Consider the following 227,682-nt stretch of genomic DNA (forward strand, 5'->3'; position numbering starts at 1 on the left):
ATGCCTGAATTCAAACTCGCGGGACTCGATTATGAGTCCACGGAGAGATCGGCTAACGTAGTGAATGTCGAAAGGCCGACGAGCGAAAGCGCGAAGGCGATCGACAAATCCCGCCGACAGGGAATCGGATCGAAAAGGATCTGATAGAGTCGGAAACGCAAGACCGAAGGGAAGCGCCCGGAGGAAAGCCCGAGAGGGTGAGTACAAAGGAAGCGTCCGTTCCTTGAGAACTCAACAGCGTGCCAAAAGTCAACGCCAGATATGTTGATACCCCGACCTGATCGGATTCCTGATCGGGTTGAGGTTCCTTTGAAGTAACACAACAACAGCGAGGACGCTGTGAACGGTCGGATTATTCCTCCGACTGTTCCGCTCTCGTGGTGTCACCCGATTACGGGTAAACATTCACGGAGAGTTTGATCCTGGCTCAGGACGAACGCTGGCGGCGTGCTTAACACATGCAAGTCGAACGATGAACCACTTCGGTGGGGATTAGTGGCGAACGGGTGAGTAACACGTGGGCAATCTGCCCTGCACTCTGGGACAAGCCCTGGAAACGGGGTCTAATACCGGATACTGACCCTCGCAGGCATCTGCGAGGGTCGAAAGCTCCGGCGGTGCAGGATGAGCCCGCGGCCTATCAGCTTGTTGGTGAGGTAATGGCTCACCAAGGCGACGACGGGTAGCCGGCCTGAGAGGGCGACCGGCCACACTGGGACTGAGACACGGCCCAGACTCCTACGGGAGGCAGCAGTGGGGAATATTGCACAATGGGCGAAAGCCTGATGCAGCGACGCCGCGTGAGGGATGACGGCCTTCGGGTTGTAAACCTCTTTCAGCAGGGAAGAAGCGAAAGTGACGGTACCTGCAGAAGAAGCGCTTAGCTAACTACGTGCCAGCAGCCGCGGTAATACGTAGGGCGCAAGCGTTGTCCGGAATTATTGGGCGTAAAGAGCTCGTAGGCGGCTTGTCACGTCGGTTGTGAAAGCCCGGGGCTTAACCCCGGGTCTGCAGTCGATACGGGCAGGCTAGAGTTCGGTAGGGGAGATCGGAATTCCTGGTGTAGCGGTGAAATGCGCAGATATCAGGAGGAACACCGGTGGCGAAGGCGGATCTCTGGGCCGATACTGACGCTGAGGAGCGAAAGCGTGGGGAGCGAACAGGATTAGATACCCTGGTAGTCCACGCCGTAAACGGTGGGCACTAGGTGTGGGCAACATTCCACGTTGTCCGTGCCGCAGCTAACGCATTAAGTGCCCCGCCTGGGGAGTACGGCCGCAAGGCTAAAACTCAAAGGAATTGACGGGGGCCCGCACAAGCGGCGGAGCATGTGGCTTAATTCGACGCAACGCGAAGAACCTTACCAAGGCTTGACATACACCGGAAAGCATCAGAGATGGTGCCCCCCTTGTGGTCGGTGTACAGGTGGTGCATGGCTGTCGTCAGCTCGTGTCGTGAGATGTTGGGTTAAGTCCCGCAACGAGCGCAACCCTTGTCCCGTGTTGCCAGCAAGCCCTTCGGGGTGTTGGGGACTCACGGGAGACCGCCGGGGTCAACTCGGAGGAAGGTGGGGACGACGTCAAGTCATCATGCCCCTTATGTCTTGGGCTGCACACGTGCTACAATGGCCGGTACAATGAGCTGCGATACCGCAAGGTGGAGCGAATCTCAAAAAGCCGGTCTCAGTTCGGATTGGGGTCTGCAACTCGACCCCATGAAGTCGGAGTCGCTAGTAATCGCAGATCAGCATTGCTGCGGTGAATACGTTCCCGGGCCTTGTACACACCGCCCGTCACGTCACGAAAGTCGGTAACACCCGAAGCCGGTGGCCCAACCCCTTGTGGGAGGGAGCTGTCGAAGGTGGGACTGGCGATTGGGACGAAGTCGTAACAAGGTAGCCGTACCGGAAGGTGCGGCTGGATCACCTCCTTTCTAAGGAGCACATAGCCGACTGCAGGCAAATGTCCTGCACGGTTGCTCATGGGTGGAACGTTGACTACTCGGCACACTTGATCCTGATCTTCTCGTCAGTACTGCTTCGGCGTGGAACACGAGTGAGGGAAGGCAAGGGTGTCGGGCACGCTGTTGGGTATCTGAGGGAATGAATTTCCTTCAGTGCTTAGCTCCAGTGCACTCGGGATGTAGGTTCCGGGGTGATGGGTGGTTGGTCGTTGTTTGAGAACTGCACAGTGGACGCGAGCATCTGTGGCCAAGTTTTTAAGGGCGCACGGTGGATGCCTTGGCACCAGGAACCGATGAAGGACGTGGGAGGCCACGATAGGCCCCGGGGAGTCGTCAACCAGGCTTTGATCCGGGGGTGTCCGAATGGGGAAACCCGGCAGTCGTCATGGGCTGTCACCCGCTGCTGAACACATAGGCAGTGTGGAGGGAACGCGGGGAAGTGAAACATCTCAGTACCCGCAGGAAGAGAAAACAACCGTGATTCCGGGAGTAGTGGCGAGCGAAACCGGATGAGGCTAAACCGTATACGTGTGAGACCCGGCAGGGGTTGCGTGTGCGGGGTTGTGGGATCTCTCTTCTGTTGTCTGCCGGCAACAGGACGAGTCAGAAACCGTTGATGTAGGCGAAGGACATGCGAAAGGTCCGGCGTAGAGGGTAAGACCCCCGTAGTCGAAACGTCAGCGGCTCGTTTGAGAGACACCCAAGTAGCACGGGGCCCGAGAAATCCCGTGTGAATCTGGCGGGACCACCCGCTAAGCCTAAATATTCCCTGGTGACCGATAGCGGATAGTACCGTGAGGGAATGGTGAAAAGTACCGCGGGAGCGGAGTGAAATAGTACCTGAAACCGTGTGCCTACAAGCCGTGGGAGCGTCGGATACGTGCTTGCACGTATCTCGTGACTGCGTGCCTTTTGAAGAATGAGCCTGCGAGTTTGCGGTGTGTTGCGAGGTTAACCCGGGTGGGGAAGCCGTAGCGAAAGCGAGTCCGAACAGGGCGGTTCAGTAGCACGCTCAAGACCCGAAGCGGAGTGATCTAGCCATGGGCAGGTTGAAGCGGCTGTAAGAGGTCGTGGAGGACCGAACCCACCAGGGTTGAAAACCTGGGGGATGACCTGTGGTTAGGGGTGAAAGGCCAATCAAACTCCGTGATAGCTGGTTCTCCCCGAAATGCATTTAGGTGCAGCGTCGTGTGTTTCTTGCCGGAGGTAGAGCACTGGATAGGCGATGGGCCCTACCGGGTTACTGACCTTAGCCAAACTCCGAATGCCGGTAAGTGAGAGCGCGGCAGTGAGACTGTGGGGGATAAGCTCCATGGTCGAGAGGGAAACAGCCCAGAGCATCGACTAAGGCCCCTAAGCGTACGCTAAGTGGGAAAGGATGTGGAGTCGCACAGACAACCAGGAGGTTGGCTTAGAAGCAGCCACCCTTGAAAGAGTGCGTAATAGCTCACTGGTCTAGTGATTCCGCGCCGACAATGTAGCGGGGCTCAAGCGTACCGCCGAAGTCGTGTCATTGCAGCAATACGGCCAACGCCTAGCTGTGATGGGTAGGGGAGCGTCGTGTGCCGGGTGAAGCAGCCGCGGAAGCGAGTTGTGGACGGTTCACGAGTGAGAATGCAGGCATGAGTAGCGATACAAACGTGAGAAACGTTTGCGCCGATTGACTAAGGGTTCCTGGGTCAAGCTGATCTGCCCAGGGTAAGTCGGGACCTAAGGCGAGGCCGACAGGCGTAGTCGATGGATAACCGGTTGATATTCCGGTACCCGCTGTGAAGCGTCAAACATCGAGCATCGTGATGCTAAGGCCGTGAAGCCGCCCTGATCTCTTCGGAGTTGAGGGGAGTGGTGGAGCCGCCGAACCAAGCGGTTAGTAGGTGAGTGATGGGGTGACGCAGGAAGGTAGTCCATCCCGGGCGGTGGTTGTCCCGGGGTAAGGGTGTAGGCCGTGCGGTAGGTAAATCCGTCGCACACGAGGCTGAGACCTGATGCCGAGCCGATTGTGGTGAAGTGGATGATCCTATGCTGTCGAGAAAAGCCTCTAGCGAGTTTCATGGCGGCCCGTACCCTAAACCGACTCAGGTGGTCAGGTAGAGAATACCGAGGCGTTCGGGTGAACTATGGTTAAGGAACTCGGCAAAATGCCCCCGTAACTTCGGGAGAAGGGGGGCCACACCCGGTGACCGGATTTACTCCGTGAGCTGGGGGTGGCCGCAGAGACCAGCGAGAAGCGACTGTTTACTAAAAACACAGGTCCGTGCGAAGCCGTAAGGCGATGTATACGGACTGACGCCTGCCCGGTGCTGGAACGTTAAGGGGACCGGTTAGCTCCATTTCGGTGGGGCGAAGCTGAGAACTTAAGCGCCAGTAAACGGCGGTGGTAACTATAACCATCCTAAGGTAGCGAAATTCCTTGTCGGGTAAGTTCCGACCTGCACGAATGGCGTAACGACTTCTCGACTGTCTCAACCATAGGCCCGGTGAAATTGCACTACGAGTAAAGATGCTCGTTTCGCGCAGCAGGACGGAAAGACCCCGGGACCTTTACTACAGTTTGATATTGGTGTTCGGTTCGGCTTGTGTAGGATAGCTGGGAGACTTTGAAGCTCGCACGCCAGTGTGGGTGGAGTCGTCGTTGAAATACCAGTCTGGTCGTGCTGGATGTCTAACCTGGGTCCGTGATCCGGATCAGGGACAGTGTCTGATGGGTAGTTTAACTGGGGCGGTTGCCTCCTAAAGAGTAACGGAGGCGCCCAAAGGTTCCCTCAGCCTGGTTGGCAATCAGGTGTTGAGTGTAAGTGCACAAGGGAGCTTGACTGTGAGACCGACGGGTCGAGCAGGGACGAAAGTCGGGACTAGTGATCCGGCGGTGGCTTGTGGAAGCGCCGTCGCTCAACGGATAAAAGGTACCCCGGGGATAACAGGCTGATCTTCCCCAAGAGTCCATATCGACGGGATGGTTTGGCACCTCGATGTCGGCTCGTCGCATCCTGGGGCTGGAGTCGGTCCCAAGGGTTGGGCTGTTCGCCCATTAAAGCGGTACGCGAGCTGGGTTTAGAACGTCGTGAGACAGTTCGGTCCCTATCCGCTGTGCGCGTAGGAGTCTTGAGAAGGGCTGTCCCTAGTACGAGAGGACCGGGACGGACGAACCTCTGGTGTGCCAGTTGTTCTGCCAAGGGCATGGCTGGTTGGCTACGTTCGGGAGGGATAACCGCTGAAAGCATCTAAGCGGGAAGCCTGCTTCGAGATGAGGACTCCCACCCCCTTGAGGGGTTAAGGCTCCCAGTAGACGACTGGGTTGATAGGCCGGATCTGGAAGCACCGTGAGGTGTGGAGGTGACCGGTACTAATAGGCCGAGGGCTTGTCCTCAGTTGCTCGCGTCCACTGTGTTAGTTCTGAGGCAACGACCGTTGCCGGATTTGAGTAGAACGCACAATTAAAGAGTGTGCTTGTTCGCTCGAAACCATTAGGGTTTCGGTGGTCATAGCGTAGGGGAAACGCCCGGTTACATTTCGAACCCGGAAGCTAAGCCTTACAGCGCCGATGGTACTGCAGGGGGGACCCTGTGGGAGAGTAGGACGCCGCCGAACAATCTTTGGAAAGGACCCCTGGTCCCCAGCGTTCAGCTGGGGACCAGGGGTCCTTTCGTTTTTCCAGGGCGCACCGGGTACCCGGTTGCGCGAGAATGACTTGCGGTACCGAAGACAGGAGTCACCAATGTCCACCAACTCTCCCGACGACCGACCGGAGCGCGACCAGCGCCGACGGGACAGTGGTGACCGCGGTGACCGCAGGGATCAGCGCGGGGACCGTGGCGGGTTCCGTCGAGACGACCGCCGAGACGACCGCCGGGGCGACGACCGTGGCGGACAGCGTGGTGGCTTCCGCCGGGACGACCGGGACCGTGGGCCGCGTCGGGACGATCGCGATCGTGGTGGCGACCGGGGTTTCCGTCGGGATGACCGGGGTGGTGAGCGTCCGTCCTTCCGCCGTGACGACCGTGGTGAGCGTGGGGACCGGGGCGACCGTCCCTCGTACCGTCGTGACGACCGCGGAGACCGCGGGGACCGTCCCGCCTTCCGACGGGACGATCGCCGCGACGACCGTCGTGACGATCGGCGCGATGACCGCGGTGGGCAGCGCGGTGGTTTCCGTCGGGAGGACCGTCGTGACGATCGCCGTGATGACCGTCGTGACGGTCGTCGCGAGGACAACCGCGGTGGCGGGTACGGGCGTCGGGACGATCGCGACCGTGGTGGCGACCGGGGTTTCCGTCGGGATGACCGGGGTGGTGAGCGTCCGTCCTTCCGCCGTGACGACCGTGGTGAGCGTGGGGACCGGGGCGACCGCCCCTCGTACCGTCGTGACGACCGTGGTGACCGCGGTGACCGTCCCTCGTACCGGAGGGATGACCGTCGTGACGACCGTCGCGATGATCGTCCTGCCTTCCGTCGTGACGACCGTCGGGATGATCGTCCTGCCTTCCGTCGTGACGACCGGCGTGACGACCGTCCTGCCTTCCGGCGTGACGACCGGCGTGACGACCGTCCTGCCTTCCGTCGTGACGACCGGCGCGACGACCGGCGTGACGACCGTGGCGATCGTGGCGGCTTCCGTCGGGACGACAACCGTGGTGAGCGCGGCGGATTCGGCCGGCGTGACGACGGCCGGGGTGGTGACCGTGGTGGGTTCCGCGGGCGCGACGACCGCGGAGGTCGTGGGCCCCGTCGTGACGACCGCGGAGGGCGGCCCGGCGGCTACCGAGGCCGTGACGACCGGCAGGGCGGCGGTGGCCGTTTCCGCGAGGAGCGCGACCGTGACCGGGAGCCGATCAAGCGGCTGCCGATCCCCGAGGAGGTCACGGGCGACGAGATCGACAAGGACGTGCGGCAGGAGCTGCAGAGCCTGCCCAAGACGCTCGCGGAGGATGTCGCCCGGAACCTGGTGATGGTCGCGCGGCTGCTCGACGAGGACCCGGAGGCCGCGTACGGCTACTCCAGGGTCGCCCTGCGCCTGGCGTCCCGCGTCGCCGCCGTACGGGAGGCGGCCGGGTTCGCCGCGTACGCCAACCAGAAGTACGCCGAGGCGCTGGCGGAGTTCCGGGCCGCTCGGCGCATGACCGGTTCCGTCGAGCTGTGGCCGGTGATGGCCGACTGCGAGCGCGGGCTCGGCCGTCCGGAGAAGGCGCTGGACATGGCCGGTGCCCCCGAGGTGCACAAGCTGGACAAGGCCGGTCAGGTCGAGATGCGCCTGGTGGCGGCCGGTGCCCGGCGTGACATGGGGCAGCTGGACGCGGCCATCGTGACGCTGCAGAGCCCCGAGCTCGCCTCGAACTCCGTACAGCCGTGGACCGCGCGGCTGCGGTACGCCTACGCCGACGCGCTGCTGGCCGCCGGCCGGGAGCAGGAGGCGCGGGAGTGGTTCGCGAAGGCCGTGGAGTCGGACCGGGACGGCAGCACGGACGCGTCCGACCGGCTCGCCGAGCTGGACGGCGTGGAGTTCATGGACGCCCTGGACGAGGGTGAGTCCGAGAGCGATGACCAGAGGCCTTCCGCCGAGGACGGCGACGGCGACAAGGATTGACGGCCTGACGGCCTGACGGCCTGACGGCCTGACGCCTGAGGGCGAGTCGAGGGGGCGGGACCGGTTCGCGGTCCCGCCCCTCGGCGTGTCACCAGGCCGTCTCAGGCGTCGAGTGGGCGCAGTACCAGGCCCGAGGCCGGTTTCGGGCCGAAGGAGGTCGACTTGCGGGGCATCGTGACGCCCTGTCGGGCCAGTTCGCGGACGACCTCCTCGCGGACCGGGTGCATCAGCACCGCCGTACCGCCGTCGCGCTCGGCCTTCTCGACGGTGGCCGCCGTGTCGTGGATGTAGGAGATGTGGGACGCCGAGTCGTCCGGAACGTGCCAGACGTGGGCGAGGAGCGTGGCGTGCAGGACGGTGGCGTCCAGGGTGCGCCAGGCCTCGGGCCGGTCGGTGGGGACCGTGCGGGCCAGCAGGCCGGGATCCGGCAGGTCGACGAGGTGGAAGGCGCCGTCGCCGGCGAGGAGGAAGGCGTTGCCCACGTCGGTGGCCTTCGCCAGGGTTTCCAGAGACGCGTCCAGCGGCGTGTCCAGGCGGCGGACGCGGAAGTGTCCGTCCAGCGCGGCCACGGCTTCGTGCACCGGGACGCCGTGCAGGAGCCGGTGGATGGCGCGGACGCGGAGCGGGTAGCGGGCCGTGTCGACCAGGAGGACCAGGCCGTGGTCCCACGGGCTGGGCGAAGGATGTTCCGCACGCAGGGTGCGGTAGGTGGCCCAGCGGTGGTGGCCGTCGGCGATGAGGGCCTGGTGCCGGGACAGCTCCGTCCGGACGCGGGCCACGGTGTCCGGGTCGGTGACCGACCACAGGCGATGGCAGAAGCCGTCCTCCGTGGTCGTGGAGAGGAGCGGCTGCTGCTCGGCCGTGCGTTCCACGAGGGCGGTGGTGGCCGACGTCTCGTCGTCGCCGCGGTAGGTCAGGAGCAGCGGCTCGAGGTTCGCCCGGGTGGCCCGCATGAGTGCCGCGCGGTCGGCGACTACGTGCGGCATGACGTCCTCGTGCGGCAGGACCACCTGCTCGGACGGGTCCGACACGCGCAGGGCGCCGATGATGCCGCGCTGCAGCATGCCCTCGCGGTCGCGCTGTTCGTAGACGTACAGACCCGGTTCGGGGTCGGTGGTCAGGATGCCCTCCGCCGTCCAGCGCCGCAGGGTGCGGGCGGCCTGCTCGTTGCGCGCCTCGGGTGTGGCGGCCTGGGGCAGGATCAGGCGGACGATGTTGTACGGGTCGGCCGACTCGAGGTGTAGCAGGCCGTCGGGGCGGACCACGACGTCGTAGGGCGGGGAGGTCACGGCGGCCAGGCTGCCGACCCGGTCGGGGTCGTAGCGGAGGCCTCGGAACGGGGTGAGTTCCAGGCCCCGGCGCGCCGTTGCTTCCGGGTGACCTGCAGAGTTCATCCCGGCATCGTACGTGTGTCAGTGGCATGGGGGATGATCGGGGGAAAGGCGACGAACGAGGAGCGATGCGCAATGAGCCGGAGCGTCAGGACGAGGCCCGCGGGCAGTGGGCCGGACCTGAGTGAGGCGTACGACACGGCGCTGCTCGACCTGGACGGAGTGGTGTACGCCGGGGGGAACGCGATCGCTCACGCCGTCGACTCCCTCGCGGCGGCCCGCGACGGCGGGATGCGCCTGGCCTACGTCACCAACAACGCGCTCCGGACCCCCGACGTGGTGGCCGCGCACCTGACCGAGCTGGGTATACCGACAGGGGCCGCGGACGTCATCACGTCGGCGCAGGCGGTGGCCCGGCTGATGGCGGAGCAGCTGCCCCCGGGGGCGCGGGTGCTGGTGATCGGCGGTGAAGGGCTGCGCGTGGCGCTGCGGGAGCGCGGCCTCGAGCCCGTGGAGTCGGCCGAGGACGATCCGGCGGCCGTGGTGCAGGGGTTCGGCGGGCCGGAGCTGCCGTGGGGGCGGTTCGCCGAGGCCTGCTACGCGATCGCGCGGGGCGTGCCCTGGTACGCCTCCAACACCGACCTGACCATCCCGGGCGCCCGCGGGATCGCTCCGGGCAACGGCGCGGCGGTGGAGGTCGTGCGGATCGCGACCGGCGCCGAGCCGCAGGTCGCGGGCAAGCCCCTGCCGCCCATGCACCGGGAGACGATCCTGCGGACCGGCGCCCGGCGCCCGTTGGTGGTGGGCGACCGGCTGGACACGGACATCGAGGGGGCGTTCAACGGGGAGGTCGACTCGCTGCTCGTCCTGACCGGTGTGACCGACGGGGCGCAGCTGCTTGCGGCGCCGCCGCGGCACCGGCCGACGTACGTCGACGCCGATCTGCGGGGGCTGCTCACCGGGCAGCCGGAGGTCACCGGTGACGCGGAGGAAGGCTTCCGGTGCGGAGGCTGGACGGCGACGGCCGGCGGGGAGCGGCTGGAGCTGGACGGCGACGGCGCGGCGCTGGACGGGCTGCGGGCCCTGTGCGCGGCGGCCTGGACGGCGGGCGGGGAGCGGGGCTGCGGGCTGGACTCGGGGAAGGCGCTGGCGCGGTTGGGGTTGTGACGCGGTGTACGGGGAAGACGCCCGGTGGCGGGCCGGTGTGCGCCGGGGTGCGTACAGGGGGCGTGGTGCCGGGCCGGGGCGGCCTCGGGAAGGCTCGGGGATCGTGATCGATTGGCAGGGTAGGCTAACCTAACTGCGTGTTGGTCGACAGTCCCCCCGAACAGCGCGCGGAGACCGCTCCCGCGCCGCCCTCCAAGCGCCGCGTCCTGCGTGCCGCGGGGCTGCCCGTCTCCGTGGCGGTCCTGGTGTTGATCGTGTTGGCGAGCATCGCGGTCGGTGCGAAGGACCTGTCCCTGGGGGAGGTCTGGCACGGCCTCTTCCACGACTCGGGCACCTACGGCGACGTCGTGGTCGGCGAGCGGCTGTCGCGGACCGTCCTCGGCCTGCTGGCCGGCGCCGCCCTCGGCCTCGCGGGAGCCGTGCTGCAGGCGCTGACCCGCAATCCGCTGGCCGATCCCGGACTGCTCGGCATCAACGCGGGCGCCTCGGCGGCCGTGGTCACGGGCATCACCTTCTTCGGCGTCACCTCGCTGACCGGGTACGTCTGGTTCGCCTTCGCCGGTGCGGCGGGGGTCGGCGCGCTGGTCTGGTTCCTGGGTGGCAGCCGGGGGGCCACGCCGGTGCGGCTGGTACTGGCCGGCACCGCGATCAGCGCCGCTCTCTTCGGCTACCTCCAGGCCGTGATGATCATGGATGACGCAGCGCTGGGCAGGATGCGCTTCTGGACGGTCGGTTCGCTCGCCTCGGCGACGAACGGCACCATCCGAGAGGTGCTGCCGTTCTTCGTGGTGGGCACGGTCCTCGCCCTAGCGCTCGCCCGGCCGCTCAACGCCATGGAGATGGGCGACGACACCGCCAAGGCCCTCGGCGCCAACCTGAACCGCACCCGGGCGCTGTCCATGCTCGCCGCGACCGTGCTGTGCGGGGCCGCGACCGCCGCCTGCGGGCCGATCGTGTTCGTCGGGCTGATGATCCCGCACATCGTCCGCTCCTTCACCGGACCCGACATGCGCTGGATCCTGCCCTACGCGGCGATCCTGTCCCCGGTGCTGCTGCTGGGCGCGGACGTCCTCGGCCGGATCGTCGCCCGGCCGTCGGAGCTCCAGGTCGGCATCGTCACCGCCGTCCTCGGCGGGCCGGTCTTCATCTTTCTCGTACGACGGCGGAGGACGGCCCAGCTGTGAGTACCGCGAAGAACGGGAAGACCGCGGAGAGCGGGAAGACCGCGGAGAGCGGGAAGACCGCGAAGGCCGGAAGGACCGCGAAGGCCGGAAGGACCGCGAAGACCGTGAAGAGGAGTCGGGCCGTCCGCACTCCGGGCGGGCTGTCGCTTCGCCTCGACGTGCGGGCCGCGGTGGTCGTCGCGCTGCTGCTGCTCCTCGCGCTCGCCGCGAGCGTGCTGCTGATCGGTACCGGCGACTTCGACATACCGGCCGTCGACGTGCTGAAGACCCTGGTCGGCCAGGGCAACGCCGGGCAGGAGTTCATCGTCAACGAGCTGCGGCTGCCGCGGGTCCTGGTCGGGCTGCTGGTCGGCGCCGCGCTCGGCGTCGGCGGCGCGCTCTTCCAGGCCATCTCCCGCAACCCGCTCGGCAGTCCGGACGTCCTGGGACTCGGGCAGGGTGCGACGGCCGGTGCGCTCATCATGATCGTCCTGTTCTCCGGCAGCTCGGCCCAGGTCACCGTCGGCGCGCTCGTCGGCGGCCTGGTGACCGGTCTCGCCATCTATCTGCTCGCCTGGAAGCGGGGCGTGCATGGATACCGGCTGGTTCTGGTCGGTATCGGGGTGTCCGCGATCGTCACGGCGGTCAACGGCTACCTGATGACCCGGGCGGACATCGTCGACGCCTCGCGTGCCGTCGTCTGGATGACCGGGTCCCTCAACGGCCGTGACTGGGACCAGGTCTGGCCCCTGCTCGCGCTGTGTGCGGTGCTAGTGCCGCTCGTGCTCACCAACGGACGGGCGCTGCGGATGATGGAGATGGGCGACGACGTCTCGTACGCCCTCGGGGTACGCGTCGAGCGGGTGCGGGCGCTGCTGATGGTGGCCGCCGTGCTGCTCACCGCCGCGGCCACCGCCGCCGCCGGACCGGTCAGCTTCGTGGCCCTCACCGCGCCGCAGCTCGCCCGGCGCCTCACCCGCTCGCCCGGCCCCAACCTGCTGCCGTCCCTGTGCATGGGTGCCGCCCTGCTGGTCGGTGCGGACTTCGTCTCGCAGCGGGTTTTCGGCGCCGAGCAACTGCCCGTGGGCGTCGTCACCGGCGTACTCGGCGGCGTCTACCTGCTGTGGCTGCTGGTCACCGAGCGCAAGGCGGGCCGGATATGAGCGCCGGCACCGGCCACCGCAGCGGGCCGAACAACCGAAGGAGCAACAGCAACGTGAACCGCCTGACCGCCGAGAACGTCACCCTCGCCTACGACCAGCGGGTCATCGCGGAGAAGCTGTCGGTGGAGATACCCGACAACTCCTTCACCGTGATCGTCGGCCCGAACGCGTGCGGCAAGTCCACCCTGCTGCGCGCCCTGTCACGGATGCTCAAGCCGAGCCGGGGCCGGGTGCTGCTCGACGGGTCGGTCATCCAGTCGATGCCCGCCAAGCAGGTCGCCCGGACCCTCGGCCTGCTCCCGCAGTCGTCCATCGCGCCGGACGGCATCACCGTCGGCGACCTCGTCGGCCGCGGCCGCTACCCGCACCAGGGAATCCTGCGTCAGTGGTCGACCGAGGACGAGCGGGTCGTCCAGGAGTCGATGGCCCAGACCGGCATCTCGGAGCTGGCCGACCGCTACGTCGACGAACTCTCCGGCGGACAGCGCCAGCGCGTGTGGATCGCCATGGCGCTCGCCCAGCAGACCCCGCTGCTGCTCCTCGACGAGCCGACGACGTACCTGGACATCCAGCACCAGATCGACGTCCTCGACCTGTGCGCGGAACTCCACGAGGAGCAGGGCCGCACCCTCGTGGCCGTGCTGCACGACCTCAACCACGCCGCCCGCTACGCCACCCACCTCATCGCCCTGCGCGACGGGCAGGTCGTCGCCGAGGGCGCGCCGAAGGACATCGTCACCGCCGACCTGGTCGAGCGGGTCTTCGGGCTGCGCTGCCAGGTCATCGACGATCCCGAGACGGGCACGCCGCTGGTGGTGCCGGCCGCCCGCAAAGGGCGCACCAAGCAGGTGAGCGAGCAGGTGACCAAGCAGGCGAAGGCGGTCGCTACAGGAGCTTCCTGAGCCGGAGCAGGTCGCGCAGGCCCGCTTCCAGCTTCACCCGGCCCGAGCCCCAGGCCCTGGCGAAGTTCAGTTCGCCCGCCACCAGGGCCACCAGGTCGTCGCCGGTCATGGCCAGCCTGATCTCGGCCCGCTCGCGCGGCGGCCCCTCCAGGGTCTCGCGCACGTCGATGCGGCCGTCCGCCATGCGTCCGGCGAAGGTGACGTCCAGGTCGGTGATGTGGCAGCTCACCGAGCGGTCCAGCTCAGTGGCCGACCGCACGTCCCCTTCGGCGCCCCGCATGTTGTCCGAGAGCTTGTCGAGTGCGGCACGGCACTCCTCAGTCGTCGCCATCGGGACCGACCGTACCCCAGCGCCACGCGGTAGCGTCGGGGCATGAGCGACGCAGTACCGGAGCCGGAGACCGAGCCCGAGCAGGCGGAGCCCGGGGTGGGCACCGACCCCGGGTACGAGCCTGCGGCCCCCGCCCCGCTGGGCGTCCCGCGCGACCCCACCGGGAACGCCGAGGTCGACGCCGGACTGGCGCGGCTGGCCGACGCCGACCACCTGGCCACCGACGGACACGTCGAGGTGTACGAGGATGTACACCGGGGGCTGCGCGACGCGCTCACCGCGCTCGACACCCGCCCGGGACCACCGGCGCCCCCGTCACCGCCATCACCGTACGACCGCAGGAGCTGAACCGAACGTGGCAGGAGTCGCACGCCGCCGTCTCGACGCGGAGCTGGTGCGCCGCAAGCTGGCGCGCTCGCGCGAGCACGCGAGCCAGCTGATCGCCGCCGGGCGGGTCACCGTCGGCAAGACCGTCGCGACCAAACCCGCCACGCAGGTCGAGACCGCCGCCGCGATCGTCGTGACCGCCGACGACAACGACCCCGACTACGTCTCGCGCGGCGGCCACAAGCTCGCCGGGGCCCTCGCCGCCTTCGTACCGCAGGGCCTCGCCGTCGAGGGTCGGCGGGCGCTGGACGCCGGCGCCTCCACCGGCGGCTTCACCGACGTACTGCTGCGGGCGGGCGCCGCCCACGTCGTCGCCGTGGACGTCGGATACGGACAACTCGCGTGGAGTCTCCGGCAGGATGAACGCGTCACCGTCAAGGACCGTACGAACGTACGGGAGTTGACGCCGGAAGCGATCGATGGGGAGCCCGTGGACCTTGTCGTGGGGGATCTGTCCTTCATCCCGCTCGGACTGGTGCTGCCGGCCCTGGTGCGGTGCACCCGGCCGGGCGCCGACCTGGTGATGATGGTGAAGCCGCAGTTCGAGGTGGGGAAGGAGCGGCTGGGCAGCGGGGGAGTGGTACGCAGCGCGCAGTTGCGGGCCGAGGCCGTGCGGGGAGTCGCGCGGAAGGCCTGGGAGCTGGGACTCGGGGTGAAGGGGGTAACCGCCAGTCCGCTGCCGGGCCCCTCCGGGAACGTCGAGTACTTTCTGTGGCTGCGGGCCGGGGCCGGTGAACTGGACCCGGCCGACGTTGACCGTGCAGTGGCGGAGGGGCCGCGTTGACACAGAACCGAGCGCGTACTGTTTTCCTGCTCGCCCACACCGGGCGCCCCGCTGCCATCCGCAGCGCGGAGCTGGTGGTCAAGGGGCTGCTGCGGGCCGGGATCGGCGTACGGGTCCTGGAGGCCGAGGCGCGCGACCTGCCGCTGCCGGGCGAGGTGGAGCTGGTCGGCGAGGCCACCCCGCAGTGCCTGGACGGGTGCGAGCTGCTCATCGTGCTGGGCGGCGACGGCACGCTGCTGCGCGGCGCCGAGTTCGCCCGCGCCTCGGGCGTGCCCATGCTCGGCGTCAACCTCGGCCGGGTCGGCTTCCTCGCGGAGGCCGAGCGCGACGACCTCGACAAGGTCGTCGACCGGGTGGTGAACCGGGCCTACGAGGTCGAGGAGCGGATGACGGTCGACGTCGTCGTGCACCGCAACGGCGACATCGTGCACACCGACTGGGCGCTGAACGAGGCCGCCGTGCAGAAGGCGGGCGCCGAGAAGCTGCTGGAAGTCGTGCTGGAGATCGACGGCCGTCCGGTGACCGGGTTCGGCTGCGACGGCATCGTGCTGTCGACGCCGACCGGGTCGACGGCGTACGCCTTCTCGGCCGGGGGCCCCGTGGTGTGGCCCGAGGTGGAGGCGCTGCTCATGGTGCCGATCAGCGCCCACGCGCTGTTCGCGAAGCCGCTGGTGACCTCGCCGGACTCGGTGCTCGCGGTGGAGGTGCTGCCGCACGTCCCGCCGGGGGTGCTGTGGTGCGACGGGCGGCGGACGGTGGAGTTGCCGCCGGGGGCGCGGGTGGAGGTGCGGCGGGGGGCGGTGCCGGTGCGGCTGGCTCGACTGCATCACGCGTCGTTCACGGACCGGCTGGTCGCGAAGTTCGCGTTGCCTGTTTCCGGATGGCGCGGGGCGCCCCATTAGCGGTCTCGAAGGGGTGGTTCTGTTGTGGTCCGACCGCGGGCTGTCCGTGGCTGGTCGCGCAGTTCCCCGCGCCCCTGAGCGGCATGCACCGGACGGCGTTGCAAGGGCAGCCTGTGTGCGCTTCGCGCCCTCGACCTCGTATGGTCGTGTCCGTGCTTGAGGAGATGCGGATACGGTCGCTCGGAGTCATCGATGACGCCGTGGTCGAGCTGTCGCCCGGGTTCACCGCTGTCACCGGTGAGACGGGTGCCGGCAAGACCATGGTGGTCACCAGCCTGGGGCTGCTCCTGGGCGGGCGCGCCGACGCGGCGCTCGTGCGGATCGGGGCGAAGAACGCGGTCGTCGAGGGGCGCATCGCCGTGCCCGGCGACGCCGCGGCGGCCGTCCGGGCGGAGGAGGCCGGGGCCGAGCTGGACGACGGGGCGCTGCTGATCAGCCGTACCGTGTCCGCCGAGGGAAGGTCGCGCGCGCACCTGGGCGGGCGGTCGGTGCCGGTGGGGATGCTCGCCGAGCTGGCCGACGAACTGGTCGCCGTGCACGGGCAGACCGATCAGCAGGGGCTGCTGAAGCTGAACCGGCAGCGGCAGGCCCTGGACCGGTACGCGGGCGACGCGGTCGCCGGGCCGCTCGCCAAGTACGCGGAGGCCTACCGTCGGCTGCGGGCCGTCGCCCGTGAGCTGGAGGAGATCACCACGCGCGCGCGTGAGCGCGCCCAGGAGGCCGATCTGCTGCGCTACGGCCTCGACGAGATCGCCGCGGTCGAGCCGCGCGCCGGTGAGGACGTGGAGCTGGCGGAGGAGGCGGAGCGGCTGGGACACGCCGAGGCGCTCGCGTCGGCCGCCACGGTCGCCCACGCCGCCCTGGCGGGCAACCCGGAGGATCCCGAGGGCGTGGACGGCGCCACGCTCGTCGCGGGCGCGCAGCGGGCCCTGGACGCCGTACGGTCCCACGACCCGGCGCTGGCCGCGCTCGCCGAGCGGATCGGCGAGGTCGGCATCCTGCTGCGCGACGTGGCCGGGGAACTCGCCGGGTACGCCGACGACCTGGACGCCGACCCGCTGCGGCTGGCGGCGGTCGAGGAGCGCCGGGCCGCGCTCACCGCGCTGACGCGGAAGTACGGCGAGGACATCGCGGCCGTGCTGAGCTGGGCCGAGCAGAGCGCCGCGCGGCTGACCGAGCTGGACGGCGACGACGAGCGGATCGGCGAGCTGACCGCCGAGCGGGACGCGCTGCGGGCGGAGCTGGGCGGGCTCGCCCAGGCGCTGACCGACGCGCGGACCGAGGCCGCCGAGCGGTTCGCCGCCGCGGTGACCGCCGAGCTTGCGTCGCTCGCCATGCCCCACGCACGCGTGTCCTTCGCGATCCGGCAGACCGAGGACCCGGAGGGCGTCGAGATCGGCGGGCGTACGGTCGCGTACGGGCCGGCGGGCGCGGACGAGGTGGAGCTGCTGCTGGCTCCGCACCCCGGCGCGCCGCCGCGGCCGATCGCCAAAGGCGCCTCCGGCGGTGAGCTGTCGCGCGTGATGCTGGCCGTGGAGGTCGTCTTCGCGGGCACCGATCCCGTGCCGACGTACCTGTTCGACGAGGTCGACGCCGGGGTCGGCGGCAAGGCGGCGGTGGAGATCGGGCGGCGGCTGGCGCGGCTGGCCAAGAGCGCGCAGGTCGTGGTCGTCACGCACCTGCCGCAGGTGGCCGCGTTCGCCGACCGGCAGCTGCTGGTGGAGAAGACGAACGACGGCTCGGTGACCCGCTCCGGCGTGAAGGTCCTGGAGGGCGAGGAACGCGTGCGGGAACTCTCCCGGATGCTCGCCGGCCAGGAGGACTCGGAGACGGCCCGCGCCCACGCGGAGGAACTGCTGGAAGCGGCCAGGGCCGACCGGTAGAGACTCCGGGCGGTCTGGGCCGACCGGTAGGGACTCAGGGCGGTCTGGGCCGACCGTAGGGACTCTGGGCGGCTCGGGCCGACCGGGTAGGGACTCAGGGCGGTCTGGGCCGACCATAGGGACTCTGGGCGGCTCGGGTCGACCGGTAGGCACTCCGGGTGGCCTGGGTCGACCGGGTAGGGACTCCGGGGCCGGGCGGCCGTGCTTCGGCGGTCTCCCGGACGCCCCCCGCCCCGGGGTGGCCGGTGCGACGGCGCGGGCGACGTTCACTCGTACGAGTGAGGTGGTTCCGTGTCGTTGTCCCGCCGGTCGTCCGGTCGTGGCGGTCGTCGTTCCCGGAACACCCGTGCGGCCTGGCATCCTTGACGGAGCGGCGCACGGGAAACCGCCCGGCGCACCCCGTCCGCACCATCCTTCTGTACGTTCTTCGTGACCGCCCCCACGTCCTTCGTGACCGTCTCCCGCCGAATCAGGAGCCCCGGCCAGGTGACCCCCGTGAGCAGCCACTCACCGCACGGCCAGTCGCCGCTGCGCACCGTGCAGGTGCTGGGCGGCGGCAACGCCGGCAGCAGCGCGCACGTGCGCTCGCTGGCCGCGGGGCTCGTCGCGCGGGGCGTGAAGGTGACGGTGTGCGCCCCCTCCGATGCGGAGTGCACCTACGACTTCACCGGCGCCGGGGCCGACCACGTGCACGTGCCGCGCAGCAGCGATCCCGTCTCGGTGGCCGCGCTGCGGACGGTGTGCGCCGAAGCCGACCTGGTGCACGCGCACGGACTGCACGCCTCCTTCCGGGCCGCCCTGGCTCTCGGCGGTCGGCGCGTACGCACTCCGCTCGTCGTCACCTGGCACGACCGGCCGCACGCCGAGGGAGCCCGCGGCCAGCTGCTGCGCGTGCTGGAGCGGCGGGTCATGAAGGCCGCCACCGTCGTCCTCGGCGCCAGCTCGGAGCTGGTCGACGGTGCGCGCCGGACGGGCGCCCGGGACGCCCGCCTCGGCCCCGTCGCACTCCCCGCCCGGCCCGGCCCGCCGGCCGGACCCGACGACCCCGACCCGCTGCGCCCCAAGGTCCGGGCCGAACTCGGCGCCATCGACCGCCCTTTGCTGGTGGCGGTCGGATCGCTGGAGCGGCATCGCGGGTACGACGTGCTGCTCGACGCCGCCCGGGTGTGGCGCCGCCTCGACCCGGCCCCGCTGGTCGTGGTCGCCGGTGAGGGACCGCTGCGCGGCGAGTTGCAGGGCCGGATCGAGGGCGAGAGGCTCCCGGTGGCGCTCGTCGGCAGCCGCGACGACGTGCCCGACCTGCTGGCGGCGGCCGACCTCGCGCTGCTGCCGAGCCGCCGGGAGCCGGGGCGTTCCGTCCTCGCCCAGGAAGCGCTCCACGCGCGCGTGCCCCTCGTCGCCGGTGCCGTCGGCGGCATCCCCGAGCTGGTCGGCGACGCCGCCGAACTCGTCCCGCCGGGGGACGCGGAGGCCCTCGCCGACGCCGTGGTCCGCCTGCTCGCCGACCCCGCGCGGCAGGACGAACTCCGCGAGCGGGGCACGCGGCAGGCGGCCACGTGGCCGACCGAGGACGAGACCGTCGCCCAGGTGCTGAGCATCTACGACGAGTTGACGCAGCCCACCCCGTTGCTCTAGGCACCCGCCCTGTCCCTGCCGCCTACGGCACGTGCCGGCGGGCGCGCAGGGCCAGGCTCAACGCCAGTACGGTCTGCGGGTCGTCGAGGTCCGTGCCCAGCAACTCCCCGATCCTGGCGAGCCGGTTGTAGAGGGTCTGCCGGTTGAGGTGGAGTTCGCGGGCCGTCTCCGCCTTGCGGCCGGCGTGGGCCAAGTACGTCTGGAGGGTGGGCAGCAGGGGCGGCTTGGAGCGGTCGTCGTGGTCCCGCAGCGGACCGATCGCCCGGTCCACGAACGCCGCGAGGTCCGGATGGTCGCGCAGCCGCCACAGCAGCAGGTCGATGTCCAGGCGCCGCGCGTCGTACCAGGGCCGGTCGGTCAGGCCCTGCGCCGCGGTCGCCGTCTCCGCCGCGTGCCTGAGGCCCGCCGAGGCCGCCGCCCAGCCGCCGGACACCCCGACGACCACGACGGGGGGCTGCGCCCCGGGACGCTGCATCCCGGCCCGCTCCACGCCCGCCCGCAGCGCCGCCGCGACCCGGTCGGCGACCGCGGCCCGCTCCGACTCCGAGCGCAGCCCCAGCAGCAGCGGGACCCGGCCCTCCACCGGCCGCACGCCCAGCAGGACCGGCACCCCCACCGACGCCAGCTCCTCGGCGACCGCGCGGGCCAGCACCGCCCAGCCGCCGCCCGCCGGGGACAGGGCGTCGCCGAGCCGCATCACCACCGGGAGCAGCGGACCGGCGCCCGGCTTGAAGCCGAGGACGCGGGCCTGCGCGGGGGCGTCCTCGGCGGTGATCCGCCCCTCGGCGAGGTCGGTGAGGAAGTCGCCCCGGCCGCGCGCCGCCAGCTCCTCCTCCTGCCGCGCCTGCATCAGCACCACGGCGAGGATGCCCGCCGCCCGCTCCGCCGCCATCCGGTGCACCGGCGCCGGCGAGGACCGTACCGGCAGCAGGACGAGGCGGGCGCGCACCGACCCGGCGCCGGGTCCGCCGCCGGGCACGTCCACGAGGACCGAGCCCGCCGGGGGCGGCGCGTCCTTGTGCGGGTCCCGCAGCCCTTCCCAGACCTGGAGGGGGTCGGCCCCCTCGGGCCCGGCGCCGGCGGCGTACAGCAGGCGGCCGTCGGTGGTCTCCAGGAAGACGGGGTTGCCGGCGAAGTCGGCCAGGATGGCGAGGACCTGGGGGACTCCGCCGCCGCCCAGCAGCGCCTCGGTGCAGCGGCGGTGCACCTCCTCGGCCCGCTGGAGCAGCGCGTAGTGGCCGTTGACGATCTCGGTGTGGATCTCCTCGGTGACCGCCACGAACGGCACCTCGCGGTGCAGCTGCACCAGCGGCAGCCCGGCCGCGCGGGCCGTGTCGACCAGCGCCGCGGGCAGCCGGGTGAAGCGCGGGCCCAGCTCCACCACGAGCGCCGCGATGCCGCGCTCGGCCAGCGTGCGCACGAACGCCCGCTGCTCGGCAGGGCGGGTGCCGAGGCCGTACCCGGTGGTCAGCAGCAGTTCGCCGCCCTTGAGCAGCGAGGCGATGTTGGGCACCTCACCGGCGTGCACCCAGCGCACCGTGCGCTGCATGCGGTCGGCGCCCGCGAGGATCTCCGGCAGACCGCTGCGCAGCCCGGGCAGCTCCAGGGCCCGGCGCACGGTGATCCCGGCGCCCTGCGTGTCGAATCCGCTGTTCGTGCCGCTGTCCATGGGCCGGACGCTACCCGGCGCGACCCGCCCTGGACATCCACCCGGGTGATCCACCCACCGGCAGCACCGGGCCCCGGCAGCACCGGGCCCCGGCAGCACCGGGCCCCGGCAGCACCGGGCCCCGGCAGCGCGGGGCCGGTGTCCGGTCAGCCGCCGTAGGCGCCGCTCGCCGTCAGCCTGAGGGCCGTGTCGATCAGGGGCACGTGGCTGAAGGCCTGCGGGAAGTTGCCGACCTGGCGCTGCAGGCGGGGGTCCCACTCCTCGGCGAGCAGACCGAGGTCGTTGCGCAGGGAGAGGAGCTTCTCGAAGAGCTTGCGCGCCTCGTCGACCCGGCCGATCATCGCCAGGTCGTCCGCCATCCAGAACGAGCAGGCGAGGAAGGCGCCCTCGTCGCCCGGCAGACCGTCGACGCCCTCGGCCTCGCCGTCCGTCGGGTAGCGCAGGATGAAGCCGTCCGAGGTGGACAGCTCGCGCTGGATGGCCTCGATGGTGCCGATGACCCGCTTGTCGTCCGGCGGCAGGAAGCCCATCTGCGGGATCAGCAGCAGGGAGGCGTCCAGTGCCTGGGAGCCGTAGGACTGGGTGAACGTGTTGCGTTCCTTGTCGTAGCCCTTCTCGCACACGTCCCGGTGGATGTCGTCGCGCAGCTGCTTCCAGCGCTCCAGCGGGCCGTCCGCGTCGCCGGACTCGATCAGCTTGATGGTGCGGTCGACGGCGACCCAGGCCATCACCTTGGAGTGCACGAAGTGGCGGCGCGGGCCGCGCACCTCCCAGATGCCCTCGTCCGGCTCGTTCCAGTGGTCCTCCAGGTAGCGGATCAGCTTGAGCTGGAGCACCGAGGCGTAGTCGTTGCGGGCCAGGCCCGTCATGTGGCCCAGGTGCAGGGCCTCGGTCACCTCGCCGTAGACGTCCAGCTGGAGCTGGTGGGCCGCGCCGTTGCCGACCCGGACCGGCGTCGAGTTCTCGTAGCCCGGCAGCCAGTCCAGCTCCGCCTCGCCCAGCTCCCGCTCGCCGGCGATGCCGTACATGATCTGCAGGTTCTCCGGGTCGCCGGCGACCGCCCGCAGCAGCCACTCGCGCCAGGCGCGGGCCTCCTCGCGGTAGCCGGTGCGCAGCAGCGAGGACAGGGTGATCGCGGCGTCGCGCAGCCAGGTGTAGCGGTAGTCCCAGTTGCGGACGCCGCCGATGTCCTCCGGCAGGGAGGTGGTGGGCGCGGCGACGATGCCGCCGGTGGGGGCGTACGTCAGGGCCTTCAGCGTGATCAGGGAGCGGACCACCGCCTCGCGGTAGGGGCCGTGGTACGTGCAGTGCTCGACCCAGTCGCGCCAGAAGTCCTCGGTGGCCACCAGCGACTGCTCGGGCTCCGGCAGCGCCGGCGGCTCCTTGTGCGAGGGCTCCCACGAGATGGTGAACGCGATCCGGTCGCCCGGCGCCACCGTGAAGTCCGCGTACGTGGTCAGCGCCTTGCCATAGGTCTCCGCCTCCGTGTCGAACCACACGGAGTCCGGGCCCGCGACGGCCACCGTGCGGCCCTCCTGCTTGCGCACCCAGGGGACCACCCGGCCGTAGCTGAACCGCATCCGCAGCTCCGAGCGCATCGGCACCCGGCCGGAGACGCCCTCCACGATCCGGATCAGCTGCGGCGCGCCGTCGCGCGGCGGCATGAAATCGATCACTCGGACGGTGCCGCGCGGGGTGTCCCACTCGGATTCCAGGATCAGCGAGTCGCCGCGGTAGGTCCGCCGGGCCGAGGTGGGCGGCTCGGCGCCGGGCGCGTACGCGGGGCCGAGCCGCCAGAAGCCGTGCTCCCCGGTGCCCAGCAGGCCGGCGAAGATGGCATGCGAGTCGAAGCGGGGCAGGCACAGCCAGTCGACTGTGCCGTCCCGGCAGACCAGCGCGGCGGTCTGCATGTCTCCGATGAGTGCGTAGTCTTCGATGCGCCCGGCCACGTGCAACTCCAGTCGAACGGCCACGTCACCCCGCATGGGGGCGGTCGCTAGTGCGGTCAGCGGTCAAGGGTGGGGTCAGAGGTGTGTGTCAGGAATGTGTGTCGGGGACGGGTGTCCCGCGTGCCATGCCTCGTTGAGTCATGAAGCAAAGCAGCCGTCCGGCCGTGCAGCCAAACGTGGTGCCCCGAACGACAATTGTTGCTCAACCAACTGACGAGCTCTCGTTGTTCCGGTGCTGACGGGCGAGGGGTGGTGCCGTGTCGCCGGGCGGGCTCGGCAGCGAACGTCCGAGCAGGATACGACGCACGTAGATGATCTGTGTGCCGCTCCGGGCAACCCGGGTCCGCCGAACGGGTGACCGGCGTGTGAGGAAACGGTGACCCTTCCCACCTGCGTGTCCGGGCGTGCGCGGAGGGTGGCCGGAAGCCATCGCCCCGAGGCGCTGATACGCTGGTAGCCCGTGGACCGGTGGGAGAAGAACCCCGGAACCGCAGCGACGGCGCCGCCGACGACACCCGGGACGACCGGGGCGGAGGACGAACGCACCGCACCCCAGACCGCGACCACGGGAGCCCCCTCTTGGCCATGCCGCCCTCTGTTTTCCGAAACAGCACAGCCTCGACGACCAAGCACATCTTCGTCACCGGGGGTGTCGCCTCCTCGCTCGGCAAGGGGCTCACCGCCTCCAGCCTCGGCATGCTGCTCAAGGCCCGGGGCCTGCGCGTCGTGATGCAGAAGCTCGACCCGTACCTGAACGTCGACCCCGGCACGATGAACCCGTTCCAGCACGGTGAGGTGTTCGTCACCAACGACGGCGCCGAGACCGACCTGGACATCGGCCACTACGAGCGCTTCCTCGACCGCGACCTCGACGGCTCGGCCAACGTCACCACCGGCCAGGTGTACTCCACGGTGATCGCCAAGGAGCGGCGCGGCGAGTACCTGGGCGACACCGTGCAGGTCATCCCGCACATCACCAACGAGATCAAGCACCGCATCCGCCGCATGGCGACGGACGAGGTCGACGTCGTGATCACCGAGGTCGGCGGCACCGTCGGCGACATCGAGTCGCTGCCGTTCCTGGAGACCGTCCGCCAGGTCCGGCACGAGGTCGGCCGCGACAACGTGTTCGTGGTGCACATCTCGCTCCTGCCCTACATCGGCCCGTCGGGCGAGCTGAAGACCAAGCCCACCCAGCACAGCGTCGCGGCCCTGCGCAACATCGGCATCCAGCCGGACGCGATCGTGCTGCGCTGCGACCGCGAGGTCCCGACCGCGATCAAGCGCAAGATCTCCCTGATGTGCGACGTCGACGAGGACGCCGTCGTGGCCTGCCCCGACGCCCGCTCCATCTACGACATTCCGAAGGTCATCCACACCGAGGGCCTGGACGCCTACGTCGTCCGCAAGCTGGACCTGCCGTTCCGCGACGTGGACTGGACGACCTGGGACGACCTGCTCGACCGGGTGCACAAGCCCGAGCACGAGATCGTCATGGCCCTGGTCGGCAAGTACATCGACCTGCCCGACGCCTACCTCTCGGTCACCGAGGCGCTGCGCGCCGGCGGCTTCGCCAACAGGGCGCGGGTGAAGATCAAGTGGGTCACGTCCGACGACTGCAAGACCCCGGCCGGCGCCAGGGCGCAGCTCGGCGACGTCGACGCGATCTGCATCCCGGGCGGCTTCGGCGAGCGCGGTGTGACCGGCAAGGTGGGCGCGATCCAGTACGCCCGCGAGAACGGGATCCCGCTGCTCGGCCTCTGCCTCGGCCTGCAGTGCATCGTCGTCGAGGCCGCGCGCAACCTGGCCGGCGTCGCGGACGCCAACTCCACCGAGTTCGACCCCGCCACCGCCCACCCGGTCGTCTCCACCATGGCCGAGCAGCTGGACATCGTGGCCGGCGAGGGCGACATGGGCGGCACCATGCGGCTCGGCATGTACCCGGCCAAGCTGGCCGAGGGCTCCATCGTGCGCGAGGTCTACGACGGCAAGGAGTACGTCGAGGAGCGGCACCGCCACCGCTACGAGGTGAACAACGCCTACCGCGCGGAGCTGGAGAAGAAGGCCGGCATCGTCTTCTCGGGCACCTCCCCGGACGGCAAGCTCGTCGAGTACGTCGAGTACCCGCGCGACGTCCACCCCTACCTGGTCGCCACGCAGGCGCACCCCGAGCTGCGCTCGCGCCCGACCCGCCCGCACCCGCTCTTCGCCGGGCTGGTCAAGGCCGCGGTCGAGCGGAAGACGTCGAAGTAACACACCAGTTGTACGGTGGCCGGGGCGCGCGCACTCGACTGCGCGGGGCCCCGGCTTTCGCGTACGTCTGGAAGGGCAGGTCGGCAATGACGGGCAGCACGATCAAGGACACTCCCGAGGAGTGGGAGATCCGGGGCAGCCAGACCCCCTTCCGGGGCAAGAAGACCTCGGTCCGCACGGACGACGTGGTCATGCCCGACGGCTCGGTGGCCTCCCGCGACTACCAGGTCCACCCCGGCTCGGTGGCCGTCCTCGCCCTGGACGGGGAGGGGCGGGTGCTGGTCATCCGGCAGTACCGGCACCCGGTGCGCGAGAAGCTGTGGGAGATCCCGGCCGGCCTGCTCGACGTCCCCGGCGAGAACCCGCTGCACGCCGCCCAGCGCGAGCTGTACGAGGAGGCGCACGTCAAGGCCGAGGACTGGCGGGTGCTGACCGACGTCTACACCACCCCCGGCGGCTGCGACGAGGCCGTACGGATCTTCCTCGCCCGGGACCTGTCCGAGGCCGCCGGGGAGCGCTTCGAGGTCGAGGACGAAGAGGCCGACATGGAGCTGGCGCGGGTGCCCGTCGCCGACCTGGTCCGGGGGGTGCTCGCGGGAGAGCTGCACAACAACTGCCTGGTCGTGGGCGTGCTCGCGCTGGTCGCGGCGGAGCGGGGCGACGGGCTCGACGCGCTCCGTCCGGCCCTGGCGCCGTGGCCGGCCCGCCCCTTCGAGGCCTGAGGACGGCCTGGGAGCCCCCATCGGTGTGACCATCGGCTGATCCGATCGGGGGATGTGCCCGCCGCGCTCCACCGGGAACGTCGCAGAGCGTGAACTAGGCTCTCAAACGCCCGAACCGGGCTTCCGGCGGGCACCGGCGTGCGGTGGGATCGGGAGTGTGGCCCGTGACGGATCAGGCGGTGGACACGGACGGCGTACGACTGTCCCAGGACCCTGCTGCGGAGAGCGGGTTCCTGGGCCGCACCCGGGAGCTGAAGGAGCTGCGCGCCGACATCGAGCGCGCCGGCCTCGACACCCTCTCCGGCCGCAAGGCCCCACGCGCGCGCGTGCTGCTCATCGCGGGCCGTCCCGGCTCGGGCCGCACCGCGCTCGCCGAGGAGCTGGCCGCGCGGGTCGCGCACGACTACCCCGACGGCCTGCTGCGGACCCGGCTGAGCGAGCCGGACGGCACCCGCGTCCCCGTCGAACGCCTCGCCCGGGAGCTGCTCACCGCACTGGACCGCACCGCACCGCCCGGGGCCGACGAGGACGACCTCACCGAGGCCCTGCGCACCGCGCTCGCCGACCGCAGGGTGCTGCTCCTGCTCGACGCCGTCGCCGACGCCGAGCAGGTCGACGCGCTGCTGCCGGACACTCCGGACTGCCTGGCCGTCGCCGTGGCCGAGGGCCCGCTGACCGGCATCGCGGACGTCCGCCCGTGCACGCTGGGCGGCCTGGACACCAAGTCGGCCGTGGAACTGCTCTCCCGCCACACCGGCTCGGTCCGCATCACCGTCGACCCCCGGGCCGCCGAACAGCTGGTCGAGCTGTGCCAGGCCCAGCCCGCCGCGCTGACCCTGGCCGGCGGCTGGCTCGCGGCCCGGCCCCAGGCGGCCGTCGCGGACCTCGCCAAGCACGTGCACGCGGAGAGCGACGAGTCGGGCGCGCTCGGCCGGGTCTTCGGCCTCGTCTACGCCTCGCTGCCCAGCACCGCCGCCCGCATGCTGAGGCTGCTCTCCCTCGCCCCGGCCGGCCTGGTCGACCCGCACACCGCCTCCGCGCTCGCCGGCTGCTCGGTGAGCGGCGCCCGCACCACCCTGGACGGCTTCGTCGCCCACGGCCTGCTGCGCGCCGTCGACTCGGCGCTGCCCGAGTACGAGGTGCCCGGATGCCTGCACGGTCGGCTGAGCGCCCTCGCCCGCAGGCACGACCGGCCCGCCGAGCTGCAGCTGGCCCGCGCCCGCATGCTGGAGCGGACGGTGCGGCTGCTCCAGTCCTGCCGGGCGGTCACCGAGACCGACAACCAACAGGCCCGTGAGAAGCTCCAAGCCACGCCGCGCGACCTGCGCTTCCCGCACCCGAGGGCCGCCGCCGACTGGCTGCGCGCCCGGCGCCCCGCCCTGCTGGCGGCGGCCCGCCTCGCGGTCGCCGACGGCGAGCTGGACACCCTCGCCCGCAGACTCATGTCCCAGCTGGTGCGGGCCATGGTCGCCCACTTCGGCACCCGGGCCGCGGCCCCCGACCTGTACGGGATCCACCGGCTCGTCCTCGACGTGGCCGAGCGCCGCGAACTGCCCCGGGAGAAGGCGGCGGCCCTGCTGAACCTGGCCGACCTGGACGCCCGCACCGGCCGTACCGCCGAGGCACTGGTGCGCTACCGGGCCGCGCTGGACGCCGGACGGGAGGCGAAGGACCCGTACGCGACCGGCCGCGCGCTGGAATCCGTCGGCGGCGCCCATCTGGAGCTGGGGGACTACGACCGGGCCGCCGACTGGTTCGGCCGGGCCCTCGCCGAGCGCCTCGCCCGGGACGAGCGCGCCGACGCCGCCCGGGTCTACGGCCGGCTCGCCACCGCCCACACCTACGCCGGACGCTACGGCGAGGCGGTGCGGGCCTGGCGCGCGGCCGTGGCCGGACACCGCAAGGCCGGCGACGTGGCCGCGCACGCGCGGGCACTGGCCGAGCTGGCCCGGGTCCAGGAGTACGCCGGTCGGCCCGAGGAGTCGCTGCGCACCTGCCGGGAGGCCGTCGACTGGGCCCGCCGGGCCGAGGACGTACGGCTCCAGGCCGCGCTGCACCTGCGGCTCGCCGACACGCTCGACCGGCTCGGCGACCCCACCGCGGCGGGCCTGGAGCGGAGCGCGGCCGAACGGATGTTGAGGGAAGATCCCGCAGACGCCTGCGAAATCCGCAGCGCAGTGTCTGAAGATTAGTGCTTTGAAAGGCTAGACAGACGGAACGCCTTCATTAAACTGGCTCTGCCGCACGTTCTCCTGCGGTCTCTCCCGGTGTGCCCGCGCTTGAGCGGGTATGCCTTGTAATAGCCCATCCTCTGAGCCAAGGACCGTGATCCACGTGAAGGTCGGCATCCCCCGCGAGGTCAAGAACAACGAGTTCCGGGTGGCCGTCACCCCCGCCGGCGTGCACGAGCTGGTGCGCCACGGTCATCAGGTCGTCGTCGAGCGCAACGCCGGCGTCGGCTCCTCGATCCCCGACGAGGAGTACGTCACGGCCGGTGCGCGGATCCTCGACACCGCCGACGAGGTCTGGGCCACCGCGGACCTGCTCCTGAAGGTCAAGGAGCCGATCGCGGAGGAGTACCACCGCCTGCGCAAGGACCAGACGCTCTTCACCTACCTGCACCTGGCCGCCTCCAAGGAGTGCACGGACGCGCTCATCGAGTCCGGCACCACCGCCATCGCGTACGAGACGGTCGAGCTGCCCAGCCGCGCGCTGCCGCTGCTGGCCCCGATGTCCGAGGTCGCGGGCCGCCTCGCCCCCCAGGTCGGCGCCTACCACCTGATGGCCGCCAACGGCGGGCGCGGTGTGCTGCCCGGCGGTGTCCCCGGTGTGCTCGCGGGCCGCGCCGTCGTCATCGGCGGCGGTGTCTCCGGCTGGAACGCGGCGCAGATCGCCATCGGCCTGGGCTTCCACGTCACCCTGCTCGACAAGGACATCACCAAGCTCAAGGAAGCCGACAAGATCTTCGGCACGAAGATCCAGACCGTCGTCTCCAACGCCTTCGAGCTGGAGAAGGCCTGCCTGGAGGCCGACCTCGTGATCGGCGCCGTGCTCATCCCGGGCGCCAAGGCACCGAAGCTGGTCACCAACGAGCTGGTGTCCCGGATGAAGCCCGGAAGTGTCCTTGTCGACATCGCGATCGACCAGGGCGGCTGCTTCGAGGACTCCCACCCGACCACCCACGCCGAGCCGACCTTCCCGGTCCACAACTCGGTCTTCTACTGCGTCGCCAACATGCCCGGCGCGGTGCCCAACACCTCCACCTACGCGCTCACCAACGCCACGCTGCCGTACATCGTGGAGCTGGCCAACCGCGGCTGGGCCGAGGCGCTGCGCCGCGACCCCGCGCTGGCCAAGGGTCTCAACACCCATGACGGCAAGGTCGTTTACCGGGAGGTCGCCGAGGCACACGGTCTGGAGCACGTGGAGCTGGCCTCGCTGCTCGCCTAAGTCGTCAAGCGGTAAAGGCGATACGTCAACAGACGCCGTCAACGCCACACACCCGGCCGGACCTTGCCCGACAAGGTCCGGCCGGGTGTGTGTATGGTCACTTTGCGATTCTCGGTCAACTCGCCTCGAACGTAACGCTTCAACCGATTCGCGCACCGGTGAAACCTGCTGTGCGACGGCCGTACGCCCTTGACAGAGGGATGTTTCATTGCCGACACATCGGGCCGGGTCCGGCGGATTGTGTTGCTGCGGACGGCCGACACGCCATAGAGTCGCCGAACGTCGGCATGGTGCCACGCTGACCTGTCTAGAAGTTCCCTGGTCACCAAGGAGGTAAGACGACTTGTGAATGAGTCGACATTTACTCCCGGGGGTGGTCAACCAGGAATGCCGACGCGGACCCACGGTCCCGGGCGTCTCGAGGCTGTCGGCTCCGTAGCTGTACGCACCTCCGCAGCCGACCACCACAGTCCGCAGGCAACTCGGACAGCACACATGAGTATGGATGGCCAACACGTGAACGCCATGGCCGGCGACGGAAGTGGCGCGCCCCGCAACCACTTCGCCGACTACGACGAACTGCCCGAGGGGCACTTCTACGACCCGGACGCGGAGTACGAGCCGGATCCCGAGTACGCCGCCACGCTCGCGCCCGACGCGGCCCGACAGCGCCGCGAGCGCATCGGCCCGACCGGACGCCCGCTGCCGTACTTCCCGATCCCGGGCCCGCTCACCGACCACGGCCCCGCCAAGATCATCGCGATGTGCAACCAGAAGGGCGGCGTGGGCAAGACCACGTCGACCATCAACCTGGGTGCCGCGCTCGCCGAATACGGGCGCCGGGTGCTGCTCGTCGACTTCGACCCGCAGGGCGCGCTGTCGGTCGGACTCGGCGTCAACCCGATGGAGCTCGACCTCACCGTCTACAACCTGCTCATGGAGCGGGGCATGGCGGCCGACGAGGTGCTGCTGAAGACCGCGGTCCCCAACATGGACCTGCTGCCCAGCAACATCGACCTGTCGGCGGCCGAGGTGCAGCTGGTGAGCGAGGTCGCGCGCGAGTCCACCCTCCAGCGGGCCCTGAAGCCGCTGATGGACGACTACGACTACATCGTGATCGACTGCCAGCCCTCGCTCGGCCTGCTCACGGTCAACGCGCTGACCGCCGCGCACAAGGTGATCGTGCCGCTGGAGTGCGAGTTCTTCGCACTGCGCGGTGTGGCGCTGCTGACCGAGACGATCGAGAAGGTCCAGGAGCGGCTCAACCCCGACCTGGAGCTCGACGGCATCCTCGCCACGATGTACGACTCACGCACCGTGCACAGCCGTGAGGTGCTCGCGCGGGTCGTCGAGGCGTTCGACGACCACGTCTACCACACGGTCATCGGGCGCACGGTCCGCTTCCCGGAGACCACGGTCGCCGGCGAGCCGATCACCACGTACGCGTCCAACTCCGTCGGTGCCGCCGCCTACCGCCAGCTCGCCAGGGAGGTGCTCGCCCGGTGTCACGCCGAGTGAGTCTGCCGGGGGCCGACGAACTCTTCCGTACGACAGGGGGAACGGCGCTCCAGGCGTCCACCCCGCGGCGACCGGCGGGCGGCGAGGCCCGGGTGCCGGCCCCGGCGGGGGAGAGCGACCAGGCCGCCGCCGAGGACGCACCGCAGTCGGTGCCCGCGCAGGGCGGTGACGGTGAGGGCGCGGAGCACGCCGCGGCGGACGCGGAACCGGGCTCGGCGGGCGAGTCGCGCACCCGGGGCACGGAGCGCTCCGCACGTGGCTCCGGGCCCGGTACGGGCGCGCAGGAAGGTTCTGCCGCCGACCGGCCCCGCAAGCGCGGCAGGGCCGCGGCACGGCGCCCCAGCGGGCGTGAGCGCCACGACGAGAAGATCACCGTGTACGTCTCCGCCGAGGAGCTGATGGACCTGGAGCACGCCCGCCTGGTGCTCCGGGGCGAGCACGGCCTGGCCGTCGACCGCGGCCGCATCGTCCGCGAGGCGGTCGCCGTGGTCCTGGCCGACCTGGAGACCCGCGGGGACGCCAGCATCCTCGTACGACGGCTGCGCGGGCGCTAGCGGTAGCCTGCGGGGGCCATGACCTCGAACGACGCCCCCCGCCCCGACCGCGGCCCGCGCCCCGGCCGCCGGCGTGCGCTGGGCAGGGGCCCGGAGACGCCGGCGGCCGCGTCGCTCCCCGAGGAGACGCCTTCCGGCGACGGCGCACCCGGGACCGCCGGAGCGGCGCCCACGGAGCAGGACCTCCGGTCCGGACCGGCGCCCGCCGACCCCGGAGACCCGGCGCGGGTCCGGGAGACGGCGGTGCCGGACGCAGAGGAGTACGCCCCCGGAACGGAACCGGACCCCGCGGGCCCCGCCGTGCGCACGGAGGTGGAGCCGACGGACGCGGGAACGGCGACGGAGACGTCGGCGGCGACCGGGCGCGTCCCGCTCGCACCCGGCGGACAGGCCGCCACGCCCGCCGGCCGGCGAGCACGGGCGGACGGCCCGCCCGACGCCGTTCCCGCCGTGGATCCGGCCCCCGTGCCGGAACAGGCCCCCCGGACCTCGGAGGAGTCCTCCGGCGAACCGGACGACGGTGTCTTCAAGGTGCGGCTCGCCAACTTCGAGGGGCCGTTCGACCTGCTCCTCCAGTTGATCTCCAAGCACAAGCTGGACGTCACCGAGGTCGCCCTGTCGAAGGTGACCGACGAGTTCATGGCGCACATCCGGGCCATGGGGCCGGACTGGGACCTCGACCAGACCACCGAGTTCCTGGTGGTCGCGGCCACGCTGCTCGACCTCAAGGCGGCCCGGCTGCTCCCCGCCGCCGAGGTCGAGGACGAGGCCGACCTGGCCCTGCTGGAGGCCCGCGACCTGCTCTTCGCCCGCCTGCTCCAGTACCGCGCGTACAAGCAGATCGCGGAGATCTTCAACGACCGGCTCGCGGCCGAGGCCCGCCGTTACCCCCGTACCGTCGGCCTGGAGCCCCACCACGCCGAGCTGCTGCCCGAGGTCGTCATCAGCATCGGCCCCGAGGGCTTCGCCAAGCTCGCCGTCAAGGCCATGCAGCCGAAGCCCAGGCCGCAGGTGTACGTCGAGCACATCCACGCGCCCCTGGTCAGCGTGCAGGAACAGGCCGGGATCGTCGTCGCCCGCCTGAAGGAGCTGGGCGAGGCCAGCTTCCGCGTACTGGTCCAGGACACCGAGGACACCCTGACCGTCGTCGCCCGCTTCCTGGCCCTGCTGGAGCTGTACCGGGAGAAGGCCGTCGAGCTGGACCAGGAGACCGCGCTCGGCGACCTCCTGGTCCGCTGGACGGGCGGCGACGGGGAGGCGCAGCCGTCGGTGACCGACGAGTTCGACCGGCCGCCCGAGGTGCCGAAGGAGGAGCGGAAGGCGTGAGTGAGCAGATCACGGAGGCCGAGCAGGCCGAGCAGGCCGAGGGCGGGCCGGACGGGGTCGCGGGCCTCGACCTCAAGCCCGCCCTGGAGGCCGTCCTCATGGTCGTCGACGAGCCCGCGACCGAGGAACGGCTGGCGAAGATACTGCAACGGCCCCGGCGGCGGATCGCGGACGCCCTGCGCGAGCTGGCCGACGAGTACGCCGTCCAGGGCCGCGGCTTCGAACTGCGGCTGATCGCGGGCGGCTGGCGCTTCTACAGCCGCCCCGAGTACGCCGCGGCCGTCGAGGGCTTCGTCCTGGACGGCCAGCACGCCCGGCTCACCCAGGCCGCCCTGGAGACCCTCGCCGTCGTCGCCTACCGCCAGCCGGTCAGCCGCGGCCGCGTCTCCGCGGTGCGCGGCGTGAACTGCGACGGCGTGATGCGCACCCTCCTGCAACGGGGTCTGGTCGAGGAGGCGGGCACGGAACCCGAAACAGGTGCGATCCTGTACGTGACGACGAACTACTTCCTGGAGCGGATGGGCCTGCGCGGCCTGGACGAGCTCCCCGAGCTCGCGCCCTTCCTCCCGGAGGCGGAGGCGATCGAGGCCGACACCCTGGAAGGGGTCCCGTCGTTCGACCCGGACGCCCCGGATTCCGGGGACGCAGACGACAAGACGGAATTTTGATGCGAAGCAGCAGCGGCAGGAACAGCAGCGGAAACAACGGCGGGAGCCGTGGTGGCAACAGCGGCGGCCGCGGCGGGAGCAGCGGGGGCCGCGGCAACTACCGCGGCGCCGGCAACAACCGCGACGACAAGCAGGGCGGCCGTCCCAAGAAGCCGCGCCCGGAGGAGCGGCGCTACGACGTGGGCCCCGGCGCCACCCAGGACGGCCCCAAGTCGGGCCGCGGCCCCTCGGCCCGCGGCGGTGCCAAGGGCGGCCCGAAGCGGCCCCAGCAGCGCGGCCGCAGCGCGCCCGCCACGTCCCGCGAGTACGAGACGCGGGCCGAGGAGCGCAACCGGGAGCGCTACGCGGGCAAGAAGGACGTCAAGCTGCCCAAGACCTTCCCCGGCGCCGAGCAGGAGGGCGAGCGGCTGCAGAAGGTCCTCGCGCGCGCGGGCTACGGCTCCCGGCGCGCCTGCGAGGAGCTGATCGAGCAGGCCCGGGTCGAGATCAACGGCGAGATCGTCCTGGAGCAGGGTCGCCGCGTCGACCCGGAGAAGGACGAGGTCAAGGTCGACGGCCTGACCGTGGCCACGCAGTCGTACCAGTTCTTCTCGCTCAACAAGCCCGCCGGTGTCGTCTCCACCATGGAGGACCCGGAGGGCCGCCAGTGCCTCGGCGACTACGTCACCAACCGGGAGACCCGCCTCTTCCACGTGGGCCGGCTCGACACCGAGACCGAGGGCGTCATCCTGCTCACCAACCACGGCGAGCTGGCGCACCGCCTGACCCACCCCCGGTACGGCGTCAAGAAGACCTACCTCGCGCACATCGTGGGCCCGATCCCGCGCGACCTCGGCAAGCGCCTCAAGGACGGCATCCAGCTGGAGGACGGGTACGCGCGCGCGGACCACTTCCGGGTCGTCGAGCAGACCGGCAAGAACTACCTGGTCGAGGTCACCCTGCACGAGGGCCGCAAGCACATCGTCCGCCGGATGCTGGCGGAGGCGGGCTTCCCCGTCGACAAGCTGGTGCGCACCGCCTTCGGCCCGATCACCCTGGGCGACCAGAAGTCGGGCTGGCTGCGCCGCCTGTCCAACACGGAGGTCGGGATGCTGATGCAGGAGGTGGACCTCTAGACCGCGATCCGGGCGAGGACGCCCGTACGAGGCTTGTGCCGACCGGCCGCCTCCTTTTATAGTCGCAGTGACTATTAAGGGGGTGGCCGGTCGTGCACGGCTACGACAAACACGCTTTCGAGCCCTTCGCCGTCACCGTCGACCTCGCCGTCCTCACGCTGCGCGCGGGCGCGCTGCACGCGCTGCTCGTCGAGCGGGGACAGGAGCCGTACGCGGGCCGCTGGGCACTGCCCGGCGGCTTCCTGCTGCCCGCCGAGTCGGCGGAGGAGGCGGCCCGGCGCGAGCTGGCCGAGGAGACCGGCCTCGCGGACGTGACGGGGCTGCACCTGGAGCAGCTGCGGACCTACAGCGAACCCGGCCGCGACCCCCGCATGCGGGTCGTGTCCGTGGCCTTCGCCGCGCTGCTCCCGGACCCTCCCGAACCGCACGGCGGCGGTGACGCGGCCGAGGCCCGCTGGGTGCCGTACGACGAGGCCCGGGGCCTCGCCTTCGACCACGACCGGATCCTGGCCGACGCCCGGGACCGGGTCGGCGCCAAGCTGGAGTACACCTGCCTGGCCACCGCCTTCTGCCCGGCCGAGTTCACCCTCGGCGAGCTGCAACAGGTCTACGAGACGGTGTGGGGCACGGCCCTGGACCGGCCCAACTTCCGCCGCAAGGTCCTCGCCACCCCCGGCTTCGTCGAGCCCGTCCCCGGTGCCGCCCGCCTGACCGGAGGCCGCGGCAAACCCGCCGCCGTGTACCGCGCGGGACCGGCCACCACCCTGCACCCGCCGCTGCTGCGCACCCCTCGGGAAGGACGCCCCGCATGACCACCACCACCGGCACCAAGCGCGCCGCCACCGGAGCGCTCACCGGCCTCGCCCTCGGCGACGCGCTGGGCTTCCCCACCGAGTTCAACGACGTCCCGGCGATCCTCGCCAAGTGCGGGCCCTGGCGGGAGATGGCACTGCCCAGGCCCGCGATCGTCACCGACGACACCCAGATGACGCTGGCGCTGGGCAAGGGGCTGCGGACGGCCATGGACCGGGGGCTGCTCGGACCGAAGCGCATGGAACGGCCGGTGCGCGAGGAGTTCGTCGACTGGTACCAGTCGCCGGAGAACAACCGCGCGCCGGGCAACACCTGCCTCAAGGCGTGCAACCTCCTCAAGGCCCCGGACCGCCCCTGGCAGGACGCCAGCCAGATCCACTCCAAGGGCTGCGGCGCCAACATGCGCGTCGCACCGGTCGGGCTGGTCCCCGGCCTGAGCGACGAACAGCGCGCGGGCGCCGCGCAGTTGCAGTCCGCGCTCACCCACGGCCACCCCACCGCGCTCGCCGCCTCCGACCTCACCGCGCACGCCGTACGGCTGCTCGCCGAGGGCGCCGAACCGACCGGCCTGGTCGGGCTGCTGCGCTCGTACGCCTACGACAACCGCACCCGCTACCACGAGCGCTGGCTCGGCGACCTGTGGAGCCGCGCCCAGGACCCGACGCCCGAGCACTTCATCGCGCGAGGCTGGGACGAGTGCCTGGCGATACTCGACCGGCTCCAGGAGGCGGTGCGCACCGTCTCGCCGGAGACCGACCCGTGCCTGGCCGTCGGCGAGGGCTGGGTCGCCGAGGAGGCCATGGCGGCCGGGCTGCTCTGCTTCCTGCTCTTCGTCGACGAGCCGCTCACCGCCCTGCGCCGCGGCGCCTGCACCTCCGGCGACTCCGACTCCATCGCCTGCCTCGCGGGCGCCTTCTCGGGCGCGCACCTGGGAGCCGACGCCTGGCCGGCCGCCTGGGCGGACCGCATCGAGTACCGGAGCGACCTGCTGTCCCTCGGAGCGCTCTGGGACGCTTGAGCCCATGACCGACGCCGCCGGCCTGGTCGGGCTGCGCGAGCCGGAGGAGACCCGGTCGCGGATGCGGGACCGGGACGGCGTCGAGATGGACCTGGTCACGCACGACCTGCGCAAGTTCGTACGCCTGACGCCGCACCGCAACGGATACGTCCTGGAGTGGCTGCTGTCGCCGCCGGTGGTCGTCGCCAAGGCCGAGCGGGAGTACGGGGGAGCCGGTGTCGACCACGTGCGCGTGTGGGCCGACGTGGAGCGGCTGCACGGCGTGCTGGACGAGGCGCAGGGCGCGTCAGTGCTCCCCGGGGCCCCGACCGCGTACGACGCCCTGCACGACTTCGTCGTACGGACCCGGCTGGAGCGCTGAGGCGCGGCGGGTGCGGACCAGGAAGGCCTCCACCCGGGGCCGGTCCGGCTCGTCGGGGAGGGGGCTGCGCCGGGCCGCCTCCTCGCCCTCCCGCGCCAGGCGGTTCATCCGCGCCTCCACCTCCCGCCAGGGCACCTCGCCGCGCTTCACGGCGAGCAGGGACTCCCGCGCCGCGCCGACGTCGATCGTCAGGACGCCCGTGCGCAGCAGGTCACGGGCGCCGGCCAGCAGCCGCAGCAGGTGCATCGCGTGCTTCCAGCGCGGGGCGCCGTGGGTGCGCACGTCGGCGTCGAGCTTGCGGCGCTGGCCGTGCGCGTAGCGGGTGAAGGTCTGGTGAACCCGGCGGGAGAGGAACGCCTCGCGCAGGGCGAGCAGTTCGCGGCCCGTGTCGTCCACCGACTCCACGAGCGGGGAGTACAGGCACTCCAGGATGTTCGGGTTCGCGCGCAGGGCCAGCTCGCAGAAGCGCTCCAGCTCCCAGCTGAACTGCTCCTCCCCGGGGCCCTCCACGTGCGTCGGCGGCTTCTCGAAGCGCCAGAACAGGGCGGTCGGCGCGAGGAAGACGCCCCGCCGGTCCGTGTCGCTGTCCTCCGTCGCCAGGCCGAAGGCGCGCGAACCCATGACACAGGCGTAGACCGTGTGGTCGCGGACCAGCAACTCGTGGCTCTCGGGGACTTCGGGGCGCATGGCGGGAGCGTACGCGGGCCGCTCACGCCAGGCGGACCGAATTTCCCTTCACCGTGATCCGCTTCCCGGGCAGCGGCTCCGTGGCCGGACCCCGCACCACCGAGCCGTCGGCGACGGCGAACCTGCTGCCGTGGCAGGCGCAGTCGATGGTGCCGTCCCGCACGTCCGACACGATGCAGCCCTGATGGGTGCAGACCGCCGAGAACGCCTTGAACTCGCCCTGCCGCGGCTGGGTCACCACGATCTTCTCGTCGGTGAGGATCTTGCCGCCGGCGACCGGGACGTCGCCCGTCCGCGCCAGCTCCTGCCCCGGCGAGGCGCCCGAGGAGTCGCCGCCGCCCCCGCCGCAGCCCACGCAGAGCGCGGCCGCGCCCGCGCCCGTGCAGAGGAGGACCGTGCGGCGGGCCGGGGTCTGGGTCATGTCGCAACTCCGGGGGAGGGAGGTCGGGGCCGCCGCCAGCGTCTCAGGAGACGGGCGCCGCGGGCCGGTACGCGGCGGGCTGACTAGGCTGGACGGACCAAGAACCGGTACACACGTCGGCAACATCAGCAACGTCGGCCACATCAGCAAGGAGCATCGCCGTGGCGGTACGAGCGGTCCGGGGCGCCGTCCAACTGGAGGGGGACGAGGCGGGGCACATGGGCGAGCAGGTCGCGGCCCTGCTGACCGCCCTCATGGAGCGCAACGGCCTGACGGCCGACGACCTGATCAGCCTGTGGTTCACCGCCACCCCCGACCTGCACAGCGACTTCCCGGCCGCCGCGGCCCGCGGTCTCGGCATCACCGACGTGCCGCTGATCTGCGCCCAGGAACTGGACGTCGAGGGCGCCATGCCCCGCGTCGTCCGGGTCCTCGCCCACATCGAGTCCGACCGGCCCCGCACCGGGATCGCCCACGTCTACCTCGGCGCCGCCGCGGCCCTGCGCAAGGACATCGCCCAGTGAGAACCGCACTCGTCATCGGCACCGGCCTCATCGGCACCTCCGCCGCCCTCGCCCTCACCGAACGCGGTGTCACCGTCCACCTCGCGGACCACGACCCCGAGCAGGCCCGCACCGCCGCCGCGCTCGGCGCCGGCACCGACGAGGCCCCGGACGGGCCGGTCGACCTCGCCGTCGTCGCCGCGCCGCCCGCCCTGGTGGCCGACGTGCTCGCCGACGCCATGGCCCGCGGCCTCGCCCGCGGCTACATCGACGTGGCCAGCGTCAAGGGCGGCCCCCGGCGGGAGCTGGAGGCGCGCGGGCTCGACCTCTCGGCGTACATCGGCACCCACCCCATGTCAGGGCGGGAGAAGTCCGGCCCGCTGGCCGCCACCGCCGACCTCTTCGAGGGCCGCCCCTGGGTGCTGACCCCCACCCGGGACACCGACACCGAGGTGCTGAACCTCGCCCTGGAGCTGGTCTCGCACTGCCGCGCGGTACCCGTCGTGATGGACGCCGACGCCCACGACCGCGCCGTGGCCCTCGTCTCCCACATGCCCCACCTGGTCTCCAGCATGGTCGCCGCGCGCCTGGAGCACGCCGAGGAGGCCGCCGTACGGCTGTGCGGGCAGGGCATCCGCGACGTGACCCGGATCGCCGCCTCCGACCCCCGGATGTGGATCGACATCCTCTCCGCCAACCCCGGGCCGGTCGCCGACCTGCTCACCGACGTCGCCGCCGACCTGGAGGAGACGGTACGGGCCCTGCGCGCCCTGCAGTCCACCGACGAGGACAAGCGCCGCGAGGGCGGCACCGGCATCGCCGAGGTGCTGCGGCGCGGCAACGCCGGACAGGTCCGGGTCCCCGGCAAGCACGGGTCGGCCCCCCGGTCCTACGAGACGGTGGCCGTCCTCATCGACGACCAGCCCGGTCAGCTGGCCCGCATCTTCGCGGACGCGGGACGGGCCGGGGTCAACGTGGAGGACGTACGGATCGAGCACGCGACCGGGCAGCAGGCGGGTCTGGTGCAGCTGATGGTGGAGCCGAAGGCCGCCGCCGTCCTCACGGCGGCCCTGAAGGAGCGGGGCTGGGCGATCAGGCAGTAGGCGCGGGCCCCTGGGGTCGTTCCCGGATTCGTACGGCTGTCAGAGGGGTCCTGCGGGCCCGGTAACCTAGGGCCTGTCTGATGATTCCCGCCTGCCCGGCGACGCCTGGCACGCACGCTCGCCGCGTTGCCGAAACGCCCGCGTGGCTCCGCCACGAGGGCGCTCCGGCGCCTTGCGATCGCACGCACCAGACGCCGCCGGGCCCGCCCTCCGGGCGGACGACGGGAATCATCAGACAAGGCCCTGTGCGGGACGCGCTCGCGTCCCGCACACCACCCACCGCACCGCACCAGGAAGGTGTCCCCTCGTGGAAAACGGCGCCGCCCCGACCGCCCCGGCCGTGATTGTCGCCATCGACGGCCCCTCCGGCACGGGCAAGTCGAGCACGTCGAAGGCCGTGGCCGCGCAGCTCGGCCTCAGCTACCTGGACACCGGTGCGCAGTACCGGGCGATCACGTGGTGGATGGTCAGCAACGGCATCGACACCGACGACCCGCACGCCGTCGCCGCCGCGGCCGGCAAGCCCGAGATCGTCTCCGGCACCGACCCGGCCGGTCCGACCATCACGGTCGACGGCGTGGACGTGGCCGGACCGATCCGCACCCAGGAGGTCACCTCCAAGGTCAGCGCGGTCAGCGCCGTACCGGAGATCCGCACCCGGATCACCGAACTGCAGCGCACCATCGCCGCCTCCGCGCCGCCCGGCATCGTCGTCGAGGGCCGCGACATCGGCACCACCGTGCTGCCGGACGCCGACCTCAAGATCTTCCTCACCGCCTCGGCGGAGGCCCGCGCCGCCCGCCGCAGCGGAGAGCTGAAGGGCGCCGACGTCCACGCCACCCGTGAGGCCCTGATCAAGCGGGACGCGGCCGACTCCAGCCGCAAGACCTCCCCGCTGGCCAAGGCCGGCGACGCGGTCGAGGTGGACACCACCGCCCTCACCCTCCCGCAGGTCATCGAGTGCGTCGTCACCCTCGTCGAGGAGAAGCGGGCCGGGAAGTGACCGCATCCTCCGCCGCGCCCGCCCCCTCCGAGAAGGGCGCCGAGGTCGGCCGGCGCATCGGTGTCGGCCTGATGTACGGGCTGTGGAAGCCGCGCGTGCTCGGCGCCTGGCGGGTGCCCGCCACCGGCCCGGTGATCTACGCCGTCAACCACGCGCACAACATCGACGGCCCGATGGTCATGGGCGTCGCGCCCCGGCCGACGCACTTCCTGATCAAGAAGGAGGCGTTCATCGGCCCGCTCGGACGCTTCCTGACCGGCATCGGCCAGTTGAAGGTGGACCGCCACGCCGCCGACCGCGCGGCCATAGGGCAGGCGCTCGGCGTGCTGGCCGACGGCGGCGTCCTCGGCATCTTCCCGGAGGGCACCCGGGGCGAGGGCGACTTCGCCTCGCTGCGCGCCGGGCTGGCCTACTTCGCGGTGCGCAGCGGCGCGCCGATCGTCCCGGTCGCGGTGCTGGGAAGCACGGACCGTCCCGGACGGTTGATAAAGGCGCTGCCCCCGCTGCGCTCGCGCGTCGACGTCGTCTTCGGCGACCCCTTCGACGCGGGCGACGGCAGCGGGCGGCGCACCCGCAAGGCACTGGACGAGGCCACCGAACGCATCCAGAAGCAGCTCACCGCGCACCTGGAAAACGCCAGGCGCCTCACCGGGCGCTGAGTGACACTTGAGTAGTGGATCACCCGGTACAGGGGTGTTCCACCGATCACCACGATGAACGAGGTACGGACTTCATGAACGACCACATCCACCCCGAGGGCTCGGGCGCGGAGCACGACCACGGGGCGCTCGGCGACGCCGAGTACGCGCAGTTCATGGAGCTGGCCGCCGAAGAGGGCTTCGACATCGAGGAGGTCGAGGGCGCGATCGAGGAGGCCGGGCACGGCCCGCTGCCCGTCCTCGCCGTCGTCGGTCGCCCCAACGTCGGCAAGTCGACCCTCGTGAACCGCATCATCGGCCGCCGCGAGGCCGTCGTCGAGGACAAGCCGGGCGTCACCCGCGACCGCGTCACCTACGAGGCCGAGTGGGCCGGGCGCCGCTTCAAGGTCGTCGACACCGGCGGCTGGGAGCAGGACGTCCTCGGCATCGACGCCTCCGTGGCCGCGCAGGCCGAGTACGCCATCGAGGCCGCCGACGCGGTCGTCTTCGTCGTGGACGCCAAGGTCGGCGCCACCGACACCGACGAGGCGGTCGTCCGGCTGCTGCGCAAGGCCGGCAAGCCCGTCGTGCTGTGCGCCAACAAGGTCGACGGCCCGAGCGGCGAGGCCGACGCCTCCTACCTGTGGTCGCTGGGCCTCGGCGAGCCGCACCCGGTCTCCGCGCTGCACGGCCGCGGCACCGGTGACATGCTGGACCGCGTTCTGGAGGCCCTGCCCGAGGCCCCGGCCCAGACCTTCGGCACCGCCGTCGGCGGCCCGCGCCGCATCGCCCTGATCGGCCGCCCCAACGTCGGCAAGTCCTCGCTGCTGAACAAGGTGGCCGGCGAGGAGCGCGTCGTCGTCAACGAACTGGCCGGCACCACCCGCGACCCGGTCGACGAGCTGATCGAGCTGGGCGGCGTCACCTGGAAGTTCGTCGACACGGCGGGCATCCGCAAGCGCGTCCACCTCCAGCAGGGCGCCGACTACTACGCCTCGCTGCGCACCGCCGCCGCCGTCGAGAAGGCGGAGGTGGCCGTGATCCTCATCGACGCCTCCGAGTCGATCTCGGTCCAGGACCAGCGGATCGTCACCATGGCCGTCGAGGCGGGCCGCGCGATCGTCGTCGCCTACAACAAGTGGGACACCCTCGACGAGGAGCGCCGCTACTACCTGGAGCGGGAGATCGAGACGGAGCTGGGCCAGGTGGCGTGGGCGCCGCGGGTCAACGTCTCGGCGCAGACCGGTCGGCACATGGAGAAGCTGGTCCCCGCGATCGAGACCGCCCTGGCCGGCTGGGAGACCCGCGTCCCGACGGGCCGGCTCAACGCCTTCCTCGGCGAGCTGGTCGCCGCCCACCCGCACCCGGTGCGGGGCGGCAAGCAGCCGCGGATCCTCTTCGGCACCCAGGCGGGCACCAAGCCCCCGCGGTTCGTGCTCTTCGCCTCCGGCTTCATCGAGGCGGGCTACCGGCGCTTCATCGAACGCCGGCTGCGCGAGGAGTTCGGCTTCGAGGGGACGCCGATCCACATCTCGGTGCGGGTGCGCGAGAAGCGCGGCGCGAAGAAGAAGTAGGAAGCGGGAACACACAGCGACGGGTGAGGGGCGCCCCCGGCCGGGGCGCCCCTCACCCGTCGCTCGTCCGGCGGTCAGGTACCGGACCGCGGGGCCGGTGGCAGCGCCGCCGGGACGTGGTGCGAGCCACCGACGCGCTGCCACACCGACTGCTGGCCGACGCGGGCGCTCTGGGCCCCGGCGCTGTAGGCGCTGTAGCCGCCTCTGCCGCGCGGGATGCTCCTGAAGGCCGTGAATCCCAGCTCCTCCTCACCGCTGCGATCGCCCGGCAGCGATCGGAAGGACCTGACGTACTCGGCGTAGAGCGCGTCGTAGATCGGCGTGGCCGAGGGGCCGCCGTGGCGGTGGAAGGCGTCGTATGCGTACACGTATGTCCAAACGACCCCGCGCGGGAAGGGATGCGGCCCGGGTGGCGGCCGTCCGGCAGCCGACCGGACGGGCTCAGGTTCCCGCCAGCGGCAGCGCGGCCGCGACCAGCTGTCCGTTCGCCGCCGCCTTGTCCAGCGCGTCCCGCAGCAGGTCCTCGCGCGGCTGCCGGCCGATCGACCCGACGGGGGCGGCGAACATCAGCACCTGCTGGTGCTTGTTGGCCGCCGTACGCCAGCCCTCGGTGACCTGGAGCGGCTGGTGCGCCTGCCACCAGGCAACGGGCCGGCCGCCGTTCGTCCCGGGCTGGAGCACCGCGTGCAGCTGGCCCATCGCGAGCAGGACCGACCAGCCGTGCAGCACGGCCGGCGTGGACGCCAGCTCGGTGACCGGCATGAAGCCCTGCTCGATCAGCAGCGGCAGGAAGTCGTCACCGGCGCCGGAGGTGCCGGGCCGCGCGATGGGAGCGGTCGGCTCCACCACGAGGGCCGGGTGCAGCTCCCCGGCGATCAGGATCAGCCCGCTGGTCACACCGAGCACGGCCTGCTCGGGCGCGGCCTTCTCGGGAGCCGCGGGAGCGGACTCGGCGCGGGCCTGGTCGGCGCTGATGGACCGCACCGCTCCCTGGAGCTGCTCCTCGGTGACCTTGACGACCTGCGAGGGCAGGCAGCCCGCGTGGGCGAACGCGAGCACGGCGGTCTCGTCCCCGATGAAGAGGACGGTGCTGGTGCGCTCCTGCTCACAGTCGCCCGGGGTGCGGCAGGACGTGCAGTCGTAGCTGCCCGGGGCGGACTCCCCGGCCAGCAGGCGGTCGGCTTCTTCGTCGCCGATCTCGGCGCGTACGTCGTCGCTGACGTCGAGCATGCGCGGCACGGGTGGCTCCCTCGGGATGCGGTGCGTGGCCGGACCGGGTGGCTCCCGGGCCGTGGTCCGGGCGGGTCCCCGGCTCATGCAAGGACAACGGGGGATCAGTGGCGGGAGTCACGCCCCAGGGCCGACGGAATCGAACCATGCGGCGCTCGCGATCGCCCGAGGGCCGCGAGTGTCGGCCCACGACCAAGTGAGGTGCGGCAGAACGAGGTTGGGCCGCCGGAACGGGTCGGGTCATCCTGCCCGCGAGTCGACAAATCAGGAAATCAGCGAATGAACTGGGTGACCGAAAAGGAGTGCTGCTGGGCGCTCGCACCCGTCGTGACCACATCGCAATCGGACACGGACAACCAGAAGGCAGGGTTCCGGGTCTAACCGGACGACGAGAAGCCCAGGGGAGGAACCGCACCGCATGCCGCCGCCATCGCCGGCCGCCCCGCTGCGCGCCGACTGCATCGGAGACTCCGCGGGCGGTCTGACCTTCGACGTCGCCGCGCGCGGAAACGCCGGGGCGGCCCTGCTCGTCCTGCGCCGCCGCGCCGCCGACGCCCCCGACGGCGCGGGAGAGACGGTCAGTCTGCCGCTGGCCCCGGCGGCGGAGGGCCGGCTGCGCGCCGCGCTGCCCAGCAGCGTGTCCCTGCCCGAGGGCCGCTGGGACGCCTACGCCCTCCTCTCCGGCGGCGAGCCGCGACGCCTGGTGCCCGGCGTCACCGACCTGCGCTCCCTCGCCGAGCGCACCCCGAGCGGGCTGCTGGGCCACGTCGCCGTCCGCATCCCGTACGCCACCCGGCAGGGCAACCTCACGGTCCGCAGCTGGCTGCGCGCCCCGCACGCGGAGGCGGTGGAGCTGCGTCTCGCGAGCGGCGGCCTGACGGTACGCGGGCGGGTGTACGGCACCCAGTTCGTGCCCGGGGCGGACGCCGAGCTGCGGGCCCGGCCCGGCGGCGGAGCGGGCGGCGAGGACGGCGGCGGCGTGCGCCGGGTGCACGTCACGGCCGAGCGGACGGAGTTCGCCTTCACCGTGCCCTACGAGGGCCTGGTGCCCGGCGTCTGGGACCTGTGGCTGCGCCCCGCCGGAGACGCCGGTCCGGTGGTGCGCCTCGCGCGGCTGCTGGACGACGTCGCGGACAAGAACCCGGTCTTCACCTTTCCCCGCGCCCGCGTGCGGACGCCCCAGGGGCCCGTGGAGGCCGGCCCGTACTACACCCGGGACAACGACCTGTCGCTCACCGTCAGCCCGCTGGACGCCGACGCCTGACCGGGTGTCCGATGTTCGATTCGCGTAAGCGAGCCGCGGGCCGTTCCGCAAGGGTGTACGGGTGTGTTCGGGAGCGTTCGGGTACGGAATACGTGCCCCTGGCAAGAATGCCCCGAAGCTTTTTGCGTCGGCGTCCGCCGTGCTTTGTCCGACCGGCTGCCGCGGGATGCGGAAATAGGTCTCGGCCGGTTGTGGAACGCATCTGGAAACGTCCGTCCGGGTGAACGGGTTCCGGCAAAACGCGCCTCATGATCTTGTGACAGAAATGTGACCGTCGGTGCGTCCGTGGCCCGTGTTACCGGCCTGGGCTTCCCCGCTCCGGGGGCAGGGCATAGCGTGGCGGCATGGCACCGATTCCGACACCCCCCGCCGAGCCCCAGGACAGTCCGGACACCTACGTCGGCCTCGATTCCGACGCAGCCGAACGGCTGGCGCGGGAGCGGGGCTGGTCGACGGTGCGGTCACTGGCGCCGGGCACGGTCATCACCATGGAGTACCGGGTGGGGCGCCTCAACTTCGAGGTGAAGGACGGCCGGGTGTCCCGGGCCTGGAAGGGCTAGGGCGCAGGGCTGACCCGGGACCGGTCAGCCGCCCGACAGGGGTCGTGCGGTGGGCGCCGTGTTGCGGGTGTGCCGGTCGGTGTGCGGCGGCCGGCGGCTGCCGGCCGGGGTCACCGGCGTACGGTCCGAGCGGGCCGTGTGCGGGCCCGGCGCCAGGTGTGCCGGAGCCCGGGCGGTGCGGGGCGCGGCGACCGGCTCGCGGGCCGGTGCCCCGGGCCGGCTGCCGGAGCCGGTCGGGGTGACGGGTACGGGCGGGCCGAGCGGCCGCTTCGTGGTGCTCCGGCGGTCGTGACGGGTGTACAAGCGGTCGCGCAGACCGAGGATCCACGCCTCCGCACGGGTGATCAGCGGCTCGAACCAGGGAAGCGCCAGCAGGATCAGCAGGCCCGCCACCCAGCCCAGGAGCACGTCGCTGAGCCAGTGCGTGCCGAGGTAGACGGTGGACATGCCCACCCCGAGCGAGGTGACCGCGGAGATCGCGGACAGCCAGCGCCGGGTCCGGTGCGTCGAGGCCAGGTAGGCGAGGATGCCCCAGGTGACGACGGCGTTCGCGGTGTGACCGCTCGGAAATATATCGCCGCCGAGCCACATCTCGTTGGCGCCGATCGTGGTCGCGTAGTGCGGTCCCAGTCGCCCCATGCCGTACTTGGCGGCGCCGACCGTGACGTTCAGCAGGAGCAGCGAGACGCCCAGCGCCAGCAGCGGACGCAGGGTGTGCTGCCGCCAGGAGCGCCAGCCGAGCCAGGCCGCGACCATCACCGCGGTGGGGCCGCGCTGGCCGAGCACCACGTAGTAGTCGACGAACGCGTGGATCTCCGGCCACTGCTGGTAGGGCCGGAAGAACATGACCTGCCAGTCGAGCCGGACCAGCCACGAGCTGATCACTACGGCCCACACGATCGCGATGTAGAACGCGAGGGTCCCGGCGAACAGCGCGATCCTGTGCCGGGACATCTCCGGCACGTCCAGGAGCGCCGGTCGTTCCGGCTCCCGGTCCAGTCTCGCGAACACCCGGTCCAGACGGGTGGGCTTCCGTTCGGTACGCACCCAATCGACGTTACAGCGAGTGAGGAGTGATCCCGGCCGAATCAACGGGTTTGTGATGACGATGTGATGTGGGATTCCTCTCAGGCGGCGCCCTATTTCCGGGTAATCCGCAATCCCGTCCGGCCGTGGACTTCAATTCTTTTGATCTGTCCGGCCGGCGGTTTATCGTGCTTATGAATTCGTTCACCGAATGCTGGTGCGGAATTGTCCCGGCGGTCACCGGACGTACCCCCGCGGGCCGGGGCGGGCGGGTCAGGGCGGACCCGAGCCGTTCAGCCAGAACGCCCCGTACACCGCCGCCACCGCCGCGACACCGCACACCACCGGCGCCGACCTGGCGGTGCGCAGCCGGGCCAGGCCCACGGCCAGCGGGAACAGCAGCGGGAACGCGGGCAGCAGCAGCCTGGGCTTCGAGCCGAAGTAGCTCGACGCGCACAGGGCGAGCACGGTGACGAGCCCCGCGTACACCAGCAGCGGGAGCGGCTGGCGCTGCCGTACGCACACCACGTACAGCCAGACCAGGAGCGCGACCCCGACGATCAGCCCGACGCCCGCCAGGGCCCCCGGGAACGACGTGAACTTGGCGGCGACGAAGCGGGCGAAGGCCGCGCCGCCGTCGAAACCGTTGCGCCAGCCTGCCTGTACGTCGAGATAGCCGAGCGGGCCCTTGCCGGTGCGGTGGCCGACCCACAGGACGTAACCCGCCGCGCCCAGGGGTGCGAGCAGCATGCCGACCACGCGCCGCACGCCCGGAGCGCCGCCCTCGTCGCCCGCGCCCCCCTTGCCGCTCTCGCTCCGGCTTCGCGCGAACGCGGTGACCGCGGCCGCCCACACTGCCGCCGTCACGGCGAGCCCCACCGGGCGGGTCAGGCCGGCCAGCGCGGCCAGAGCCCCGGCCGTCACCCAGCGCCCGGTCAGCACCGCGTACAGCGACCAGGCGGCCAGCGCCGTGAACAGGGACTCGCTGTAGGCCATCGACTGCACGACGCCGACCGGCAGCACGGCCCACAGCAGCACCGCGCACACGCCGACGCGGCGGTCGTAGACGTGCTCCGCCACCGCGAAGATCCCCCAGGCCGCGGCGAGCGAGGCGAGCAGGGAGACGACGAACCCCGCGTCGGCGTACGACAGGGGCGTCAGCGCCGCGCCGAGCCGCTCCAGCCAGGGCAGCAGCGGGAAGAACGCCAGGTTGGAGTGCACGTCGCCATTGGGCAGCCGCACCTCGTAGCCGTACCCCAGCTCGGCGACCCTGGTGTACCAGAGGGAGTCCCAGCGGGCCGTCAGCAGCGTGTACGCGCTCTTGTCGCGCGCGGCGCTCCACAGGGCCAGGGCGAGCAGGCCCAGCGCGCGCACGGCCGCGTAGCCGAGGAGCGCCGGGGCGGCCCGGCGCAGGGCACCGGGCGGACCCGGGGCGCCCATGCGGGCCGCGCCGCGCGTTTCAAGATCGGTCACGGGCCCGATTATCCGTCGGCCGCGGGGGCGGGCGTCCCGCCGGGGCGGGTGGCACGGTGGCCGCAGTGGTGCATGCCACACGGGTGACGCGGGATGTGTGAGACCCGACACGTGTGCGATGCCCGGTCTCGCGTACTCTGGCGAGTCACTCGCGTTCCGTTGCACGGCCCGGAGCTCCCCCCCGCTCCTCTCCGGCCGAGCCGCCGGGGAGTCCCCACCCCGCGGCCCGCCGGACGCGAGGGAACATCTTGGAGGTACGTACATGTCCGGGACGACCACGGCTGCCGCCGCGCCGCGCCGTCGGGCGGCCGGGGCCGGTGCCAACCGCTGGGTGGTCCTGGTCGTCCTCTGCGTCAGCCTGCTGCTCGTCGCCGTGGACGCGACCGTGCTGCACGTGGCGGTCCCCGCCGTCACCGAGGACCTCCGGCCCGGCGCCATCGAGCTGCTCTGGATCGTCGACGTCTACCCGCTCGTCTGCGCCTCGCTGCTGATCCTCTTCGGCACGCTGGGCGACCGGGTGGGCCGCAGACGGGTCCTGCTGCTCGGCTACGCCCTCTTCGGCGTCGCCTCCGCGCTCGCGGCCCTCGCCGACACCGCCCAGGTGCTGATCGCGGCCCGCGCGCTGCTCGGCGTCGGCGGCGCCATGATCATGCCCGCGACGCTGTCGATCCTGCGGCAGGTCTTCCCCGACCGGCGGGAGCGGGCGCTGGCCATCGGCATCTGGAGCGCCGTGGCCGCGGTCGGCGCGGCGGTCGGCCCGCTGCTCGGCGGCTTCCTGCTCGAGCACTTCTGGTGGGGCTCGGTCTTCCTCGTCAACATCCCGCTGATGCTGGTCAGCCTGCCGGTGGGGCGGCTGCTGCTGCCCGAGTCGAAGGGCGACGGCCGCGGGCCCTGGGACGTGGTCGGGGCACTGATGGCGGCGGGCGGCCTGTTCGGGGTCGTCCTGGGCGTGAAGCGGCTGGGCGGCGGGGAGCCGGCGGCGAGCCTGCTCACCGTGCTGCCGCTGGTGCTGGGCGCGGCGCTGCTGGCGGGATTCGTACGGCGGCAGCGGCGGCGGACGTATCCGCTGGTCGACCTCGCGATGTTCCGGCGGCCGGCGTTCAGTACGTCGGTGGGGTGCATCGTGCTGGCCATGCTGGCGCTGGTGGGGCTCGAGCTGATCGCCGCGCAGTACCTGCAGCTGGTGCTCGGTCTTTCGCCGCTGGAGACCGGGCTGCGGCTGCTGCCGCTGACCTTCGCGGCGATGGCGGCGGGGCTTGCGGGGGCGCGGCTGCTGCGGCGGTTCGGGCCGCGGCGGACGGTGTGCGCGGGGTTCTGCCTGACGGCCTTCGCGGTGGTGCTGCTCACGGCGATGGGCCGGGCCGACAACTGCGCGCTGCTGCTGACCGGGTTCGTGCTGCTGGGCTTCGGTCTGGAGACGACGCTGTTCGGGGCGTACGAGTCGATGCTGAGCGAGGCGCCGCAGGAGCAGTCGGGGGGCGCGGCGGCGATCGGGGAGACCTCGTACCAGCTGGGCGCCGGGATCGGCATCGCCCTGCTGGGCAGTGTGATGAACGCGGCGTACGCGCCCGGGCTGACGGCGGGCGTGCCGGGGGTGCCGGCGCCGGCGTCGGCGGCGGCGGGGCATTCGCTGGGGGAGGCGTACGAGGTTGCCGCGCAGCTCGGGGGGCCTGCGGGGGTGGCGTTGCGGCGGGCCGCGGGGGACGCGTTCGTGCACGGGCTGCATGTGACGTTGGTGGTGAGTGCGGGGTTGTTGCTGCTGGGGGCGGTGATGGCGTTGCGGTTGCCGCGGGTGATGCAGTGCGAGGAGGCTTCCGTGCCCGCGCCCCGGGGGGCCGTGGAGTCCCAGTCCCGCGTCTCGGTGTGACCCCACGGCCTCCCACCCCGCACCACCCGTTCACCGTCGGGAGCGGGGTGGACGTCTCCCGTGGGTGGCCGAGGAGCGTCGGCGGCCGTCGACCGTCGCGGGTTCGGTCCCGGCGCTGCGGCATCGCGGGCCCGCGCGCAGTGCGCCGAGAACTGCCGGACCGCCTGCCGCGGGTCGTCTCCCCGCCACGACGGGCCGTCGCCGCTCTTCTCACCGCGGGTCGCCACCCACCCCCGACCCCCCACCGCAAGCCGCCGACGGCGGGTCACCCCTGCGGGCGACGTCCGCCTTGTTCCCGGCGGTGAACGAGTGGTGCGTGGGTGGGAGAGGGGCATGGTGGACGTGCGGAGCGCCGCATCGTAACGTCGGCAGCGACAGCCGTGACTAGCGGCGCTAGTTTAAGAGTCCCGAAGGGTGTCCCCATGGCCGCGTCCCCGAAGTTGCCCGCGTTCGACCCCGCCGACCCCCTAGGCATCGACGACCTGCTCGAGCCGGAGGACCTCGCCGTCCGGGACACCGTGCGGAGCTGGGCCGCGGACCGCGTGCTGCCGCACATCGCGGACTGGTACGAGAGCGGCGAGCTGCCCGGCATCCGGGAGCTCGCCCGGGAACTCGGGGGCATCGGCGCGCTCGGCATGTCGCTCGAGGGGTACGGCTGCGCCGGTGCGTCCGCCGTCCAGTACGGGCTCGCCTGTCTGGAGCTGGAGGCGGCCGACTCCGGCATCCGCTCCCTGGTCTCCGTGCAGGGCTCCCTCGCCATGTACGCCATCCACCGCTTCGGGAGCGAGGGGCAGAAGCAGGAGTGGCTGCCGCGCATGGCCGCCGGCGAGGTCATCGGGTGCTTCGGGCTGACCGAGCCCGACCACGGGTCCGACCCGGCCAACATGCGCACCAACGCCAAGCGGGACGCCGGCGGCGACTGGGTGCTCAACGGGCGCAAGATGTGGATCACCAACGGCTCGGTGGCCGGTGTCGCCGTCGTCTGGGCGCAGACCGAGGAGGGGATCCGCGGCTTCGTCGTGCCGACCGGCACTCCCGGCTTCTCGGCGCCCGAGATCAAGCACAAGTGGTCCCTGCGGGCCAGCGTCACCAGCGAACTGGTGCTCGACGACGTGCGGCTGCCCGCCGACGCCGTACTGCCGGAGGTGACCGGGCTGCGCGGACCGCTGAGCTGTCTCTCGCACGCCCGTTACGGCATCGTCTGGGGTTCGATGGGCGCGGCCCGCAGCTCCTTCGAGGCGGCCGTGGAGTACGCGAAGTCGCGGGAGCAGTTCGGGCGGGCCATCGGAGGCTTCCAGCTGACCCAGGCCAAGCTCGCCGACATGGCGGTCGAACTGCACAAGGGGATCCTGCTCGCCCACCACCTCGGGCGGCGCATGGACGCCGGCCGCCTGCGTCCCGAGCAGGTCAGCTTCGGCAAGCTCAACAACGTACGCGAGGCCATCGACATCTGCCGTACGGCCCGTACGATCCTCGGAGCCAACGGGATCTCCCTCGAATATCCCGTGATGCGGCACGCGACGAACCTGGAATCGGTGCTCACCTACGAGGGCACCGTCGAGATGCACCAGCTGGTGCTGGGCAAGGCGCTCACCGGACTCGACGCCTTCCGGTAGGAGGCCGGGGTGGGGCGGGGCCGTGGTGTGCGGCCCCGCCTCAGCTCTGGTTGAAGAAACCGTCGGACCGGTGCGCCCCGGCGTCGCCGCTGATGACCTGGGTGTCGGCCGGGCTCAGCAGGAACACCCGGGTGGACACCCGCTCGATCGAACCGCGCAGGCCGAAGATGAGCCCGGCCGCGAAGTCGACCACGCGCTTGGCGTCGGTGCCCTCCATGGCCGTCAGGTTGACGATGACCGGGACCCCGTCCCGGAACAGCTCACCGATGGCCCGTGCGTCCCGGAAGCTGTCCGGGGTGACCGTCGCGATGCGGCGGCCCTTCTCCTCGGCCACGTCCGAAGCCACCTTGACCCGCGGGTCCGTGACCCAGGCGTCCCCGGGCTGCTCGGTGCCCTCGGAGTAGTCGTCGTCGTAGTAACGCTCGTCATCGTTGTTGTCGTCGACGAGGCCGAGCCACGCACTCGCCTTGCGTACCGATCCCATGGACGCCTCCTCTCACAGCTGTCTTTCGTGCTTCCGCATCCCTATGGTCATCCATGATGCGGACGTCGCGCCAAGTGGATAGACGCCGCGCGGGGGGTTTGTGACGGTACTGGTGCACAGCGGATACGTCGAGAGTCCTTGTGTCCCAAGGGCCGTTTCCCAAACGGCTGCTGACTGTGAGTGAAATATGATTCTTCGCGGCACACGGGTGAGGACGGGTGCGTACGGGTGATGGCGGTGGTCGGTACGATGCCGCAGCTCAGCGTCGTACCAACCACGGGGGAGCGTCGTGTTCGGAATCGTCAGGCCGTGCAGGCACCGGCTCGGAGAGAGCCTCACGAGCCAGTGGATGGCTCATTTGTGCGGGTTGTGCCTCGCACTGCGCAAGGACCACGGACAGTTCGCGCGAATCGTGACGAACTATGACGGGCTGCTCATATCGGTTCTGACTGAGGCTCAGGCCGAGCGGGGCGGTGCGGGCGCCGGGCGGCGCACCGCCGGGCCCTGCCCGCTGCGCGGAATGCGCACCGCGTCCGTCGCGCACGGCGAGGGCGCCCGCCTCGCGGCGGCCGTCTCCCTGGTGCTGGCCTCGGCCAAGGTGCGCGACCACGTCGCCGACGGGGACGGCCTGCTGGCCCGCCGACCGGTGGCGCTCGCCGCCCGCCGGATCGCCACCGGCTGGGACGCGGCCGGGGCGCGCGGCGGCAGCGCCGTCGGCTTCGACACCGCCGTACTGGTCGACGCGGTGGACCGGCAGGGCGGCATCGAGGCGCTCGCGGGGCCCGGAACGCCCCTGCTCACCGTCACCGAGCCGACCGAGACCGCGACCGCCGCCGCCTTCGCGCACACCGCGCACCTCGCCGGGCGGCCGCACAACGCCGTGCCGCTCGCCGAGGCCGGGCGGCTCTTCGGCCGGCTCGCCCACCTCCTGGACGCCGTGGAGGACCGGGCGGCCGACGCCGCGTCCGGCGCCTGGAACCCGCTCACCGCCACCGGGACGCCGCTCACCGAGGCCCGGCGGCTCGCCGACGACGCCGTGCACGGGGTGCGGCTGGCCCTGCGGGAGGCCGAGTTCACCGACGGGCGGCTGGTGCACCGGCTGCTCGTGCACGAGCTGGGCAGTTCCGTGGACCGCGCGTTCGGCACCGTCTCGTGCGCCCACGGCAGCCATCCGTACGCCCCTCCCGGCGCGCCCGGCACCCCGGGGCTCCCGGCGGCCCCGGTGGGCCGACGCCCCCGGAGCCGCCGCGCCGCGACCGGCGCGGGCTGCTCGCCGGCTGTGCCGTGTGGCTGGGGCTGGCCTGCACGTGCCAGATGTGCTGCGGCACCTTCAACGACCCGTGGAGCGGCCAGCGCAGGGAAGGGCTCTGCTCCCAGTGCGACTGCGGCAACTGCTGCGACTGCTGTGACTGCTGCAGCAACTGCTGCGGCGACGACGGGTGCGGCTGCGGCTGCGACGGCTGCGACTGCGGGTGCAGCTGCTGAGACGCCGTCAGTCCGTCAGCCCGTCAGTCCGTCAGCCCGTCAGTCCGTCAGTCCTTCAGCTCGGGTGGTGAGATCTCGGACTTCGCTGTCGCCGACTCCGTCGTGCCCCACTTCTTCAGGATGCGGGCGTACGTTCCGTCGGCGATCAGTCCGTTCACCGCGGCCTGGAGGGCGGGCGCCAGGTCGGAGCCCTTCTTCAGCGCGAAGCCGACGTCCAGGCGGTGGAACTCGTTGAGGAACTTCAGGCCCTGCTGGTGGGCGACGGCGTAGCGCAGACCGTTGATGGTCGACATCACGACATCGCTGCGCCCCTGCTGGAGCGAGGACCACAGCGCGCCGGGCTCGCTGTACGTCTGCACCGTGTACGCCGTGTCGCCCGCGTCCGTGCACAGGTGCCGGCTCTCCTCCAGCGTGGCCTCGAAGGTGGTGCCCGCGCCGGTCGCCACCTTCCGCCCGCACAGCTGCCTCAGGTCGGTGACCTCGGACAACTCGCTGTCCTCGCGGGCGGCGAAGCCCTGGCCGTCGTTGATGTACGTGACGAAGTCGATGGTCCCGCGCCGTTCATCGGTCACTCCGAAGTTGCTGGCGCCGATGTCGTACTTGCCGCTGTCCAGGGCCGGCAGGATCGCTTCGAAGGACGCCTGTTCGGTCTTGAGGCCGATGTCGAGCGCCTGGGCGACCGCGTGCGCGAAGTCCACGTCCTGGCCGGTCAGCGTCTTGCCGTCGGGCAGGTAGGTGGTGCCCGGCGGGGTGCCGCCGACGCTGACGGCGAGGGTGAGTTCCGTGGTGCCCCGCGGCAGCAGCCGCACCGCGTCCGCGTTCCGCCGGACGCCGGAGACGACGTCCGTGGTGGGAACCGCGTCGGAGCCGGCCGCCGTGCCCGCGGCGTCCGCGGCGGGATCACCGGAGCCGCACGCCGTGAGCAGCAGGGCGGCAGAGGTGATCAGGGCGAAAGGGAGGAAGAGTCGTTTTCGGGCACGCGTGGGCGTACGCATCGTCAGTGGTCTCCTGAGAGCGAAGGCATGGGGCGGCGCGAGGGGAGGGGTGTGCGTGCGCGTGTGAAGGCGGGTCGACGGCAGGTCGAACCAGGGAGGGCCCCGACGGGATCAGACGATCAGGGCAGGCAGGGGGGTCGGCTCAACAGGAACAGGACCACACTCGACCGAAGTCGATGTGGGAGCGCGTGACCAGCCACTGCTGTGGATGCATGGGCCAAGTGGAACAGGCATCCGCTTCCGCGTCAACGAACCGAGACGTGCGGCTCACAGTGTGGACAGCCTTGACAGCGGACGGAAACAGCCCCGTACTCTCGGCGGACGGCCGTGCTGAGGGGCTCGACCGTGTGAAGGCACCACCCACCGTGTCCGACTGACTCGATGTCACGGAGCCTTCGCATGTCCTCCGACACCCTCGCCAAGTCCGCCGCCCCACCGGACACCCCGGACGGGACGGACCTCCCGCGGATCGTCCCGCAACGCCACCCCGGCCAGTGGACGGCCGCCGCGATCGTCCTCGTCCTCCTCGCTCTCGCCGTCAACTCCGTACTGCGCAACGAGGCGTTCCAGTGGGGCGTCGTCGCGGACCGGTTCACCTCCGACGCCGTCCTGCGCGGCCTGTGGCTCACCCTCTGGCTCACCGCCGTCGTCATGCTCCTCGGCTTCGCGCTGGGCACCCTGCTCGCCGCGTTCCGGCTCTCCGCCAACCCCGTGCTGCGCGCGGTGAGCCGGGGCTACGTGTGGCTGTTCCGGTCGATACCGGTCCTGGTGCAGCTGTTGCTGTGGTTCAACATCGGCGCCCTGTACCCGCGGGTCCTCGGTGTGCGGACGGTCGACCTGCTCGGCCCGGTCACCGTGGCGATCATCGGCCTCACGCTCCACGAGGCCGCGTACGCCGCCGAGGTGGTGCGCGGCGGCATCCTCTCCGTGGACCGCGGCCAGGTCGAGGCCGCGCAGGCGCTCGGCCTGAGCCGGTGGCGCCGGTGGCGGCGGATCGTCCTGCCGCAGGCCATGCGCTCCATCGTGCCGCCGGCCGGGAACATGCTGATCGGCACCCTCAAGGGCACCTCCATCGTCAGCGTCATCGCCGTACAGGACCTGCTCTACTCGGTGCAGCTCGTCTACCACCGCACCTACCAGGTCATCCCGCTGCTGATGGTGGCCACCGTCTGGTACACCGTCATCACCTCGCTGCTCGGCATCGGCCAGTACTACGTCGAGAAGCACTACGCCCGCGGCACGGAGCGCTCCCGATGACCCGCCCCGCGCCGGGCCCCCGCGCCTCGCTGGTCGTGGTCGGCGCCGGACCGCGCGGCACCGGACTGCTGGAGCGCATCGCCGCCAACGCACCCGAGCTGTACGACGGCCGCGGCCTCGACATCCACCTCGTGGACCCGCACCCGCCGGGCGCCGGACGCGTCTGGCGCACCCGGCAGTCGCCACTGCTGTGGATGAACTCGCACGCCGAGGACGTCACGATGTTCACCGACGACACGGTCGAGATGGCCGGTCCCGTGCGGCCGGGGCCCACCCTGCACGAGTGGGCGGCCCTGGACGGCCGCACCTTCGCCGACCGGCGGACCCAGGGCACGTATCTGCGCTGGGTGTACCGGCACGCCGTGGCGGGTCTGCCCCCGGCCGCCGTCGTCCACCACCACGCGCGCCGCGCCGTACGGGTGGAGGGCGCGCGCGGGGAACGCCAGCGGGTGTGGCTGGAGGGCAGCGACACCCCGCTCCCCGCCGACCTGGTCGTCCTCACCCTCGGCCACCTGGACGCCGACCCCGACCGTGAGCAGCGGGAGTTGTCGGCGTACGCCCGCGCGCACGGCCTGGTCCACCTCCCGCCGGACTTCACCGCCGACAGCGACCTGTCCGCGCTGCGCCCCGGCGAGCCGGTCCTCGTGCGCGGACTCGGGCTGGCCTTCGTGGACCTGATGGTGCTGCTCACCGAGGGCAGGGGCGGACGGTACGACGGGGACACCTACCTGCCCTCCGGACGCGAACCGGTGCTGTACGTCGGCTCGCGGCGCGGGGTGCCGTACCACGCGAAGATCGGCTACGACTGGACCGGGGACCGGCCGCCGCTGCCGAGGTTCTTCGGGCCCGCCGAGACCGAGGCGCTGCTCGCCCGGCCGGACGGCTTCGACTTCCGGCGCGACGTGTGGCCGCTGGTCGAGAAGGAACTGGGCTTCGCCCACTACCACCGCCTGTTCACGGCCCATCCGGAACGGGTGCGCACCGACCGGGCCGGCTTCGAGACGCGGTACGCCGCCGCCGGCCCGAACGAGCGGGCGGCCCTCGTCGCCGCCGCGGTGCCCGACCCCGCCGACCGGCTCGACCTCGCCGCCCTCGACCGCCCCCTGCACGCCGTGCGGTACGGCTCGGACGCGGAGCTCCAGGCGGGGCTGCGCCAGTACGTCGAGGCCGACCTGCGCCGCCGGCACGACCCGGCGCACAGCCCGGACCTGGCGGTCTTCCTCGCCCTGCTCTCCGTGTACGGACAGCTCGTCCGGCTCGGCGACGTCGGCGGCTGGTGGCACGGCTTCTTCAGCCTCCTCGCCTCGGGGCCGCCCGGGCCCCGGCTGCGGCAACTGCTCGCCCTGTCCCGGGCCGGCGTCGTCCGCTTCCTGGGCGCCGGGACGACGGTCACCGCCCAGGACGGAGTGTTCCGGGCGACGAGCACCACCGTGCCGGGCGCCGCCGTCGAAGCCCGGGCGCTGGTCGAGGCTCGGCTGCCGCACCCCACCGTCGAACGCGCCCGCGATCCGCTGCTGCGCGCGCTGCACGCCGACGGCGCCGGCGCGACCCCGGACGGACTGCTGACCGTGGACCGCACCGACGGACGCGTGCTGGACCGGGACGGGCGACCGCATCCCCGCCGGTTCGCGCTCGGCCCGCACACCGACGCGCGCGGCTCGGGCGCGTTCACCCGGCCCCGCACCGGCGGCGTGGCCTTCCGGCAGAACGACGCCACCGCGCGGGCCGTACTGAACTTCCTGCGGGCGCCCGAGGGGCCCGCGGCACCGCCCCGTCCCCTGCTCGAGGAGTCCGCGCGATGAGTATCACCGGTGACCCGGACGTCATGGTCGACATCAGATCCGTGCATAAGAGCTTCGGCCCGCTTCAGGTGCTCAAGGGCATCGACCTCACCGTGCGCACCGGCGAGGTGACCGTGGTCCTCGGTCCGTCCGGTTCCGGCAAGTCGACGCTGCTGCGCACCGTCAACCACCTGGAGAAGGTGGACCGGGGCGTGATCAGCGTCGGCGGCGACCTCATCGGCTACCGGCGAAGCGGCGACCGGCTGCGCGAGCTGCCCGAGCGCGAGGTCCTGAGACAGCGCACGCGGATCGGTTTCGTCTTCCAGAACTTCCACCTCTTCCCGCACCTGACCGTGCTGGAGAACATCACCGAGGCCCCGGTCTCCGCGCTGAAGCGCCCGCGCCGCGAGGCCGTCGAGGCGGCCCGGCGGCTCCTGCAGCGGGTGGGGCTCGCGGACAGGGCCGACGCCTTCCCGCGACAGCTCTCCGGCGGACAGCAGCAGAGAGTGGCCATCGCGCGGGCGCTCGCCCTGGAGCCGCGACTGCTCCTGTTCGACGAGCCGACGTCCGCACTCGACCCCGAACTGGTCGGCGAGGTGCTCGACGTGATCAAGGGCCTGGCCCGCCAGGGCACCACCATGATCGTCGTCACCCACGAGATCGGCTTCGCCCGCGAGGTCGCCGACACGGTGGTCTTCATGGACGACGGACGCATCGTCGAACAGGGCCCGCCCGGCGACGTACTGGACCGCCCGCGGCACGAGCGCACGCGGGCCTTCCTCTCCAAGGTCCTGTGACGACAGGGCTGTCGGCACAGACAGAAAGGGATGACCCCGCATGACCTCCCCCCACGGCAGGCGGCGGCTGCACCTGGCCACCGCACTGGACCGGCGGTCGGTGTACGACGCCGACGCGTACGTGTCGGCCGCCCGGCTCGCCGAACGCGGTGCGCTCGACTTCGTGACCCTGGACGACAGCCTCGCCCGGCCGGGTCCCGACGCGCTCGCGGTCCTGTCCCGGCTGGCGCCCGCCACGCGGCGCGTCGGTCTGGTCCCCACCGTCACCACCACCCACACCGAGCCCTTCCACGTCCAGGCGGCCGTGGCGACCCTGGACTGGGTCAGCCGCGGCCGGGCCGGCTGGCGGATCGAGGTGTCCACCACCGAGGGCGAGGCCCGCCTCTTCGGCCGCCGGCACGCGGCACCCGCCGACGCGCTCTGGCAGGAGGCCGGCGAGGTCGCCGACGTGGCGGCGCGCCTGTGGGACAGCTGGGAGGACGACGCCGAGATCCGGGACGCGGCCACCGGCCGCTTCGTCGACCGGGACAAGCTCCACCACGTCGACTTCACCGGCGCCGCCTTCTCCGTCAAGGGCCCCTCGATCGTGCCGCGGCCCCCGCAGGGGCACCCCGTGCGCGTGGTCGACGCCACCGGCCGGGCCGCACGGGCGGTCGCCGCCCGGTACGCCGACGTGGCCCTCGTGCGCACCGCGCTCCCCGCCCGGGCCGCCGCCGCGCGGGCCGAACTGCGGGCGGCCGCCGAGGCGTACGGCCGCGACCCGGACGAGCTGCGGGTCCTCGCCGCCCTGGACGTCGACCTCGGCGACGGCGAGTACGCGGCCGAACCGGGGCACGGCGGGGGCGGCCCCCGCGCCACCCCGCACGGCCCGCTGTACCGCGGCGGCCCCGTCGACCTGGCCGAACTGATCGTCTCCTGGCACCGGGACGGCACCGTCGACGGCTTCCACCTCACCCCCGTCGAGCCGCGCCGGGACCTGGAACGCCTCGTCAACGGCACGGTGTCCCTGCTCCAGCACCGGGGCCTGTTCCGCACCTTCTACCCGGGCAGCACGCTCCGGGACCACCTGGGCCTGACCCGGCCCGCCAGCCAGTACACCGTCGCGCAGGGAGCGTCATGACCGGACCGAAACCGAGGCAGCCGAAGCCGATGCACCTCGCCGCGCACTTCCCCGGGGTCAACAACACCACCGTCTGGGCCGATCCGCGCTCGGGCTCGCAGATCGACTTCGGCTCCTTCGAGCACCTCGCCCGCACCGCCGAACGCGGCCTGTTCGACTTCTTCTTCCTCGCCGAGGGACTGCGGCTGCGCGAGCACAAGGGCCGCATCCACGACCTGGACGTGGTCGGCCGCCCCGAGTCGCTGACCGTGCTGAACGCGCTCGCCGCCGTCACCGACCGCCTGGGCCTCGCCGCCACGGTCAACGCCACCTTCAACGAGCCCTACGAACTCGCCCGCCGGCTCGCCACCCTGGACCACCTCAGCGGCGGCCGGGCGGCCTGGAACGTGGTGACCTCCTCCGACGCCTTCACCGGCGAGAACTTCCGGCGCGGCGGCTACCTGGACCGGGCCGAGCGGTACACCCGCGCCGCCGAGTTCGTGGCCACCGCACGGGAGCTGTGGGACTCCTGGGCCCCGGACGGCACCCCCCGCCCCTTCGCCCACCACGGGCGGCACTTCGACATCGCGGGCGAGTTCACCCTGCCCCGCTCCCCGCAGGGGCACCCGGTGGTGATCCAGGCGGGCGACTCCGACGAGGGCCGGGAGTTCGCCGCCTCGTCGGCGGACGTGATCTTCACCCGGCACGGCACCCTGGACGCGGGCCGTGCCTTCTACGCCGACGTCAAACGCCGCCTGGCGAGGTACGGCCGAAGCCCCGGCGATCTCAAGATCATGCCCGGCGTCACCGTCGTCCTCGGGGACACCGCCACCGAGGCGCGGGAGCGGGCCGAGGAGATCCGGTGGCAGCAGGTCTCCCCGCAGACGGCACTGCTCACGCTGGAGCAGATCTGGGGCGTCGACCTGTCCGGGTACGACCCCGACGGGCCGCTGCCCGACGTCGACCCGGTCGCCGACCCGCAGCTCAGCCAGGGGCGGACCCGGCAGGGCGACAGCGTCGCGACCGCCGAGAAGTGGCGGGCGCTGGCGCAGGAGCGGGGACTGTCCATCCGGCAGACCGTGATCGAGGCGGGTGCCCGGCAGTCCTTCGTCGGCACGCCCGAGCAGGTCGCCGCCGAACTGACCGAGTTCGTGGGGCGGGACGCCGCCGACGGCTTCATCCTCGTACCGCATCTGACCCCGGGCGGGCTGGACGAGTTCGTGGACCGGGTGGTCCCGTTGCTGCAGGAGCGCGGCGCGTTCCGTACCGCGTACGAGGGCACCACCCTGCGTTCCCACCTCGGTCTGTCCGACCCGGTGTGGAAGGCTTGAGCCATGACGAAGGGCTCATCCGGCGACACACCGGACAAGGCATCCGACCGCGCACCCGGCGACGCGTCCGAGGCGTCCGACGCGTGGAAGCGGTGGCACGAGCAGCGCGTCGCCACGGTCTCGGCGCCCTACGGGCCGCTCGCGCTGACCGGCACGCACTGGCTGGAGGATCATCCGGACGGGCAACTTCCGGACATCCCCGGCCGGTGGACGACGGACGGCGACGCGGTGCTGCTGACGGCCGGCCGCGCGGACGGGCTCACCGTGGACGGGCGGCTCCTGGACGGCGAGGCACGGCTCACGGCCGACCGGGGGCCGGTGGACGCGGCCCGGGTGGCCCGCGGGGAGCGGCGGCTGGTCGTGCTGGTCCGCGAGGGTCTGTGGGGCGTCCGTGACTTCGACCCGGCCGCCCCCGCGCGGCGGGCGTTCCGCGGCATCGCGGCCACGCCGTACGACCCGCGCTGGTCGGTGCCGGGCCGCTTCACCCCGTACGACACGGGGCGGCGCAGCGTGCGGGTGCCGAACGCGGACGGCCGGGAGCGCGGGCTGGCGCTCGGCGGGGAGCTGGCCTTCGAGCTGGACGGACGGGGGCACACCCTCCAGGTGGGCGTCGAGGACGACGGCTCCCTGTGGGCCGTCTTCGCCGACGCCACCAGCGGGAGCACCAGTTACCGCTTCCGGTTCCTGCGCCCGGCCGCGCCGGACGCCGAGGGGCGTACGACGGTCGACCTCAACCGTGCGCTGCTGCCGCCGTGCGCGTTCGCCGACCACTTCGTCTGTCCCTTCCCGCCGCCGGGGAACACCCTGGCGGCCCGCGTCGAGGCGGGGGAGCGCGAACTGCGCTGACGCCGTCGGGGGGTTGGTAAAGGTCGTTCAAAGCTTGACGGCCGAAAGGCGCTCTTGCGCCGACCGGACGTTCGGCCGAATACTCCAACCTCAGCGCTTGTCAGGGGCACGACGTACTCGGAACCCGGAGGTCCGTCCCTGGCTGCGCCTCACGGGCCCCCACCCCCACGAGAGGGGCCCCCGACTTCCCCTGTGGAGGAACGAAAAGTGAGGATCAAGCGCACCACCCCCCGCAGCGGCATCACGAGACGGACTCGGCTGATCGCCGTGTCCACCGGCCTCGTGGCCGCGGCCGCCGTCGCGATCCCCAGCGCCAACGCGGCACCCACCCCGGCCACCTTCAGCGCCGCCGAGCTGAGCAGCGCCGGCAACGCGGTACTCCAGGCCGACGTCCCCGGCACCGCCTGGGCCGTCGACAGCAAGTCCGGCCGGGTGCTGCTCACCGTGGACAGCACCGTCTCCCAGGCCGAGATCGCGAAGATCAAGGAGCAGGCCGGCGACAAGGCCGGCGCGCTCACGATCAAGCACACCCCCGGCAAGTTCAACAAGCTCATCCAGGGCGGCGACGCCATCTACGCGAGCAGCTGGCGCTGCTCCCTCGGCTTCAACGTCCGCACCAGCAGCGGCGCCGAGTACTTCCTGACCGCCGGTCACTGCACCGACGGCGCCGGCGCCTGGCGGGCCAGCTCCGGAGGCACCGTCATCGGACAGACGGCGGGCTCCAGCTTCCCGGGCAACGACTACGGCATCGTGCAGTACACCGGCTCCGTCTCCCGGCCCGGCACCGCCAACGGCGTGGACATCACCCGCGCCGCCACCCCGAGCGTGGGTACCACCGTCATCCGTGACGGCTCCACCACCGGCACCCACAGCGGCCGGGTCACCGCCCTGAACGCCACCGTCAACTACGGCGGCGGCGACGTCGTCGGCGGGCTGATCCAGACCACGGTCTGCGCCGAGCCCGGCGACTCCGGCGGCTCGCTCTACGGCAGCAACGGCACCGCGTACGGTCTGACCTCCGGCGGCAGCGGCAACTGCTCCTCCGGCGGTACGACGTTCTTCCAGCCGGTGACGGAGGCCCTGAGCGCCTACGGCGTCAGCGTCTACTAAAGCGCGACCGGCAGCACGACGAGCCCCCGTACACCGCGGCGACGGTGTGCGGGGGCTCAGCCCGTGCCTCCGGGCCGGCACCGTCTCCCGCGGCCGGACCGGTGCGGCGCGGGTGGCGCAGTCCTCGATCAGCGTGCGGGTGATCGACGGGGACGGCAGGCCTCACCGGCGTGGCCGCCGGGCCCCGGCGCCTCGTGAAGAAGTCATGCCCGGAAGCCTCCGGCGTGCCGTTCTCCCCGTCTTCCACCCAGGGGCGAAACCCGGTCTCCCACCGGAGGGGGAGACCACCGCCGCCTCCCCGCTCTCGCGAGGAAGAGGTGAAGGCCGTGTGACCGCGCTGGAGTTGTCGTGCGCACGTCCTGGAGTCGACCTTGTGTGCGGCCTGTGGAATCGGAAGAGTTAACGCTCGTCAACCAGCCTTCCGGTCCGCGAGGTCCCCACAACCTCCGGGCCGACCCCCCACAGGAGGACGTGAGTTGAAGCACCGACGCATACCCAGGCGGCGGGTCGCCGTGGTGGGTGCGGGAATCACCGCACTGGTCGCGGCCGGAGTCACCTTCCAGACCGCGAACGCCAGCGAGGCCCCTGAGACCGCCGCGCCCGAGACCCTGTCGGTCACGGCGGCCGGAGAGCTCGCCTCGACGCTGCTCGGCGACCTCGGCGCCGACGCGGCGGGCACGTACTACGACGCGCAGGCCAAGAGTCTCGTCGTCAACGTGCTCGACCAGAGCGCCGCGCAGACCGTCGAGGAGGCCGGCGCCAAGGCCAGAGTCGTCGAGAACTCGCTCGCCGACCTGAAGAGCGCGCGCACCGCCCTCACGAAGGACGCGACGATCCCGGGTACGTCCTGGGCGACCGACCCGACCACCAACAAGGTCGTCGTCACCGCCGACCGCACGGTCTCCGAGGCCGAACTGGCCAAGCTGACCAAGGTGGTCGATGGACTGGGCGCCAAGGCCGAACTCAAGCGGACCAAGGGCGAGTACAAGCCCTTCGTCGCGGGCGGCGACGCCATCACCGGAGGCGGCGGGCGCTGCTCGCTCGGCTTCAACGTGACCAAGGGCGGCGAGCCGTACTTCATCACCGCCGGCCACTGCACCGAGTCCATCTCGACCTGGTCGGACTCCTCCGGGAACGTCATCGGCGAGAACGAGGCGTCCAGCTTCCCGGACAACGACTACGGCCTGGTCAAGTACACCGCCGACGTGGACCACCCGAGCGAGGTGAACCTCTACAACGGCTCCTCGCAGGCCATCTCGGGCGCCGCCGAGGCCACCGTCGGCATGCAGGTGACCCGCAGCGGTTCCACCACCCAGGTGCACGACGGGACGGTGACCGGCCTGGACGCCACCGTGAACTACGGCAACGGCGACATCGTCAACGGCCTGATCCAGACCGACGTCTGCGCCGAGCCCGGCGACAGCGGCGGCTCGCTCTTCTCGGGCGACCAGGCCATCGGCCTCACCTCCGGCGGCAGCGGCGACTGCACCTCGGGCGGCGAGACCTTCTTCCAGCCGGTGACGGAGGCCCTGTCGGCCACCGGTACGCAGATCGGCTGAGCAGTACCCGCACACCAGTGAAGTCCCGTCCCGCGCGCGAGGGGCGGGACTTCCGCGTGTCAGGCCGGGGCTCCCGCGCGCGTACGACGGTCAGGCGGCCGGTGACGCGGGCAGGTCCGTCTGGGGCCGCCCCCGGCGCGGCAGCGCGGCCGCCAGCATCGTGATCACCGTCCCCGCCACCGCCCACGCCCACAGCACCAGCAGGGAGGCGGTCACGTCGTTCCCCTTGAAGTAGGCGATCGAGCGGGCCGCCCAGGTGCCGGCGCCCGGTGGCAGCGCCGGACCGATCGCCTTCCAGAACGGCGGGAGCAGCGGCAGCGGGAAGGCGCCGCCCGCGCTCGGGTTGCCCGCGATCACCACCAGCAGGATCGCGAGACCGATGCCGACGATCCCGAAGACGCCCTGGAGGGCCAGCGTGGCGGCGCCCACCGCGAAGGTGATCAGCGCGCCGAGCCCCCACAGGTCCAGCACGCTGCCGGGCAGCGCGCCCAGGACCGGCCCGATGATCACCGCGCCGCCGAGCCCGCCGACGATCGCGACCAGGGCCATCACGATGAGCCGGATCGCCGCCCGGCGCGGGTTGGCCGGCCGGGCGCCGGTGCTGATCGCCAGGATCGAGGCGCACAGGTAGCCGCCGACGCACCAGCCCACGACCAGGTAGAAGGACGACAGCCCGTCGAAGTCGTGGCGGGAGGCCGGGGCCACGTCGACCACCCGCACCGCGCGTCTTTCGGCCTGCTCCGCCTTGCCGACGATGCCCTCGAGGGTGGTGGCGAGGACGGTGCCGCCGCCGGAGGCGACCAGCAGGGTGTCCTGCCTGCCGTCGGGGTCCAGGACCAGGGCGCCGTCGATCTCCCGGTTCATGATCTGCCGCCGGGCGGCCGCCTCGTCGGCCACCGTGCGCGGGTCCAGCGGGGAGCCGGGCAGCCCTTCCAGCCGGTCCACCGTCTGCCCGGCGGCCGCCCCGGGCGCGGCCACCCCGAAGGGCACGTCCTTGGGCCGCGGGTCGTGCAGCGCCCCCACGTAGGAGGCGATGAACAGCAGCTGGAGCGCGATCACGCCGAGCACGAGCAGGGTGGCCCGCGGGGTGACGGCGTCCCTCACCTCACCGAGGAAGGAGCCGCTTCGCGTGCCGGGGCCCGGTGTGTGTGACATGTCCCCACAGTCCGGGTCGGGGAGCGTTTGCGCAGGTGGGGCGGGGCCGAACGGATGTCGCACACACATTCGATGATGGGGGTATGGTGGGTGGAGTAGCTGGGAACAGACGTTCGATAATGGCGTTCGGGTCCACATGGGCATGCGTCGGTTCATGAGTCGGGAGGTGCGTGATGCCGGGTTTCACGCATCTGCACACCGTCTCCGGGTTCTCCGCCCGCTACGGCGCCTCCCACCCGGAGCGGCTGGCCGAGCGCGCCGTCGAGCGGGGCATGGACGCCCTCGCCCTCACCGACCGCGACACCCTCGCGGGGACGGTCCGTTTCGCCAAGGCCTGCGCGAAGGCGGGCGTCCGTCCCCTGTTCGGCGCGGAGCTGGCCCTCGCCGCCCCCGAGTCCGGAGCCGACCGCACGGACACCTCGGTACGCCGGGACCGCCGCCGCGTTCCCGTGCGCGGCGGCGCCTTCGTCGACGAGTCGGCCCCCCGGGTGACCTTCCTCGCCCGGGACGGCGCCCGCGGCTGGGCCGACCTGTGCCGCCTGGTCTCCGCCGCCCACACGGCCGAGGGCACCCCGCTGCTGTCCTGGCCCGACAACCACGCCGACGGCCTGACCATACTGCTCGGCCCCGGCTCCGACGTCGGCCGCGCCCTCGCCGCCGGGCGTCCCGACCGCGCCGCGCGGCTCCTCGCCCCCTGGCGTGAGGTCTACGGCGACGCCCTGCGCCTGGAGGCCGTCTGGCACGGCCGCGAGGGCACCGGCCCCGGCTCCCTGCGGCTGGCCTCCCGCACCGTCGGCTTCGCCGCCGAGCAGGGGGTGCGGCCGGTGCTCTCCAACGCCGTCCGCTACGCCGACCCCGGCCAGGGCGAGGTCGCCGACGTCCTGGACGCCGCCCGCCGCCTGGTCCCGATCGACGCCACCAGGGAACTGGACTCCGGCGAGGCCTGGCTCAAGGACGCCGGTGCCATGCGGGACGCCGCCGAGCGGATCGTCGAGTCCGCGGGTTTCCGGCGCGACACCGCCCACCGCCTGCTGGAGCAGACCCGGGCCACGGCCGCCGAGTGCCTGGTCGACCCCGAGGACGACCTCGGCATGGGCGCCGTCCACTTCCCCGAACCGCACCTGGTGGGCGCCGGGCGGCGCACCGCCCAGCGGGCGCTCGCCTCCCGGGCGGCGGCGGGCATGGTGCGGCGCGGCTACGACCGGCGCCGGGACCGCCGGGAGTACTGGGAGCGGATGCACCACGAGCTGGACATCATCGCCCACCACGGCTTCGCCTCGTACTTCCTCACCGTCGCCCAGGTCGTGGACGACGTACGGCACATGGGCATCCGGGTCGCCGCGCGCGGTTCCGGCGCGGGCTCGCTCGTCAACCACCTGCTCGGCATCGCCCACGCCGACCCGGTCGAGCACGGGCTGCTGATGGAGCGGTTCCTGTCCAAGGAGCGGGTGGTGCTGCCCGACATCGACATCGACGTGGAGTCCGCGCGCCGGCTCGAGGTCTACCGCGCGATCATCGGCCGGTTCGGCACCGAGCGGGTCGCCACCGTGGCCATGCCGGAGACGTACCGGGTCCGCCACGCCATCCGCGACGTGGGCGCTGCCCTGTCCATGGACCCGGCCGAGATCGACCGGGTCGCCAAGTCCTTCCCGCACATCCGCGCCCGCGACGCCCGCGCGGCGCTGGAGGAGCTGCCCGAACTCAAAGCGCTGGCGGGGGAGCAGGAGCGGTACGGCAAGCTCTGGGAGCTGGTCGAGGGCCTCGACGCCCTCCCGCGCGGCGTCGCCATGCACCCCTGCGGCGTCCTCCTGTCCGACGCCTCCCTGCTCTCCCGTACGCCGGTCATGCCGACCAGCGGCGAGGGCTTCCCGATGGCGCAGTTCGACAAGGACGACGTCGAGGACCTCGGGCTGCTCAAGCTGGACGTGCTCGGGGTGCGGATGCAGTCGGCGATGGCGCACGCGGTCGCCGAGGTGAAGCGGGCCACCGGCACCGAGGTCGACCTGGACGCCGTGCCCGAGGGCGACCCCGCGACGTACCGGATGATCCAGTCCGCCGAGACGCTGGGCTGTTTCCAGATCGAGTCGCCGGGCCAGCGGGACCTGGTCGGCAGGCTCCAGCCGTCGACCTTCCACGACCTCGTGGTCGACATCTCGCTCTTCCGGCCGGGACCGGTCGCCGCCGACATGGTGCGGCCGTTCATCGAGGCCCGGCACGGGCGGGCGCCGGTGCGTTATCCGCACGAGGACCTGGCCGAGCCGCTGGAGGGGACGTACGGGGTCGTCGTCTTCCACGAGCAGATCATCGACATCGTCGCCATCATGACCGGCTGCGGACGCGGCGAGGCGGACCGGGTGCGCCGCGGCCTCTCCGATCCGGAGTCGCAGGGGCGGATCAAGGTGTGGTTCGCCCAGCACGCGACGGCGAACGGCTACGACGCGGAAACGATTCAGCGCACCTGGGAGATCGTCGAGGCGTTCGGCAGCTACGGCTTCTGCAAGGCGCACGCCGTCGCCTTCGCGGTGCCGACGTACCAGTCGGCGTGGCTGAAGGCGCACCACCCGGCCGCCTTCTACGCGGGCCTGCTCACCCACGACCCCGGCATGTACCCCAAGCGGCTGCTGCTGGCGGACGCGCGGCGGCGCGGGGTGCCGATCCTGCCGTTGGACGTGAACGAGTCGGGGGTCGCACACAGGATCGAACTGGTGTCTGAATCAAGGTCACGGAAGCCCGCCACGTGGGGACTCCGGCTCGCCCTCTCCGACGTGCACGGCATCAGCGAGGCCGAGGCGGAGCGGATCGCCGCGGGGCAGCCCTACGCCTCCCTGCTCGACTTCTGGGAACGGGCCCGCCCCAGCAGGCCGCTGGCCGGACGGCTCGCCCAGGTCGGCGCGCTGGACGCGTTCGGCGCCAACCGCCGGGACCTGCAACTGCACCTGACCGAACTGCACCGCGGCGCCCGGGGCGGACGCGGCGACCAGCTGCCCCTGGCCGGGGGCCGCAAGACCGCCTCCGCCGGACTGCCCGACCTCACCTCGGCGGAGCGGCTCAGCGCCGAACTCGGCGTGCTGTCCATGGACGCCTCGCGCAACCTGATGGACGACCACCGCACCTTCCTGCGCGAGCTGGGCGTGGTGTCGGCCAAGCGGCTGCGCGAGGCGCGGCACGGGGAGACGGTGCTGGTCGCGGGCGCCAAGGCGGCCACCCAGACCCCGCCGGTCCGCTCCGGCCGCCGGGTCATCTTCTCCACCCTGGACGACGGCTCGGGACTGGTCGACCTCGCCTTCTTCGACGACTCGCACGACGCCTGCGCGCACACCGTCTTCCACTCGTGGCTGCTGCTGGTGCGCGGGGTGGTGCAGCGGCGCGGCCCGCGCAGCCTCAGCGTGGTCGGCTCCGCCGCCTGGAACCTCGCCGAACTGCTGGAGGTCCGCCGGGAGGAGGGCCTGGAGGGCGTCGCCGCCCGGCTGGCCGCAGGGGGCGCAGGCCAGGAGGGCGACGACCCCGAGGGCGGCCCGGCGCGCCGCCGTCTCGCCGGTTCGGACGGGCAACCCGCGCCGGCCGGCTCCGCGGCCCAGGACCCGATGGAGCAGCGGAAGATCCGCATGTCCACCGGGTACGAGATGCACCCCTGGGCCGATCTGCGCCCCGCGGGCGAAGGGCCCGCGGTCGGAAGGAAGTTGTGGCACCAGAGTCCGGGGAGTGCGGGATGACGATCCTCTGCGTACGTTTCCAGCTGCCGCCGACGCGCGAGGCGGCCCTGCCCGAACTGCTCGGGCTCCTCGAGGAGTTCACGCCGGTCGTCGAGGCGCTGCCACCCGACGGCGCGCTGGCCGACCTGCGCGGCGCCGAACGGTATTTCGGGCGCGACGCCGTGGAACTGGCCTCGGTGATCCGGGTGCGCGCCCTCGCGCTGTACGGCGTCGACTGCGTGATCGGCGCCGGACCCGGTCCGATGCTGGCCCGCATGGCCCTGCGCGACGCCCGCCCGGGACTGACCCGCACGGTGCCCGGCGGCGAGGAGCGCGCGTTCCTCGACGGCAAGCCCGTCGCCGCACTGCCCGGCGTCGGCACCGCGACCGCCCGCACCCTGTGCGAGTACGGCCTCGACACCCTCGGCCGGGTCGCTGCCGCGCCGCTGTCCACGCTCCAGCGCCTGGTCGGCGCGAGGACCGGCCGCGAGCTGCATGAGAAGGCCCAGGGCGTCGACCGCGGCCGGGTCGTCCCCAACGGCGTCTCCCGGTCCCTGGCCGCCGACCGCCCCTTCGACCGCGACGAACTCGACCCCGACCGCCACCGCCGCGCCCTGCTCTCGGCCGCCGGAGACCTGGGCGCCCGGCTGCGCGCCGTGGACAAGGTCTGCCGCACCCTCACCCTCACCGTCCGCTACGCCGACCGGTCGGCCACCACTCGCAGCCGCACCCTGAAGGAGCCGACCGCGCACTCGGCGGCCCTGACCCGGACCGCCTACGACCTGTACGAAGCGCTCGGCCTCCAGCGCGCCCGGGTCCGTTCGATCGCTCTGCGCGCCGAGGGGCTCACGTCCGCCGAACACGCCTCCCACCAGCTCACCTTCGACCCCGTGGACGAGAAGGTCCGCCGGATCGAGGAGGTCGCGGACCGCGCGCGGGCGAAGTTCGGGCCGAAGGCGGTGATGCCGGGGTCGCTGGCGGCGTGAGGCCCCCGCGGGTCAGTTGGCCCACGGGGGAGTGATCCGGGTGCCGTCGGCCAGCTCCGCGGTCAGGCCGACCGAGGTGGTGACCCAGGAGGTCGCGGTCCGGTCGGTGGGGTTCTCGACGGCGAAGGCGGCGCCGGCGTTGATGATCACCGTGTCCCCCGCGGTGACACGCTCGGTGCGGCCGTCGAGGGTGATCAGCAGCTCGCCCGTGAGCAGGTGGAAGACCTCCTCCCGGCTGACGGTGTGCGCGGGCGCCTTCGTCCCCGCCGGGATCTCGCCCCGCCAGGCGCAGAGCTCCTTGCTGCCGGTGCGGGGAGCGGCGTACGAGACGAATCGGGTGCCGTGGATCTCGTGGACACTGCCTTCGGACGTGCGGACGACGGGCATGGCGGGCTCCTCTGGACTTATGGTCAAGTAGCTTGACTATCTCTACGCTCTTATGGTCAAGCTCCTTGACCAAAGTGTCAAGGGTGTTTCAATGCGGTCGTGCAGAACTCCGACGCCATGGCCCTCACCGCCGCCCTGCTCGCCGCCGCCGGCGGGCTCACGCAGCGCATCCACGAGGGCGTCGTCGCCCGCGGCTTCGAGGGGGTCCGGCCCGCGCACGGTTTCGCCTTCGTCCGGCTCGCCCCGGACGGCGCGACGGTCACCGACCTGGCCGTGCACCTGGGGGTGACCAAGCAGGCCGCAAGTCAGCTCGTCGACGAGCTGGTCCGCAAGGGGTACGCCGAGCGGCGTCCGCATCCTGCCGACGCGCGCGCCCGGCTCGTCGTCATGACGGAGGCGGGGTGGGCCTGCACCCGGGCCGCGGAGGCGGCGGCCGCCGAGGCCGTGGGCGCGTGGGCCGAGGTGCTCGGCGAGGACGGGGTGCGCGCGCTGCGCGACGGTCTGCTGCGCGTGGCGCCGGGCGGGCCGATCCGGCCCAGCTGGTGACCCGGGCCCTCTATCACCTGCGCCACCGACGGCGTCGGTTATCGCTGGAAGTTTTTACTGACGCGTAACTTCACGCGTGCGCTACTCGCCCGTAACTTGACGAGTGAACAGCATCCCGTGATCCGGATCACAGGGCGTCCTGCCATCGAAACTCCCCTGCCCCGCAAGGAGATCACCCGATGCTGCCCTGGATACGCGCGCTCAGACCCCTGACCGCCCTGCTGCTGACCGCCGCCATCGCCCTGGTCCCCGCCACCACCGCCCACGCCGCGGACGCGCGCCCTGCCTCCGGCTGGAACGACTACACCTGCAAGCCCTCCGCCGCCCACCCCCGCCCGGTGGTCCTGGTCCACGGCACCTTCGGGAACTCCGTCGACAACTGGCTCGGCCTCGCGCCCTACCTGAAGAACCGCGGCTACTGCGTCTTCTCCCTCGACTACGGCCAACTGCCCGGCGTTCCGCTCTTCAACGGACTCGGCCCGGTCGAGAAGTCGGCGGAACAACTGGTTGCCCACGTCGACAAGGTGCTCGCCGCGACCGGAGCAACCGAGACCGACCTCGTCGGCCACTCGCAGGGCGGCATGATGCCCCGCTACTACCTCAAGTTCCTCGGCGGAGCCGCCAAGGTGAACGCCCTGGTCGGCATCGCGCCCAGCAACCACGGCACCACGCTGTCCGGCCTCACCCGCCTGCTGCCGTACTTCCCCGGCGCCGAGGACCTGCTCGACGAGCACACCCCCGCCCTCGCCGACCAGGTCGTCGGCTCCGACGTCCTCACCAAGCTCAACGCGGGCGGCGACACCGTGCCCGGCGTGCGCTACACCGTCCTCGCCACCAAGTACGACGAGGTGGTCACGCCGTACCGCGGCCAGTTCCTCGACGGCCCCGGCGTGCGCAACGTCGTGCTGCAGGACCTGTGCCCGCTCGACCTCTCCGAGCACCTGGCGATCGGGCTGTTCGACCGGATCGCCTTCCACGAGGTGACCAACGCCCTGGACCCGGCGCACGCCACGCCCACCACCTGCGCCTCCGTCTTCGGCTGACGGGCGCGCCCCCTCCGCGCCCCGGCGCACGTCACGCGGGGCCCGCCCGGCCTGAGCCGCCGGACGGGCCCCGCGTTTCCCCGTTCCCCCGTGGTCCCCCCGCTTCCGCGTCAGTGGCCGTGCCGGCCACCGGTCGTCGCGCGCCGCCGGACCGACGCGAACAGGACCGCCGCGCCGAGGGCCAGGGCCGCGGCGCCGCCGACGGCGATGTAGGGCGTGGTGCTGTCCCCGCCGGTCTCGGCGAGGTTCTCCGTACCCCCACCGGCGGCCTTGACCTGGTTGGGCTCGGCGGCGGCACCGGGCGCCTTCTCCGGAGCGGCGGCCGGGTCCGTCGGGTCCGTGGTGGTCGCCGCGTCCTGGTCGCCGTGACCGTGGTGCTCGATCGTCGACTTCTCCGCGGCGTCGGCGAGCTGCTCCTCGGAGGGCGCGGAGGCCTCCGGAGCCGGGACGGCACCCGCCTCCGCGTCGCCGGACGCGGTGTCCTCGCCGGCGGCCGCACCGCTGCCGCTACTGCTGCCGTCGCCGTCGCCGAAAGTGACGTCCGAGCAGGAGTAGAACGCCTCCGGGCTGTCCGAGCGCTGCCACACCGCGTACAGCAGGTGCTTGCCGGACCGCTCCGGCAGCGTGCCGGAGAAGGTGTAGAAGCCGCCCGAGGCGACCGGGTCGGTGGAGGTCGCCACCGGGGCGGACAGGTCCAGGTCGCCCCAGCCCAGCGGCTTGGACGGGTCGTAGCCCGGCTTGGTGACGTACACCTTGAAGGTGCCCTTGTGCGGGGCCGTCACGCGGTACTTGAAGGTGTACGAGCCGCTGCTCACACCGGTCGCGGGCCAGTCTGCGCGGGCCAGGTCCATGCCCTTGAACGCCGGGTCGTTGGCGCTGCACAGCTTGCCGTCCGGGATCAGTTCCTGGTGCTTGCCGTCGGCGTTGCCGATGCGGATGCCGTTCCAGTCGTAGAGCGCCTGCGTGCCGCCCGCCGCGACCGCCGCCCTGCACGCGGCCGACTTCGGGTTCTCGGGTCCCTCGGCGTGGCACTGCGACACCCGGCTGACCGGGTCGCCCATCGAACCGTGCGCCGAGGCGGGGGCGGCGGCCAACGTGGTCAGGGCGAGCGGGGCGAGACCGGCGACGGCGACGGCGGCGGCCCTGCGGGACGCGGACGGTGCGGGCATGGGGAACTCCTCGAAACGGTCACTGGGGATGCGCGACTCGGGCCGGAACCCGTGGGGTCGATCAGCAAGCTAGCCCCGAGAAACCGCGAAATCGCCTGCTGGAGGCGGGTGACGGAGATCCTTATGGTCGCGTTAAGGGAGTGCTCAGGCTGGGCTGAGGTAGCTACCGTTCGCGGCATGGAACGAGAACGGATCCGGCCCGCGACCGCCGCGGACGTGCCGGCGGTGCAGGCCGTGACCGACGCCGCGTACCTCCCCTACGTCGAGCGCATCGGGGTGGTGCCGCAGCCCATGGAGGCGGACCACGCGGCGGACGTGGCGGCGGGGAAGGTGTTCGTCACGGACGAGCCCGGCACGGGCCGGGCGGGACCTGTTGGACTCGTCGTCGTCGAGGCGCACGCCGACCACCTGTTCCTCGACAGCGTCGCCGTCCACCCCGACGCGCACGGCAGGGGCGTGGGCCGGCGGCTGCTGCGGTTCGTGGACGCGCACGCGCGGGCGCTGGGCCTGCCCGAGGTCAGGCTCTACACGAACGCGATGATGCGGGAGAACCAGGAGATCTACCCGAGGTACGGGTACGAGGTCGTGGAACGCCGGGTGGACGGGCCCTACGACCGCGTCCACTACCGCAAGCGGCTGCTGCTCTGAGGCGTCTCATGCCCGGACCCGCAGGTCAGCTCTCCGGCCACCAGGTGCGCGCGATGTCCTTGCGGACCTCCGGGCGCCCGGAGGGGCGCTCGTCGATCTCCTCGCGGACTCGGCGGGCGTCGGTCTTCTTCAGGGGCTTCTGCACGGTCAGACGGCGCATGGCTGCCTCCTTACGGATCCACCGGGTTCCGCGTTCTCACGGAGGTAGACCCTTTCCCCGAGACTCACTCATCGATGCACAACTGTCAGTGGCGGTTGTCACGTTCTCCTGCCCCGGACCCGTTGTCAGTGGCGGGTGTCACCCTGGGCGCATGAGTGGGAACAGTGACGAAGCGACCGCACCGGGTGCCGACTGGGACGCGCTGGCCGCCTCCTTCGACGACGAGCCGGACCACGGCCTGCGGGACCCGGAGGTGCGCCGGGCCTGGGCGGCCAGGCTGGCCTCCTGGCTGCCCGCGCTCCCCGGCGACGTGCTCGACCTGGGCTGCGGCACCGGCAGCCTCTCACTCCTCGCGGCCGAGCAGGGGCACCGGGTCACCGGCGTCGACCTCTCCCCGGCCATGGTGGAGCTGGCCAGGACCAAGCTCGCCGGCCGTGACGCGGTGTTCCTCACCGGTGACGCCGCGGCACCGCCCGTGGGGGAGCAGCGCTTCGACGCCGTGCTGGTCCGGCACGTCCTGTGGACGCTGCCCGACCCCGGTCGGGCCCTGCGGCACTGGCGGCAGCTGCTGCGCCCCGGAGGGCGGCTGGTCCTGGTCGAGGGCGTGTGGGGGAGCGTCTCCCCGGTCGGCATACCGGCCGACCGGGTCACCGTCCTGCTCGGCCCGCTCGCCGGGCAGGCCAGGGTGGAGCGGCTGTCGGACGACCCGTCGCTGTGGGGCAGGGAGGTGGCGGACGAGCGGTACGCGGTGGTGGCGACGTACGGGTGAGCCGTGCGGCGGGCTACTCCAGCAGGCCGGTGAAGCCGTCCCCGCGAGCCAGCCGCTCCAGTTCCTCCAGTGCGGCCACCGCGGCGGCAGCGGCCTCCGGGTCCCGGTCCGCCAGTCCGCTCTCGGCGAACTCGTCCTCGTCCAGGCGCCGTACGTCCGTGCCTTCGGCGGAGCGCCACAGGTCCAGGTCGAGGTCCTCGACGACCAGCTCCGTGCCGGTGCGGACGGCGGGGCGGGTGATGTCGCAGTACCAGCCCTTCAGCACACCGGCCGCGGTCCGGACCTCCTTCACCGAGTACCACCGGTCGCGCCAGTAGTACTCGGTGAAGACGTCCCCGGCCTCGAAGCGCACGAAGCCGAAGTCGCGCACGCCGTCCCCCGCCCAGGGGGCACGCACGGCGAGGCGGGTGCCGTCGTCGTGCAGCAGCGTGGCCGGGTACCGGATCTTGGTCCGGCCCGCCTTGACCAGGATCACGTCCACCTCGATGGGCGGTTCAGCCGAGTTCACGGACATGGCGCACCTCCGTCGCGCAGATCTCGTACCCGAGCCACTTGTTGATGGCGAGCATCGGGCCGTTGTCGGTGTCGTTGCCGGTGAGCGCCTCCGTGTACCCGGCCGCGCGGGCCCGGTGCAGGGAGGCGGTCTTGGCGAGCTTGGCCAGGCCCCGGCCGCGCCGGGCACGGACCGTGCCGGTCATCGCGGTCGCGTACCGGAGACCGTCGGTGTGGGCGACGCTGAACGCGGCCGGGCGGCCGTCGACGACCACGACCGTGGTCAGTTCGCGGTCGAGCAACGGGTGCCGCCAGGTCTCCGCGAGCCAGGCCTCATAGTCCGTGAACTCGACCTCGACATCGCTCGGTTCGTCCGCGACCGTCGCCGCGTCCAGCTCGAACACGGGCCGGGGGTCGTCCGCGTAGTCGGCGGCCGTGCGCAGCTCGACGCCCGGGGGAGGGGACCCCAGGGGCGGGAGCGCGGCGTTCGCCAGGTCCAGCCGGAGGAAGTGCGAGGCGCGCCGCCGCTCGTAGCCGTGCCGCCCGGCGAAGGCCAGGTGGGTGGGCCCGTCCAGCACCCAGGAGTACAGCTTCCGGGCGCCCTCGCCCATCAGGTGCTCCTCGGCCGTACGCACCAGCAGGCCGCCGGCCCCGCGCCGGAACCGCTCGGGATGGACGTAGACGTTCAGGTAGGCCTGACCGGGCTCCGGGCTGTCGTGCACCAGCCCGAGCTGGGCGGTGCCGATCACCTCCCCGTCCTCCTCCGCGACCAGGGACCGGCTCCGGGCGTCCGGGTGGCTGTGGACGAGCCGGTGCACGACCGCCTCGGGCGTCCACAGGATGAACGGCAGGGCGAGGCGGCGGACCTGGGCGAAGGCCGCGACATCGGCCGGGTCGTCGGAACGCAGGTCGCGTACGAGAACGGTCATGAGGACGCACGCTACGGCGGCCGGGCGGTCGGATGCCTCTCATTTTCCCGGGGATACGGGACAATCGCCGGGTGACCTTGAAGATCCATGTCGACGACGGCGCGCCGCCCTACGAGCAGGTGCGGGCGCAGATCTCCGAACAGGCGCGCTCGGGGGCGCTGCCGGTCGGGTACCGGCTGCCCACGGTGCGCGGACTGGCCGAATCCCTCGGGCTCGCCGCGAACACGGTCGCCAAGGCGTACCGGGCGCTGGAGGCGGACGGGGTGATCGAGACCCGGGGGCGCAACGGAACGTTCGTCGCCGCCGCGGGCTCCGCGGCGGAGCGGGAGGTGGCCGCCGCGGCCCAGGGCTATGCCGAGCGGGCTCGGCGGCTCGGGGTCACCGAGGGGGACGCGATCGACGCCGTGCGGGATGCCCTGCGGGCGGCTTATGGGTGAGCGCCGTCCCGGCGGGGGTCCGTTCTCGTCCGCGGGTGCGTCGTGGCTGGTCGCGCCCACGCGGCGGAGCCGCAAATGTCTCAGCCCCGCGCCTCTGTCGGCGTTCTGGTGACCGTCGCCTTCGATGTGCGGGTCAGTGCGGCGAACAGCTTGGCGTCGGTCACCGCTGCTGCGCCGGGGTCGTTGTTGAAGTACGCGTAGACATCGCTCGTGTTCGGCCAGGTCGTCGTGATGCGGTCGATCCAGGTGGCCAGGGAGCGGCGGCCGTAGTGCGGCCAGGCCGTGGCCCGGCCCTCGTGGAAGCGGACGTAGCCCCAGTCGGTGGTGCGCCACAGGGGCGTGACGGGTCGGGCTCGGACGTCCGCCCAGCACAGGGCCGCCTGCCGGGACACGAGGACCTCGCGGACCTCGGGTGTCCACCAGGACTCGTGCCGGGGTTCCACCGCGACCCGGGTCCCCGGCGGGAAGCAGGCCAGGCAGGTGTCCAGGAGGTCCGGGTCGGCGCGCAGGGTCGGGGGCAGTTGGAGCAGGACCGGGCCGAGGCGGTCGCCCAGACCGGCCGCGTGGGTCATCAGGCGGTCGACCGGTTCGGCCGGGTCGCGCAGGCGTTTGACGTGCGTCAGGTAGCGGCTGGCCTTGACCGCGACCGTGAAGTCCGGTGGGACGCGGTCCCGCCAGGCGGCGAAGGTCTCCCGGGCGGGCAGGCGGTAGAAGGCGTTGTTGATCTCGACCGTCGCGAAGGCGGCCGCGTAGTGCTCCAGCCAGAGCCGGACCGGCAGACCGGGCGGGTAGAAGCTCTCCCGCCAGTCCCGGTACTGCCAGCCCGACGTGCCGACGAACAGGGTCATACCCCCATCAAAGCACCGCCCTGCGGCGTCCGGGCTACAGGTACAGCCCGGCCTCCGCGCCCGCCCGCGGCTCCGGCAGCGCGGTCGGTGAGATGCCCCGGCGCAGCGCGTACAGCTCCGCCAGGGTGGCGCCCTCGCGGCCGACCCCTTCTTCCGTGCCGAGCCAGTCCACCGCCTCCCGCCGGGTCAGCGGGCCGACCTCGATGCGGGCCAGGCAGCGGCCGGGGCGGACGACGGCGGGGTGCAGCCGCTCCAGGTCCTCGTTGGTGGTGACGCCGACCAGGACGTTGCGGCCCTGGCCGAGGAGTCCGTCGGTGAGGTTCAGCAGGCGGGAGAGCGCCTGGCCCGCCGTGTGCTTGGCCTCGCCGCGGATCAGTTCGTCGCAGTCCTCCAGCAGCAGCAGCCGCCAGCGGCCCTTGCCCGCCGCGTCCTCCTCGCCGATGGCGATGTCCATCAGATAGCCGACGTCGGAGAAGAGCCGCTCCGGGTCGAGGACGCAGTCCACCTGGCACCAGTCCCGCCAGGAGCGGGCCAGCGTGCGCAGCGCGGAGGTCTTGCCGGTGCCCGGCGGCCCGTGCAGGAGCAGCAGCCGGCCCGCGATGTCCTCGGGCGTCGTCTTCATCAGGCCGTCCATCGCGTCGGCCACCGGCGCCGTGTAGTTGGCCCGGACCTCGTCCCAGGTGCCCGCGGCGATCTGGCGGGTGGTGCGGTGCGGGCCGCGGCGCGGGGAGACGTACCAGAAGCCCATCGTCACGTTCTCCGGCTGCGGTTCGGGCTCGTCCGCCGCTCCGTCCGTCGCCTCGCCGAGCACCTTCTCGGCGAGGTCGGCGCTGGTCGCCGTCACCGTGACGTCGGCGCCCCGGTTCCAGCGCGAGATCAGCAGCGTCCAGCCGTCGCCCTCCGCCAGCGTCGCGCTGCGGTCGTCGTCGCGGGCGATCCGCAGCACGCGCGCGCCGGGCGGCAGCAGCGTGGCGCCGGACCGTACGCGGTCGATGTTGGCCGCGTGCGAGTACGGCTGCTCACCCGTGGCGAAACGGCCGAGGAACAGCGCGTCGACGACGTCGGACGGGGAGTCGCTGTCGTCCACGTTGAGCCGGATCGGCAGGACTTCGTGCGGGTTCACGGACATGCCGCCATGATCGGGCACCCGGCCGCCGCGTGCACCCGCTTTCCCGGGCGCGCACGCAGGGGCGTTCCCGCCGGCTTCCGTCCGAACTTGAACGAGTGTCAGCCATTTTTTGGCATGGACACTTCCAGTCAACGCGCGTAGCTGCTACCACGGTTGTGGCAGCAATCCTGCTAAGGGAGGTTCCATGAGACGTTTCCGACTTGTCGGGTTCCTAAGTTCACTCCTCCTCGCCGCCGGCGCCGCCCTCACCGGGGCCGCGACCGCCCAGGCGGCCCAACACGCCGCAGCCGACGGCTATGTGGCCCTCGGCGACTCCTACTCCTCCGGGGTCGGATCGGGCAGCTACATCAGCTCCAGCGGCGACTGCAAGCGCAGTACGAAGTCCCATCCGTACCTGTGGGCGGCCGCCCACTCGCCCTCCACGTTCGACTTCACCGCCTGTTCCGGGGCCCGTACGGGTGATGTTCTCTCCGGACAACTCGGCCCGCTCGGCTCCGGCACCGGTCTCGTCTCGATCAGCATCGGCGGCAACGACGCCGGGTTCGGCGACACCATGACGACCTGTGTGCTCCAGTCCGACAGCTCCTGCCTGTCGCGGATCGCCACCGCGGAGGCGTACGTCGACTCGACGCTGCCCGGCAAGCTCGACGGCGTCTACTCGGCGATCAGCGACAAGGCGCCGAACGCCCACGTCGTCGTCATCGGCTACCCGCGCTTCTACAAGCTCGGCACCACCTGCATCGGCCTGTCCGAGACCAAGCGGACGGCGATCAACAAGGCCTCCGACCACCTCAACACCGTCATCGCCCAGCGCGCCGCCGCCCACGGCTTCACCTTCGGCGACGTACGCACCACCTTCACCGGCCACGAGCTGTGCTCCGGCAGCCCCTGGCTGCACAGCGTCAACTGGCTGAACATCGGCGAGTCGTACCACCCCACCGCGGCCGGCCAGTCCGGTGGCTACCTGCCGGTCCTCAACGGCGCCGCCTGACCTCAGGCGGAAGGGGAGGAAGAAGGAGCGGAGGGAGACGAGGAGTGGGAGGCCCCGCCCGACGGGGTCCCCGTCCCCGTCCCCGTCCCCGTCTCCGTCCCGGTCCCGCAAGTCACCGAGAACGCCACCGCGTTGGACGTGGCCCGCACCGGACTGCGCACCTCCACGCGTACGGCACCCTCGAACGCGCCGGTGTCGTCGTGCGTCGTCACCACCACGCGGTCCTGTCGCGAGCGCTCGCCGCCCGACGGGAAGGACAGCGTCCGCCACCCCGGGTCGGAGACCGACCCGTCCGCGGTCACCCACCGGTAGCCGACCTCCGCGGGCAGCCGCCCGACCGTGAACGTCGCCGTGAACGCCGGTGCCCGGTCGTGCGGCGGCGGACAGGCCCCCGAGTAGTGGGTGCGCGAGCCCACCACAAACACCTCCACCGACTGCGGTGCGGGGCTGCTCTCCCCGCCGTCGCTCCCGGAGGACACCGAGGGACTCGGCTCCCCGGCGCCGTCGCTCGTCGCCGCGGACGTGACCCCCGGGTGCGTGCCTCCGCCCGAACCCTCCGTCCCGCCACCGCCGTCCGAGCGGTCCAGCAGCGAGTACGTCAGTCCGGCCAGTGCCAGGACCAGCACGGCCAGCCCCACCAGCAGCACGGCACGCGCCCGCCGGTCCCGGCCCCTCGGCGCGCCGGGCGCACCCGCCGCGGACGTGTCCCCGGCCGCCGGTACGGGCATCGGCGGCGTCGGCGCGGTGGGCGGCCCCGGGTGGGCGGCCACGACCGTCGGGGCGAACGCGCCGGACGGCGGCGCGCCGGTGCGCGACCCCGGCCGGACGGTGCCCCGCCGGCGCCCACGAGGCGCAACTCGCGCTCGGCCTCCTCCGCCGGGAGCCGCCCGGCCGGATCCTTGCGCAGCAGGCCCTCCAGCACCGGCCCGAGCGCACCCGCGCGGTGCGGCGGCGGCATCTCCTCGTCGACGATCGCCCGCAGGGTGCTCAGCGGGGTGTCCTGACGGAACGGCGAGGCCCCCTCCACCGCCGCGTACAGCAGCACGCCCAGCGACCACAGGTCGGACGCGGGACCGGGCGTGCGGCCGAGCGCCCGCTCCGGGGCGAGGAACTCGGGCGAGCCGACGACCTCGCCGGTCATGGTCAGCGCCTCGCTGCCCTCCACCCTGGCGATCCCGAAGTCGGTCAGCACCACCCGGCCGTCGTTCGCCAGCAGCACGTTGGCCGGCTTCACGTCCCGGTGCAGCACCCCGGCGGCGTGCGCGGCCCGCAGCGCGGCCAGCACCTCGGCGCCGATCAGCGCGGCCCGGCGGGGCTCCAACGGGCCCTCGGCGTCCAGCAGGTCGGCCAGGGACAGCCCGCGGACCAGCTCCATCACGATCCAGGGCCGGCCTCCGTCGGTGGCCACGTCGTACACCGTGACCACGTTGGGGTGGGAGATCCGGGCGGCGGCCCACGCCTCGCGCTCCAGCCGGGCGTACATCCGCCCGACATCGGTCTGCGACAGCCCGGCGGGGGCGCGCACCTCCTTGACGGCGACCTCGCGGCGCAACACCTCGTCGCGGGCGCGCCACACGGTGCCCATGCCGCCCTCGCCGAGCGGCGACAGGAGCCGGTAGCGACCGGCGATCACACGCTCGCCGTCGGGTTCTCCGGACACGGGCGCCCCCTATGACGTCACGCGCGGACCCTTCACAAAGTAGACCAACCCGGTGCGGATGCGACCCCCTCGGCGCCGATCCCGCCCCGGCCACTGGCGTTTTCGGGCCGCGCATCCGTAACCCCTGCGGAGGGCGTGCACCGCGCGCCCGGCGGTGACGTCGACGGGCCGGAGCCGGTCCGCGGAGAGGGGGACGGGGTGGCGGGCGACCGGATGGCGGCGGACGAGCTGCTGGTGCTGGTGGCGGACGGCGACCAGAAGGCCTTCGAGGAGCTGTACGAGTTGGTGTCGGGGCCGGTGTTCGGACTTGTCCGGCGCGTGGTGCGCGACCCGGCCCAGTCCGAGGAGGTGGCACAGGAGGTGCTGCTCGAACTGTGGCGGTCCGCGGCGCGCTTCGACCCCCGCCGGGGCAGTGCCCTGTCGTGGATCCTCACCGTCGCCCACCGCCGTGCCGTCGACCGGGTGCGCAGCGCCCGCGCGGCCGGCGAACGCGACCGGCGCGAGGCCCACCGCTCCCACCACCCCGCCTTCGACCAGGTGTCGGAGGAGGTCGAGGCGGGACTCGAACGCGAGTGGGTGCGGCGCTGCCTGGACCGCCTGACCGCGTTGCAGCGCCAGTCGGTCACCCTCGCCTACTACGACGGCTACACCTACCGGGAGGTGGCCGAGCGCCTCTCCCTGCCGCTGGGCACGGTGAAGACCCGGATGCGCGACGGACTGGGCCGTCTGCGCGAGTGCCTGGGCGGCGTCGCATGAGCCTCTTCGGCCACTCGCTCGCCGCCCCCTACGCCCTGGACGCCCTGGAGGGCGCCGAACGGGTCCGCTTCGAACGGCACCTGAAGGGCTGCGCCCGCTGTGCCGCCGAGGTGCGGGCGCTGTCCGAGGACGCCGTCCGGCTGGCCCGGTCCACGGCCGCCCCCGCGCCGCCCGCCCTGCGCGAGCGGGTCCTGGCCGCCGTACGCACCATCGCGCAGGAGCCCGCTCCCGCGCGCGGACCCGTCCCGCGGCGGTCGGTCGGGCACGTCCGGCCGCGCCCCTGCTCGTGCCGTTCGCCACGGTGACGGCCGCCGCGGCGCTCGTGGTCGCCTCGCTCTTCGCGGTGCGGGCCGACCGGACCCGGGACGAGCTGGACACCGCACGGGACCGGGCACGTGAGATCGCCCACGTTCTCGCCGCTCCGGACGCCCGGGCGGCGCGCGGTGCGGACGCCCGCGGCCGCGGTGTCGCGGTGGTCGCCTCCGCGTCCAGGGGGCGCGCGGTGGTGACCCTGAGCGGGTACGGCGAGCCGCCGGGCGACCGCGTGCGCCAACTGTGGGTCATGCGCCCCGGCGCCGAGCCGCGCTCCCTCGGGCTCCTCGACGGCGACACGCCCCTGATCGCCGTCGGCCTGAGCCGCTCCGCGACGTCACTCGCGGTGACGGTGGAACCCGGCGGCGGCTCGGACCGGCCGACGACCGAGCCGTTCGTCCAACTCGCCCTGGAATCTGTTGGATTCGGAGAGTAATCGTCAACCCCCTTACGGGGAAGGTGAATCCTGTGACCGCGATACACGCATGCCGTACCGGGGCGATAGGGTTACCCTGCCCGGGCCGGGTGGACTCGTACGGGTGGGGAGTGACATGGAACAGATAACAGTGCGCAGCAGGGCAAGGGTCCCTGCGATCACCTGCGGAAGCAGCGCGACCAGCTCGCGCCTCGACCGTCATCTCGCGGTACTCGGAGGGCCCGCCCTGCCGCCGCGGGAGACCGTGGAGGCGACGTCGCTGATGCGTGAGCTGACCGCGCGTGAGCCTGCACACAAGCGCAGCAACCGGGGCGCCAGGGTGCGCCGGGTCTCGCTGTTCGCGCCACTGCGTCGACTGCGCCGCTCGCTGTTCGGCGGCAACTGAGGCCCGCGCTCCGGCGGTCACACCTCCCGGCGCGGCGCCGCGGCACTCGTCCGTCATCCCCACGGCACGCAGCGGCGCCCCGGTGTGCTCCCCGAGCGCGGGCTTTTCCCGGTACACCCGGCCTCGTACGTCCGTCCCGCACGCGTTCGCACGTTCTGGTCCCGCACGGCACCTTCCCGTCCCCGCCGCCTCCCCACCGGCGGTGACGCGGTACCCCGGCCCGTTCAGCGGTCCCCGTGCGCGTACCGGCGTACCGCGAGCGGGACGAACACCGCCAGCAGGACCGCGCACCAGGCCAGCGACCCGGCGACGGGATGCGTCACCGGCCAGGCGGCCCCGTCCGGCACGGGCGCGTTGCCGAAGAGGTCCCGCAGTGCCGTGGCGACCGCGCTGATGGGGTTCCACTCCGCGAGCGTGCGCAGCCAGCCCGGCAGTCCGTCGGTCGGGATGTACGCGTTGGACAGCAGCGGAAGGATGAAGGTGGCGCCGCCGAGTTGACCGGCGGCCTCCTCGTTGCGGGTGAGCAGGCCCAGGAAGATCCCGATCCAGGTCGTCGCGAACCGGAACAGCAGCAACAGCCCGAGCGCGCCCACCGCGCCGAGCGCGCCGCCCTCCACCCGCCAGCCCACCGCGAGCCCGACGAGCAGCAGCGGCACCGTCCCGGCGGCCGTGACGAGCACGTCGGCGACCGACTGCCCGAGCGGCACGGCGGCCCGGCTCACCGGCAGCGTCCGCAGGCGGTCCGTCACGCCCCGGTGGGTGTCCTGGGCCGCCTGGAACATGCCCGTCATGATGCCGTTCGCGGCGGTGGCGACCAGCAACCCCGGTACCAGGAAGGCCCGGTACTCCTCGCCCGGCATCGCCAGCGCGCTGCCGAAGACGTAGCCGAAGAACAGCAGCATCGTGATCGGCATGGTCTGGGTGAGGATCAGCAGCCCCGGGTTGTTGCGGGCCCGCCGCAACTGGCGGCCCAGCATGGCCGCCCCGTCGTACGCCAGACCGTACGCCGAGCCGTGCGGACCCGTCGTCACCGCGCTCATGCCACCAGCTCCTTGCCGTCGTTGCTCTCGTTGCGGTCGTCGCTGCCGTTGCCGCCGGTCAGGCGGAGGAAGACGTCGTCGAGGGTCGGCGGCCGCAGGCTCGCGTCCACCAGGGGCACGCCCGCCGCGTCGAGTTCGCGCACCAGGCGGGGCAGGGTCAGGGTCGGATCGGTGCTGACGGCGCCGACCGTGCGCCGCTCGTGGTCCAGGACCGGTTCGGCCCCGGTCAGCCGGTCCAGCACCCCCGCCGCCCGCACCAGTGCGTCCGGGTCCGGGACGACGGCCTGTGCGTAGGCCCCCACCAGCGCCTTGAGTTCGGCCGGCGACCCGGTGTGCGCGACCCGGCCCCGGTCCACCAGGGCGATGTCGTCGGCCAGGCGGTCGGCCTCCTCCAGGTACTGCGTGGTGAGCAGCACGGTGGTGCCGTCCGCCTTGAGGGCGCGCACGGTCTCCCAGACGCGGTTCCGGCTGGCCGGGTCGAGCCCGGTCGTCGGCTCGTCCAGGAACAGCACCTCGGGGCGGCGCACCAGGCTCGCGGCCAGGTCGAGACGGCGCCGCATGCCGCCGGACAGGGTGGCGGCGGGCCGGTCGGCGGCGTCGGCCAGGCCGAAGCGGTCCAGCAGCTCGTCGGCCCGCGCCGCCGCGTCCCGCACCCGGTGCAGCCGGGCGAACAGCCGCAGGTTCTGCCGGCCGGTGAGGTCCCCGTCCACCGAGGCGTACTGCCCGGTCACCCCGATCAGGCGACGCACCGCGGCAGCCTCCCGCACCAGGTCGTGCCCGGCGACCCGCGCCGAGCCCGCGTCCGGCCGCAGCAGCGTCGTCAGCAGCCGGACCGCCGTGGTCTTGCCCGCCCCGTTCGGCCCGAGCAGCCCGCAGACGGTGCCCTCGGCCACCGCGAGATCCAGGCCGCGCAGCGCGCGCACGGCACCGAAGCGCTTCTCCAGACCCTCACTAAGTACAGCGTACGTAGTAGTCATGTGTCGACCATAGCGCACTACGTACGGTGTACGTAACTAGGATGGTGGCCGAGGTGATGCACGATGGCGGGCCGAGCGGCCGTACCCGAAGTGATCTGGTCGCGCCCCGAGCGCACCGGCCGGGGGCCGAGACCGGCGTACACCCGCGCCGACATCGCCGCCGCCGCGGCGCGGATCGCCGACGCCGACGGCCTGGACGCGGTCTCGATGCGCCGCGTCGCCGGCGAGCTGGGCTGCGGAACCATGTCGCTCTACAACTACGTCCCCCGCAAGGAGGACCTGTACGAGCTGATGATGGACGCGGTCAGCGGCGAGCACGAGCTGTGGGAGCCGAGCGGCGACTGGCGCGCGGACATGATCCGGGTCGCCCGGCAGACCCGCGCCCTGATGCACCGCCACACCTGGCTGCCCCGCCTGATGTCCCCCGTCTACGGCTTCAGCCCCAACGCCCTGCGCTACCTGGAGCACTGCCTGGCCTGCCTCGACCCGTTCGAGGCGCCCTACGGCACCAAGATGGAGCTGGTCGCGATGGTGAACGGCGTGGTGACGACGTACGTCGCCAACGAGATCGCCACCGTCGAGCGCACCCGCTCGCTGCCCTGGTCCGAGGAGCAGGAGAACGCGGCGCGCATCGCCTACCTCGGCCGGCAGGTCGCGAGCGGCGCCTACCCGCGGCTGGCGGCGTCCTTCGCCGAAAACGCGGGACCGATCGACCTGGAGGGGGTCTTCGAGCGGGCGCTGACCCGGGTGCTGGACGGGTTCGCCTGAGCGGGGGCGCCGATCCGGCCGGGGGTCACAGCAACGCCAGCTGCCCCTCCGGCCCCTCCTCGCGGTCGTCCAGGACGGAGGCCGGCCGGCGGGCCGCCCCGGGCACCGGAAGTACGCCCGCCTCGAGCAGCTCGGTCGTGGTGATCTCGTCCGTGACCGTCAACTCACGGCACTCGTCCCGCACGTCGGCGAGCAGCGCCAGCACCGTGATCAGCTCCAGCAGTTCGGAGGTCCAGCTCTGCGGCCAGCCGGCCGGGCGGATCGCCGTCAGCGTGCCGGGCTCGCCCTCGTCCGCGCGGGCCGCGAACCACTGCTCCAGCACCCGCACCCCGCCCACCTCGAACTCCCAGGCCCCGGGCGGCACGGGGGAGATGCGCCCCTCGTCCAGGAACAGGGCCTCCTCCTCCCGGTCGTAGCGCAGGGCCGGCGGGCGCGGGGGCAGCGGGGCGCGGACGTACGGGCGGCGGCCGCCGGGCAGCTTGGGGCGTTCGCCGTCGCGGCGCATCAGCCACAGGGCGCGCCGGCCCAGTTCCACCCCGTGCTCCCACAGCGCGGGGTCCGCGGTGAGCGGCACCAGCGAGCCGGGCCGCACGGCCGCCGCCGACCAGGCGAGCACGTCCAGCGGGCCCGGGCGCACCCCGAGCCGGGCGGCCAGGTGGTCCAGCAGGCCCGGGGCGAGGTTGGGCTCCGTGCCGCCCGGACGGCGGTACAGCGGACGGATCCGGGCGGGCCCGAACAGCGGCAGCAGCGAGGTCGCGAGGAGCAGCGGCCCACCGGCGGTCCCGGGCGTCTCCACCACGAACACCTGCCGCGCGTCGGCCACCCGCCACAGCTCCGGACGGGCCGCGTCGATCAGCCGGTGGTCGGGGATCAGCCACTGCTCGTCGAACGGCGCCCGCAGCACCCGGACCGGCTCCGGACAGGGCCCCGCGGCACGCGCCAGCCGCTCGGTGCCCCCGGCGCCGCCCGGCAGCCGCCCGACCGCCGACTGCGGCGTGCGCGAGCGGGTCGGCTCGAACAGGGTCGCGCGGTCGGGTCCCTCGGCCTTCAGCAGGGCGTCCCAGCGGGCCTTCAGGGACGCCGCGTCGGGAGCCGTCGGCCACCCCCGGCCGAGCCGCGGCGGTGCGACGGACCACGGCATGAGGTCCGCCAGCGGCGGGGCGTCGTCGTGCGTCACGCCGGGCATCGTACGACGGGGCGCCGCCGGCTCACGTGGCATCCAGGGTGACCGTGAAGGAGAAGCGGTCGCCCCGGTAGTGGATGACCGCCACGTCCAGGACCCGGCCCTCGAGGTCGTAGGTGATGCCCGTGTAGTGCAGGATCGGGCTGAGCAGCGGGACTTCGAGCAGCCGTGCCGTCTCCGGGTCCGCGAGCCGGGCCTCGACGGTGTCGGTGATCCGGCTGATGTCCATGCCCACCACGTCCCGCAGCACCTTCGTCATCGGCCACCGGGCGAGGTCGTCCAGGTCGATGCGCGCGGCCAGTTCGGGACGGACGTAGTTGCGGGCGTGGTTGGTCGGCTCGCCGGTCTTCTCGTCGCAGCGCAGCCGGTGGTACAGCGCCACCTCCGGCACCCGGGGGAAGTACTCGGCGAGTTCGGACGGCACCGGCGCGGTGCCGTGGTCCAGCAGCTCGGCCTTCATCCCGGACTGCTGCGCCACGATCGCGTCCACCGAGCCGAGCAGCCGCACCGGGGCGCCCCGCCGGGCGTGCGGCTCGATGAACGTGCCCCGCCGGCGGTGGCGGGTGATCAGCCCCTCGTCCTCCAGCTCCTTCAGCGCCTGCCGCATGGTCAGCACGCTCACCCCGTAGTGCCCGGCCAGCTGCTCCTCGGTGGGCAGGCGCAGCGGGTCCCGGGGCGAGCGGCCGAGTATCGAGGCGCGCAGCGACTGCGACACCTGGTACCAGAGCGGCAGCTTGCGGTTCAGGACGATGGAGTCCGGGGCGAAGGAGGTCACGGGCCATCCGTACCGGTAGGAAAACCTCAGTGCAAGGGGCGGAAGTGCCGCTCCAGGCCCTGCCAGACGTCGTCGTAGCGGGGCTGGAGGTGCTCCGCACGGGCCGCCTGCGGGGTGAGGGTCACCGGCCACCGCGTCTCGAACATGAACGCCAGTCCGTCGTCGATCCGCTGCGGCTTCAGCTCGGCGGCGCTCGCCCGGTCGAAGGTCTCCCGGTCCGGGCCGTGCGCCGACATCATGTTGTGCAGCGAACCGCCGCCCGGCACGAAGCCTTCCGCCTTCGCGTCGTAGGCGCCCTCGATCAGGCCCATGTACTCGCTCATCACGTTCCGGTGGAAGTACGGCGGCCGGAAGGTGTCCTCGCCCACCAGCCAGCGCGGCGCGAACACCACGAAGTCCACACCCGCCAGTCCCGGCGTGTCCGACGGGGAGGTGAGCACCGTGAAGATCGACGGGTCCGGGTGGTCGTACGAGATGGAGCCGATGACGTTGAAACGGCGCAGGTCGTAGACGTAGGGCACGTGATTGCCGTGCCAGGCGACGACGTCCAGCGGGGAGTGGTCGTACTCGGCCGTCCAGAGGTTGCCGCAGAACTTGTTGACCACCTCCACCGGGCCCGGCGCGCTCTCGTCGTCCTCGTACGCGGCGACCGGCGCGCGGAAGTCCCGGGCGTTGGCCAGACCGTTGGCGCCGATCGGCCCCAGGTCGGGGAGCTGGAACGGCGCGCCGTAGTTCTCGCAGACGTAGCCGCGGGCGTCCTCGTCCAGCAGCTCCACGCGGAAGCGGACCCCGCGCGGGATCAGCGCCACGTGTCCCGGCTCGGCGTGCAGCAGCCCGAACTCGGTGCGCAGCAGCAGGCCGCCGCGCTCCGGGACGATCAGCAGCTCGCCGTCCGCGTCGCTGAAGACGCGCTCCATGGACGCGGTGGCGTGGTACAGGTGCACGGCCATGCCGGTGCGCTGGGTCGCGTCGCCGTTGCCGCCGAGCGTCCACAGCCCCTCGACGAAGTCCGTGGCGGGCCCGGGCACCGGCAGCGGGTTCCAGCGCAGCCGGTTCGGGTCCGGCACGGCCTGGTTGAAGGGCGCGGTGCGGATCGTGCCGTTGCCCGCACGGGTGAACGCGGGGTGCGCGGCCGACGGGCGGATCCGGTACAGCCACGAGCGCCGGTTGTGCGCCCTCGGCTCCGTGAACGCCGTGCCGCTCAGCTGTTCCGCGTACAGGCCCAGCGGCGCCCGCTGCGGCGAGTTCCGGCCCTCGGGCAGCGCGCCCGCCACGGCCTCCGAGGCGTGCTCGTTGCCGAAACCGGACAGATAGGCCAGCCCCTCCGCGGTCTTCCGCGCGTCCCCGCTCATTGATCGCTCCCTCGCAACCCGATTCCCACCCGATTCCTATGGCACACCGTAGGATTGCGGTTTCCCGCGCGCAAGAGGGCACAAGAGGACTTCCCCGCTCCGCTCCCGCCCGCCCGCTCCGTCCCGGCATCCGTCGTGAGGATGATGAGGATGACCGGAACCAGACCCCCGGGGGATCCGGACTGTCGGACCCGTGTTCTAGTCTCGCGTCATGTCGTGGACGCGAGGAGTGCTCGCCGTGCTCGCGGTCTGTGTCCTGCTGTTGACGGGAACGGCGGGCTGCGGCTCCGGGGGCGGGGAAGAACCGGAGGTGGGTGATTCGGCCACGCCGGTGGGCAAGCTGCTCGAGGACACCGACGACGAGGGCCGGCGCTACCGCGAGGTGGACGCCGAGCGCGCCCCCGAGGTCGGCGTCGAGGTGCAGCCCGAGGCCGACGACAGCTGGGACGTGCGCCTGACCGTCCGCGACTTCAGGTTCTCGCCGGAGGGCACCGAGGCGAAGGCGGTGGCCGGCCGCGGCGTCGCCCACCTCTTCCTCGACGGCGACCTCCTCACCCTCCTGCGCGGCCCCCGGTACCGCCTGCCGGCCGGCCTGGTCCCGCGCGGCACCCACCAGCTCACGGTCCGCCTGTACGCGGACGACGACACCGTCTGGGCCGTCGACGGCGAGCCCGTCGAGAGCACCGCGGACATCACGGCGTCGGACGCGGAGCCGACCGGGGCGACGCAGCCGGAGACGGTCGAGGGCCGGACGGTCACCGAACCGACGGCGGACCGGTGAGCGCGCCCGTCACCCCCCTCCGGCGCCCCGGAGGTCCGGCGGGCGCCCCCGGCCGCACCGGAGGCCACGGTTCACCCGGCCGGGTGGGCAGGGCATCATGAGGACCGTGTCCCACGCGACCCCGCTCCGCCGTGCCCCCGTGCAGCGACGCAGCGCCGAACGGCTGACCCGGATCCTCGACGCCTGCGCCGACCTCCTCGACGAGGTCGGTTACGACGCCCTCAGCACCCGGGCCGTGGCGCTGCGCGCGGACGTGCCCATCGGGTCGGTGTACCGCTTCTTCGGCAACAAGCGCCAGATGGCCGACGCCCTGGCCCAGCGCAACCTGGAACGCTACGCGGAGCGGGTGACCGAACGGCTGACGGAGACGGACTCGGGGCCGGACGGCGGCGGCTGGCGCGGTGCGCTGGACGCCGTGCTCGACGAGTACCTGGCGATGAAGCGGACCGCGCCCGGCTTCTCCCTGATCGACTTCGGCAACCAGATCCCGGTCGGCGACCGCCACGCCGTACCCAACCACCGCGTCGCCGAGCGGCTCACCGAACTGCTCTCCGGCTACCTGGGTCGCCGCCCCGACGACGACCTGCGCCGCGTCTTCCTCGTGGCCGTGGAGACCGCCGACACCCTCGTGCAGCTCGCCTTCCGGGTCGCGCCGGACGGGGACGAGAAGATCATCGAGGAGGCCCGGGAACTGCTGCGGGCGTACCTGGGCCGCGTGCTCGACTGACCCGGCGCGGCCGCCCGTCCGCCCGAACACCCCTGCCGTCGCCCGTCCGCCCCCTCCCCAACATGCCTACCGGTCGGTATGCTCGCCGGGCACAGCGCGCCACCGCCGCCTTCCGGGAGGACCCCGTGCCCCGCACCGCCCTGCGTATCTGCCCCCTGTGCGAGGCCACCTGCGGCCTGGCCCTCACCGTCGACGGCAGCACGGTCACCGCCGCCCGCGGCGACCGCGACGACGTCTTCAGCCGGGGCTTCATCTGCCCCAAGGGCGCCTCCTTCGGAGCCGTCGACTCCGACCCCGACCGGCTGCGCGCGCCGCTGGTGCGCAGGAACGGCGAACTGCGCGAAGCCACCTGGGAGGAGGCCTTCGACGCGGTCGCCGCCGGCGTCCGGCCCCTCGTCGAGCAGTACGGCCCGCACTCCGTCGGCGTGGTCCTCGGCAACCCGAACGTCCACACCATGGCGGGCGCCCTCTACCCGAACGTCCTGCTCGGCGCCCTCGGCAGCCGCAGCCTCTTCACCGCGTCCACGCTCGACCAGATGCCCAAGCACGTCTCCAGCGGACTGCTCTTCGGCGACGCCAACGCCATCCCGGTGCCCGACCTCGACCGCACCGACCACCTCCTGCTCATCGGCGCCAACCCGCTGGAGTCCAACGGCAGTCTGTGCACCGCCCCCGACTTCCCCGGCCGGCTCAAGGCGCTCAGGGCCCGCGGCGGCACCCTCACCGTCATCGACCCGCGCCGCACCCGCACCGCGAAGCTCGCCGACCGGCACGTGGCGATCCGTCCCGGCACCGACGCGCTGCTGCTGGCCGCGATGGTCCACGTGCTGTACGAGGAGGGGCTGGTGGACCTCGGCGCACTCGCCCCGCACGTCGAGGGAGTGGACGACGTCGCGGCCGCCGTACGCGACTTCACCCCCGAGTCCGTCGCCGCCCCCTGCGACGTGGAACCGGACGTGACGCGCGCCCTCGCCCGCGAACTCGCCGCCGCCCGCACCGCCGCCGTCTACGGCCGCATCGGCAGCTGCACCGTCCCGCACGGCACCCTCGCCAGCTGGCTCGTGGACGTCCTCAACATCCTCACCGGCAACCTCGACCGGCCCGGCGGCGCGCTCTTCCCGCAGGCCGCCACCGACCGGACCCCGCGCCCCGCCGGACCCGGCCGCGGCTTCGCGCTCGGCCGCTGGCGCTCCCGGGTGAGCGGGCACCCCGAGGCGAAGGGCGAACTGCCGCTGTCCGCCCTCGCCGAGGAGATCGACACCGCCACCGACGCGGGCGAGCCCGTCCGCGCGCTGCTCACCGTCGCCGCCAACCCCGTCCTGTCCGCGCCCGACGGCGACCGGCTCGACAAGGCGCTGGACTCCCTCGACTTCATGGTGAGCGTCGACCCCTACCTCAACGAGACCTCCCGCCACGCCCACGTCGTCCTGCCGCCGCCCCCGCCCGCCCAGAGCCCGCACCACGACTTCGCCTTCAACACCCTTGCCGTGCGCAACCAGGTCCGCTACACCCGCCCCGCCGTCCCGCTGGAGCCCGGCAGGATGGCCGAGACGGAGATACTCGCCCGGCTCACCCTGGCCGTCGGCGGCGCGCACGGCACCGACCCCGCCGCCGTCGACGCCATGGTGATCGAACAGACCCTCGCCAGGTCCGTGCGGGAACCGCACTCACCCGTGTACGGCCGCGACCCCGCCGAACCGACCGCGCTGCTCACCGGCGAGAACGGCCCCGAGCGGCGCCTCGACCTGATGCTGCGCCTCGGCCCCTACGGCGACGGCTTCGGCGCCCGGCCCGACGGGCTGACCCTGGAGCGGCTCCTCGCCCACCCGCACGGCATCGACCTCGGCCCGCTGCGCCCCCGCCTGCCGCAGCCCCTGAAGACCCGCAGCGGCAAGGTGGAGCTGCTCCCGGCACCGATCGCCGCCGACCTGCCGCGCCTCGCCCGGGCCCGGGACGAGCGCCCCGCCGGGCTCGTCCTCGTCGGCCGCCGCCACCTGCGCTCCAACAACAGCTGGATGCACAACGTCCCCGCCCTCACCGGCGGCTCCAACCGCTGCACCCTGCACGTGCATCCCGAGGACGCCGCACGGCTGGGTCTGCGCGGTGCGCAACCCGTGCGCGTGAAGGGCCCCGGCGGAGCGGTGACCGTCCCCGCCGAGGTCACCGACGCCGTCCGGCCCGGCGTCGTCAGCCTCCCGCACGGCTGGGGCCACGACCGGCCCGGCACCCGCCAGACGCACGCCGCCACCGACCCCGGCGTCAACGTCAACCAGCTCCTCGACGGCAGCGCGCTCGACCCGCTCTCGGGCAACGCCGTACTCAACGGCGTACCCGTAACGCTCACGGCACTGACCGGGGCAGAGCTGTGACCTGGAGTTCTGCGCTTATTGCTCGCATGTCAACGCCTTGTTAACGCTGCTTCGCGCCACCTAACGTCGCTCGCACCGCCTGCCCCGGTGGGATGTTCAAGGGCGAACGTTAGGTACTCACTCATGCTGACCATCCTCGGCTTCGCCATGATCGCGACCTTCCTGGTCCTGATCATGATGAAGAAGATGTCGCCGATCGCGGCGCTCGTGCTGATTCCCGCGCTGTTCTGCGTGCTCGTCGGCAAGGGCGCCCATCTCGGCGACTACGTCATCGACGGCGTGTCCAGCCTCGCCCCCACCGCGGCGATGCTCATGTTCGCGATCGTCTACTTCGGTGTGATGATCGACGTCGGGCTCTTCGACCCGATCGTCCGGGCCATCCTGAAGTTCTGCAAGGCCGACCCGATGCGCATCGTCGTCGGCACGGCGCTGCTCGCCGCGATCGTCTCGCTGGACGGCGACGGCTCCACCACCTTCATGATCACGGTCTCGGCGATGTACCCGCTGTACAAGCGGCTGAAGATGAGCCTGGTCGTGATGACCGGCGTCGCCGCGATGGCCAACGGCGTGATGAACACGCTGCCCTGGGGCGGCCCCACCGCCCGCGCCGCCACCGCGCTGAAGGTCGACGCCACCGACATCTTCGTCCCGATGATCCCGGCCCTGGCCGTGGGCCTGGTCGCAGTCGTCGTCCTGGCGTACGTGCTCGGTCTGCGCGAGCGCAGGCGGCTGGGCACGCTGTCGCTGGACGAGGCACTGGAGCGGGAGCCGGAGACCGAGACGGTGCTGGTCGGTGCGGGCGCGGGAGCAGGTGCAGGTACGGGGGCGGCCGGGGTTTCTGGTGCTGGTGCTGGTGCTGGTGCTGGTGCGGGTCGCGGTGCGGCGGCCGGCTCGGGTGCGGCGGGCGACCGGGACACCGGGGCCGACGGCGAGTCCGACGACGACTTCAAGGGCCTCGACCCGAACCGGCCCACCCTGCGGCCCAAGCTGTACTGGTTCAACGCGCTGCTCACGGTCGCGCTGCTCACCGCCATGATCATGGAGCTGCTGCCGATCCCGGTGCTCTTCCTGATCGGCGCCGCGCTCGCCCTCACCGTCAACTTCCCGCACATCCCGGACCAGAAGGCCCGCATCGCGGCCCACGCCGACAACGTCCTCAACGTCTCCGGCATGGTCTTCGCCGCCGCCGTCTTCACCGGCGTCCTCACCGGCACCGGCATGGTCGACCACATGGCCAACTGGCTCGTGGACACCATCCCCGACGGCATGGGCCCGCAGATGGGCCTGGTGACCGGCCTGCTGAGCCTGCCGCTGACGTACTTCATGTCGAACGACGGCTTCTACTTCGGCGTCCTGCCGGTGCTCGCCGAGGCCGGCCAGGCGCACGGCGTGTCGACGCTGGAGATCGCCCGCGCCTCGATCGTCGGCCAGCCGCTGCACATGTCCAGCCCGCTGGTGCCGGCCGTGTACGTCCTGGTCGGCATGGCCAAGGTCGAGTTCGGCGACCACACGCGGTTCGTGGTGAAGTGGGCCGTCCTGACGAGCCTGGTGATCCTCGCGGCGGGCATCCTGTTCGGCATCATCTGACCGTCGGAGAACATCGGATCATCGGAAGGAAGCGCGATCATGGTGCCCGGTGGGAACCGCGGCTGGCTGCTCCGCCTCGTCATCGCCTTCGGCTTCGCACAGGCCGCGGTGTCGATGGCCCGGCCCGCCGTCTCCTACCGGGCCCTCGCGCTGGGCGCGGACGAACGGGCCGTCGGTGTCATCGCCGGGGTGTACGCGCTGCTGCCGCTGTTCGCCGCCGTTCCGCTGGGCCGCCGCACCGACCACGGGCGCTGTGCACCGCTGCTGCCCGCCGGGGTGGTGCTCATCGCCGGGGGCTGCGCGCTGAGCGGCGACGCCGGGTCCCTGTGGACGATGGCCCTGTGGAGCGGCGTCATGGGCCTCGGGCACCTCTGCTTCGTCATCGGCGCCCAGTCACTGGTCGCCCGCCAGTCCGCGCCGCACGAACAGGACCGCAACTTCGGCCACTTCACCATCGGCGCCTCGCTCGGCCAGCTGATCGGCCCCATCGCCGCGGGCGCGCTCATCGGAGGCCCCGACATGGCCGGCAGCAGCGCGCTCGCCCTGGTGGTGGCGGGCGCGGGCGCGGCGGTCGCCTTCACGTCCCTGTGGCGCATAGAGCACCCCGGAACCGCCAAGTCCCGTGCGCGGCAGGGTGCGCGCGTCCCCGTGGCGGGCATCCTGCGCGCCCGGGGCGTGCCCGCGGGCATCCTGATCAGCCTCTCCGTGCTCTCCGCCACCGACGTCCTCACCGCCTACCTGCCGGTGGTCGGCGAGCACCGGGGAATCTCCCCGGCCGTCATCGGCGTACTGCTCAGCCTGCGGGCCGCCGCGACGATCGCCTGCCGGCTGGTGCTGACGCCCCTGCTGCGGCTGCTCGGCCGCACGGTGCTGCTCACGGTCACCTGTCTGCTGGCCGCCCTGCTGTGCGCCGGGGTCGCGCTGCCGGTGCCGGTGTGGGCGCTCGCCCTGATGCTGGTCGCCCTCGGCTTCTGCCTGGGCGTCGGCCAGCCGCTCTCCATGACCACGGTCGTACAGGCGGCCCCCGACGAGGCGCGCTCCACGGCGCTCGCCCTGCGCCTGACCGGCAACCGCCTCGGCCAGGTCGCCGCCCCCGCCGCCGCGGGCCTGATCGCGGGCGTCGCGGGTGTGGCCGCGCCCTTCGTGATGCTGGGCGCGCTCCTCCTGCTCTCCTCGGGCGTCGCCCTGCGTTCGCCGTCGACCGGCGCGACCGGCGCGACCGATGCGGCGGGCGCGACCGATGCGGCCGGTGCAACAGGCGCGACCGGTGCGACAGGTGCGGCGGGCCGGGCCGCCGGGCCCCGGAGTCCGGAGATCGGGCAGGATGTCCCGGACCGGGCGGGCGACAGCCGGCCGTGCCGGGAGTCGAAGGGATGAGCATGATCCTGATCGTTCTGTCCGTCGTCCTGCTCCTCGTCGCCGGCGGCTGCGCCTGCGTCGTGTGGGCCGGCCGCGGCGGGCCGCCCTGGACGCGCGCGGTGGCGACGGCGACCCTGGCGGCGGGCGAGCTGGTCCGCGCCTCCCGCCGTTCCGACGGCCGCCGCGGAGGCGGCGACCTCGACGGCTCGTCGGACGGCTCGTCGAACGGTTGACGCGGCGCCCGGTCCCGGCGTGATCACGTCGTGAGACGCCCCGCCCCCTGAATCCGGCCGTCCGCTTTCTCACCAGATGGACGGTCGCGCCGAGATGTCGTCGGGTGTCTTCCCCCGGCCGGGCACGGTCCGTTAACTTCCGTGACTCACACGCCCCGTACGACCCGCACGAGGGCGTCCGACCGCGGAGCACCAGAGCTCAGTGAGCCCCCGGGGGCACCTCCATGACACGCGCCATCTCCCTGCACGACGTGAGCAAGACCTACGCGCGAGGCGTCCGCGTGGTGGACCGGCTGTCGCTGGACATCGCGCCGGGTGAGTTCCTCGTCCTGCTCGGCCCCTCCGGCTGCGGCAAGTCGACCGTGCTGCGCATGATCGCCGGGCTGGAGGAGATCACCGAGGGGGAGCTGACGCTGGACGGCGCGTACGCCAACGACCTGCTCCCCGCGGAGCGGCGGATGGCGATGGTCTTCCAGAACTTCGCCCTGTACCCCAACATGACCACCCGCGGGAACATCGGCTTCCCGCTGCGCGTCGAGGACCCGCAGACCGACCACACCCCCCGCGTGGACGCCACCGCCCGCATGCTGGGCATCGAGGACCTCCTCGACCGCCTCCCCGCCCAGCTCTCCGGCGGCGAACGCCAGCGGGTCGCCATGGGCCGGGCCATCTCCCGCCACCCCACCGCCTTCCTGATGGACGAGCCGCTGTCCAACCTCGACGCCAAGCTCCGCAACCACCTGCGCGCCGAGATCACCCGGCTGACCCGGGAGCTGGGCGTCACCACGATCTACGTCACCCACGACCAGTCCGAGGCCATGTCGCTGGGCGACCGCGTCGCCGTCCTGCGCGGCGGCGTCCTCCAGCAGGTGGACACCCCGCGCGCCGTCTACGCCCTGCCCCGCAACGTCTTCGTCGCCGCCTTCATCGGCACCCCCCGCATCAACCTGCTGCGGGGCCTGGTGCGCGCCCCGCTGGACGGGGCGATGACCATCAGCCTGGGCAAGCAGTTCCTGCGCCTGCCCGAACCGCTCTCCCTGGACCACCAGCTGCTCCGCGTCCAGCAGGGCCGTGAGGTCATCGTGGGCCTGCGCTCGGAGGCCGTCCGGATCGCGAAGCCCTCGTCCGCCCGCCCCGGCGAGGTGCTGCTCACCGGGCTCGTGGAGCACGTCGAGTTCCAGGGCCACGAAATGCTCGTGCACTTCAACACCGGCTCCCAGCCGGCCGTCGTGCCCGACCTGGAGGCCCCGCGCCCCGCCGCCCGCCCGGTCAGGCGCCGCCGCCGCGATGGCACGGTCCTGGAGCGGCTGAGGGAACGCGCGGGCGCCCTGCGTGCCGGACCCGTGGTCGTCATGGACGAACCGCCGGAGCCCGGACCGGCGGTCGCCGCCCCGGACGGCCGCCTCCCCGGCGACCTGATCGTCCGCACCACCCCCGACATCGACCTCCGCCACGGCATGCAGGTCCCCCTCCTCGTCGACCTCGCCCACCTGTTCGTCTTCGACCAGCACGGCGACCGGATCTGCCCCGCCCCGGCGCGGCTGCCGGACCTGGAGGAGTGAGCACGCCACGGTCCCGCACTCCGGGAGGGTGAGCCGCGCCACCATCGGGGGAGCCACTGGTGCCGTAAAACTAACGGCGCTAGTTTGGGTCGGACGACGAGGCCCGCCCGGAAGGAACCCGATGAAGGCACACGACGGCATGTACATCGACGGAGCCTGGCGCCCCGCCGACGGCCGGGACACGATCGACGTCGTGAACCCGGTCGACGAGCAGGTGATCGGCAAGGTCCCCGCGGGCAGTGCCCTGGACGTCGACACCGCCGTACGGGCCGCCCGCGCCGCCCTGCCGGGCTGGGCCGCCACCCCGCCCGCCGAGCGGGCCGCACGCCTGGCCGCGCTGCGGGACGTCCTGGTGGCCCGCAAGGACGAGATCGCCGAGACGGTCACCGCCGAGCTGGGCTCCCCGCTGAAGTTCTCCCAGGCCGTGCACGCGGGCGCCCCGATCGCGGTCGCCGGTTCCTACGCCGAACTGGCGGCGACCCACGCCTTCGAGGAGAAGGTCGGCAACTCCGTGGTCCACCACGAGCCGGTCGGCGTGGTCGGCGCCATCACCCCCTGGAACTACCCGCTCCACCAGATCGTCGCCAAGGCCGCCCCGGCGCTCGCGGCCGGCTGCACGATGGTGCTCAAGCCCGCCGAGGACACCCCGCTCGTCGCGCAGCTCTTCGCCGAGGCGGTGCACGAGGCCGGGCTCCCCGCGGGCGTCTTCAACCTGGTCACGGGGCTCGGCCCGGTCGCCGGACAGGCCCTCGCCGAGCACCCGGGCGTCGACCTGGTCTCCTTCACCGGCTCCACCGCCGTCGGCCGCCGCATCGGCGCCACCGCGGGCGCCGCCGTCAAGCGGGTCGCCCTCGAACTCGGCGGCAAGTCCGCGAACGTCATCCTCCCGAGCGCCGACCTCGCCAAGGCGGTCAACGTCGGCGTCGCCAACGTCATGTCCAACTCCGGTCAGACGTGCAGCGCCTGGACCCGCATGCTGGTCCACCGCGACCGGTACGAGGAGGCCGTGTCGCTCGCCGCCGAGGCCGCCGCGAAGTACGGCGACCGGATCGGCCCCGTGGTCAACGCCAAGCAGCAGGCGAGGGTGCGCGGTTACATCGAGAAGGGCGTCGCCGAGGGCGCGCGCCTGGTCGCGGGCGGTCCCGAAGCCCCGCGCGAGCAGGGGTACTTCGTCAGCCCGACGGTCTTCGCGGACGTCACCGAGGAGATGACGATCGCCCAGGAGGAGATCTTCGGCCCCGTCCTGTCCATCCTCCGCTACCAGGACGAGGACGACGCTCTCCGGATCGCCAACGGCACGGTCTACGGCCTCGCCGGTGCCGTCTGGGCCGGGGACGAGGCCGACGCGGTCGCCTTCGCCCGCCGGATGGACACCGGGCAGGTCGACATCAACGGCGGCCGGTTCAACCCGCTGGCGCCCTTCGGCGGCTACAAGCAGTCGGGCGTGGGTCGCGAACTGGGCGCCCACGGCCTCACCGAGTACCTCCAGACCAAGTCCCTCCAGTTCTAGCCCGCAGGGGAGCCGTCCACGTCATGGCCGTCCGTACCGCAGTCCGTGCCGCCGTCGTACCCGCCCCGGGAGCCCCGCTGGAGGTCACCGGCATCGAGCTGCCCGAGCCCGGCCCCGGCCGGGTCCGGGTACGGCTCGCCGCCGCCGGGGTCTGCCACTCCGACCTGTCCCTGTCCAACGGCACCATGCGGGTGCCGCTGCCCGCCGTCCTCGGCCACGAGGGCGCCGGCACCGTCGTCGCCGTCGGCGAGGGCGTCACCCACGTCGCGCCCGGCGACGAGGTCGTCCTCAACTGGGCCCCGTCCTGCGGCGCCTGCCACGCGTGCTCGCTCGGCGAGGTGTGGCTGTGCGCCAACGCGCTGGCCGGCGCCGCCGACGTGCACGCCCGCCGCGCCGACGACGGCACCGACCTGCACCCCGGCCTGAACGTCGCCGCGTTCGCCGAGGAGACGGTCGTGGCCGCGTCCTGCGTCCTGCCCGCCCCCGAGGGCATCCCCCTCACCGAGGCGGCACTCCTCGGCTGCGCCGTCCTCACCGGCTACGGCGCCGTCCATCACTCGGCGCGGGTCCGTGAGGGCGAGACGGTCGCGGTCTTCGGCGCCGGGGGAGTGGGCCTCGCCACCCTCCAGGCGGCCCGGATCGCGGGCGCGTCGAAGATCGTCGCCGTCGACGTCTCCCCCGAGAAGGAGGAGCTGGCCCGCGCCGCCGGCGCCACCGACTACCTCGTCGCCTCCGACACCACCGCCCGCGAGATCCGCGCCCTCACCGGCAAGCAGGGCGTCGACGTCGCCGTGGAGTGCGTGGGCCGCGCGGCGACCATCCGCACCGCCTGGGAGTCCACCCGGCGAGGCGGTCGCACCACGGTCGTCGGCATCGGTGGCAAGGACCAGCAGGTCACCTTCAACGCCCTGGAGATCTTCCACTGGGGCCGCACCCTGTCCGGCTGCGTCTACGGCAACGCCGACCCCGGCCGCGACCTCCCCGTCCTGGCCGAACACGTCCGCGCCGGCCGCCTCGACCTCGGCGCCCTGGTCACGGAGCGCATCGCCCTGGACGGCATCCCGGCGGCCTTCGACAACATGCTGGCGGGCAAGGGCGGCCGAGCACTGGTGGTGTTCTAGGCCCTGTCGTCGAGTTCCCGGCGGCCCGGCGACGCCACGCACGCCCCCTGCCTCAAGGGCGCGGGAGGGTATCCCCACTCGCCCCACCGGGCGCCGACCACGTACGACCACCACGTCGGTCGACGCCCGGGCCCCCGGCCTCCGGACCGGGGGCCCGGAGCACGCACCTGACGCCGCCGAGCCCGCCCTCCGGGCGGACGACGGGAAACGCGACGACACCGCCCTAGGCCCGCCCCGCGTCCTCGCGCCGTGGCTCCGCCGTGGGCTCGGCCCGGTCGGGGACCGCGGCCGGGCGCCTGCGCGAGCGGGACACGGCCACGCCCGCCAGGCACAGGGCTCCGCCCGCCAGGGTGAGCAGTCCCGGGACCTCGCCCAGTGCCAGCCACGACATCAGCACGACCAGCGCGGGCACGGCGTACGTGGTCGCGCCCATGCGGCCGGCGGTCGTACGGGCCAGGGCGTAGGCCCAGGTCGTGAACGCCAGGGCGGTCGGGAACACGCCCAGATACACCATGTTGAGCGTGGCGGAGAGCGGCGCGCCGGCCGCCTCGTGCACCAGCTGCCCGGCGAACGGCAGGCAGAGCACCGCCCCGACCAGGCACCCGAACGTCGTCACCTGAAGGGCGCCCGCATGCGCCAGCGCGGGCTTCTGGGCCACCACCCCGCCCGCGTACGCCACCGCGGCCAGCAGGCACAGCACCACCCCGAACAGCGAGGAGCCGCCCTCGCCGGACATGGACAGGCCCACGGTCACCGCACCGGCGAACGACACCGCCATCCCCGTCAGCAGCCGTGGCGGCAGCGCGTCGCCCAGCAGCCGCGCACCGAGCAGCGCGATGAGGATCGGCCCGACGTTGACCACGAGGGCGGCCGTGCCGGCGTCCACCTGCTGCTCGCCCCAGTTCAGGACGACCATGTAGAACCCGAACCACAGCAGCCCCGATATCGCGATCCCCCGCCAGGCCGCGCGCGGCGGCAGCCCCTCCCGGCGCAGCAGCCAGATCGCCCCGAGCGTCAGGGCGCCCGACAGCAGCCGGCCGAGCGCCAGCGCGCCCGGCGAGTACGCCTCGCCCGCGCTGCGGATGGAGACGAACGCGGATGCCCACAGCACGACGGTGACGGTGGCCGCGCCGGCCGCGAGCAGTTCGGGACGACGGTGCCAGGGGGCGGGAGGGGAGGTGCGGGCGGTGGACATCATGCTCCAGAGGCTAGGTGGCGAGAACGGGTGCGTGCTGGCGGATTCCGGACGGTGCGCCGTGCCGGGGCGGCGCTCAGCGCAGCGCCGCCGGGTCGATGTCCAGCAGTTCGGACAGCGCGTCCTCGCCCGCCGGTGTCACCTTCACCGCCCGCTCCGAGCCGATGCGCACGCACCAGCCGGTGTCCAGGGCGTGCCGGCACAGGGCGGCGCCCGCCACGCCCGCGAGGTGGGGACGGCGTTCCGTCCAGTCGAGGCAGGCCCGGGCCAGTGGCCGGCGCCCGGTCGGGCGCAGCGGGATCCCGGCGGTGTCGAACCAGCCGAGCCCCGCGTCCGTGAGCGCGAAGCCGGTGTCCTGGCGCAGCAGCCCGCGCCCGGTCAGCGCGTCGGTGACCGCGATGCCGAGCCGTCCGGCGAGATGGTCGTAGCAGGTGCGCCCCCGGGCCATCGCCGAACCGGCGCTCGACGCCCGCAGGGTGCGCGGACGCCGGGCGGCGGCCTCGGGCGCGACCTGCGCCGCCAGGTCCTCCACGAGCTGTGCCACCCGGTCGTCGGCGATCCGCACGTAGCGGTGCCGCCCCTGCCGTTCCTCGGCGAGCAGCCCGCCCGCGACCAGCTTGCCCAGGTGCTCGCTGAGCGTCGACGCGGCGACCCCGGCGTGCCGGGCCAGCTCACCGGCGGTCCACGCCCGCCCGTCCAGCAGGGCCAGCAGGCAGGCGGCGCGCGTCTCGTCGGCGAGCAGCCCGGCCAGTCGTGCGAGGCCGGGAGCCCCGGCGTCCCTCTCGGTCATGCGTCCAGGATGCGCCACGCACGGTTCGGCGGGCGCCGAAGTGTCCGCGGAGCCCCCGGCGTCCTCAGACGCCCTGCGCCACCTGCGCGTACTGCTGCGCCAGCCCGTCCAGGAGTGCCGTCAGACCGGTCTCGAAGGCGCGCTCGTCGATCTTCTCCTGCTGCTCGGCCAGGAGGTGGGCCTGCTGGAGGTGCGGATAGTCGGCGGGATCGTAGGCGCCGGCGTCGTCCACGAAGCCTCCGGCGAAGGAGCCGAGCGCCGAGCCCATGATGAAGTAGCGCATCAGCGCGCCGATGGAGGTGGCCTGGGCCGGGGGCCAGCCCGCCCGGACCATGGCGCCGTAGACGGCGTCCGCGAGGTGCAGCGCGGCCGGGCGGCGGCCGGGGCCGTGGGCCAGCACCGGCACGATGTTGGGGTGGTCGCGCAGCGCCGTCCGGTAGGAGACGGCCCAGTCGTGCAGCGCGGTCCGCCACTCCCGGCCGTCCTCGAACATCGACAGGTCCACCTGCGCGCTGACCGAGTCGGCGACCGCCTCGAGGATCTCGTCCTTGGTGCGGAAGTGGTTGTAGAGCGAGGGTCCGCTGACCCCCAGTTCCGCGGCCAGCCGGCGGGTGGAGACGGCCGCGAGGCCCTCCGCGTCCACCAGCGCGCGGGCCGTCTCGACGATCCGGTCGGTGCTGAGCAGGGGCTTGCGCGGTCGGGCCATGGCGCACATAGTAGGGCTGCGAGCTGAAACTAGCAGTGCTAATTTAAATGTACGGCTTTCAAGATTTCTTTCCTGTGGGGTGACTCGGCATGAACCTGGAGCTCAGCGAGGAGCAGACCGCCGTACGGCAGCTCGCCCGGGACTTCGTGGAGCGGGAGATCGCCCCCCATGTCGTCGAGTGGGACCGCGCCGAGGAGGTGGACCGCTCCCTGGTGAAGAAGCTCGGCGAGGTCGGCTTCCTCGGCCTCACGATCGACGAGGAGCACGGCGGCAGCGGCGGCGACCACCTCGCGTACTGCCTGGTCACCGAGGAGCTGGGCCGCGGCGACAGCTCCGTGCGCGGGATCGTCTCGGTCTCCCTCGGCCTGGTCGCCAAGACCGTCGCGGCCTGGGGCGACGAGGAGCAGAAGCGGCGCTGGCTGCCGGGGCTCACCTCCGGCGAGTACGTCGGCTGCTTCGGCCTCACCGAACCCGGTACCGGGTCGGACGCCGGCAACCTCACCACCCGCGCGGTCCGGGACGGCGACGACTACGTCGTCAACGGCACCAAGATGTTCATCACCAACGGCACCTGGGCCGACGTCGTCCTGCTCTTCGCCCGCTCCACCGACGCGCCCGGCCACAAGGGCGTCTCCGCCTTCCTCGTGCCCACCGACACGCCCGGCCTGACCCGCCGCACCGTGCACGGCAAGCTCGGGCTGCGCGGCCAGGCCACCGCCGAACTGGTCCTGGAGGACGTCCGCGTCCCCGCCTCCGCGATGCTCGCGCCCGAGGGCAAGGGATTCTCGGTGGCCATGTCGGCCCTCGCCAAGGGGCGGATGTCGGTGGCCGCCGGCTGCGTCGGAATAGCCCAGGCCGCGCTGGACGCGGCCGTGCGGTACGCGGGCGAGCGGGAGCAGTTCGGCAAGACCATCGCCCACCACCAGCTCGTGCAGGAACTGATCAGCGACATCGCCCTCGACGTGGACGCGGCCCGGCTGCTGACCTGGCGGGTCGCCGACCTGATCGACCGCGGGCAGCCCTTCACCGTCGAGTCCTCCAAGGCCAAGCTCTTCGCCTCGGAGGCCGCCGTGCGCGCCGCCAACAACGCCCTCCAGGTCTTCGGCGGGTACGGCTACATCGACGAGTACCCGGCCGGCAAGCTGCTGCGCGACGCCCGCGTGATGACGCTCTACGAGGGCACCAGCCAGATCCAGAAGCTGGTCATCGGGCGTGCGCTGACCGGGGTTTCGGCATTCTGACTGGCGGGGACTGAGTACCCGAACTGAGTACGACGGCGGATGTGGCGGGGGCCACATCCGCCGACTCTTGTCCCCATGAGCGACACACCGGTCAAGCAGCAGAACACGGCGGCCTTCTACGGGCAGGCCGTCGCCTCGTTCGCGGTGGCCATGGCCGCCACCGCCATCGGCATCTACCAGCTCCAGGCCGACGCCTGGGTGCGCGCCTTCCTCGCGATCGCCGTCCTGTACCTCGTCACCTCGGCCTTCACCCTGGCCAAGATCATCCGGGACCGCCAGGAGGTCGGCCAGATAGTCAGCCGGGTCGACCAGGCGCGCCTGGACAGGATCCTCGTCGAGCACGACCCCTTCCAGAAGCCGGGCGGCACCCCTGCGGGCCAGCGCCCCTAAGCGCCCGCTCACCTTCGGCGGTATGGTGGTGCTCCTGTCACCGAGAGGGGCGAACAAGCGATGAGTACGGCGGCCGAGACGACGGGCGGCGACATCGAGCCGTGGGAAGAGGTCACGCCCGACGCGGCCCGGCGGCTCCTGGTGGCCGCCGTGGAGGCGTTCGCCGAACGCGGGTACCACGCGACCACGACCCGGGACATCGCCGGACGGGCCGGCATGAGCCCGGCCGCGCTCTACATCCACTACAAGACCAAGGAAGAGCTGCTCCACCGGATCAGCCGCATCGGCCACACCCGGGCGGTGGCCATCCTGCGCTCCGCGGCGCAGGGCGAGGGCAGTGCGGCCGAACGACTCGCCGACGCCGTGAGCTCCTTCGTCCGCTGGCACGCCGGGCGGCGTACGACCGCGCGGGTCGTGCAGTACGAGCTGGACGCCCTCGGCCCCGAGGCCCGGGAGGAGATCCTCACCCTCCGCCGGCAGTGCGACGCCGCGGTGCGCGGCATCATCGACGACGGCGTGGCCGCGGGCGAGTTCGACGTGCCGGACGTCAAGGGCACCACGCTGGCCGTGCTGTCCCTCTGCATCGACGTGGCCCGCTGGTTCAACGTGAACGGCCCCCGTACGCCCGACGAGGTCGGCGCGCTCTACGCCGACCTCGTGCTGCGCATGGTGGGTGCCGAACCGTCCGGGGCGACGGCTCAGAGGTAGTAGCGCGAGACCGACTCGGCGACGCACACCGGCTTGTCGCCGCCCTCGCGCTCCACGGTGAAGGCGACGCTCACCTGGATCCCTCCCTTGACGTCCTCGACGCCGGTGACGGCCGCCGTGGCGCGCAGCCGCGAGCCGACCGGGACGGGGGAGGGGAAGCGGACCTTGTTGGTGCCGTAGTTGACGCCCATCTTCACGCCCTCGACCCGGATCAGCTGCGGCCCGAAGAGCGGGAGCAGCGACAGGGTCAGATAGCCGTGCGCGATGGTGCCGCCGAACGGGCCCGCGGCCGCCTTCTCCGGGTCCACGTGGATCCACTGGTGGTCGCCGGTCGCCTCGGCGAACAGGTCGATCCGCTTCTGGTCGACCTCCAGCCAGTCGGTGTACCCCAACTGCTCGCCCACCGCCGCCTTCACCTCGTCGGCGGACGTGAAGATCCTCGGCTCTGCCATGTTCCGGCCTCTCTGCTCGCTCACCCGGTGCGCTCGTTTCTAAGCGACTGCTTAGCATGGTCGCCCGTGGCGTGCCTGTCAACGGACCGGACCGGTCCGCGGGGGCGATCGGGTCGGTAGGGTTCGAGGGGTGCCTCAGATTCCAGAGAAGATCCACGAGCTCACGGTCGGCCAGCTGGCCGCCCGCAGTGGCGCCGCGGTCTCCGCCCTGCACTTCTACGAGTCAAAGGGTCTGATCAGCAGTCGTCGCACCTCTGGCAACCAGCGGCGCTTCGCCCGTGACGCGCTGCGCAGGGTCGCCTTCGTCCGTGCGGCGCAGCGGGTCGGCATCCCGCTGGCCACGATCCGCGAGGCGCTCGCCGAACTGCCCGAGGGACGTACGCCCACCGAGGACGACTGGGCCCGGCTCTCCGAGTCCTGGCGCTCCGAGCTGGACGAGCGCATCAAACAGCTCAACCGGCTGCGCGACCACCTCACCGACTGCATCGGCTGCGGCTGCCTGTCCCTGGAAACCTGCGTCCTGTCCAACCCCGACGACGCCTTCGGCGAACGCGGTGCGGGCTCCCGCCTGCTCGTGGAGCGCCGCGGCTCCACCGCCAGGGGCGACCGGGCGCCGAGCCGCGCCCGGGAACCGGAAGTGCCGTGCTGCGGCGACTGACCGCGGGGTGTCCCGGGCCCGGTCGTCAGCCGTCACCCCGGCGCGCCGCGGCCCACTCCCGCGCTTGTCCACGCCCCGTTTACCTGATTCCTGCGAGGAGGCTCCGGCGTTCACGCCGGGGGAGGAATCGCATCCGAGTATGGCGACGCGGAGCGTCGCCGAACCCTAGATACGGGCGCGGAACGCCCCTATATGGCTGCTGGCATGGCTCAAAGCGGAGCGAACGTGTGTGCCTGTGGTCGCTGGTCGGGGTGACGGTTGCGGGATCGGTGGGTGTGTGTGCGGCTGTCGTACGTATGGTCCTTCGCAGGGTTGGGGACGGCACGGTGTCGTGGCCGCGGCCGTGAAGGGGGCGGGGTGGCGCAGGTGGGGGCGGGTGAGAAGGTCGGTCACGCGCGGTACACGTACAGGTTGCGGGTGTCGTCCAGGGCTCGCGCGTCTATGGCGGCGGAGTGGGGCCGGTGCCGCTGGGTATGGAACGAGTGCGTCGCCAAGTCCAGGGCCGTGCATCTGCACAACAGGACGAGTGGTGAGAAGGCCACGTGCGGACCGGCGCAGCTGGACCGGATGCTGACCGGAGCGCGTGCGCGGACGCCGTGGCTGCGGGAGGGCTCGTCGGTTCCTCAGCAGCAGGTCATCCGCGACTTCGGCCGCTCCCGTGCCAAAGCCCAGCGGGACATCGCTGAGCGTCTGCCCGTGGCGCGCCGGGCGGGGATGCCGACGTGGAAGACCCGGCGCGAGGCGCCAGCGACCCTGAACTACACCCAGCGCGGGTTCCGGCTGAACGACGGCCGGCTGCACCTGGCGGGCGGCATCGTCCTGAACGTGGTCTGGTCACGGGAGCTGCCCGACGAGCCGTCCTCGGTACGCGTGTACCAGGACAGCCTCGGACACTGGTACGCCTCTTTCGTTGTCGCCGCCCAGGTCCAGCCCCTGCCCGCGACCGGTCGCGTCCTCGGCGTCGACTGGGGCGTGAAGGAGACCGCGACCACCACGTCCGACGCGCACGACCTGCCGCACCCCGCACACGGCGGGAAGGTGAAGGGGGAACTCACCCGGTACGACCGGATGATGGCCCGCCGCAGACCGAAGAAAGGGACGTCCGGATCGAAGGGCTACCGTGCGGCGAAGAGGCTGCGGGCGAAGGCGCACAAGAAGGTTGCCCGGCAGCGTGCGGACACCGGCCGCAAGTGGGCGAAGAGGGTCGTCCGTGACCATGACGCCGTGGCGATCGAGGACTTCCGCCCAAAGTTCCTGGCCAGGACAAACATGGCCCGCAAGGCCGCTGACGCCGCCATCGGCGCCACCAAGGCCGCTCTGATCGAGATGGGCCGCAAACACGGGCGGGACATCCGCCTGGTCCATCCCGCGTACACCACGATGGACTGCGCGCAGTGCGGAGCGAGAGCCAAGCACGCCCTGCCGCTGGGTGAACGCACCCACACCTGCACCGCGTGCGGAACCACAGCCCCACGGGACAAGAACTCCGCACGCGTCATGCTCGTCCGGGCTGGTCTCAACCCGGCTGGTGCCGATGGTGGAAGACCTCCTGGAGCGCCGCTCCAGGAGGCAGCCTGAGCCAGAAATCCCCTTCCCTTCAAGGAGGGGAGGATTCAAACACAGCTGCACCATTCCCCATGGTGCCGGGCGCCACCTACAGCGCCCGCCGGACCCGGTGCCGTACCGGCCACCGGGGGTGCGGCATCCCCGGCACACCCCCGGGGTCGGCTACGCCGACATCAGCAGCCGTCCCCGCCGGGCGTCCGCGCGCGCGTCGGGAGTGAGGACGGGTCGCGGCACCAGGATGCCGCAGTCCGAGCAGACGGGACCCGTCGAGGGCTCGTGGTCCAGGTCGTACTTCCAGACGAGGCGCTCCCCGTCGCACACCGGGCACACGGCGCCCGGCTCACGCTCCAGCGCGGAGATCAGCCGGCGCAGCACCTCCGCCAGCGGTCCGTCGGGATGGACCCGGGGGTCGTCGCACCAGGCCACCCCGAAACCGCCCCAGGTGAGCCGGTGCCAGTCGTCCACGCTCCCCGGCCTGCGCAGGCCGTCGTGCTTCTCCTTCCTGCGCCGCTCGGCGAAGGCGACCTCGTAGGCCAGCCACACCGAACGCGCCTCCTCCAGCTCCTCCAGTGCGGCCACGAGCCGCGCTGGGTCGGGGGAGCGGTCCTCGGGACCGAACCCGGCCCGGGAGCAGAGATGGTCCCAGGTCGCCCTGTGCCCATAAGGGGCGAACCGCTCAAGGCACTTGCGCAGCGAATAGCGCCGCAGCGCCAGGTCGCACCGTGGATCGCGGACCTGTCTCGCCAGACTTCGGAAACCGGCCATCGCCCTGCACCTCCGTCACACCTGCACCTGTACTTGGGTCACTTCGGCGTCGTCGTACGGACGTCGCCGAATAGACGTATCGACAACCGATTCGGCTCCATCCGATTTCCGATGCCCCCCATAAGCCGATCCACCCGCTCCCAAAAAGTGACGCATGTTCACCTTCCCACTCGGGGATACCGGCGGTAACGTCCCGCCACACCCCCGTCGGGAGGAGCTGCCATGCCACGGCGCACCCCACGCAACGCCCTCGACAGACTGAGAACTCCCCGCGGCTTCCACGGGTTCCTGAAGACCGCATCCGTATGCGCCCTCGTTGCCGGACTTTTGTCACCGCTTTCCCCGGCGATGGCCGCCGGGAACGCGACCGCCGAGGTCACGGCCGCCGAAGCGGCCCCCAACGACCACTGCGGCGGCCAGTGTTCCGACATCCTGCCGCCCGGCCAGAACGGCAACGCCACCCTCGCCCAGATCCTCCTCAACCAGGCCTTCGGCACCCAGCCCGCGCACGCCGAGGACCAGCTGGGCCCCTACGCGAACCTCGCCACCGGCTACACCGGCCTCACCAACGACAAGATCAACACGTTCTTCAACGACGCATCCTTCGGCGTCCCGGACGGCCAGGTCGCGTCCACCGTCCGCCCCGCCGGACGCGACGACGTGACCATCGTCCGCGACAAGAAGACCGGTGTGCCGCACATCACCGGCACCACCCGCTACGGCACCGAGTTCGGCGCGGGCTACGCGGCCGCCCAGGACCGGCTGTGGCTCATGGACCTCTTCCGGCACGTCGGACGCGGCCAGTTGACCCCCTTCGCGGGCGGCGCCCCCGCCAACCAGGGTCTGGAGCAGCAGTTCTGGCGCAGCGCCCCCTACACCGAGGCGGACCTGGAGGCGCAGATCGAGAGCGCCGCCGCCAAGGCCGGGGAGCGCGGCGAGCTGGCCCTGGCCGACGTGGACGCCTACGTCGCCGGTGTCAACGCCTACATCGACGCCTCCGACAAGGGCCGCTACTTCCCCGGCGAGTACGTCCTGACCGGCCACAAGAACGCGATCACCAACGCCGGCACCATCGAGCACTTCAAGCGCGCCGACCTGATCGCGCTGGCCTCCGTCATCGGCTCCCTCTTCGGCGCCGGAGGCGGCGGCGAGGTCAACAACGCGCTCTCCCTCCTCGCCGCCCAGGAGAAGTACGGCGTCGCCGAGGGCACCGAGGTCTGGGAGTCCTTCCGCCAGCGCAACGACCCCGAGGCCGTCCTCACCCAGCAGGACGGCAGCTTCCCGTACCTGCCCACCCCGGACGACCCGCAGGGCCGCGCCCTGCCCGACGCCGGGTCGGTCGAGCCGGAACCGCTGGTGTACGACCGTACGGGCAGCGCCGGGGCGGCGGGCGCGACCGGTGCCTCCGCCAAGTCCGCGGAAGCGGCGGTGACCTCGGCGCGGCGCGGCATGTCCAACGCCCTGGTCGTCAGCGGCGAGCACACCGCGAGCGGCCACCCGGTCGCCGTCTTCGGACCCCAGACCGGCTACTTCGCGCCGCAACTGCTCATGCTCCAGGAGATCCAGGGCCCCGGCATCAGCGCCCGCGGCGCCTCCTTCGCGGGCCTGAGCATGTACGTCGAACTCGGCCGCGGCCAGGACTACGCCTGGAGCGCGACCACCTCCGGCCAGGACATCATCGACACCTACGCGGTCGAGCTGTGCCAGGACGACTACCACTACCTCTACCGCGGCACCTGCACGCCCATGGAGAAGGTCGAACGGCACAACGCCTGGAAGCCCACCGTCGCCGACTCCACCGCGGCGGGCTCCTACACGATGCGCGTCTGGCGCACCAAGTACGGACCGGTCGAGTCCCGGGCCACGGTCGACGGCAAGAAGGTCGCCTACACCACCCTGCGCTCCTCCTACATGCACGAGGCCGACTCCATCATCGGCTTCCAGATGCTGAACGACCCTGACTACCTCAACAGCCCCGAGCGCTTCCAGGGTGCCGTCCAGCACATCAACTACACCTTCAACTGGTTCTACGCCGACTCCGAGCACACCGCGTACTACAACAGCGGCGACAACCCGGTGCGCGCGGGCGGCGTCGACGCCGAGTTCCCGGTCTGGGCGCGGCAGGCGTACGAGTGGCAGGGCTGGGACCCGGCCGACAACACCGCCCGGTACACCGGCGCGTCGGCCCACCCGCAGTCGGTCGACCAGGACTACTACATCTCCTGGAACAACAAGCAGGCCAGGGACTACCCGGCCGCCTCCTGGGGCAACGGCTCCGTCCACCGCGGCAACCTGCTCGACGACCGGGTGAAGAAGCTGGTCGCCGACGGCGGCGTCACGCGCACCGCGCTGGTGAAGGCCATGGGCGAAGCGGCCCTCGCCGACCTGCGGGCCGAGGACGTCCTGCCCGACCTGCTGAAGGTGGTCGAGTCCGCGCCGGTGACCGACCCGGCGGCGAAGACGGCCGTGGACCGGCTGAAGGCGTGGCGGTCCGCGGGCGGACTGCGCACCGAGACCTCGGCGGGCTCCAAGAAGTACGCCCACGCCGACGCGATCCGCACCCTGGACGCCTGGTGGCCGCTGCTGGTGAAGGCCGAGTTCGAACCCGGGCTCGGCACCGACCTGTACACCGCCTTCACCCGCAACCTGCCCGTCGACGAGTCCCCGTCCGCCGCCCACGGCCCGACCGGCGCCCACGCCGGCAGCGCCTTCCAGTACGGCTGGTGGAGCTATGTCGACAAGGACATCCGGTCCGTGCTCGGCGAGTCCGTCAAGGGCCCGCTGGCGCGTCCGTACTGCGGCGACGGCGACCTCGCCGCCTGCCGGGACTCCCTGGTCTCCACCCTGAAGGAGGCGGCGGGCCGCACGGCCGCCCAGGTCTATCCCGGCGACGACAGCTGCTCGGCGGGGGACCAGTGGTGCGCCGACTCGGTGATCCACCGCACCCTCGGCGGCATCAAGCACGGCGGCATCAGCTGGCAGAACCGGCCGACCTACCAGCAGGTCGTGGAGTTCACGTCCCACCGGTGACCGGCCGACCCACAGGTCACCTGTAGAGGAGGTACTGGCGGCGCGTCCTGCGGAACGCCGCCAGTTCCGCCTCCCAGCCGTGCACCACCTCGTCGGTGTCCGCGCCCGCGTCGATCATCGTGCGCACCCGCGTGGACCCGGTGAGCTTGTCGATCCAGTTGTCCGACCGCCAGGCGAAGCCGTCCCAGGTCCGCTTGGCGGTCACCAGGAGGGCGATTCCGGTGCGCACCGGGTCGAACGCGGCCCGGTCGTGCACGTGGAGCTGCACACCGCCGACGGTCTTGCCCTGGAACTTGGAGAAGGTGGGCGCGAAGTACGCCTCCCTGAAGCGCACTCCCGGCAGGCCGACGTCGTTCGCGGCGGCGGCCCAGCCCCCGTCGACGCCCTCGGCGCCCAGCAGTTCGAACGGGCGGGTGGTGCCGCGCCCTTCGGAGAGGTTGGTGCCCTCGAACAGGCAGGTCCCCGAGTACACCAGCGCGCACTCCGGCGTGGGCATGTTCGGGCTCGGCGGCACCCAGGGCAGCCCGGAGGCGTCGTAGAACTCCGACCGCTTCCAGCCCGTCATCGTCACCGTCTCCAGCGGCACCGGCGACGGCAGGAACTCGCCGTTGAAGAGGAGCGCCAGCTCGGCGACCGTCATGCCGTGCGCCTGCGCGATCGGCTGCCGCCCGACGAAGGTCGCGAACTCCTTGTGCAGGACCGGCCCGAGGGCCGCCCGCCCGGTCACCGGGTTCGGCCGGTCCAGGACCACGAACCGCTTCCCGGCGAGCGAGGCCGCCTCCATGCAGTCGAACAGCGTCCAGATGTACGTGTAGAAGCGCGCGCCCACGTCCTGGATGTCGAAGACGACGGTGTCCACGCCGGACGCCGTGAACACGTCGGCGAGCGGCTGCCCGCTCTTCAGGTACGTGTCGTAGACCGGCAGCCCGGTGGCGGGGTCGTCGTAGCGGCCCTCGGAGCCGCCCGCCTGCGCCGTGCCGCGGAAGCCGTGCTCGGGGCCGAAGACAGCGGTCAGGTTCACCCGGTCGTCGGCGTGCATGACGTCGACGATGTGGCGCACGTCCCGGGTGATGCCGGTCGGGTTGGTGACGACGCCGACCTTCTGTCCGTCGAGCCGGGCGTAGCCGTCGTCGACGAGGCGCTCGAAGCCGGTGCGCAGCCGGCGGCCCCCGCCCCCGTGGCCCGCGGGTGCCGCGTGGGCCGTGCCCGCCGCCGTGGCGGCGGTGGTGCCGGCCGCCACCGCGGCCGTCGTGGCGAGCAGGTTCCGTCTGGACAGCGTCATGCGGTGACCTCCGTGATCGCGGCGGGTGTCATGCGCACGCACGCTAACCCGCACTCCCCGGCGCGGGGAATGGAGTAGACCGCGGTTCGCCTCTTCCGTACGACATACCGACTGGTTAGTCTGACGCTGCAACAAGGGGCGAGCAGTGCCCGAGCCGTGCCGAAGGAGACCGATGGTGGAAGCCGTCCAGGATGCCGGAGTCGTCGTCACCGGGGCGGGAGGCGGCATCGGGGCCGCGCTGGCCCGCCGCTTCGCCGCCGAGGGAGCCAGGGTCGTCGTCAACGACCTGGACGCCGCCCGGGCGAAGGACGTCGCCGACGAGATCGGCGGCATCGCGGTCCCCGGCGACGCCTCGGCGATCGTCGCCGAGGCCCGTGCGGCACTGGGCGGCACAGTCGACGTGTACTGCGCCAACGCGGGCGTCGGGTCGGAGGGTTCGCAGGCCGCGGAGGAGGCCGTCTGGGCGCTCGCCTGGGACGTCAACGTCATGGCCCACGTGCGGGCGGCCCACGAGCTGCTCCCCGACTGGCTGGAGCGCGGCAGCGGCCGGTTCGTCTCCACCGTGTCGGCCGCCGGGCTGCTCACCATGATCGGGGCCGCCCCCTACAGCGTCACCAAGCACGGCGCGTACGCCTTCGCCGAGTGGCTGTCCCTGACCTACCGCCATCGCGGGATCAAGGTGCACGCCATCTGTCCGCAAGGGGTGCGCACCGACATGCTGGCCAGCAGCGGCAGCGCGGGCGACCTGGTCCTGCGGCCCACCGCGATCGAACCGGCGGACGTCGCGGACGCCCTGTTCCAGGGCATCGAGGAGGACCGCTTCCTGATCCTGCCGCACCCCGAGGTGGCCGGGTACTACCAGGCCCGGGCGGCCGACCCCGACCGGTGGCTGCACGGCATGAACCGGCTCCAGCGGCAGTGGGAGGAGACCACCGCCCGGTGACCCCCTCCCGGGTGCGCGCCCCGGTCCGGGCCGCCCTGCCCGACGCGCCGGGGACGGCAAGTGGGAAGATCCTCCGTCGGGAACCGCGTTCCCACAGGCATCAGGACGGACACTGAACGCACGGAACGGACAGTGCAACGGAAAGGCAGGTGACGGCAGTGCCCAGGACCACGGACGGGGACGGCACTCCGGTGCCGCAGCGGCTCCTGGCCGCCGCCACCCGGCTCTTCGCCGAGCAGGGCTACGACCGCACCTCGGTACAGGAGATCGTCGAGGCGGCGGGCGTCACCAAGGGCGCGCTCTACCACTACTTCGGCTCCAAGGACGACCTCCTGCACGAGGTGTACGCGCGCGTGCTGCGCCTCCAGCAGGAACGCCTGGACGCCTTCGCGGACGCCGACGAGCCGGTCGAGAAGCGGGTGCGGGACGCGGCGGCCGACGTCGTCGTCACGACCATCGAGAACCTCGACGACGCGTCGATCTTCTTCCGCTCCATGCACCAGCTCAGCCCGGAGAAGAACAAACAGGTGCGCGCCGAGCGCCGGCGCTACCACGAGCGCTTCCGCGCGCTGATCGAGGAGGGACAGCGGACCGGCGTCTTCACCAAGGAGATCCCGGCCGACCTGGTGGTGGACTACCACTTCGGGTCCATCCACCACCTGTCCACCTGGTACCGCCCCGACGGCCCGCTCAGCCCGCAGGAGGTCGCCGACCACCTCGCCGACCTGCTGCTGCGCGCCCTGCGCCCTTGAGGCGCCCGCCTCACAGGTACTTCTTGAGCTCCCTGCGGGCCAGCGAGCGCTGGTGCACCTCGTCGGGGCCGTCGGCGATCATCAGCGTCCGCGCGCCCGCGTACAGCTCGGCCAGCGGGAAGTCCTGACTCACACCGCCCGCGCCGTGCAGCTGGATCGCCCGGTCGATGATGTCGACCACCGCGCGGGGCGTGGCGATCTTGATGGCCTGGATCTCGGTGTGCGCGCCCCGGTTGCCGACCGTGTCCATCAGCCAGGCCGTCTTCAGCACCAGCAGCCGCAGCTGCTCGACGGTGACCCGGGCGTCCGCGATCCAGTTGTGGACCACGCCCTGCTGGGCCAGCGCCTTGCCGAAGGCGTTGCGGGACACCGCGCGGCGGCACATCAGCTCGATCGCCCGTTCGGCCATGCCGATCAGCCGCATGCAGTGGTGGATCCGGCCGGGACCGAGCCGGGCCTGGGCGATGGCGAACCCGCCGCCCTCCTCGCCGATCAGGTTCGACACCGGCACGCGCGCGTGGTCGAAGGTCACCTCGGCGTGGCCGCCGTGGTAGTGGTCCTCGTAGCCGAACACCTGCATGGCCCGGTCGACCGTCACTCCGGGCGTGTCGCGCGGCACCAGCACCATCGACTGCTGGCGGCGGATGTCCTCGCCGTCGGGGTCCGTCTTGCCCATCACGATGAAGACCTTGCAGTCCGGGTTCATCGCCCCGGAGATGTACCACTTGCGGCCCGTGACGACGTACTCGTCGCCGTCGCGCTCGATGTGCGTGGTGATGTTCGTGGCGTCGGAGGAGGCCACCTCCGGCTCCGTCATCGCGAACGCGGACCGGATCTCCCCGGCGAGCAGGGGCTCCAGCCACTGCTTGCGCTGCGCCTCGTCGGCGAACTGGGCCAGCACCTCCATGTTCCCGGTGTCCGGTGCCGCGCAGTTCGTCGCCGTCGGCGCCAGCTGCGGGCTGCGGCCGGTGATCTCGGCGAGCGGGGCGTACTGGAGGTTGGTGAGGCCGGCTCCGTGCTCGGCGTCGGGCAGGAACAGGTTCCACAGGCCCTGGCGGCGGGCCTCGGCCTTGAGGTCCTCCACGACCTGCGGGGTGTCCCACGGCGAGGCGAGGCGGGCGCGCTGCTCGTGGGCGACCTGCTCGGCCGGGTAGACGTGCTCGTCCATGAAGGCGAGCAGCCGGGCGCGGAGTTCCTCGGTGTGTGCGTCGTACGCGAAGTCCATGCGGGTCAGCCCTTCTGAAGGGTGGTCAGGCCGTGCTCGATGAAGACGGGGACCAGGTCGCCGATGCGGTCGAAGCCGCGGCCGACCGTCTGGCCCAGCGTGTAGCGGTAGTGGATGCCCTCCAGGATCACGGCGAGCTTGAACCACGCGAACGCGGTGTACCAGGCGACCGTGGTGACGTCGCGTCCCGAGCGGGCGGCGTACCGCTCGATCAGCTCGGCGGGGGCGGGGTGGCCGGGGGCCTGGGCGGTGGTGGAGACGGGGGAGTCGGGCATGCCGAGCGGGCTGCTGTACATCACCAGCAGGCCCAGGTCGGTCAGCGGGTCGCCGAGGGTGGACATCTCCCAGTCCAGGATCGCCCGGATCTCGTCGCCCTCGCCGCCGATCAGGACGTTGTCGAGGCGGTAGTCGCCGTGGACGACGGTGGGGGACGGCGAGCGGGGCAGCTCACGGCCGAGGGTGGCGTGCAACTCGTCGATGCCGGCCAGCTCGCGGTTGCGGGAGGCGTCGAGCTGCTTGGCCCAGCGGCGGAGCTGGCGGTCCAGGAAGCCGTCGGGGCGGCCGAAGTCCGCGAGGCCCACCTCGGCGGGGTCCACCGCGTGCAGTCCGACCAGCGTGTCGACGAGGTTCAGCACGGCGGCGCGGGTGCGCTCGGGGCCGAGGGGGGCGAGCTGCTCGGCGGTGCGGTACGGGGTGCCGTCCACGAACTCCATCACGTAGAACGGCGCTCCCAGCACCTCCTCGTCCTCGCACAGCAGTACCGGGCGCGGCACGGGCACGTCGGTCGGGTGCAGGGCGCTGATGACGCGGTGCTCGCGCCGCATGTCGTGCGCGGTGGCCAGGACGTGGCCGAGCGGGGGGCGTCGTACCACCCAGCGGGCGGTGCCGTCGGTGACGGCGTAGGTGAGGTTCGACCGTCCGCCCTCGATCAGCCGGCCGGACAGCGGGCCGGTCACCAGGCCGGGCCGCTCGCGGTCGAGCAGGACGCGCAAGCGGTCGAGATCGAGTCCGGGCGGGTGGTCGGGGCTCATCGGCTCTCCCTGGGACAGGTGAACAGTACCCGACACATGATGCCGACCGGTCGGTATGCCGTCCAGTGGGTGGGTGGAACGTGATCGGTGTTACGGGGGAGGGCGGGTACGGACCTCACGCACAGACCGCATGCACGGACCGCATGCACGGACCTCATGCACGGACCTCATGCCTTCACAGGACGAGGAACGCCCCGCAGACGGCGAGGGCGAGCGTGCACAGGGCCGCCGCGGCGGCGTGCGGCGGGGGGAGGGCGGGGGGTCTGGTGGCCGAGGCCAGGGTGCGGATGCGGCCGTGGGCGATCAGGAGGAAGGCCAGCCAGAGGACGCAGCACAGGGAGACGGCGAGCACCGAGAGGGCCGTCGCCCCGCCGTGCAGCGCGGCCTTCGCGGCGAGCACGGCGACGACCGTGCCGGACAGGGTGGTGCGGCGCCAGGCGAGCCGGGTGCGCTCGGGCTGGAGCCCGGGGTCGCGGCCCGGGGGTGCCGCGTCGGCCCCGCTCACGCTCAGACCTCCCAGCCGACGAGGACCACGACGACCATGACGACGGCGACCACGGCCACGACCAGGCTGAGCAGTGCCGGGAAGCGGGAGACGGGGAGGTCCTCGCCCCGGCGCATGGCGCGTTCGCAGCGCGCCCAGTGGTTCACCGCGCGCAGCGAGCACAGCACGCCCGCGGCGAGCAGCGCGAGCGCGAGGCCGACCCGCCAGCCCCAGCGCAGGTCGGGGAGGAACTGATCCACCGCGAATCCGCCGCCGATCAGGGCGAGGGCGGTACGCAGCCAGGCCAGGAACGTACGCTCGTTGGCCAGCGAGAACCGGTAGTCGGGGGTGGTTCCCTCCCGCCGCACCTCCGCAGGCACGAACCACAGCCGAACGCTCCGCACGAATCCGATCACTCGGGGACCATATCCGGCACCCACCACGGGCGCCTGCGGCGGCCTGCGCGGGTTCGGTGGGGGTGCGTGTAGCGCGGTGCGTGCGGTGGGTGGGTCGGGGTCGCGCCGGGGGGTGTCCGTCCTCGGAACGGCGCGGAATCGGTCACTTGAAGAGGCTCGGGGCGTTGACGCGCCAACCGCTGCGGGCGGACACCCCCCGACACGCCCCCTTCTCGCCGTACGCGGCTGCGGCCCGCCCTCGCTCCGCGCCCCTTCTCGCCGTACGCGGCTGCGGCCCGCCCTCGCCCTGCGCCCCTTCTCGCCGTACGCGGCTTCCCCGCCGTGTCGCCCCCGGCCGCCGCTGCGGGCCGTCGTCGCCCCCCGCCGCAGCTGCGGGCAGTCGCCGCCCCCCTGCCGTAACTGCGGGCAGTCGTGCCGCTGGGGCGGCACGGGTGGGCGCAGCGGCACCCCGCTACGCCGGGCCGCGCTCCCCCCTCGCGCCCGCACCCACCCCGGGTGCCAAGACGACGCCGGGTCAGGCGGCCACCGCATCCCGGGTCACCCCATCGGCCCCGGCCCACTCGACCCCCGCCAGGCCCGCAGCCGCGCATACGCCGACAAACCGTCCGGCACGAACTCCCATTCCCCGAGCCGTCCCTCCAGCTCCGCCTCCGGCAGGAACCCGTGCCACGCCACCTCCTCCACCTGAGGAGACACCGCCCCCGCCACCCGCACCTCGTACACCGCCGACCACCACGTCCGCCCGGCCCCGTCGTCGTACAGGAACCTGAACAGGAACTCCGGGCGCGGCAGTCCGCTCACCCCCAGTTCCTCCTCCGCCTCCCGCAGCGCCGCGTCGTCGTAGGACTCGCCCGCGCCGACCACCCCGCCGACGAACATGTCGTACAGCGCGGGAAACACCAGCTTCGTCGCCGTGCGGCGGTGGACGAAGACACGCCCCTCGGGGTCCCGGGCCCACACGAACACGCACCGGTGCCGCAGCCCCCGCGCGTACGCGTCGCCGCGCCGGGCCTGCCCGACGACGCGGTCGTTCTCGTCGACGATGTCGAGGATCTCGTCAGCAGAGCTCATGCGCCCATCCAAGCAGCAGACGCCGCAGGCCTCAGCTCCGCTCCAGCGCCCGTTCGCGCCCACTCTCGCCCGTGCCCTGCGGCATCGCCGGGTGCAGGCCCAGCAGGACGATGCCCGCCACGACCGCCGCGAGGCCGCTCGCCTGCCAGGCGAGCGCCCCGGCGTCGGTGCGCAGCCGGTCGCCGAGGAAGCCCACCCCGCAGGCGATGCCCGCGAGCGGCTGGGCCGCCGTCAGCGCGGGCAGCGACCTGCGGAGGGGCGCCGTCTCGAAGGCGCTCTGGACCAGGACCAGACCGGTGATCCCGAGTACCGCCACGGCGTACGGCTGCCAGCTCGTCAGCACTTCCGCGAGGCCGCCCGCCGAGAAGCGTCGGCCGCTGACCCGGGTCAGCGCGTCCTGCACCCCGTACACCAGGCCGGCGGCCAGCGCCAGGAGGGTCGGGCCCCAGGTCAGCCGCAGCCGGGCGGCGCACAGGGTGAGCAGGAGGGCCACGCCCAGCATGACGCCGACGATCAGCCAGTGCCGCAGCGGATCGGTCACCGCGCTGCCCCCGCGCGGCTCGCCCGCCAGGATGAACGCGGTCACCCCGCCCGCGAGCAGCGCCAGACCGGCCCAGCCCTGGCGGCCCAGCGGCTGCCGGGTCTGGATGCGGGAGAGGGCGAGGGCGAAGAGGAGGTTCGTCGCCAGGAGGGGTTCGACGAGGGTCAGTTCGCCGCCGCCCAGCGCTACCGCACCGAGGACCAGACCGGCCACCATCAGGCCCATGCCGGCCAGCCAGCGCGGCACCCGGACGAGGTCGAGCAGCAGGCGGGGCGAGAGGAAGTCGCCCAGCGGGGCGCGCTGGGCCGCGTTCTGCTGGAGGACGAAGCCGAACCCCAGACAGCATGCGGCGCACACGGCGAGGACCAGGACGAGAACCGACACGCTGCGTACCTCGATCGTCAGTCGGGTCACGGGGGCGTCGGGGACGACTCTAGTGCGGGCGAGCGACGGATGCCGGGCGAGTGGCGCATTCGGGGGCGGGCCCGCGGCGGGTGTCCGGGTCGGCGCCGGAGGGTCGACCGAGGGGCAAGTTCCCCTGCTGTCACGCGAGTTGACGCGTGTAACGGGCTGATTCCTCTTGACGTCAAGCATTGGCTGCCGGTTTGCTGTGCGTGATCAGTTCATGGCAATCCGGTCATGGCAGTCCGGCTACGACGACCTACCGCGTCGCGTGAGGAAGTTTCCCGCGGTGTCCCCACCCCCGCCTCCCCTCGGCCGCGGCCGCAAACGCGCGGCCCAGACCTTCGACGAGGCCCTCGACGACGCCGAACTCGTCGCCGCACGTGCCGCGTTGGCCCAGGGGCGGTGGCAGTCCGTCCGCTCCCTGCTGGTCCACACGGGTGACGACTGGGACCGCCGGGGCCACCGGGTGGCCGTTCTCGCCAAGGAGTCCCACTGCGCCCCGTGGGCCCGCGAGTGGCTGCTCGCCGAGCCCGACTCCGCCGACGCGTCGGTACTGCTCGCCCACGCCCTGGTGCACCGGGCCCTGCGCGGGAAGGAGAAGCCGGACCGGGTCCGCGAGGCGTGCCGGGCCGCCGCCGCCCTCGTGCCGGACGACCCCACGCCCTGGCTCGGGCTCCTCGTGCTGGAACGCTCCCTGGGCGCCGACGAGGACGTCGTCCGGGTCTTCGACGAGGTGCGCGGACGGTACGCCGACCACCACCACGCCCACCACTTGATGGTGGCCCGGCTCGCCGAGCGCGGCGGCGACGGCGGCCCCGACCCGCTGCACGAGGTGTACGACTTCGCCAACTGGGCCGCCGAGCAGGCGCCCGCCGACTCCCCGCTGGCCATCCTCCCGGTCGTCGCGCACGCCGAGCGCTACCGCGTGCTGGCCGCCGCGGGCCACGAGTCCCCCGACCCGCGGGCCTCGGGGCACTGGGTCGGCCGGCGCGCCCGGCTGGTGATGAAGGCGGCCTTCGACTGGTGGCTGGAGTGGGAGCAGGACGGCCATCCGCGCCGGCTGATCGACCTCAACTTCCTCGCCCACGCCAAGTCCTGCGAGGGCCGGGGCGCCGAGGCCGCCGCCCTGTTCCACCGCATCGGCGAGCACGCCACGCCGGCCCCGTGGTCGTACCCGGACCGCGACCCGTTCGCCGCCTTCCGTGCCGCCCGCGCGGGCGCGCTCGGCACGGCCTGACCCGCCCCGACGCACACCACCCACACGAAAGCCATGAGAGAGAAGGACGTCCTGCGATGACCACGGGCAGTTCGAGCACGAGCGGTTCCGCGAGCGGTGGCGCCATCAGCACCTTCAAGGGCGAGGAGCGCGCGCTGCGCGCCGACCGGCTGGGCACGGGAGGGCTGCTGCTGTCCGTGCTCGCCGCCACCGCCCCGCTGATGGTGGTCGCGGGCGTCATGCCCACCACCTTCGCGGTCATGGGCATCGTCGGGCAGCCACTGCTCTTCGTGGTGCTGGGCGTGGTGCTGATCCTGTTCAGCATCGGATACGCCGAGATGAGCCGGCACGTCCACAACGCGGGCGCCTTCTACGCCTACATCTCCCGCGGGCTCGGCGGCACCGCCGGCGCGGGCGCGGCCCTGGTCGCGCTGGTCGCCTACAACGCCCTCCAGGTCGGCATCTACGGCATCTTCGGCTTCGAGGTCTCCGGCCTGCTCGCCACCTACGCCGACCTCGACGTGGCCTGGTGGATCCCGGCCCTGCTGGCGGTGCTCGCCGTCGGCGCGCTGGGCTGGCTGAAGATCGACGTCAACGCGCGCGTACTGGGCGTACTGCTGCTCATCGAGGTCGCGCTGGTGGTGGTGTTCGACATCGCCGCCGTCACCGACCCGGGGGCCCAGGGGCTGTCGCTGCACGCCTTCAACCCGGACACCCTCAGCGGCGCCGGGGTCGGCACCGCGCTCTGCTTCTGCATCGCCGCCTTCCTCGGGTTCGAGCAGGCGCCCGTGTACGCCGAGGAGACCAGCCGGCCCCACGTGCTCGTTCCGCGTGTCATGTTCCTGGCGGTCGGCGGGGTGGCCGTCTTCTTCGCGCTCAGCAGCTGGGCCCTGACCGTGGCCACCGGCCCGGACAGGATCGTCGGCACCGCGCAGGAGCAGAGCGCCGGACTGCTGTTCTTCCTGACCGAGTCACGGCTCGGCGACACCTTCACCGACGTGCTGCACGTCCTGTTCGTCACCGGGATGTTCGCCGCGCTGCTGAGCTTCCACAACGTCGTCGCCCGCTACGCGTTCGCCATGGGGCGCGAGGGGCTGCTGCCCGCCGCCTTCGGGCGGACCAGCGGTACCAGCGGCGCGCCGGGTACCGGCTCGCTGCTCCAGACCGCCGTGTCCGCGGTCGTCGTCATCGGCTTCGCGATCGCCGACGACAAGCCGAACGGCGACCCGACCGAGCCCGTACTGCACCTGTTCACCTGGGGCGGCAACATCGGGGCCCTCGGCGTGATCGTGCTGATGGCCGCCGCCTCGTTCTCCGTCGTGGCCTTCTTCGTCCGGCGCGGCGCCGCCGGGGCCCAGGGCGCACGCCTGGTCACCTCCACCGTCGCGGGCATCGCCCTGCTGGTGATCGCCGGGTACACGGTCAAGGACTTCGACGTCCTCGTCGGCGCGGGGCCCGGCTCCGCCCTGAGCTGGGTGCTGCCCGGCATCATCGGCCTGGCCGCCGTCGCGGGCGTGGTGCAGGGCCTCGTCCTGCGCTCCCGGGCGCCCGAGCGGCACGCCCGCATCGGCCAGGGCAACGAGGCGTTCCAGCTGGACAAGGCCGCGTCCTCCTGACGCGGGTGGGGAGCGTTCCGGAACTCAGACGGCGGCCGGGGCCGCGCCGAAGTCCAGCAGCACCTTGCAGGACCGGCTCCGGTCCGCGGCCAGCTCGAACGCCGATACCGCGTCCCGCACCGGCACCACCGCACTGACCAGCGCGTCGAACGCGGGCTCGGCCGCGAGCAGGCGCAGCGCGTCGTCGAACTCGCCGTCGAAGCGGAACGCCCCGCGCAGCTCGATCTCCCGGCTCACCAGCAGGTTCCCGGCGAAGGGGCTCTGCCCCGGGGGCAGCATGCCGAGCTGGACGACCACACCGCCGCGCCGCACCAGCCGCAGGCAGGTGTCGAGGCCCGCGGCCACCCCGGAGGCCTCGACGGCGGTGTCCACCTCCACCGGCCAACCGGCGTCGTCCGGGTCGTCGGCCCGTACGAGGGTGTCGGCGCCGGCGGCCCGCGCGTACTCCAGGGCCGCGGGCAGCAGGTCCGTCACGGTCACGTGGGCCGCGCCCGCCGCCTTCGCCGCCGCGACCACCAGGCAGCCGATCGGCCCGGCACCGGTGACCAGCACGTGCCGGCCGGCCGGATCACCGGCCCGGCGTACGGCGTGCAGCGCGACGGAGAGCGGCTCCGCGAGGGCGGCGCGGCGCGGGTCCAGCCCGGCCGGGAGCGGGCGCAGCTGTCCGGCGGGGACCACGATCCGCGCCGCGAAGCCGCCCTGGACGTGCGGGAAGCGGGCAGCGCTGCCCAGGTAGCGGGTGTCCCGGCAGACATTGCGCCGCCCGTCCACGCACTCCGGGCACACCCCGCACGGGGTCGCCGGGTGCACCGCGACGGGCGTCCCGGCCGCCGGGCCCGGCGTGTCCGGGGAGCCGTACGCCACGACCGTCCCGACCACCTCGTGCCCGAGCAGCATCGGCTCCCGCAGACGGAAGTCGCCGACCCCGCCGTGCCGCCAGTAGTGCAGGTCCGAGCCGCACACCCCGCCGTAGCGCACCGCGACCAGCGCCTCGCCCGGGCCGGGCGGCGGGACCGGTACGTCCGTCACCCGCAGGTCGCCCGCCCCGTGGATCACACAGCCCGGCACGCGTTCCTCCGGGGCCCGCTCGCCGGCGCTCACAGCACGCTCGTCATTCCGCCGTCGACGTACAGGATCTGTCCGCCGACGAAGTCCGCGGCCGGCGAGGCGAGGAACAGCAGCCCGCCCACCAGGTCCTCCGTACGGCCCCAGCGGCCCGCCGGGGTGCGGCCGCGCACCCAGGTGCTGAACTCCTCGTCCTCGACGAGCGGCCGGGTCAGCTCGGTCTCGATGTACCCGGGGCCGAGCCCGTTGACCTGGACGCCGTACGGGCCCCAGTCGGCGCACATGCCCTTGGTGAGCATCTTCAGCGCGCCCTTGGTGGCCGCGTAGGGCGCGATGCCCGGGCGGACCACCTCGCTCTGCAGCGAGCAGATGTTCACGATCTTGCCGTGGCCGCGTTCCGTCATCCGGCGTGCCGCCTCCCGGCCCACCAGGAAGGCGCTGGTGAGATTGGTGTCCAGGATGCGGTGCCAGTCGGCGTCCGCGAACTCCAGCAGGGGCGCCCGCAGCTGCATCCCGGCGTTGTTGACCAGGATGTCGAGCGGGCCCACCCGCTCCTCGGCCTCCGCGATCCCGGCGGTCACGGACGGACCGTCGGTCACGTCGAACACCGCCGTGTGGACCTCGCCGGGCAGTTTGGCGGCGGCCTTCGCCAGGCGGTCGCCGTCGCGCCCGTTGAGGATCACCCGGCAGCCGGCCTCCGCGAGGCCCCGGGCCAGCGCCAGCCCGATGCCCCGGCTGGAGCCGGTCACCAGGGCGGTGCGCCCGCCGATGTCGAAGAGGGGGTGGGCCGTCATCGTCGTACTCCTGTCCTGCTGTTCCTTCCGGCTGGTGCGTGGTGCGGCTATATGACCAGGGACAACAGCAGGACCAGGGCACCGGCGACCACCGAGATGATCGTCTCCATGACGGACCAGGTCTTGATGGTCTGACCGACGTTCAGCCCGAAGTACTCCTTCACCAGCCAGAAGCCGGCGTCGTTGACGTGACTGAAGAAGAGCGAACCGGCGCCGATGGCCAGGACCAGCAGCGCGGCGTGCGTGGTCGACATGTCGGCCGCCAGCGGCGCGACCAGACCGGCCGCCGAGACGGTCGCCACCGTCGCCGAACCGGTCGCCAGCCGGATCACCACCGCGATCAGCCAGGCGAGCAGCAGCGCCGGGATCGACCAGTCCTTGGAGATGTCCAGGACCATCTGGCCCACGCCCGAGTCGATCAGCGTCTGCTTGAAGCCGCCGCCCGCGCCGACGATCAGGAGGATGCCGGCGATGGGCGCCAGCCCCTTCTCGACCAGGCCGGAGAGACGGTCCTTGCCGAACCCGGCGGGCCGCAGCAGCGTGAAGATGCCGACGAGTACCGAGACCAGCAGGGCGATCAGCGGGTTGCCGATGACGTCGAAGGTGCGCTGCACCACGTTCTCGGGGTCGTCGATGATGATGTCGACCAGGGCCTTGAGCAGCATCAGCACGACCGGCAGCAGGATCGTGGCCAGCGTGGCGCCGAAGCTCGGACGCTTGTCCAGCTGCTCGGAGGCGCGCTGCGGGATCATGCGGTCGGGGGCCGGGACGTCCACCCAGCGGGCCGCGTACTTCGAGAAGACCGGACCGGCGATGATCACGGTGGGGATCGCGATCAGCACGCCCAGCGCCAGGGTCACACCGAGGTTGGCGTCCACCGCGTCGATGGCGACCAGCGGACCGGGGTGCGGCGGGACCAGGCCGTGCATCACGGACAGACCGGCCAGCGCCGGGATGCCGATCCGCATCAGCGAGTAGTTGCCGCGCTTGGCGACCATCAGGACGACCGGGATCAGCAGCACGATGCCGACCTCGAAGAACAGCGGCAGACCGATGACCGAGGCGATCAGCACCATCGTCCACGGCATCGAACGCGGGGTCGCCTTGGCGAGGATGGTGTCCACGATCTGGTCGGCGCCGCCGGAGTCGGCGAGCATCTTGCCGAGGATCGCACCGAGGGCGATCAGGACGCCGACGCCCGCGACGGTGGAGCCGAGCCCGGCGGTGAAGCTGGTGATGACCTTGTCCAGCGGCGCACCGGCGAACGCGCCGAGCGCCAGCGACCCGATGGTCAGCGACAGGAAGGCATGCAGCTTGAACTTGGTGATGAGCAGGACGATGACGGCGATGCCCAGGAGCACGGCGATGCCCAGCTGGGCGTGGCCCGCCGAGGTGATCGGCTCGACGGGGTCCGCTGCCAGCATCTCGACGCTGAGTCTGGTCACGGTGGTTCCCTTGCGGTGATGGGGATTCGGGGGGAGTTCGGGGCCGTGCGCGCGGAGGGCGGCACGACCCCGGGGGAGGTGGGGGGTGCGGGGGTTACTGGACCGGCTCGGGAAGGTCCTTCAGGGCGTCGACCGCCCGTTCGGTGATCTCCTCGGGGGCGCCGGCGACGTCCACCGCGACTCCCGCCTCGTCCGGCTGCAGCGGCTGGAGCGTGGCGAACTGGGAGTCGAGCAGGGCCGTCGGCATGAAGTGGCCCTGCCGGTGCGACATCCGGTCCTCGATCAGCTCACGGCTGCCCGTGAGATGCACGAAGACGACACCGGGAGCGGCGGCCCGCAGCCGGTCGCGGTACGACCGCTTCAGCGCCGAACTGCTCACCACCCCACCGAGCCCGGCACGCCCGTGCGCCCAGCCGCCGATGGCGTCCAGCCAGGGCCAGCGGTCCTCGTCGGTGAGCGGGGTGCCGGCCGTCATCTTGGCGATGTTGGCCGGAGGGTGGAAGTCGTCGCCCTCGGCGTAGGGAACGCCGAGCCGGGCCGCGAGCAGGGGACCGATGGTGGTCTTCCCGGTGCCCGCGACGCCCATGACCACGACCACGTGGGGGGTGTGCAGTTGCTGCATCGCACTCTCGCTGTCTGCTGTCTTCGTCGACACCTGATGTCGACGCAACTGAAACTCATTAGTACGACAACTTCAAGAGTCTGTGACATATAAGTCTGACTTTTTGTTCCCGTGACGTGCCCCGTACGCTGAGTGCATGAGCACACCGGGCAGGGGGCTGCACGGCCGCGTACTGGACACCCTCGGCCCCGCGATCACAGCGGGCGAATACCCCGCGGGCAGCGTTCTGCGCACGGACGAACTCGCCCAGCGCTTCGAGGTCTCGCGCTCCGTGATGCGGGAAGCGGTCCGGGTGCTCGAGTCCATGCACCTCGTCGAGTCGCGCCGCCGCGTCGGCGTCACCGTCCTGCCCGAGTGCGAGTGGAACGTCTACGACCCGCAGGTCATCCGCTGGCGCCTGGCCGGCTCCGAACGCCCCCGGCAGCTGCGCTCCCTGACCGTGCTGAGGTCGGCCGTCGAACCGGTCGCGGCCGGCCTCGCCGCACGGCACGCCACCGCGGAGCAGTGCGCGGAGCTGACCGAGTGCGCGCTCGGCATGGTCGCCAACTCACGCGGTCACCGGCTCGAGGAGTACCTCTTCCACGACGTGGCCTTCCACCGCGTCATCCTCACCGCCTCCGGCAACGAGATGTTCGCCCGCCTCGGCGGCGTCGTCGCCGAGGTGCTGGCCGGCCGCACCCACCACGACGTGATGTTCGAGGACCCCGACCCGGCCGCCGTCACCCTGCACGTCCAGGTCGCCGAGGCGGTCCGCGCCCGCGACGCCGAGCGCGCGGAGCGGCTGACCCGGGAGATCACCGAGGGGGCTCTCCAGGAGCTGGACATCCTGGCGCCCTGAGCGCCGGGGCGTCAGGGGGGAGGCGTCGTCAGTCGAGGAACTCCCCGTCCACGTACACCCACGCCCCGTCCACCCGCTCGAACCGGCTCCGCTCGTGCAGCGAGCCGCCGCGGTAGGACGCCCGGAACGTCACGGTCCCGGTGGCGTGGAAGGCGGAGCCGTCGGCCGTGTCCAGGATCTCCAGCCCGATCCACCGCATGCCCGGATCGAGGTCGAGCCGCGCGGGCCGGGTGCGCGGGTGCCAGGTGCGCCGCAGATAGCCCGCGTCCAGGCGTACGAAGGCGCAGTACCGCGAGCGCATCAGGGCCTCGGCGGTCGGGGCGGCGGCGGTCCCGGCGTGGAAACGGCCGCAGCACTTCTCGTACGGCTCGGGCCGCCCGCAGGGGCAGGGAGGGGTGGGCATGGCGACCACTGTAGAGGAGACACGGTGCGAGAAATGCAGAAAACCCCTGCTCAGCAGGGGTTTCAGCTGGTGTCCGAGGGGGGACTTGAACCCCCACGCCCGATAAAGGGCACTAGCACCTCAAGCTAGCGCGTCTGCCATTCCGCCACCCGGACAAGGTGTCTGTCGTGCGGGTCGTTTCCCGCGGCGACGACGTAAACATTACCAGGCTTTCCGGGGTGGCCGATCACCCCCTTCTTGGGTCCGGACGGCTCAGGGAGGAGGATGAGGGGGACCCACCAGCAGTGACAGCGGGAGGAACCACGTGAGCGACTCGGGCACGGGCACGGCCAGGACCGTCACCGGCGAGGACGAGGTCGTCGACCTCTGCCGCGAGCTGATCCGGATCGACACCAGCAACTACGGCGACCACTCGGGGCCGGGCGAGCGCAAGGCCGCCGAGTACGTCGCCGAGAAGCTCGCCGAGGTGGGACTGGAACCGAAGATCTTCGAGTCCCACCCCGGGCGCGCCTCCACGGTGGCCCGGATCGAGGGCGAGGACCCGTCCCGGCCCGCGCTGCTCATCCACGGCCACACCGACGTCGTCCCGGCCAACGCGGACGACTGGACCCACCACCCCTTCTCCGGCGAGGTCGCCGACGGGTGCGTGTGGGGGCGCGGCGCCGTCGACATGAAGGACATGGACGCGATGACCCTCGCGGTCGTCCGCGACCGGCTGCGCAGCGGGCGCAAGCCCCCGCGGGACATCGTCCTCGCGTTCCTCGCCGACGAGGAGGCCGGCGGCACGTACGGCGCCCGCCACCTCGTGGACAACCACCCCGACCTGTTCGAGGGCGTCACCGAGGCGATCAGCGAGGTGGGCGGCTTCTCCTTCACCGTGAACGAGCAGCGCCGCCTCTACCTGATCCAGACGGCCGAGAAGGGCATCCACTGGATGAAGCTGACGGTGGCCGGCACCGCGGGGCACGGGTCGATGATCCACCGCGACAACGCCATCACCGAACTGTCGGAGGCCGTCGCGCGTCTGGGCCGGCACAAGTTCCCGGTCCGCGTCACCAAGACCACCCGGGCCTTCCTCGACGAACTCGGCGACGCGCTCGGCACCGACCTCGACCCGGAGAACATGGAGGGCACGCTCGCCAAGCTCGGCGGCATCGCCAAGCTCATCGGCGCCACCCTGAGCAACACCGCCAACCCGACCCAGCTGGGCGCGGGTTACAAGGTCAACGTCATCCCCGGCGAGGCCACCGCGCACATCGACGGGCGCTACCTGCCCGGGTACGAGGAGGAGTTCCTCGCCGACGTCGACCGCATCCTCGGACCGCACGTGCGGCGTGAGGACGTGCACGCCAACAAGGCCGTCGAGACCACCTTCGACGGAGCGCTCGTCGACGCGATGCAGTCCGCCCTGGTGGCCGAGGACCCGGCCGCGAAGGCGGTGCCCTACATGCTCTCCGGCGGAACGGACGCCAAGTCCTTCGACGAACTCGGCATCCGGGGCTTCGGCTTCGCGCCGCTCAAGCTGCCGCCGGAGCTGGACTTCGCGGGCATGTTCCACGGAGTGGACGAGCGAGTGCCGGTCGAGGGACTCCAGTTCGGCGTGCGGGTGCTCGACCGCTTCATCGACGCGTCCTGAATTCGCCCGTGCGTGCGGGAGGTGACCGGGGCGAGTGAATGCGCTCATAAGCTCGTAGCCTCATTACTCCCTCCTCGTTACAGGTGATGCGATCGGCAATTTTGGGATCGCGTTTGCCAACTAGGAGGAACAATGCTCAAGAAGGTCGTCGCCGCCGCGGCAGCCACCGGTGGTCTGGTTCTCGCGGGCGCGGGCATGGCCGTCGCCGACTCCGGTGCCCAGGGTGCCGCCGTGCACTCGCCCGGCGTCCTTTCCGGCAACGTCGTTCAGGTTCCCGTGCACGTGCCGGTGAACGTCTGCGGCAACACGATCTCCGTGATCGGTCTGCTGAACCCCGCCTTCGGCAACGTCTGCATCAACAAGTGACGTTGTGCCTCGCCCCGTGAGGATCTGATTCCGCCGGCCCCGGAGTGCACGCCATGCGCTCCGGGGCCGACGGCCTTTCGGGGGACATTCGGGGCAGCGGGGCGACGGCAGCGCCGGAATTCCGGCACTCTCGGCATTCTCGGTACCACGGGACCAGGACAAGGCAGGGATTCAGGAAATGCGACAGGCTACCCGCAAGGGCCTGATGACGATGGCGGCGGCCACCGGCGTGATCGCCGCCGCGGGCGGCGCCGCCCACGCGGACTCGGGTGCGCACGGCTCGAGTTCGGGTTCGCCCGGCGTGCTGTCGGGCAACACGGTGCAGGCCCCGGTGCACGTGCCGGTGAACGTCTGCGGCAACACGGTGGACGTGGTCGGCGTCCTCAACCCGGCGATGGGCAACGCGTGCGCCAACCAGGGCGGCGGTGCCTCCGGCGGACACGCCGGGAACGGCGGACACGGAGGGTATGGCGACTCCGGGAGCGAGGGCGGGTCGCACGGCGGCTCCCACGCGGGCGGTCACGCCACGGACTCGCCGGGCGTCGGCTCCGGCAACCACGTCGAGGTGCCGATCGACGTGCCGGTGAACGTGTGCGGCAACAGCATCGACGTCGTCGGTGCCCTCAACCCGACCACCGGCAACGACTGCGGCAACGGAGGCGGCGGGGACCACTCGACGCCCCCGGGCGACCACGAGACGCCTCCCGGAGAGCCGCACAACCCCGGCAACCCGGACACCCCGGACGAGCCCTCCGGGCCGGGCGACGAGACGCCGGGCGACTCCACGGACGGCAACCAGCCGGGCGCCCAGACCGTCGACCAGCCCCGCGGCGACGCGGCGCTCGCCGAGACCGGCAGCGACCTGCCGCTGGGCCTCGCCCTGCCGGTGGGCGCCGGCGCGCTGCTCGCGGGCACGGTGCTCTACCGCAAGGCGCGCGCCTCGGCCTGAGGCGGGCGCACCGGTACACGCAGCGGGCTCCGCACCGGCGGGGCCCGCTCCGTTTCCGCCTCCGTCACCAGGTGGCGCGCACCTGGCGGATGATCCGCCGCCGCAACCGCACCTTGCGGCTGCCGTCGCGCAGGAGCGTCAGGCGGTACAACTCCCAGTGTCCGTACTCGGCATGGTCCGTCAGCTGACGTGCCGCCTCCTTGCGGGTGACCCCGCGCGGTAGGTACACATCGACAAATTCGTATTCCGGCATCGAATCTATTGTGCGGGCTGGGGCCCGGTACGGATAGCGTCTGCACTATGTCTGATGCTGCGCAGCCCACCGCTGCCGAGGTACGCGCCGCCGCCGAGGCGGTCAAGACCGCGCTCGACCGCCACCTTGCCGCGGTCGAACGCCGGTCGGGAGAAGAAGACCCGGCCGTCTACGACGCGTTCAACGAGCTGGCCGCGGCCGCGGAGGCGTACGACGAACTGCTCTACGACCGGTACGACGAGGTCACTCCCTTCGAGATCCCCGGGGAGGACACGCTGCCGCCGTACACGGGCCCCGAGGAACCCGGTGCGCTGAGCGTCCTGATCCGCCGCGACTACGCCGTGGCCGAGCCGCAGCGGCTGATGGCCCAGGCCCGACGGGTCGAGGCGGCGGACGAGGAAGCGCCGGACGTCGAGGCCTCGGGCACGGTGCACGGAGCCCTCGGTCTCCTCTTCGGCGAGTTCGAGCCGGACGAGATCGCCTCCCGGCACAAGGAGTTCGGGCTGGAGGAGGGTGACTCCACGCTCTGGGTGACGGCCGCGGACGAGAGTGCCGACCCCGGCGAGTGGCTGGAGGCCCCGTTCGAGGAGGTCGACCCGGAGCGGGTGGTCTGCCGATTCGACGTCAGCACGGTCTTCGACGAGGAGTTCGACGACGACATCGAGGACGACGAGGACATCGGCGACATCGAGGACGACGAGGGCCGCGACGACGAGGACGGCGACGGCGACCCGACGGAGCTGGACGGGGACCTCGACACCGACCTCGACGGGGATCTGGACACGGATCTGGACGAGGACGACGAACCGGCCCGCCCGGAGGCGGACCGCTGAGCAGCGCGGCCGCCCGGCCAGGGACGGTCGGGCGGCGGACGGCCGAAGGGGCGGGGGCCTTGGTCAGTCGGCGGCCGGCGTCTGCGGTGCGAGAAGCACCGGCAGGCGGGTCGTACGCGGTTTGGCCGGGACCTCTGCCACGGCGTGGAGGAGTGCCTGCTCCACGCCGTGCACCACGGACAGGTGCCGGGCGGCCCGGCCGAACGCCGTGTAGATCCAGGGGCGGCTGAGCGCCGGCACGGCGTCGCCGGGCAGCACCACGACCACCGCGGGCCAGCGGCCGCCCAGTGCCTGGTGGGCGGTCAGCGCCCAGCCGTGCCGCACGGACCCCTCCACCCGGTCCCTGGGTACGACCACGGTCTCGCCCGCGCACGACAGGCGCAGTCCGTCGGCGTCCGCCCCGACCACCAGGCCCGGCAGCACCCGGCCCGGCGCGGGGGTGTGGACGACCCGGTCGCCGGGGTCGAAGCCGCCGAAGCGGCCGGGGCCGGGGTTGAGCCGTTCCTTCAGCGCGGCGTTGAGCGCCCGGGTGCCCACGGCACCGCCGTGGCCCGGCGTGATGACCTGGGTCTCCTCGGCCGGGACGCCGATCGCGCGCGGCACCGAGTCCGCCACGAGCTGGACGGTGCGGTGCACGGCCTCGCCCGCGTCCCGCACCGGCACGATCACGACCTCCTTGCCGGGCGCCTCCACCTGGCTCAGCTCGCCGATGCCGATGCCGGAGACCAGCTCGCCGAGCGGCCCGGGGTCCGGACGCCGCGAGGCGATCTGGGGGCAGATCCGTGCCGCCAGCAGGTCCGCGAAGACCCGCCCGGGACCCACGGACCCAAGCACCGCCGGATCCCCGGCCAGCACCAGCCGGGCCCCGTCCGGCAGCGACTCCGCGAGCAGGGCGCCCGCCTCGACGTCGAGCTGCGGCGCGTCGAGCACGACGAGGAGATCGAGGTCCAGTGCCCCGTCGGCGTCCCGCCCCGGTCCCTCCGCGCCGGTCAGCAGCCCGGCCACGGTGACAGCGGCGGGAGCGGCCGGACCCGGGGAGGGCGGCTCGGCCGACGGGTCGCCCAGCAGGGCGCCGAAGCGGTCGCGGCCGAGCGGTCCCGGTGCGGCGGCCCAGGCCCGCAGGCCCAGGGCGTGCGCCGCGTGCAGCAGGGCGGCGGGCTCGGCCAGGGACGCCTCGCCGCCGGTGTGCAGGACCAGCCCGTGGGCCGCGACGGCCCGGATCAGTTCGGCGCCGGAGCCCTGCGCGGAGGCGGCGGCCTGCTCCCAGTCCGCCGCGGACCCGTCCTGTTTGGGCGTCGAGTTGACCAGCCGGGCCAGTCCGTCGGCGAGGCTCTCCTCGGCCAGCGCGTACCGCTCCAGGCCGATCAGCACCCGGACGGGACGCTCTTCGCTCTCCTCGTCCTGCTCGTCTGCCCGGTCCGGCCCCGCCGTGCCGCTCGCCGCGGGCTCCCGGTGCGCGCCGCTCTCCTCCAGGGCGTCCTGGAAGGCGAGTGCCTCGCCCTCGGCGAGCGTGCTCTGCACGGCGGCGTCGGGATCCGGCACGCCCCGCTGGGCCAGCGTGGCCACGAGCCGCGGCAGCTCCAGCGCCGTGTGCCCGGCCAGGGCCGCCTGCTCCAGGAGCCAGCCGGTGACGGCACGGCCGCGCCGCTCGTCGTCCGGGCCGCACTCCGCGCCGAGCAGCGCCCGGGCGAACCCGTCGGCCTGCTCCGGCCGCACCCCGCCGACCCTGAGCAGCTGCCAGGGGTCCGCCCGCAGTGCCTCCTCCGCACCCTCACCGAGGAGCGCGGCCGCCTGCGGCGCGAGCGCTTCGGGGGCGCCCCCTCGGCCAGTACGCGCCGCACCGTCTGCACGGTCTCCGGTGCCGGTCCGGCGGAACCGGCGGACGCGGCGGCCAGCCCGGCGGGCGTCGGCCGGGGCGGTCGCACCGGCTCGGGTGCGGGGCGGCGCGCGGGCTCGGGGGCTCCGAAGACGGCGGCCGCCGGCTTCTCACCGCTCTCCACGGCGCGCACGGCGGCGAGCAGATCGGCCGCCGTGCCGCTGAGCTTGCCCCCGGCGTCGATCGGTCCCTGCTTCTCGGCCTTCCGCCGCTCGATCCGCTCCCGTTCGAGCCGCTGCGCGGCCAGCTCGGCCTCGACCTCGGAGACCTGCGCCGCCGCCTCGCCCCCGCCCGCGTCCGGCCCCTGCCCGGCGGGCTCGACCGGCCGGGTGCCGGAGTCGGCCCCGGCATCGGCCGTCTCCGGCTCGCCCTCCGGCCGGCCGGTCTCCCCGGCGGCCTCCGTCGCGGGCTCCGTCGCGTCGCCCGGGGTCTCCGGCCCGGCGTCCACGGCGTCCGTGGTGTCCTCGGTGACGGGCTCGGGCTCCGTGCTCACAGCGTGCTCCAGTCGTGATCGGGATAGCGGTGCACGGGCGCCGACACGTCGTCGAGCGCCCGGCAGATCTCGTCAGGAAGACTAAGGGTCTCCACTGACAACGCCGCCGTGAGCTGCTGCGCGTTGCGCGGGCCGATGATCGGGGCGACCACCCCGGGCCGGTCGCGGACCCAGGCCAGCGCGACCTTGAGGGGCGTCACCGCCAGCCCGTCCGCCGCCGTCGCCACCGCGTCCACGATGTGCCCGGCCGTGTCGTCGAGGTAGGGCTCGACGAACGGGGCCAGATGGTCCGAGGCGCCCCGCGAGTCCGGTGGGGTCGCGTCCTTGCGGTACTTGCCCGTGAGCACCCCGCGGCCCAGCGGGGACGAGGGCAGCAGGCCGATGCCCAGGTCCAGGGCGGCCGGCAGCACCTCCCGCTCCACGCCCCGCTGGAGCAGCGAGTACTCCATCTGGGTGCTCGCCACCCGGTTGCGGACGCCGGGCGCCGCCAGCTGCCAGGTCGCGGCCTTGGCCAGCTGCCAGCCGCAGAAGTTGGAGACCCCCGCGTAGCGCGCCCGGCCGCTGCTCACCGCCACGTCCAGGGCGTGCAGCGTCTCCTCCAGCGGGGTGTGCGGGTCGAAGGCGTGCAGGTGCCACACGTCGACGTGGTCGGTGCCCAGACGGGCGAGGGAGGCGTCCAGGGCGGAGAGCAGATGCGCACGCGAACCGTCGAACCGGCGGTCGGGATCCGGAACGCTGCCGGCCTTCGTCGAGATCACCAGGTCCCGGCGCGGCACCAGGCCTTCCATGAGGCGGCCCAGCAGGTACTCCGACTCGCCGTCGCCGTAGACGTCCGCGGTGTCGACGAGCGTCCCGCCCGCCTCCCAGAAGGTCTTCAAGAGGTCCGCGGCGTCGTGCTCGTCCGTGTCCCGGCCCCAGGTCAGGGTGCCGAGACCGATGCGGGACACGCGCAGGCCGGTGCGGCCGAGATGCCTCTGCTCCATGAACGCCGACATTACTGGCCACGCGTTGCGCTGTGGGGGCCTGTGGACAACCGATTTCCGCGCGCTAAGGTCGGGGCACCAGCCACGTTACTGATGGGTAAGGGGAATCGGCCATGCAGCTCGGTATCAACCTCGGCTACTGGGGTGCCGGAATGGACGCGGACAATCTGGCCGTCGCCCAGGAGGCCGACCGGCTCGGCTACGCCGTGTGCTGGGCCGCAGAGGCCTACGGCTCCGACGCGGCCACCGTGCTGACCTGGGTCGCCGCCCAGACCGAGCGCATCGACGTGGGCTCGGCCATCTTCCAGATCCCGGCCCGCCAGCCCGCGATGACCGCGATGACCGCCGCCACCCTGGACTCCCTCTCCAAGGGCCGCTTCCGCCTCGGCCTCGGCGTGTCGGGACCGCAGGTCTCCGAGGGCTGGTACGGCGTCAAGTTCGACAAGCCGCTCGCCCGCACCCGCGAATACGTCGAGATCGTGCGCAAGGCGATGACCAGGGAGCGGCTCTCCTACGAGGGGCAGCACTGGACGCTGCCGCTGCCCGGCGGCCCCGGCAAGCCCATCAAGCTGACCGTGCACCCGCAGCGCGAGCACATCCCGCTGTACATCGCCGCGATCGGCCCGAAGAACCTGGAGCAGACCGGCGAGATCGCCGACGGCGCCTTGCTCATCTTCCCCTCCGCCGACCACCTGGAGGAGACCGCCGTCAAACACCTGCGCGCCGGACGCGAGAAGGCCGGCAAGACCCTCGACGGCTTCGACATCTGCCCGACCCTGCCGCTCGCCCTCGGCGACGACAAGGACATCCCCGCCCTCGCCGACACCTTCCGCCCCTACACCGCCCTCTACGTCGGCGGCATGGGCAGCTTCAAGCAGAACTTCTACAACCAGCTCGCCCGGCGCATGGGCTACGAGCGGGAGGCCGCCGAGATCCAGGAGAAGTACCTCTCCGGCGACAAGCAGGGCGCGGCCGAGGCCGTCCCGCACGAGCTGATCGACCAGACGACCCTGCTCGGCTCCGTCGACCGCATCGCCGACCGGATGAAGGCCTACGCCGCGGCCGGCGTCACCACCCTCACCCTCGCCCCCGCGGGCTTCACCCTGGACGAGCGGCTCGCCGCCCTCCGCGCCGGCACCGAGGCCCTGGAGCGCGCCGGACTGGCGTGACACGGGAGGAAAGTTTCTGCGGCCGTGGTGGGGGCTCGGGGGTCTTCCCCGCCACGGCCGTCACGAGGAACAACGCGCCCACGCGCGCGGGGTTACGCCTCCGCACGACCCCGGTCGTCCTTCTTTCGGCGGAGTCCTGCGCCGCACCTGTTGCCGCGCCCCCTCGCCCGCACTTGACTCGGCTTCGCGGAGTGTGCGGAACCTGCGGACCACGCAGCGGCAGAGAGGTGCCACCGATGCTTTCGGCCAAGAGCCTTTTCCAGGAGATCCTCGACAACGACGAGTCGTACCGTCTCTTCTGCTCCATCGCGGCCAGCGGCGAGGCCCAGGGCGGCTGGGAGAACGCGCGCATCGCGGCGCTGGTGCCCGAGAGCGAACGCGCCCTGGCGCCCAAGATCGTCCGGCACGGGGCCGACGAGGACAAGCACGGCCGGATCTTCCAGGCCCTGCTGAAGAAGCGCGGTCTCGAACCCGTCGGCGTACCGCCCGAGACCGACTACACGATGCTCCTGGAGCGGCACGGCATCGGCCTCGCCCACGAGCAGCTCAAGGCCGACCAGCCGCTCACGGTGCGGGACGTCATCACCTACCTCGCCCACAGCAGGGTCACCGAGCAGCGCGCCGCCGAACAGATGGCGATGCTCCTCAAGTACTTCGCCGACCACCCCGACCTGGGCCGGGCGGTCCGGATGATCTCGGCCGACGAGGACAACCACCTCGCCTACTCCCACGAGGAACTGCTGCGCTACGCCGCCGCCGGGCACGGCCCGTACATCCGGCGCACCCTGCGCGAGTGCGCGCTCGCCGAGATCCGCGTCCACCGCGACGTCAGCCTCGCGGTGATGGCGCACATGGGACGCCTCCTCGGCTGGTCGCGCACCAGGTCGGCGCTGCTCGCGGCGGGCATCCACGCGATGTACGCCGCCGAGCGGCTCGCCGGCTGGCGCCGCATGGTGACCCTGCGGACGCCCGAACGGCGCGACGCGCTCGGCGGACCCGCCACGGCGGCCCCCGAGGTCGCCTGAGGCCGCCTGGGCCCCCTACAGCCAGCCCCGGTGCTTGAACTGCCGGTACAGCAGCAGCTCCAGGACGGCCATCAGCGCGATCACCGCCGGGTAGCCCCACACCCAGTGCAGCTCCGGCATGTGGTCGAAGTTCATGCCGTAGATCCCCGCGACCATCGTCGGGACCGCGGCCATGGCCGCCCACGCCGAGATCTTCCGCATGTCGTCGTTCTGCCGGACGCTCGTCTGCGCCAGGTGCGCCGACAGGATGTCCGAGACCAGCCGGTCCAGGCTCTCCACCGACTCGTTCACGCGCGTGAGGTGGTCGCTCACGTCCCGGAAGAACGGCCGCGCCCGGTCGTTCACGAACGGCACGCCGCCGCCGTACACCCCGGTGCCCGCCAGCCGGGCCAGCGGGGGCGCGAGCGGACCCGTCGCCCGGCGGAACTCCAGCACCTGCCGCTTGAAGGTGTAGATCCGCGACGCGGTGTGCCGGGAACCGCCGCCGTCCGGCGAGAAGACCTCCGCCTCCAGCTCCTCCAGGTCCGTCTGCAGCTCGACCGCCACGTCCAGGTAGTGGTCGACGGTGGCGTCCGCTATCGCGTACAGGACCGCGGTGGGACCCTTCCCCAGCAGTTCCGGTTCGTGCTCCAGACGCCGCCGTACGGCCTTCAGCGGCGAGCCCTCGCCGTGCCGGACGACGACCGCGAAGGCGTCGCCCAGGAAGATCATGAGTTCGCCGGTGGAGACGGCGTCGCTGTCCGGCTCGTACACCACCGGCTTGAGGACGGCGAAGACCGAGTCGTCGTACACCTCCAGCTTGGGCCGCTGATGCGCCTTGAGGGCGTCCTCCACCGCCAGCGGGTGCAGCCCGAACTCCTGGCTGACCAGCTCGAACTCCTTCTCCGTCGGCTCGTGCAGGCCGATCCAGACGAACCCGCCGGCCTCCCGTGCCTCGCCGAGCGCGTCGGAGAAGTCCTCGGGCCCGTCGGTGCGGCGCCCGTCCCGGTAGATGGCGCAGTCGACGATCACCGAACCCATTCTCCCCTCGTCCCGGCGCCCCTGTACCGCGCCGTACGCCTACCCTGGCCGCATGCCCACGCTGATCCTGGTTAGGCACGGACGTTCCACCGCCAACACCGAGGGGCTGCTCGCCGGCTGGACGCCCGGCGTCGCCCTCGACGAACGCGGCGCCGCGCAGGCCGCCGCGCTCCCCGGGCGGCTCGCCGGCCTGCCGCTCTCCGAGATCGTCACCAGCCCCCTGCAGCGCTGCCAGGAGACCCTCCGGCCGCTGCTCGACGCCCGGCCCGACCTGCGGGCCCACACCGACGAACGGATCGGGGAGTGCCACTACGGCGACTGGTCCGGCCGCAAGCTCGCCGAACTGGGGGACGAGCCCCTGATGGAGGTCGTGCAGGCGCACCCGTCCGCCGCGGCCTTCCCCGGCGGCGAGTCGATGCGCGCCATGCAGACCCGCGCCGCCGAGGCGGTACGCGAGTGGAACGCGCGCGTGGAGCGCGACCACGGCCCCGACGCCGTCTACCTCATGTGCTCCCACGGCGACATCATCAAGTCCCTCGTCGCCGAGGCACTCGGCCTCCACCTCGACCTCTTCCAGCGGATCTCGGTCGAGCCGTGCTCGGTCACCGCCATCCGCTACACCCGGCTGCGCCCCTTCCTGGTCCGCCTCGGCGACACGGGCGACTTCGCCTCCCTGGCCCCGCGCGAGGAGCCGTCCGGTGACGAGGCACCGGTCGGGGGTGGTGCGGGCGCACCGTGATCGTCCGCCGCAGTAGGGTGAACCGGTCGCGGCAGTGTCCCCGATCCCGATCTTCCGCTTTCCCCGACTCCCATGGAGACAGGACGTGTCCCGTCAGGTGTTCCTCTACGACCAACCGGAACGTTTCGTGGCCGGTACGGTCGGGCTGCCCGGGCGCCGTACGTTCTTCCTCCAGGCCTCCGCCGGCTCCCGGGTGACCAGCGTGGCCCTGGAGAAGACCCAGGTCGCCGCCCTCGCCGAGCGCATGGACGAGCTTCTGGACGAGGTCGTACGGCGCAGCGGCGGCAGCACCGTCGTCCCCGCCACCGCGCCCACCGGGCCCGCCGACACGGCGCCGCTGGACACCCCCGTCGAGGAGGAGTTCAGGGTCGGCACCATGGCGCTGGCCTGGGACGGCGAGGACCAGCGCATGATCGTCGAGGCGCAGGCCCTCGTGGAGCTGGACGCCGAGTCCGAGGAGGACCTGGCGGAGGCCGAGGAACGGCTCCTCCAGGACGAGGAGAACGGCCCGCCGATGCTCCGGGTCCGCCTCACCGGCGCGCAGGCCAGGGCCTTCGCCAAGCGCGCCCTCGACGTCGTCAACGCCGGGCGGCCGCCGTGCCCGCTGTGCAGCCTCCCGCTCGACCCGGAAGGACACGTATGTCCGCGCCAGAACGGATACCGCCGCGGAGCGTGACCACCGACGCGGCGGCGGCCGAACTGCTCGCCCTGGGCGAACTGACCGTGCGCGGACGCATCCGTGACGCCTCCAACGCGGCCCTGTACTGCACGGTGACGCACGAAGGACGCGAGGCGGCCTGCGTCTACAAGCCGGTCGCCGGGGAGCGCCCGCTGTGGGACTTCCCCGACGGCACCCTCGCCCAGCGCGAGGTCGCCGCCTACGAGGTCTCCGAAGCCACCGGCTGGGGCCTGGTCCCGCCCACCGTGCTGCGCGACGGCCCGTACGGCGAGGGCATGGTCCAGCTGTGGATCGAGACCGTGCCGGAGACGGAGCTGCTCGCCCTGGTGGACGAGGAGGAACCCGGCGCCGGCTGGAAGGCGATCGCCCTCGCCGAGGTCGGCGAGGGCCGCACCGCCCTGCTCGTCCACGCCGACGACGCACGGCTGCGCCGGCTCGCCGTACTCGACGCCGTGATCAACAACGCCGACCGCAAGGGCGGCCACCTGCTGCCCGCCGCGGGGGAGCGGCTGTACGGCATCGACCACGGGGTCACCTTCAACGCCGAGAACAAGCTGCGCACCCTGCTGTGGGGCTGGGCGGGCGACCCCCTCACCGACGAGGCCCTGGCGGTGCTCGACGCCCTCAGGCAGGCGCTGAAGGACGGCGGCAGCCTGGCCCTCCGGCTCGCCGCGCTCATCACGCCCGCCGAGCTCGACGCCACGCGCGCGCGGGTCGACGCCCTGCTGGCCTCCGGCAAGCACCCCGAGCCCAGCGGCGAGTGGCCGGCCATCCCCTGGCCGCCCGTGTAGACCTCCGATGCCACACCGGCCGGTGGTGCGCAAGAGCGCCTTACCGGCCATCCGGCCCGGTCCGGTTCGTGTACGGAACATCCGTCCGGTTAGGCTCATGACATGCATGCCTGGCCCGCTTCCGAGGTCCCCGCCCTGCCTGGTCAGGGCCGCGACCTGAGGATCCACGACACCGCGACCGGCGGCCCCGTCACCCTCGACCCCGGTCCCGTCGCCCGTATCTACGTCTGCGGCATCACGCCGTACGACGCCACCCACATGGGTCACGCGGCGACCTACAACGCGTTCGACCTCGTGCAGCGCGTGTGGCTCGACACCAAGCGGCAGGTCCACTACGTCCAGAACGTCACCGACGTGGACGACCCGCTCCTGGAGCGGGCCGTGCGCGACGGGGTCGACTGGACCGCCCTCGCCGAGCAGGAGACCGCCCTCTTCCGCGAGGACATGACGGCGCTGCGGATGCTCCCGCCGCAGCACTACATAGGCGCCGTCGAGGCCATACCCGGCATCGTCCCGCTCGTCGAGCGGCTGCGTGACGCCGGCGCGGCCTACGAGCTGGACGGCGACACCTACTTCTCCGTCGAGGCGGACCCGCACTTCGGCGGCGTCTCCCACCTCGACGCCGCCACCATGCGGCTGCTCTCCGCCGAGCGCGGCGGCGACCCCGACCGGCCCGGCAAGAAGAACCCGCTCGACCCGATGCTGTGGATGGCCGCCCGCGAGGGCGAGCCCAGCTGGGACGGCGGCACGCTCGGCCGCGGGCGCCCCGGCTGGCACATCGAGTGCGTCGCCATCGCCCTCGACCACCTCGGCATGGGCTTCGACGTCCAGGGCGGCGGCTCCGACCTGGCCTTCCCGCACCACGAGATGGGCGCCTCGCACGCCCAGGCCCTCACCGGCGAGTTCCCCATGGCCAAGGCGTACGTGCACGCCGGCATGGTCGGTCTCGACGGCGAGAAGATGTCCAAGTCCAAGGGCAACCTGGTCTTCGTGTCCCAGCTGCGCCGCGAGGGCGTCGACCCGGCCGCCATCCGGCTCACGCTGCTCGCCCACCACTACCGCTCCGACTGGGAGTGGACCGACCAGGTGCTCCAGGACGCGCTCGCCCGCCTCGACCGCTGGCGCGCCGCCGTCTCCCGCCCCGACGGCCCGCCCGCCGAGGCCCTGGTGGAGCAGATCCGCGAGGCCCTCGCGAACGACCTGGACTCCCCGGCCGCCCTCGCCGCGGTCGACCGCTGGGCCGCCCTCCAGCAGGAAACCGGCGGCACGGACATCGGCGCGCCGGGCGTGGTCTCCCGAGCGGTGGACGCGCTGCTGGGCGTAGCGCTGTAAACAGGCGTACAGACCGAAGGAACCGGGGCCGCTTCTCCGGAAGCGGCCCCGGTTCCTTCGCTCAGTCCTCCGACGACTCCTCGTCGTCCCCGCCCGCCTTCGGCGGCTTCGGCGGCCGGCTCCGCCCACTCGGGTTGTCCCGCAGGAACGGCGCCCCGGTCGGCCCGTCACCGCCGTCCGCCGTGGCGTGTCCGCCGGGACCCCCGGGCCCGGGCCCGCCCGGCCCCGACCCGTCCCGCCGCCGCAGATACCGCTCGAACTCCCGCGCGATCGCCTCGCCCGACGCCTCCGGCAGCTCCGCCGTGTCCCGGGCCTCCTCCAGCGACTGCACGTACTCGGCGACCTCGGTGTCCTCGGCGGCCAGCTGGTCCACGCCCACCTGCCAGGCACGCGCGTCCTCGGGCAGCTCGCCCAGCGGCACCCGCACGCCGATCAGGTCCTCCAGCCGGTTCAGCAGGGCCAGCGTGGCCTTCGGGTTCGGCGGCTGCGAGACGTAGTGCGGCACCGCCGCCCACAGCGACACGGCCGGCACGCCCGCGTGCGTGCACGCCTCCTGGAGGATGCCGACGATGCCCGTGGGCCCCTCGTACTTGGTCTCCTCCAGGTCCATGCGCCGCGCCAGGTCGGCGTCCGACGTGGTCCCGCTGATCGGGACCGGACGGGTGTGCGGCGTGTCGCCCAGCAGCGCGCCCAGGACGACCACCAGCTCGACGCCCAGCTCGTGGGCGAAGCCGAGCAGCTCGTTGCAGAACGAGCGCCAGCGCATGGACGGTTCGATGCCACGGACGAGCACGAGGTCGCGCGGTTTGTCGCCGCCGACCCGGACCACCGACAGCCTGGTCGTCGGCCAGGTGATCTTGCGGACGCCGTCCTCCATGAACACCGTGGGACGGTTGACCTGGAAGTCGTAGTAGTCCTCGGCGTCCAGCGCCGCGAACACCTCGCCCTTCCACTCCCTGTCGAGATGCGCGACCGCGGTGGAGGCGGCGTCACCGGCATCGTTCCAGCCCTCGAACGCGGCCACCATGACCGGGTCGACCAGCTCGGGAACCCCCTCGAGCTCGATCACCCAGCGCCTCCTTCCGACGTGCCCTCGCGTACCCCCCAACCTTACGGCGTGCCGAGGGGCCGCCCGCAGCCCCTGTGCACGGGGCAGTGAACGGATCACTGCCCCGTCCCCGGGGTCCGGACACCCGCCGCGCGGTGCGGAGACGCGGGCCCTACTTCTTGTCCAGCACGTCCTGGACCTGCGCGCGGACGTCGTCCGTGGCCAGGCCGCGGATCGTCAGGGTCGTACGGCGGCGCAGCACGTCGTCCGCCGTCTCGGCCCACTCGTTGTCCCGGGCCCACACGACCTGCGCCCAGATCTCCGGGGCGTCCGGGTGGACGCGCTGCGCCAGCTCCGGGCTCTCGTTCGCGAGCCGGGCGATGTCGAAGGCGAGCGAACCGTAGTGCGTGGCCAGGTGCCTGGCGGTGTCCGCCGCCATGCGCGGGCCGGGCGCCGAACCGTCCACCAGCAGCCGGTGGGCGACCGCGCGCGGGTTGGCGACGCCGGGCAGCGGCAGCTTCTTCGGCAGCGACGCGATCGGCTCGAAGTCGTCGCCCAGCGGGTGGCCCGGCAGCGCCTCCAGCTTCTTCATCACCGTACGGCCGATGTGGCGGAAGGTGGTCCACTTGCCGCCGGCGACGGACAGCATGCCGCCCCGGCCCTCGGTCACCACCGTCTCCCGCTTGGCCTTCGCCGTGTCGCCGGGACCGCCCGGCAGCACCCGCAGACCCGCGAAGGAGTACGTGATGAGGTCCCGGTCGAGCTGCTGGTCGCGGATGGAGAACGCGGCCTCGTCCAGGATCTGGGTTATGTCCTTGTCGTTGACCGCGACGTCCGCCGGGTCGCCCTCGAACTCCTCGTCGGTGGTGCCGAGCAGCAGCATGTCCTCCCAGGGGAGGGCGAAGGTGATCCGGTACTTGTCGATCGGGGTGGCCAGCGCCGCCTTCCACGGCGCGGTGCGCTTGAGCACCAGGTGCGCGCCCTTGGAGAGCCGGATCGACGGCGCCGCGGCCGGGTCCTCCATGCGGCGCAGGTGGTCGACCCACGGGCCGGTGGCGTTGAGCACCAGGCGGGCGTTCACGCCGAACTCGTCGCCGGACAGCCGGTCCTTCAGCTCGGCGCCGGTCACCCGGCCGTTGGTGAAGCGCAGGCCGGTGACCTCGGCGTGGTTGAGGACCACCGCGCCGGACTCGACCGCCGCGCGGACGGTCATCAGGGCCATGCGGGCGTCGTTCATCTGGTCGTCGCCGTACACGGCCACGGCCTTGAGGTTGTCGGTGCGCAGCTCCGGCACGTCCTGCGCGGCCTTGGCCGGCGAGAGCAGGTGGCCGACGCCGTCGCCGAAGGCGGACAGCGCCGAGTACGCGAAGACGCCGGCCCCGAGCTTCGCCGCGCCGTGCGGCCCGCCCTTGTACACGGGGAGGTAGAAGGTGAGCGGGTTCGCCAGGTGGGGGGCCACCTGGCGGGAGACCGCACGGCGTTCGAAGTGGTTCTCCGCCACCAGCTTCACCGCGCCGGTCTGCAGGTAGCGCAGTCCGCCGTGGAGCAGCTTGGAGGAGGCGGAGGAGGTGGCGCCGGCGAAGTCGCCGGCGTCGACCACGGCCACCCTGAGACCGGACTGCGCGGCGTGCCAGGCGGTGGAGATGCCCAGGATGCCGCCGCCGATCACGAGAAGGTCGTACGACGCCTTGGAGAGCTGCTCCCGGGTCTCGGCCCGGCTCGGGTTGGAGCCGGAGGCCGGGTGCGTACCCAGGGCAGGCACGGACTGCAGGGTGGACTGAGTGGTCATGGTGGTTCTTACTCCTCGTCCTCGAGCCAGCCCATGGTCCGCTCGACGGCCTTGAGCCAGCTCTTGTACTCACGGTCGCGGGTGTCCGCGTCCATGCGGGGGGTCCACTCGGCGGCCCGCCGCCAGTTGGCGCGCAGGTCGTCGGTGCTGTTCCAGAAGCCGACGGCGAGACCGGCGGCGTAGGCGGCGCCGAGGCAGGTGGTCTCGGCGACCATCGGGCGCACCACGGGGGCGTCCACGAAGTCGGCGAGGGTCTGCATCAGCAGGTTGTTGGAGGTCATGCCGCCGTCGACCTTGAGGGCGGTCAGCTCCACGCCGGAGTCCTTCGTCATGGCGTCCGCGATCTCCCGCGTCTGCCAGGCGGTGGCCTCCAGGACGGCGCGCGCGAGGTGCGCCTTGGTCACGTACCGGGTGAGGCCGGCGATCACACCGCGGGCGTCGGAGCGCCAGTACGGGGCGAACAGGCCGGAGAAGGCCGGCACGAAGTAGGCGCCGCCGTTGTCCTCGACCGTCAGGGCCAGGGTCTCGATCTCGGCGGCGGTGGAGATCAGGCCCATCTGGTCGCGCATCCACTGCACCAGCGAACCGGTGACGGCGATCGAGCCCTCCAGGGCGTAGACCGTGTCCTGGTCGCCGATCTTGTAGCCGACGGTGGTCAGCAGGCCCGAGTAGGAGTTGATCAGCTTGTCACCGGTGTTCATCACCATGAAGGTGCCGGTGCCGTACGTCGACTTGGTCTCGCCCTCGGAGAAACAGGTCTGGCCGAACAGGGCCGCCTGCTGGTCGCCGAGCGCCGAGGCGACCGGGATGCCGCCGAGCAGCTCGCCGAGGCGGCCGCCGGTGATCTCGCCGTACACCTCGGCGGAGGAGCGGATCTCGGGGAGCATCTGCATCGGGACGCCGATCGACTCGGCGATCTTCTCGTCCCACGCCATGGTGTGCAGGTTCATCAGCATGGTGCGGGAGGCGTTGGTGACGTCGGTGACGTGCTTGCCGCCGTTCACCCCGCCGGTCAGGTTCCAGATGACCCAGGTGTCCATGGTGCCGAAGAGCAGGTCGCCCGCCTCGGCGCGCTCGCGCAGACCGTCGACGTTGTCGAGCAGCCAGCGGGCCTTGGGACCGGCGAAGTAGGAGGCGAGGGGCAGGCCGGTCTCGCGGCGGAAGCGGTCCTGGCCGACGTTGCGGCCGAGCTCCTTGCACAGGGCGTCGGTGCGGGTGTCCTGCCAGACGATGGCGTTGTGGACGGGCTCACCGGTGTTCCTGTCCCAGACGAGGGTGGTCTCGCGCTGGTTGGTGATGCCGATGGCCTTGATGTCGTCGCGGGTGATGCCGGCCTTCTCGACGGCTCCGGCGACGACCTCCTGGACGTTGGTCCAGATCTCGGTGGCGTCGTGCTCGACCCAGCCCGGCTTGGGGAAGATCTGCTCGTGCTCCTTCTGGTCGACGGAGACGATGCGTCCGTCGCGGTCGAAGACGATGCAGCGCGAGGAGGTGGTGCCCTGGTCGATCGCGGCGATGAAGGGGCCTGCGGTGTGGGAGTCGGTCACTGTGTGCTCCTGGGTTCCGTGGTGGGTGGCGGTGGCCGGTGCGTACGGCGCGTGGTCTGCGGCTCGATGATCGCCGAAGCGGGGCCCGCTCAGGCGAACGCGAGGTTGTAGACACCTCCGGCGATCGCACCGCCGATCAGCGGACCGACGACCGGGATCCAGGCGTAGGACCAGTCGGAGCCGCCCTTGTTGGGCAGCGGCAGCAGGGCGTGCACGATGCGCGGGCCGAGGTCGCGGACCGGGTTGATCGCGTATCCCGTCGGGCCGCCGAGCGACAGACCGATGGAGACCACCACGAACCCGGTGATCAGGGCGCCCAGGACGCCGAGGCCGTTGCCCTCGTCGTTCAGGCCCTGGGTGAGGATGGCGAGCAGCAGCACGAAGGTGCCGATGATCTCGGTGGCGAGGTTCTGGACCGTGTGCCGGATCTCGGGACCGGTGGAGAAGACGCCCAGGACCGGGCCGGCGCCCTTCTCCTGCGCCTCGACGGACTTGGCCGTCGTGTCCTGTGCGCCGGGGCCGCCGACGATCTCGCGGTCGGTGAGGTGGGCCTGGAACTGGCCGTAGTAGGCGACCCAGACCAGGACCGCGCCGATCATGGCGCCGAGGAGCTGACCCGCGAAGTAGGTCGGCGTGTTGCTCCAGTCGCCGTCCTTGATCGCGATGCCGACGGTCACGGCCGGGTTGAGGTGGGCGCCGGAGAGCGGACCCGATATGTACGCCGCCGTCATGACGGCGAAGCCCCACCCGAAGGCGATGGCGAGCCAGCCGGCGTTGCGGGCCTTGGAGGCCTTGAGCGTGACGGCGGCACACACGCCGCCGCCGAGCAGGATGAGCAGGGCGGTACCGATGGTCTCGCCGATGAAGATGTCGGAGCTGGACACCCGCGACTCCTTTGTCCTTCGTCCAGGGAAAGCCGAACCCCGGGTCCCTCCGGGTGTTCCGGCGCCCTCGGTGTGAGAGCGATGGCGGCCCTTGGCACTGTGGACACTCTAACGCGTATTGCCGGTAGGTGTTCGACAATGCCGACCGATGGACGCGAGTCTCGTTCGGCGTCACGCGCGCGTCAAGAGCTGTGTTATCGAAAGCACGATCGTTATTGATCGTCGTGGGCTATCGATCCCCGCCCGGCCCGTCCCCCGGGAACGTCGAAGGCCGGAACACCTTCGGTGTCCCGGCCCCTGTGTCGGCCCGTGTCGGCTCGCCTGCGCCCTAGAACCGCCCGGCGCCCAGGTCCCGCGACACCGCGCGGGCGCAGTCCCGCACCGCCGCCACCAGCTCGGGCCGCAGCTCGCCCTCCCGGCACAGCCGCTCCACGGCCCCGGTGATGCCGACCGCGCCGACCGGCATCCGCCTGCGGTCGTGGATGGGGGCGGCGATGGAGGCGATGCCCTCCCAGGTCTCCTCGACGTCGGCGGCGTACCCCCGCGCGCGGGTGATGTCCAGGACGTGCTCGAAGCTGTCCGGTTCGCAGACGGTCCGGTCGGTGAACGCCTTGCGGTCGGCCTCCAGCGCCTCGCTGTGCGCGACCGGGTCGTACGCCGACAGCACCTTGCCCAGCGCCGTGGAGTGCAGCGGCTGCATGGCCCCGATCTCCAGGACCTGCCGGCTGTCGTCGGGCCGGAAGACGTGGTGCACGATCAGGACGCCCTGCTGGTGCAGGACCCCGAGGTGGACGCTCTCACCGCTGGAGCGGGCCAGGTCGTCGGTCCACACCAGGGCGCGGGCCCGCAGTTCGTGCACGTCCAGGTAGGTCGTGCCCAGGCGCAGCAGTTCGGCGCCCAGCTGGTAGCGCCCGGAGGCGTCGTCCTGCTCCACGAACCCCTCCTGCTGGAGGGTGCGCAGGATGCCGTGCGCGGTGCCTTTGGCCAGACCCAGCGAGGAGGCGATGTCCGACAGGCCGAGCCGCCGCTCGCCGCCCGCGAGCAGGCGCAGCATGGCGGCCGCCCGCTCGAGCGACTGGATGTTCCGTGCCATCGACGTACTGCCTCCGTCCCCTTCGACTGCCGACCTCGGCGTCGCTGACGTCGTTCGGCAATGCCGAACACTACCGGTCCATGCCGACCTCCCGCCAATGGTCGGCGGGCAACTGTTGCACTTCGGCCACCTCCCGGTGACCGCCGACGTCCCGTGCGAGGCGCGTGCACCCCGCACGTGCGCCGGGCGCGGGCCACCGCCGGAGTGGGACGTTCCAGCCGGGGAGGCTCGTCCGTTCGGCGGGTATTCGCCCCGCCATCCTCGTCCGTCTCGTGGACGCCCTGACCATCGGCCCCCGGTCCCGGCTACCCTGGCGGCGTGCGTTCTCCCCGGGGACGTCCACGACGGGCGGCACCGGGCAGAGGCAAAGCCGACAGCCGTCGCATCCTAGGGAGCCCTTTCATGGCCTCGTCGCCATCCACCCCGCCCGCCGACACCCGCACCCGCGTGTCCGCCCTCCGAGAGGCCCTCGCCACCCGCGTGGTGGTCGCCGACGGCGCCATGGGCACCATGCTCCAGGCCCAGAACCCCACGCTGGACGACTTCCAGCAGCTCGAAGGGTGCAACGAGGTCCTGAACCTCACCCGGCCCGACATCGTCCGCTCGGTGCACGAGGAGTACTTCGCGGCCGGCGTCGACTGCGTCGAGACCAACACCTTCGGCGCCAACCACTCCGCCCTCGGCGAGTACGACATCCCCGAACGCGTCCACGAACTGTCCGAGGCCGGCGCCCGCGTCGCCCGCGAGGTCGCCGACGAGTTCGGCGCCCGCGACGGCCGCCAGCGCTGGGTGCTGGGCTCCATGGGCCCCGGCACCAAGCTCCCCACCCTCGGCCACGCCCCGTACACCGTCCTGCGCGACGCCTACCAGCGCAACGCCGAGGGACTGGTCGCGGGCGGCGCGGACGCACTGCTGGTGGAGACCACGCAGGACCTGCTCCAGACCAAGGCCTCCGTCCTCGGCGCCCGGCGCGCCCTGGACGCCCTCGGCCTCGACCTGCCGCTCATCGTGTCCGTCACCGTCGAGACCACCGGCACCATGCTGCTCGGCTCGGAGATCGGCGCCGCGCTCACCGCGCTGGAACCGCTCGGCATCGACATGATCGGCCTGAACTGCGCCACCGGCCCCGCCGAGATGAGCGAGCACCTGCGCTACCTCGCCCGGCACTCCCGTATCCCGCTGACCTGCATGCCCAACGCCGGTCTGCCCGTCCTCGGCAAGGACGGCGCCCACTACCCGCTGACCGCGCCCGAGCTGGCCGACGCACACGAGACCTTCGTGCGCGAGTACGGCCTGTCGCTGGTCGGCGGCTGCTGCGGCACCACCCCCGAGCACCTGCGCCAGGTCGTCGAGCGGGTCCGGGACACCGCCCCCACCGCACGCGACCCGCGCCCCGAGCCCGGCGCCGCCTCGCTCTACCAGACCGTGCCCTTCCGCCAGGACACCTCCTACCTGGCCATCGGCGAGCGCACCAACGCCAACGGGTCCAAGAAGTTCCGCGAGGCCATGCTGGACGGCCGCTGGGACGACTGCGTCGAGATGGCCCGCGACCAGATCCGCGAAGGCGCGCACATGCTCGACCTCTGCGTCGACTACGTCGGCCGGGACGGCGTCGCCGACATGGAGGAACTGGCCGGCCGGTTCGCCACCGCCTCCACGCTGCCCATCGTCCTCGACTCCACCGAGGTCGACGTCATCCAGGCCGGCCTGGAGAAGCTCGGCGGCCGCGCGGTGATCAACTCGGTCAACTACGAGGACGGCGCCGGCCCCGAGTCCCGGTTCGCACGCGTCACGAAGCTCGCCCAGGAGCACGGCGCCGCGCTGATCGCGCTGACCATCGACGAGGTGGGACAGGCCCGCACCGCCGAGAAGAAGGTCGAGATCGCCGAACGGCTCATCGACGACCTCACCGGCAACTGGGGCATCCACGAGTCCGACATCCTCGTCGACTGCCTGACCTTCACCATCTGCACCGGCCAGGAGGAGTCCCGCAAGGACGGCCTGGCCACCATCGAGGGCATCCGGGAACTCAAGCGGCGCCACCCGGACGTGCAGACCACGCTCGGCCTGTCGAACATCTCCTTCGGCCTCAACCCGGCCGCCCGCATCCTGCTCAACTCCGTCTTCCTCGACGAATGCGTCAAGGCCGGCCTTGACTCGGCCATCGTGCACGCGAGCAAGATCCTGCCGATCGCCCGCTTCGACGAGGAGCAGGTCACCACCGCCCTCGACCTGATCTACGACCGCCGCCGCGAGGGCTACGACCCCCTGCAGAAGCTCATGCAGCTCTTCGAGGGCGCCACCGCCAAGTCGCTGAAGGCCTCCAAGGCCGAGGAACTGGCCGCCCTCCCGCTCGAGGAGCGCCTCAAGCGCCGCATCATCGACGGCGAGAAGAACGGCCTCGAACAGGACCTCGACGAGGCCCTCCGGGAGCGCCCGGCCCTCGACATCGTCAACGACACCCTGCTCGACGGCATGAAGGTGGTCGGCGAACTGTTCGGCTCCGGCCAGATGCAGCTGCCGTTCGTGCTCCAGTCCGCCGAGGTCATGAAGACCGCGGTGGCCCACCTGGAGCCGCACATGGAGAAGACCGACGACGACGGCAAGGGCACCATCGTGCTGGCCACCGTCCGCGGCGACGTCCACGACATCGGCAAGAACCTCGTCGACATCATCCTGTCCAACAACGGCTACAACGTCGTCAACCTCGGCATCAAGCAGCCCGTCTCCGCCATCCTGGAAGCGGCCGACGAGCACCGGGCCGACGTCATCGGCATGTCCGGCCTCCTCGTCAAGTCCACGGTGATCATGAAGGAGAACCTGGAGGAGCTGAACCAGCGCAAGCTGGCCGCCGACTACCCGGTCATCCTCGGCGGTGCCGCCCTCACCAGGGCCTACGTCGAACAGGACCTCCACGAGATCTACGACGGCGAGGTCCGCTACGCCCGCGACGCCTTCGAGGGCCTGCGCCTGATGGACGCGCTGATCGGCATCAAGCGCGGCGTGCCCGGCGCCAAGCTGCCGGAGCTGAAGCAGCGCCGGGTGCGGGCCGCCACCGTCGAGATCGACGAGCGCCCCGAGGAAGGCCACGTCCGCTCCGACGTCGCCATCGACAACCCGGTCCCCACCCCGCCCTTCCGCGGCACCCGCGTCGTCAAGGGCATCCAGCTCAAGGAGTACGCCTCCTGGCTCGACGAGGGCGCCCTCTTCAAGGGCCAGTGGGGTCTCAAGCAGGCCCGCACCGGCGAGGGACCCTCCTACGAGGAACTGGTCGAGTCCGAGGGCCGGCCGCGGCTGCGCGGCCTGCTCGACCGGCTCCAGACGGACAACCTGCTGGAGGCGGCCGTGGTCTACGGCTACTTCCCCTGCGTCTCCAAGGACGACGACCTGATCGTCCTCGACGACGACGGCAACGAACGCACCCGCTTCACCTTCCCCCGCCAGCGCCGCGGCCGGCGCCTGTGCCTGGCCGACTTCTTCCGGCCGGAGGAGTCCGGCGAGACCGACGTGGTCGGCTTCCAGGTCGTCACCGTCGGCTCCCGCATCGGCGAGGAGACGGCCCGCATGTTCGAGGCCAACGCCTACCGCGACTACCTCGAACTGCACGGCCTGTCCGTGCAGCTCGCCGAGGCCCTCGCCGAGTACTGGCACGCGCGCGTGCGCTCGGAACTCGGCTTCGCCGGGGAGGACCCGGCCGAGATGGAGGACATGTTCGCCCTGAAGTACCGGGGCGCCCGCTTCTCCCTCGGCTACGGCGCCTGCCCCGACCTGGAGGACCGCGCGAAGATCGCCGCGCTCCTCGAACCGGAGCGGATCGGCGTCCACCTGTCCGAGGAGTTCCAGCTCCACCCCGAGCAGTCCACCGACGCCATCGTCATCCACCACCCCGAGGCGAAGTACTTCAACGCCCGCTAGGCGCTCCGTACCCGCCCCGTCGGCCACACCAGGCGTTCGCGTCCCGCACGACGTACACTGGTCGGTCCACCGCAGGCCGGCTCCTCTCGTGGGAGCCGGCCTGATCGTCCCTCAAGGAGGTACGTGGATGACCAGCACGGTCCCCGCGCTCGGAACCCGTACGGCCGAAGGCTCCGCCCTCCAAGCCGTGCTCCTCGACATGGACGGCACCCTGGTGGACACCGAGGGCTTCTGGTGGGACGTCGAGACGGAGGTCTTCGCCTCCCTCGGCCACACCCTCGACGACTCCTGGCGCCACGTCGTGGTCGGCGGCCCCATGACCCGCAGCGCGGGCTTCCTGATCGAGGCCACCGGCGCCGACATCACCCTCGCCGAACTCAGCGTCCTGCTCAACGACGGCTTCGAGCAGCGCATCGGCCGTGACCTGCCGCTCATGCCCGGCGCCGCCCGGCTGCTCGCGGAGCTGTCCGCGCACGAGATCCCCACGGCCCTGGTGTCCGCCTCGCACCGGCGCATCATCGACCGCGTCCTGAAGTCGCTCGGCCCCCAGCACTTCGCCCTCACCGTCGCGGGCGACGAGGTGCCGCGCACCAAGCCGCACCCCGACCCGTACCTGGCGGCCGCGGCCGGACTCGGCGTGGACCCGGTCCGGTGCGCCGTCGTCGAGGACACCGCGACCGGCGTCGCCGCCGCGGAGGCCGCCGGCTGCCACGTCGTGGCGGTCCCCTCGGTCGCCCCCATCACCCCGGCCGCCCGGCGCACGGTGGTCGCCTCCCTGGAAGAGGTCGACCTGACATTTCTGCGTGGTCTGATGACCCAAATGCGCTAGCCCTTCACCAAGCGTGCGGCGGCGTTGGCGCGGCAATTCCGAGAAGGGCCGCGCGGCGCCACCCGACGGATGTTCACCGACCATTTCCACGGTCCCGGATGGCCGAATTCCAGCAGCGGCGGCCGAAGAGCAGCTGTGATGTTCGCCACGCGAACAGGGGTCGACAGTGGGGCTCGGGTGTGCTGCTTCCCGCTTGGCGAACGTTGTCGAGGAGCCTTTGTGTCCTGATTGATGAAACCCTGCACGAATCCTTCCACTGTCGGGTTTTCGGTGTGTCCACACCCGGTTTCGCTCCGTGATGAGCCCTCAACTCCGGTGGCTGCGAGCGCCCGTGCGGGCGCGGACTAATCTCGTCGCGAGAACATCGGCCACTACCCCCGTGATCCGCCGCGACACCCCTGCATGCCGGATACACGGACCGACAGCTCTGGAGAAACTCGAGCATGAACCGCAAGACTTTGGTGCTGCCGGCCGTCGTCGGCCTGCTCGCGCCGGTGCTCGCCGCCTGCGGCGGATCGGACAGCGGCAGTGGCGACGGGGACGCGATCGCCGTCGGCACCACGGACGGGTTCAGCGTCTCCAAAGAGATCACCGCGCCCTTCGACCCGGCGTACGCCTACGACGTCGGTGCCTGGAACATCATGCGCCAGACCTCGCAGACGCTGATGGTGCTGCCCCGCGGCGACGGCGAACCCGTGCCCGAGGCCGCCCAGCAGTGCGGATTCACCGACACCGGCAACGAGCGCTACGCCTGCACCCTGCGCGACGGCCTGGAGTTCGCCAACGGCGACCCGGTCACCGCCGAGGACGTGAAGTACTCCATCGAGCGCGTCCGGAAGATCGACGCCGACACCGAGGTGGCCTCGCTGCTGTCCACGGTGGACACCGTCGAGACGAAGGGTGACCGCGAGGTCATCTTCCACCTCAACACCGCCGACGCCACCTTCCCGTTCAAGCTGTCGACACCGGTCGCCGGCATCGTCAACCCGAACGACTACGAGAAGGACAAGCTGCGCGACGGCTTCGAACTCAGCGGCTCGGGCCCGTACACGATGAAGGCCGAGGTCAAGGGCGACAAGATGACCAAGGCCGTGTTCACCAAGAACCCCAATTACAAGGGGAGTCTCAAGGTGAACAACGACAAGGTCGAACTCGTGTCCTTCGCCGACGCCGACGCCATGGGCGACGCCATCAACAAGGGCGACATCGACGTGATGACCCGCGCGATGACGCCGACACAGATCCAGAACTTGTCCAAGGGCACGGACGGCGACGTCGACCTGGTCGAGGTGGCCGGTCTCGAGATCCGCTACCTCGCCTTCAACACGGACGCCACCACGGTCAAGGACAAGGCCGTCCGCGCCGCCATGGCCCAGCTCATCAACCGCAGCGAACTCGTCTCCGCGGTCTACGGATCCCAGGCCGAACCGCTGTACTCGATGGTTCCGGCCGGCATCACCGGCCACTCCAACTCGTTCTTCAACACGTACGGCGACCCCAGCGTCGCCAAGGCGAAGGCGACGCTGGAGGACGCGGACATCACCACGCCGGTCAAGCTGACGCTGGACTACACGACGGACCACTACGGCGCCGCGACCAAGCAGGAGTTCGAGCAGCTCCAGAAGCAGCTCAACGACAGCGGTCTGTTCGACGTCGACATCAAGGGCACGCCCTGGGAGAAGTTCCACCCGGCGGAGAGGGCGCGCGAGTACGACGTCTTCGGCATGGGCTGGTTCCCCGACTTCCCGGACGCCGACAGCTTCGTCGCGCCGTTCCTCGACAAGGGCAACACCCTCAACATCCCGTACGCCAACTCGCAGATCATCAACGACCTGATCCCCGCCTCCCGCGGCGAGGCCGACCGGCTCTCCGCGGTGGACAGCCTCACCGAGATCCAGGACATCACCGCCCGGGACGTCCCGCTGATCCCGCTGTGGCAGGGCAAGCAGTACGTCGCCACCCGCGACGACGTCACCGGCACGGCCTACCTCCTCAACTCCTCCTCCTCGCTCCAGCTGTGGGAGCTGGGCCGGGGCGTGAGCGGCTGACGCCGGCACCGGACAAGCCCGAAGGGCGCCCTCTTCCCGTCCGGAAGAGGGCGCCCTTCGCGTTGCGCGCGGGCCGTTTGCGCGCGGGCCGCTTGCGTCCGAGCCGCTTGTCCGCGGGCCCGCGGACAGTGGCTGCGTGCCGGAAGCGGCTACTGCGCGCCGGGACGCACCAGACCGCTCTCGTACGCGTACACCGCCGCCTGCACCCGGTCCCGCAGGCCCAGCTTGGTCAGCACATGGCCCACGTGCGTCTTGACCGTCGTCTCGCTGACGAACAGGTCCGCGGCGATCTCCGCGTTGGACAGCCCACGGGCCACCAGCTTCAGCACCTCGACCTCACGGTCCGTGAGCGTGTGCAGGGTGTCCGGCACCGGCTCGTCCCCGGAGGGCAGATGCGTGGCGTACTTGTCGAGCAGCCGCCGGGTGATGCTCGGTGCGAGCATCGCCTCGCCGTTCGCCACCACACGGATCGCCTGCACCAGCTCGTTGGCCGGGGCGTCCTTGAGAAGGAAGCCGCTGGCGCCCGCCTTCAGCGCCTCCACCACGTACTCGTCCAGGTCGAAGGTGGTCAGCACCAGCACCTTCGCCGGACCGTCCCGCTCCGGCCCGGTGATCTGCCGGGTCGCCTCCACACCGTCCATCCGCGGCATGCGGATGTCCATCAGCACCACATCGGGCTGCAGCGCCCGCACCTGGTCGAGCGCCTGGAGGCCGTCTCCGGCCTCGCCGACGACCGCGAGGTCCTGCTCCGCCTCCAGAATCATCCGGAAGCCCGTGCGCAGCAGCGGCTGGTCGTCGACCAGTAGGACGCGGATGGCCACGTAAGTCTCCTTCTCGCTAGTCCGGCCCCATTCTGCCCTGCGCGACGGCGCCGGGGTCGGCCGCCCTCACCGGCAGCGGGTAGGGCGGGGGAGTACCGCCGAACTCCGGACAGTGCGCCTGGTGGTCGCACCAGCCGCACAGCTTCGTGGGACGCGGCCGCCAGTCACCCGTCTCGGTCGCCAGCCGGATCGCCTCCCACAGCGCCAGCAGCTTGCGCTCGACCCGCTCCAGGTCCGCCAGGACCGGGTCGTACGTGAGCACGTCGCCGCTGCCGAGATAGACCAGCTGCAGGCGCCGCGGGACGACCTTCTTCAGCCGCCACACCACCAGCGCGTAGAACTTCATCTGGAACAGCGCGCCCTCCGCGTACTGCGGCCTGGGTGCCTTGCCCGTCTTGTAGTCGACGATCCGCACCTCGCCGGTGGGGGCCACGTCGACCCGGTCGATGATGCCGCGCAGCCGCAGCCCCGAGTCCAGCTCGGCCTCGACGAACAGCTCCCGCTCGGCGGGCTCCAGCCGGCTCGGGTCCTCCAGGCTGAACCAGCGCTCGACGAGCCGCTCCGCCTCGGCGAGCCACTGCGCCAGCCGCTCGCCCTCCGGGTCGTCCGCGAACAGCTCACCGACCTCCGGCCTGCTCTCCCGCAGCCGGTCCCACTGACCGGGGACCAGCGCCCGCGCCGTCGGCGCGGTGCGCTCGGCCGCCGGGGCGTCGAAGAGCCGCTCCAGCACCGCGTGCACCAGGGTGCCCCTGGTCGCCGCCTCGCTGGGCTTCTCCGGCAGCCGGTCGATGACCCGGAACCGGTACAGCAGCGGGCACTGCATGAAGTCGCCGGCCCGGGACGGCGAGAGCGAGGTGGGCGCCGTCGCCACGGGCGCGGGCGCGGCGACAACGGCCGCCGCCTCCGACGCCGGGGCCTCCGGCTCGACCGCCGCGTCCGTCCCGTGCGCCACTGCCGCCGCCGGTCGGGCTGGTCCGCCGGTGTCCTCCGCGACGTCCTCGGTACTCGTCTCCATGCCCACAGACCTTACGGCCGGGCACTGACAACGACCCAGCCCGCAGGCGTGACCCGTGTGACGGATGGGAAGCAGAGGGGTGCCGGAGCGGAACGGGCAGCGACGGACGCATACCATCGACACGAGACCCTCCCGTCCGCAGGCGGGAGACGCTTCGAACGAGGGGACACCGTGGACGTGAGCGGCGGGAGCGGGCAGCCGCGGTCCGGCAACGACGAGTCGGCCGTGCCCCAGGCACATCCCACGGCCCCGGCCGCCGACCCCACCGACTCCGCAGACCCGGGACCCACCGGTCCGACGGCCACGGGTCCCGAGAAGCGTGGGACCGAAGCCGCGGGCTCCGACACACCGGGTTCCGCGACGCCGAGCGCCGCGACGCCGGGCTCCGAGGCACCGGGCTCCGAGACGCCGGGCTCCGAGACGCCGGGCTCCGAGACGCCGGGCTCCGAGACGCCGGGCTCCGAGACGCCGGGCTCAGACGCACCGGGCTCCGAGACGCCGAGCCCTGAGACTCCCCGCCCCGAGACCCCGGGCAGCGGGACCCCGGCCCCCGAAACCCCGGATGCACAGGCGCCGACGCCCCCCGGGCCGGGGGAGACACCCGGCGAAGCCCCCAGACCCCCGAAGCCCCCGCGCCCCCAGGCGCCCCGAACCGGCCGCAGGCCCCCGGCACGCCGCTCACGGCAGCGGTGCCCCGCACCACCACCGCGCCGAGGCCCACACCGAGGGCGCGGGCGGGCCGGGCAAGCCGCCGCAGCGCCGACCGGAACCCGGGGGCGGGCTGCTGATGGGCCGGCCCTTCGGCGTGCCCGTGTACGTCGCCCCCAGCTGGTTCCTGGTCGCCGTCCTGATCACCTGGGTGTTCGGCGGCCAGCTCGACCGCGTACTGCCCGAGCTGGGCGCCGCCCGCTACCTGGTCTCCCTCTTCTTCGCCGTCGCCTTCTACGCCTCCGTCCTCGTCCACGAGCTCGCCCACACGGTCGCCGCCCTCCGCTTCAAGCTCCCCGTCCGCCGCATCCAGCTCCAGTTCTTCGGCGGCGTCTCCGAGATCGAGAAGGAGGCCGAGACCCCCGGCCGCGAATTCGTCCTGGCCTTCGTCGGCCCCCTGCTCTCCCTCGTCCTGTCCGGCGTCTTCTACGCCGCCCTGCTGCCCGTGGAGCCCGACAGCGTCGCCGGCGTGCTGCTGGCCGGCCTGATGGTCTCCAACCTCATCGTGGCCGTCTTCAACCTGCTGCCCGGCCTCCCCCTCGACGGCGGCCGCATGCTCCGCGCCGTCGTCTGGAAGCTCACCGGCAAACCCATGAGCGGAACGATCGCCGCCGCCTGGGTCGGCCGCGCCCTCGCCATCGCCGTACTGATCGGCCTGCCGCTGCTCACCCAGTCCCTCGGCAGCGACGCCGCGGACGACGTCGGCATGGACACCGTCATGGACGCCCTGCTCGCCGCCATCCTCGCCGCGATCATCTGGACCGGCGCCGGAAACAGCCTCCGCATGGCCCGCCTGCGCGAACACCTCCCCGAACTGCGCGCCCGCGCCCTCACCCGGCGCGCCGTCCCCGTCCAGGCCGACACCCCCCTCTCCGAGGCCCTGCGCCGCGCCAACGCCTCCGGCGCCCGCGCCCTGGTCGTCGTCGACGGCGAAGGCACCCCCGCCTCCCTGGTCCGCGAGGCCGCCATTGTCGGCGTACCCGAGCACCGCCGCCCCTGGGTACCGGTCAGCACCCTCGCCCAGGACCTCACCGACGGCATGCGCGTCTCCGCCGAGCTGTCCGGCGAGGAACTCCTGGACGCCCTGCGCGCCAACCCGGCCACCGAATACCTCGTCGTCGAGGAGACCGGCGAGATCTACGGCGTCCTGTCCGCGGCCGACGTCGAGCGCGCCTTCGTCAAGGCCATGGCAAGGCCCAGCTGAAACGCGCCCCGAAGGGACGCGGGGAACGGCGCCGGCAACCCCGTACGACCCGCGCCGTTCGCACGCACCGCGGCAAGCACCCGCCTACGCTGGTCAAGCCCCCGGCAGGGAACCGGTAGGCTGGTCACATGTCCGAACCGACCGGTGCCGCCCGCAGGCGCGGGCCCTTCACGGTCGGGGACCAGGTTCAGCTGACCGACCCCAAGGGCCGCCACTACACGTTCACGCTCGAGGCCGGGAAGAACTTCCACACCCACAAGGGTTCCTTCCCCCACGACGAACTGATCGGTGCTCCCGAGGGCAGCGTTGTCCGCACCACCGGGAACGTCGCCTACCTCGCGCTGCGCCCCCTGCTCCCCGACTACGTCCTGTCCATGCCCCGCGGGGCAGCCGTCGTCTACCCGAAGGACGCGGGGCAGATCCTCGCCTTCGCCGACATCTTCCCCGGCGCACGCGTCGTGGAAGCGGGCGTGGGCTCCGGCTCCCTCAGCAGCTTCCTGCTGCGCGCCATCGGCGACCAGGGCATGCTGCACTCCTACGAGCGCCGCGAGGACTTCGCCGAGATCGCCCAGCAGAACGTGCAGCGCTACTTCGGCGGCCCGCACCCCGCCTGGCAGCTCACCGTCGGCGACCTCCAGGACAACCTGTCCGACACCGACGTCGACCGCGTCATCCTGGACATGCTCGCCCCGTGGGAGTGCCTGGACGTCGTCAAGAAGGCCCTCGTGCCCGGCGGCATCCTGTGCTGCTACGTCGCGACCACCACCCAGCTGGCCAGGACCGTCGAGTCCATCCGCGAGATCGGCTGCTTCAACGAGCCGACCTCCTGGGAGACGATGATCCGCAACTGGCACGTGGAGGGCCTCGCCGTCCGCCCCGACCACCGGATGATCGGCCACACCGGCTTCCTGCTCACCGCCCGCCGCCTCGCCGACGGCGTCGAGCCGCCCATGCGCCGCCGCCGCCCCGCCAAGGGCGCCTACGGCGATGACTACGACGGCCCCAACGCCGGCGGAGGCTCCGGCCGCTGAGGCGGCCCCGTGCCGCGTACAACGCACAGACGCCGTGGTGGAGTTCCCGGACCTCCGGGAACTCCACCACGGCGTCGACGCGTTGACGGCCACCACACGACGGCGACCAAGCGACGGGACGCGCGCCCGCACGGAAATCGGAACGCGTACCCACCCCGCCGTTCCCCCGCACTGTGACGTGTGGCACGATGCTGGCCACCCCCACCGGCACAGCCCTCACAGGAGACACTCCTCGTGCAGCACCCCGCCGTTCCGGACCTCTCGCACACCCACACCCGGCCGATCCACTGGGTGGCCACCGCCACGGCCGTCGCGGGCGTGGTAGCCCTGTCCTCGGTCCTCCAGCCCGACGCCGCCACGGCCGCCCAGAGCGCCGACAAGGCCGCGGGCCCCGGACCGAAGAGCGCCCCCGCCCACATCGCGCCGCCCGACCCGGCCACCGTGGCCTTCCCTCTGGAATGCGGCCCCGTCAAGGCCCTGGTGCGGAAGAAGGCCTCCGGCGACCTCGACGGCGACGGCCGCCCCGAAACGGTGGCCGCGGTGCACTGCGACGCACCCATGGGCACCCCGCCCGACGGCGTGTACGTCATCACACGGGACAGCGACGGCGGCAAGCCCCGCGTCGTCGCCACCCTCGTGGACCCCAAGGACCGCCGCACCACCACCGAACTCTCGGTGCGTGACGGCGCCGTCCGCGCCACCCTCCTCGGCTACTCGACCGCCGACGTGCCCAGTTGCTGCCCCGACGTCACCGACGACGTGAAGTGGCAGTGGAAGAACGGCGCGTTCGTCAGCGACACGCCCTCACAGGCACGCACCGTGTGACCTGCGCCCCCGGGACAGACGGTGTGACACACCAGACAACAGTCACGGAACGTACGCGCCAAGTCACATTTTGGTCACTCTGAGTCCGGACCGTAGACCTCGGCCCTGTCCGAAACGCGACGCACATGGATGCACTCGCCCGGACACTCCTTCGCCGAGTCCACCACATCCGTGAGAAGCGTCAGCGGCACGGGCGTTGTCGCGCCCGGGGCCTGCAGAAGCTCGTCGTCCGCGCCCTTCACGTAGGCCAGACCGTCGATGTCCAGCTCGAACACCTCGGGCGCGTACTGCGCGCAGATGCCGTCGCCGGTACACAGGTCCTGGTCGATCCAGACCTCCAGGGCCTCGCCGTCGACAGCGGCCTCCTGCTGCACGCTCATCTCTCCTGCCGTTTCCTGCGCCGAGCCGTTCGGGAATCCGGCCAGCTCTGACGGGTGTTGAACACTTCGACCCTACCCCCGCCGGGGTTCCCCCCACGTTCCGTGGGTATTCCCCTGGCGTGAGGGAGAGCGCAAGGGTGAAGATCGGACACACCCCGACAGTCTTTGTGATCTAGGGGTTTCAATCGACACCCACCCAGGTAGGGTCTGGAAGCGTCCAGCTCCCCTTGGAGGAGGTGAGGACCGTGGCAGCCCACGACGACGACATGAACCGCGGCATCCGCCCGGGACGCGGGTCCGAGGACCCGGCCGGGCAGGTGGCCTACCTTGAGCAGGAGATCGCCGTCCTGCGACGCAAGCTCGCCGAATCTCCGCGACACACGAGAATTCTCGAAGAGCGGATCGTCGAACTGCAGACCAACCTGGCCGGCGTGTCCGCCCAGAACGAACGACTCGCCGGCACGCTCCGCGAGGCCCGCGACCAGATCGTGGCCCTCAAGGAAGAAGTCGACCGGCTGGCCCAGCCACCCGCCGGCTTCGGCGTCTTCCTGCAGGCCAACGAGGACGGCACCGCCGACATCTTCACCGGCGGCCGCAAACTCCGGGTGAACGTCAGCCCGAGCGTCGAGCTCGACGAGCTGAGGCGCGGCCAGGAAGTGATGCTCAACGAAGCACTCAACGTGGTCGAGGCCATGGAGTACGAGAGCGTCGGCGACATCGTCACCCTCAAGGAGATCCTCGAGGACGGCGAGCGCGCCCTGGTACTCGGCCACACCGACGAGGAAAGAGTGGTACGGCTCGCCGAACCCCTGCGCGGACTCACCATCCGCCCCGGCGACGCCCTCCTGCTCGAACCCCGCTCCGGATACGTCTACGAGGTCGTCCCCAAGAGCGAGGTCGAAGAACTCGTCCTCGAAGAGGTCCCCGACATCGGCTACGAGCAGATCGGTGGCCTCGGCGGACAGATCGAGATGATCCGCGACGCGGTCGAGCTCCCCTACCTCTACCCCGACCTGTTCCGGGAGCACGAGCTGCGGCCGCCCAAGGGCGTCCTGCTCTACGGGCCCCCCGGATGCGGCAAGACGCTCATCGCCAAGGCCGTCGCCAACTCGCTGGCCAAGAAGGTCGCCGAGGTCACCGGCCAGGCCGCCGGCAAGAGCTTCTTCCTCAACATCAAGGGCCCCGAACTGCTCAACAAGTACGTCGGCGAGACCGAGCGGCAGATCCGCCTGGTCTTCCAGCGAGCCCGTGAGAAGGCCAGCGAGGGCACCCCCGTCATCGTCTTCTTCGACGAGATGGAATCCCTCTTCCGCACCCGCGGCTCCGGCGTCAGCTCGGACGTGGAGAACACCATCGTCCCCCAGCTCCTCGCCGAGATCGACGGCGTGGAAGGCCTGCAGAACGTGGTCGTCATCGGCGCCTCCAACCGCGAGGACATGATCGACCCCGCCATCCTGCGGCCCGGCCGGCTCGACGTGAAGATCAAGATCGAACGTCCGGACGCCGAAGCGGCCAAGGACATCTTCGGCAAGTACCTCACCGAACGCCTCCCCCTCCACTCCGACGACCTCGCGGAGCACGAGAAGGACAAGGCGGCCACCGTCTCCAGCATGATCCAGACGGCGGTGGAACAGATGTACGCCGAATCCGAGGAGAACCGCTTCCTGGAAGTCACCTACGCCAACGGCGACAAGGAAGTCCTCTACTTCAAGGACTTCAATTCCGGCGCCATGATCGAGAACATCGTGGGCCGCGCCAAGAAAATGGCGATCAAGGACTTCCTCGACAAGAACCAGAAGGGCCTCCGCGTCTCCCACCTCCTCCAGGCCTGCGTGGACGAGTTCAAGGAGAACGAGGACCTGCCCAACACCACCAACCCCGACGACTGGGCCCGCATCTCCGGAAAGAAGGGCGAACGCATCGTGTACATCCGTACGCTCGTCACCGGAAAACAGGGCGCGGACACCGGACGCTCCATCGACACGGTGGCAAACACCGGTCAGTACCTGTAAAACGCGGGGCGGCTGCGGGTGCCCACACCGGGTACCCGCAGCCGACTGTTTTCCGGAGCCCCGGCTGGAGCAAGGCAATGACGCAAATGATCTCCCCGCCAGCGCAAAGGCGTTCTAGGCTCTTCCATACCGCCGAGTCGCGCAGTGCGGGGACGGGCACCGCACACGCATCGGAGCGCCAGCGGTACTTGAGCGGCGCCCACTACGGGCGTCGCCGGGCAAGGAGGGCCGCATGACCGTACGGCGAGTAATGGGCATCGAGACGGAGTACGGAATCTCCGTCCCCGGCCACCCCAACGCCAATGCCATGCTCACCTCGTCCCAGATCGTCAACGCCTACGCGGCGGCGATGCACCGGGCCCGCCGGGCCCGCTGGGACTTCGAGGAGGAAAACCCGCTCCGGGACGCGCGAGGCTTCGACCTCGCCCGCGAGGCCGCCGACAACAGCCAGCTCACCGACGAGGACATCGGCCTCGCCAACGTCATCCTCACCAACGGAGCACGGCTCTACGTCGACCACGCCCACCCCGAATACAGCGCTCCGGAAGTCACCAACCCGCGCGACGCCGTCCTGTGGGACAAGGCCGGCGAACGCATCATGGCCGAAGCCGCCGAACGCGCCGCCCAGCTCCCCGGCGCCCAGCCCATCCACCTCTACAAGAACAACACCGACAACAAGGGCGCCTCCTACGGCACGCACGAGAACTACCTGATGAAGCGGGAAACCGCCTTCTCGGACATCGTGCGCCACCTGACCCCCTTCTTCGTCTCCCGCCAGGTCATCACCGGCGCCGGCCGCGTCGGCATCGGCCAGGACGGCCACGAACACGGCTTCCAGCTCAGCCAGCGTGCCGACTACTTCGAGGTCGAGGTCGGCCTGGAGACGACGCTGAAGCGCCCCATCATCAACACCCGCGACGAACCGCACGCCGACGCCGAGAAGTGGCGCCGTCTGCACGTGATCATCGGCGACGCGAACCTGTCGGAGATCTCGACGTACCTGAAGCTGGGCACGACGGCCCTGGTCCTCTCCATGATCGAAGACGGCTTCATCGCCGTCGACCTCGCCGTCGACCAGCCCGTACGCACCCTCCACCAGGTCTCGCACGACCCCACGCTCAAGCACCTCGTCACCCTGCGCAGCGGCCGCACACTCACCGCCGTACAGCTCCAGATGGAGTACTACGAGCTGGCCCGCAAATACGTCGAGGAACGCTACGGCGCGGACGCCGACGACCAGACCAAGGACGTCCTCGGCCGCTGGGAAGACACCCTCAACCGGCTCGAGAACGACCCGATGAGCCTGGCCGGCGAACTGGACTGGGTGGCCAAGCGGGAGCTCATGGAGGGCTACCGCCGCCGCGACAACGTCGACTGGGACGCCGCCCGGCTGCACCTCGTCGACCTCCAGTACGCCGACGTACGGCCCGACAAGGGCCTCTACAACCGCCTGGTGGACCGCGGCCGCATCAAGCGCCTGCTCGACGAGAACGAGGTCGAGCGGGCCCGTACGAAGCCGCCGGAGGACACCAGGGCCTACTTCCGCGGGCGCTGCCTGGAGCAGTACGCGGACGACGTCGCGGCGGCCTCCTGGGACTCGGTGATCTTCGATCTGCCGGGCCGGGACTCGCTCCAGCGGGTGCCAACCCTGGAACCGCTTCGCGGAACGCGTAATCACGTCAAGGAACTCCTGGACCGCTGCCGCACGGCGGAAGACCTGGTCAGGGTCCTGGCCGGCGGGTGAGCGACCCGAGCGGGTACCGGGGAGTAAGCAGCCGGACAGGGTGGAATATCCCAGGTCCGGGAACCATGGAGATGGTCCCCGTACGTTGGAGGAAGTGCGGGGCCGATGTCGGACCAGATCTGTAGGGTCTGATCTTGACCGAGCAACTGTGTCGGGCGAACCGAGCGGGGTGAGGGTTATGGCGACCAAGGACACCGGCGGCGGGCAGCAGAAGGCCACGCGGTCCACCGAGGAGGTCGAGGAGCAGGCGCAGGACGCGCAGGCATCGGAGGACCTCAAGGAACGCCAGGAAAAGCTGAACGACGACGTGGACTCCGTCCTGGACGAAATCGACGATGTCTTGGAGGAGAACGCAGAGGATTTCGTTCGCAGCTTCGTTCAAAAGGGTGGGCAGTAAGCCCAATTTGCCTTTGAATCGAAGGTTGCAACGGGGGTCTGTAAGTGTCCGACGCGTGTGAAGCCAAGAAGTGTTCGCGGTGCCAGGAGAGCAAACCGCGCGCGGCTTTCGCGAGCAACAAGTCCATGCGTGATGGTCTTCAGGCGTACTGCCGGGAGTGCTCCGCGGAGTACTACCGGCAGCGCCAGAGGGCCAAGGGGCGGGCAGTGCGTGAGAAGGTGCCTGTCCCGCCGGGACACAAGCACTGCAGGGGCTGCGGCGAGGTAAGGCCCCATAGCGAGTGGCATCGAAAGACCAGTGCGCCCGATGGCCTGGCAAGCCGCTGTAAGGCCTGCAAGGCAGCTACTGATCCGGCAGGACACCTTCGTCGAAAGTACGGCCTCACTGAAGCTCAGCGCGACGAGATCGTGGCCTCTCAGGCGGGGGTGTGCGTGATCTGCCTGAAAGCCCCCGCCGTGCAAGTGGATCACTGCCACAAGACGGGTAGGGTCCGTGGCGTACTGTGCTTCAACTGCAATTCAGGCCTCGGTCTGTTGAGGGATGACCCCGACGCGATGTACCGAGCTGCCGACTACCTGGAAGGAATCGCGTGGAAGCCAACACTCGTAGCACCGGGCGTCTACCAGCTGCCTTCCTGACGCCCGGGTCCTCCTCTTTCATGGACTTCCTCGGGGAGCACCAGCCGGAGATCCTCCCGGGCAACCGGCAGCTCCCGCCGGTGCAGGGCGTCATCGAGGCACCGCACGGCACCACGATCGTGGCGGTCACGTTCCCCGGCGGTGTCGTGCTCGCCGGTGACCGGCGGGCCACCATGGGCAACATGATCGCCCAGCGGGACATCGAGAAGGTCTTCCCGGCCGACGAGTACTCGGCGGTGGGCATCGCCGGCACGGCCGGCCTGGCCGTGGAGATGGTGAAGCTGTTCCAGCTGGAGCTGGAGCACTTCGAGAAGGTCGAGGGCGCGCAGCTGTCCCTGGAGGGCAAGGCGAACCGCCTGTCGACGATGATCCGGTCCAACCTGGGCATGGCGATGCAGGGGCTGGCCGTGGTGCCGCTGTTCGCGGGGTACGACGTGGACCGGGGCAGGGGCCGCATCTTCTCGTACGACGTGACGGGTGGCCGGTCAGAGGAGCGGAACTACGCGACCACGGGTTCGGGCTCGGTCTTCGCGCGCGGTGCGATGAAGAAGCTGTTCCGTGACGACCTGACCGAGGAGCAGGCGACGACGCTCGTGGTGCAGGCGCTGTACGACGCGGCTGACGACGACTCGGCGACCGGTGGTCCCGATGTCGCCCGCCGGATCTATCCGATCATCACTGTGATCACCGAGGACGGTTTCCGCCGGCTCGGTGAGGACGAGGCCGCGGAGCTGGCCGGCTCGGTGCTGCAGGCCCGGCTCGAGCAGCCCGACGGTCCGCGGGCCGCGCTGCTGTAGCGGGCGCGGGTCTTCGTTGTCAGGTGGTCCAGTGATTTCGACAGGAAGGGACGGATAACCGGTGTCGACGCCGTTCTATGTATCTCCTCAGCAGGCGATGGCGGACCGGGCGGAGTACGCCCGCAAGGGCATCGCGCGTGGCCGCAGCCTGGTCGTGCTGCAGTATGCCGACGGCATCGTGTTCGTCGGTGAGAATCCGTCCCGTGCGCTGCACAAGTTCAGTGAGATCTACGACCGGATCGGCTTCGCGGCCGCCGGTAAGTACAACGAGTACGAGAACCTGCGGATCGGCGGGGTGCGCTATGCCGATCTGCGGGGTTACACCTATGACCGTGACGATGTGACGGCGCGGGGTCTGGCGAACGTGTACGCGCAGACGCTGGGCACGATCTTCTCCAGCCAGGCCGAGAAGCCGTACGAGGTGGAGCTGGTCGTCGCGGAGGTCGGGGACAGTCCGGAGAACGACCAGATCTACCGGCTGCCGCACGACGGTTCGATCGTGGACGAGCACGGTTCGGTGGCGGTCGGGGGCAACGCGGAGCAGATCAGCGGGTATCTGGACCAGCGGCACCGGGACGGCATGACGCTGGCCGAGGCGCTGAAGCTGGCGGTGCAGGCGCTGTCCCGTGACACCAACGGGACCGAGCGGGAGATTCCGGCGGAGCGGCTGGAGGTCGCGGTGCTGGACCGGACGCGTCCGCAGCAGCGCAAGTTCAAGCGCATCGTGGGCGGGCAGCTGTCGCGGCTGCTGGAGTCGGGGGCGGCGGCGGGTGCGGCGTCGGCGGACAGTGAGGCCGAGGCCGAGGCCGAGACCGACTCCGGATCGGACGAGGAGTAGGCGCCACCTGGGCCCGCCTCACCGAGGCGGGGCCGTGGACCCCCGTACCACCAGGCTGACCGGCAGGTCCCCCTTCTCGGGGGGCCTGCCTTCCAGTACCGCGAGCAGTGCGCGCATGCCCCGTTCGCCGAAGGCTTCCGCGTCGAGGCGGACGGTGGTGAGTTCGGGGTCGATGGCGGTGGCGAGGCCGAGGTCGTCGAGGCCGGTGACGGAGAGGTCGTCGGGGACGCGGAGTCCGGCCCGGCGGACGGCCTTGTAGGCGCCGGCCGCCAGTTTGTCGTCGTCGCAGACCAGTGCCGTGGGCCGGGGCCCGGGCGCGGCGAGGGCGGCTTCCGTGGCCCGCAGGGCGCCCTCGATCGAGATGGGGGCGCGGATCGTGCGCAGTTCGGTGCCGGGGACGGGGGCGAGCCGTGAGACCAGTTCGCGGGCGCGTACCTCGAAGGTCCAGGAGGGGATGTCCGCGGCGAGGTGGAGGAAGCTGCGGTGGCCCAGGGACAGCAGGTGCTCGGTGACCTGGCGGATGCCGTCGGCGATGTCGAGGTTGACGGTGGCGGCGCCCAGGCTGCCCTCGGGGTCGCTGTCGAGCATGACGAGGGGGAGTTGGTCGCCCCGGATGGCGGTCAGGGCGTCGGCGGCCATGGAGGAGGCGATGACGCCGTCCAGTGCGGCCTGGGCGGAGGCGAAGGGGTCGCGGGCGGGGCCGACGCCCTCGGGTGAGGGGTAGAGGACGACGCCGAAGCCGTGTGCGGCGGCGACCCGTGCGGCGCCGGTGTACACCTCGGCGAAGAACTCCGTGGTGAGCGCGGGGACGACCAGCAGGACGGTGCGGGTGCGGCCGAGGCGCAGGTTGCGTGCGGCGAGGTTGGGGCGGTAGCCGAGTTCCAGCGCGGCGTCGCGGACTCGCTGGGCCGTGGGTTCCGACACGCGGCCGCGCCATTTGTCGCCGAGGACCAGGGAGACCGCTGCCTGGGAGACGCCGGCGGCCTGGGCGACGTCCCGGCTCGTGGGGCGGGTGCTGCCTCGTGCCACCGTTCGCCTGCGCTTTCGTCTGGACTGCTGAACTGGCGACATGGTACGTATGGCGAGAGAAGTTATACGTAACACTTGCTGGAGTGGGACAGGGAGGTGCGTCGTGGTCGCCGGGTATCTGGACATCCTCCGGGCGAGGCATGCCGTGCGGCTGCTCGTCGGCACGCTGGTCGGGCGGTTGCCCAACGCCACAGCGGCGATCGCGATCGTGCTGTTCGTGCGGGCCGAGGGGGGTTCGTACAGCCTCGCGGGGGCGCTGGCGGCGGTGTACGGCGTCGCGAACGCCGTGGGCCAGCCGGTGCTGGGGCGGTTGGTGGACCTGCACGGGCAGCCGCGGGTGCAGCTGCCGGCCGCGGTGCTGTCGGGGCTGGCGATGGCCGTGTTCGCGTTTGCGGGGACCGGGACGGCCGCGATGGCGTACCTGTCCGTGGGGGCCGCGGGGCTGTTCACGCCGCCGCTGGAGGGCGGGCTGCGGGCGCTGTGGCCGAGCGTGCTCCGCAAGGAGGACCAGGTGCACACGGCGTACGCGATGGACGCCGTGGCACAGGAGGTCATGTTCACCGTCGGGCCGCTGCTGGTGACGGTGTGCGTGTCGCTGTGGTCGCCGCAGGCGGCGCTGCTGGTGCTGAACGGTGTCGGTGTGCTGGGTGCGCTGTCGGTGGTCGTGTCGCCGCCCTCGCGCGCGTGGCGGTCGGCGCCCCGGGAGGCGCACTGGCTGGGTGCGCTGCGTTCGGGCGGGCTGCTGGCGCTGCTGGGGGCGTTCCTGTTCATCGGGATGGCGCTCGGGTCGATCACGGTCGCCTCGGTGCCGTACGCCGACGGGCACGGGGGCGACGCCGTGTACGGGTGGCTGATGGCGGCGCTGGGGCTCGGTGCGCTGGTGGGCGGAGCGGTCTACGGGGCGCGGCAGTGGGCCGGTGAGCCGGCGCGGCGGCTGCGGGTGCTGGTGGCGCTGCTGGCGGTCTGCTACCTGCCGCTGATGCTGATGCCGGGCGCGGTGGCCATGGTGCTGCTCACGGTCCTTGCGGGGGTCTTCCTCGCGCCGTGCATCGCCTGCGCGTTCGTGCTCGTCGACGTGCACGCGCCGCGGGGGACGGTGACGGAGGCGTTCTCGTGGCTCGTGACGACGTTCACCGTGGGCGCTTCGGTGGGGACGGGTCTCGCGGGGCCCGTCGTGGAGCACGGCGGGGCGCTGTGGGGCTTCGCGGTGCCGGGGGCGGCGGGTTTCGTCTCGCTGCTCGTACTGGCGTGCACAGGGCGGGTCCTCGCAGCTCCCGTGCGGGAGGCGGTGGTTGCGGCTTCATCGGAAAATGATCCAAACCGTGCCGTCGAACCCCGTTTCAGTTCGGGTCATCAGGCGTAATGTTCAGTCATGGACCGCCGCATTTTCGGGCTGGAGAACGAGTACGGCGTCACGTGCACGTTCAGGGGACAGCGCCGCCTGTCGCCTGACGAGGTGGCGCGGTACCTCTTCCGCCGTGTCGTGTCATGGGGCCGCAGCAGCAACGTCTTTCTGCGCAATGGCGCCCGCCTGTATCTCGACGTGGGATCACATCCGGAATACGCGACACCCGAGTGTGACAACGTGACCGAACTCGTCACCCACGACAAGGCGGGCGAGCGCATTCTCGAAGGACTCCTGGTGGACGCCGAACGACGCCTGCACGAGGAGGGAATCGCGGGCGACGTCTACCTCTTCAAGAACAACACCGACTCCGCGGGCAACTCGTACGGTTGTCACGAGAATTACCTCGTGGCCCGGCACGGGGAGTTCTCGCGGCTCGCGGACATCCTCATTCCGTTCCTGGTGACGAGGCAGTTGCTGTGCGGTGCCGGCAAGGTGCTGCAGACGCCGCGCGGTGCGGTGTACTGCGTCAGCCAGCGGGCGGAGCACATCTGGGAGGGCGTCTCCTCGGCGACGACCCGGTCCCGGCCGATCATCAACACGCGCGACGAGCCGCACGCCGACGCGGAGCGCTACCGGCGTCTGCACGTCATCGTGGGCGACTCGAACATGTCCGAGACGACCATGCTGCTGAAGGTCGGCGCCACCGACCTGGTGCTGCGCATGATCGAAGCGGGCACCGTGATGCGGGACCTGACCCTGGAGAACCCGATCCGGGCGATCCGCGAGGTCAGTCACGACATCACCGGGCGCCGCAAGGTGCGTCTGGCCAGCGGCCGGGAGGCGTCGGCGCTGGAGGTGCAGCGGGAGTACTACGAGAAGGCGGTGGACTTCTGCGAGCGCCGCGGCATCCGCACGGGCACCGTGGAGCGGGTGCTGGAGCTGTGGGGCCGCACGCTGGACGCCATCGAGGCCGAGGACCTGGACCGCATCGACACCGAGATCGACTGGGTCATGAAGTACAAGCTGCTGGAGCGGTACCGGGCCAAGCACAACATGACCATGTCGCATCCGCGGGTCGCGCAGATAGACCTCGCCTACCACGACATCCACCGGCGTCGTGGGCTGTACTACCTGCTCGAGAAGAAGGGCCAGGCGGCCCGGGTCGCCAACGACTTGAAGATCTTCGAGGGCAAGTCCGTCCCGCCGCAGACCACTCGGGCCCGGCTGCGCGGCGACTTCATCCGGCGGGCCCAGGAGCAGCGCCGGGACTTCACGGTCGACTGGGTCCACCTCAAGCTCAACGACCAGGCGCAGCGCACCGTGTTGTGCAAGGACCCGTTCCGTTCGGTGGACGACCGGGTGGAGAAGCTGATCGCCGGGATGTGATCCGGGTGTGATCCGGACGGGCATGAGCCCGGACGGGTGAGAGGGGCGTCCCGGCGCGAAGGCGCGGAACGCCACACGGGCACCGTACGTTAGCCGTGCGGTGCCCTTCTCACGCCGTAGAGTTGCGCGCACGCCAGCCAACAGGACCGACCCGATACCGATACGAGGCCCCCACCGTGCGCCGACGCTCACTCCTCATCGCCGTCCCCGCGGGACTGGTCACGCTCGCCGCCTGCGGTGACAGCGACGACTCCGGCTCATCGAGCAACGCGAGCGAGAGCCCGTCGCCCGACGCGTCGGCCACCTCGGCCGCGCCGCCGCCGAAGATCGTGGACGGTCCGCTGCCGGCGATCACGGCGGGGACGAAGTTCGACGAGAAGCCGACCGTCGCCAAGGGCAGCGGCGAGCCCTCCAAGGACCTCGCGGTCAAGACGGTCATCGCCGGCGGCGGCAAGGCCGTCGCGGAGAACGACTTCATCTCGGCGAACTACCTCGGCCAGATCTGGCAGAGCGCGAAGGTCTTCGACAACTCCTACGACCGCAAGACGCCCATCGTCATCCAGCTCGCGCAGGGCAGCATCATCGACGGCTGGCGGTACGCGCTCACCGGCAAGAAGACCGGCAGCCGCGTCCAGTTCTCGGTGCCGCCGACCTGGGGGTACGGGGAGCAGGGCAACGAGCAGGCGGGCATCAAGGGCGACGACACGCTGGTGTTCGTGGTCGACGTCCAGGACACCTTCAACGCGAAGAGCAGTGCCGACGGCAAGAAGGTCGCGCAGGACGACGCGGCCCTGCCGAAGGTCGGCACCAACACCGACGGCAAGGCGCCCTCCATCGAGGTGCCGAAGGCCGACGCGCCGAAGAAGCTCGCCGCCGAGTACGTCCTGGAGGGCGACGGCGCCGAGGTCGGCGCGCAGGACAGTGTGCTCGTGCAGTACAAGGGTGTGCTGTGGGACGGCGGCAAGGAGTTCGACTCCACGTACGGCAGGAAGCAGCTGACGTCGTTCTCGCTGCAGCAGGTCGTCAAGGGCTGGGCGCAGGGGCTGACGGGCAAGAAGGTCGGCAGCCGCGTCCTCATCGTCATCCCGCCGGACCTGGGTTACGGCGACAGCCCGCCGGAGGGCAGCGGCATCGAGAAGGACTCCACGCTGGTCTTCTCCGTGGACATCCTCGCGAAGATGTGACGCCCGGGGATGTAAGACTTGGGCCGTTGCCTTTCCGCAGACAAGCAGGAGCTGAACACGTGAGCATCGACAAGCCCGAGGTCGACTTCCCGGGCGGCGAGCCCCCGGCGGACCTCGAGATCAAGGACATCTGGGAGGGCGACGGCCCGGTTGCCGAGGCCGGTCAGACCGTGACCGTCCACTACGTGGGCGTGACCTTCAGCACGGGCGAGGAGTTCGACGCCAGCTGGAACCGCGGTGCGCCGTTCCGCTTCCCGCTCGGTGGCGGCCGCGTCATCGCGGGCTGGGACCAGGGCGTGCAGGGCATGAAGGTCGGCGGCCGTCGCCAGCTGACCATCCCGGCGCACCTCGCGTACGGCGACCAGAGCCCGACCCCGGCGATCCCGCCCGGCTCGACGCTGATCTTCGTGGTCGATCTGCTCGGAGTCTGATCGAAGTACGAGCGGTCGGCGTTCGGAGCCGGTCACCTGGGGTCCATGCCTGTCCGGGCGTGGGCCCTCGGCTTTTCCCGCGCCACCGCGGGGCGGTACGGTCATCCGTCGTAAGCACCATAGGGAGAAGGGCGTCGATGGCCATTGCCAAGGCCGAGCGGCTGATGAACCTGGCGCTGTGTCTGCTCGGGACGCGGCGGCCACTCAGCAAGCGTGAGCTGCGCGAGTCGGTCGAGGCCTACCTCGAAGCGGGCTCCGACGACTCCTTCAACCGCATGTTCGAGCGCGACAAGGACGATCTGCGCGAGCTGGGACTGGTCATCGAGACCGTGGAGAGCCTCGACGGGGAGATCGGCTACCTGGCCCGCCGGGACAGCAACCGGCTGCCGCCCATCACCCTGGACGCCGAGGAGGCCGCCGCGCTCGGGCTGGCCGCGAAGGTGTGGCAGCAGGCCCGCCTCGCCGGTGCCGCGAGCGGCGCGCTGCAGAAGCTGCGGGCGGCGGGGCTGCCCGAGGACGTCGACCCCTACGAGGCGCACAGCGCGCTGGAGCCCCGTATCCCGGTGCACGAGGCGGCCTTCGAGCCGCTGATGCTGGCCTGCCGCGACCGCCGGCCGGTGCTCTTCGACTACCGCAAGGCGAACGCCGTCCAGCCCGAGCCCCGGCACGTGGAGCCGTGGGCGCTGGAGTGCTGGCGCGGCCACTGGTACCTGGCGGGCTTCGACCGCGACCGCGGTGCCGAGCGGGTGTTCCGGTTGTCGCGGATCACCGGGAAGGTGCGGTCCCGCGGTGCGCGCTTCACCGCGCCGGTGCCCGACGTCGTCACCGTCCGGGAGACGGTCGCGAGCTGGGCGGGGGAGACCGCCGACCGGTCGGCGCTGATCCGGCTCCGTGCGGGCGCGGGGTACCCGCTTCGGGCGAAGGCCGGCCGGGTGCGGGAACTCGGTGACGGCTGGGACGAGTTGGAGATTCCGTACGGGCACGGCCTGGACGCCTGGCTGGTGGAGTTCGGGCCGGACGTGGTGGTGCTGGAGCCGGCGGAGTTGCGTGCGGACGTGGTGGACCGGCTGCGTGCCGTCGCCAAGGGCTGAGGGGGAGCGGACAACACTGTGGCAGGCAAACCGGTCAGGCCCGTGAACGCCATCGACCAGACCCGGCGGATGCTGTCCCTGGTGACGTATCTGCGTGAGCGTCCAGGCGCCAGGGTCGAGGACGTCGCCCGTGCCTTCGGCATCACCGAGGACGAGCTGGTCTCCGACCTCGACGTGCTCCCGATGTGCGGGACCAGCTTCCGCGGCGGCGACCTCCTCGACATCGACACGGACGGCGAGCGCATCTGGTGGCACAACCCGGCCGCGCTGGGCGCGGACGCGGCGGAGCCGCTGCGGCTGGCGGCCGACGAGGCGACCGCGCTGCTCGTCGCCGCCCGTGCCGTCGCGACCCTGCCGGGGCTGCGCGAGAGCGACCGGCAGGCGCTGCTGCGGGCGACCGCGAAGGTGGAGGCCTCGGCCGGTGAGGCCGCCGGCGCCAGCTCGCGGCTGTCCGTCACCTTCGAGTCCGAGGGCGGTGTCTTCGCCGACGTCGACCGGGCCATCTCGGAGCGCCGCCGGCTGTGGATCCGCTACTACTCGCCGGCCCGCGACGAGGTCACCGAGCGGGAGATCGACCCCATCCGGCTGGTCAGCGTCGGGCACACGTACGTGGAGGCCTGGTGCCGCCGCTCCGAGGCCCGGCGCACCTTCCGGCTCGACCGGGTGGCCGAGATCCGCATCCTGGACGAGCCGTCCGCACCGCCGGAGGTGGAGCTGCGGGACCTGTCGGAGGGGCTGGTGCAGCCCGCCGCGGAGGACCCCGAGGTCGTCGTCGAGGTCGGTCCCGGCGGGCGCTGGGTGGCCGAGTACTACCCGCACGACAGCGCCGATGAACGTCCCGACGGCGGTCTGCGTATCACGCTGCGCACGCCCGACCCGGCCTCCCTGCGGCGGCTCGCGCTGCGGCTCGGACGGGACGGCCGGATCGTCTCCCCGCCCGCGCTGGCCGACAGCGCCCGGCAGGCCGCCCGCGAGGCGCTCGCCGCGTACGACGGGATCGAGGCGGCCGGGGCGCACGGCGGGGCCGACACCGCCGAGGGCAGCCGTCAGGGGGCAGCGGCGGCCGAGAGGCGGCACGACAGGCAGGAGCAAGGACTGTGAGCGACCCCCTGGGGCCATCCGGGCCATCCGGGCCGGCCAGGCCATCCGGGCCGGCCAGGCCACCCGGGCCGTCCGGGCCGTCCGGGTCGACCGGACCGTCCGGACCGGGCATGACCGCGGCGGTCGCCTTCGCCGGCATGAGACGCGTGTCACCGGTCGTGTTCAAGGCCGGCTGCCCGGACTGCCGGGGCCGTTTCGAACTGGCCGCGAGCGCCCTGCGCCTGGCCATCGGCGCCACGAGCCGGACCACCTTCTACTCGTTCACCTGCCCGGAGTGCGGGTCGGCCGTGCGCAAGCCGGCGGGGGAGCGGGTCGTGGAGCTGCTCACCGGCGGCGGGGTCAGGACCCTGCGCCTTCACTCCACCGTCTAGTCTCGACGTCATGTTCTGGCCGATGTTCGCGGTTGCCGTGGGTTTCCTGGGTCTCGCCGTCCTCGCGGTGTTCGCCGTGAAGGTGTTCGTGGAGGCGCAGCGCCTCGGCCGGCAGGTGACGGACTCCGCCCGCCGGATCAGCCGGGCCGCCGAGGACCTGGAGCGCGCGACCGAGAGCGCCGCCCGTGCCGTGGACGCCTTGTGAACGGCTGAAACCCGCCACGGGACGGTGCCGACGGTCCGACAGGCCGGTGTGAGTTACGTTTTGGGACACTTCGCCCTGTCACCCCACGGGCCCCGGGCGGTACGCTGCTGGTCGCGGCCAGGAAAACGAGGCCCGGTCGCGGACGGGAGTACGCACGGGGATTGCCTCACGTTCACCCCTGAGCGTTACGATCGCTGCACAAGACGATCGATCGGACGTACGTCCGGCCGGTCGGACAGCACCCACCCAGCCGCCTCGGTGAGAAGGTAAAGACTTATGTTCGGAAGGCTCGGCGCCCCCGAGATCATTCTCATCCTCGTCGTCATCATCCTGCTGTTCGGCGCCAAGAAGCTTCCGGACATGGCGCGGTCGCTCGGCAAGTCGGCGCGCATCCTCAAGAGCGAGGCCAAGGCCATGAAGAGCGAGGCCAAGTCCGACGACGCCGCCCCCGCCGACCCGCCGAACCCCGAGCAGTCCGCGGCGCAGCGCACCATCCAGGCCGCCCCCGGCGACGTGACCAGCTCCCGGCCGGTCACCGAGCCGACGGACACGACCAAGCGCTGACGCAGGGCCGGTGATCTCCGGCCCGCCGCACGAGATGGGAACGTGGGTTGCTGAAGCCTGCCCGCAACAAGGAGAAGGACCCCGAGGGGCGGATGCCGCTCGCGGAACACCTTCGTGAGCTCCGCAACCGGCTCGCGAAGGCGCTGCTGGCCATCGTCGTCGTCACGGTGGTCGCCGCCTTCTTCTATCAGTGGATCATCAACGCCCTCACGGATCCGATCCTCCAGTCGATCGGCTGTGAGAAGTCGTTCGCGGAGCTGGCCCAGTCGGAGGCCGGCTCGGAGCCGTGCGCGCAGATCACCATCAACGGTCTGCTCGGCCCCTTCACCCTGGCGCTGAAGGTGTCCCTGACGGCCGGTGTCGTGCTGGCCTCGCCGGTCTGGCTCTACCAGCTGTGGGCGTTCGTCGCCCCGGGGCTGCACCGGAACGAGAAGAAGTACGCCTACGCGTTCGTCGCCACCGGCGCCCCGCTCTTCCTGGCCGGCGCGTACTTCGCCTACGCGGTGCTGCCCACCTCGGCGAAGGTGCTGATCGAGTTCACGCCGAACGACGTCGACAACCTGCTGCCGCTGGACGAGCTGCTCGACCTCGTCACGCGCATGGTGGTCGTCTTCGGTCTCTCCTTCGAGCTGCCCCTGCTGCTGGTCATGCTCAACTTCACCGGCGTGCTGACCGGCAAGCGGATGCTCGGCTGGTGGCGCGCGATGATCATGGGCATCACGCTGTTCGCGGCCATCGCCACGCCCAGCACCGACCCGCTGACGATGATCATGCTGGCCGGTCCGATCTGGGTCCTGTACTTCGCCGCGGTCACCGTCTCGCTGCTGAACGACCGCCGCAAGGCCCGCCGCGAGGCCCTGGAGCCCGACGACGACGAGGCGTCCGACCTGGACCTCACCCCCGAGGACATCGGCGAGGTCGAGCCCGTGACCACCGCGCGTGCCCTGCCCGAGCAGGCCACGAAGGACCGGGTCAACGGCTACGACGACGTGACCTGAGGACCGCCGGGGCGGTGACGGCACGCTGCGCCGCCCCCGCGCGGCCCCCACACGGCCGATCCCGATAATGATCGTCCGGTTGTCGGTGCGGGCCGGTACGCTCGAAAGCACGATGACAGAGGATCTCTCACCGGCCGAGCGGTACGCGGCAGCCCGTCAGCGCGCTGTCGAGCAGGCCACCGCGCTCGCCTCCTTCCGCGAGATGTACGACTTCGGCCTCGACCCCTTCCAGATCGAGGCCTGCCAGGCACTCGAGGCGGGCAAGGGCGTGCTGGTGGCCGCGCCCACCGGCTCCGGCAAGACGATCGTCGGCGAGTTCGCCGTCCACCTCGCCCTCCAGCAGGGCAGGAAGTGCTTCTACACGACGCCGATCAAGGCCCTGTCGAACCAGAAGTACGCCGACCTGTGCCGCCGCTACGGCACCGACAGGGTGGGCCTGCTCACCGGCGACAACAGCGTGAACTCCGAAGCCCCGGTGGTCGTGATGACCACCGAGGTCCTGCGGAACATGCTGTACGCGGGCTCGCAGACCCTCCTCGGCCTCGGCCACGTGGTCATGGACGAGGTGCACTACCTCTCCGACCGGTTCCGCGGCGCCGTGTGGGAGGAAGTGATCATCCACCTCCCCGAGTCCGTGACCCTGGTGTCGCTCTCGGCGACCGTGTCGAACGCGGAGGAGTTCGGCGACTGGCTCGACACGGTGCGCGGCGACACCCAGGTGATCGTCTCCGAGCACCGGCCCGTGCCGCTGTTCCAGCACGTGCTGGCCGGACGCCGGATGTACGACCTGTTCGAGGAGGCCGAGGGCCACAAGAAGGCCGTCAACCCCGACCTGACGCGCATGGCGCGCCTGGAGGCGAGCCGCCCCTCCTACCAGGACCGCAGGCGCGGCCGGGCCATGAAGGAGGCCGACCGGGAGCGGGAGCGCAGACAGCGCTCGCGGGTGTGGACGCCGAGCCGGCCCGAGGTCATCGAGCGGCTGGACTCCGAGGGGCTGCTGCCCGCGATCACCTTCATCTTCAGCCGGGCCGGCTGCGAGGCCGCCGTCCAGCAGTGCCTGTACGCGGGCCTCAGGCTCAACGACGAGGAGGCCCGGGAGCGGGTGCGGGCCCTCGTCGAGGAGCGCACCTCCTCCATCCCCCGCGAGGACCTGCACGTCCTGGGCTACTACGAGTGGCTGGAGGGGCTGGAGCGCGGCATCGCCGCCCACCACGCGGGCATGCTGCCCACCTTCAAGGAGGTCGTCGAGGAGCTGTTCGTCCGCGGACTGGTGAAGGCCGTCTTCGCGACCGAGACCCTCGCCCTCGGCATCAACATGCCGGCCCGCTCGGTCGTGCTGGAGAAGCTCGTCAAGTGGAACGGCGAGCAGCACGCCGACATCACCCCCGGCGAGTTCACCCAGCTCACCGGCCGGGCCGGACGGCGCGGCATCGACGTCGAGGGCCACGCGGTGGTGCTGTGGCAGCGCGCCATGAACCCCGAGCACCTCGCGGGACTGGCCGGCACCCGCACCTACCCGCTGCGCTCCAGCTTCAAGCCGTCGTACAACATGGCGGTCAACCTGGTCGAGCAGTTCGGCCGGCACCGCTCGCGGGAGCTGCTGGAGACGTCCTTCGCGCAGTTCCAGGCGGACAAGTCGGTCGTCGGCATCTCCCGGCAGGTGCAGCGCAACGAGGAGGGCCTGGAGGGCTACAAGGCGTCCATGACCTGCCACCTCGGTGACTTCGACGAGTACGCCCGGCTGCGCCGCGAGCTGAAGGACCGCGAGCAGGAGCTGGCCCGGCAGGGCGTCAACCAGCGGCGTGCCGAGGCCGCCGTGGCGCTGGAGAAGCTGAAGCCGGGCGACGTCATCCACGTGCCGACCGGCAAGTACGCGGGCCTCGCCCTGGTCCTCGACCCGGGACTGCCGGCCGGGCGGTCCAACGGCCACCGCGGCTTCGACCACCACGACGGGCCCCGCCCGCTGGTGCTGACCGCCGAGCGGCAGGTCAAGCGGCTGGCGTCGATCGACTTCCCGGTGCCCGTCGAGGCGCTGGACCGGATGCGGATCCCGAAGTCCTTCAACGCGCGCTCGCCGCAGTCCCGCCGCGACCTCGCCTCCGCGCTGCGCTCCAAGGCCGGGCACATCACGCCGGAGCGGGCCCGCAAGAAGCGCTCCCAGGCCGCCGACGACCGGGAGATCAACCGGCTGCGCAAGGCGATCCGCGCCCACCCCTGCCACGGCTGCGACGACCGCGAGGACCACGCCCGCTGGGCCGAGCGCTACCACCGGCTGCTGCGCGACACCTCGCAGCTGGAGCGCCGGATCGAGGGCCGGACCAACACCATCGCCCGCACCTTCGACCGGATCGTCGCGCTGCTGACGGAGCTGGACTACCTGCGCGGCGACGAGGTCACCGAGCACGGCAAGCGCCTGGCGCGGCTCTACGGCGAGCTGGACCTGCTCGCCAGCGAGTGCCTGCGCGAGGGCGTCTGGGAGGGGCTGTCCCCGGCCGAGCTGGCCGCCTGCGTCTCGGCGCTGGTCTTCGAGTCACGGGCTGCCGACGACGCGATGGCGCCCAAGGTGCCCTCGGGCAAGGCCAAGGCCGCGCTCGGTGAGACGGTCCGCATCTGGGGCCGCCTGGACGCCCTGGAGGAGGACTTCCGGATCAGCCAGACCGAGGGCGTCGGCCAGCGCGAGCCCGATCTCGGCTTCGCCTGGGCGGCGTACATGTGGGCCTCCGGCAAGGGGCTGGACGAGGTGCTGCGCGAGGTCGAGATGCCGGCCGGCGACTTCGTGCGCTGGTGCAAGCAGGTCATCGACGTCCTCGGCCAGATCTCGGCCGCCGCGCCCGGTGCGGGCTCCACCGTCCCGAAGAACGCGCGCAAGGCGGTCGACGAGCTGCTGCGCGGGGTGGTCGCCTACTCGTCCGTGGGCTGACCCCGGCCCCGACGTCTCACCCGGCCCGGCGGGAGAACCCGCCGGGCCTTCGCGCGTTCCGTGCCCCGTTCCCTCATCACGGTGAGTCATTTTCGAGCGCGCTTGCGGGATCACTCCACGTGTTCGAATGACTCCCAGGTGTGCAAATGGGTCCGACCATACTTCAGCACCCATGCCCGTTTCAGGTGCTTGCCGAATATGACACGGCGATGATCCCACCGGACTAAGCTCGCCCGCAGCGCACCGAGTTGAGGTGTAATCGCGCGCTTGTTCCCAATGCGCCGAAAATCCTGACAACTCCCAGACATACCCCGCCGAAAGCTCCCCCATCCCAGCCGATTCGTTTTCAGAGGGCCTACATGGTGAGTGTTGATTCCCCTCCAGGTCGCCGCGAACTTCCGTACGCGCGCACACTGTTGCTGCCCGCCATACTGATGGCCGCGGCCACCGGGGCCGCCGTCGCCCTCGTGACGGAACCGGCCCGGCTCGCCGTCGGCCTGTGCGGTGCCGTCGCCACCGTGCTGGTGATCGCCGCGGCCGCCGAAGCGGTGCGGCGCGGCCGCGCCCTGCGGGCCCTGCGCGCCGAGCACGCCCGTCACACCGCGTATCTGGAACACCGGGCCGCCGGCCACCACGAGGAAATGGTCCGCCTCGGCGCCGAAGTCCTCCCCAACATCCTGCACTTCATGCGCAGGGGCGTCACGCCCCGCGAGATCATGGGCCGCCTCGGCGAGGTGAACCCCGCCTACACCGAACTCGGCGAGCCCCAGCGCGAGCTGATCCGGATGGTCTGCGAGATCGTCGACCACGAGGACGCCATGCGCGAGTCCGCCGAGCGCTCCTTCGTCGACATCGCCCGCCGGGTCCAGGCGATCGTCCACCAGCAGCAGAAGGAACTCCGCGAGATGGAGGAGGACCACGGGCGCAACCCCGAGGTCTTCGACGACCTCCTGCGCATCGACCACGGCACCTCGCTGATCGGCCGCCTCGCCGACTCCATCTCGGTGATCGGCGGCGGCCGGCCCGGACGCCAGTGGCCCGAACCGGTCGCCCTCTACAGCGTGCTGCGCGGCGCCATGTCCCGGATCCTGGAGTACCGCCGGATCAACCTGGCCTCCATCGCCAAGGTCAACATCAAGGGCACCGCCGTCGAACCGGTCATCCACGCCGCCGCGGAACTCCTCGACAACGCCACCCGCTACTCGCCGCCCGCGGCCAAGGTGCACGTCACCGCGACCGAGGTGCAGAGCGGTGTGTGCATCGAGATCGAGGACGCCGGCGTCAGCCTCAGCGAGGAGTCCCGCGGCCGCATCGAGGGCCTGCTCGAGCAGGCCAAGCGCGGCACCGACGTGCAGGACCTCGCCCACCACCCGCGCCTGGGCCTGTCCGTCGTCGGCCGGCTGTGCACCCAGTTCGGCATGGACGTCTCGCTGCGGGCCTCCGCGTACGGCGGCGTCCGCGCCATCCTCATCGTGCCCAGCAAGATGATGACCACCGAGCCCGGCGTCGGCCTCGCCCACGGCATCGGCGCCACCTCGATCCCCACCCCCGGCCCCGACGCCCTGCCCGGACCGGAGCGCAAGCCCAAGAAGCGCCGTCCCACCAGCCCCCGGATCCCCGCCACGGTCTCCATGGAGGACGACGTTCCGGAGGTGACCGAGTGGACGGCGGGCGGGCTCCCGCAGCGCCGCAGCCGGGTCAAGATGCCGCTCAGCCAGCGCCTCGCCGAGCAGGCCGCGTGGGAGCGCGAGGACGCCGAACGCGAGGCCCGGCAGGCCGCCGAGCGCGCCCGCAACGGCATCCCGGCGCCCGCGCAGCCGGAGCCCGCGCGGGACAAGGACCAGGGCGGCCTCCCGCCCGGCCACTTCATCGGCGCCTTCTGGGAGGGGCTCAAGCAGCACCCGGGCAGCGCCCAGGCCCACCAGCAGTCCAGCAGCAACGAGCCGGCCCACGCCCCGGCAGACGACGAGGGGAACCTCAAGTGATCGAGCAGCAAGGCAAGTTCGACTGGATGCTCCGGGACCTCTACGACGGCGTCCCGGGCATCGAGATGATCGTGGTGCTCTCCGCCGACGGCCTGCGCATCGCCCGCTACTCCGGGGACCCGGACGCCGCCGACCGGGTCGCCGCCGCCTGCGCGGGCCTGCAGAGCCTGGCGAGCGCCGTCAGCCAGGAGATCCCCACCAGCGACGGCGACATGAAGATGGTGCTCATCGAGATGAACGGCGGCTACTTCTACCTGATGGCCGCCGGTCCCAACGCCTACCTCGCCGTGCTCTCCGACGTCCGCTGCGAACCCGGCCGGATGGGCCTGAGCATGGCCGACCTGGTCGCCCGGATCGGCCCCCACCTCACCAGTCCGGCACGGCGCAACGGGCAGACCGTATGACTCCTCCCCAGCGCCAGAGGCGATCACCCGGGTCCGACCGGCCCGCCGCGCCCGCCCCCGGCGGCGCGCCCGCCAAGGAGGGCGAGGTCCGCAACCCCGAGCGGCTCTTCGTCATCGGCGGTGAGGGAGGCGGCGAACGCGCCGACATCGACCTCGTCACCCTGATCGTGGCCCGCGCCGACCCCCCGGTGTCCGCCACACCGGAACAGGCCGCCCTGCTGCGGCTGTGCGCCGCACCCCTGTCCGTGGCCGAGCTGTCGGCCTACCTGAGCCTGCCGTTCAGTGTGGTGACCGTGCTGCTCACCGACCTGCTGGCGTCGGAACTGGTGCAGGCCCGCGCCCCGATCGTCCGCCAGAAGGTCGCCGACCGAAACCTCCTCGAAGCGGTGATGCATGGACTTCAAAAGCTCTGACACGATCCCGGGCCCGCGGACCGAGGACCGGCTGCCGCACACGGCCGAGGCCGCCGTGAAGATCGTCATCGTGGGCGGCTTCGGGGTCGGCAAGACCACCATGGTCGGTTCGGTCAGCGAGATCCGGCCGCTGACCACCGAGGAGACGATGACCCAGGCCGGCATCGGCGTCGACGACAACTACGGCTCGGCCTCCAAGACGGCCACCACGGTCGCCATGGACTTCGGCCGCATCAGCATCACCGACGAACTGGTGCTCTACCTCTTCGGTACACCCGGCCAGGAGCGCTTCTGGTTCCTGTGGAACGGCCTGTTCGAGGGCGCCCTCGGCGCGGTGGTCCTGGTCGACACCCGCCGCCTGGAGGTCAGCTTCGACGTCATGGGCCGCCTGGAGGAGCGCGGCGTGCCCTTCGTCGTCGCCGTCAACACCTTCCCCGACGCGCCCCGCTACCCCGTCGCGGAACTGCGCACCGCGCTCGACCTGCCCGAGGAGATCCCCATCCTCGACTGCGACGTGCGGCGCCGGGCCTCCAGCCGGGACGTCCTGATGACCCTGATGCGCTTCCTGCACGCCCTCGCCATGAAGGGCGCGCTGACCTGAACCGCGCGCCCCACCGACACCCCTTGACGTAGACCCAACCCCTTTGTTTGCGGAGCGAGACTGTGACGCCTGAAAGCCACTCCCCGACCGGAACGGGCGAACCCCTGCTCGAACCACCGCCCGGCTGCCCCGCGCACGGCCTCGGGCCGGGCGGACTGCACCGGCTCCACGAGGCGGACGACCTGGAGGAGCTGTACGAGAAGCTGCGCGAGCAGCACGGGCCGGTGGCGCCCGCGCTGCTCCACGACGACGTACCCATGTGGGTGGTCCTCGGGCACGCCGAGAACCTGCACATGGTGAGCACCCCCTCCCAGTTCTGCCGCGACAGCCGGATCTGGACCCCGCTCAACGAGGGCATGGTCAAGCCCGACCACCCCCTCATGCCGCACATCGCCTGGCAGCCCATCTGCTCGCACGCCGAGGGCGACGAACACAAGCGGCTGCGCGGCGCGGTCACCAGCGCCATGTCCGACCTCGACTACCGGGAGCTGCGCCGGCACATCAAGCGCTACACCCAGCGCGTCGTCAACCGCTTCTGCGAGGAGGGCCGCGCCGACCTGGTCAGCCAGTTCGCCGAGCACCTGCCGATGGGCGTGATGTGCCATCTGCTCGGCATGCCCGAGGAGTACAACGACCGGCTGGTGGAGGCCGCCCGCGACACCCTCAAGGGCACCGAGACGGCGATCGCCAGCCACGCCTACGTCATGGAGGCGCTGGGACGGCTGACCGCGACCCGCCGGGCCGCCCCGGCCGACGACATCGCCGGCCGTCTCGTCACCCACCCGGCCGGGCTCACCGACGACGAGGTCCGCGAGCACCTGCGGGTGGTGCTGCTGGCCGCCTACGAGGCGACCGTCAACCTGATCGCCAACGTGATGCGCGTGGTGCTCACCGACCCGGGCTTCCGCGCCCAGCTCAGCGGCGGCCAGATGACGGTGCCCCAGGCGGTCGAGCAGTCCCTGTGGGACGAGCCGCCGTTCAGCACCGTCTTCGCCTACTTCGCCAAGCAGGAGACGGAACTCGGCGGCCAGCGCATCCGGGCCGGCGACGGCCTGCTGCTCGGCATCGCGCCGGGCAACGTCGACCCGCGCATCCGTCCGGACCTGGACGCCAGCATGATGGGCAACCGCGCCCACCTCGCCTTCGGCGGCGGCCCGCACGAATGCCCCGGGCAGGACATCGGGCGGGCCATCGCCGACGCCGGCATCGACGCGCTGCTGATGCGGCTGCCCGACCTCCGGCTCGACTGCGACGAGGACGACCTGCGCTGGCGGTCGTCGATCGCCTCGCGGCACCTGGTGGAACTGCCGGTCCGTTTCGAGCCCAGGGCGCAGCAGGACATCATGCAGCAGCCGAGTCACGCCCCGACCCCGGAACGGCACGCACCCTGGCACGTGGGCATGCCGAAGCCGGAACGGCGGACACAGCCGCCGCTGCCCTCCCAGCCGCCGCAGCCCGTGTCGGTGACGGCCGCCGAGCCGCAGCAGGCACCGGGGCAGCCCCGCCCGCGCGGTGCCTGGCAGCGCTTCCTGCTCTGGTGGCGCGGCTACTGACGGCCGGCCCGGCCCTCCCGCGCGGCCCAGTCCTCGTACGCGGTCCAGGCGCCGAGGGACCGGCCGCTGCGGAAGAGGTGCTCGCGCCCCGTGACCGGATCGGTGAACCCCAGCTCCCGCGCGAGCAGTTGCAGCGGGCGCCGGAAGTCACCGGCCGGCACGGGAGCGGCCACCTCCGGGTAGAGGGGGTCGCCGAGGATCGGCACGCCGAGCGCGTTCAGGTGGACGCGCAGCTGGTGCGTCTGGCCGGTGCCGGGCACCAGCCGGTACCGGCCCAGCCCGCGCTCCGGCCGGTGTGCGAGCAGCTCGACGCGGGTCACGGCGTTCGGCTCGCCGGCCACCTCGTGGGCGGCGAGCACCCCGCGCTCCTTCAGGATCCGGCTGCGGACCGTCCGGGGGAGGGTGAGCGCCGCGTCGTACGGGGCGACGGCCTCGTACACCTTGTGCACCCGCCGGTCGGCGAACAGGCCCTGGTACGCGCCGCGTTCCTGAGGGCGGACGGTGAACAGGACCAGCCCCGCCGTGAGCCGGTCCAGGCGGTGCGCGGCACCCAGCGCGGGGATGTCCAGCTCCCGGCGCAGCCGTGCCAGCGCGGTCTGCGTGACGTGCCCGCCGCGCGGGGTGGTGGCCAGGAAGTGCGGCTTGTCCGCGACGACGATGTGCGCGTCGCGGTACACGATCTCCAGCGGGAAGGGCACGGGCACCTCGGCGGGCAGCTCGCGGTGGAACCACACGAACATGCCCGGCTCGTACGGCGCGTCGCCCGCCACGGGGCGGCCGTCCGCCCCGACGAACTGCCCGGCGTCGAACATGCCGTCGACCACACCGGCGCCCGCGGCCGACAGCCGCTCCGTCAGGTGCTCCCGCACCGTGGACCACGGCCCGTCCGCGGGCAGCCGCACCCGCACCGCGTCGATGCCGTCGCGCTGCGGCAGGGGCGAGGGCGGGGGAGGGGTACGGCGTCTCATCACCTGCCAGCGTACGAGGCGGTGACCTGAGACGGCGGACCGAGTGGGCCGGGCCGCCCCGGAAAACCGCTGGGCCGCCGCACGGCACCCTTGGCAGGATGCCGACCATGCCCTACCTCACCCGCCCGGTCCTCGCCGCCGGCACCCTCTCCCGTACCCCGCAGCCCACGCTCCCCACCGGCGACGGGCTGGTGCTGCGCCCCTGGCGCACCGAGGACGCCCCCGCCGTGCACGTGGCCTTCCAGGACCCGGTGATGCACCAGTGGCACGCACGCGCCGCCGACTCCGAGGAGGAGGTGCGGGGCTGGATCACCGAGTGGCAGCGCGCCTGGGAGCAGGAGCGCGGCGTCCAGTGGGCGGTCGCCGACGCGGCGGACGACCGACTGCTCGGCCGGGTCGCGCTGCGCGAATGGGTGCTCGGTGACGGGGAGGCAGAGGTCGCCTACTGGACGACGCCGGGCGCCCGCGGCCGGGGTGTCGCCGCGCGGGCCACGCGGACCCTCGCCCAGTGGGCCCTGGACGAGATCGGCTTCCAGCGCCTGGAACTCCTGCACGCCGTGGCCAACGAGGCATCGTGCCGGGTCGCCGGGAAGACCGGCTTCGCCCTGGAGGGCACCAAGCGCAAGGCCGTCCTCCACCCCGACGGGTGGCACGACATGCACCTGCACGCACGCGTACGCGGCGACTGACGCAAGCACGACCCACGGGGCCGCCGGGGCCCCCGGCGGGCGGGGCTGCCACTGGGCCCGGGGAGGCGCCGGGGTGCTGCCTCGCCGCGCTCTCGGGCCGGTGCACGACGTGCGCCCGTGCGGGCGCGTACGCGGCGACCGACGGGCTCGTGGCCCGCGCAGCGCCAGCCAGGGGGTTCTGCGGGCCGCCAGGGGCCGGCCCGGCGGGCGGGTGTTCGCGGGTGGGCGAGGCCGTTACGCTGCCGTCGCGCCTTCCTGCTCGGCCTCGACGCGGGCGTTCCACTCGCGCTTGGAGGCCTGCCAGCCGTCCTCGTTGTGGCCGAGCCGCCAGTAGCCGGAGATGGACAGGTCCTCGCGGGGGACCTCGCGCTCCAGGCGGAGGTACCGGCGCAGCTCCTTCACGCAGGCCGCCTCGCCGTGGACGAACGCGTGCAGCCTGCCCTCGGGGAACTCCAGCGCGCGCACGGCCTCGGCCAGAGCCTGCCCGACCGGACGGCCGGCGCGGTGCAGCCAGACGACCTCCACGTCGGAGTCGATCTTCTGCTCCTCCTCGGGCCCCTCGACCTCGACGAAGGCGTACGCGCGAGCGCCGTCGGGCAGCGCCTCCAGGGAGCGGGCGATCGCGGGCAGCGCGCTCTCGTCCCCCGCGAGCAGGTGCCAGTCGGCGGCGGGATCGGGGGCGTAGGCGCCGCCGGGGCCCATGAAGTGGATCGTCTCGCCCGGCCGCACCCGCTTCGCCCAGGGCCCGGCGAGCCCCTCGTCGCCGTGGATGACGAAGTCCAGCGTCATCTCACGGTGCTCGGCGTCCCAGTGGCGGACGGTGTACGTCCGGGTCACCGGCCACTGCTCGCGGGGGAAGTCCTCGCGGATCCGCTCCATGTCGAAGGGCTCCGGGTAGGTCGCGCCCCCGGAGGGGAAGAGGAGCTTCACGTAGTGGTCGGTGCAGGTGTCCGCCGCGAAGGCGGAGAGTCCCTCGCCGCCGAGCACCACGCGCTGCATGTGCGGGGTCAGCCGCTCGGTGCGGACGACCTGCGCGGTGTGCGGCTTGCGCGGCTTGCGTGCCGGACGGTCTGCCATGACGGCCTCCCTGCTCCCTGCGTGAGATTCCCTGACTTAGGCATACCTAAGCTAGCATCCCGGCCCATGTGTGGCTCATGGAAACGGGCCGCCGCGCGGCGACGCTCAGGCGGTGAGCGTGGTCAGCAGGCGCTGCAGTGACCCGCCCAGTCCCCAGCGGACCGCCAGTGCGTCCAGCGCTTCGGCGTCGCGCGGGCCGTGCGGCAGGGCGGTGCCGGTGTCCGGCAGCGGCACGTCGTCCGCGACCCTGACCACCTTCGGGGCGACCGCGAGGTACGGCCCGGCCTCGGTCAGCCGCTTGCGCTGCGTGGGCGTCAGCCTGGCCTTCGGGTCGTCGACGGCGGCCCGGATCCCGGCCAGGTCCCCGAACTCGGCGAGCAGCTTGGCCGCCGTCTTCTCGCCGATGCCGGGCACCCCGGGCAGCCCGTCGCTCGGGTCGCCCCGCAGCAGCGCCAGATCGGCGTACCCGGCGCCGTCGACGCCGTACTTCTCGCGCAGTGCGGCCTCGTCGACGAGGTTGAGCGTGCCGACGCCCTTGACCGGGTAGAGCACGCGCACGCCGCGGGCGTCGTCGACGAGCTGGTACAGGTCGCGGTCGCCGGTGACGATGTCGACCGGGCCGGTGGCCCGCGCGGTGTAGGTGCCGATGACGTCGTCCGCCTCGTACCCCGCCACGCCGACGCGGGCGATGCCGAGCGCGTCGAGGACGGCCTCGATGACCGGCACCTGCGGGGACAGCGTGTCGGGCACCTCCTCCTGGTCGGGGCCGGCCGGCCGTTCCTCGGCCACGCGGTGCGCCTTGTAGGAGGGGATCAGCTCCACCCGCCAGTGCGGTCGCCAGTCGGCGTCCATGCACGCCACCAGGTGCTCGGGCCGGTGGTCCTTCACCAGGCGGTCGATGAAGTCCAGCAGGCCGCGCACGGCGTTCACCGGCGTGCCGTCCGGCGCCTTCACCGAGTCCGGCACGCCGAAGTAGGCGCGGAAGTAGAGGGAGGCGGTGTCGAGAAGCATCAGTCGTCCGGTCACGCCTCGCAATCATGCCGCAGGCCGGGTGCGCGGGCGGGGGAGGGCGTGTGAACTGGCTCACTTAAATGTTTGGCGCATAAGCATCGGGGCAGGCGCGCAGCCGGGCCGAAGCTGGTTGATGCATTCAACTGTTAGGGGAGCTTTGGGCCCTGCCCCTGCCCCCGAGCCAAGAGGTAAGCGTGTCAGCCAGACTAGAGGCCGAGAACCTGTACAAGGTCTTCGGCAGGAAACCGGATCAGGCGGTCGAACGACTGCGCCAGGGCGAAGACGTCCGGGAGGAACTGCGCGCCGACGGCACCACCGCCGCCGTCATCGACGCGTCCTTCACCGTGGAGCCCGGCGAGATCTTCGTGGTCATGGGGCTGTCCGGATCAGGCAAGTCCACGCTGCTGCGCATGCTCAACGGTCTGTCGGAGCCGACCGCCGGGCACGTCCGCTTCGGGGGGCAGGACCTCACCGCGCTCAGCGACCGCGAGCTGCGCATGGTCCGTTCCATGAAGATCAGCATGGTCTTCCAGCACTTCGCGCTCTTCCCCCACCGCAGCGTCCGTGACAACGCTGCCTACGGTCTTGAAGTGCAGGGCGTGCCCCGCGCCGAGCGCGAGCGCCGCGCCGACGAGGCGCTCGCCCTGTGCGGCCTGGCCGGCTGGGAGAAGTCCTGGCCCGACGAGCTGTCCGGCGGCATGCAGCAGCGCGTCGGCCTGGCCCGCGCGCTCGCCACGGACGCCGACCTGCTGCTGATGGACGAGTCCTTCAGCGCCCTCGACCCGCTGATCCGCCGCGACATGCAGGACCAGCTGCTCGACCTGCAGAAGACCCTGAAGAAGACCATCGTCTTCATCACCCACGACCTCAACGAGGCCATGCGCCTGGGCGACCGCATCGCCGTGATGCGCGACGGCCGGATCGTGCAGATAGGCACCGCGCAGGACATCCTGATCCATCCCGCCAACGACTACGTCGCCTCCTTCACCAAGGACGTCGACCGCTCCCGCGTGCTGACCGCCGCCGCCGTCATGGAGACCGACGTGCGCGGCGACGAGGCCGACTGCGACTGCGAGACGGCCCTGCCCGACACGCCGTTCTCCGAGCTGTGCGCGATCAGCGCCCGCGTGCCCCACGCGGTGGCGGTGGTCGACGGTGACCGCCGGCTGGTCGGCGTCGTCCCGGCCCAGCGGCTCATCGGCTTCCTCGGCGACGACGAGGACGTGGTCCCCGGTGTCTGCGACAGCCCGCGGGACAAGGGCGGCAAGAAGGTGATCAGCCGTGCCTAGAATCCCCCTCGGCGACTGGGTCAACAGCAGCGTCGACTGGCTGCTCGACAACGTCTCCTGGCTCTTCACCTTCCTCAAGGACATCTTCACCGGCGCCTACGACGGCATCAACGCCGTCCTCCAGGCCCCCGAGCCACTGCTGCTCGCCGGCATCTTCGCCGTGATCGCCTTCTGGCTGCGCGGCACCTTCGCCGGTGTCCTCTCCTTCGCCGGGTTCGCCTTCATCGACTCCCTCGAACTGTGGGAGAACGCGATGGTCACCCTGGCGCTCCTGCTGGTCGCCACGATCATCGCCCTGGTCGTGGCGGTGCCGGTGGGCATCTGGGCGGCCCGCTCGGACCGGGTGAGCGCGTTCGTGCGGCCGGTCCTGGACTTCATGCAGACGCTGCCCGCGATGATCTACCTGATCCCGGCGATCCTGTTCTTCGGAACCGGCTCCGCCCCGGGCATCGTGGCCACCCTGATCTTCGCCCTCGCCCCCGGCGTCCGCATGACCGAGCTGGGCATCCGCCAGGTCGACAAGGAACTGGTCGAGGCGGCCGAGGCGTTCGGCACCACGCCCGGCAACACCCTGCTGCGCGTCCAGCTCCCGCTGGCGCTGCCCACGGTGATGGCGGGCGTCAACCAGGTCATCATGCTCGGCCTGTCCATGGCCGCGATCGCCGGCATGGTCGGCACCGGCGGCCTCGGCGGCGACGTCATGGAGTCCATCGGCCAGCTCAACGTCGGCCTCGGCGCCGAGGCCGGTCTGGCCATCGTGATCCTGGCGATCTACCTGGACCGCATGACCAGCGCCCTGGGCACCCACGTCTCCCCGCTGGGCCGCCGCGCCGCGGCCAAGGCGCGCGCCGCCAAGGGCCTGAAGATCTGGTCCTACCGCCCCCAGCCGCAGGTCGCCGTGATCGGCATCGTGATCCTCGCCCTGGTGGCCGGCGGCATGGGCATGTTCGGCGGCAGCTCCGACGACGCCGACACGGCCGGCGGCGGCAAGAACGTCGGCGACGGCAAGAAGGTCTCCATCGGCTACATCCCCTGGGACGAGGGCGTCGCCTCCACCTTCCTGTGGAAGGAGATCCTGGAGCAGCGCGGCTTCGAGGTCGAGGCCAAGCAGTTCGAGGCCGGTCCGCTCTACACCGCGCTCGCCCAGGGCAACATCGACTTCCAGACCGACTCGTGGCTGCCGACGACCCACGAGCAGTACTGGAAGAAGTACGGCAAGCAGCTCGAGGACCTCGGCTCCTGGTACGACGAGACGTCGCTGGAGCTGACCGTCCCGGCGTACATGAAGGACATCAACTCCCTCGAGGACCTCAAGGGCAAGGCCGGCCTCTTCGGCGGGAAGATCACCGGCATCGAGCCGAGCGCCGGTGAGATGAACCTGCTCAAGACCAAGGTGCTCAAGGAGTACGGCCTCGACAAGGAGTACAAGGTCGTCGACAGCTCCACGCCGGCGATGCTGGCCGAGCTGAAGCGGGCCTACAGCAAGCAGGAACCGATCGTCACCACGCTGTGGTCCCCGCACTGGGCGTACAACGACTACAAGCTGAAGAAGCTGAAGGACCCCAAGGGTGCCTGGGGCAAGGGCGACGGCGTGCACTCGCTGTCCCGCAAGGGTTTCTCGGACGACAACCCGGTCGTGGCCAAGTGGCTGAAGGACTTCTCCATGACGGAGAAGCAGCTCACCAGCCTCGAGGCCGAGATCAACAAGGCCGGCAAGGGGCAGCAGCAGGAGGCCGTCCGCACCTGGCTCAAGGCCAACCCGGGCGTCGTCGACAAGCTCGCCCCGGTCGAGGGCGGCTCCGGCGCCACTCCCGCGGAGGCCAAGCAGCCGCTCGACGTGGCCTGGTTCCCCTGGGAGGAGGACGTCGCCGTCACCTACCTGTGGAAGAACGTCCTCGAGCGCCGCGGCTACAAGATGAACCTCAAGCAGATGGACGTCGGTCCGGTCTACACCGGCCTGGCCTCCGGCGGCATCGACCTCAACTTCGACGCCTGGCTGCCCTACGCCCAGAGCAACTACTGGAACAAGCACAAGGACAACCTCGTCGACCTGGGCACCTGGTACGAACCGACCTCCCTGGAGATCGCCGTCCCCTCGTACGTGAAGGACGTCAAGTCCCTCGCCGACCTCAAGGGCAAGAGCGACCTCTTCGACGGGAAGATCATCGGCATCGAGCCCGGCACCGGTGAGATGCAGCTGCTGAAGAACGACGTTCTGCCCGGCTACGGCCTCGAGGACGAGTACGAGGTCGTCGACGGCTCCACGCCCGCCATGCTGGCCGAGCTCAAGCGCGCCCTCGCCAAGAAGGAGCCGGTCGCGGTCACCCTGTGGTCGCCGCACTGGGCCTACAGCGACTACGAGCTGACCAAGCTGAAGGACCCGAAGAAGGCCTTCGGCGAGGGCAACACGATCCGGACCATCTCCAGCAAGAAGTTCCCCGAGCAGTACCCGCAGCTCACGAAGTGGATCAAGAACTTCAAGATGAGCGAGGACGAGCTGGGCAGCCTGGAGGCCGAGATCAAGGACCGCGGTCAGGGTCAGGAGGAGGAAGCCGTCGCCGCCTGGCTGAAGGAGCACCCGGACGTCGTCGGCCGGATGACCCCGCAGTAGCGCGGCACTCCGCGACGGTCACCCCGAGGGGTGGGCCCGGCGGCGTCTCCCCGAGGCGCCCCGGGTCCACCCCTCGGCTCGTTCCCGGCCCGGACACGGTAGGGATTCGGCCAACCACGGAGCGCCAGGCCACGGCCTGAGCGTGCCCGGGCTGGGGTGCGGGCGGCTGGCGGGAACACGGAAGGCCGTCCACGCCTTGAACCTGTAGGGCGTGCGCGACGGCGCGCGGACGGTCCCGCCCGTGGCGAGAAACGTGAGGTCGCGGCCACCACACCGTGACATCGATGTGACGGCCGCATGAAACGGTTTGCCGAACATGCGTAGGGTGCAGAGAACTCATCAGGACGACGGGCGAAGGAGGGAGCCGGAGCGATGGGCGACCACAAAGATCAGCACCTCCGGGTGGGCGCGGCCGTACGGCGGCGGCGCCGGGACCTCGAACTCACCCTCGCCGTGGTGTCCGAGCGCAGCGGCCTGTCCGTGCCCTTCCTGAGCCAGATCGAGAACGACCGGGCACGGCCCAGCCAGACCTCCCTGGAGAAGGTGGCCGACGCCCTGCGCACCACCGCCGTGGAGCTGCTCGCCGCGGCCGACCCCGCCTGCAGCGTCGACGTGGTCCGGGACGAGGACCCCGACCCCCAGCTGGCACCCAGGGTGCGGTCCCTGGTGCGCGGGCACCACCAGATGCACGCCTCCGAGTTCACCGGCGACCACGACGCCGGCCGGGAACTGCAGTACCGCAACGACCAGTTGATGTTCGTCGCCGAGGGCGCCGTGGAGATCGAGGCCGAGGGCCGGGCCTACCGGCTCGGACGCGGCGACACGCTGTACCTCACCGGCGGGGTCCGGCACCGCTGGCGGGCCACCGTGCCGGACACCCGGCTGGTCGTCGTCGCCGTCGCCGAGCACATCGAGGCGGTCCGGGAAGGCCCCCGCCGGTGAGGGCGTGCCGGTGAGGGTGGTCTCCCTGGTGCCGTCGCTGACCGAGGCGGTGGCCCGTACGGTGCCGGGCGCCCTGGTCGGCGCCACGGACTGGTGCACCCACCCGGCCGGTCTCGACGTCGTCCGCGTCGGCGGCACCAAGAACCCGAACACCGACCGCATCCTCTCCCTCGCCCCGGACCTGGTCGTCGCCAACGAGGAGGAGAACCGCGCCCCCGACCTGGACGTCCTGCGTGCGGCGGGCGCCGAGGTGCTGGTGACCGAGGTGCGCACCGTCCCGCAGGCCGTCACCGAGCTGGACCGGGTGCTGACCGCCTGCGGCGCGCGCTCCCGGCCCCGCTGGCTGGACGAGGCGCAGGCCGCCTGGGCCGGCCCGCCCGTGCCCGAGCGGCGCGCCACGGCCGTCGTACCGATCTGGCGCAGGCCCTGGATGGTGCTGGGCCGCGACACCTTCGCGGGCGACGTCCTGGCCCGCCTCGGCGTCGACCACCTGTACGCCGCGCACGCCGAGCGCTACCCGAAGGTCCCGGTGGACGAACTGCGGGCGGCCCGTCCGGACGTCGTGGTCCTGCCCGACGAGCCGTACCGCTTCACCGCCGACGACGGCCCGGAGGCCTTCCCCGGCCTGCCCTGCGCCCTCGTCGGCGGGCGGCACCTCACGTGGTACGGGCCGTCGCTGGCCGAGGCGCCCCGGGTGCTGGCCGCGGCCCTGCGAGCAGTACGCCGCTGAGCAGGCCGCGCGCGGTGTGCACGGCGGCCACGGCCCAGGCGGCGACGAGGAGGACGTACAGGGCGACGGTGAGCCCGTCGTAGACGACCAGGCCCGTCTCGCGGGCCAGCGCCTCGGCGCCGGTGACGCAGGTGCCCACCGGGAAGGTGAAGGACCACCAGGTCATCGAGAAGCGCATGCCCGCCCGGCGGGCCCGGACGACGTGCGCGGCGGCCAGGGCCAGCCACATCAGCGCGAAGCCCATCACCGGCACCCCGTACAGCACGGCGAAGACCGCGAAGCCCTCGGCGTACGGCCCCGGCACGACCCCCGGCGCCACGTCCGCGAACTTCCCCACGGCGGTCGTCGACTGCCCGAGCGGGCCGAGGACCAGGAACAGCGACGGGGTGAGCGCGAGCGGCAGCGGCCCGCCGGTGAGCAGCCGGCCGAAGACCACCGGCAGCGTCACCAGCGTCGCGAACAGGCTCACGCCGAACATCGCCACACAGGCGAGCAGCAGCGTCTCGCGGGGCTGCCCCGCCGGGAGGTGCGGCACCAGCAGCGGTCCGACGGCCGCGGACACCATCGGCGCGACGAGCGGCAGCAGCCAGACCGGGCTGGCCTGCCCCGGCTCGATGCGGTGGCGTACGGCCATCAGGTACGGCACGGCGACCGCCGCCGCGAGTCCGATCACCGTACCGGCGGTGAACAGCACGGTGTCCAGGGCGATGGCGGCCGGGGTGCCGATCCAGTCCCGGCCGAGGGTCAGGGCGCCGCCGCCGACCGCCAGCAGGGCCATCGACAGGCAGCCGTAGAACGGGGCCGCCGACGGGTCGAGGAGGTGGGCGCGGGCCTGGTCCCGGTGGTGGAGCCAGTGCAGGGACCTGGCGGTCAGCAGGACCGCCAGCAGGACGAGGGACAGGGCCCAGACCGCGGTGCAGGCGGCGCGCAGGCCGGTCACGTGCCCCGGGAGCGCGGCTCCGGCCGTGCCGACGATGGCGGTGCCCATGACGCACGCGTACCAGTTGGGCCCGAGATGCCGGACGGCCGGGACCCGCCGGGCGGCCTGGCCGGCGGCGGCCACGTCGGAGGAAGGGGGAGGGGAGGGGGAGCGGGGCTGGGCTGCGGTGACCATGGCTCCACGGTCGCCGCGGGCGTGGTCCCTGACCAGGGACCCTGTCCCTATGAGGGCATAAGCTGGGGTTATGGGCAGCGGCACGGGCAGTGGTACGAACGGTGGCACGGGCGGTGGCACCGAGGGCGGGCACGACACACGGGCACGGCATGTGGCGGGCTCGCTGGCACACCGGGTACCGGACCTCGGGGCGATGGAGCTGTTGCTGGCGGTGGCCCGGCTGGGCAGCCTCGGCGGGGCGGCGCGCGAGCTGGGCATCACCCAGCCGGCCGCCAGCAGCCGCATCCGCTCGATGGAACGGCAACTCGGCGTCGCCCTGGTGGACCGCTCGCCGCGCGGCTCCCGGCTCACCGACGCGGGGGCGCTGGTCACGGACTGGGCGCGGCGGATCGTGGAGGCCGCCGAGGCGTTCGACGCGGGCGCGCAGGCGCTGCGCGACCGGCGGGACTCGCGGCTGCGGGTCGCGGCGAGCATGACGATCGCCGAGTACCTGCTGCCGGGCTGGCTGGTCGCGCTGCGCGCCCAGCTGCCGGACACCGCGGTGTCGCTGCTCGCGGGCAACTCGGCGGCGGTCGCGGAGCGCCTGCTGGCCGACGACGCCGACCTCGGCTTCGTGGAGGGGGTCAGTGTGCCGACCGGCCTCGACTCCGCGGTCATCGGCCACGACCGGCTCATCGTGGTGACCGCGCCGGGCCACCCGTGGGCCCGGCGCCGACGCCCGCTGGAGGCGGCGGAGCTGGCGGCCACCCCGCTGATCCTGCGGGAGAAGGGCTCGGGCACCCGGCAGGTCCTGGACGCGGCACTGGGCGGCCTGGCCCGCCCCCTGATCGAGCTGTCCTCGACCACGGCGGTGAAGGCCGCCGCGGTGGGCGGCGCCGGCCCGTCCGTCCTCAGCGAACTCGCCGTCGGCGAGGAACTGACCACCCGGCGCCTGGTGAGCGTCCCCGTGGCGGACGTCGTCCTGGCCCGCGACCTGCGAGCGGTCTGGCCCACCGGCCACCGCCCCACCGGCCCGGCCCGCCAACTGCTCTCCCTGACCAGGGCGTAGCAGCGCCGACACAGCCGATCGGGGCCCGCCCCGCAATCGCACGGGCGACCGGCCCGGCCCGTCCCGTCCCGTGGGCTGCGGTGTCGTCTGGTCCGTACGTCCCTGTGCCGCTGGTCGGGTTCGTCGAGGGGCGTTGCCGACTTGGGCATGGGCGCGCCGACGGGGGCGGTCGGGGCCTGTCCGGGGGTGCTGTGGGCCCCTGCCCGGCGGGCTGCGATGTCGCGTGGTGCGTCGGTCCCCGTGCCGCTGGTCGGGTTCGTCGAGGGGGACCTCGGGGCCCGCGGGTCCCGAGGCGTGCGGCGTGCTCGGCACGTTCCGCCCGGGCGGCGGTCGGGCGTCGGCGACGTCGTCACCGGCCAGGGCCGGGCCGGTCCTCGGGCACCGGTCGGCCCGAACGGGCCGCGGCCACCAGGGCCCGCATCACCCGTACGTCCTCGCCCATCTCCGGGTGCCACTGCACGCCCAGGACCCAGCCGGGGCCGGAGGGCAGTTCCAGGGCCTCCACGGTGCCGTCCGCCGCGTGCGCCGAGGCGACCAGGCCGGTGCCGAGCCGGTCCACCGCCTGGTGGTGGTACGTCGGCACGAACGCCTCCTCCGGCACGGCACCGGCGTACAGCGTGCCCGGCACCGGGCGGACCGGGTGGCCGCCGAAGACGCCCACCACCTCGGCGTGCCCCTCGATGTGCTGGACGAGGGTGCCGCCCAGGGTGACGTTGAGCAGCTGCATGCCCCGGCAGACGCCCAGCAGCGGGACGCGTGCGGCCAGGGCCGCCTCGATGAGCGCCAACTCCCAGGTGTCCCTGGCCCGGGCCGGCGGACCGGTGCGCGGGTCGGGCTCGGCGCCGTAACGCGCCGGCTCCACGTCCGGGCCGCCCGCGATCACCACCCCGTCGAGGCGGGCGACGGTCGCGGCGGCGTGCTCCGGCGCGTCCGGCGGGAGCATCACGGCCAGGCCGCCAGCCCGCTGCACCAGCCGCGGATACCCGGCCGGCAACAGCGCCGCCTCCAGCTCCCACACGCCCCAGCGCGCGCCGGGCTCCAGATACGTACTGACACCGATCAGCGGCCGCTCGGCCATCCGTCCTCCAGGCAATGATCCGTTCCCATACCTTTGCCGGAGGACGCGTTCACGGCAATACGCTCACGTCAGAAACCCACGCAGCAGCGCCGCCGTCCCCGCGCAGTGCTCCCGCGCGATCTCCCGGGCCCCGTCCGCGTCCCCGTCGAGCACCGCCTCCACCAGCGCGGCGTGCTGGCGCTGGGAGTGCTCCAGGTTGCGCACCAGCAGCGGGATGCAGTCCAGCAGGTCGTTCACGGTGGCGCGGACCGCCGCGTACTGCGCCGCCAGCGCCGGTGAGCCGGACAGCTCCGCCAGGGTGAGGTGCAGCATCGTGTCCAGCCGCCGGTACTGCGCGAGCGGCGCGTCCCGCGTGCCGGCCAGCGCCTCGCGCAGCCGCGCCGCCCCCGGGTCCGACAGCCCGTGCGCCGCGCACAGCCCGGCCGCGCCCACCTCCAGCACCTCCCGGAAGCGCAGCACGTCCTCGATGTCCACCCCCGCCACCCGGCGCCGCAGCTCGTCCTCGCCGCCCGCGTCCGCGCGGGGCAGCACGAACGTTCCGCCGTAGCGCCCCCGCCGCGCCTCCACCAGCCCCTGCTCCTGGAGCACCCGCAGCACCTCGCGCAGCGTCACCCGGCTGATCCCCAGCCGCTCCGCCAGCTCCCGCTCGGCCGGCAGCCGCTCGCCCGCCGCCACCAGGCCCAGCCGGACGACCTGGAGGATCTGCTCCAGCGCCTCCTCGAAGCCGTTCCCGGCGCGCACCGGTCGCAGCACCGGCGCCAGCCGGTCCGTCACGCTCCCGGCACTTCCGCCGGATTCCTCCCGCACGCGGCCGCGCCCCCTTCCCAACCAAAGGTTCCCGGCAATACCTTATGGCTCCCGGCCAGAAGGAGGCTCTCCCCGTGGCAGACCGCACACCCCCGCTCGGGGTCGAGGAACTGCACGCCCTCGTCGCCGCCGGTGACGTCGACACCGTCGTCCTCGCCTTCCCCGACATGCAGGGCCGCCTCCAGGGCAAGCGGTTCGCCGCGCGGTTCTTCCTCGACGAGGTCCTGGAACACGGCACCGAGGGCTGCAACTACCTCCTCGCCGTGGACGCCGACATGAACACCGTCGACGGCTACGCCATGTCCTCCTGGGACCGCGGCTACGGCGACTTCGCCATGCGCGCCGACCCCGCCACCCTGCGCCGGCTGCCCTGGAACGAGGGCACCGCGATGGCCGTCGCCGATCTCGCCTGGGAGGACGGCTCCCCGGTGCTCGCCGCGCCCCGCCAGATCCTGCGCCGCCAGCTGGAGCGGCTCGCCGGACACGGGTACACCGCACAGGTCGGCACCGAGCTGGAGTTCATCGTCTTCCGGGACACCTACGAACACGCCTGGGACGCGAACTACCGCGGCCTGACCCCGGCCAACCAGTACAACGTCGACTACTCCGTCCTCGGCACCGGCCGCGTCGAACCCCTGCTGCGCCGCATCCGCAACGAGATGGCCGGTGCGGGGCTCACCGTCGAGTCCGCCAAGGGCGAGTGCAACCCGGGCCAGCACGAGATCGCCTTCCGCTACGACGAGGCCCTGGTCACCTGTGACCAGCACGCGGTCTACAAGACCGGCGCCAAGGAGATCGCCGCCCAGGAGGGCATGTCCCTCACCTTCATGGCCAAGTACAACGAGCGGGAGGGCAACTCCTGCCACATCCACCTCTCGCTCGCCGACGCCGACGGCCGCAACGCGATGGCCGACGGGACCGGCATGTCCGAGGTCATGCGGCACTTCCTCGCCGGACAGCTGGTGGCGCTGCGCGAGTTCTCCCTCCTCTACGCCCCGCACATCAACTCCTACAAGCGCTTCCAGCCCGGCTCCTTCGCCCCCACCGCCGTCGCCTGGGGCCACGACAACCGCACCTGCGCCCTGCGCGTCGTCGGCCACGGCCGCTCGCTCCGCTTCGAGAACCGCCTCCCCGGCGGCGACGTCAACCCCTACCTCGCGGTGGCCGGCCTGGTCGCGGCCGGACTGCACGGCGTCGAGCAGCGCCTGGAGCTGCCCGACCCCTGCCCCGGCAACGCCTACGCCGCCGACTTCGAGCACGTCCCCACCACCCTGCGCGAGGCCGCCGAGCTGTGGGAGAACAGCACCCTCGCCAAGGCCGCCTTCGGGGACGAGGTCGTCGCCCACTACCGCAACATGGCGCGCGTCGAACTGGACGCCTACGACGCCGCCGTCACCGACTGGGAACTGCGCCGCTCCTTCGAACGCATGTGAGGCACCGGTTGTCCGAGCTGTCCGAGCCGTCCGAGAAGCTCCCCGACGAGCTACGTGTCCTGAACCCCGCCACCGAAGAGGTCGTCGCCACCGTCCCCGCCGCCTCCGCGGCCGACGTGGACGCCGCCGTCGCCCGCGCCGCACGGGCGCAGACCGCCTGGGCCGCCCTCGCCCCCGGCGACCGGGCCCGGCTGCTGCGCCGCTTCGCCGTCACCGTCGACGAGCACCTGGAGGAGCTGGCCCGCCTGGAGGTCCGCCAGGCCGGGCACCTCCTCGGCAACGCCCGCTGGGAGGCCGGCAACGTCCGCGACCTGCTCGACTACGCCGCCGGGGGAGTGGAGCGGCTCACCGGCCGCCAGATCCCGGTGGCCGGCGGCCTGGACGTCACGCTTCTGGAACCCCTCGGCGTCGTGGGCGTCATCGCCCCCTGGAACTTCCCGATGCCGATCGCGGCCTGGGCCACCGCGCCGGCGCTGGCGGCGGGCAACGCGGTCCTCCTCAAGCCCGCCGAGACGACCCCGCTCACCGCGCTGCGCCTGGCCGAACTCGCCCTGGACGCCGGCCTTCCCGAGGGCCTGTTCCAGGTGCTGCCCGGACACGGGCCGGTCGCGGGCGACGCGCTCGTCGAGCACCCCGGTGTCGCCAAGATCGTCTTCACCGGGTCCACGGCCGTGGGCCGGCAGGTGGCCGCCAAGGGCGCCGCCCTCCTCAAACCGGTCACCCTCGAACTCGGCGGCAAGAGCCCCAACATCGTCTTCGCCGACGCGGACGTCGAGGCCGCCGCGGCCGCGACGCCCATGTCCTTCCTCGACAACAGCGGCCAGGACTGCTGCGCCCGCACCCGCATCCTCGTCCAGCGGTCCGTGCACGACCGCTTCCTCGAACTCCTCGCCCCCGCGATCGAGGCCGTCCGGGTCGGCGACCCGGCCGACGAGAGCACCGGGATGGGCCCGCTGATCTCCCGCGCCCAACTGGAGCGCGTCCGCTCCCACGTCCCCGCCGACGCCGCCGGCATCCGCGGCAAGGCGCCCGAGGGCGGCCCCGGCTTCTGGTTCCCGCCGACCGTCCTCACCGGCGTCGACGCGCACGCGCGCGTGGCCGTCGAGGAGGTCTTCGGGCCCGTCGCCGTCGTCCTGCCCTTCGACGACGAGGCCGACGCGGTCCGCCTGGCCAACGCCACCGCCTACGGCCTGTCCGGTTCGCTGTGGACCCGGGACGTCGGCCGCGCCCTGCGCGTGTCGGGCGCGGTGCGCGCCGGGAACCTGTCCGTCAACTCCCACGCCAGCGTCCGCTACTGGACGCCGTTCGGCGGCTTCAAGCAGTCCGGCATCGGCCGCGAGCTGGGCCCGGACGCGCTGACCGCGTTCACCGAGACCAAGAACGTCTTCATCAGCAGCACCCCATCGAGCACGGAGGGCCCCGCACAGTGAGCGAAGACATCGTCTGCCGCAGGCTCGTCGGCCGTACCGCGGTCGTCACCGGGGCGGGCAGCGGCATCGGACTCGCCGCCACCCGCAGGCTCGCCTCCGAGGGCGCCCACGTCGTCTGCGGCGACGTGGACGAGACCCGGGGCAAGGCCGCGGCCGAGGACACCGGCGGCATCTTCGTCAAGGCCGACGTCACCGACCCCGAGCAGGTCGAGGCGCTGTTCGCGGCGGCGTACGACACCTACGGCAGCGTCGACGTCGCGTTCAACAACGCCGGCATCTCGCCGCCCGACGACGACTCGATCCTGGAGACGGGGCTGGAGGCGTGGAAGCGCGTCCAGGAGGTCAACCTCACCTCCGTCTACCTGTGCTGCAAGGCCGCCATCCCCTACATGCGGCGCCAGGGGCGGGGGTCGATCATCAACACCGCCTCCTTCGTGGCCCGGATGGGCGCGGCCACCTCGCAGATCTCGTACACCGCGTCCAAGGGCGGCGTCCTCGCCATGTCCCGGGAACTGGGCGTGCAGTTCGCCCGGGAGGGCATCCGGGTCAACGCGCTGTGCCCGGGTCCGGTCAACACCCCGCTCCTCCGGGAGTTGTTCGCCAAGGACCCGGAGCGGGCCGCGCGCCGCCTGGTGCACATCCCGGTGGGCCGGTTCGCCGAGGCCGAGGAGATCGCCGCCGCCGTCGCCTTCCTGGCCAGCGACGACTCCTCCTTCGTCAACGCCACCGACTTCCTGGTGGACGGCGGCATCTCCGGGGCGTACGTCACACCGCTGTAGATCCCCGCGCGTCGCGTCCTACAGTGCCGGGATGAGCATGACGCCGCCGCCCGGCTGGTACCGCGACCCGTCGGCCCCGCACCAGGAACGCTGGTGGGACGGCACGGCCTGGACGGAGCACCGCCGCCCTCCCGAGCCCGTCGGGTACGGGCCGGCGGTGGGCCAGGCTCCCGTACCCGTGCCGGTGCCGGGTCCGGAGCGCGGGCCGGGCACCGGCGGACGCGGCAAGGCCGTCGCCGTCACCGCCGCCGCGGCCGTGCTGGTCGCGGCGATCGTCACCGGCGTGTTCGTGCTGGGCGAGGACGACGAAGGCAGCGCGCGGACGCGGACCCCGCCGGTCACGGCGACCGCCACCGACCCCGCGCCGGTCGACGACCCGCCGTCCTCCTCACCCACCGCCTCCGAACCCTCCGCCGACGACCCGGCCCTGGTCGAGGACCAGCTCAACGGCATCACCCTGCCGCTGCCGGACGGCTGGGTCCGGCCCGAGCACGTCGCCGAGGACGACGTCATGATGACCACCGACGGCACCTACGACTGCCCCGCCGACGGCAGCGTGTGCCGGCACGGCCTCGTCGTCTCGCGCACCGTCACGGCGAACGCCGAGTCCTCCCCGAAGGTCCTGGCCCAGCAGGACATCGAGGACGCGGCCGACGACGCCTACGACCGCGACCTGATCGGCAACAAGCCCTTCGGCGGCATCGAGTCCCACGAGGAGGTGGCGTCCGGCCCCGTCGCGGTCGCCGGACGCGCCGGGTACTACGTGCGCTGGCGGGTGACGACGGCCGAGGGACCCGGCGGCTACGTGCAGTCCATGGTGTTCCCGTCCACCGTCGGCACCGAGTCCCCGATCCTCGTCCGCTACGTCTTCGACGCAGGCGAGGACGGGCCGCCGCTGGCCGACATGGACACCATCACCAAGGGCATCCGGCCGATCGGCGACGCGGACACCGGCGGCGGCGTGGGCAGCGGCATCGGCCCGACGGACTGACCCGCCCCGGAAGGGCTCCCGCTACAGGAAGGTGTGCCCCTCGCCCCGGTACGTCGGCACCGTCGCCGTCACCGCGTCCCCCTCCACCAGGTGCAGCGCGTCGAACCGCTCGCACAGCTCCCCGGCCTTGGCGTGCCGGAACCACACCTTGTCGCCGATGAGCAGGTCGTCGGCGGGCGAGCCCAGCAGCGGCGTCTGGACCTCACCGGGCCCCTCCTGCGGGTCGTAGCGCAGACCCTCGGGCAGATACGGCACCGGCAGCCGGTCGGGGCCCGCCGCGCCGGAGGCCGGATACCCGCCGCCGAGCACGGTCACCACCCCGACGCCCGGCCGCCGCACGACGGGCTGGGCGAACAGCGCCGCCGGACGACCGCTGAACGACGTGTAGTTGTCGAACAGCCGCGGCACGTACAGCCCCGACCCGGCCGCGATCTCCGTCACCGCGTCCTCGGCGGCGGTGTGCTGCACGCTGCCCGTGCCGCCGCCGTTGACGAACTCCAGGCCGGGCACCACGGCCCGGACCGCCCGCACCACGGCCGCCCGCCGCTCGGCCAGTTCCCGACGCGCGGCCGCCTGCATCAGCCGCACGGCACGCGACCGGAACGGATGCCCCGCCACCGCGTCCCCGACCCCGGCGACATGCCCCTCGTACGCCATGATGCCGACGACCTCGAACCCCGGCCGACGGGTCACCGCCCGGGCCAGGTCGGCGACCTGGGCGGGGGAGTGCAGCGGCGAGCGCCGGGCACCGACCCGCACCCGGCCCCCGAGCAGCCGCAGCGACGTGTCCAACTCCAGGCAGACCCGCACGACTTCCCCGCCGCCGTCGCCGTCGCGCGCCGCGTCGACGAGGTCCAGCTGCGCCGGGTCGTCGACCATCACGGTCACGGCGGAGGCGAGCTTGGGATCCGCCGTCAGCTCTGCGTACCCCGCGCGGTCCGCCGACGGATAGGCGAGCAGCACGTCCTCGAAACCGGAGCGCGCCAGCCACAGGGACTCGGCCAGCGTGAACGACATGACGCCCGCGAAACCGTCCCTGGCCAGGGCCCGTTCCAACAGCGCACGGCAGCGTACGGACTTGCTGGCGACCCGGACCGGCTTCCCGCCGGCCCGGCGGACCAGGTCGTCCGCGTTGGCATCGAAGGCCTCCAGGTCCACGATCGCCACGGGGGCGTCCAGATGGGCGGTGGCCCGGTCGTAACGGGCCCGGTCTGCGGCGCGTGCGGTCATGACGGCAGCCTGCCAGACAGGATTACCGCAGGGTAGGGGGACGATCCGGGCCAATGCCGCGGCCGCGCGGACTGGTTCCCCGTCGGGCGGGGTCACGCCGTAGAGTGACGCGCACGCACGGGCGGATCCGGCCCCGGCGGCAGGGCCCCGGCAGCCCGCGCCGGGATGGCGGTCCTCCCGAGCGGGTATGCGTGCCCGGGACGGATCGGTTCCGCGCCGGGCCGGGCAGGAGACCACGGTCAGGACCACCGTCTCCGGCCCGTGTCGGAGAAACGGGCCGGGCCCGAGGAAACGGGGGGTGCATGAGCACGGAAGCGCGCCGCGCCTCCCTTCCGCCGCACCTCCAAACTCCGCCCCGCCCGGCGACTCCGCCCCGTCCCGAGGCGCCGCCGCGCACGGACCCCGGACCGCCCTCCGCGCCCACGCCGGGCACCGACGAGACGCCCCGACCGGATGCCGCCGCCGGGCCGCCGGCACCCCCGCGTGCCGGGGGTGCGCCGGTGCCGGGGTCCGCGCGGGGTCCGGACGCGGCTGCCAGCCCGGAGTCCTCGGACCGTTCCGGCTCCGCGCCGGATCCCGCCACGTCGTTCGGCCGGGCGGTACCGCCCCGCCCCACGCGGGAGCCCGCGGCGGGACCGGACTCCGCGCCCGGTTTCGGAGGCGCCTCCCGTCCGGCGTCCGGGTCCCGACCGGCTGCCGCTTCCGGACCGCGGACGTCCGCCGCTGGCCGAGCTGTGCCCCGCCCGGCGGCCGGGCCGGGCCCGGATGTCCCGTTCCGGGCGGCAGCGCCGCGTTCGCCGGTGCCGCCGCACCCGGGGACCCCGCCCCGACCCGGTGTTCCTCCCCGCCCGGCGCAGGCGCCGGCGGGGAGCGCGGCGAGGCCGCGGAGCCCGGGCGCCTCGGCGCACCGGTGGGACCGGCGCACCCGCATCCACGGCGGGCCGTGAGGGCCGTGACGGCCGTGGGGAACGTCCACCGCCCCGGACGACGGCCGGAGCGGGGACGCCACGGGCCCCGGTGCCCGGACCGGCTACCCGCGCTTCCGGCTCGGCGACTCCCGGTCCGCCGACGCCGCCGCCCCGCCGCCCAGCGCCTCCGCCCGCTTCCCCGACGCCGCCCCGACCGTCGGCAGGGACGCCCCGCGCGGCGACGGCGCGGCGCAGGCGCCCTCCCGCCGTCCCGGCGCCCCCGCACAGACCCCGGCGGAGACGACCGCACGCCTGCGCCCGATACCGGCGGCGCCGGACCCGGAGACGGCGGCCGGAACGGACGTTCCCGCGCCCCGGGCAGCCGTCCCGCCCTCCGGCCCCGACGCCCCCCGCACCCCCGACCCGGCCCTCTCCTGGAGCACTCCGTACGAGGCGCGGCCCCGGGTCTCCTTCGGGGAGCCCGAGGGGTACGACGGACTGGCCCGGCCGCGCCCGCTCGGCGGGCGTCCGCGACCGCAGGTCGTCGCCGCGGCCGTCTGTCTCGTGCTCGGCGTGGGGCTCCTCACCGGAGCCGTCACCGGCAGCTGGCTCGCCGGGGACTCCGGGGACGACGGCGCGCGCAGCGCGTACACCGAGGCCGGGGACCTGTGGCACAGCGTGCCCGTCGACCAGCTGTTCCCGCCCACCGTCCAGGGCAAGGGCGCGGGACCCGGCGGAGCCGACCGCACCTGGACGCGGGTCGCGGTCGCCCCGGACGGCGACTGCGCGGGCGCCTTCGACCGGCTCCTCGCCAAGGTGCTCGACCCGGTCGGCTGCGCCCGCCTGCTGCGCGCCACCTACACCGACGCCACCCAGAGCCACGTCACCACCGTCGGCCTGCTCTTCACCAAGGCCGACGCCGCCGCGATGACCTCGCTGGCGGGCCGGTTCGAGAAGGAGGGCCTGGGCCGCCGGGACGACCTCATGCCCCTGCCGTACCCGGCGAAGGACACGGTCGCCGAGGGCTTCGGCGCACCCCAGCGGGGATCGTGGACCGTCTCCGTCCTCACCGACGCCCCCGTCGTCGTCTACGCCGTGTCCGGCTGGGCCGACGGCCGCACCGTCGACGAACCCGAACCCGCCGAGGAGGCCATCGAGTCGGGTGCCGCGTCGGCGCCCGCCCAGGCCGGTCTCGGCCACGAGGCGCAGGGCCTCGCCGACCGCGTCGAACGCGCCCTGCGCAGACACGTCGGCGCGCCCACGGAGCACCCGTCGTGACCCCCGCGGACATCCGCCGCAGGACCGGCGCCCTGAGCCTCTTCCTCGCCGCCGCCCTCGTCCTCGCCCCGACGCCCGCCGCGCACGCCGACGGCATCCGCGCCCAGCAGTGGGCCCTGGACGCGATGCACACCCAGCAGGCGTGGCGCACCACCAAGGGCGCGGGCGTCACCGTCGCCGTCCTGGACACCGGCGTCGAGGCCGACCACCCCGACCTGACCGGCAACGTCCTCCCCGGCAAGGACCTGGTCGGCTTCGGTGCGAGCGAGGGCGACCGCTCCTGGGCCCGGCACGGCACCGCCATGGCCGGGATCATCGCCGGCCACGGACACGGCACCGGCAACACCGAGGGCGTCATGGGCATCGCCCCGGAGGCCAGGATCCTCCCCCTGCGGGTGATCCTGGAGGACGGCGACCCCTCCCGCGCCAAGGCCCGCAAGACCCGCGGCAACGCCCTGGCCGAGGGCATCCGCTGGGCCGCCGACCACGGCGCCGACATCATCAACCTCTCCCTCGGCGACGACTCCGCCTCCGCCCACCCCGAACCCGCCGAGGACGAGGCCATCCAGTACGCCCTGAAGAAGGGCGTGATCGTCGTCGCCTCGGCCGGCAACGGCGGCGAGAAGGGCGACCACATCTCCTACCCGGCCGCCTACCCGGGCGTGATCGCCGCGACCGCCGTCGACCGCTACGGCACCCGCGCCTCCTTCTCCACCCGCCGCTGGTACGCCACGGTCAGCGCCCCCGGCGTCGACGTGATCATCGCCGACCCCGACCACCGCTACTACGAGGGCTGGGGCACCAGTGCCGCCTCCGCCTTCGTCTCCGGGGCCGCCGCCCTGGTGAAGGCGGCCCACCCGGATCTCACCCCGGCCCAGGTCAAGTCCGTCCTGGAGGACACCGCACGCAACGCCCCGGCCGAGGGCCGCGACGACTCCCGGGGCTTTGGCTTCGTCGACCCGGCCGCCGCCATCGAGGCGGCCGGACGGCTCAAGCCGGAGGGCCTGAGGGCGGCGTCGTACGGGGACGAGTACTTCGGCACCGGACCGGACGCCCCCGACTCCGACGACGACACCTCCGCCTGGGCCGCACCGCTGGCCGGCGGGGCGGGCGGCGTCCTGGTGGTCGCGGCCGTGGTCCTGTGGCGGGGCCGCCGCGAACGCCCCGACGACTTCTGACCGCCCGGAGAGACCCCTAGGGCGTGTCGTCGGTCACCACGGACACCGCCGCCCGCGCCGCCGCCTCGGTCAGCGAGATCCCCTCCGCCTGCGTACCGCTGCCCCGCGATACCACCGCCACCAGGCAGCCGTGGCCGCCCGTCTCCACCCGCCCGATGCTGTTGACGATCCACAGTCCGGTGGTGCTGCGCCGCAGCCAGCCGTTCTTCAGCGCCCACGTCGAACCGGCCGTCGAACCGGCCGGGTCGGCGGCCGCCGACACACCCCACCGCTGACCGTCCGCGATCCGCTCCATCAGCCCGCGCACGTACGCCCGTGAGGCCTCGCTCAGCGCCGAGCCGTCCGGCACGAACACCTGGCGCAACAATGCGACCTGGTCGGCGGCGGTGGTCCGGGTCAGCCCCCACAACGGGCCGTCGCCGCCCTCGGTGCCGGTCAGTCCGAAGCGTTCGTTCGCCGCGTCGAGTCCTTCGGCCGTCCCGATCGCCCGCCACAGTGCCGACGCCGAGTCGTTGTCGCTGTTCTCGATCATCGCGGTGGCGTACGTCCTCTCCGCCGCGGTGAGCGAACGTCCCGCGTCCTGCGCCTGCAACAGCAGCGCCGCCAGGATGTCGACCTTGACGATGCTCGCCGTGTCGAAGGCGCCCGTGCCGTACGCGGCGCCCGCGCCCGAGTCCGGGTCGAGCACCGCCACCGACACCTCGGCGCCGTCCGGCACCGGCACCGACGCCATGGCGGCGGCCAGCCGCGCGTCGCCGTCGACCCCCGGTTCGACCGGCTCGACCGTCTCCACCGATGCCTCCCCGCCCGAGGGTGCCGAGGCCGACGACGATACGGCGCCGCCGGCGCCCGGGCCTGCGTGGCCCTGCCAGTACCCGGCGCCGGCGGCGGTGGCGCCGAGGACCGCCAACGCGATCAGTGCGGGCCGTACCCGGGCAGGCCGACGCCGGGCCCGCCGCGCCCGCCGGGCTCTGGAGGATGCCATGGCGGCGATGGTCCAGCCGGTTGCTGTGCGGGTCGTTTGGCGGAGGTTAAATCCGGGTCAGAGACCCCTGAGAGGCCGGTGAGGAGCGCCGTACCGGTGCCCCGATAGGGTCGGGGACCGTGGCGAACAAGAACATCCCCGACTCCGCCTTCTCCGACGACGACGGCACCGCCGACCCCCGGCTGAGCGCCGCGCTCGCCGCCTGGTCCCAGGACCGCGCCGCCGTCGGCCCGGTCCTGGAGGCGCTCAAGGGCGCCAGGCTGCTCGTGCCCGTCGTCGCCGTACTCGGTGAGGCGGAGGAGGACGAGAACGGCCTGCGCCGCGAGAAGACCAGCGACATGGCCGTGCCGACCCTGAAGGCGGGCGACCGCACCGCGCTCCCCGCCTTCACCTCGACCGCGTCGCTCGCCCGCTGGGACCCCGCGGCCCGTCCCGTCGCCGTACCGGTGCACCAGGCACTGGAGGCCGCCGCGCACGAGAAGGCGGACACCGTCGTACTGGACCTGGCGGGCCCGGTGCCGTTCGAGCTGACCGGAGCGGTGCTGCTGGCACTGGCCGAGGGACGTACGACGACCGACCCGCTCGCCGACCCGGCCGTGGCCGGGGCCGTGCGCGCCGCCCTGGCCGACGAGCCCGCCGTGCTCCGCGCCCACCTCGGACCGGGACGCGCCGACGGCACGCTCGCACTGGTCCTGGACCCGGCCGCCGACGCGGCGAAGGCCGCGCGCGCCGTCGCCGAGCGGCTGGCCGCCGACGACACGCTGAGGGCCCGCCTGGTGCGCGGCCTCGACCTGGCACTGCTGCCGGCCGGGGCGACGCCGCCGGGCGAGCCCTTGTACGTGCGGGGGTAGCTCCGGGTCGCCGGGCGGCGGTCAGCCGTAGACCGCGCCCGTGTACTTCTCGCCCGGGCCCTGCCCCGGCTCGTCCGGGACGAGCGAGGCCTCGCGGAAGGCGAGCTGGAGCGACTTCAGACCGTCGCGCAGCGGCGCCGCGTGGAACGAGCTGATCTCGGTCGCCGTCGCGTCCAGCAGACCGGCCAGCGCGTGCACCAGCTTGCGCGCCTCGTCCAGGTCCTTGTGCGCGTCGCCCTCCTCGGTGAGGCCCAGCTTCACGGCGGCGGCACTCATCAGGTTGACGGCGACCGTCACGATCACCTCGACCGCCGGGACCTCGGCGATGTCGCGGGTCATGGCGTCGAAGTCGGGGTTCGCCGAGGGTTCGGGAGGGGTCTCACTCATGCCGCACACGATAGGCGCAGCGGGGGAGCGGGCCCCACTCGGACTCGGTTAGCCCTTCCCCGGCCGAGCTGCTAACCTTGTGTAACGACCGGTCGGACACGCACGCCCACGGCAGCGGATCCGGCCCACAAGTGGAGGCTTCGAACTCCCACCTGGCCGTCCTCCGGACGGCGGGTCACCGGTCAGGCGGTCCCGTCCCACGGCGGTGACCAGCCCGAAATCGCGCCCCGCGGTCATCGCGGCGGTGCTCCGGTAGCAGTTCGAGGAGCCCCGCCTGTGATCGTCCGGGGCATTTTTTGTGCGCCGGCGCGGTTAGGTCTATCGAACACAGACGTTACGCGGCTGTCCGCCAGACCGTCGCGTGGTGCTACCGAGGAGGATCCATCAGCGCCGAGCCCCGCATCAACGACCGGATTCGCGTTCCCGAGGTGCGACTTGTCGGTCCCAGCGGCGAGCAGGTCGGGATTGTCCCGCTTGCCAAGGCCCTGGAGCTTGCGCAGGAGTACGACCTCGACCTCGTCGAGGTCGCGGCGAACGCCCGTCCGCCCGTGTGCAAGCTCATGGACTACGGGAAGTTCAAGTACGAGTCGGCCATGAAGGCCCGTGAGGCGCGCAAGAACCAGGCGCACACGGTCATCAAGGAGATGAAGCTCCGGCCGAAGATCGACCCGCACGACTATGACACCAAGAAGGGTCACGTCGTCCGGTTCCTCAAGCAGGGCGACAAGGTCAAGATCACGATCATGTTCCGTGGTCGCGAGCAGTCCCGGCCGGAGCTCGGCTACCGACTGCTGCAGCGTCTCGCGGAGGACGTCCAGGACCTCGGCTTCGTGGAGTCGAACCCGAAGCAGGACGGCCGGAACATGATCATGGTCCTCGGTCCGCACAAGAAGAAGACCGAGGCGATGGCCGAGGCTCGCCAGGCGCAGGAAGCGCGCAAGGCGGACGCGAAGGCGAACCCCGGCAAGTCGCAGAACGCCGCGGAGGCCGACGCCGACGTCGAAGCCGAGGCCCCGGCCGAGGCACCTGCCGAAGCGTGACCCCGGGGGACCGCCAGTCCCCAGGACACCAACCGATACAAGAGCGACGCTCCACCCCGTGCCCGGTTTCACGACCGGGCACCGGAGCGCCACCGACGAGGAGAGAACGGCGCTATGCCGAAGAACAAGTCGCACAGCGGTGCCAGCAAGCGCTTCAAGATCACCGGCTCCGGCAAGGTGCTCCGTGAGCGCGCCGGCAAGCGCCACCTGCTCGAGCACAAGTCGTCCCGCGTGACGCGTCGCCTCACCGGCAACGCCGAGATGGCCCCGGGCGACGCCGCGAAGATCAAGAAGCTTCTCGGCAAGTGACGTACGGGCGCCACTGAGCGCCGTACGGCAGGACCGGGACCCAATCGATACCGGGCCGCGTGAGGACCACCGCGGCCCCGCTACAAGGAGTTAACAAGTGGCACGCGTCAAGCGGGCAGTCAACGCCCACAAGAAGCGCCGGGCGATCCTCGAGCAGGCCTCCGGCTACCGCGGTCAGCGTTCGCGCCTGTACCGCAAGGCCAAGGAGCAGGTCACCCACTCGCTGGTCTACAACTACAACGACCGCAAGAAGCGCAAGGGTGACTTCCGCCAGCTGTGGATCCAGCGCATCAACGCCGCTGCCCGCGCCAACGGCATCACGTACAACCGCTTCATCCAGGGCCTGAAGGCCGCCAACGTCGAGGTCGACCGCAAGATCCTCGCCGAGCTGGCCGTCAACGACCCGAACGCGTTCGCCGCGCTCGTCGAGGTCGCGCAGAAGGCGCTGCCGAGCGATGTGAACGCGCCGAAGGCGGCGTGACGCTGCGCTGGCTCTAGCCGGTTGTCGAAGGGACCCGCAGGCTTGAAGCCTGCGGGTCCCTTCGGTTGCCGTTGTCCGGTTCGATTTCGGCTGCGGGTGCGTTGTGGCTGGTCGCGCAGTTCCCCGCGCCCCTTTGGGGCGCGTTGCAGTCCACGACGATTCAGATGTGAAGGTGAGCAAGAGTGCGTCCTGTCAGCCCCGAGCTGATCTCCCCACGGTCCCCCCGTGTCGCCGCCGCGCGGCGGCTCGGGAAGCGGAACTTCCGGGGGAAGGAGCGGCTTTTTCTGGCCGAGGGGCCGCAGGCCGTGCGGGAGGCCGCGGGGTATGGGGAGACGCTGGTCGAGCTGTTCGCGACCGTGGAGGCCGCCGAGCGGTACGCCGACATCGTGGGGGCCGCGCGTGACGTCGGTGCCCGGGTGCACCTCGCCGCCGACTCGGTGATCGAGGACATCTCCACCACCGTCACCCCGCAGGGTCTCGTCGGGGTCTGCCGGTTCCTGGACACGCCCTTCGAGGAGATCCTCGCCGCCCGGCCCAAGCTGGTCGCCGTCCTCGCGCACGTGCGGGACCCCGGCAACGCGGGCACCGTGCTGCGCTGCGCCGACGCCGCCGGGGCCGAGGCGGTGGTGCTCACCGACGCCTCCGTCGACCTGTACAACCCCAAGGCCGTACGCGCCTCCGTCGGCTCCCTCTTCCACCTGCCGGTCGCCGTCGGCGTCCCCGTCGAGCGGGCCGTCGCCGGGCTGCGGGAGGCGGGGGTGCGGGTGCTGGCCGCGGACGGCGCGGGCGAGGACGACCTCGACACCGAGTTGGACGCCGGCACCATGGGCGGGCCCACCGCCTGGGTGTTCGGCAACGAGGCCTGGGGGCTGCCGGAGGAGACCCGCGCCCTCACCGACGCCGTCCTGCGCGTCCCGATCCACGGGCAGGCGGAGAGTCTGAACCTCGCGACCGCCGCCGCCGTATGTCTCTACGCGTCGGCGCGTGCACAGCGCGCCGCCGGAGGGTGCCGCTCCGTCACCGAGAGCTAGTAGGGTGACCAGCTCAAGGCCCCTGCGCGGTTGAGAGGTGGGGTACGGGGATGAGCGTCGGCACGAGCAGCGCACCGGGAGCACGCCAGGTGCCGCGCCCGCCCGCGCCCCGCACGTCCGTCGATCCCGCCGACCTCGGCATCGACCCGGACCAGCTGCCCGACGGCCTGGTCGTCGCCGACGAGCACGGCCGGGTGGTCTGCTTCAACGCCGCCGCCGTCCGGATCACCGCCACCCCCGCCGCCGAAGCCCTCGGACAGCCCCTGGAGAGCGCCCTGCCGCTGGAGGACCTGGAGGGCCGCCGCTGGTGGCAGCTCACCGACCCCTACGGCGGCCTCGCCATCCGGGTCCGACAGCCCGAGCGCAACCTGCTGCTCCCCGGCGGACGGGAGGTCCTGGTCACCGCCCGCTACGTCCGCGCCGAACGCCTCGGCCCCGTCCACCGCGTCGTCGTCACCCTGCGCGATACCGAGGCCCGCCGCCGCACCGAGCGCAGCCATGCCGAGCTGATCGCCACCGTCGCCCACGAGCTGCGCTCCCCGCTCACCTCCGTCAAGGGCTTCACGGCCACCCTGCTGGCCAAGTGGGAGAGGTTCACCGACGACCAGAAGCGGCTGATGCTGGAGACCGTCGACGCCGACGCCGACCGCGTCACCCGGCTCATCGCCGAGCTGCTCGACATCTCCCGGATCGACTCCGGCCGCCTGGAGGTGCGCCGCCAGCCCGTCGACATCGGCGCCGCCGTCGGCCGGCACATCCAGGCGTACGTCGCCTCCGGTCTGGAGGCCGACCGCTTCCTGCTCCGCCTCGCGCAGCCGCTGCCCGACCTGTGGGCCGACCCCGACAAGGTCGACCAGGTGCTCAGCAACCTGCTGGAAAATGCCGTGCGGCACGGCGAGGGAACCGTCACCATTGACGTCACGCCCACGGCGTCCCCCCGCGAAGGGGAGGACACCGGCACGTCGGTCACGGTGAGCGACGAGGGGGCGGGCATCCCGGAGGAATCCATGAACCGCGTCTTCACCCGCTTCTGGCGGGGCAGCAAGCGCGGTGGCACCGGCCTCGGGCTGTACATCGTCAAGGGCATCGTCGAGGCCCACGGCGGCACCATCACGGTCGGCCGCGCCCCCGGGGGCGGCGCCGAGTTCCGATTTACGTTGCCCGTGGCGGCACCGGCGTACCTCACCTGAGCATCAGCTGAGACGGCCGACGACCCCACGGGCGTAATCCAGCGTTCCACAGCCCCGTTAGACTCGGTCTTTGGCACCTTTGCGTCCAGATCCGCAGACGAAGCGTCGACGAAGCGTCTCCGCCGTGTCTGAGGACCGTAGACGGGGCGTCCCAGCCAGCCAATCGGAAGCACGGGAAGAGATGTCGGCACCGAATAAGTCGTACGACCCAGTCGAGGTCGAGGCGTTGAAACCGGAAGAGATCGAGCGCATGCGGGACGAGGCGCTCGCCGCCTTCGCCGCCGCGGACTCCCTCGACGCGCTCCAGGAGGCCAAGGTCGCCCACACCGGCGGCACCTCCCCGCTGTCGCTGGCCAACCGCGAGATCGGCGCCCTGCCCCCACAGGCCAAGGCCGAGGCCGGCAAGCGCGTCGGCATGGCCCGCGGCGCCGTGAACAAGGCGCTGGCCGCCCGCCAGGAGGAGCTGGAGGCCGAGCGCGACGCGCGCGTCCTGGTCGAGGAGGCCGTGGACGTCACGCTGCCCCACGACCGCGTGCCGGCCGGCGCCCGCCACCCGCTCACCACGCTCTCCGAGCGCATCGAGGACATCTTCGTCGCCATGGGCTACGAGGTCGCCGAGGGCCCCGAGGCCGAGGCCGAGTGGTTCAACTTCGACGCCCTCAACATCGGCCCGGACCACCCGGCCCGCGGCGAGGCCGACACGTTCTTCGTGCAGGGCCCGGAGGGCGGCGCCGAGTCCGGCGTCGTGCTGCGCACCCACACCTCGCCCGTGCAGATCCGCTCGGCGCTCTCCCGCGAGCTGCCGGTCTACGTGATCTGCCCCGGCCGGGTGTACCGCACCGACGAGCTGGACGCCACGCACACCCCCGTCTTCCACCAGGTCGAGCTGCTCGCCGTCGACGAGGGCCTGACCATGGCTGACCTCAAGGGCACGCTGGACCACATGGTCCAGTCGCTGTTCGGCGCGGAGATGAAGACCCGGCTGCGGCCGAACTTCTTCCCCTTCACCGAGCCGTCCGCCGAGATGGACATGCTCTGCTACGTCTGCAAGGGCGCGTCCGTCGGCAACCCCGACCGGCCCTGCCGCACCTGCTCCAGCGAGGGCTGGATCGAGCTGGGCGGCTGCGGCATGGTCAACCCGCGGGTGCTCACCGCCTGCGGTATCGACCCCGAGAAGTACAGCGGCTTCGCCTTCGGGTTCGGCATCGAGCGGATGCTGATGTTCCGCCACAACGTCGAGGACATGCGAGACATGGTCGAGGGTGACGTCCGGTTCACCCGGCCGTTCGGGATGGAGATCTGATGCGGGTCCCGCTTTCCTGGCTGCGGGAGTACGTCGACCTGCCGGCCACCGAGACCGGCCGCGACGTGCAGGCCAAGCTGATTTCGGCCGGCCTCGAGGTCGAGACCGTCGAGCACCTGGGCGCCGACCTCAAGGGCCCCCTCGTCGTCGGCCAGGTGCTGACCATCGAGGAGCTGGAGGGCTTCAAGAAGCCGATCCGCTTCTGCACGGTGAACGTCGGCCGGGCCAACGGCACCGGTGAGCCGCAGGAGATCGTCTGCGGCGCCCGGAACTTCGCCGTCGGCGACAAGGTCGTCGTGGTCCTCCCCGGCGCCACCCTGCCCGGCGGATTCTCGATCTCCGCCCGCAAGACCTACGGCAAGACGTCCCACGGCATGATCTGCTCCAGCGACGAGCTGGGCATGGGCGACGACGGCACCCACGGCATCATCGTGCTGCCGCCGGAGACCGAGGTCGGCAAGGACGCCATCGAGCTGCTGGAACTGGTCGACGAGGTGCTGGACATCGCCGTCACCGCCAACCGCGGCGACTGCCTGTCCATCCGCGGTGTCGCCCGTGAGGCCGCCATCGCCTACGGCCTGCCGCTGCGCGACCCGGCGCTGCTCGACGTGCCCGGTCCCAACGCCTACGGCTACCCGGTGAAGATCGCCGACCCCACCGGCTGCGACCGCTTCACCGCCCGCACCGTGACCGGCCTCAGCGCCGAGGCCCGCTCCCCGATCTGGCTCCAGCGCCGGCTCCAGAAGGTCGGCATGCGCCCGATCTCGCTCGCCGTCGACGTCACCAACTACGTGATGATGGAGCTGGGCCAGCCCCTGCACGCCTACGACCGCTCCCTGGTCCAGGGCACCATCGGCGTGCGCCGGGCCCAGGAGGGCGAGAAGATCGTCACCCTCGACGGCACCGAGCGGAAGCTGCACGCCGAGGACCTGGTCATCACCGACGACCGGGGCCCGATCGGCCTCGCCGGGGTCATGGGCGGCGCCAACACCGAGATCGCGGACCACGGCGACACCGAGAACGCGACGAGTGACGTGGTCATCGAGGCCGCCCACTTCGACCAGGTGTCCATCGCGCGCACCGCCCGCCGGCACAAGCTGTCCTCCGAGGCGTCCCGCCGCTTCGAGCGCGGCGTCGACCCGCAGGCCGCCGCCGCTGCCGCGCAGCGCACCGTCGACCTCCTCGTGCTGCTCGCGGGCGGCACCGCCGAGGCCGGCGTCACGGAGATCAGCGCCCCGTCCGCACCGCACACCATCAGCGTCCCGGCCGACCACCCGGACAAGGTCGCGGGTGTGGAGTACGGCCGGGAGACCGTCGTGCGCCGCCTCCAGGAGGTGGGCTGCGACGTCTACGGCCAGGACGAGCTGATCGTCACCGTGCCGTCCTGGCGGCCCGACCTCACCGACCCGAACGACCTCGCCGAGGAGGTCATCCGCCTGGAGGGCTACGAGAACCTGCCCTCCACGCTGCCCCGACCCCCCGCGGGCCGCGGCCTCACCTCCCGGCAGCGGCTGCACCGCCGCGTCGGGCGGGCCCTGGCCGGTGCCGGTTACGTCGAGGCGCTGAACTACCCGTTCGTCGGCGAGCAGGTCTTCGACCAGCTCGGTCTCGACGCCGACGACCCGGCCCGCCGCGTCGTCAGGCTGGTCAACCCGCTCAGCGACGAGGAGCCCGCGCTGCGTACCTCGCTGCTGCCGGGCCTGCTCGCGGCGCTGCGGCGCAACGACGGCCGGGGCGCGCACGACCTCGCGCTGTTCGAGACCGGCCTGGTGTTCCACCCGCGCGACGAGCAGCGCGTCGCCGCCAACCTGCCCGTCGACCGGCGCCCCAGCGAGGAAGACCTCGCCGCGCTGGACGCGGCGCTGCCCGACCAGCCCCGGCACGTCGCCGTGGTCCTGGCCGGCGCCCGCGAGCAGGCCGGCTGGTGGGGCAAGGGCCGTCCGGCCGACTGGGCCGACGCGGTCGAGTCCGCCCGGACCGTCGCCCGCGAGGCCGGCGCCGAACTGGGCGTCCGCAAGGGCCAGTACGGGCCGTGGCACCCGGGCCGCTGCGCCGAGCTGTTCGTCACCGTGGACGGCGAGGAGCGCGTCGTCGGACACGCGGGTGAGCTGCACCCGCGGGTCGTGAAGACGCTGGGCCTGCCCGCGCGCACCTGCGCGATGGAGCTGGACCTCGACGCGGTGGAGCGGGTCGGCGACGACATCCCGCAGGCGCCGGGCATCTCCACCTTCCCGGTCGCGACGCAGGACGTGGCGCTGGTGGTCGACGCGTTCGTCCCGGCCAGTGAGGTCGAGGCCGCGCTGCGCGAGGGTGCGGGCGAACTGCTGGAGTCCCTCCGGCTGTTCGACGTGTACGACAACGCGGAGCAGCTCGGTGAGGGGCGCAAGTCGCTGGCGTACGCGTTGCGCTTCCGCGCGGGGGACCGGACGTTGACGGTCGACGAGGCGTCGGCCGCCCGCGATGCCGCGGTCGCCCTCGCGGGCGAGCGGGTCGGAGCGGTGCTGCGCAGTTAGCGGTTCGGTTCGCCCAAGGGGCGTGGGGTTTCTGCCGGTTCGGCGGCCGCGGGTAGTCGGTGGCCGGTCGCGCAGTTCCCCGCGCCCCTTGACGGACGTCAGCGCGACGTGCCTTCTTCGGGGGCGCGGGGAACTGCCTCTGCGTACCCGGCGGAGCCGGCTCGCCGTCCGCCCCGCCACGGAGTGTCGGGCAGGCAGCTGGGCGGACGGCGCGGATACGGGCCGCCGCACTGTACGAGGGGGAGCCGGCGGCCCGGCCGGCCTCTTTCGAGGCCCCTCAGTCAACCGGCCCGGAACTCTCCGCGACAGCGCGCACACGCTGCGGATGCGCGTACTCCGTTCACACCCCGTGTGAAGACCGACGCACTACGCTGTCGGCACCGATTCACCGGGGGCACCCATGCAGCCCAACACCCTGCTCGACGCGATCCTCGACGAGGCCGGGATCTCGCACGCGGGACTGGCCGCGCACGTCAACCAGGCGGGCCGGGCGCGCGGGCTCGCACTGAGGTACGAACACACCGCCGTCGCGCGGTGGTTGAAGGGCCAGCGTCCGCGCGGCCAGGTGCCCGACCTGATCTGCGAGGTCCTTGCGTCCCGGCTGCACCGCCCCGTCACCCTCGACGACATCGGCCTCGGCGTGCCCGGCGAACCCGCCGCCCCGCACACCGGATCGCTGTCCGGGTTCGTGGAGCGCGCCACCGCCCTGTGGCGCTCCGACCAGCAGCAGCGCCCGCACATCCTCGGCGCCCCCGCGCTCACCGGCACGCCGGCCGTGCTGCCCGTTTGGGAGTGGGAGAACCCGCCCGAGGACACGGACGTCTCCCGCGGCGGGCGGCACCGGGTCACCGCGGCCGACCTGGAGACGGTGCGCTGCGCCCGTACGCACTACGAGCAGATGTACCGCAAGGCCGGCGGCATCGCGACCCGCGCCCGCATCGTCGGCTTCCTCAACTCCGAGGCCGCGCCGCTGCTGCGCGGCAGCTACACCGACGCCACCGGACGGCAGTTGCACCGGGCCACCGGGGGCCTGGTGGCCGTCGCCGGGATCTGCGCGTACGACTCCGACGCGCACGGCCTCGCGCAGCGCTACTTCCACCAGGCGCTGCGGCTCGCCAAGGCCAGCGGCGACCGGGGGCTCGGCGCGTACGTCATCGCGCTGCTGGTCAACCAGGCGCTCTTCATGCGGGAGTACCGGCAGGCCGTCGCCTTCGCCGAGGCCGCGCTGCGCGCCGCCGGCCGGCACATCACCCCGGCGCTCGCCTCCGACCTGTACGCGATGCAGGCGAAGGCGTACGCGCACCTGGGCGACGGCAGCGGCGCGCTGGCCTGCATCCGCCGGGCCGAGCAGGCCGCCGAGCGCATCCGGCGGGGGTACGAGCCCGACGAGACCGGCTACGTCCAGCCCGGACTGGTCAACGTCCAGGTGGCGGAGGCGCTGCTGAGCCTCGGTGAACTCGCGGCGGCCGGGGAGCACGCGGCGGCGGCCGTCGACACGCCCGCGCACGACCGGGGCCGCGTGCACCGGCTCGCCATGCTCAGCACGATCGAACTGCGTCAGGGCCACGCGGACAAGGCGGTGGCGACGGCCGTGCGGATGGCCGAACAGGCCCGGGGAATGGAGTCCCACCGGCTGCGCGACAGACTGCGCGCGGTGCGCGAGCACCTGGTGAGCAGCGGTTGCGCGGGCACGGCCGAGGCCGCCGAACTCATCGACGGGGCACTGCGCGTACCGCTGTAGGCGTCCCGTCCGCCCCGCCCCTGCGCCCACCCCTGCGCCGTGAGCGGCCCCGTACGCCTGCTGCCGGAACGCTGCTGCTGCGATATTGCCACCTACTCAAAGAAAGGTGGCAGAACAGTGCAGTGGGCGAAACAGAGCGAACAAAATGTGTACTCAAATCGATGGTTCAGCGTCAATCTCGCCGATGTCCTCCTGCCGGACGGCCGGCACCTCGACCACTTCCTGATACGGATGCGCCCCGTGGCGGCCGCCACGGTCGTGAACGAGGCCGACGAGGTCCTCCTGCTGTGGCGGCACCGTTTCATCACCGACAGCTGGGGCTGGGAACTGGCGGCCGGAGTCGTCGAGGACGGCGAGGACGTCGCGGTGGCGGCGGCCAGGGAACTGGAGGAGGAGACGGGCTGGCGGCCCGGACCGCTGCACCACCTGATGAGCGTGGAGCCCTCCAACGGCCTCACCGACGCCCGGCACCACGTCTACTGGGCCGAGGAAGGCACGTACGTCGGACACCCCGTGGACGACTTCGAGTCGGAGCGCCGGGAATGGCTCCCCCTCAAGCTCGTCCCCGACCTCGTCGCCCGCGGGGAGGTCCCGGCCGCCAACATGGCGGCCGCGTTACTCCTGCTGCACCACCACAGGCTCGGGCGCGATCAGCCGTAGGCGTAGAAGCCCGAGCCGCTCTTGCGGCCGAGGCGGCCCGCGTCGACCATGCGCTGGAGCAGCGGGGGAGCGGCGTACAGCGGCTCCTTGTACTCCTCGTACATCGAGTACGCCACCGAGGCGACCGTGTCCAGGCCGATCAGGTCGGCCAGCTTCAGCGGGCCCATCGGGTGGGCGCAGCCCATCTCCATGCCGTTGTCGATGTCCTCGCGGCTGGCGATGCCCGACTCGAACATCCGGATCGCGGAGAGCAGGTACGGGATCAGCAGCGCGTTGACCACGAAGCCGGAGCGGTCCTGGGCGCGGATCGCGTGCTTGCCGAGCACCTTCTCGGTGAACAGCTGGGCCCGGCTGAGCGTGCCCTCGGAGGTGGTGAGCGCCGGGATCAGCTCGACGAGCTGCTGCACCGGGGCCGGGTTGAAGAAGTGGATGCCGATCACGTGGTCGGGCCGCGAGGTGGCGACCGCCAGCTTCACCAGCGGGATGGAGGAGGTGTTGGAGGCCAGGATCGCGTCCGGCCGGGTCACGACCTGATCGAGCACCTGGAAGATCTCGGTCTTGACCTGCTCGTTCTCGACGACGGCCTCGATCACCAGATCACGGTCGGCGAACTCGCCGAGGTCGGTGGTGAAGCTGAGTCGCGCCTGCGTCGCGTCCCGCTCCTCCTCGGTGATCTTGCCGCGCTCGGCCGCCTTGGTCAGCGAGTTGTACAGCCGGGTGCGGCCGATCTCCAGAGCCTCGCCGGTGGTCTCGGCGACCATCACCTCCAGACCCGAGCGGGCGCACACCTCGGCGATGCCCGCCCCCATCTGACCGCAGCCGACCACGCCGACGCGTGCGATATCTCCCGAGATGCCGGTCACATCGTCCCTTTCGCTGACTCCACGGCTGGCCGCAGGCATGCCGGGTCCCCGGCGCCTGCTCCGATCGAGCACGTTACCTCCGAATGGTCACGGTTCCGTCTCCCGGGTCGGGCATGCTGAGGCCCCGTACACGATCCGTGACCGTACGGATCCACAGCGTTCAGGAGGTCTTCCCATGGGCGGTGTCTCGCGCCGTGCCTTCACGGTGGCGGCGTTGTCGGCGTTCACGCTCGTGCCCGAGGCGTCGGCAGCGGCCCCAGGCCCGGCGAAGCCGGCGCCCCCGCGCAGCGCCGCCGCCGGGATGCGGGGGATGTGGCTGGCGACCGTGGCCAACCGCGACTGGCCCACCCGCGCGGGGCTGCGCGCCGCCGAGCAGCGCGCGGAGCTGATCGAGCACCTCGACAACGCGGTCCGGCACCGCCTCAACACGGTGATCCTCCAGGTGCGGCCGACGGCCGACGCGCTGTGGCCCTCGGCACACGAGCCGTGGTCGCAGTACCTGTCCGGCAGTCAGGGCCGCGACCCCGGCTGGGACCCGCTGGGCACGGCGGTCAAGGAGGCCCACGCCCGCGGCCTGCACCTGCACGCCTGGTTCAACCCGTACCGCGTCGCCACCCACGACGACCCGGCCCGCCTCGTCTCCTCCCACCCCGCGCGGAAGAACCCCGGGTGGGTGGTGCCGTACGGCGGGCAGCTGTACTACAACCCCGGGCTGCCCGAGGTCCGGGCGTTCGTCCAGGACGCGATCATGGACGCGGTGGCGAAGTACGAGGTGGACGGGGTCCACTTCGACGACTACTTCTACCCCTATCCGGTGGCGGGCCGGAGCTTCGACGACGGCGGCACCTTCACCACCTTCGGCACCGGCTTCGCCACGAAGGCCGACTGGCGCCGGGACAACATCGACCGGCTGGTGCGCGAGACCGCGCAGCGCGTCAAGGACGTCCGGCCGGCCGCCCGCTTCGGCGTCAGCCCCTTCGGCGTGTGGCGCAACGCCGCCACCGACGAGCGCGGCTCCGACACCCGCGCGGGCGTGCAGACGTACGACGACCTGTACGCGGACACCCGCAAGTGGGTGCGCGAGGGCTGGATCGACTACGTCGTGCCGCAGCTGTACTGGAACATCGGCCTGGACGGCGCCGACTACGCGAAGCTGCTGCCCTGGTGGGCCGAGACCGCCCGGGGCAGCCGCACCCAGCTGTACGTGGGCGAGGCGCTGTACAAGTCCGGGGACCCGGCGCAGCCCGCCGCCTGGCAGGACCCGGCCGAACTCTCCCGCCACCTGACGCTGGCCGCGCGGTACCCGGAGGTCCGCGGTCACGTCTACTTCTCGGCCAAGGACGTCGCCGACGACCGCAGCGGCGCGATGGCGCGGCTGGCCGCCGACCACTACGCGCAGCCAGCCGCCGCCCCGCGCTGAACCGCTCGCGCGCGGGGGTGCGGCCGCTGGGCTACAGCTGGGTCTCCCGGTGCCGGATCTCCGAGTCGGGGCCGGGCGAGCACACGGCCTCGTGCCCGTCCTCGAACCGGACCCGGTACGGGGGAGTGCCCTTGTCGCCCATCACTTCGACGATCTCCGCGACCTTGTCGTGCTCACCGACCACCCGGCCGTGCTGGACCAGCTGGTCGCCCTTGGTTGCGTGCATCCGTGAGGCCTCCTCACCTGTGTGCGGCTGAGGGCGGGCGCTAACCCCTGGCCCGCTGGGTGACCGCGATGCACACCAGTACGGCCGCGGCCGTCAGCGGAGCGGCCACCGGCAGGTGCTCGCCCAGGAGAAGTACCGACCACACCAGTGTGAGCAGCGGCTGGGCCAGCTGCAACTGGCTGGCCTTCGGAATGCCGATCGCCGCCATGCCCCGGTACCAGACGACCAGGCCGAGGAACTGCGAACCGATCGCCACCCACAGCAGCCCGGTCACGGCGTGCGCCGTCAGGTGCACCGGCTCGAAGGACAGCGCCACCGCCGCCATCGGCACCGTCAGCGGCAGGCACAGCACCAGCGCCCAGCCGATGACCTGCCACCCCGGCATCACCCGGGCCAGCCGGCCGCCCTCCGTGTAACCGGCGGCGCACACCAGCAGCGCCCCGAAGAGATAGGCGTCGGCCGAGGTCAGCGCTCCGCCGCTCTGCTGCACCGTGAAGGCGATCACGGCCGCCGCACCCGCCAGGGCCGCGATCCAGAAGGTGCGCGAGGGGCGGGTGCCGACGCGCAGGGCGGACAGCAGCGCGGTGGTCAGCGGCAGCAGGCCCACCACGACGGCGGCGTGCGCCGTGGTCGACGTCTGCAGGGCGAGCGTCGTGAGCAGGGGGAAGCCGAGGACCACCCCGGCGCCCACCACCGCGAGGCCCAGCCAGTGCCGCCGCTCGGGCGGTGCCACCCGCAGCACCACCAGGCAGGCCCCGGCGACGGCGGCGGCGAGGATACTGCGCACGGCGATCAGGGACCAGGGCCCGAAGCCCTCCAGGCCCCAGGCGGTGGCGGGGAAGGTGAGGGAGAAGGCGACGACACCGAGGGCGGCCTGGACGGTGCCGAAGGACGCACCGCCGGTGTCCGCGCCGGTGGCGTCGACTGCTATCCGGGACGGCGCGGTAGCGCTACTCTGTGCTCTCATGCAAGAGCGTAGCAGCGTCGCTGACCTGGTGACCGTGTTGCGGCGCGAGTTGGACCGCTACTCACCCGGCGGAAAGCTCCCGTCCAGCCGTGCCCTGGTCGACCGGTTCCGGGTGAGCCCGGTGACGGTCTCCCGCGCCCTGGCCCAGCTGGCCGCCGAGGGGCTGGTCGTCACCCGGCCCGGCGCCGGCGCCTTCCGTGCCCGGCCCCGCCCCTCGGCCGCACCCGCCGGGGACACCTCCTGGCAGGAGGTGGCGCTGAGCGCCGACGGCGCCGCCGACCTCGTACCGCGCTCGGTGGACGCCTCCGGGGTGCTGGTCTCGCTGGCCGCCCCGCCGTCCGGCGTCGTGGAGTTCAACGGCGGGTACCTGCACCCCTCGTTGCAGCCGGAGCGGGCGATGGCGGCGGCCCTGGCCCGGGCCGGGCGGCGGCCCGGCGCCTGGGGCCGACCGCCGATGGAGGGGCTGCCGGAGCTGCGGGAGTGGTTCGCGCGCGGCATCGGCGGGGCCATCACGGCGGCCGAGGTGCTGATCACCGCGGGCGGCCAGTCCGCGCTGGCCACCGCCCTGCGCGCGCTCGCCCCGCCCGGCGCCCCCGTGCTCGTCGAGTCCCCGACCTACCCCGGCATGCTGGCCATCGCACGGGCGGCCGGCCTGCGCCCGGTGCCCGTCCCCGTGGACGCCGACGGCGTACGGCCCGCCCTGCTCGCCGACGCCTTCCGCGCGACCGGCGCCCGGGTCTTCGTCTGCCAGCCCCTGTTCCAGAACCCGACCGGTGCCGTGCTCGCCCCCGAGCGGCGCGGCGAGGTGCTGCGCATCGCGCGGGCGGCCGGCGCGTTCGTCGTGGAGGACGACTTCGTGCGCCGGCTCGTGCACGAGGACGCGGGCCCGCTGCCCGCCCCGCTCGCCGCCGACGACCCGGACGGCGTCGTGGTCCACGTCTGCTCGCTGACCAAGGCGACCTCGCCCAGCTTCCGGGTGAGCGCCCTGGCCGCGCACGGGCCGGTCCTCGAACGCCTGCGCGCCATTCAGATCGTCGACACCTTCTTCGTGCCCCGGCCGCTCCAGGAGGCGGCGCTGGAACTCGTCGGCTCGCCCGCCTGGCCGCGCCACCTGCGCGCGGTGTCGGCCGAGCTGAAGGCCCGCCGGGACGCGATGACCTCCGCACTGCGGCTGAATCTCCCCGAGATCTCCCTGGCCCACGTCCCCTCCGGCGGCTACCACCTGTGGCCCCGGCTGCCCGAGGGCGCTGGGGGCACCTCCCAGGCTTTCGGCTCTGGGGGAGAGAGCGCCCTCGCCTCGGCCGCCCTGCGCGCGGGCGTCGCGATCACCCCGGGCCGCCCGTACTTCAGCGCCGAACCCCCGGCCGCCCACTTCCGGCTGAGCTTCGCCGCCGTCGCGAACGTCGGGGAGATCGCGGAAGGGGTACGGCGCCTGCGCACCGCCTGCCAGGAGGTGTGGGGCGGCTGACCCGGGCCCGATATTCCGGTCGACGGGCTCTCACCGGCCCTGCGAGCATCCCGGCATGACCGACACGCCGAGGCTCCCCGAGGGCTACGAGATCTCCACGGACCCGCACCGCATCGACGCCGGGCGCGTCCACCGCTGGCTGTCCACCGACGCGTACTGGGCCCTGGGGCGGACCCGCGAGAAGCAGGACCGGGCCGTCGAGGGCTCGCTCAACTTCGGCGTGTACGACGTGGTCTCCGGCGAGCAGGTGGCGTACGCCCGGGTGGTCACGGACCTGGCCACCTTCGCGTGGCTGTGCGACGTGTACGTCGACCCGTCGGTGCGGGCCAAGGGCCTCGGCACGGCGCTGGTCGCGGCCGTACGCGAGCACCTGGCGCCCCACGGGCTGCGGCGCATCCTGCTGGCGACGCACGACGCGCACGGGGTGTACGGGAAACTCGGGTTCACCGCGCTGGACCGGCCGGAGCAGTGGATGGCGTTCGCCTTCGGTCGGTGAGCCGTGGCACACCCTGGGTGACCCACAGGTAACAACCCTTGACCTGGACACCTTCCGGCTCCACCATCACCGCATGGCGCTTCGGGTCACGTTCGTCGCGGCTGCGCGCAGCTCACCGCTGCTCGCCGAGCGCTTCGACGACGAGCGGCCGCTGGACCAGGCCGGATGGGACGAGGCGCTGCGCGCCGCGGGCGAGCTGCTGCCGCTTGCCGCCGCCGAGTTGCGCTACTGCTCGCCCACGCCCCGCAGCCGTGCCACCGGTGACGCCATCGGCTGCGCGCCACTGTCCCAACTGGCCCTGCGGGACTGCGACATGGGGCGATGGCGCGGCCTGACGCTCGGTGAGGCCATGGCCCGCGAACCGGCGGCCGTGGACGCCTGGCTCGCCGATCCCCGGTCGGCCCCGCACGGCGGGGAGTCGCTGCTGGCGTTCATCACCCGGGTGGGCGGCTGGCTCGACACCCGCCCCGGGGAGGACGGTGACCGGATCGTCGCCGTGGCCGAGCCCTCCGTGATCCGGGCCGCGCTCGTCTACGCACTGAAGGCGCCGCCCGCAACCTACTGGAACCTGGACGTCCGCCCGCTGTCGACGACCACCGTGACGGGCCGCGCGGGCCGGTGGAGCCTCCGTTTCGACGGTGCGCCGGACCAGGGTGCTACGCATCCGGCGTTTCGCGCAGGTAATCCGTCGTGAGCAGCAGGTCCTTGGCCGGGCCGCCCACCCGCCACACCGTCCGCCAGCGGTCCGGGCCCCGAACGGTGAACTCACCCCGGTAGAGGTCGGCGGCGCAGGGGTGGTCGGCCACATGGTGCCCCGAGCTCAGGTCCAGGCCGTGGAAGGGGCGGCCGTCCGCGAAACGCACGTCCACCCGGCCCGGCCCGCTCCCCGGCTCGTAACGCAGCGTGCGCTCGGCGGGCCGGGTCACCCCCTGCCAGGTGAAGGCGCCCGACTCCCGGCCGATCAGCCCGCCGCCGTCGAGCGCGTCGAAGGACGTGCGCCCCTCGAATCGGCCCTCCAGGCCACCCGCCAGATCCCGCACCGACCGCTCGGTGCGCCAGCGTCCCGCGAGGTACGCCAGCACGTCGGGCACCGGCCACAACTCGCCCATTTCCACTCGCTTTCCCGCTCCGGCCCACTCGTTGCCGCGCGACCCATTGACGCGCCGCGGCCCCCTCCCTATCTTGCCGTTCGAAGTGCTGACCAATGTCCGATATCCCGAACGACTACCTGGTGAGAGCCGCGGAGTATCCATGTCACGCACCCGCTGGAGACTCGGTCTCAGCGTCACCGCCCTCCTGACGGCAGCCGCCCTGCTGCCGTCCCCGGCACACGCGGAGGCCGTCGCCGACTACACGATCACCGTCGACCCGACCGACCGGGGCCCCGTGATCGACGACACGATGTACGGCGTCTTCTACGAGGACATCAACCGCGCCGCCGACGGCGGCCTGTACGCCGAACTCGTGCAGAACCGGTCCTTCGAGTACTCCACCGCCGACAACGCCTCGTACACACCGCTCACCGCGTGGGCGTCCGACGGCACGGCCGAGGTGGTGAACGACGAGGGCCGCCTCAACGAGCGCAACCGCAACTACCTCTCCCTGGCGGCCGGCTCCACCGTGACCAAC

General features: G+C 72.3%; 202 protein-coding genes, 1 tRNA gene, 3 rRNA genes and 5 pseudogenes (1 of these 211 running past the window's edge). 141 read left to right on the plus strand and 70 right to left on the minus strand.

The genetic code is table 11. The features are described 5' to 3' along the window. Positions 1-404 precede the first annotated feature (404 nt). From Sru02f_RS10050 to Sru02f_RS10070, 5 genes are all read left to right on the plus strand, one after another. Positions 405-1,932: ribosomal RNA gene (locus Sru02f_RS10050) — 16S ribosomal RNA — on the plus strand. Between the two features lie 275 nt (positions 1,933-2,207). Beyond that, positions 2,208-5,329: ribosomal RNA gene (locus Sru02f_RS10055) — 23S ribosomal RNA — on the plus strand. A 104-nt stretch (positions 5,330-5,433) separates the two neighbouring features. Beyond that, a 5S ribosomal RNA gene (gene rrf, locus Sru02f_RS10060) occupies positions 5,434-5,550 on the plus strand. The 16S, 23S and 5S rRNA genes sit together here, the layout of an rRNA operon. Before the next feature lie 272 nt (positions 5,551-5,822). Next, entirely contained in the window at positions 5,823-6,908 is a 1,086-nt protein-coding gene (locus Sru02f_RS10065) for a hypothetical protein (protein ID WP_373103436.1), read from the plus strand. Continuing rightward, positions 6,800-7,543, plus strand: a complete 744-nt coding sequence (locus Sru02f_RS10070; protein WP_218030720.1) for a tetratricopeptide repeat protein — start codon at positions 6,800-6,802, stop codon at positions 7,541-7,543. The genes Sru02f_RS10065 and Sru02f_RS10070 overlap by 109 nt, the downstream gene beginning before the upstream one ends. 101 nt (positions 7,544-7,644) lie before the next feature. Here Sru02f_RS10070 and Sru02f_RS10075 read toward each other — a convergent pair whose 3' ends face one another. Next, a complete protein-coding gene (locus Sru02f_RS10075; protein WP_109033532.1) occupies positions 7,645-8,937 on the minus strand; it encodes a DUF1015 domain-containing protein in 1,293 nt (430 codons plus the stop codon). Between the two features lie 72 nt (positions 8,938-9,009). Here Sru02f_RS10075 and Sru02f_RS10080 point away from each other — a divergent pair, with 72 nt between their 5' ends. From Sru02f_RS10080 to Sru02f_RS10095, 4 genes are all read left to right on the plus strand, one after another. Continuing rightward, positions 9,010-10,041 (plus strand): HAD hydrolase-like protein, encoded by a 1,032-nt coding sequence (locus tag Sru02f_RS10080; protein WP_109033533.1) that lies wholly within the window; start codon positions 9,010-9,012, stop codon positions 10,039-10,041. Positions 10,042-10,178: 137 nt separating this feature from the next. Continuing rightward, positions 10,179-11,225 carry a FecCD family ABC transporter permease gene (locus Sru02f_RS10085; RefSeq protein WP_109033534.1) on the plus strand — a complete coding sequence of 349 codons (1,047 nt, stop codon included), beginning with the start codon at positions 10,179-10,181 and terminating at the stop codon, positions 11,223-11,225. Between the two features lie 104 nt (positions 11,226-11,329). Further along, on the plus strand, positions 11,330-12,367 hold the full coding sequence (locus Sru02f_RS10090) for a FecCD family ABC transporter permease (protein ID WP_167469734.1): 1,038 nt from the start codon (positions 11,330-11,332) through the stop codon (positions 12,365-12,367). Further along, positions 12,364-13,269 carry an ABC transporter ATP-binding protein gene (locus tag Sru02f_RS10095; protein ID WP_109033536.1) on the plus strand — a complete coding sequence of 302 codons (906 nt, stop codon included), beginning with the start codon at positions 12,364-12,366 and terminating at the stop codon, positions 13,267-13,269. Before Sru02f_RS10090 ends, Sru02f_RS10095 begins: the two co-directional genes overlap by 4 nt. On the opposite strand, the gene Sru02f_RS10100 is transcribed toward Sru02f_RS10095, so the two are convergent. Next, positions 13,253-13,600: a sterol-binding protein gene (locus Sru02f_RS10100; RefSeq protein WP_109033537.1), complete on the minus strand. Its 348-nt coding sequence runs from the start codon at positions 13,598-13,600 to the stop codon at positions 13,253-13,255. The genes Sru02f_RS10095 and Sru02f_RS10100 overlap by 17 nt on opposite strands. Before the next feature lie 42 nt (positions 13,601-13,642). Here Sru02f_RS10100 and Sru02f_RS10105 point away from each other — a divergent pair, with 42 nt between their 5' ends. From Sru02f_RS10105 to Sru02f_RS10125, 5 genes are all read left to right on the plus strand, one after another. Then, entirely contained in the window at positions 13,643-13,948 is a 306-nt protein-coding gene (locus tag Sru02f_RS10105) for a hypothetical protein (protein WP_109033538.1), read from the plus strand. Between the two features lie 7 nt (positions 13,949-13,955). Beyond that, positions 13,956-14,771, plus strand: a complete 816-nt coding sequence (locus tag Sru02f_RS10110) for a hemolysin (protein WP_109033539.1) — start codon at positions 13,956-13,958, stop codon at positions 14,769-14,771. After that, entirely contained in the window at positions 14,768-15,673 is a 906-nt protein-coding gene (locus Sru02f_RS10115; protein ID WP_030187478.1) for an NAD kinase, read from the plus strand. The genes Sru02f_RS10110 and Sru02f_RS10115 overlap by 4 nt, the downstream gene beginning before the upstream one ends. Positions 15,674-15,813: 140 nt before the next feature. Further along, complete coding sequence (gene recN / locus Sru02f_RS10120; protein WP_167469708.1) at positions 15,814-17,556, plus strand: DNA repair protein RecN; 1,743 nt, start codon at positions 15,814-15,816, stop codon at positions 17,554-17,556. Between the two features lie 486 nt (positions 17,557-18,042). Next, positions 18,043-19,191, plus strand: a complete 1,149-nt coding sequence (locus tag Sru02f_RS10125) for a glycosyltransferase family 4 protein (protein ID WP_167469735.1) — start codon at positions 18,043-18,045, stop codon at positions 19,189-19,191. Positions 19,192-19,213: 22 nt separating this feature from the next. Here the strand turns inward: Sru02f_RS10125 and Sru02f_RS10130 are convergent, their stop codons facing one another. Both Sru02f_RS10130 and Sru02f_RS10135 read right to left on the minus strand, forming a co-directional pair. After that, complete coding sequence (locus Sru02f_RS10130) at positions 19,214-20,860, minus strand: PucR family transcriptional regulator (protein ID WP_109033541.1); 1,647 nt, start codon at positions 20,858-20,860, stop codon at positions 19,214-19,216. Positions 20,861-21,006: 146 nt separating this feature from the next. Beyond that, positions 21,007-22,809, minus strand: a complete 1,803-nt coding sequence (locus tag Sru02f_RS10135) for a glycoside hydrolase family 15 protein (protein WP_164275321.1) — start codon at positions 22,807-22,809, stop codon at positions 21,007-21,009. Between the two features lie 585 nt (positions 22,810-23,394). Here Sru02f_RS10135 and Sru02f_RS10140 point away from each other — a divergent pair. The 12 genes and pseudogenes from Sru02f_RS10140 to Sru02f_RS10195 all read left to right on the plus strand — a co-directional run. After that, complete coding sequence (locus Sru02f_RS10140; RefSeq protein ID WP_109033543.1) at positions 23,395-25,062, plus strand: CTP synthase; 1,668 nt, start codon at positions 23,395-23,397, stop codon at positions 25,060-25,062. A gap of 86 nt (positions 25,063-25,148) precedes the next feature. Continuing rightward, positions 25,149-25,784, plus strand: coding sequence for an NUDIX domain-containing protein (locus Sru02f_RS10145; protein WP_109033544.1), 636 nt, complete (start codon positions 25,149-25,151; stop codon positions 25,782-25,784). 164 nt (positions 25,785-25,948) lie between these two features. After that, entirely contained in the window at positions 25,949-27,976 is a 2,028-nt protein-coding gene (locus Sru02f_RS10150) for a tetratricopeptide repeat protein (RefSeq protein ID WP_167469709.1), read from the plus strand. Between the two features lie 133 nt (positions 27,977-28,109). Next, positions 28,110-29,234: an alanine dehydrogenase gene (ald, locus tag Sru02f_RS10155; RefSeq protein WP_109033546.1), complete on the plus strand. Its 1,125-nt coding sequence runs from the start codon at positions 28,110-28,112 to the stop codon at positions 29,232-29,234. 387 nt (positions 29,235-29,621) lie between these two features. Further along, positions 29,622-30,752 carry a ParA family protein gene (locus Sru02f_RS10160; RefSeq protein ID WP_161270009.1) on the plus strand — a complete coding sequence of 377 codons (1,131 nt, stop codon included), beginning with the start codon at positions 29,622-29,624 and terminating at the stop codon, positions 30,750-30,752. Continuing rightward, on the plus strand, positions 30,737-31,306 hold the full coding sequence (locus Sru02f_RS10165; RefSeq protein ID WP_174855160.1) for a hypothetical protein: 570 nt from the start codon (positions 30,737-30,739) through the stop codon (positions 31,304-31,306). The genes Sru02f_RS10160 and Sru02f_RS10165 overlap by 16 nt, the downstream gene beginning before the upstream one ends. Before the next feature lie 18 nt (positions 31,307-31,324). Then, on the plus strand, positions 31,325-32,632 hold the full coding sequence (locus Sru02f_RS10170; protein WP_174855161.1) for a segregation and condensation protein A: 1,308 nt from the start codon (positions 31,325-31,327) through the stop codon (positions 32,630-32,632). A 98-nt stretch (positions 32,633-32,730) separates the two neighbouring features. Beyond that, positions 32,731-33,300: an SMC-Scp complex subunit ScpB gene (gene scpB, locus Sru02f_RS10175; protein ID WP_239106636.1), complete on the plus strand. Its 570-nt coding sequence runs from the start codon at positions 32,731-32,733 to the stop codon at positions 33,298-33,300. Next, a complete protein-coding gene (locus tag Sru02f_RS10180; RefSeq protein WP_109033549.1) occupies positions 33,300-34,415 on the plus strand; it encodes a pseudouridine synthase in 1,116 nt (371 codons plus the stop codon). Before scpB ends, Sru02f_RS10180 begins: the two co-directional genes overlap by 1 nt. 92 nt (positions 34,416-34,507) lie before the next feature. Beyond that, the gene (locus Sru02f_RS10185; RefSeq protein WP_109033550.1) at positions 34,508-35,227 is read left to right on the plus strand and encodes an NUDIX hydrolase; all 720 of its coding nucleotides are present in this window, start codon (positions 34,508-34,510) and stop codon (positions 35,225-35,227) included. Beyond that, entirely contained in the window at positions 35,224-36,246 is a 1,023-nt protein-coding gene (locus Sru02f_RS10190) for an ADP-ribosylglycohydrolase family protein (RefSeq protein ID WP_109033551.1), read from the plus strand. Before Sru02f_RS10185 ends, Sru02f_RS10190 begins: the two co-directional genes overlap by 4 nt. 13 nt (positions 36,247-36,259) lie before the next feature. Then, positions 36,260-36,607, plus strand: a pseudogene (locus Sru02f_RS10195) (DNA polymerase beta superfamily protein); the annotation flags it as partial. Here the strand turns inward: Sru02f_RS10195 and Sru02f_RS10200 are convergent. Continuing rightward, complete coding sequence (locus tag Sru02f_RS10200; RefSeq protein WP_109033553.1) at positions 36,533-37,294, minus strand: nucleotidyltransferase domain-containing protein; 762 nt, start codon at positions 37,292-37,294, stop codon at positions 36,533-36,535. The pseudogene Sru02f_RS10195 and the gene Sru02f_RS10200 sit on opposite strands and share 75 nt — an antisense overlap. 22 nt (positions 37,295-37,316) lie before the next feature. Beyond that, a complete protein-coding gene (locus Sru02f_RS10205; protein ID WP_109033554.1) occupies positions 37,317-37,715 on the minus strand; it encodes a Rieske (2Fe-2S) protein in 399 nt (132 codons plus the stop codon). Positions 37,716-37,876: 161 nt separating this feature from the next. On the opposite strand from Sru02f_RS10205, the gene aroH reads away from it, so the two are divergent. The 5 genes from aroH to der all read left to right on the plus strand — a co-directional run bounded on the left by aroH (position 37,877) and on the right by der (position 42,536). After that, on the plus strand, positions 37,877-38,239 hold the full coding sequence (gene aroH / locus Sru02f_RS10210) for a chorismate mutase (RefSeq protein ID WP_109033555.1): 363 nt from the start codon (positions 37,877-37,879) through the stop codon (positions 38,237-38,239). After that, complete coding sequence (locus tag Sru02f_RS10215; protein ID WP_011027959.1) at positions 38,236-39,321, plus strand: prephenate dehydrogenase; 1,086 nt, start codon at positions 38,236-38,238, stop codon at positions 39,319-39,321. The genes aroH and Sru02f_RS10215 overlap by 4 nt, the downstream gene beginning before the upstream one ends. A 307-nt stretch (positions 39,322-39,628) precedes the next feature. Then, positions 39,629-40,324 carry a (d)CMP kinase gene (cmk, locus tag Sru02f_RS10220; RefSeq protein ID WP_109033556.1) on the plus strand — a complete coding sequence of 232 codons (696 nt, stop codon included), beginning with the start codon at positions 39,629-39,631 and terminating at the stop codon, positions 40,322-40,324. Next, positions 40,321-40,983, plus strand: coding sequence for a lysophospholipid acyltransferase family protein (locus Sru02f_RS10225; protein WP_109033557.1), 663 nt, complete (start codon positions 40,321-40,323; stop codon positions 40,981-40,983). Before cmk ends, Sru02f_RS10225 begins: the two co-directional genes overlap by 4 nt. Positions 40,984-41,057: 74 nt before the next feature. Next, positions 41,058-42,536, plus strand: coding sequence for a ribosome biogenesis GTPase Der (gene der / locus Sru02f_RS10230; RefSeq protein WP_109033558.1), 1,479 nt, complete (start codon positions 41,058-41,060; stop codon positions 42,534-42,536). Positions 42,537-42,610: 74 nt separating this feature from the next. Here the strand turns inward: der and Sru02f_RS10235 are convergent, their stop codons facing one another. Both Sru02f_RS10235 and Sru02f_RS10240 read right to left on the minus strand, forming a co-directional pair. Continuing rightward, positions 42,611-42,904, minus strand: a complete 294-nt coding sequence (locus Sru02f_RS10235) for a hypothetical protein (RefSeq protein ID WP_109033559.1) — start codon at positions 42,902-42,904, stop codon at positions 42,611-42,613. A gap of 73 nt (positions 42,905-42,977) precedes the next feature. Beyond that, positions 42,978-43,775, minus strand: coding sequence for a hypothetical protein (locus Sru02f_RS10240; protein ID WP_109033560.1), 798 nt, complete (start codon positions 43,773-43,775; stop codon positions 42,978-42,980). Between the two features lie 409 nt (positions 43,776-44,184). On the opposite strand from Sru02f_RS10240, the gene Sru02f_RS10245 reads away from it, so the two are divergent. Together Sru02f_RS10245 and Sru02f_RS10250 are read left to right on the plus strand one after the other, a co-directional pair. Continuing rightward, positions 44,185-45,030 (plus strand): hypothetical protein, encoded by an 846-nt coding sequence (locus tag Sru02f_RS10245; protein WP_109033561.1) that lies wholly within the window; start codon positions 44,185-44,187, stop codon positions 45,028-45,030. A 344-nt stretch (positions 45,031-45,374) separates the two neighbouring features. Further along, positions 45,375-45,590 carry an I78 family peptidase inhibitor gene (locus Sru02f_RS10250; RefSeq protein WP_003977071.1) on the plus strand — a complete coding sequence of 72 codons (216 nt, stop codon included), beginning with the start codon at positions 45,375-45,377 and terminating at the stop codon, positions 45,588-45,590. A gap of 24 nt (positions 45,591-45,614) precedes the next feature. Here the strand turns inward: Sru02f_RS10250 and Sru02f_RS10255 are convergent, their stop codons facing one another. Further along, the gene (locus tag Sru02f_RS10255) at positions 45,615-46,637 is read right to left on the minus strand and encodes a phosphatase PAP2 family protein (RefSeq protein ID WP_109033562.1); all 1,023 of its coding nucleotides are present in this window, start codon (positions 46,635-46,637) and stop codon (positions 45,615-45,617) included. 252 nt (positions 46,638-46,889) lie between these two features. Then, entirely contained in the window at positions 46,890-48,089 is a 1,200-nt protein-coding gene (locus tag Sru02f_RS10260) for a glycosyltransferase family 39 protein (protein WP_109033563.1), read from the minus strand. Positions 48,090-48,351: 262 nt separating this feature from the next. On the opposite strand from Sru02f_RS10260, the gene Sru02f_RS10265 reads away from it, so the two are divergent. Together Sru02f_RS10265 and Sru02f_RS10270 are read left to right on the plus strand one after the other, a co-directional pair. Further along, the gene (locus Sru02f_RS10265; protein WP_109033564.1) at positions 48,352-49,956 is read left to right on the plus strand and encodes an MFS transporter; all 1,605 of its coding nucleotides are present in this window, start codon (positions 48,352-48,354) and stop codon (positions 49,954-49,956) included. Positions 49,957-50,378: 422 nt separating this feature from the next. Next, positions 50,379-51,572: an acyl-CoA dehydrogenase family protein gene (locus Sru02f_RS10270; protein WP_109033566.1), complete on the plus strand. Its 1,194-nt coding sequence runs from the start codon at positions 50,379-50,381 to the stop codon at positions 51,570-51,572. A gap of 40 nt (positions 51,573-51,612) precedes the next feature. Here Sru02f_RS10270 and Sru02f_RS10275 read toward each other — a convergent pair whose 3' ends face one another. After that, positions 51,613-52,056, minus strand: coding sequence for a cell division protein SepF (locus Sru02f_RS10275; protein ID WP_109033567.1), 444 nt, complete (start codon positions 52,054-52,056; stop codon positions 51,613-51,615). Between the two features lie 349 nt (positions 52,057-52,405). Here Sru02f_RS10275 and Sru02f_RS10280 point away from each other — a divergent pair. Then, a pseudogene (locus Sru02f_RS10280) lies at positions 52,406-53,541 on the plus strand (DUF5685 family protein). Positions 53,542-53,588: 47 nt separating this feature from the next. On the opposite strand, the gene Sru02f_RS10285 reads toward Sru02f_RS10280, so the two are convergent. Next, positions 53,589-54,536, minus strand: a complete 948-nt coding sequence (locus tag Sru02f_RS10285) for an ABC transporter substrate-binding protein (RefSeq protein WP_109033569.1) — start codon at positions 54,534-54,536, stop codon at positions 53,589-53,591. Between the two features lie 399 nt (positions 54,537-54,935). On the opposite strand from Sru02f_RS10285, the gene Sru02f_RS10290 reads away from it, so the two are divergent. The 8 genes from Sru02f_RS10290 to Sru02f_RS10325 all read left to right on the plus strand — a co-directional run bounded on the left by Sru02f_RS10290 (position 54,936) and on the right by Sru02f_RS10325 (position 64,316). Beyond that, positions 54,936-55,793: an amino acid ABC transporter permease gene (locus Sru02f_RS10290; protein ID WP_109033570.1), complete on the plus strand. Its 858-nt coding sequence runs from the start codon at positions 54,936-54,938 to the stop codon at positions 55,791-55,793. Next, positions 55,790-57,595: an FAD/NAD(P)-binding protein gene (locus tag Sru02f_RS10295; protein WP_109033571.1), complete on the plus strand. Its 1,806-nt coding sequence runs from the start codon at positions 55,790-55,792 to the stop codon at positions 57,593-57,595. Before Sru02f_RS10290 ends, Sru02f_RS10295 begins: the two co-directional genes overlap by 4 nt. Beyond that, entirely contained in the window at positions 57,592-58,371 is a 780-nt protein-coding gene (locus Sru02f_RS10300; protein WP_109033572.1) for an amino acid ABC transporter ATP-binding protein, read from the plus strand. Before Sru02f_RS10295 ends, Sru02f_RS10300 begins: the two co-directional genes overlap by 4 nt. A gap of 40 nt (positions 58,372-58,411) precedes the next feature. Further along, the gene (locus Sru02f_RS10305) at positions 58,412-59,491 is read left to right on the plus strand and encodes an LLM class flavin-dependent oxidoreductase (RefSeq protein ID WP_109033573.1); all 1,080 of its coding nucleotides are present in this window, start codon (positions 58,412-58,414) and stop codon (positions 59,489-59,491) included. Further along, positions 59,488-60,801, plus strand: a complete 1,314-nt coding sequence (locus tag Sru02f_RS10310) for an NtaA/DmoA family FMN-dependent monooxygenase (protein ID WP_109033574.1) — start codon at positions 59,488-59,490, stop codon at positions 60,799-60,801. Before Sru02f_RS10305 ends, Sru02f_RS10310 begins: the two co-directional genes overlap by 4 nt. A 3-nt stretch (positions 60,802-60,804) precedes the next feature. Continuing rightward, positions 60,805-61,647 (plus strand): DUF1684 domain-containing protein, encoded by an 843-nt coding sequence (locus Sru02f_RS10315; RefSeq protein ID WP_109033575.1) that lies wholly within the window; start codon positions 60,805-60,807, stop codon positions 61,645-61,647. Positions 61,648-61,854: 207 nt separating this feature from the next. Next, the gene (locus Sru02f_RS10320) at positions 61,855-62,757 is read left to right on the plus strand and encodes a S1 family peptidase (protein WP_109033576.1); all 903 of its coding nucleotides are present in this window, start codon (positions 61,855-61,857) and stop codon (positions 62,755-62,757) included. A 476-nt stretch (positions 62,758-63,233) separates the two neighbouring features. Next, the gene (locus tag Sru02f_RS10325; RefSeq protein ID WP_109033577.1) at positions 63,234-64,316 is read left to right on the plus strand and encodes a S1 family peptidase; all 1,083 of its coding nucleotides are present in this window, start codon (positions 63,234-63,236) and stop codon (positions 64,314-64,316) included. 90 nt (positions 64,317-64,406) lie between these two features. Here Sru02f_RS10325 and Sru02f_RS10330 read toward each other — a convergent pair whose 3' ends face one another. Then, a complete protein-coding gene (locus Sru02f_RS10330; RefSeq protein WP_109033578.1) occupies positions 64,407-65,471 on the minus strand; it encodes an ABC-2 transporter permease in 1,065 nt (354 codons plus the stop codon). Positions 65,472-65,644: 173 nt separating this feature from the next. Between Sru02f_RS10330 and Sru02f_RS10335 the strand changes: the two genes are divergently transcribed. Beyond that, positions 65,645-69,184, plus strand: coding sequence for a DNA polymerase III subunit alpha (locus Sru02f_RS10335; RefSeq protein WP_109033579.1), 3,540 nt, complete (start codon positions 65,645-65,647; stop codon positions 69,182-69,184). Then, positions 69,181-70,149, plus strand: coding sequence for a DNA polymerase Y family protein (locus tag Sru02f_RS10340; RefSeq protein ID WP_109033580.1), 969 nt, complete (start codon positions 69,181-69,183; stop codon positions 70,147-70,149). The genes Sru02f_RS10335 and Sru02f_RS10340 overlap by 4 nt, the downstream gene beginning before the upstream one ends. A 12-nt stretch (positions 70,150-70,161) precedes the next feature. Here Sru02f_RS10340 and Sru02f_RS10345 read toward each other — a convergent pair whose 3' ends face one another. Further along, positions 70,162-70,536: a cupin domain-containing protein gene (locus Sru02f_RS10345; protein ID WP_109033581.1), complete on the minus strand. Its 375-nt coding sequence runs from the start codon at positions 70,534-70,536 to the stop codon at positions 70,162-70,164. Positions 70,537-70,635: 99 nt separating this feature from the next. Between Sru02f_RS10345 and Sru02f_RS10350 the strand changes: the two genes are divergently transcribed. Continuing rightward, positions 70,636-71,082, plus strand: coding sequence for a MarR family winged helix-turn-helix transcriptional regulator (locus Sru02f_RS10350; protein WP_109033582.1), 447 nt, complete (start codon positions 70,636-70,638; stop codon positions 71,080-71,082). A 179-nt stretch (positions 71,083-71,261) separates the two neighbouring features. After that, the gene (locus tag Sru02f_RS10355; RefSeq protein WP_109033583.1) at positions 71,262-72,125 is read left to right on the plus strand and encodes an esterase/lipase family protein; all 864 of its coding nucleotides are present in this window, start codon (positions 71,262-71,264) and stop codon (positions 72,123-72,125) included. Between the two features lie 110 nt (positions 72,126-72,235). On the opposite strand, the gene cbcC is transcribed toward Sru02f_RS10355, so the two are convergent. After that, complete coding sequence (cbcC, locus tag Sru02f_RS10360; RefSeq protein ID WP_109033584.1) at positions 72,236-73,294, minus strand: carbohydrate-binding protein CbpC; 1,059 nt, start codon at positions 73,292-73,294, stop codon at positions 72,236-72,238. A gap of 177 nt (positions 73,295-73,471) precedes the next feature. On the opposite strand from cbcC, the gene Sru02f_RS10365 reads away from it, so the two are divergent. Continuing rightward, entirely contained in the window at positions 73,472-73,942 is a 471-nt protein-coding gene (locus tag Sru02f_RS10365) for a GNAT family N-acetyltransferase (protein WP_003977093.1), read from the plus strand. Positions 73,943-73,967: 25 nt separating this feature from the next. Here the strand turns inward: Sru02f_RS10365 and Sru02f_RS10370 are convergent, their stop codons facing one another. Further along, positions 73,968-74,102, minus strand: a complete 135-nt coding sequence (locus Sru02f_RS10370; RefSeq protein WP_003977094.1) for a hypothetical protein — start codon at positions 74,100-74,102, stop codon at positions 73,968-73,970. A 151-nt stretch (positions 74,103-74,253) separates the two neighbouring features. Between Sru02f_RS10370 and Sru02f_RS10375 the strand changes: the two genes are divergently transcribed. Continuing rightward, on the plus strand, positions 74,254-74,871 hold the full coding sequence (locus Sru02f_RS10375; protein ID WP_109033585.1) for a class I SAM-dependent methyltransferase: 618 nt from the start codon (positions 74,254-74,256) through the stop codon (positions 74,869-74,871). A 13-nt stretch (positions 74,872-74,884) separates the two neighbouring features. On the opposite strand, the gene Sru02f_RS10380 is transcribed toward Sru02f_RS10375, so the two are convergent. Then, the gene (locus Sru02f_RS10380) at positions 74,885-75,385 is read right to left on the minus strand and encodes a DUF402 domain-containing protein (RefSeq protein WP_109033586.1); all 501 of its coding nucleotides are present in this window, start codon (positions 75,383-75,385) and stop codon (positions 74,885-74,887) included. Continuing rightward, positions 75,366-76,292, minus strand: coding sequence for a GNAT family N-acetyltransferase (locus Sru02f_RS10385; protein ID WP_109033587.1), 927 nt, complete (start codon positions 76,290-76,292; stop codon positions 75,366-75,368). The genes Sru02f_RS10380 and Sru02f_RS10385 overlap by 20 nt, the downstream gene beginning before the upstream one ends. A 71-nt stretch (positions 76,293-76,363) precedes the next feature. Between Sru02f_RS10385 and Sru02f_RS10390 the strand changes: the two genes are divergently transcribed. After that, on the plus strand, positions 76,364-76,729 hold the full coding sequence (locus Sru02f_RS10390; protein ID WP_174855163.1) for a GntR family transcriptional regulator: 366 nt from the start codon (positions 76,364-76,366) through the stop codon (positions 76,727-76,729). Between the two features lie 80 nt (positions 76,730-76,809). On the opposite strand, the gene Sru02f_RS10395 is transcribed toward Sru02f_RS10390, so the two are convergent. Both Sru02f_RS10395 and Sru02f_RS10400 read right to left on the minus strand, forming a co-directional pair. Next, on the minus strand, positions 76,810-77,577 hold the full coding sequence (locus tag Sru02f_RS10395; RefSeq protein WP_109033589.1) for a DUF72 domain-containing protein: 768 nt from the start codon (positions 77,575-77,577) through the stop codon (positions 76,810-76,812). A 34-nt stretch (positions 77,578-77,611) separates the two neighbouring features. Beyond that, positions 77,612-78,706, minus strand: a complete 1,095-nt coding sequence (locus tag Sru02f_RS10400; RefSeq protein ID WP_109033590.1) for a DUF5925 domain-containing protein — start codon at positions 78,704-78,706, stop codon at positions 77,612-77,614. 184 nt (positions 78,707-78,890) lie between these two features. On the opposite strand from Sru02f_RS10400, the gene Sru02f_RS10405 reads away from it, so the two are divergent. Further along, complete coding sequence (locus tag Sru02f_RS10405) at positions 78,891-79,697, plus strand: SGNH family lipase (protein WP_109033591.1); 807 nt, start codon at positions 78,891-78,893, stop codon at positions 79,695-79,697. Between the two features lie 2 nt (positions 79,698-79,699). Here the strand turns inward: Sru02f_RS10405 and Sru02f_RS10410 are convergent. Further along, a pseudogene (locus tag Sru02f_RS10410) lies at positions 79,700-81,357 on the minus strand (serine/threonine-protein kinase). 213 nt (positions 81,358-81,570) lie between these two features. Between Sru02f_RS10410 and Sru02f_RS10415 the strand changes: the two are divergent. The 3 genes and pseudogenes from Sru02f_RS10415 (at position 81,571) to Sru02f_RS10425 (ending at position 83,246) form a co-directional block, all read left to right on the plus strand. Beyond that, positions 81,571-82,113 (plus strand): sigma-70 family RNA polymerase sigma factor, encoded by a 543-nt coding sequence (locus Sru02f_RS10415; RefSeq protein WP_109034110.1) that lies wholly within the window; start codon positions 81,571-81,573, stop codon positions 82,111-82,113. Next, a pseudogene (locus tag Sru02f_RS10420) lies at positions 82,110-82,861 on the plus strand (anti-sigma factor). The gene Sru02f_RS10415 and the pseudogene Sru02f_RS10420 overlap by 4 nt, the downstream one beginning before the upstream one ends. A 115-nt stretch (positions 82,862-82,976) precedes the next feature. Then, positions 82,977-83,246: a hypothetical protein gene (locus tag Sru02f_RS10425; RefSeq protein WP_003977105.1), complete on the plus strand. Its 270-nt coding sequence runs from the start codon at positions 82,977-82,979 to the stop codon at positions 83,244-83,246. A 224-nt stretch (positions 83,247-83,470) separates the two neighbouring features. Here Sru02f_RS10425 and Sru02f_RS10430 read toward each other — a convergent pair whose 3' ends face one another. Both Sru02f_RS10430 and Sru02f_RS10435 read right to left on the minus strand, forming a co-directional pair. Then, positions 83,471-84,286, minus strand: coding sequence for an ABC transporter permease (locus tag Sru02f_RS10430; protein ID WP_109033594.1), 816 nt, complete (start codon positions 84,284-84,286; stop codon positions 83,471-83,473). Then, positions 84,283-85,263, minus strand: coding sequence for an ATP-binding cassette domain-containing protein (locus Sru02f_RS10435; protein ID WP_109033595.1), 981 nt, complete (start codon positions 85,261-85,263; stop codon positions 84,283-84,285). Before Sru02f_RS10435 ends, Sru02f_RS10430 begins: the two co-directional genes overlap by 4 nt. 63 nt (positions 85,264-85,326) lie before the next feature. Between Sru02f_RS10435 and Sru02f_RS10440 the strand changes: the two genes are divergently transcribed. Next, a complete protein-coding gene (locus Sru02f_RS10440) occupies positions 85,327-86,031 on the plus strand; it encodes a TetR/AcrR family transcriptional regulator C-terminal domain-containing protein (protein WP_109033596.1) in 705 nt (234 codons plus the stop codon). A 25-nt stretch (positions 86,032-86,056) separates the two neighbouring features. Here the strand turns inward: Sru02f_RS10440 and Sru02f_RS10445 are convergent, their stop codons facing one another. From Sru02f_RS10445 to hmgA, 3 genes are read right to left on the minus strand one after another with little or no spacing between them, the layout of a single operon-like run. Beyond that, complete coding sequence (locus Sru02f_RS10445) at positions 86,057-87,217, minus strand: type ISP restriction/modification enzyme (RefSeq protein WP_174855164.1); 1,161 nt, start codon at positions 87,215-87,217, stop codon at positions 86,057-86,059. Between the two features lie 22 nt (positions 87,218-87,239). Further along, positions 87,240-87,989: a GntR family transcriptional regulator gene (locus Sru02f_RS10450; protein WP_109033598.1), complete on the minus strand. Its 750-nt coding sequence runs from the start codon at positions 87,987-87,989 to the stop codon at positions 87,240-87,242. A gap of 26 nt (positions 87,990-88,015) precedes the next feature. Continuing rightward, positions 88,016-89,341, minus strand: a complete 1,326-nt coding sequence (gene hmgA / locus Sru02f_RS10455; protein ID WP_109033599.1) for a homogentisate 1,2-dioxygenase — start codon at positions 89,339-89,341, stop codon at positions 88,016-88,018. Positions 89,342-89,552: 211 nt separating this feature from the next. Here hmgA and Sru02f_RS10460 point away from each other — a divergent pair, with 211 nt between their 5' ends. The 9 genes from Sru02f_RS10460 to Sru02f_RS10500 all read left to right on the plus strand — a co-directional run bounded on the left by Sru02f_RS10460 (position 89,553) and on the right by Sru02f_RS10500 (position 100,590). Further along, on the plus strand, positions 89,553-90,122 hold the full coding sequence (locus tag Sru02f_RS10460) for a hypothetical protein (protein ID WP_109033600.1): 570 nt from the start codon (positions 89,553-89,555) through the stop codon (positions 90,120-90,122). 97 nt (positions 90,123-90,219) lie between these two features. After that, positions 90,220-90,849 carry a TetR/AcrR family transcriptional regulator gene (locus Sru02f_RS10465; protein ID WP_109033602.1) on the plus strand — a complete coding sequence of 210 codons (630 nt, stop codon included), beginning with the start codon at positions 90,220-90,222 and terminating at the stop codon, positions 90,847-90,849. 125 nt (positions 90,850-90,974) lie between these two features. Next, positions 90,975-93,218, plus strand: coding sequence for a molybdopterin-dependent oxidoreductase (locus Sru02f_RS10470; RefSeq protein ID WP_109033603.1), 2,244 nt, complete (start codon positions 90,975-90,977; stop codon positions 93,216-93,218). A 123-nt stretch (positions 93,219-93,341) separates the two neighbouring features. Continuing rightward, positions 93,342-94,805, plus strand: coding sequence for a CitMHS family transporter (locus tag Sru02f_RS10475; RefSeq protein ID WP_109033604.1), 1,464 nt, complete (start codon positions 93,342-93,344; stop codon positions 94,803-94,805). A gap of 39 nt (positions 94,806-94,844) precedes the next feature. Beyond that, the gene (locus Sru02f_RS10480; RefSeq protein ID WP_109033605.1) at positions 94,845-96,182 is read left to right on the plus strand and encodes an MFS transporter; all 1,338 of its coding nucleotides are present in this window, start codon (positions 94,845-94,847) and stop codon (positions 96,180-96,182) included. A 2-nt stretch (positions 96,183-96,184) separates the two neighbouring features. Continuing rightward, positions 96,185-96,397, plus strand: coding sequence for a hypothetical protein (locus tag Sru02f_RS10485; protein WP_167469710.1), 213 nt, complete (start codon positions 96,185-96,187; stop codon positions 96,395-96,397). A 224-nt stretch (positions 96,398-96,621) separates the two neighbouring features. Then, positions 96,622-97,959, plus strand: a complete 1,338-nt coding sequence (locus Sru02f_RS10490; protein WP_109033607.1) for an ABC transporter ATP-binding protein — start codon at positions 96,622-96,624, stop codon at positions 97,957-97,959. A 121-nt stretch (positions 97,960-98,080) separates the two neighbouring features. Then, positions 98,081-99,469, plus strand: coding sequence for an aldehyde dehydrogenase family protein (locus Sru02f_RS10495; RefSeq protein WP_109033608.1), 1,389 nt, complete (start codon positions 98,081-98,083; stop codon positions 99,467-99,469). Between the two features lie 23 nt (positions 99,470-99,492). Then, the gene (locus Sru02f_RS10500) at positions 99,493-100,590 is read left to right on the plus strand and encodes a Zn-dependent alcohol dehydrogenase (protein WP_109033609.1); all 1,098 of its coding nucleotides are present in this window, start codon (positions 99,493-99,495) and stop codon (positions 100,588-100,590) included. Between the two features lie 223 nt (positions 100,591-100,813). On the opposite strand, the gene Sru02f_RS10505 is transcribed toward Sru02f_RS10500, so the two are convergent. The 3 genes from Sru02f_RS10505 to Sru02f_RS10515 form a co-directional block, all read right to left on the minus strand. Next, positions 100,814-101,788, minus strand: coding sequence for a DMT family transporter (locus Sru02f_RS10505; protein WP_109033610.1), 975 nt, complete (start codon positions 101,786-101,788; stop codon positions 100,814-100,816). A gap of 73 nt (positions 101,789-101,861) precedes the next feature. Beyond that, complete coding sequence (locus Sru02f_RS10510) at positions 101,862-102,575, minus strand: ArsR/SmtB family transcription factor (RefSeq protein ID WP_109033611.1); 714 nt, start codon at positions 102,573-102,575, stop codon at positions 101,862-101,864. A gap of 64 nt (positions 102,576-102,639) precedes the next feature. Then, the gene (locus Sru02f_RS10515) at positions 102,640-103,281 is read right to left on the minus strand and encodes a TetR/AcrR family transcriptional regulator (RefSeq protein ID WP_109033612.1); all 642 of its coding nucleotides are present in this window, start codon (positions 103,279-103,281) and stop codon (positions 102,640-102,642) included. Between the two features lie 89 nt (positions 103,282-103,370). Here Sru02f_RS10515 and Sru02f_RS10520 point away from each other — a divergent pair, with 89 nt between their 5' ends. From Sru02f_RS10520 to Sru02f_RS10530, 3 genes are all read left to right on the plus strand, one after another. Continuing rightward, the gene (locus tag Sru02f_RS10520; RefSeq protein WP_109033613.1) at positions 103,371-104,522 is read left to right on the plus strand and encodes an acyl-CoA dehydrogenase family protein; all 1,152 of its coding nucleotides are present in this window, start codon (positions 103,371-103,373) and stop codon (positions 104,520-104,522) included. 75 nt (positions 104,523-104,597) lie between these two features. After that, a complete protein-coding gene (locus Sru02f_RS10525; RefSeq protein WP_003977125.1) occupies positions 104,598-104,912 on the plus strand; it encodes a YiaA/YiaB family inner membrane protein in 315 nt (104 codons plus the stop codon). A gap of 60 nt (positions 104,913-104,972) precedes the next feature. Next, positions 104,973-105,620: a TetR/AcrR family transcriptional regulator gene (locus Sru02f_RS10530; RefSeq protein WP_003977126.1), complete on the plus strand. Its 648-nt coding sequence runs from the start codon at positions 104,973-104,975 to the stop codon at positions 105,618-105,620. Here the strand turns inward: Sru02f_RS10530 and Sru02f_RS10535 are convergent. Next, positions 105,611-106,072 (minus strand): MaoC family dehydratase, encoded by a 462-nt coding sequence (locus Sru02f_RS10535; RefSeq protein ID WP_109033614.1) that lies wholly within the window; start codon positions 106,070-106,072, stop codon positions 105,611-105,613. The two genes, Sru02f_RS10530 and Sru02f_RS10535, sit on opposite strands and share 10 nt — an antisense overlap. 130 nt (positions 106,073-106,202) lie before the next feature. Between Sru02f_RS10535 and soxR the strand changes: the two genes are divergently transcribed. Beyond that, entirely contained in the window at positions 106,203-106,730 is a 528-nt protein-coding gene (soxR, locus tag Sru02f_RS10540; protein WP_109033615.1) for a redox-sensitive transcriptional activator SoxR, read from the plus strand. Between the two features lie 357 nt (positions 106,731-107,087). Then, positions 107,088-108,308: an RNA-guided endonuclease InsQ/TnpB family protein gene (locus Sru02f_RS10545; protein WP_109033616.1), complete on the plus strand. Its 1,221-nt coding sequence runs from the start codon at positions 107,088-107,090 to the stop codon at positions 108,306-108,308. A gap of 150 nt (positions 108,309-108,458) precedes the next feature. Here the strand turns inward: Sru02f_RS10545 and Sru02f_RS10550 are convergent, their stop codons facing one another. Next, the gene (locus Sru02f_RS10550) at positions 108,459-109,061 is read right to left on the minus strand and encodes a hypothetical protein (RefSeq protein WP_109033617.1); all 603 of its coding nucleotides are present in this window, start codon (positions 109,059-109,061) and stop codon (positions 108,459-108,461) included. 222 nt (positions 109,062-109,283) lie between these two features. Here Sru02f_RS10550 and Sru02f_RS10555 point away from each other — a divergent pair, with 222 nt between their 5' ends. Further along, on the plus strand, positions 109,284-112,091 hold the full coding sequence (locus tag Sru02f_RS10555; RefSeq protein ID WP_174855165.1) for a penicillin acylase family protein: 2,808 nt from the start codon (positions 109,284-109,286) through the stop codon (positions 112,089-112,091). A gap of 16 nt (positions 112,092-112,107) precedes the next feature. Here Sru02f_RS10555 and Sru02f_RS10560 read toward each other — a convergent pair whose 3' ends face one another. Further along, positions 112,108-113,373: an exo-beta-N-acetylmuramidase NamZ family protein gene (locus tag Sru02f_RS10560; protein WP_174855166.1), complete on the minus strand. Its 1,266-nt coding sequence runs from the start codon at positions 113,371-113,373 to the stop codon at positions 112,108-112,110. A gap of 172 nt (positions 113,374-113,545) precedes the next feature. Here Sru02f_RS10560 and Sru02f_RS10565 point away from each other — a divergent pair, with 172 nt between their 5' ends. Beyond that, complete coding sequence (locus tag Sru02f_RS10565; RefSeq protein ID WP_109033620.1) at positions 113,546-114,316, plus strand: SDR family oxidoreductase; 771 nt, start codon at positions 113,546-113,548, stop codon at positions 114,314-114,316. 158 nt (positions 114,317-114,474) lie between these two features. Beyond that, positions 114,475-115,068, plus strand: a complete 594-nt coding sequence (locus Sru02f_RS10570; protein ID WP_109033621.1) for a TetR/AcrR family transcriptional regulator — start codon at positions 114,475-114,477, stop codon at positions 115,066-115,068. Between the two features lie 10 nt (positions 115,069-115,078). Here the strand turns inward: Sru02f_RS10570 and Sru02f_RS10575 are convergent, their stop codons facing one another. The 6 genes from Sru02f_RS10575 to Sru02f_RS10600 form a co-directional block, all read right to left on the minus strand. Further along, entirely contained in the window at positions 115,079-116,293 is a 1,215-nt protein-coding gene (locus Sru02f_RS10575; protein WP_109033622.1) for an acyl-CoA dehydrogenase, read from the minus strand. 5 nt (positions 116,294-116,298) lie between these two features. Further along, the gene (locus Sru02f_RS10580; RefSeq protein WP_109033623.1) at positions 116,299-117,324 is read right to left on the minus strand and encodes a phosphotransferase family protein; all 1,026 of its coding nucleotides are present in this window, start codon (positions 117,322-117,324) and stop codon (positions 116,299-116,301) included. Positions 117,325-117,499: 175 nt separating this feature from the next. Next, positions 117,500-117,829: a DUF202 domain-containing protein gene (locus Sru02f_RS10585; RefSeq protein ID WP_109033624.1), complete on the minus strand. Its 330-nt coding sequence runs from the start codon at positions 117,827-117,829 to the stop codon at positions 117,500-117,502. A gap of 2 nt (positions 117,830-117,831) precedes the next feature. Further along, the gene (locus Sru02f_RS10590) at positions 117,832-118,224 is read right to left on the minus strand and encodes a YidH family protein (protein WP_109033625.1); all 393 of its coding nucleotides are present in this window, start codon (positions 118,222-118,224) and stop codon (positions 117,832-117,834) included. A 537-nt stretch (positions 118,225-118,761) separates the two neighbouring features. Then, on the minus strand, positions 118,762-119,295 hold the full coding sequence (locus tag Sru02f_RS10595; RefSeq protein ID WP_167469712.1) for an NUDIX hydrolase: 534 nt from the start codon (positions 119,293-119,295) through the stop codon (positions 118,762-118,764). 31 nt (positions 119,296-119,326) lie between these two features. Beyond that, entirely contained in the window at positions 119,327-120,220 is an 894-nt protein-coding gene (locus Sru02f_RS10600; protein WP_109034112.1) for a DMT family transporter, read from the minus strand. Positions 120,221-120,527: 307 nt separating this feature from the next. Between Sru02f_RS10600 and Sru02f_RS10605 the strand changes: the two genes are divergently transcribed. Together Sru02f_RS10605 and Sru02f_RS10610 are read left to right on the plus strand one after the other, a co-directional pair. Then, the gene (locus Sru02f_RS10605) at positions 120,528-121,478 is read left to right on the plus strand and encodes a tetratricopeptide repeat protein (protein ID WP_164272300.1); all 951 of its coding nucleotides are present in this window, start codon (positions 120,528-120,530) and stop codon (positions 121,476-121,478) included. A 56-nt stretch (positions 121,479-121,534) separates the two neighbouring features. Next, positions 121,535-123,073: an APC family permease gene (locus Sru02f_RS10610; RefSeq protein ID WP_109033628.1), complete on the plus strand. Its 1,539-nt coding sequence runs from the start codon at positions 121,535-121,537 to the stop codon at positions 123,071-123,073. A 24-nt stretch (positions 123,074-123,097) separates the two neighbouring features. On the opposite strand, the gene Sru02f_RS10615 is transcribed toward Sru02f_RS10610, so the two are convergent. From Sru02f_RS10615 to Sru02f_RS10630, 4 genes are all read right to left on the minus strand, one after another. Then, entirely contained in the window at positions 123,098-124,174 is a 1,077-nt protein-coding gene (locus tag Sru02f_RS10615) for an L-idonate 5-dehydrogenase (protein WP_109033629.1), read from the minus strand. Then, entirely contained in the window at positions 124,171-124,932 is a 762-nt protein-coding gene (locus Sru02f_RS10620) for an SDR family oxidoreductase (RefSeq protein ID WP_109033630.1), read from the minus strand. The genes Sru02f_RS10615 and Sru02f_RS10620 overlap by 4 nt, the downstream gene beginning before the upstream one ends. A 47-nt stretch (positions 124,933-124,979) precedes the next feature. After that, entirely contained in the window at positions 124,980-126,377 is a 1,398-nt protein-coding gene (locus Sru02f_RS10625; protein ID WP_109033631.1) for a GntP family permease, read from the minus strand. 94 nt (positions 126,378-126,471) lie between these two features. Continuing rightward, positions 126,472-126,999 (minus strand): gluconokinase, encoded by a 528-nt coding sequence (locus Sru02f_RS10630; protein WP_109033632.1) that lies wholly within the window; start codon positions 126,997-126,999, stop codon positions 126,472-126,474. Between the two features lie 136 nt (positions 127,000-127,135). On the opposite strand from Sru02f_RS10630, the gene Sru02f_RS10635 reads away from it, so the two are divergent. Further along, positions 127,136-127,837, plus strand: coding sequence for a FadR/GntR family transcriptional regulator (locus Sru02f_RS10635; RefSeq protein ID WP_109033633.1), 702 nt, complete (start codon positions 127,136-127,138; stop codon positions 127,835-127,837). Positions 127,838-127,865: 28 nt separating this feature from the next. Here Sru02f_RS10635 and Sru02f_RS10640 read toward each other — a convergent pair whose 3' ends face one another. Both Sru02f_RS10640 and Sru02f_RS10645 read right to left on the minus strand, forming a co-directional pair. Beyond that, complete coding sequence (locus tag Sru02f_RS10640; RefSeq protein ID WP_109034113.1) at positions 127,866-128,240, minus strand: YchJ family protein; 375 nt, start codon at positions 128,238-128,240, stop codon at positions 127,866-127,868. 67 nt (positions 128,241-128,307) lie between these two features. Continuing rightward, positions 128,308-128,395, minus strand: a tRNA-Leu gene (locus tag Sru02f_RS10645). A 149-nt stretch (positions 128,396-128,544) separates the two neighbouring features. Here Sru02f_RS10645 and Sru02f_RS10650 point away from each other — a divergent pair. The 3 genes from Sru02f_RS10650 (at position 128,545) to chpC (ending at position 131,191) form a co-directional block, all read left to right on the plus strand. Next, positions 128,545-129,876: a M20/M25/M40 family metallo-hydrolase gene (locus Sru02f_RS10650; RefSeq protein ID WP_109033634.1), complete on the plus strand. Its 1,332-nt coding sequence runs from the start codon at positions 128,545-128,547 to the stop codon at positions 129,874-129,876. A gap of 132 nt (positions 129,877-130,008) precedes the next feature. Beyond that, positions 130,009-130,242, plus strand: coding sequence for a chaplin ChpH (gene chpH / locus Sru02f_RS10655; RefSeq protein ID WP_003977150.1), 234 nt, complete (start codon positions 130,009-130,011; stop codon positions 130,240-130,242). Positions 130,243-130,420: 178 nt separating this feature from the next. Then, entirely contained in the window at positions 130,421-131,191 is a 771-nt protein-coding gene (gene chpC / locus Sru02f_RS10660) for an LAXTG-anchored chaplin ChpC (RefSeq protein WP_109033635.1), read from the plus strand. Between the two features lie 64 nt (positions 131,192-131,255). Here chpC and Sru02f_RS10665 read toward each other — a convergent pair whose 3' ends face one another. Then, positions 131,256-131,444: a DUF5703 family protein gene (locus tag Sru02f_RS10665; protein WP_003977152.1), complete on the minus strand. Its 189-nt coding sequence runs from the start codon at positions 131,442-131,444 to the stop codon at positions 131,256-131,258. Between the two features lie 47 nt (positions 131,445-131,491). Here Sru02f_RS10665 and Sru02f_RS10670 point away from each other — a divergent pair, with 47 nt between their 5' ends. Next, positions 131,492-132,277, plus strand: coding sequence for a hypothetical protein (locus Sru02f_RS10670; RefSeq protein WP_109033636.1), 786 nt, complete (start codon positions 131,492-131,494; stop codon positions 132,275-132,277). Positions 132,278-132,340: 63 nt separating this feature from the next. Here Sru02f_RS10670 and Sru02f_RS10675 read toward each other — a convergent pair. Continuing rightward, positions 132,341-134,646 (minus strand): annotated as a pseudogene (locus Sru02f_RS10675) (helix-hairpin-helix domain-containing protein). After that, positions 134,643-135,629, minus strand: a complete 987-nt coding sequence (locus Sru02f_RS10680; RefSeq protein ID WP_109033638.1) for an aldo/keto reductase — start codon at positions 135,627-135,629, stop codon at positions 134,643-134,645. The pseudogene Sru02f_RS10675 and the gene Sru02f_RS10680 overlap by 4 nt, the downstream one beginning before the upstream one ends. A 113-nt stretch (positions 135,630-135,742) precedes the next feature. Between Sru02f_RS10680 and Sru02f_RS10685 the strand changes: the two genes are divergently transcribed. Together Sru02f_RS10685 and Sru02f_RS10690 are read left to right on the plus strand one after the other, a co-directional pair. Further along, on the plus strand, positions 135,743-136,798 hold the full coding sequence (locus tag Sru02f_RS10685; protein WP_109033639.1) for an LLM class F420-dependent oxidoreductase: 1,056 nt from the start codon (positions 135,743-135,745) through the stop codon (positions 136,796-136,798). A gap of 236 nt (positions 136,799-137,034) precedes the next feature. Then, positions 137,035-137,823: a hypothetical protein gene (locus tag Sru02f_RS10690; protein WP_109033640.1), complete on the plus strand. Its 789-nt coding sequence runs from the start codon at positions 137,035-137,037 to the stop codon at positions 137,821-137,823. A gap of 15 nt (positions 137,824-137,838) precedes the next feature. On the opposite strand, the gene corA is transcribed toward Sru02f_RS10690, so the two are convergent. Continuing rightward, on the minus strand, positions 137,839-138,834 hold the full coding sequence (gene corA, locus Sru02f_RS10695; RefSeq protein ID WP_167469740.1) for a magnesium/cobalt transporter CorA: 996 nt from the start codon (positions 138,832-138,834) through the stop codon (positions 137,839-137,841). A 61-nt stretch (positions 138,835-138,895) separates the two neighbouring features. Between corA and Sru02f_RS10700 the strand changes: the two genes are divergently transcribed. The 4 genes from Sru02f_RS10700 (at position 138,896) to mshC (ending at position 142,384) form a co-directional block, all read left to right on the plus strand. Beyond that, positions 138,896-139,582, plus strand: coding sequence for a histidine phosphatase family protein (locus Sru02f_RS10700; protein WP_109033642.1), 687 nt, complete (start codon positions 138,896-138,898; stop codon positions 139,580-139,582). Between the two features lie 85 nt (positions 139,583-139,667). Further along, positions 139,668-140,258 carry a DUF3090 domain-containing protein gene (locus tag Sru02f_RS10705; protein ID WP_003977160.1) on the plus strand — a complete coding sequence of 197 codons (591 nt, stop codon included), beginning with the start codon at positions 139,668-139,670 and terminating at the stop codon, positions 140,256-140,258. Further along, entirely contained in the window at positions 140,222-141,052 is an 831-nt protein-coding gene (locus Sru02f_RS10710; protein WP_167469714.1) for an SCO1664 family protein, read from the plus strand. Before Sru02f_RS10705 ends, Sru02f_RS10710 begins: the two co-directional genes overlap by 37 nt. 102 nt (positions 141,053-141,154) lie before the next feature. After that, positions 141,155-142,384 (plus strand): cysteine--1-D-myo-inosityl 2-amino-2-deoxy-alpha-D-glucopyranoside ligase, encoded by a 1,230-nt coding sequence (mshC, locus tag Sru02f_RS10715; protein ID WP_109033644.1) that lies wholly within the window; start codon positions 141,155-141,157, stop codon positions 142,382-142,384. A 61-nt stretch (positions 142,385-142,445) separates the two neighbouring features. Here mshC and parJ read toward each other — a convergent pair whose 3' ends face one another. From parJ to Sru02f_RS10740, 5 genes are all read right to left on the minus strand, one after another. Then, the gene (gene parJ / locus Sru02f_RS10720) at positions 142,446-143,453 is read right to left on the minus strand and encodes a filament polymerization regulator ParJ (protein WP_109033645.1); all 1,008 of its coding nucleotides are present in this window, start codon (positions 143,451-143,453) and stop codon (positions 142,446-142,448) included. 151 nt (positions 143,454-143,604) lie between these two features. After that, positions 143,605-145,221 carry a glycerol-3-phosphate dehydrogenase/oxidase gene (locus tag Sru02f_RS10725; protein ID WP_109033646.1) on the minus strand — a complete coding sequence of 539 codons (1,617 nt, stop codon included), beginning with the start codon at positions 145,219-145,221 and terminating at the stop codon, positions 143,605-143,607. 8 nt (positions 145,222-145,229) lie between these two features. After that, the gene (glpK, locus tag Sru02f_RS10730; RefSeq protein ID WP_109033647.1) at positions 145,230-146,768 is read right to left on the minus strand and encodes a glycerol kinase GlpK; all 1,539 of its coding nucleotides are present in this window, start codon (positions 146,766-146,768) and stop codon (positions 145,230-145,232) included. Between the two features lie 89 nt (positions 146,769-146,857). After that, positions 146,858-147,652, minus strand: coding sequence for an MIP/aquaporin family protein (locus Sru02f_RS10735; RefSeq protein WP_109033648.1), 795 nt, complete (start codon positions 147,650-147,652; stop codon positions 146,858-146,860). Between the two features lie 328 nt (positions 147,653-147,980). Beyond that, positions 147,981-148,745 (minus strand): IclR family transcriptional regulator, encoded by a 765-nt coding sequence (locus Sru02f_RS10740; RefSeq protein ID WP_003977167.1) that lies wholly within the window; start codon positions 148,743-148,745, stop codon positions 147,981-147,983. A gap of 402 nt (positions 148,746-149,147) precedes the next feature. On the opposite strand from Sru02f_RS10740, the gene metH reads away from it, so the two are divergent. From metH to Sru02f_RS10755, 3 genes are all read left to right on the plus strand, one after another. Then, positions 149,148-152,660, plus strand: coding sequence for a methionine synthase (gene metH / locus Sru02f_RS10745; RefSeq protein ID WP_109033649.1), 3,513 nt, complete (start codon positions 149,148-149,150; stop codon positions 152,658-152,660). Between the two features lie 127 nt (positions 152,661-152,787). Next, positions 152,788-153,489 carry an HAD family hydrolase gene (locus Sru02f_RS10750; RefSeq protein ID WP_109033650.1) on the plus strand — a complete coding sequence of 234 codons (702 nt, stop codon included), beginning with the start codon at positions 152,788-152,790 and terminating at the stop codon, positions 153,487-153,489. Between the two features lie 443 nt (positions 153,490-153,932). After that, positions 153,933-155,537: an ABC transporter substrate-binding protein gene (locus Sru02f_RS10755; RefSeq protein WP_109033652.1), complete on the plus strand. Its 1,605-nt coding sequence runs from the start codon at positions 153,933-153,935 to the stop codon at positions 155,535-155,537. Between the two features lie 149 nt (positions 155,538-155,686). Here the strand turns inward: Sru02f_RS10755 and Sru02f_RS10760 are convergent, their stop codons facing one another. Both Sru02f_RS10760 and Sru02f_RS10765 read right to left on the minus strand, forming a co-directional pair. After that, the gene (locus Sru02f_RS10760; protein ID WP_003977171.1) at positions 155,687-156,358 is read right to left on the minus strand and encodes a response regulator; all 672 of its coding nucleotides are present in this window, start codon (positions 156,356-156,358) and stop codon (positions 155,687-155,689) included. Between the two features lie 16 nt (positions 156,359-156,374). Further along, entirely contained in the window at positions 156,375-157,373 is a 999-nt protein-coding gene (locus Sru02f_RS10765) for a RecB family exonuclease (protein WP_164278118.1), read from the minus strand. Between the two features lie 787 nt (positions 157,374-158,160). Here Sru02f_RS10765 and Sru02f_RS10770 point away from each other — a divergent pair. The 3 genes from Sru02f_RS10770 to Sru02f_RS10780 all read left to right on the plus strand — a co-directional run bounded on the left by Sru02f_RS10770 (position 158,161) and on the right by Sru02f_RS10780 (position 161,141). After that, positions 158,161-159,285, plus strand: coding sequence for a site-2 protease family protein (locus Sru02f_RS10770; RefSeq protein ID WP_016325860.1), 1,125 nt, complete (start codon positions 158,161-158,163; stop codon positions 159,283-159,285). 128 nt (positions 159,286-159,413) lie between these two features. Then, the gene (locus Sru02f_RS10775; RefSeq protein ID WP_109033653.1) at positions 159,414-160,316 is read left to right on the plus strand and encodes a tRNA (adenine-N1)-methyltransferase; all 903 of its coding nucleotides are present in this window, start codon (positions 159,414-159,416) and stop codon (positions 160,314-160,316) included. A 234-nt stretch (positions 160,317-160,550) separates the two neighbouring features. Continuing rightward, positions 160,551-161,141: a hypothetical protein gene (locus Sru02f_RS10780; RefSeq protein WP_109033654.1), complete on the plus strand. Its 591-nt coding sequence runs from the start codon at positions 160,551-160,553 to the stop codon at positions 161,139-161,141. 74 nt (positions 161,142-161,215) lie between these two features. On the opposite strand, the gene Sru02f_RS10785 is transcribed toward Sru02f_RS10780, so the two are convergent. Further along, on the minus strand, positions 161,216-161,521 hold the full coding sequence (locus tag Sru02f_RS10785; protein ID WP_109033655.1) for a ferredoxin: 306 nt from the start codon (positions 161,519-161,521) through the stop codon (positions 161,216-161,218). 245 nt (positions 161,522-161,766) lie between these two features. Here Sru02f_RS10785 and arc point away from each other — a divergent pair, with 245 nt between their 5' ends. The 6 genes from arc to prcA all read left to right on the plus strand — a co-directional run bounded on the left by arc (position 161,767) and on the right by prcA (position 167,947). Continuing rightward, positions 161,767-163,533, plus strand: a complete 1,767-nt coding sequence (arc, locus tag Sru02f_RS10790) for a proteasome ATPase (protein ID WP_007447848.1) — start codon at positions 161,767-161,769, stop codon at positions 163,531-163,533. Between the two features lie 232 nt (positions 163,534-163,765). Continuing rightward, positions 163,766-165,277 carry a depupylase/deamidase Dop gene (gene dop, locus Sru02f_RS10795; RefSeq protein ID WP_369123563.1) on the plus strand — a complete coding sequence of 504 codons (1,512 nt, stop codon included), beginning with the start codon at positions 163,766-163,768 and terminating at the stop codon, positions 165,275-165,277. A gap of 178 nt (positions 165,278-165,455) precedes the next feature. Next, positions 165,456-165,674: a ubiquitin-like protein Pup gene (locus Sru02f_RS10800; protein ID WP_053128307.1), complete on the plus strand. Its 219-nt coding sequence runs from the start codon at positions 165,456-165,458 to the stop codon at positions 165,672-165,674. Positions 165,675-165,799: 125 nt separating this feature from the next. Further along, on the plus strand, positions 165,800-166,312 hold the full coding sequence (locus tag Sru02f_RS10805; RefSeq protein WP_109033657.1) for an endonuclease VII domain-containing protein: 513 nt from the start codon (positions 165,800-165,802) through the stop codon (positions 166,310-166,312). Further along, positions 166,264-167,109 (plus strand): proteasome subunit beta, encoded by an 846-nt coding sequence (prcB, locus tag Sru02f_RS10810; RefSeq protein WP_109033658.1) that lies wholly within the window; start codon positions 166,264-166,266, stop codon positions 167,107-167,109. Before Sru02f_RS10805 ends, prcB begins: the two co-directional genes overlap by 49 nt. A gap of 61 nt (positions 167,110-167,170) precedes the next feature. Continuing rightward, entirely contained in the window at positions 167,171-167,947 is a 777-nt protein-coding gene (prcA, locus tag Sru02f_RS10815) for a proteasome subunit alpha (protein WP_109033659.1), read from the plus strand. 18 nt (positions 167,948-167,965) lie between these two features. Here prcA and Sru02f_RS10820 read toward each other — a convergent pair whose 3' ends face one another. After that, complete coding sequence (locus Sru02f_RS10820) at positions 167,966-168,976, minus strand: LacI family DNA-binding transcriptional regulator (RefSeq protein ID WP_164278130.1); 1,011 nt, start codon at positions 168,974-168,976, stop codon at positions 167,966-167,968. A gap of 103 nt (positions 168,977-169,079) precedes the next feature. Between Sru02f_RS10820 and Sru02f_RS10825 the strand changes: the two genes are divergently transcribed. The 16 genes from Sru02f_RS10825 to Sru02f_RS10900 all read left to right on the plus strand — a co-directional run bounded on the left by Sru02f_RS10825 (position 169,080) and on the right by Sru02f_RS10900 (position 185,531). Then, positions 169,080-170,339 (plus strand): MFS transporter, encoded by a 1,260-nt coding sequence (locus Sru02f_RS10825; protein ID WP_109033661.1) that lies wholly within the window; start codon positions 169,080-169,082, stop codon positions 170,337-170,339. A gap of 9 nt (positions 170,340-170,348) precedes the next feature. Beyond that, a complete protein-coding gene (pafA, locus tag Sru02f_RS10830) occupies positions 170,349-171,710 on the plus strand; it encodes a Pup--protein ligase (RefSeq protein WP_109033662.1) in 1,362 nt (453 codons plus the stop codon). 176 nt (positions 171,711-171,886) lie between these two features. Beyond that, positions 171,887-172,894, plus strand: a complete 1,008-nt coding sequence (locus Sru02f_RS10835) for an FKBP-type peptidyl-prolyl cis-trans isomerase (RefSeq protein WP_109033663.1) — start codon at positions 171,887-171,889, stop codon at positions 172,892-172,894. Between the two features lie 59 nt (positions 172,895-172,953). Next, positions 172,954-173,325: an FKBP-type peptidyl-prolyl cis-trans isomerase gene (locus tag Sru02f_RS10840; RefSeq protein ID WP_109033664.1), complete on the plus strand. Its 372-nt coding sequence runs from the start codon at positions 172,954-172,956 to the stop codon at positions 173,323-173,325. Between the two features lie 137 nt (positions 173,326-173,462). Further along, a complete protein-coding gene (locus Sru02f_RS10845; RefSeq protein ID WP_109033665.1) occupies positions 173,463-174,416 on the plus strand; it encodes a helix-turn-helix transcriptional regulator in 954 nt (317 codons plus the stop codon). Between the two features lie 18 nt (positions 174,417-174,434). Continuing rightward, positions 174,435-175,517: a helix-turn-helix transcriptional regulator gene (locus Sru02f_RS10850; RefSeq protein WP_109033666.1), complete on the plus strand. Its 1,083-nt coding sequence runs from the start codon at positions 174,435-174,437 to the stop codon at positions 175,515-175,517. Positions 175,518-175,627: 110 nt separating this feature from the next. Beyond that, on the plus strand, positions 175,628-175,888 hold the full coding sequence (locus Sru02f_RS10855; protein WP_030870814.1) for a hypothetical protein: 261 nt from the start codon (positions 175,628-175,630) through the stop codon (positions 175,886-175,888). Positions 175,889-175,898: 10 nt separating this feature from the next. After that, entirely contained in the window at positions 175,899-176,093 is a 195-nt protein-coding gene (locus tag Sru02f_RS10860; protein ID WP_003977192.1) for a membrane protein, read from the plus strand. 276 nt (positions 176,094-176,369) lie between these two features. After that, positions 176,370-176,657, plus strand: a complete 288-nt coding sequence (tatA, locus tag Sru02f_RS10865) for a Sec-independent protein translocase subunit TatA (RefSeq protein WP_109033667.1) — start codon at positions 176,370-176,372, stop codon at positions 176,655-176,657. A 47-nt stretch (positions 176,658-176,704) separates the two neighbouring features. Then, positions 176,705-177,655 (plus strand): twin-arginine translocase subunit TatC, encoded by a 951-nt coding sequence (gene tatC, locus Sru02f_RS10870; RefSeq protein ID WP_109033668.1) that lies wholly within the window; start codon positions 176,705-176,707, stop codon positions 177,653-177,655. Between the two features lie 67 nt (positions 177,656-177,722). Then, on the plus strand, positions 177,723-180,575 hold the full coding sequence (locus Sru02f_RS10875; protein ID WP_109033669.1) for a DEAD/DEAH box helicase: 2,853 nt from the start codon (positions 177,723-177,725) through the stop codon (positions 180,573-180,575). A 359-nt stretch (positions 180,576-180,934) separates the two neighbouring features. Next, positions 180,935-182,560 carry a sensor histidine kinase gene (locus tag Sru02f_RS10880; protein ID WP_109033670.1) on the plus strand — a complete coding sequence of 542 codons (1,626 nt, stop codon included), beginning with the start codon at positions 180,935-180,937 and terminating at the stop codon, positions 182,558-182,560. A gap of 26 nt (positions 182,561-182,586) precedes the next feature. Further along, positions 182,587-182,964: a roadblock/LC7 domain-containing protein gene (locus tag Sru02f_RS10885; RefSeq protein WP_167308645.1), complete on the plus strand. Its 378-nt coding sequence runs from the start codon at positions 182,587-182,589 to the stop codon at positions 182,962-182,964. Then, on the plus strand, positions 182,961-183,377 hold the full coding sequence (locus Sru02f_RS10890) for a DUF742 domain-containing protein (protein WP_109033671.1): 417 nt from the start codon (positions 182,961-182,963) through the stop codon (positions 183,375-183,377). The genes Sru02f_RS10885 and Sru02f_RS10890 overlap by 4 nt, the downstream gene beginning before the upstream one ends. Beyond that, positions 183,358-183,978 (plus strand): GTP-binding protein, encoded by a 621-nt coding sequence (locus Sru02f_RS10895; RefSeq protein WP_109033672.1) that lies wholly within the window; start codon positions 183,358-183,360, stop codon positions 183,976-183,978. Before Sru02f_RS10890 ends, Sru02f_RS10895 begins: the two co-directional genes overlap by 20 nt. 62 nt (positions 183,979-184,040) lie before the next feature. Continuing rightward, positions 184,041-185,531 carry a cytochrome P450 gene (locus Sru02f_RS10900; protein ID WP_109033673.1) on the plus strand — a complete coding sequence of 497 codons (1,491 nt, stop codon included), beginning with the start codon at positions 184,041-184,043 and terminating at the stop codon, positions 185,529-185,531. On the opposite strand, the gene Sru02f_RS10905 is transcribed toward Sru02f_RS10900, so the two are convergent. Continuing rightward, on the minus strand, positions 185,525-186,499 hold the full coding sequence (locus Sru02f_RS10905) for an RluA family pseudouridine synthase (protein WP_109033674.1): 975 nt from the start codon (positions 186,497-186,499) through the stop codon (positions 185,525-185,527). The two genes, Sru02f_RS10900 and Sru02f_RS10905, sit on opposite strands and share 7 nt — an antisense overlap. A gap of 107 nt (positions 186,500-186,606) precedes the next feature. Between Sru02f_RS10905 and Sru02f_RS10910 the strand changes: the two genes are divergently transcribed. Then, on the plus strand, positions 186,607-187,188 hold the full coding sequence (locus Sru02f_RS10910) for a GNAT family N-acetyltransferase (RefSeq protein ID WP_164278561.1): 582 nt from the start codon (positions 186,607-186,609) through the stop codon (positions 187,186-187,188). A 234-nt stretch (positions 187,189-187,422) separates the two neighbouring features. Here Sru02f_RS10910 and Sru02f_RS10915 read toward each other — a convergent pair whose 3' ends face one another. Beyond that, a complete protein-coding gene (locus Sru02f_RS10915) occupies positions 187,423-188,265 on the minus strand; it encodes a siderophore-interacting protein (protein ID WP_109033676.1) in 843 nt (280 codons plus the stop codon). Between the two features lie 105 nt (positions 188,266-188,370). After that, entirely contained in the window at positions 188,371-189,276 is a 906-nt protein-coding gene (locus tag Sru02f_RS10920; RefSeq protein WP_109034116.1) for a 5'-3' exonuclease, read from the minus strand. Positions 189,277-189,470: 194 nt separating this feature from the next. On the opposite strand from Sru02f_RS10920, the gene Sru02f_RS10925 reads away from it, so the two are divergent. The 4 genes from Sru02f_RS10925 to Sru02f_RS10940 all read left to right on the plus strand — a co-directional run bounded on the left by Sru02f_RS10925 (position 189,471) and on the right by Sru02f_RS10940 (position 194,848). Then, on the plus strand, positions 189,471-190,565 hold the full coding sequence (locus Sru02f_RS10925) for a quaternary amine ABC transporter ATP-binding protein (protein WP_109033677.1): 1,095 nt from the start codon (positions 189,471-189,473) through the stop codon (positions 190,563-190,565). Next, positions 190,558-193,176: an ABC transporter permease/substrate binding protein gene (locus Sru02f_RS10930; protein ID WP_109033678.1), complete on the plus strand. Its 2,619-nt coding sequence runs from the start codon at positions 190,558-190,560 to the stop codon at positions 193,174-193,176. The genes Sru02f_RS10925 and Sru02f_RS10930 overlap by 8 nt, the downstream gene beginning before the upstream one ends. 372 nt (positions 193,177-193,548) lie before the next feature. Continuing rightward, entirely contained in the window at positions 193,549-194,118 is a 570-nt protein-coding gene (locus Sru02f_RS10935; protein WP_109033679.1) for a helix-turn-helix domain-containing protein, read from the plus strand. A gap of 10 nt (positions 194,119-194,128) precedes the next feature. Further along, entirely contained in the window at positions 194,129-194,848 is a 720-nt protein-coding gene (locus Sru02f_RS10940) for a helical backbone metal receptor (protein ID WP_109034118.1), read from the plus strand. On the opposite strand, the gene Sru02f_RS10945 is transcribed toward Sru02f_RS10940, so the two are convergent. Continuing rightward, complete coding sequence (locus Sru02f_RS10945) at positions 194,775-195,962, minus strand: TDT family transporter (protein ID WP_109033680.1); 1,188 nt, start codon at positions 195,960-195,962, stop codon at positions 194,775-194,777. The genes Sru02f_RS10940 and Sru02f_RS10945 overlap by 74 nt on opposite strands. Positions 195,963-196,155: 193 nt before the next feature. On the opposite strand from Sru02f_RS10945, the gene Sru02f_RS10950 reads away from it, so the two are divergent. Beyond that, positions 196,156-197,010 (plus strand): LysR family transcriptional regulator, encoded by an 855-nt coding sequence (locus tag Sru02f_RS10950; protein WP_244941916.1) that lies wholly within the window; start codon positions 196,156-196,158, stop codon positions 197,008-197,010. Between the two features lie 349 nt (positions 197,011-197,359). Here the strand turns inward: Sru02f_RS10950 and Sru02f_RS10955 are convergent, their stop codons facing one another. Further along, the gene (locus Sru02f_RS10955) at positions 197,360-198,088 is read right to left on the minus strand and encodes a gamma-glutamyl-gamma-aminobutyrate hydrolase family protein (protein ID WP_109033682.1); all 729 of its coding nucleotides are present in this window, start codon (positions 198,086-198,088) and stop codon (positions 197,360-197,362) included. Between the two features lie 63 nt (positions 198,089-198,151). Continuing rightward, positions 198,152-198,862 carry a FadR/GntR family transcriptional regulator gene (locus Sru02f_RS10960; RefSeq protein WP_109033683.1) on the minus strand — a complete coding sequence of 237 codons (711 nt, stop codon included), beginning with the start codon at positions 198,860-198,862 and terminating at the stop codon, positions 198,152-198,154. 107 nt (positions 198,863-198,969) lie between these two features. On the opposite strand from Sru02f_RS10960, the gene glnA4 reads away from it, so the two are divergent. Genes glnA4 through Sru02f_RS10980 form a run of 4 tightly spaced genes read left to right on the plus strand, consistent with a single transcriptional unit; the run spans position 198,970 to position 203,528 of the window. After that, complete coding sequence (gene glnA4 / locus Sru02f_RS10965) at positions 198,970-200,328, plus strand: gamma-glutamylethanolamide synthetase GlnA4 (protein ID WP_109033684.1); 1,359 nt, start codon at positions 198,970-198,972, stop codon at positions 200,326-200,328. 17 nt (positions 200,329-200,345) lie between these two features. Beyond that, entirely contained in the window at positions 200,346-201,758 is a 1,413-nt protein-coding gene (locus Sru02f_RS10970) for an aldehyde dehydrogenase family protein (protein WP_244941917.1), read from the plus strand. After that, the gene (locus tag Sru02f_RS10975; RefSeq protein WP_109033686.1) at positions 201,755-202,537 is read left to right on the plus strand and encodes a 3-oxoacyl-ACP reductase; all 783 of its coding nucleotides are present in this window, start codon (positions 201,755-201,757) and stop codon (positions 202,535-202,537) included. Before Sru02f_RS10970 ends, Sru02f_RS10975 begins: the two co-directional genes overlap by 4 nt. Before the next feature lie 37 nt (positions 202,538-202,574). Next, positions 202,575-203,528, plus strand: a complete 954-nt coding sequence (locus Sru02f_RS10980; protein ID WP_109033687.1) for a DUF2510 domain-containing protein — start codon at positions 202,575-202,577, stop codon at positions 203,526-203,528. Positions 203,529-203,549: 21 nt separating this feature from the next. On the opposite strand, the gene Sru02f_RS10985 is transcribed toward Sru02f_RS10980, so the two are convergent. Then, positions 203,550-204,758, minus strand: coding sequence for an amino acid deaminase/aldolase (locus tag Sru02f_RS10985; protein WP_109033688.1), 1,209 nt, complete (start codon positions 204,756-204,758; stop codon positions 203,550-203,552). A gap of 1,481 nt (positions 204,759-206,239) precedes the next feature. On the opposite strand from Sru02f_RS10985, the gene Sru02f_RS10990 reads away from it, so the two are divergent. Then, the gene (locus tag Sru02f_RS10990) at positions 206,240-206,944 is read left to right on the plus strand and encodes a hypothetical protein (RefSeq protein ID WP_373103439.1); all 705 of its coding nucleotides are present in this window, start codon (positions 206,240-206,242) and stop codon (positions 206,942-206,944) included. Continuing rightward, positions 206,941-208,122 carry a type VII secretion-associated serine protease mycosin gene (gene mycP / locus Sru02f_RS10995; protein WP_109033689.1) on the plus strand — a complete coding sequence of 394 codons (1,182 nt, stop codon included), beginning with the start codon at positions 206,941-206,943 and terminating at the stop codon, positions 208,120-208,122. Before Sru02f_RS10990 ends, mycP begins: the two co-directional genes overlap by 4 nt. Before the next feature lie 16 nt (positions 208,123-208,138). Here the strand turns inward: mycP and Sru02f_RS11000 are convergent, their stop codons facing one another. Further along, a complete protein-coding gene (locus Sru02f_RS11000; RefSeq protein ID WP_109033690.1) occupies positions 208,139-209,107 on the minus strand; it encodes a serine hydrolase in 969 nt (322 codons plus the stop codon). A gap of 119 nt (positions 209,108-209,226) precedes the next feature. Between Sru02f_RS11000 and Sru02f_RS11005 the strand changes: the two genes are divergently transcribed. Continuing rightward, positions 209,227-209,958: an SseB family protein gene (locus Sru02f_RS11005; RefSeq protein WP_109033691.1), complete on the plus strand. Its 732-nt coding sequence runs from the start codon at positions 209,227-209,229 to the stop codon at positions 209,956-209,958. Positions 209,959-209,979: 21 nt separating this feature from the next. Here Sru02f_RS11005 and Sru02f_RS11010 read toward each other — a convergent pair whose 3' ends face one another. Continuing rightward, a complete protein-coding gene (locus tag Sru02f_RS11010; protein ID WP_109033692.1) occupies positions 209,980-210,345 on the minus strand; it encodes a DUF1844 domain-containing protein in 366 nt (121 codons plus the stop codon). A 383-nt stretch (positions 210,346-210,728) separates the two neighbouring features. Between Sru02f_RS11010 and infC the strand changes: the two genes are divergently transcribed. The 9 genes from infC to Sru02f_RS11055 all read left to right on the plus strand — a co-directional run bounded on the left by infC (position 210,729) and on the right by Sru02f_RS11055 (position 220,613). Further along, a complete protein-coding gene (gene infC, locus Sru02f_RS11015; protein WP_109034121.1) occupies positions 210,729-211,385 on the plus strand; it encodes a translation initiation factor IF-3 in 657 nt (218 codons plus the stop codon). 114 nt (positions 211,386-211,499) lie between these two features. Further along, complete coding sequence (gene rpmI / locus Sru02f_RS11020; RefSeq protein WP_003977225.1) at positions 211,500-211,694, plus strand: 50S ribosomal protein L35; 195 nt, start codon at positions 211,500-211,502, stop codon at positions 211,692-211,694. Between the two features lie 97 nt (positions 211,695-211,791). After that, on the plus strand, positions 211,792-212,175 hold the full coding sequence (gene rplT / locus Sru02f_RS11025) for a 50S ribosomal protein L20 (RefSeq protein WP_003977226.1): 384 nt from the start codon (positions 211,792-211,794) through the stop codon (positions 212,173-212,175). A gap of 182 nt (positions 212,176-212,357) precedes the next feature. Next, positions 212,358-213,206, plus strand: coding sequence for a TrmH family RNA methyltransferase (locus Sru02f_RS11030; RefSeq protein WP_109033693.1), 849 nt, complete (start codon positions 212,358-212,360; stop codon positions 213,204-213,206). Positions 213,207-213,256: 50 nt separating this feature from the next. After that, positions 213,257-214,396, plus strand: coding sequence for a sensor histidine kinase (locus Sru02f_RS11035; protein ID WP_109033694.1), 1,140 nt, complete (start codon positions 213,257-213,259; stop codon positions 214,394-214,396). A 181-nt stretch (positions 214,397-214,577) separates the two neighbouring features. Beyond that, a complete protein-coding gene (gene pheS, locus Sru02f_RS11040) occupies positions 214,578-215,699 on the plus strand; it encodes a phenylalanine--tRNA ligase subunit alpha (protein WP_109033695.1) in 1,122 nt (373 codons plus the stop codon). Next, positions 215,699-218,212, plus strand: a complete 2,514-nt coding sequence (gene pheT, locus Sru02f_RS11045) for a phenylalanine--tRNA ligase subunit beta (RefSeq protein WP_109033696.1) — start codon at positions 215,699-215,701, stop codon at positions 218,210-218,212. Before pheS ends, pheT begins: the two co-directional genes overlap by 1 nt. A 400-nt stretch (positions 218,213-218,612) precedes the next feature. After that, on the plus strand, positions 218,613-219,953 hold the full coding sequence (locus tag Sru02f_RS11050; protein WP_109033697.1) for a transcriptional regulator: 1,341 nt from the start codon (positions 218,613-218,615) through the stop codon (positions 219,951-219,953). A 117-nt stretch (positions 219,954-220,070) separates the two neighbouring features. Next, positions 220,071-220,613, plus strand: coding sequence for an NUDIX hydrolase (locus Sru02f_RS11055; protein WP_109033698.1), 543 nt, complete (start codon positions 220,071-220,073; stop codon positions 220,611-220,613). On the opposite strand, the gene Sru02f_RS11060 is transcribed toward Sru02f_RS11055, so the two are convergent. Beyond that, positions 220,604-221,515 carry a 3-hydroxybutyryl-CoA dehydrogenase gene (locus Sru02f_RS11060; protein ID WP_079032931.1) on the minus strand — a complete coding sequence of 304 codons (912 nt, stop codon included), beginning with the start codon at positions 221,513-221,515 and terminating at the stop codon, positions 220,604-220,606. The genes Sru02f_RS11055 and Sru02f_RS11060 overlap by 10 nt on opposite strands. A gap of 136 nt (positions 221,516-221,651) precedes the next feature. Between Sru02f_RS11060 and Sru02f_RS11065 the strand changes: the two genes are divergently transcribed. Beyond that, positions 221,652-222,896 carry a glycoside hydrolase family 10 protein gene (locus Sru02f_RS11065; protein WP_109033699.1) on the plus strand — a complete coding sequence of 415 codons (1,245 nt, stop codon included), beginning with the start codon at positions 221,652-221,654 and terminating at the stop codon, positions 222,894-222,896. 31 nt (positions 222,897-222,927) lie between these two features. Here Sru02f_RS11065 and Sru02f_RS11070 read toward each other — a convergent pair whose 3' ends face one another. Together Sru02f_RS11070 and Sru02f_RS11075 are read right to left on the minus strand one after the other, a co-directional pair. Continuing rightward, positions 222,928-223,122: a DUF1918 domain-containing protein gene (locus Sru02f_RS11070; protein ID WP_003977235.1), complete on the minus strand. Its 195-nt coding sequence runs from the start codon at positions 223,120-223,122 to the stop codon at positions 222,928-222,930. A 40-nt stretch (positions 223,123-223,162) separates the two neighbouring features. After that, positions 223,163-224,089 (minus strand): DMT family transporter, encoded by a 927-nt coding sequence (locus tag Sru02f_RS11075; protein ID WP_109033700.1) that lies wholly within the window; start codon positions 224,087-224,089, stop codon positions 223,163-223,165. On the opposite strand from Sru02f_RS11075, the gene Sru02f_RS11080 reads away from it, so the two are divergent. The 3 genes from Sru02f_RS11080 (at position 224,088) to Sru02f_RS11090 (ending at position 226,747) form a co-directional block, all read left to right on the plus strand. Next, positions 224,088-225,557, plus strand: coding sequence for an aminotransferase-like domain-containing protein (locus Sru02f_RS11080; protein WP_167469719.1), 1,470 nt, complete (start codon positions 224,088-224,090; stop codon positions 225,555-225,557). The genes Sru02f_RS11075 and Sru02f_RS11080 overlap by 2 nt on opposite strands. Before the next feature lie 55 nt (positions 225,558-225,612). Further along, positions 225,613-226,053 carry a GNAT family N-acetyltransferase gene (locus tag Sru02f_RS11085; protein ID WP_109033701.1) on the plus strand — a complete coding sequence of 147 codons (441 nt, stop codon included), beginning with the start codon at positions 225,613-225,615 and terminating at the stop codon, positions 226,051-226,053. 73 nt (positions 226,054-226,126) lie between these two features. Then, positions 226,127-226,747, plus strand: coding sequence for a histidine phosphatase family protein (locus tag Sru02f_RS11090; RefSeq protein WP_109033702.1), 621 nt, complete (start codon positions 226,127-226,129; stop codon positions 226,745-226,747). Here Sru02f_RS11090 and Sru02f_RS11095 read toward each other — a convergent pair. Beyond that, positions 226,710-227,162, minus strand: coding sequence for a DUF6314 family protein (locus Sru02f_RS11095; protein WP_174855167.1), 453 nt, complete (start codon positions 227,160-227,162; stop codon positions 226,710-226,712). The two genes, Sru02f_RS11090 and Sru02f_RS11095, sit on opposite strands and share 38 nt — an antisense overlap. Before the next feature lie 142 nt (positions 227,163-227,304). Between Sru02f_RS11095 and Sru02f_RS11100 the strand changes: the two genes are divergently transcribed. Then, positions 227,305-227,682, plus strand: partial view of an alpha-L-arabinofuranosidase C-terminal domain-containing protein gene (locus Sru02f_RS11100; RefSeq protein WP_109033704.1) — the 5' end (the start) only. The gene runs 2,097 nt beyond the window's last position; only the first 378 of its 2,475 coding nucleotides appear in the window; the start codon lies at positions 227,305-227,307; its stop codon lies off the right edge, out of view.

The sequence above is a fragment of the Streptomyces rubrogriseus genome (assembly GCF_027947575.1).
Lineage (GTDB): Bacteria > Actinomycetota > Actinomycetes > Streptomycetales > Streptomycetaceae > Streptomyces > Streptomyces rubrogriseus.

What these genes read in the sequence shown, in the direction of transcription:
- Sru02f_RS10380 (WP_109033586.1), bottom strand. Translation starts at nt 75,385, where the DNA reads ATGTCCGTGAACTCGGCTGAACCGCCCATCGAGGTGGACGTGATCCTG.
- Sru02f_RS10635 (WP_109033633.1), top strand. Translation starts at nt 127,136, where the DNA reads ATGAGCACACCGGGCAGGGGGCTGCACGGCCGCGTACTGGACACCCTC.
- Sru02f_RS10190 (WP_109033551.1), top strand. Translation starts at nt 35,224, where the DNA reads ATGACCACCACCACCGGCACCAAGCGCGCCGCCACCGGAGCGCTCACC.
- Sru02f_RS10075 (WP_109033532.1), bottom strand. Translation starts at nt 8,937, where the DNA reads ATGAACTCTGCAGGTCACCCGGAAGCAACGGCGCGCCGGGGCCTGGAA.
- Sru02f_RS10740 (WP_003977167.1), bottom strand. Translation starts at nt 148,745, where the DNA reads ATGGCACGGAACATCCAGTCGCTCGAGCGGGCGGCCGCCATGCTGCGC.
- Sru02f_RS10725 (WP_109033646.1), bottom strand. Translation starts at nt 145,221, where the DNA reads ATGACCACTCAGTCCACCCTGCAGTCCGTGCCTGCCCTGGGTACGCAC.
- Sru02f_RS10445 (WP_174855164.1), bottom strand. Translation starts at nt 87,217, where the DNA reads ATGCCCGGCGTGACGCACGACGACGCCCCGCCGCTGGCGGACCTCATG.
- Sru02f_RS10160 (WP_161270009.1), top strand. Translation starts at nt 29,622, where the DNA reads ATGCCGACGCGGACCCACGGTCCCGGGCGTCTCGAGGCTGTCGGCTCC.
- Sru02f_RS10400 (WP_109033590.1), bottom strand. Translation starts at nt 78,706, where the DNA reads ATGTCCGTGAACCCGCACGAAGTCCTGCCGATCCGGCTCAACGTGGAC.
- Sru02f_RS10610 (WP_109033628.1), top strand. Translation starts at nt 121,535, where the DNA reads ATGACCACGGGCAGTTCGAGCACGAGCGGTTCCGCGAGCGGTGGCGCC.
- Sru02f_RS10105 (WP_109033538.1), top strand. Translation starts at nt 13,643, where the DNA reads ATGAGCGACGCAGTACCGGAGCCGGAGACCGAGCCCGAGCAGGCGGAG.
- Sru02f_RS10665 (WP_003977152.1), bottom strand. Translation starts at nt 131,444, where the DNA reads ATGCCGGAATACGAATTTGTCGATGTGTACCTACCGCGCGGGGTCACC.
- Sru02f_RS10495 (WP_109033608.1), top strand. Translation starts at nt 98,081, where the DNA reads ATGAAGGCACACGACGGCATGTACATCGACGGAGCCTGGCGCCCCGCC.
- Sru02f_RS11095 (WP_174855167.1), bottom strand. Translation starts at nt 227,162, where the DNA reads ATGGGCGAGTTGTGGCCGGTGCCCGACGTGCTGGCGTACCTCGCGGGA.
- rpmI (WP_003977225.1), top strand. Translation starts at nt 211,500, where the DNA reads ATGCCGAAGAACAAGTCGCACAGCGGTGCCAGCAAGCGCTTCAAGATC.
- Sru02f_RS10295 (WP_109033571.1), top strand. Translation starts at nt 55,790, where the DNA reads ATGACCCGCCCCGCGCCGGGCCCCCGCGCCTCGCTGGTCGTGGTCGGC.
- Sru02f_RS10885 (WP_167308645.1), top strand. Translation starts at nt 182,587, where the DNA reads ATGCTCCGGGACCTCTACGACGGCGTCCCGGGCATCGAGATGATCGTG.
- Sru02f_RS10690 (WP_109033640.1), top strand. Translation starts at nt 137,035, where the DNA reads ATGCTTTCGGCCAAGAGCCTTTTCCAGGAGATCCTCGACAACGACGAG.
- Sru02f_RS10095 (WP_109033536.1), top strand. Translation starts at nt 12,364, where the DNA reads ATGAGCGCCGGCACCGGCCACCGCAGCGGGCCGAACAACCGAAGGAGC.
- Sru02f_RS10550 (WP_109033617.1), bottom strand. Translation starts at nt 109,061, where the DNA reads ATGGCCGGTTTCCGAAGTCTGGCGAGACAGGTCCGCGATCCACGGTGC.
- Sru02f_RS10490 (WP_109033607.1), top strand. Translation starts at nt 96,622, where the DNA reads ATGACACGCGCCATCTCCCTGCACGACGTGAGCAAGACCTACGCGCGA.
- Sru02f_RS10950 (WP_244941916.1), top strand. Translation starts at nt 196,156, where the DNA reads ATGGAGCTGTTGCTGGCGGTGGCCCGGCTGGGCAGCCTCGGCGGGGCG.
- Sru02f_RS10875 (WP_109033669.1), top strand. Translation starts at nt 177,723, where the DNA reads ATGATCGTCCGGTTGTCGGTGCGGGCCGGTACGCTCGAAAGCACGATG.
- Sru02f_RS10100 (WP_109033537.1), bottom strand. Translation starts at nt 13,600, where the DNA reads ATGGCGACGACTGAGGAGTGCCGTGCCGCACTCGACAAGCTCTCGGAC.
- Sru02f_RS11060 (WP_079032931.1), bottom strand. Translation starts at nt 221,515, where the DNA reads ATGCCTGCGGCCAGCCGTGGAGTCAGCGAAAGGGACGATGTGACCGGC.
- Sru02f_RS10575 (WP_109033622.1), bottom strand. Translation starts at nt 116,293, where the DNA reads ATGGACTTCGCGTACGACGCACACACCGAGGAACTCCGCGCCCGGCTG.
- Sru02f_RS10945 (WP_109033680.1), bottom strand. Translation starts at nt 195,962, where the DNA reads ATGGTCACCGCAGCCCAGCCCCGCTCCCCCTCCCCTCCCCCTTCCTCC.
- Sru02f_RS10310 (WP_109033574.1), top strand. Translation starts at nt 59,488, where the DNA reads ATGACCGGACCGAAACCGAGGCAGCCGAAGCCGATGCACCTCGCCGCG.
- Sru02f_RS10750 (WP_109033650.1), top strand. Translation starts at nt 152,788, where the DNA reads ATGACCAGCACGGTCCCCGCGCTCGGAACCCGTACGGCCGAAGGCTCC.
- Sru02f_RS11080 (WP_167469719.1), top strand. Translation starts at nt 224,088, where the DNA reads ATGCAAGAGCGTAGCAGCGTCGCTGACCTGGTGACCGTGTTGCGGCGC.
- Sru02f_RS10520 (WP_109033613.1), top strand. Translation starts at nt 103,371, where the DNA reads ATGAACCTGGAGCTCAGCGAGGAGCAGACCGCCGTACGGCAGCTCGCC.
- Sru02f_RS10130 (WP_109033541.1), bottom strand. Translation starts at nt 20,860, where the DNA reads ATGGACAGCGGCACGAACAGCGGATTCGACACGCAGGGCGCCGGGATC.
- recN (WP_167469708.1), top strand. Translation starts at nt 15,814, where the DNA reads ATGGTCGTGTCCGTGCTTGAGGAGATGCGGATACGGTCGCTCGGAGTC.
- Sru02f_RS10305 (WP_109033573.1), top strand. Translation starts at nt 58,412, where the DNA reads ATGACCTCCCCCCACGGCAGGCGGCGGCTGCACCTGGCCACCGCACTG.
- Sru02f_RS10800 (WP_053128307.1), top strand. Translation starts at nt 165,456, where the DNA reads ATGGCGACCAAGGACACCGGCGGCGGGCAGCAGAAGGCCACGCGGTCC.
- Sru02f_RS10765 (WP_164278118.1), bottom strand. Translation starts at nt 157,373, where the DNA reads ATGGAGACGAGTACCGAGGACGTCGCGGAGGACACCGGCGGACCAGCC.
- Sru02f_RS10480 (WP_109033605.1), top strand. Translation starts at nt 94,845, where the DNA reads ATGGTGCCCGGTGGGAACCGCGGCTGGCTGCTCCGCCTCGTCATCGCC.
- Sru02f_RS10640 (WP_109034113.1), bottom strand. Translation starts at nt 128,240, where the DNA reads ATGCCCACCCCTCCCTGCCCCTGCGGGCGGCCCGAGCCGTACGAGAAG.
- Sru02f_RS10785 (WP_109033655.1), bottom strand. Translation starts at nt 161,521, where the DNA reads ATGAGCGTGCAGCAGGAGGCCGCTGTCGACGGCGAGGCCCTGGAGGTC.
- Sru02f_RS10440 (WP_109033596.1), top strand. Translation starts at nt 85,327, where the DNA reads ATGGCGGGCCGAGCGGCCGTACCCGAAGTGATCTGGTCGCGCCCCGAG.
- Sru02f_RS10485 (WP_167469710.1), top strand. Translation starts at nt 96,185, where the DNA reads ATGATCCTGATCGTTCTGTCCGTCGTCCTGCTCCTCGTCGCCGGCGGC.
- Sru02f_RS10415 (WP_109034110.1), top strand. Translation starts at nt 81,571, where the DNA reads ATGGCGGCGGACGAGCTGCTGGTGCTGGTGGCGGACGGCGACCAGAAG.
- Sru02f_RS11065 (WP_109033699.1), top strand. Translation starts at nt 221,652, where the DNA reads ATGGGCGGTGTCTCGCGCCGTGCCTTCACGGTGGCGGCGTTGTCGGCG.
- Sru02f_RS10365 (WP_003977093.1), top strand. Translation starts at nt 73,472, where the DNA reads ATGGAACGAGAACGGATCCGGCCCGCGACCGCCGCGGACGTGCCGGCG.
- Sru02f_RS10890 (WP_109033671.1), top strand. Translation starts at nt 182,961, where the DNA reads ATGACTCCTCCCCAGCGCCAGAGGCGATCACCCGGGTCCGACCGGCCC.
- Sru02f_RS10860 (WP_003977192.1), top strand. Translation starts at nt 175,899, where the DNA reads ATGTTCTGGCCGATGTTCGCGGTTGCCGTGGGTTTCCTGGGTCTCGCC.
- pheS (WP_109033695.1), top strand. Translation starts at nt 214,578, where the DNA reads ATGTCGGCACCGAATAAGTCGTACGACCCAGTCGAGGTCGAGGCGTTG.
- Sru02f_RS10770 (WP_016325860.1), top strand. Translation starts at nt 158,161, where the DNA reads ATGGGCCGGCCCTTCGGCGTGCCCGTGTACGTCGCCCCCAGCTGGTTC.
- Sru02f_RS10290 (WP_109033570.1), top strand. Translation starts at nt 54,936, where the DNA reads ATGTCCTCCGACACCCTCGCCAAGTCCGCCGCCCCACCGGACACCCCG.
- Sru02f_RS10345 (WP_109033581.1), bottom strand. Translation starts at nt 70,536, where the DNA reads ATGCCCGTCGTCCGCACGTCCGAAGGCAGTGTCCACGAGATCCACGGC.
- Sru02f_RS10670 (WP_109033636.1), top strand. Translation starts at nt 131,492, where the DNA reads ATGTCTGATGCTGCGCAGCCCACCGCTGCCGAGGTACGCGCCGCCGCC.
- Sru02f_RS10905 (WP_109033674.1), bottom strand. Translation starts at nt 186,499, where the DNA reads ATGAGACGCCGTACCCCTCCCCCGCCCTCGCCCCTGCCGCAGCGCGAC.
- Sru02f_RS10300 (WP_109033572.1), top strand. Translation starts at nt 57,592, where the DNA reads ATGAGTATCACCGGTGACCCGGACGTCATGGTCGACATCAGATCCGTG.
- Sru02f_RS10200 (WP_109033553.1), bottom strand. Translation starts at nt 37,294, where the DNA reads ATGCGCCCCGAAGTCCCCGAGAGCCACGAGTTGCTGGTCCGCGACCAC.
- Sru02f_RS10980 (WP_109033687.1), top strand. Translation starts at nt 202,575, where the DNA reads ATGACGCCGCCGCCCGGCTGGTACCGCGACCCGTCGGCCCCGCACCAG.
- Sru02f_RS10535 (WP_109033614.1), bottom strand. Translation starts at nt 106,072, where the DNA reads ATGGCAGAGCCGAGGATCTTCACGTCCGCCGACGAGGTGAAGGCGGCG.
- Sru02f_RS10620 (WP_109033630.1), bottom strand. Translation starts at nt 124,932, where the DNA reads ATGACGGCCCACCCCCTCTTCGACATCGGCGGGCGCACCGCCCTGGTG.
- Sru02f_RS10985 (WP_109033688.1), bottom strand. Translation starts at nt 204,758, where the DNA reads ATGACCGCACGCGCCGCAGACCGGGCCCGTTACGACCGGGCCACCGCC.
- Sru02f_RS10910 (WP_164278561.1), top strand. Translation starts at nt 186,607, where the DNA reads ATGCCCTACCTCACCCGCCCGGTCCTCGCCGCCGGCACCCTCTCCCGT.
- Sru02f_RS10395 (WP_109033589.1), bottom strand. Translation starts at nt 77,577, where the DNA reads ATGACCCTGTTCGTCGGCACGTCGGGCTGGCAGTACCGGGACTGGCGG.
- Sru02f_RS10250 (WP_003977071.1), top strand. Translation starts at nt 45,375, where the DNA reads ATGGCACCGATTCCGACACCCCCCGCCGAGCCCCAGGACAGTCCGGAC.
- Sru02f_RS10500 (WP_109033609.1), top strand. Translation starts at nt 99,493, where the DNA reads ATGGCCGTCCGTACCGCAGTCCGTGCCGCCGTCGTACCCGCCCCGGGA.
- Sru02f_RS10580 (WP_109033623.1), bottom strand. Translation starts at nt 117,324, where the DNA reads ATGAGCCCCGACCACCCGCCCGGACTCGATCTCGACCGCTTGCGCGTC.
- Sru02f_RS10915 (WP_109033676.1), bottom strand. Translation starts at nt 188,265, where the DNA reads ATGGCAGACCGTCCGGCACGCAAGCCGCGCAAGCCGCACACCGCGCAG.
- Sru02f_RS10515 (WP_109033612.1), bottom strand. Translation starts at nt 103,281, where the DNA reads ATGGCCCGACCGCGCAAGCCCCTGCTCAGCACCGACCGGATCGTCGAG.
- Sru02f_RS10315 (WP_109033575.1), top strand. Translation starts at nt 60,805, where the DNA reads ATGACGAAGGGCTCATCCGGCGACACACCGGACAAGGCATCCGACCGC.
- Sru02f_RS10275 (WP_109033567.1), bottom strand. Translation starts at nt 52,056, where the DNA reads ATGGGATCGGTACGCAAGGCGAGTGCGTGGCTCGGCCTCGTCGACGAC.
- Sru02f_RS10525 (WP_003977125.1), top strand. Translation starts at nt 104,598, where the DNA reads ATGAGCGACACACCGGTCAAGCAGCAGAACACGGCGGCCTTCTACGGG.
- Sru02f_RS10330 (WP_109033578.1), bottom strand. Translation starts at nt 65,471, where the DNA reads ATGTCACACACACCGGGCCCCGGCACGCGAAGCGGCTCCTTCCTCGGT.
- der (WP_109033558.1), top strand. Translation starts at nt 41,058, where the DNA reads ATGAACGACCACATCCACCCCGAGGGCTCGGGCGCGGAGCACGACCAC.
- Sru02f_RS10505 (WP_109033610.1), bottom strand. Translation starts at nt 101,788, where the DNA reads ATGATGTCCACCGCCCGCACCTCCCCTCCCGCCCCCTGGCACCGTCGT.
- Sru02f_RS10430 (WP_109033594.1), bottom strand. Translation starts at nt 84,286, where the DNA reads ATGAGCGCGGTGACGACGGGTCCGCACGGCTCGGCGTACGGTCTGGCG.
- Sru02f_RS11075 (WP_109033700.1), bottom strand. Translation starts at nt 224,089, where the DNA reads ATGAGAGCACAGAGTAGCGCTACCGCGCCGTCCCGGATAGCAGTCGAC.
- Sru02f_RS10140 (WP_109033543.1), top strand. Translation starts at nt 23,395, where the DNA reads ATGCCGCCCTCTGTTTTCCGAAACAGCACAGCCTCGACGACCAAGCAC.
- Sru02f_RS10425 (WP_003977105.1), top strand. Translation starts at nt 82,977, where the DNA reads ATGGAACAGATAACAGTGCGCAGCAGGGCAAGGGTCCCTGCGATCACC.
- Sru02f_RS10270 (WP_109033566.1), top strand. Translation starts at nt 50,379, where the DNA reads ATGGCCGCGTCCCCGAAGTTGCCCGCGTTCGACCCCGCCGACCCCCTA.
- Sru02f_RS10405 (WP_109033591.1), top strand. Translation starts at nt 78,891, where the DNA reads ATGAGACGTTTCCGACTTGTCGGGTTCCTAAGTTCACTCCTCCTCGCC.
- Sru02f_RS11090 (WP_109033702.1), top strand. Translation starts at nt 226,127, where the DNA reads ATGGCGCTTCGGGTCACGTTCGTCGCGGCTGCGCGCAGCTCACCGCTG.
- Sru02f_RS10565 (WP_109033620.1), top strand. Translation starts at nt 113,546, where the DNA reads ATGGTGGAAGCCGTCCAGGATGCCGGAGTCGTCGTCACCGGGGCGGGA.
- Sru02f_RS10435 (WP_109033595.1), bottom strand. Translation starts at nt 85,263, where the DNA reads ATGACTACTACGTACGCTGTACTTAGTGAGGGTCTGGAGAAGCGCTTC.
- Sru02f_RS10285 (WP_109033569.1), bottom strand. Translation starts at nt 54,536, where the DNA reads ATGCGTACGCCCACGCGTGCCCGAAAACGACTCTTCCTCCCTTTCGCC.
- Sru02f_RS10180 (WP_109033549.1), top strand. Translation starts at nt 33,300, where the DNA reads ATGCGAAGCAGCAGCGGCAGGAACAGCAGCGGAAACAACGGCGGGAGC.
- Sru02f_RS10355 (WP_109033583.1), top strand. Translation starts at nt 71,262, where the DNA reads ATGCTGCCCTGGATACGCGCGCTCAGACCCCTGACCGCCCTGCTGCTG.
- Sru02f_RS10205 (WP_109033554.1), bottom strand. Translation starts at nt 37,715, where the DNA reads ATGACCCAGACCCCGGCCCGCCGCACGGTCCTCCTCTGCACGGGCGCG.
- Sru02f_RS10475 (WP_109033604.1), top strand. Translation starts at nt 93,342, where the DNA reads ATGCTGACCATCCTCGGCTTCGCCATGATCGCGACCTTCCTGGTCCTG.
- Sru02f_RS10375 (WP_109033585.1), top strand. Translation starts at nt 74,254, where the DNA reads ATGAGTGGGAACAGTGACGAAGCGACCGCACCGGGTGCCGACTGGGAC.
- chpC (WP_109033635.1), top strand. Translation starts at nt 130,421, where the DNA reads ATGCGACAGGCTACCCGCAAGGGCCTGATGACGATGGCGGCGGCCACC.
- Sru02f_RS10245 (WP_109033561.1), top strand. Translation starts at nt 44,185, where the DNA reads ATGCCGCCGCCATCGCCGGCCGCCCCGCTGCGCGCCGACTGCATCGGA.
- Sru02f_RS10385 (WP_109033587.1), bottom strand. Translation starts at nt 76,292, where the DNA reads ATGACCGTTCTCGTACGCGACCTGCGTTCCGACGACCCGGCCGATGTC.
- Sru02f_RS10935 (WP_109033679.1), top strand. Translation starts at nt 193,549, where the DNA reads ATGGGCGACCACAAAGATCAGCACCTCCGGGTGGGCGCGGCCGTACGG.
- cbcC (WP_109033584.1), bottom strand. Translation starts at nt 73,294, where the DNA reads ATGCCCGCACCGTCCGCGTCCCGCAGGGCCGCCGCCGTCGCCGTCGCC.
- mshC (WP_109033644.1), top strand. Translation starts at nt 141,155, where the DNA reads ATGCATGCCTGGCCCGCTTCCGAGGTCCCCGCCCTGCCTGGTCAGGGC.
- Sru02f_RS10340 (WP_109033580.1), top strand. Translation starts at nt 69,181, where the DNA reads ATGACGATCCTCTGCGTACGTTTCCAGCTGCCGCCGACGCGCGAGGCG.
- Sru02f_RS10560 (WP_174855166.1), bottom strand. Translation starts at nt 113,373, where the DNA reads ATGACGCTGTCCAGACGGAACCTGCTCGCCACGACGGCCGCGGTGGCG.
- Sru02f_RS10710 (WP_167469714.1), top strand. Translation starts at nt 140,222, where the DNA reads ATGTCCGCGCCAGAACGGATACCGCCGCGGAGCGTGACCACCGACGCG.
- Sru02f_RS10920 (WP_109034116.1), bottom strand. Translation starts at nt 189,276, where the DNA reads ATGCTTCTCGACACCGCCTCCCTCTACTTCCGCGCCTACTTCGGCGTG.
- Sru02f_RS10595 (WP_167469712.1), bottom strand. Translation starts at nt 119,295, where the DNA reads ATGAGCTCTGCTGACGAGATCCTCGACATCGTCGACGAGAACGACCGC.
- Sru02f_RS10880 (WP_109033670.1), top strand. Translation starts at nt 180,935, where the DNA reads ATGGTGAGTGTTGATTCCCCTCCAGGTCGCCGCGAACTTCCGTACGCG.
- Sru02f_RS11050 (WP_109033697.1), top strand. Translation starts at nt 218,613, where the DNA reads ATGCAGCCCAACACCCTGCTCGACGCGATCCTCGACGAGGCCGGGATC.
- Sru02f_RS10755 (WP_109033652.1), top strand. Translation starts at nt 153,933, where the DNA reads ATGAACCGCAAGACTTTGGTGCTGCCGGCCGTCGTCGGCCTGCTCGCG.
- pheT (WP_109033696.1), top strand. Translation starts at nt 215,699, where the DNA reads ATGCGGGTCCCGCTTTCCTGGCTGCGGGAGTACGTCGACCTGCCGGCC.
- Sru02f_RS10955 (WP_109033682.1), bottom strand. Translation starts at nt 198,088, where the DNA reads ATGGCCGAGCGGCCGCTGATCGGTGTCAGTACGTATCTGGAGCCCGGC.
- Sru02f_RS10685 (WP_109033639.1), top strand. Translation starts at nt 135,743, where the DNA reads ATGCAGCTCGGTATCAACCTCGGCTACTGGGGTGCCGGAATGGACGCG.
- Sru02f_RS10265 (WP_109033564.1), top strand. Translation starts at nt 48,352, where the DNA reads ATGTCCGGGACGACCACGGCTGCCGCCGCGCCGCGCCGTCGGGCGGCC.
- Sru02f_RS10170 (WP_174855161.1), top strand. Translation starts at nt 31,325, where the DNA reads ATGACCTCGAACGACGCCCCCCGCCCCGACCGCGGCCCGCGCCCCGGC.
- tatA (WP_109033667.1), top strand. Translation starts at nt 176,370, where the DNA reads ATGTTCGGAAGGCTCGGCGCCCCCGAGATCATTCTCATCCTCGTCGTC.
- pafA (WP_109033662.1), top strand. Translation starts at nt 170,349, where the DNA reads ATGGACCGCCGCATTTTCGGGCTGGAGAACGAGTACGGCGTCACGTGC.
- Sru02f_RS10700 (WP_109033642.1), top strand. Translation starts at nt 138,896, where the DNA reads ATGCCCACGCTGATCCTGGTTAGGCACGGACGTTCCACCGCCAACACC.
- dop (WP_369123563.1), top strand. Translation starts at nt 163,766, where the DNA reads ATGACCGTACGGCGAGTAATGGGCATCGAGACGGAGTACGGAATCTCC.
- Sru02f_RS11085 (WP_109033701.1), top strand. Translation starts at nt 225,613, where the DNA reads ATGACCGACACGCCGAGGCTCCCCGAGGGCTACGAGATCTCCACGGAC.
- Sru02f_RS10465 (WP_109033602.1), top strand. Translation starts at nt 90,220, where the DNA reads ATGAGGACCGTGTCCCACGCGACCCCGCTCCGCCGTGCCCCCGTGCAG.
- Sru02f_RS11035 (WP_109033694.1), top strand. Translation starts at nt 213,257, where the DNA reads ATGAGCGTCGGCACGAGCAGCGCACCGGGAGCACGCCAGGTGCCGCGC.
- hmgA (WP_109033599.1), bottom strand. Translation starts at nt 89,341, where the DNA reads ATGAGCGGGGACGCGCGGAAGACCGCGGAGGGGCTGGCCTATCTGTCC.
- Sru02f_RS10080 (WP_109033533.1), top strand. Translation starts at nt 9,010, where the DNA reads ATGAGCCGGAGCGTCAGGACGAGGCCCGCGGGCAGTGGGCCGGACCTG.
- Sru02f_RS10530 (WP_003977126.1), top strand. Translation starts at nt 104,973, where the DNA reads ATGAGTACGGCGGCCGAGACGACGGGCGGCGACATCGAGCCGTGGGAA.
- Sru02f_RS10460 (WP_109033600.1), top strand. Translation starts at nt 89,553, where the DNA reads ATGTCGTGGACGCGAGGAGTGCTCGCCGTGCTCGCGGTCTGTGTCCTG.
- Sru02f_RS10510 (WP_109033611.1), bottom strand. Translation starts at nt 102,575, where the DNA reads ATGACCGAGAGGGACGCCGGGGCTCCCGGCCTCGCACGACTGGCCGGG.
- Sru02f_RS11010 (WP_109033692.1), bottom strand. Translation starts at nt 210,345, where the DNA reads ATGAGTGAGACCCCTCCCGAACCCTCGGCGAACCCCGACTTCGACGCC.
- Sru02f_RS10805 (WP_109033657.1), top strand. Translation starts at nt 165,800, where the DNA reads ATGCGTGATGGTCTTCAGGCGTACTGCCGGGAGTGCTCCGCGGAGTAC.
- Sru02f_RS10855 (WP_030870814.1), top strand. Translation starts at nt 175,628, where the DNA reads ATGACCGCGGCGGTCGCCTTCGCCGGCATGAGACGCGTGTCACCGGTC.
- Sru02f_RS10555 (WP_174855165.1), top strand. Translation starts at nt 109,284, where the DNA reads ATGCCACGGCGCACCCCACGCAACGCCCTCGACAGACTGAGAACTCCC.
- Sru02f_RS10335 (WP_109033579.1), top strand. Translation starts at nt 65,645, where the DNA reads ATGCCGGGTTTCACGCATCTGCACACCGTCTCCGGGTTCTCCGCCCGC.
- scpB (WP_239106636.1), top strand. Translation starts at nt 32,731, where the DNA reads ATGGTCGTCGACGAGCCCGCGACCGAGGAACGGCTGGCGAAGATACTG.
- Sru02f_RS10630 (WP_109033632.1), bottom strand. Translation starts at nt 126,999, where the DNA reads ATGCAGCAACTGCACACCCCCCACGTGGTCGTGGTCATGGGCGTCGCG.
- metH (WP_109033649.1), top strand. Translation starts at nt 149,148, where the DNA reads ATGGCCTCGTCGCCATCCACCCCGCCCGCCGACACCCGCACCCGCGTG.
- Sru02f_RS10680 (WP_109033638.1), bottom strand. Translation starts at nt 135,629, where the DNA reads ATGGAGCAGAGGCATCTCGGCCGCACCGGCCTGCGCGTGTCCCGCATC.
- Sru02f_RS10845 (WP_109033665.1), top strand. Translation starts at nt 173,463, where the DNA reads ATGGCCATTGCCAAGGCCGAGCGGCTGATGAACCTGGCGCTGTGTCTG.
- Sru02f_RS11000 (WP_109033690.1), bottom strand. Translation starts at nt 209,107, where the DNA reads ATGGCATCCTCCAGAGCCCGGCGGGCGCGGCGGGCCCGGCGTCGGCCT.
- Sru02f_RS10895 (WP_109033672.1), top strand. Translation starts at nt 183,358, where the DNA reads ATGGACTTCAAAAGCTCTGACACGATCCCGGGCCCGCGGACCGAGGAC.
- Sru02f_RS10370 (WP_003977094.1), bottom strand. Translation starts at nt 74,102, where the DNA reads ATGCGCCGTCTGACCGTGCAGAAGCCCCTGAAGAAGACCGACGCCCGC.
- Sru02f_RS10145 (WP_109033544.1), top strand. Translation starts at nt 25,149, where the DNA reads ATGACGGGCAGCACGATCAAGGACACTCCCGAGGAGTGGGAGATCCGG.
- Sru02f_RS10775 (WP_109033653.1), top strand. Translation starts at nt 159,414, where the DNA reads ATGTCCGAACCGACCGGTGCCGCCCGCAGGCGCGGGCCCTTCACGGTC.
- Sru02f_RS11070 (WP_003977235.1), bottom strand. Translation starts at nt 223,122, where the DNA reads ATGCACGCAACCAAGGGCGACCAGCTGGTCCAGCACGGCCGGGTGGTC.
- chpH (WP_003977150.1), top strand. Translation starts at nt 130,009, where the DNA reads ATGCTCAAGAAGGTCGTCGCCGCCGCGGCAGCCACCGGTGGTCTGGTT.